At 70.7% G+C, this 230,686-nt stretch carries 190 protein-coding genes, 1 tRNA gene and 9 pseudogenes (1 of these 200 cut by a window edge); 76 read left to right on the top strand and 124 right to left on the bottom strand.

Features of this window, described 5'->3' with window-relative positions; genetic code table 11:
* The coding region (locus ACWD04_RS13020) for a phytanoyl-CoA dioxygenase family protein (protein ID WP_451131155.1) at positions 1–497 on the top strand (497 nt) is incomplete at its 5' end.
* 124 nt (positions 498–621) lie between these two features.
* Positions 622–1,052 (top strand): annotated as a pseudogene (locus ACWD04_RS13025) (Tn3 family transposase); the annotation flags it as partial.
* A gap of 3 nt (positions 1,053–1,055) precedes the next feature.
* Here ACWD04_RS13025 and ACWD04_RS13030 read toward each other — a convergent pair.
* The 3 genes from ACWD04_RS13030 to ACWD04_RS13040 form a co-directional block, all read right to left on the bottom strand.
* A complete protein-coding gene (locus ACWD04_RS13030) occupies positions 1,056–2,249 on the bottom strand; it encodes a serine hydrolase domain-containing protein (RefSeq protein WP_451131157.1) in 1,194 nt (397 codons plus the stop codon).
* 200 nt (positions 2,250–2,449) lie between these two features.
* Entirely contained in the window at positions 2,450–2,926 is a 477-nt protein-coding gene (locus tag ACWD04_RS13035; protein WP_451131159.1) for a Clp protease N-terminal domain-containing protein, read from the bottom strand.
* Positions 2,913–3,158, bottom strand: coding sequence for a hypothetical protein (locus tag ACWD04_RS13040; protein WP_451131161.1), 246 nt, complete (start codon positions 3,156–3,158; stop codon positions 2,913–2,915). Before ACWD04_RS13040 ends, ACWD04_RS13035 begins: the two co-directional genes overlap by 14 nt.
* A 158-nt stretch (positions 3,159–3,316) precedes the next feature.
* Between ACWD04_RS13040 and ACWD04_RS13045 the strand changes: the two are divergent.
* From ACWD04_RS13045 to ACWD04_RS13055, 3 genes and pseudogenes are all read left to right on the top strand, one after another.
* Positions 3,317–3,698: pseudogene (locus ACWD04_RS13045) on the top strand (Scr1 family TA system antitoxin-like transcriptional regulator); the annotation flags it as partial.
* A gap of 164 nt (positions 3,699–3,862) precedes the next feature.
* The gene (locus ACWD04_RS13050) at positions 3,863–4,561 is read left to right on the top strand and encodes a hypothetical protein (RefSeq protein WP_451131163.1); all 699 of its coding nucleotides are present in this window, start codon (positions 3,863–3,865) and stop codon (positions 4,559–4,561) included.
* A 79-nt stretch (positions 4,562–4,640) separates the two neighbouring features.
* Positions 4,641–5,264, top strand: a complete 624-nt coding sequence (locus tag ACWD04_RS13055; protein ID WP_451131165.1) for a hypothetical protein — start codon at positions 4,641–4,643, stop codon at positions 5,262–5,264.
* 173 nt (positions 5,265–5,437) lie between these two features.
* Here ACWD04_RS13055 and ACWD04_RS13060 read toward each other — a convergent pair whose 3' ends face one another.
* Together ACWD04_RS13060 and ACWD04_RS13065 are read right to left on the bottom strand one after the other, a co-directional pair.
* Positions 5,438–6,313, bottom strand: a complete 876-nt coding sequence (locus ACWD04_RS13060) for a hypothetical protein (RefSeq protein ID WP_451131167.1) — start codon at positions 6,311–6,313, stop codon at positions 5,438–5,440.
* Positions 6,314–6,351: 38 nt separating this feature from the next.
* The gene (locus tag ACWD04_RS13065; protein ID WP_451131169.1) at positions 6,352–7,401 is read right to left on the bottom strand and encodes a zinc-binding dehydrogenase; all 1,050 of its coding nucleotides are present in this window, start codon (positions 7,399–7,401) and stop codon (positions 6,352–6,354) included.
* Positions 7,402–7,472: 71 nt separating this feature from the next.
* Here ACWD04_RS13065 and ACWD04_RS13070 point away from each other — a divergent pair, with 71 nt between their 5' ends.
* The 3 genes from ACWD04_RS13070 (at position 7,473) to ACWD04_RS13080 (ending at position 9,713) form a co-directional block, all read left to right on the top strand.
* A complete protein-coding gene (locus tag ACWD04_RS13070; protein WP_451131171.1) occupies positions 7,473–8,036 on the top strand; it encodes a TetR/AcrR family transcriptional regulator in 564 nt (187 codons plus the stop codon).
* Positions 8,037–8,097: 61 nt separating this feature from the next.
* The gene (locus ACWD04_RS13075; protein WP_451131173.1) at positions 8,098–9,111 is read left to right on the top strand and encodes a VOC family protein; all 1,014 of its coding nucleotides are present in this window, start codon (positions 8,098–8,100) and stop codon (positions 9,109–9,111) included.
* Positions 9,112–9,221: 110 nt separating this feature from the next.
* Positions 9,222–9,713, top strand: coding sequence for a MarR family winged helix-turn-helix transcriptional regulator (locus tag ACWD04_RS13080; protein ID WP_451131175.1), 492 nt, complete (start codon positions 9,222–9,224; stop codon positions 9,711–9,713).
* A 57-nt stretch (positions 9,714–9,770) separates the two neighbouring features.
* Here ACWD04_RS13080 and ACWD04_RS13085 read toward each other — a convergent pair whose 3' ends face one another.
* Together ACWD04_RS13085 and ACWD04_RS13090 are read right to left on the bottom strand one after the other, a co-directional pair.
* Positions 9,771–11,330: a glycoside hydrolase family 53 protein gene (locus ACWD04_RS13085; RefSeq protein WP_451131177.1), complete on the bottom strand. Its 1,560-nt coding sequence runs from the start codon at positions 11,328–11,330 to the stop codon at positions 9,771–9,773.
* A gap of 39 nt (positions 11,331–11,369) precedes the next feature.
* A complete protein-coding gene (locus ACWD04_RS13090) occupies positions 11,370–13,415 on the bottom strand; it encodes a beta-galactosidase (RefSeq protein WP_451131179.1) in 2,046 nt (681 codons plus the stop codon).
* Positions 13,416–13,602: 187 nt separating this feature from the next.
* On the opposite strand from ACWD04_RS13090, the gene ACWD04_RS13095 reads away from it, so the two are divergent.
* From ACWD04_RS13095 to ACWD04_RS13110, 4 genes are read left to right on the top strand one after another with little or no spacing between them, the layout of a single operon-like run.
* A complete protein-coding gene (locus ACWD04_RS13095) occupies positions 13,603–14,913 on the top strand; it encodes an ABC transporter substrate-binding protein (protein WP_451131181.1) in 1,311 nt (436 codons plus the stop codon).
* Complete coding sequence (locus ACWD04_RS13100) at positions 14,910–15,836, top strand: carbohydrate ABC transporter permease (protein WP_451131183.1); 927 nt, start codon at positions 14,910–14,912, stop codon at positions 15,834–15,836. Before ACWD04_RS13095 ends, ACWD04_RS13100 begins: the two co-directional genes overlap by 4 nt.
* Positions 15,833–16,693 (top strand): carbohydrate ABC transporter permease, encoded by an 861-nt coding sequence (locus tag ACWD04_RS13105; RefSeq protein ID WP_451131185.1) that lies wholly within the window; start codon positions 15,833–15,835, stop codon positions 16,691–16,693. The genes ACWD04_RS13100 and ACWD04_RS13105 overlap by 4 nt, the downstream gene beginning before the upstream one ends.
* Positions 16,694–16,735: 42 nt before the next feature.
* Entirely contained in the window at positions 16,736–17,770 is a 1,035-nt protein-coding gene (locus tag ACWD04_RS13110) for a LacI family DNA-binding transcriptional regulator (RefSeq protein WP_451131187.1), read from the top strand.
* Between the two features lie 282 nt (positions 17,771–18,052).
* Here the strand turns inward: ACWD04_RS13110 and ACWD04_RS13115 are convergent, their stop codons facing one another.
* A complete protein-coding gene (locus ACWD04_RS13115; protein WP_451131189.1) occupies positions 18,053–19,123 on the bottom strand; it encodes an alkene reductase in 1,071 nt (356 codons plus the stop codon).
* Positions 19,124–19,269: 146 nt separating this feature from the next.
* Here ACWD04_RS13115 and ACWD04_RS13120 point away from each other — a divergent pair, with 146 nt between their 5' ends.
* Positions 19,270–19,767 (top strand): MarR family winged helix-turn-helix transcriptional regulator, encoded by a 498-nt coding sequence (locus ACWD04_RS13120; protein ID WP_451131191.1) that lies wholly within the window; start codon positions 19,270–19,272, stop codon positions 19,765–19,767.
* Between the two features lie 713 nt (positions 19,768–20,480).
* On the opposite strand, the gene ACWD04_RS13125 is transcribed toward ACWD04_RS13120, so the two are convergent.
* Positions 20,481–21,542, bottom strand: a complete 1,062-nt coding sequence (locus tag ACWD04_RS13125) for an aminotransferase class V-fold PLP-dependent enzyme (RefSeq protein ID WP_451131193.1) — start codon at positions 21,540–21,542, stop codon at positions 20,481–20,483.
* 70 nt (positions 21,543–21,612) lie between these two features.
* Positions 21,613–22,350, bottom strand: coding sequence for a DsbA family oxidoreductase (locus tag ACWD04_RS13130; protein ID WP_451131195.1), 738 nt, complete (start codon positions 22,348–22,350; stop codon positions 21,613–21,615).
* Between the two features lie 1,338 nt (positions 22,351–23,688).
* Here ACWD04_RS13130 and ACWD04_RS13135 point away from each other — a divergent pair.
* The 3 genes from ACWD04_RS13135 (at position 23,689) to ACWD04_RS13145 (ending at position 26,407) form a co-directional block, all read left to right on the top strand.
* On the top strand, positions 23,689–24,918 hold the full coding sequence (locus ACWD04_RS13135) for a 2-isopropylmalate synthase (protein WP_451131197.1): 1,230 nt from the start codon (positions 23,689–23,691) through the stop codon (positions 24,916–24,918).
* Positions 24,919–24,928: 10 nt separating this feature from the next.
* The gene (locus ACWD04_RS13140; RefSeq protein WP_451131199.1) at positions 24,929–25,606 is read left to right on the top strand and encodes a hypothetical protein; all 678 of its coding nucleotides are present in this window, start codon (positions 24,929–24,931) and stop codon (positions 25,604–25,606) included.
* Positions 25,607–25,834: 228 nt separating this feature from the next.
* Positions 25,835–26,407, top strand: a complete 573-nt coding sequence (locus tag ACWD04_RS13145) for a dihydrofolate reductase family protein (protein ID WP_451131201.1) — start codon at positions 25,835–25,837, stop codon at positions 26,405–26,407.
* A 112-nt stretch (positions 26,408–26,519) separates the two neighbouring features.
* Here ACWD04_RS13145 and ACWD04_RS13150 read toward each other — a convergent pair whose 3' ends face one another.
* Complete coding sequence (locus ACWD04_RS13150; protein WP_451131203.1) at positions 26,520–27,134, bottom strand: DUF1349 domain-containing protein; 615 nt, start codon at positions 27,132–27,134, stop codon at positions 26,520–26,522.
* A complete protein-coding gene (locus ACWD04_RS13155; protein ID WP_451131205.1) occupies positions 27,131–28,651 on the bottom strand; it encodes an aldehyde dehydrogenase (NADP(+)) in 1,521 nt (506 codons plus the stop codon). The genes ACWD04_RS13150 and ACWD04_RS13155 overlap by 4 nt, the downstream gene beginning before the upstream one ends.
* A gap of 154 nt (positions 28,652–28,805) precedes the next feature.
* On the opposite strand from ACWD04_RS13155, the gene ACWD04_RS13160 reads away from it, so the two are divergent.
* From ACWD04_RS13160 to ACWD04_RS13180, 5 genes are all read left to right on the top strand, one after another.
* Positions 28,806–29,576 carry an IclR family transcriptional regulator gene (locus tag ACWD04_RS13160; protein ID WP_451131207.1) on the top strand — a complete coding sequence of 257 codons (771 nt, stop codon included), beginning with the start codon at positions 28,806–28,808 and terminating at the stop codon, positions 29,574–29,576.
* A gap of 133 nt (positions 29,577–29,709) precedes the next feature.
* On the top strand, positions 29,710–31,161 hold the full coding sequence (locus ACWD04_RS13165) for a peptidoglycan D,D-transpeptidase FtsI family protein (protein WP_451131209.1): 1,452 nt from the start codon (positions 29,710–29,712) through the stop codon (positions 31,159–31,161).
* Between the two features lie 229 nt (positions 31,162–31,390).
* Complete coding sequence (locus ACWD04_RS13170; RefSeq protein ID WP_451131211.1) at positions 31,391–31,963, top strand: SigE family RNA polymerase sigma factor; 573 nt, start codon at positions 31,391–31,393, stop codon at positions 31,961–31,963.
* Positions 31,963–32,682 carry a hypothetical protein gene (locus ACWD04_RS13175; protein ID WP_451131213.1) on the top strand — a complete coding sequence of 240 codons (720 nt, stop codon included), beginning with the start codon at positions 31,963–31,965 and terminating at the stop codon, positions 32,680–32,682. The genes ACWD04_RS13170 and ACWD04_RS13175 overlap by 1 nt, the downstream gene beginning before the upstream one ends.
* A gap of 781 nt (positions 32,683–33,463) precedes the next feature.
* On the top strand, positions 33,464–34,069 hold the full coding sequence (locus tag ACWD04_RS13180; protein WP_451131215.1) for a GOLPH3/VPS74 family protein: 606 nt from the start codon (positions 33,464–33,466) through the stop codon (positions 34,067–34,069).
* Positions 34,070–34,315: 246 nt separating this feature from the next.
* On the opposite strand, the gene ACWD04_RS13185 is transcribed toward ACWD04_RS13180, so the two are convergent.
* Positions 34,316–35,074 (bottom strand): siderophore-interacting protein, encoded by a 759-nt coding sequence (locus ACWD04_RS13185; protein WP_451131217.1) that lies wholly within the window; start codon positions 35,072–35,074, stop codon positions 34,316–34,318.
* A gap of 377 nt (positions 35,075–35,451) precedes the next feature.
* Here ACWD04_RS13185 and ACWD04_RS13190 point away from each other — a divergent pair, with 377 nt between their 5' ends.
* Positions 35,452–36,030 (top strand): snapalysin family zinc-dependent metalloprotease, encoded by a 579-nt coding sequence (locus ACWD04_RS13190; RefSeq protein WP_451131219.1) that lies wholly within the window; start codon positions 35,452–35,454, stop codon positions 36,028–36,030.
* Positions 36,031–36,175: 145 nt separating this feature from the next.
* On the opposite strand, the gene ACWD04_RS13195 is transcribed toward ACWD04_RS13190, so the two are convergent.
* The 18 genes and pseudogenes from ACWD04_RS13195 to ACWD04_RS13280 all read right to left on the bottom strand — a co-directional run bounded on the left by ACWD04_RS13195 (position 36,176) and on the right by ACWD04_RS13280 (position 56,711).
* Positions 36,176–36,919 carry a VOC family protein gene (locus tag ACWD04_RS13195; RefSeq protein WP_451131221.1) on the bottom strand — a complete coding sequence of 248 codons (744 nt, stop codon included), beginning with the start codon at positions 36,917–36,919 and terminating at the stop codon, positions 36,176–36,178.
* Between the two features lie 49 nt (positions 36,920–36,968).
* Positions 36,969–38,090, bottom strand: coding sequence for a dienelactone hydrolase family protein (locus ACWD04_RS13200; RefSeq protein ID WP_451131223.1), 1,122 nt, complete (start codon positions 38,088–38,090; stop codon positions 36,969–36,971).
* Positions 38,087–39,190: a pectinesterase family protein gene (locus ACWD04_RS13205; protein WP_451131225.1), complete on the bottom strand. Its 1,104-nt coding sequence runs from the start codon at positions 39,188–39,190 to the stop codon at positions 38,087–38,089. Before ACWD04_RS13205 ends, ACWD04_RS13200 begins: the two co-directional genes overlap by 4 nt.
* A 92-nt stretch (positions 39,191–39,282) precedes the next feature.
* Entirely contained in the window at positions 39,283–40,611 is a 1,329-nt protein-coding gene (locus ACWD04_RS13210) for a pectate lyase family protein (RefSeq protein WP_451131227.1), read from the bottom strand.
* 64 nt (positions 40,612–40,675) lie between these two features.
* Complete coding sequence (locus ACWD04_RS13215; protein ID WP_451131229.1) at positions 40,676–41,506, bottom strand: rhamnogalacturonan acetylesterase; 831 nt, start codon at positions 41,504–41,506, stop codon at positions 40,676–40,678.
* Between the two features lie 132 nt (positions 41,507–41,638).
* The gene (locus ACWD04_RS13220; RefSeq protein ID WP_451131231.1) at positions 41,639–42,973 is read right to left on the bottom strand and encodes an ABC transporter substrate-binding protein; all 1,335 of its coding nucleotides are present in this window, start codon (positions 42,971–42,973) and stop codon (positions 41,639–41,641) included.
* 71 nt (positions 42,974–43,044) lie between these two features.
* Positions 43,045–44,091, bottom strand: a pseudogene (locus ACWD04_RS13225) (pectate lyase family protein); the annotation flags it as partial.
* 25 nt (positions 44,092–44,116) lie between these two features.
* Positions 44,117–45,664: a family 43 glycosylhydrolase gene (locus ACWD04_RS13230; protein WP_451131233.1), complete on the bottom strand. Its 1,548-nt coding sequence runs from the start codon at positions 45,662–45,664 to the stop codon at positions 44,117–44,119.
* Positions 45,661–46,485 (bottom strand): DUF6807 domain-containing protein, encoded by an 825-nt coding sequence (locus ACWD04_RS13235; protein WP_451131235.1) that lies wholly within the window; start codon positions 46,483–46,485, stop codon positions 45,661–45,663. Before ACWD04_RS13235 ends, ACWD04_RS13230 begins: the two co-directional genes overlap by 4 nt.
* On the bottom strand, positions 46,482–47,651 hold the full coding sequence (locus ACWD04_RS13240; RefSeq protein WP_451131237.1) for a Gfo/Idh/MocA family protein: 1,170 nt from the start codon (positions 47,649–47,651) through the stop codon (positions 46,482–46,484). Before ACWD04_RS13240 ends, ACWD04_RS13235 begins: the two co-directional genes overlap by 4 nt.
* On the bottom strand, positions 47,648–49,006 hold the full coding sequence (locus ACWD04_RS13245; protein WP_451131239.1) for a pectate lyase family protein: 1,359 nt from the start codon (positions 49,004–49,006) through the stop codon (positions 47,648–47,650). The genes ACWD04_RS13240 and ACWD04_RS13245 overlap by 4 nt, the downstream gene beginning before the upstream one ends.
* Before the next feature lie 5 nt (positions 49,007–49,011).
* Positions 49,012–49,929, bottom strand: coding sequence for a carbohydrate ABC transporter permease (locus ACWD04_RS13250; RefSeq protein ID WP_451131241.1), 918 nt, complete (start codon positions 49,927–49,929; stop codon positions 49,012–49,014).
* Positions 49,926–50,864 (bottom strand): carbohydrate ABC transporter permease, encoded by a 939-nt coding sequence (locus tag ACWD04_RS13255; RefSeq protein WP_451131243.1) that lies wholly within the window; start codon positions 50,862–50,864, stop codon positions 49,926–49,928. The genes ACWD04_RS13250 and ACWD04_RS13255 overlap by 4 nt, the downstream gene beginning before the upstream one ends.
* A gap of 122 nt (positions 50,865–50,986) precedes the next feature.
* Positions 50,987–52,732 (bottom strand): L-arabinonate dehydratase, encoded by a 1,746-nt coding sequence (araD, locus tag ACWD04_RS13260; protein WP_451131245.1) that lies wholly within the window; start codon positions 52,730–52,732, stop codon positions 50,987–50,989.
* The gene (locus ACWD04_RS13265) at positions 52,729–53,631 is read right to left on the bottom strand and encodes a dihydrodipicolinate synthase family protein (RefSeq protein ID WP_451131676.1); all 903 of its coding nucleotides are present in this window, start codon (positions 53,629–53,631) and stop codon (positions 52,729–52,731) included. The genes araD and ACWD04_RS13265 overlap by 4 nt, the downstream gene beginning before the upstream one ends.
* A 50-nt stretch (positions 53,632–53,681) precedes the next feature.
* Positions 53,682–54,338, bottom strand: coding sequence for a GntR family transcriptional regulator (locus ACWD04_RS13270; protein WP_451131247.1), 657 nt, complete (start codon positions 54,336–54,338; stop codon positions 53,682–53,684).
* A 232-nt stretch (positions 54,339–54,570) separates the two neighbouring features.
* Positions 54,571–55,755 carry a hypothetical protein gene (locus ACWD04_RS13275; RefSeq protein ID WP_451131249.1) on the bottom strand — a complete coding sequence of 395 codons (1,185 nt, stop codon included), beginning with the start codon at positions 55,753–55,755 and terminating at the stop codon, positions 54,571–54,573.
* Positions 55,752–56,711: a 5-dehydro-4-deoxyglucarate dehydratase gene (locus ACWD04_RS13280; RefSeq protein ID WP_451131251.1), complete on the bottom strand. Its 960-nt coding sequence runs from the start codon at positions 56,709–56,711 to the stop codon at positions 55,752–55,754. Before ACWD04_RS13280 ends, ACWD04_RS13275 begins: the two co-directional genes overlap by 4 nt.
* 334 nt (positions 56,712–57,045) lie before the next feature.
* Between ACWD04_RS13280 and ACWD04_RS13285 the strand changes: the two genes are divergently transcribed.
* The 3 genes and pseudogenes from ACWD04_RS13285 (at position 57,046) to ACWD04_RS13295 (ending at position 59,435) form a co-directional block, all read left to right on the top strand.
* Positions 57,046–57,855, top strand: coding sequence for an NAD-dependent epimerase/dehydratase family protein (locus tag ACWD04_RS13285; protein ID WP_451131253.1), 810 nt, complete (start codon positions 57,046–57,048; stop codon positions 57,853–57,855).
* A gap of 62 nt (positions 57,856–57,917) precedes the next feature.
* Positions 57,918–58,150 (top strand): annotated as a pseudogene (locus ACWD04_RS13290) (hypothetical protein).
* A gap of 64 nt (positions 58,151–58,214) precedes the next feature.
* Entirely contained in the window at positions 58,215–59,435 is a 1,221-nt protein-coding gene (locus ACWD04_RS13295) for a TerD family protein (RefSeq protein ID WP_451131255.1), read from the top strand.
* Positions 59,436–59,549: 114 nt separating this feature from the next.
* Here ACWD04_RS13295 and ACWD04_RS13300 read toward each other — a convergent pair whose 3' ends face one another.
* The 5 genes from ACWD04_RS13300 to ACWD04_RS13320 form a co-directional block, all read right to left on the bottom strand.
* Complete coding sequence (locus ACWD04_RS13300; RefSeq protein ID WP_014156926.1) at positions 59,550–59,780, bottom strand: hypothetical protein; 231 nt, start codon at positions 59,778–59,780, stop codon at positions 59,550–59,552.
* A gap of 424 nt (positions 59,781–60,204) precedes the next feature.
* Entirely contained in the window at positions 60,205–61,683 is a 1,479-nt protein-coding gene (locus ACWD04_RS13305) for an alkaline phosphatase PhoX (protein ID WP_451131257.1), read from the bottom strand.
* Positions 61,684–62,289: 606 nt separating this feature from the next.
* On the bottom strand, positions 62,290–63,771 hold the full coding sequence (locus ACWD04_RS13310; protein ID WP_451131259.1) for a hypothetical protein: 1,482 nt from the start codon (positions 63,769–63,771) through the stop codon (positions 62,290–62,292).
* 116 nt (positions 63,772–63,887) lie between these two features.
* Positions 63,888–64,595, bottom strand: a complete 708-nt coding sequence (locus ACWD04_RS13315) for an antibiotic biosynthesis monooxygenase (protein ID WP_451131261.1) — start codon at positions 64,593–64,595, stop codon at positions 63,888–63,890.
* Between the two features lie 83 nt (positions 64,596–64,678).
* The gene (locus ACWD04_RS13320) at positions 64,679–65,302 is read right to left on the bottom strand and encodes a DUF4232 domain-containing protein (protein ID WP_451131263.1); all 624 of its coding nucleotides are present in this window, start codon (positions 65,300–65,302) and stop codon (positions 64,679–64,681) included.
* Positions 65,303–65,460: 158 nt separating this feature from the next.
* Here ACWD04_RS13320 and ACWD04_RS13325 point away from each other — a divergent pair.
* Positions 65,461–65,692, top strand: a pseudogene (locus ACWD04_RS13325) (4-hydroxy-tetrahydrodipicolinate synthase); the annotation flags it as partial.
* Here the strand turns inward: ACWD04_RS13325 and dapD are convergent.
* The 8 genes from dapD to ACWD04_RS13365 form a co-directional block, all read right to left on the bottom strand.
* A complete protein-coding gene (dapD, locus tag ACWD04_RS13330; protein ID WP_451131265.1) occupies positions 65,689–66,687 on the bottom strand; it encodes a 2,3,4,5-tetrahydropyridine-2,6-dicarboxylate N-succinyltransferase in 999 nt (332 codons plus the stop codon). The pseudogene ACWD04_RS13325 and the gene dapD sit on opposite strands and share 4 nt — an antisense overlap.
* Before the next feature lie 43 nt (positions 66,688–66,730).
* Entirely contained in the window at positions 66,731–67,279 is a 549-nt protein-coding gene (locus ACWD04_RS13335; protein ID WP_451131267.1) for a TetR/AcrR family transcriptional regulator, read from the bottom strand.
* Complete coding sequence (locus tag ACWD04_RS13340; RefSeq protein ID WP_451131269.1) at positions 67,279–67,599, bottom strand: DMT family transporter; 321 nt, start codon at positions 67,597–67,599, stop codon at positions 67,279–67,281. The genes ACWD04_RS13335 and ACWD04_RS13340 overlap by 1 nt, the downstream gene beginning before the upstream one ends.
* Before the next feature lie 102 nt (positions 67,600–67,701).
* Positions 67,702–68,118: a VOC family protein gene (locus ACWD04_RS13345; protein WP_451131271.1), complete on the bottom strand. Its 417-nt coding sequence runs from the start codon at positions 68,116–68,118 to the stop codon at positions 67,702–67,704.
* Entirely contained in the window at positions 68,115–68,873 is a 759-nt protein-coding gene (locus ACWD04_RS13350; RefSeq protein ID WP_451131272.1) for a triose-phosphate isomerase, read from the bottom strand. The genes ACWD04_RS13345 and ACWD04_RS13350 overlap by 4 nt, the downstream gene beginning before the upstream one ends.
* A gap of 1 nt (position 68,874) precedes the next feature.
* Positions 68,875–69,336: a ribose-5-phosphate isomerase gene (locus tag ACWD04_RS13355; RefSeq protein WP_451131274.1), complete on the bottom strand. Its 462-nt coding sequence runs from the start codon at positions 69,334–69,336 to the stop codon at positions 68,875–68,877.
* On the bottom strand, positions 69,336–71,066 hold the full coding sequence (locus ACWD04_RS13360) for a dihydroxyacetone kinase family protein (RefSeq protein ID WP_451131276.1): 1,731 nt from the start codon (positions 71,064–71,066) through the stop codon (positions 69,336–69,338). Before ACWD04_RS13360 ends, ACWD04_RS13355 begins: the two co-directional genes overlap by 1 nt.
* Positions 71,063–72,028: a sugar phosphate isomerase/epimerase family protein gene (locus ACWD04_RS13365; protein ID WP_451131278.1), complete on the bottom strand. Its 966-nt coding sequence runs from the start codon at positions 72,026–72,028 to the stop codon at positions 71,063–71,065. Before ACWD04_RS13365 ends, ACWD04_RS13360 begins: the two co-directional genes overlap by 4 nt.
* Positions 72,029–72,199: 171 nt before the next feature.
* Between ACWD04_RS13365 and ACWD04_RS13370 the strand changes: the two genes are divergently transcribed.
* From ACWD04_RS13370 to ACWD04_RS13395, 6 genes are all read left to right on the top strand, one after another.
* Entirely contained in the window at positions 72,200–72,934 is a 735-nt protein-coding gene (locus ACWD04_RS13370; RefSeq protein WP_451131280.1) for a GntR family transcriptional regulator, read from the top strand.
* Between the two features lie 208 nt (positions 72,935–73,142).
* Positions 73,143–74,108, top strand: a complete 966-nt coding sequence (locus tag ACWD04_RS13375) for a tripartite tricarboxylate transporter substrate binding protein (protein ID WP_451131282.1) — start codon at positions 73,143–73,145, stop codon at positions 74,106–74,108.
* A complete protein-coding gene (locus ACWD04_RS13380; RefSeq protein ID WP_451131284.1) occupies positions 74,105–74,644 on the top strand; it encodes a tripartite tricarboxylate transporter TctB family protein in 540 nt (179 codons plus the stop codon). The genes ACWD04_RS13375 and ACWD04_RS13380 overlap by 4 nt, the downstream gene beginning before the upstream one ends.
* Complete coding sequence (locus ACWD04_RS13385) at positions 74,641–76,296, top strand: tripartite tricarboxylate transporter permease (protein ID WP_451131286.1); 1,656 nt, start codon at positions 74,641–74,643, stop codon at positions 76,294–76,296. Before ACWD04_RS13380 ends, ACWD04_RS13385 begins: the two co-directional genes overlap by 4 nt.
* Positions 76,293–77,297 (top strand): 4-hydroxythreonine-4-phosphate dehydrogenase PdxA, encoded by a 1,005-nt coding sequence (locus ACWD04_RS13390; RefSeq protein ID WP_451131288.1) that lies wholly within the window; start codon positions 76,293–76,295, stop codon positions 77,295–77,297. The genes ACWD04_RS13385 and ACWD04_RS13390 overlap by 4 nt, the downstream gene beginning before the upstream one ends.
* A 202-nt stretch (positions 77,298–77,499) precedes the next feature.
* The gene (locus ACWD04_RS13395; RefSeq protein ID WP_451131290.1) at positions 77,500–78,648 is read left to right on the top strand and encodes a DUF7847 domain-containing protein; all 1,149 of its coding nucleotides are present in this window, start codon (positions 77,500–77,502) and stop codon (positions 78,646–78,648) included.
* Positions 78,649–78,941: 293 nt separating this feature from the next.
* On the opposite strand, the gene ACWD04_RS13400 is transcribed toward ACWD04_RS13395, so the two are convergent.
* From ACWD04_RS13400 to ACWD04_RS13435, 8 genes are all read right to left on the bottom strand, one after another.
* Positions 78,942–79,280 carry a metal-sulfur cluster assembly factor gene (locus ACWD04_RS13400; protein ID WP_030974666.1) on the bottom strand — a complete coding sequence of 113 codons (339 nt, stop codon included), beginning with the start codon at positions 79,278–79,280 and terminating at the stop codon, positions 78,942–78,944.
* Positions 79,277–79,732 (bottom strand): Fe-S cluster assembly sulfur transfer protein SufU, encoded by a 456-nt coding sequence (gene sufU, locus ACWD04_RS13405; protein ID WP_451131292.1) that lies wholly within the window; start codon positions 79,730–79,732, stop codon positions 79,277–79,279. Before sufU ends, ACWD04_RS13400 begins: the two co-directional genes overlap by 4 nt.
* Positions 79,733–79,758: 26 nt before the next feature.
* The gene (locus ACWD04_RS13410) at positions 79,759–81,027 is read right to left on the bottom strand and encodes a cysteine desulfurase (RefSeq protein WP_451131294.1); all 1,269 of its coding nucleotides are present in this window, start codon (positions 81,025–81,027) and stop codon (positions 79,759–79,761) included.
* Positions 81,024–81,788: a Fe-S cluster assembly ATPase SufC gene (sufC, locus tag ACWD04_RS13415; protein ID WP_451131296.1), complete on the bottom strand. Its 765-nt coding sequence runs from the start codon at positions 81,786–81,788 to the stop codon at positions 81,024–81,026. The genes ACWD04_RS13410 and sufC overlap by 4 nt, the downstream gene beginning before the upstream one ends.
* A gap of 7 nt (positions 81,789–81,795) precedes the next feature.
* Positions 81,796–82,113, bottom strand: a complete 318-nt coding sequence (locus ACWD04_RS13420) for a bifunctional 3-phenylpropionate/cinnamic acid dioxygenase ferredoxin subunit (RefSeq protein ID WP_018555702.1) — start codon at positions 82,111–82,113, stop codon at positions 81,796–81,798.
* A complete protein-coding gene (gene sufD / locus ACWD04_RS13425) occupies positions 82,113–83,294 on the bottom strand; it encodes a Fe-S cluster assembly protein SufD (protein ID WP_451131298.1) in 1,182 nt (393 codons plus the stop codon). The genes ACWD04_RS13420 and sufD overlap by 1 nt, the downstream gene beginning before the upstream one ends.
* A 71-nt stretch (positions 83,295–83,365) precedes the next feature.
* Positions 83,366–84,787: a Fe-S cluster assembly protein SufB gene (gene sufB, locus ACWD04_RS13430; protein WP_451131300.1), complete on the bottom strand. Its 1,422-nt coding sequence runs from the start codon at positions 84,785–84,787 to the stop codon at positions 83,366–83,368.
* Complete coding sequence (locus ACWD04_RS13435; RefSeq protein WP_451131302.1) at positions 84,784–85,533, bottom strand: helix-turn-helix transcriptional regulator; 750 nt, start codon at positions 85,531–85,533, stop codon at positions 84,784–84,786. Before ACWD04_RS13435 ends, sufB begins: the two co-directional genes overlap by 4 nt.
* A 234-nt stretch (positions 85,534–85,767) precedes the next feature.
* Here ACWD04_RS13435 and ACWD04_RS13440 point away from each other — a divergent pair, with 234 nt between their 5' ends.
* The 4 genes from ACWD04_RS13440 (at position 85,768) to ACWD04_RS13455 (ending at position 89,190) form a co-directional block, all read left to right on the top strand.
* A complete protein-coding gene (locus ACWD04_RS13440) occupies positions 85,768–86,694 on the top strand; it encodes an ABC transporter ATP-binding protein (RefSeq protein ID WP_451131304.1) in 927 nt (308 codons plus the stop codon).
* Positions 86,691–87,458, top strand: a complete 768-nt coding sequence (locus ACWD04_RS13445) for an ABC transporter permease (RefSeq protein WP_451131306.1) — start codon at positions 86,691–86,693, stop codon at positions 87,456–87,458. The genes ACWD04_RS13440 and ACWD04_RS13445 overlap by 4 nt, the downstream gene beginning before the upstream one ends.
* 84 nt (positions 87,459–87,542) lie before the next feature.
* Positions 87,543–88,523 (top strand): COX15/CtaA family protein, encoded by a 981-nt coding sequence (locus ACWD04_RS13450; RefSeq protein ID WP_451131308.1) that lies wholly within the window; start codon positions 87,543–87,545, stop codon positions 88,521–88,523.
* A 160-nt stretch (positions 88,524–88,683) separates the two neighbouring features.
* Entirely contained in the window at positions 88,684–89,190 is a 507-nt protein-coding gene (locus ACWD04_RS13455) for a hypothetical protein (protein ID WP_451131310.1), read from the top strand.
* On the opposite strand, the gene ACWD04_RS13460 is transcribed toward ACWD04_RS13455, so the two are convergent.
* Both ACWD04_RS13460 and ACWD04_RS13465 read right to left on the bottom strand, forming a co-directional pair.
* Positions 89,187–89,555, bottom strand: a complete 369-nt coding sequence (locus ACWD04_RS13460) for a hypothetical protein (protein ID WP_451131312.1) — start codon at positions 89,553–89,555, stop codon at positions 89,187–89,189. The two genes, ACWD04_RS13455 and ACWD04_RS13460, sit on opposite strands and share 4 nt — an antisense overlap.
* Before the next feature lie 100 nt (positions 89,556–89,655).
* Entirely contained in the window at positions 89,656–90,609 is a 954-nt protein-coding gene (locus ACWD04_RS13465) for a heme o synthase (RefSeq protein ID WP_451131314.1), read from the bottom strand.
* Between the two features lie 289 nt (positions 90,610–90,898).
* Between ACWD04_RS13465 and tkt the strand changes: the two genes are divergently transcribed.
* Genes tkt through pgl form a run of 5 tightly spaced genes read left to right on the top strand, consistent with a single transcriptional unit; the run spans position 90,899 to position 97,484 of the window.
* Positions 90,899–92,986 (top strand): transketolase, encoded by a 2,088-nt coding sequence (gene tkt, locus ACWD04_RS13470; protein ID WP_451131316.1) that lies wholly within the window; start codon positions 90,899–90,901, stop codon positions 92,984–92,986.
* Between the two features lie 34 nt (positions 92,987–93,020).
* Entirely contained in the window at positions 93,021–94,139 is a 1,119-nt protein-coding gene (gene tal / locus ACWD04_RS13475; protein WP_451131318.1) for a transaldolase, read from the top strand.
* Positions 94,140–94,144: 5 nt separating this feature from the next.
* Positions 94,145–95,677 (top strand): glucose-6-phosphate dehydrogenase, encoded by a 1,533-nt coding sequence (zwf, locus tag ACWD04_RS13480; protein WP_451131320.1) that lies wholly within the window; start codon positions 94,145–94,147, stop codon positions 95,675–95,677.
* Entirely contained in the window at positions 95,674–96,705 is a 1,032-nt protein-coding gene (opcA, locus tag ACWD04_RS13485) for a glucose-6-phosphate dehydrogenase assembly protein OpcA (protein ID WP_451131322.1), read from the top strand. Before zwf ends, opcA begins: the two co-directional genes overlap by 4 nt.
* A complete protein-coding gene (pgl, locus tag ACWD04_RS13490) occupies positions 96,702–97,484 on the top strand; it encodes a 6-phosphogluconolactonase (RefSeq protein ID WP_451131324.1) in 783 nt (260 codons plus the stop codon). The genes opcA and pgl overlap by 4 nt, the downstream gene beginning before the upstream one ends.
* A gap of 474 nt (positions 97,485–97,958) precedes the next feature.
* Here the strand turns inward: pgl and ACWD04_RS13495 are convergent, their stop codons facing one another.
* From ACWD04_RS13495 to uvrA, 14 genes are all read right to left on the bottom strand, one after another.
* On the bottom strand, positions 97,959–99,467 hold the full coding sequence (locus ACWD04_RS13495) for a PH domain-containing protein (protein ID WP_451131326.1): 1,509 nt from the start codon (positions 99,465–99,467) through the stop codon (positions 97,959–97,961).
* Complete coding sequence (locus tag ACWD04_RS13500) at positions 99,464–99,967, bottom strand: PH domain-containing protein (protein WP_451131328.1); 504 nt, start codon at positions 99,965–99,967, stop codon at positions 99,464–99,466. The genes ACWD04_RS13495 and ACWD04_RS13500 overlap by 4 nt, the downstream gene beginning before the upstream one ends.
* 3 nt (positions 99,968–99,970) lie before the next feature.
* Entirely contained in the window at positions 99,971–101,623 is a 1,653-nt protein-coding gene (pgi, locus tag ACWD04_RS13505; protein WP_451131330.1) for a glucose-6-phosphate isomerase, read from the bottom strand.
* Between the two features lie 155 nt (positions 101,624–101,778).
* Positions 101,779–102,114, bottom strand: coding sequence for an RNA polymerase-binding protein RbpA (locus tag ACWD04_RS13510; protein WP_078598194.1), 336 nt, complete (start codon positions 102,112–102,114; stop codon positions 101,779–101,781).
* 109 nt (positions 102,115–102,223) lie between these two features.
* Positions 102,224–102,460 (bottom strand): preprotein translocase subunit SecG, encoded by a 237-nt coding sequence (secG, locus tag ACWD04_RS13515; protein WP_031094498.1) that lies wholly within the window; start codon positions 102,458–102,460, stop codon positions 102,224–102,226.
* 113 nt (positions 102,461–102,573) lie between these two features.
* Positions 102,574–103,350, bottom strand: coding sequence for a triose-phosphate isomerase (tpiA, locus tag ACWD04_RS13520; RefSeq protein ID WP_451131332.1), 777 nt, complete (start codon positions 103,348–103,350; stop codon positions 102,574–102,576).
* Between the two features lie 6 nt (positions 103,351–103,356).
* Positions 103,357–104,568 carry a phosphoglycerate kinase gene (locus ACWD04_RS13525; protein WP_451131334.1) on the bottom strand — a complete coding sequence of 404 codons (1,212 nt, stop codon included), beginning with the start codon at positions 104,566–104,568 and terminating at the stop codon, positions 103,357–103,359.
* A 112-nt stretch (positions 104,569–104,680) separates the two neighbouring features.
* Positions 104,681–105,691 (bottom strand): type I glyceraldehyde-3-phosphate dehydrogenase, encoded by a 1,011-nt coding sequence (gene gap, locus ACWD04_RS13530; protein WP_451131336.1) that lies wholly within the window; start codon positions 105,689–105,691, stop codon positions 104,681–104,683.
* A gap of 641 nt (positions 105,692–106,332) precedes the next feature.
* Positions 106,333–107,322, bottom strand: a complete 990-nt coding sequence (gene whiA / locus ACWD04_RS13535) for a DNA-binding protein WhiA (RefSeq protein WP_104789934.1) — start codon at positions 107,320–107,322, stop codon at positions 106,333–106,335.
* Positions 107,313–108,344, bottom strand: a complete 1,032-nt coding sequence (locus ACWD04_RS13540) for a gluconeogenesis factor YvcK family protein (RefSeq protein WP_451131338.1) — start codon at positions 108,342–108,344, stop codon at positions 107,313–107,315. Before ACWD04_RS13540 ends, whiA begins: the two co-directional genes overlap by 10 nt.
* The gene (gene rapZ / locus ACWD04_RS13545; protein ID WP_451131340.1) at positions 108,341–109,306 is read right to left on the bottom strand and encodes an RNase adapter RapZ; all 966 of its coding nucleotides are present in this window, start codon (positions 109,304–109,306) and stop codon (positions 108,341–108,343) included. The genes ACWD04_RS13540 and rapZ overlap by 4 nt, the downstream gene beginning before the upstream one ends.
* Positions 109,303–111,432, bottom strand: coding sequence for an excinuclease ABC subunit UvrC (uvrC, locus tag ACWD04_RS13550; protein ID WP_451131342.1), 2,130 nt, complete (start codon positions 111,430–111,432; stop codon positions 109,303–109,305). Before uvrC ends, rapZ begins: the two co-directional genes overlap by 4 nt.
* 77 nt (positions 111,433–111,509) lie before the next feature.
* On the bottom strand, positions 111,510–111,938 hold the full coding sequence (locus ACWD04_RS13555) for a Rieske (2Fe-2S) protein (protein WP_451131344.1): 429 nt from the start codon (positions 111,936–111,938) through the stop codon (positions 111,510–111,512).
* Positions 111,939–112,186: 248 nt separating this feature from the next.
* Positions 112,187–115,201 carry an excinuclease ABC subunit UvrA gene (uvrA, locus tag ACWD04_RS13560; RefSeq protein ID WP_451131346.1) on the bottom strand — a complete coding sequence of 1,005 codons (3,015 nt, stop codon included), beginning with the start codon at positions 115,199–115,201 and terminating at the stop codon, positions 112,187–112,189.
* Between the two features lie 175 nt (positions 115,202–115,376).
* On the opposite strand from uvrA, the gene ACWD04_RS13565 reads away from it, so the two are divergent.
* Together ACWD04_RS13565 and ACWD04_RS13570 are read left to right on the top strand one after the other, a co-directional pair.
* Entirely contained in the window at positions 115,377–116,066 is a 690-nt protein-coding gene (locus tag ACWD04_RS13565; RefSeq protein ID WP_451131348.1) for a maleylpyruvate isomerase family mycothiol-dependent enzyme, read from the top strand.
* Positions 116,067–116,076: 10 nt separating this feature from the next.
* Positions 116,077–116,733, top strand: coding sequence for an MBL fold metallo-hydrolase (locus ACWD04_RS13570; protein ID WP_451131350.1), 657 nt, complete (start codon positions 116,077–116,079; stop codon positions 116,731–116,733).
* Between the two features lie 66 nt (positions 116,734–116,799).
* Here the strand turns inward: ACWD04_RS13570 and ACWD04_RS13575 are convergent, their stop codons facing one another.
* From ACWD04_RS13575 to ACWD04_RS13595, 5 genes are all read right to left on the bottom strand, one after another.
* Positions 116,800–117,795, bottom strand: coding sequence for a TerC family protein (locus tag ACWD04_RS13575; protein ID WP_451131352.1), 996 nt, complete (start codon positions 117,793–117,795; stop codon positions 116,800–116,802).
* Positions 117,796–118,062: 267 nt separating this feature from the next.
* Positions 118,063–120,009: a TerD family protein gene (locus ACWD04_RS13580; protein ID WP_451131678.1), complete on the bottom strand. Its 1,947-nt coding sequence runs from the start codon at positions 120,007–120,009 to the stop codon at positions 118,063–118,065.
* 122 nt (positions 120,010–120,131) lie between these two features.
* Positions 120,132–120,710, bottom strand: a complete 579-nt coding sequence (locus ACWD04_RS13585; protein ID WP_451131354.1) for a TerD family protein — start codon at positions 120,708–120,710, stop codon at positions 120,132–120,134.
* 131 nt (positions 120,711–120,841) lie between these two features.
* A complete protein-coding gene (gene uvrB / locus ACWD04_RS13590; protein ID WP_451131356.1) occupies positions 120,842–122,962 on the bottom strand; it encodes an excinuclease ABC subunit UvrB in 2,121 nt (706 codons plus the stop codon).
* A 39-nt stretch (positions 122,963–123,001) separates the two neighbouring features.
* Positions 123,002–123,874, bottom strand: a complete 873-nt coding sequence (locus tag ACWD04_RS13595; RefSeq protein ID WP_451131358.1) for an MHYT domain-containing protein — start codon at positions 123,872–123,874, stop codon at positions 123,002–123,004.
* 214 nt (positions 123,875–124,088) lie between these two features.
* On the opposite strand from ACWD04_RS13595, the gene ACWD04_RS13600 reads away from it, so the two are divergent.
* The 3 genes from ACWD04_RS13600 to ACWD04_RS13610 all read left to right on the top strand — a co-directional run bounded on the left by ACWD04_RS13600 (position 124,089) and on the right by ACWD04_RS13610 (position 126,932).
* Positions 124,089–124,961, top strand: coding sequence for a glycerophosphodiester phosphodiesterase (locus ACWD04_RS13600; protein WP_451131360.1), 873 nt, complete (start codon positions 124,089–124,091; stop codon positions 124,959–124,961).
* Positions 124,962–125,009: 48 nt separating this feature from the next.
* The gene (locus ACWD04_RS13605; RefSeq protein WP_451131362.1) at positions 125,010–125,555 is read left to right on the top strand and encodes a methylated-DNA--[protein]-cysteine S-methyltransferase; all 546 of its coding nucleotides are present in this window, start codon (positions 125,010–125,012) and stop codon (positions 125,553–125,555) included.
* 96 nt (positions 125,556–125,651) lie between these two features.
* On the top strand, positions 125,652–126,932 hold the full coding sequence (locus ACWD04_RS13610) for an MFS transporter (RefSeq protein ID WP_451131364.1): 1,281 nt from the start codon (positions 125,652–125,654) through the stop codon (positions 126,930–126,932).
* Positions 126,933–127,121: 189 nt separating this feature from the next.
* On the opposite strand, the gene ACWD04_RS13615 is transcribed toward ACWD04_RS13610, so the two are convergent.
* Together ACWD04_RS13615 and ACWD04_RS13620 are read right to left on the bottom strand one after the other, a co-directional pair.
* Entirely contained in the window at positions 127,122–127,781 is a 660-nt protein-coding gene (locus ACWD04_RS13615; RefSeq protein ID WP_451131366.1) for a uridine kinase, read from the bottom strand.
* A gap of 242 nt (positions 127,782–128,023) precedes the next feature.
* Positions 128,024–128,722 (bottom strand): winged helix-turn-helix transcriptional regulator, encoded by a 699-nt coding sequence (locus tag ACWD04_RS13620; RefSeq protein ID WP_451131368.1) that lies wholly within the window; start codon positions 128,720–128,722, stop codon positions 128,024–128,026.
* Between the two features lie 68 nt (positions 128,723–128,790).
* Between ACWD04_RS13620 and ACWD04_RS13625 the strand changes: the two genes are divergently transcribed.
* Both ACWD04_RS13625 and ACWD04_RS13630 read left to right on the top strand, forming a co-directional pair.
* A complete protein-coding gene (locus ACWD04_RS13625) occupies positions 128,791–130,002 on the top strand; it encodes a pyridoxal phosphate-dependent aminotransferase (protein ID WP_451131370.1) in 1,212 nt (403 codons plus the stop codon).
* Positions 129,999–130,628, top strand: a complete 630-nt coding sequence (locus tag ACWD04_RS13630; protein WP_451131372.1) for a peptidase — start codon at positions 129,999–130,001, stop codon at positions 130,626–130,628. Before ACWD04_RS13625 ends, ACWD04_RS13630 begins: the two co-directional genes overlap by 4 nt.
* A gap of 128 nt (positions 130,629–130,756) precedes the next feature.
* Here ACWD04_RS13630 and ACWD04_RS13635 read toward each other — a convergent pair whose 3' ends face one another.
* From ACWD04_RS13635 to ACWD04_RS13645, 3 genes are all read right to left on the bottom strand, one after another.
* Positions 130,757–132,034: an SWIM zinc finger family protein gene (locus ACWD04_RS13635; protein WP_451131374.1), complete on the bottom strand. Its 1,278-nt coding sequence runs from the start codon at positions 132,032–132,034 to the stop codon at positions 130,757–130,759.
* A complete protein-coding gene (locus ACWD04_RS13640) occupies positions 132,031–134,985 on the bottom strand; it encodes an SNF2-related protein (RefSeq protein ID WP_451131376.1) in 2,955 nt (984 codons plus the stop codon). The genes ACWD04_RS13635 and ACWD04_RS13640 overlap by 4 nt, the downstream gene beginning before the upstream one ends.
* A 123-nt stretch (positions 134,986–135,108) precedes the next feature.
* Positions 135,109–136,164: an SPFH domain-containing protein gene (locus ACWD04_RS13645; RefSeq protein WP_451131378.1), complete on the bottom strand. Its 1,056-nt coding sequence runs from the start codon at positions 136,162–136,164 to the stop codon at positions 135,109–135,111.
* Positions 136,165–136,382: 218 nt separating this feature from the next.
* Here ACWD04_RS13645 and ACWD04_RS13650 point away from each other — a divergent pair, with 218 nt between their 5' ends.
* A complete protein-coding gene (locus tag ACWD04_RS13650; protein ID WP_451131380.1) occupies positions 136,383–136,739 on the top strand; it encodes a hypothetical protein in 357 nt (118 codons plus the stop codon).
* On the opposite strand, the gene ACWD04_RS13655 is transcribed toward ACWD04_RS13650, so the two are convergent.
* A complete protein-coding gene (locus ACWD04_RS13655) occupies positions 136,733–137,194 on the bottom strand; it encodes a DoxX family protein (RefSeq protein ID WP_451131382.1) in 462 nt (153 codons plus the stop codon). The two genes, ACWD04_RS13650 and ACWD04_RS13655, sit on opposite strands and share 7 nt — an antisense overlap.
* Before the next feature lie 428 nt (positions 137,195–137,622).
* Between ACWD04_RS13655 and ACWD04_RS13660 the strand changes: the two genes are divergently transcribed.
* On the top strand, positions 137,623–137,856 hold the full coding sequence (locus ACWD04_RS13660) for a DUF6343 family protein (protein ID WP_451131384.1): 234 nt from the start codon (positions 137,623–137,625) through the stop codon (positions 137,854–137,856).
* A 38-nt stretch (positions 137,857–137,894) separates the two neighbouring features.
* Here ACWD04_RS13660 and ACWD04_RS13665 read toward each other — a convergent pair whose 3' ends face one another.
* The 4 genes from ACWD04_RS13665 to rpsA form a co-directional block, all read right to left on the bottom strand.
* Positions 137,895–138,263: a tetratricopeptide repeat protein gene (locus tag ACWD04_RS13665; protein WP_356533712.1), complete on the bottom strand. Its 369-nt coding sequence runs from the start codon at positions 138,261–138,263 to the stop codon at positions 137,895–137,897.
* Positions 138,264–138,335: 72 nt separating this feature from the next.
* The gene (gene coaE, locus ACWD04_RS13670; protein WP_451131386.1) at positions 138,336–138,938 is read right to left on the bottom strand and encodes a dephospho-CoA kinase; all 603 of its coding nucleotides are present in this window, start codon (positions 138,936–138,938) and stop codon (positions 138,336–138,338) included.
* Positions 138,939–138,982: 44 nt separating this feature from the next.
* A complete protein-coding gene (locus ACWD04_RS13675; protein WP_451131388.1) occupies positions 138,983–139,921 on the bottom strand; it encodes a PAC2 family protein in 939 nt (312 codons plus the stop codon).
* A 1,195-nt stretch (positions 139,922–141,116) separates the two neighbouring features.
* Positions 141,117–142,637 carry a 30S ribosomal protein S1 gene (gene rpsA, locus ACWD04_RS13680; protein WP_451131390.1) on the bottom strand — a complete coding sequence of 507 codons (1,521 nt, stop codon included), beginning with the start codon at positions 142,635–142,637 and terminating at the stop codon, positions 141,117–141,119.
* Between the two features lie 399 nt (positions 142,638–143,036).
* Here rpsA and ACWD04_RS13685 point away from each other — a divergent pair, with 399 nt between their 5' ends.
* Entirely contained in the window at positions 143,037–143,867 is an 831-nt protein-coding gene (locus ACWD04_RS13685) for a class I SAM-dependent methyltransferase (protein WP_451131392.1), read from the top strand.
* Positions 143,868–143,892: 25 nt separating this feature from the next.
* Positions 143,893–146,454: an ATP-dependent helicase HrpB gene (hrpB, locus tag ACWD04_RS13690; protein ID WP_451131394.1), complete on the top strand. Its 2,562-nt coding sequence runs from the start codon at positions 143,893–143,895 to the stop codon at positions 146,452–146,454.
* Positions 146,455–146,503: 49 nt separating this feature from the next.
* Here the strand turns inward: hrpB and ACWD04_RS13695 are convergent, their stop codons facing one another.
* Entirely contained in the window at positions 146,504–148,210 is a 1,707-nt protein-coding gene (locus tag ACWD04_RS13695) for a lytic transglycosylase domain-containing protein (protein ID WP_451131396.1), read from the bottom strand.
* 186 nt (positions 148,211–148,396) lie between these two features.
* Here ACWD04_RS13695 and ACWD04_RS13700 point away from each other — a divergent pair.
* Positions 148,397–149,280: pseudogene (locus ACWD04_RS13700) on the top strand (DUF4184 family protein).
* An 8-nt stretch (positions 149,281–149,288) separates the two neighbouring features.
* Here the strand turns inward: ACWD04_RS13700 and polA are convergent.
* A complete protein-coding gene (gene polA, locus ACWD04_RS13705) occupies positions 149,289–152,000 on the bottom strand; it encodes a DNA polymerase I (RefSeq protein ID WP_451131398.1) in 2,712 nt (903 codons plus the stop codon).
* A 270-nt stretch (positions 152,001–152,270) separates the two neighbouring features.
* On the opposite strand from polA, the gene ACWD04_RS13710 reads away from it, so the two are divergent.
* The 7 genes from ACWD04_RS13710 to ACWD04_RS13740 all read left to right on the top strand — a co-directional run bounded on the left by ACWD04_RS13710 (position 152,271) and on the right by ACWD04_RS13740 (position 161,286).
* Positions 152,271–154,541: an FdhF/YdeP family oxidoreductase gene (locus ACWD04_RS13710; RefSeq protein ID WP_451131400.1), complete on the top strand. Its 2,271-nt coding sequence runs from the start codon at positions 152,271–152,273 to the stop codon at positions 154,539–154,541.
* 82 nt (positions 154,542–154,623) lie between these two features.
* Positions 154,624–155,094 carry a PaaI family thioesterase gene (locus ACWD04_RS13715; RefSeq protein ID WP_451131402.1) on the top strand — a complete coding sequence of 157 codons (471 nt, stop codon included), beginning with the start codon at positions 154,624–154,626 and terminating at the stop codon, positions 155,092–155,094.
* A gap of 589 nt (positions 155,095–155,683) precedes the next feature.
* Positions 155,684–156,922, top strand: coding sequence for a branched-chain amino acid ABC transporter substrate-binding protein (locus tag ACWD04_RS13720; RefSeq protein ID WP_451131404.1), 1,239 nt, complete (start codon positions 155,684–155,686; stop codon positions 156,920–156,922).
* 107 nt (positions 156,923–157,029) lie between these two features.
* Entirely contained in the window at positions 157,030–157,962 is a 933-nt protein-coding gene (locus ACWD04_RS13725; protein ID WP_382499100.1) for a branched-chain amino acid ABC transporter permease, read from the top strand.
* A 5-nt stretch (positions 157,963–157,967) separates the two neighbouring features.
* Positions 157,968–159,692 (top strand): branched-chain amino acid ABC transporter permease, encoded by a 1,725-nt coding sequence (locus ACWD04_RS13730; RefSeq protein ID WP_451131680.1) that lies wholly within the window; start codon positions 157,968–157,970, stop codon positions 159,690–159,692.
* A 5-nt stretch (positions 159,693–159,697) separates the two neighbouring features.
* Complete coding sequence (locus ACWD04_RS13735) at positions 159,698–160,573, top strand: ABC transporter ATP-binding protein (RefSeq protein ID WP_451131682.1); 876 nt, start codon at positions 159,698–159,700, stop codon at positions 160,571–160,573.
* Positions 160,570–161,286, top strand: a complete 717-nt coding sequence (locus ACWD04_RS13740; RefSeq protein ID WP_451131406.1) for an ABC transporter ATP-binding protein — start codon at positions 160,570–160,572, stop codon at positions 161,284–161,286. The genes ACWD04_RS13735 and ACWD04_RS13740 overlap by 4 nt, the downstream gene beginning before the upstream one ends.
* Before the next feature lie 74 nt (positions 161,287–161,360).
* Here ACWD04_RS13740 and ACWD04_RS13745 read toward each other — a convergent pair whose 3' ends face one another.
* Positions 161,361–162,017, bottom strand: coding sequence for an ANTAR domain-containing response regulator (locus ACWD04_RS13745; RefSeq protein WP_451131408.1), 657 nt, complete (start codon positions 162,015–162,017; stop codon positions 161,361–161,363).
* A 102-nt stretch (positions 162,018–162,119) separates the two neighbouring features.
* Between ACWD04_RS13745 and ACWD04_RS13750 the strand changes: the two genes are divergently transcribed.
* Both ACWD04_RS13750 and ACWD04_RS13755 read left to right on the top strand, forming a co-directional pair.
* Positions 162,120–162,203: transfer RNA gene (locus tag ACWD04_RS13750), tRNA-Leu, on the top strand.
* Between the two features lie 266 nt (positions 162,204–162,469).
* A pseudogene (locus ACWD04_RS13755) lies at positions 162,470–162,574 on the top strand (helix-turn-helix domain-containing protein); the annotation flags it as partial.
* A gap of 6 nt (positions 162,575–162,580) precedes the next feature.
* Here the strand turns inward: ACWD04_RS13755 and pyk are convergent.
* Entirely contained in the window at positions 162,581–164,014 is a 1,434-nt protein-coding gene (gene pyk / locus ACWD04_RS13760) for a pyruvate kinase (protein WP_451131410.1), read from the bottom strand.
* A gap of 248 nt (positions 164,015–164,262) precedes the next feature.
* Between pyk and ACWD04_RS13765 the strand changes: the two genes are divergently transcribed.
* A complete protein-coding gene (locus tag ACWD04_RS13765) occupies positions 164,263–166,074 on the top strand; it encodes a bifunctional metallophosphatase/5'-nucleotidase (protein ID WP_451131412.1) in 1,812 nt (603 codons plus the stop codon).
* A 64-nt stretch (positions 166,075–166,138) separates the two neighbouring features.
* On the opposite strand, the gene ACWD04_RS13770 is transcribed toward ACWD04_RS13765, so the two are convergent.
* The 4 genes from ACWD04_RS13770 to ACWD04_RS13785 all read right to left on the bottom strand — a co-directional run bounded on the left by ACWD04_RS13770 (position 166,139) and on the right by ACWD04_RS13785 (position 172,197).
* Positions 166,139–167,572 (bottom strand): lysine N(6)-hydroxylase/L-ornithine N(5)-oxygenase family protein, encoded by a 1,434-nt coding sequence (locus ACWD04_RS13770; RefSeq protein ID WP_451131414.1) that lies wholly within the window; start codon positions 167,570–167,572, stop codon positions 166,139–166,141.
* Complete coding sequence (locus ACWD04_RS13775; RefSeq protein ID WP_451131416.1) at positions 167,569–168,969, bottom strand: pyridoxal phosphate-dependent decarboxylase family protein; 1,401 nt, start codon at positions 168,967–168,969, stop codon at positions 167,569–167,571. The genes ACWD04_RS13770 and ACWD04_RS13775 overlap by 4 nt, the downstream gene beginning before the upstream one ends.
* Positions 168,970–169,191: 222 nt before the next feature.
* Complete coding sequence (gene pepN / locus ACWD04_RS13780; protein WP_451131418.1) at positions 169,192–171,744, bottom strand: aminopeptidase N; 2,553 nt, start codon at positions 171,742–171,744, stop codon at positions 169,192–169,194.
* A 129-nt stretch (positions 171,745–171,873) separates the two neighbouring features.
* Positions 171,874–172,197, bottom strand: coding sequence for a chorismate mutase (locus ACWD04_RS13785; RefSeq protein ID WP_451131420.1), 324 nt, complete (start codon positions 172,195–172,197; stop codon positions 171,874–171,876).
* A gap of 180 nt (positions 172,198–172,377) precedes the next feature.
* Between ACWD04_RS13785 and ACWD04_RS13790 the strand changes: the two are divergent.
* Positions 172,378–172,626: pseudogene (locus tag ACWD04_RS13790) on the top strand (beta-galactosidase); the annotation flags it as partial.
* Positions 172,627–172,632: 6 nt separating this feature from the next.
* Here the strand turns inward: ACWD04_RS13790 and ACWD04_RS13795 are convergent.
* A complete protein-coding gene (locus ACWD04_RS13795; RefSeq protein ID WP_451131422.1) occupies positions 172,633–173,409 on the bottom strand; it encodes a S1 family peptidase in 777 nt (258 codons plus the stop codon).
* A 254-nt stretch (positions 173,410–173,663) separates the two neighbouring features.
* Between ACWD04_RS13795 and ACWD04_RS13800 the strand changes: the two genes are divergently transcribed.
* Positions 173,664–174,569, top strand: coding sequence for a hypothetical protein (locus ACWD04_RS13800; RefSeq protein WP_451131424.1), 906 nt, complete (start codon positions 173,664–173,666; stop codon positions 174,567–174,569).
* A gap of 385 nt (positions 174,570–174,954) precedes the next feature.
* Here ACWD04_RS13800 and ACWD04_RS13805 read toward each other — a convergent pair whose 3' ends face one another.
* From ACWD04_RS13805 to ACWD04_RS13820, 4 genes are all read right to left on the bottom strand, one after another.
* On the bottom strand, positions 174,955–176,610 hold the full coding sequence (locus ACWD04_RS13805) for a DEAD/DEAH box helicase (protein ID WP_451131426.1): 1,656 nt from the start codon (positions 176,608–176,610) through the stop codon (positions 174,955–174,957).
* A gap of 197 nt (positions 176,611–176,807) precedes the next feature.
* Positions 176,808–177,011 carry a cold-shock protein gene (locus tag ACWD04_RS13810; RefSeq protein ID WP_015607926.1) on the bottom strand — a complete coding sequence of 68 codons (204 nt, stop codon included), beginning with the start codon at positions 177,009–177,011 and terminating at the stop codon, positions 176,808–176,810.
* A 506-nt stretch (positions 177,012–177,517) separates the two neighbouring features.
* Entirely contained in the window at positions 177,518–178,033 is a 516-nt protein-coding gene (locus tag ACWD04_RS13815; RefSeq protein ID WP_451131429.1) for a pyridoxamine 5'-phosphate oxidase family protein, read from the bottom strand.
* 90 nt (positions 178,034–178,123) lie between these two features.
* Positions 178,124–178,867, bottom strand: a complete 744-nt coding sequence (locus tag ACWD04_RS13820; protein WP_451131431.1) for a vWA domain-containing protein — start codon at positions 178,865–178,867, stop codon at positions 178,124–178,126.
* A 164-nt stretch (positions 178,868–179,031) separates the two neighbouring features.
* Here ACWD04_RS13820 and ACWD04_RS13825 point away from each other — a divergent pair, with 164 nt between their 5' ends.
* A complete protein-coding gene (locus ACWD04_RS13825; protein ID WP_451131433.1) occupies positions 179,032–179,943 on the top strand; it encodes a rhomboid family intramembrane serine protease in 912 nt (303 codons plus the stop codon).
* A gap of 168 nt (positions 179,944–180,111) precedes the next feature.
* On the opposite strand, the gene ACWD04_RS13830 is transcribed toward ACWD04_RS13825, so the two are convergent.
* The 3 genes from ACWD04_RS13830 to ACWD04_RS13840 form a co-directional block, all read right to left on the bottom strand.
* Complete coding sequence (locus ACWD04_RS13830; RefSeq protein ID WP_451131435.1) at positions 180,112–181,572, bottom strand: glutamate synthase subunit beta; 1,461 nt, start codon at positions 181,570–181,572, stop codon at positions 180,112–180,114.
* Positions 181,565–186,124, bottom strand: coding sequence for a glutamate synthase large subunit (gltB, locus tag ACWD04_RS13835; protein ID WP_451131437.1), 4,560 nt, complete (start codon positions 186,122–186,124; stop codon positions 181,565–181,567). The genes ACWD04_RS13830 and gltB overlap by 8 nt, the downstream gene beginning before the upstream one ends.
* 391 nt (positions 186,125–186,515) lie before the next feature.
* Positions 186,516–187,247 carry a VIT1/CCC1 transporter family protein gene (locus tag ACWD04_RS13840; protein WP_451131439.1) on the bottom strand — a complete coding sequence of 244 codons (732 nt, stop codon included), beginning with the start codon at positions 187,245–187,247 and terminating at the stop codon, positions 186,516–186,518.
* Between the two features lie 230 nt (positions 187,248–187,477).
* On the opposite strand from ACWD04_RS13840, the gene ACWD04_RS13845 reads away from it, so the two are divergent.
* From ACWD04_RS13845 to ACWD04_RS13875, 7 genes and pseudogenes are all read left to right on the top strand, one after another.
* Positions 187,478–188,548, top strand: coding sequence for an ADP-ribosylglycohydrolase family protein (locus ACWD04_RS13845; protein ID WP_451131441.1), 1,071 nt, complete (start codon positions 187,478–187,480; stop codon positions 188,546–188,548).
* Complete coding sequence (locus ACWD04_RS13850; RefSeq protein ID WP_451131443.1) at positions 188,545–189,870, top strand: ADP-ribosylglycohydrolase family protein; 1,326 nt, start codon at positions 188,545–188,547, stop codon at positions 189,868–189,870. The genes ACWD04_RS13845 and ACWD04_RS13850 overlap by 4 nt, the downstream gene beginning before the upstream one ends.
* On the top strand, positions 189,806–191,002 hold the full coding sequence (locus ACWD04_RS13855) for an ADP-ribosylglycohydrolase family protein (protein WP_451131445.1): 1,197 nt from the start codon (positions 189,806–189,808) through the stop codon (positions 191,000–191,002). The genes ACWD04_RS13850 and ACWD04_RS13855 overlap by 65 nt, the downstream gene beginning before the upstream one ends.
* The gene (locus ACWD04_RS13860; RefSeq protein WP_451131447.1) at positions 190,999–192,366 is read left to right on the top strand and encodes an ADP-ribosylglycohydrolase family protein; all 1,368 of its coding nucleotides are present in this window, start codon (positions 190,999–191,001) and stop codon (positions 192,364–192,366) included. The genes ACWD04_RS13855 and ACWD04_RS13860 overlap by 4 nt, the downstream gene beginning before the upstream one ends.
* A gap of 74 nt (positions 192,367–192,440) precedes the next feature.
* Positions 192,441–192,695, top strand: a pseudogene (locus tag ACWD04_RS13865) (PfkB family carbohydrate kinase); the annotation flags it as partial.
* On the top strand, positions 192,692–193,888 hold the full coding sequence (locus ACWD04_RS13870) for a CaiB/BaiF CoA transferase family protein (RefSeq protein WP_451131449.1): 1,197 nt from the start codon (positions 192,692–192,694) through the stop codon (positions 193,886–193,888). The pseudogene ACWD04_RS13865 and the gene ACWD04_RS13870, both read left to right, overlap by 4 nt.
* On the top strand, positions 193,885–194,703 hold the full coding sequence (locus ACWD04_RS13875; protein WP_451131451.1) for an HpcH/HpaI aldolase/citrate lyase family protein: 819 nt from the start codon (positions 193,885–193,887) through the stop codon (positions 194,701–194,703). Before ACWD04_RS13870 ends, ACWD04_RS13875 begins: the two co-directional genes overlap by 4 nt.
* Positions 194,704–194,779: 76 nt before the next feature.
* Here ACWD04_RS13875 and lgt read toward each other — a convergent pair whose 3' ends face one another.
* The 11 genes from lgt to ACWD04_RS13930 all read right to left on the bottom strand — a co-directional run bounded on the left by lgt (position 194,780) and on the right by ACWD04_RS13930 (position 215,215).
* On the bottom strand, positions 194,780–195,736 hold the full coding sequence (gene lgt / locus ACWD04_RS13880) for a prolipoprotein diacylglyceryl transferase (RefSeq protein ID WP_451131453.1): 957 nt from the start codon (positions 195,734–195,736) through the stop codon (positions 194,780–194,782).
* 117 nt (positions 195,737–195,853) lie between these two features.
* Complete coding sequence (locus ACWD04_RS13885; RefSeq protein WP_451131455.1) at positions 195,854–196,675, bottom strand: DsbA family protein; 822 nt, start codon at positions 196,673–196,675, stop codon at positions 195,854–195,856.
* 75 nt (positions 196,676–196,750) lie between these two features.
* Positions 196,751–197,563, bottom strand: coding sequence for a tryptophan synthase subunit alpha (gene trpA / locus ACWD04_RS13890; protein WP_451131457.1), 813 nt, complete (start codon positions 197,561–197,563; stop codon positions 196,751–196,753).
* Entirely contained in the window at positions 197,560–198,840 is a 1,281-nt protein-coding gene (trpB, locus tag ACWD04_RS13895) for a tryptophan synthase subunit beta (RefSeq protein ID WP_451131459.1), read from the bottom strand. Before trpB ends, trpA begins: the two co-directional genes overlap by 4 nt.
* A gap of 106 nt (positions 198,841–198,946) precedes the next feature.
* Positions 198,947–199,165 carry a tryptophan biosynthesis modulator TrpM gene (gene trpM / locus ACWD04_RS13900; protein ID WP_451131461.1) on the bottom strand — a complete coding sequence of 73 codons (219 nt, stop codon included), beginning with the start codon at positions 199,163–199,165 and terminating at the stop codon, positions 198,947–198,949.
* Positions 199,166–199,175: 10 nt separating this feature from the next.
* Positions 199,176–199,985 (bottom strand): indole-3-glycerol phosphate synthase TrpC, encoded by an 810-nt coding sequence (gene trpC / locus ACWD04_RS13905; protein WP_451131463.1) that lies wholly within the window; start codon positions 199,983–199,985, stop codon positions 199,176–199,178.
* Between the two features lie 113 nt (positions 199,986–200,098).
* Positions 200,099–200,581, bottom strand: a complete 483-nt coding sequence (locus ACWD04_RS13910; RefSeq protein WP_451131465.1) for a DUF2752 domain-containing protein — start codon at positions 200,579–200,581, stop codon at positions 200,099–200,101.
* 93 nt (positions 200,582–200,674) lie between these two features.
* The gene (locus ACWD04_RS13915; protein WP_451131467.1) at positions 200,675–200,899 is read right to left on the bottom strand and encodes an MbtH family protein; all 225 of its coding nucleotides are present in this window, start codon (positions 200,897–200,899) and stop codon (positions 200,675–200,677) included.
* A gap of 238 nt (positions 200,900–201,137) precedes the next feature.
* Complete coding sequence (locus tag ACWD04_RS13920; protein ID WP_451131469.1) at positions 201,138–201,911, bottom strand: hypothetical protein; 774 nt, start codon at positions 201,909–201,911, stop codon at positions 201,138–201,140.
* 33 nt (positions 201,912–201,944) lie between these two features.
* Positions 201,945–203,813: a class I adenylate-forming enzyme family protein gene (locus tag ACWD04_RS13925; RefSeq protein ID WP_451131471.1), complete on the bottom strand. Its 1,869-nt coding sequence runs from the start codon at positions 203,811–203,813 to the stop codon at positions 201,945–201,947.
* On the bottom strand, positions 203,810–215,215 hold the full coding sequence (locus ACWD04_RS13930) for an amino acid adenylation domain-containing protein (protein ID WP_451131473.1): 11,406 nt from the start codon (positions 215,213–215,215) through the stop codon (positions 203,810–203,812). The genes ACWD04_RS13925 and ACWD04_RS13930 overlap by 4 nt, the downstream gene beginning before the upstream one ends.
* A 529-nt stretch (positions 215,216–215,744) precedes the next feature.
* On the opposite strand from ACWD04_RS13930, the gene ACWD04_RS13935 reads away from it, so the two are divergent.
* Positions 215,745–216,476 (top strand): transposase, encoded by a 732-nt coding sequence (locus ACWD04_RS13935; RefSeq protein WP_451131475.1) that lies wholly within the window; start codon positions 215,745–215,747, stop codon positions 216,474–216,476.
* On the opposite strand, the gene ACWD04_RS13940 is transcribed toward ACWD04_RS13935, so the two are convergent.
* The 4 genes from ACWD04_RS13940 to hisI form a co-directional block, all read right to left on the bottom strand.
* Positions 216,466–216,717: an HGxxPAAW family protein gene (locus ACWD04_RS13940; protein WP_451131477.1), complete on the bottom strand. Its 252-nt coding sequence runs from the start codon at positions 216,715–216,717 to the stop codon at positions 216,466–216,468. The two genes, ACWD04_RS13935 and ACWD04_RS13940, sit on opposite strands and share 11 nt — an antisense overlap.
* A 94-nt stretch (positions 216,718–216,811) precedes the next feature.
* Entirely contained in the window at positions 216,812–217,471 is a 660-nt protein-coding gene (locus tag ACWD04_RS13945; protein ID WP_451131479.1) for a TIGR02234 family membrane protein, read from the bottom strand.
* A 14-nt stretch (positions 217,472–217,485) separates the two neighbouring features.
* Positions 217,486–218,979, bottom strand: coding sequence for an anthranilate synthase component I (locus tag ACWD04_RS13950; RefSeq protein ID WP_451131481.1), 1,494 nt, complete (start codon positions 218,977–218,979; stop codon positions 217,486–217,488).
* A gap of 11 nt (positions 218,980–218,990) precedes the next feature.
* Complete coding sequence (gene hisI / locus ACWD04_RS13955) at positions 218,991–219,371, bottom strand: phosphoribosyl-AMP cyclohydrolase (protein ID WP_451131483.1); 381 nt, start codon at positions 219,369–219,371, stop codon at positions 218,991–218,993.
* An 85-nt stretch (positions 219,372–219,456) separates the two neighbouring features.
* Between hisI and ACWD04_RS13960 the strand changes: the two genes are divergently transcribed.
* Positions 219,457–220,089, top strand: coding sequence for a TIGR03085 family metal-binding protein (locus ACWD04_RS13960; protein ID WP_451131485.1), 633 nt, complete (start codon positions 219,457–219,459; stop codon positions 220,087–220,089).
* 14 nt (positions 220,090–220,103) lie between these two features.
* Here ACWD04_RS13960 and ACWD04_RS13965 read toward each other — a convergent pair whose 3' ends face one another.
* The 3 genes from ACWD04_RS13965 to ACWD04_RS13975 all read right to left on the bottom strand — a co-directional run bounded on the left by ACWD04_RS13965 (position 220,104) and on the right by ACWD04_RS13975 (position 224,751).
* A complete protein-coding gene (locus ACWD04_RS13965) occupies positions 220,104–220,415 on the bottom strand; it encodes a hypothetical protein (protein ID WP_451131487.1) in 312 nt (103 codons plus the stop codon).
* A 79-nt stretch (positions 220,416–220,494) separates the two neighbouring features.
* Positions 220,495–221,841 (bottom strand): PucR family transcriptional regulator, encoded by a 1,347-nt coding sequence (locus tag ACWD04_RS13970; RefSeq protein ID WP_451131489.1) that lies wholly within the window; start codon positions 221,839–221,841, stop codon positions 220,495–220,497.
* 126 nt (positions 221,842–221,967) lie between these two features.
* Entirely contained in the window at positions 221,968–224,751 is a 2,784-nt protein-coding gene (locus ACWD04_RS13975) for a LuxR C-terminal-related transcriptional regulator (RefSeq protein ID WP_451131684.1), read from the bottom strand.
* A 178-nt stretch (positions 224,752–224,929) separates the two neighbouring features.
* Here ACWD04_RS13975 and ACWD04_RS13980 point away from each other — a divergent pair, with 178 nt between their 5' ends.
* A complete protein-coding gene (locus ACWD04_RS13980; protein ID WP_451131491.1) occupies positions 224,930–225,703 on the top strand; it encodes an alpha/beta fold hydrolase in 774 nt (257 codons plus the stop codon).
* A gap of 63 nt (positions 225,704–225,766) precedes the next feature.
* Here the strand turns inward: ACWD04_RS13980 and bdeA (ACWD04_RS13985) are convergent, their stop codons facing one another.
* From bdeA (ACWD04_RS13985) to ACWD04_RS14015, 7 genes are all read right to left on the bottom strand, one after another.
* A complete protein-coding gene (bdeA, locus tag ACWD04_RS13985; protein ID WP_451131493.1) occupies positions 225,767–226,696 on the bottom strand; it encodes a bis(hydroxyethyl) terephthalate hydrolase in 930 nt (309 codons plus the stop codon).
* Between the two features lie 244 nt (positions 226,697–226,940).
* Entirely contained in the window at positions 226,941–227,873 is a 933-nt protein-coding gene (gene bdeA, locus ACWD04_RS13990; protein WP_451131495.1) for a bis(hydroxyethyl) terephthalate hydrolase, read from the bottom strand.
* A gap of 186 nt (positions 227,874–228,059) precedes the next feature.
* Positions 228,060–228,815, bottom strand: a complete 756-nt coding sequence (hisF, locus tag ACWD04_RS13995; RefSeq protein WP_451131497.1) for an imidazole glycerol phosphate synthase subunit HisF — start codon at positions 228,813–228,815, stop codon at positions 228,060–228,062.
* A complete protein-coding gene (locus tag ACWD04_RS14000) occupies positions 228,812–229,210 on the bottom strand; it encodes a RidA family protein (RefSeq protein WP_451131499.1) in 399 nt (132 codons plus the stop codon). Before ACWD04_RS14000 ends, hisF begins: the two co-directional genes overlap by 4 nt.
* Positions 229,207–229,932 (bottom strand): bifunctional 1-(5-phosphoribosyl)-5-((5-phosphoribosylamino)methylideneamino)imidazole-4-carboxamide isomerase/phosphoribosylanthranilate isomerase PriA, encoded by a 726-nt coding sequence (priA, locus tag ACWD04_RS14005; RefSeq protein WP_451131501.1) that lies wholly within the window; start codon positions 229,930–229,932, stop codon positions 229,207–229,209. The genes ACWD04_RS14000 and priA overlap by 4 nt, the downstream gene beginning before the upstream one ends.
* On the bottom strand, positions 229,932–230,573 hold the full coding sequence (gene hisH / locus ACWD04_RS14010) for an imidazole glycerol phosphate synthase subunit HisH (protein WP_451131503.1): 642 nt from the start codon (positions 230,571–230,573) through the stop codon (positions 229,932–229,934). The genes priA and hisH overlap by 1 nt, the downstream gene beginning before the upstream one ends.
* A gap of 9 nt (positions 230,574–230,582) precedes the next feature.
* Positions 230,583–230,686: the 3' portion of a hypothetical protein gene (locus tag ACWD04_RS14015; RefSeq protein WP_451131505.1), read on the bottom strand. Its footprint extends 64 nt past the window's final position; 104 of the gene's 168 nt are visible here — the last part of the coding sequence; its start codon lies beyond the right edge, outside the window; it ends in the stop codon at positions 230,583–230,585.

Raw genomic sequence — 230,686 nt, forward strand, 5'->3', positions numbered from 1 at the left:
GGATCAACGTCAAGCCCGGCTTCGGCGCCTCGGGCTTCTACTGGCACTCGGACTTCGAGACCTGGCACGCCGAGGACGGCCTGCCCAACATGCGGGCCGTGTCCGTCTCGATCGCGCTGACCGAGAACTACGACACCAACGGCGGGCTGATGATCATGCCCGGCTCGCACAAGTCGTTCGTCGGCTGCGCGGGCGAGACGCCGAAGGACAACTACAAGAGGTCCCTGCAGATGCAGGACGCCGGCATCCCCTCCGACGAGGTGCTGACGAAGCTGGCCGACCGCCATGGCATCAAGCTCTTCACCGGCAAGGCCGGCTCGGCGACCTGGTTCGACTGCAACGCGATGCACGGCTCGGGCGACAACATCACCCCGTACGCGCGCAGCAACGTCTTCATCGTGTTCAACAGCGTGGACAACACGGCGCAGGAGCCCTTCTCAGCTCCGATCCGCCGGCCCGAGTTCATCGGGGCACGCGACTTCACACCGGTGAAGTAGGGGCAGACGCAGGTCAGGTGGGGCGGGACGCATCACGCGTCCCGCCCCTTCCGCATCCGGTGTTCCCGGACCCGGACGGAACACCGTGCGCGGCTGTGCGACATCACGCACTCGCCGGACATGAACCCAGGTGGTCGGCTCCCTGGTCACCGGGCAGGTGCGGGCGTACGACCTGTTGCGGATGTTCGGCCGCGAGGGACGCCCCACCCCGCTGGGCACCGCGTTCGCCGAGTACGGGCGGATCGCCAGGACCCCGCACCTGCTGCGCGGTCGACGACACCTACCGACGGCAGATGAACCGGCAGCTCACTGTGCAGGAGTCCCGCCACAAGTCGCCCGGGACATCCGCCACGGCAAGCGCGGGCAGGTCATCAGGCGTACCGCACGGGACAGGAGGACCAGCTCGGCGCGCTCGGGCTGGTGCTGACTGCCGCCGTGCTCAACGTGCTCGGCCGCTACAGCTTCCGCTCCTCCACCCCGGTCGGCGGCGGCCTGCGCCCGCTGCGCGACCCGGCAGCGCCGGAGCTGGACGAGGACGACGACGGGCAGGAGTGAGTATCAGGAGCCGGCCGAGCCCGACCCGTGACCGGTGTTCAGGTATCGCTCCGGGCGGCAGAACTTCGCCTCAAGCAGATCGGTGAAGATCTCGATGGGGCCGTCCCAACCGCCACCGTTCCAGTCGCCGTTGACGTTGGTGGTGACTATCTGTTCGCCATCGCGTGCGCCGTAGGCGTAGGACCACGAGCCGAAGAGCGCGCCTCCCATGCCCCAGACCGTTTCCCCGCAGGGCAGTCTCACTGAGGAAACGCCGAGGCCGTAGGCGGCGTCAGGAATCCAGTCGCGGGTGGGCACGGTGGTGAACATGTCGCGTTGTTGGTCCGGTGGCAGTATCCGGCCCCCCAGCAGGGCGCCGAAGAACCCGTTGAGGTCCCCGGCGGTGGAGATCATGCCGCCGGCTGCCCAGAACATGGATGAATCGAGCTCGGTCGCGTCGTGGACCGGCGCGCCAGGGTCGGTCTGGAACAGCTTCGTGTAGTGCCGGGAATGTGGCCCCTGGATCGTCGGGTCGCTGCCGTGCGGCAGGTACGTGCCAGTCAGGCCGAGTGGGCGGGAGATCCGCTCCGTGATCTCCTCGGCGAGCGCGCGGCCGGTGGCCCGTTCGATAATCATGCCTGCGAGGACGTAGTTGGTGTTGGAGTATGCCCAGCCCGAACCCGGTGTCAAGGTGGGCGGATGGGACATGGCGATCTGCACCAGTGACTCGGGCGGGTGTGTCTCGTAACGGTTCAGTGCTTCCTGGTCATCGGTGTAGTTGAAGATCCCGCTGGTGTGGTTGAGCAGCATCCTGATGTTCGCCCTGGCACCGTCGTGGTGATGGCCATGGACCACGCCGGGCAGCCACTGTTCCGCGGTGTCATCCAGGCTCAGCCTGCCTTCCGCCGCCAGCTGCAGCACGACGGTGGCCACGAACGTCTTGCTGATGCTGCCGATGCGGAACCGGTCCTGCGGTGAACGCTTGCGGCCGGTTCGGGTGTCGGCCACTCCTGCGGTCCCGAACCACTGGCCGCCGTCGTAAACCTCAGCAAGAATGCCGGGGAGGCCGCCTTGGATCACGGCCTGCTGAAGTACGTGCTGAACCGCCTCGTAACCCTCGGCCCCTGAGGCCGGCGCGGGCTCAGATACCGCACCCCCTGCTTCGGCCGGTTCGGCGCCCGGTCGGCCGCTGTCTGTATGAGTGGTGTGCTGGCGCATGTGGTCCTCCTTGTCGTGTGTGTCCCGTGGATGACTGCCCGGCCCCTCTCCACGGCGTGATTCACTGGCCCACCGGCTCTCAGTACGGGCTCAGCGCCCAGCGCAGTGTGCGATCCATCGCGCACGCCTACCGGACCCACTGCACATCACGGCAAGGGCAAGGCCGCGGGCGAACCGGCCGGGTCAACAGATTCCGGTGGTCACTGCTTCTGACTGGTGAGCGCCTGCTGTACGCGGTCCGCCAGCTCGGCCTGATCGATACCGGCCAAGGCGAGAGCACGTGGCACGGTGCCGATGTGAGCCTGCAGGATCCCGAGCAGCAGATGCGCTGACCGCAGGTTCTTCTTGCGAGCGGAGGCGAAGCTGCGCTCCAGTGCGAGTCGTGCGGACGCACCCATCTTGGGCTGCTGGGAAGCGCGGCTCGACCCGGGAAGGCCACACGTGGCCGGAGACACTCCAACCATGCTCAGGCTGTGCTCGAATTCTCGATCCAGGGCATCGCGGACGGCAGCGCGATCGAGTCCGGCCGAGGCCAGGACCTGCTGAGCGGTAGACCCCTTATCGGCGGCGAGCGACAACAGGAGATGGTACGCGTCGATCGTCGCCGACCCATCATCCTGAGCTTCGTCCATCGCCCGCACGATGACCGCGTGCAGGTACTTGTCAAACGCGCTCATCGCCGCGCCTCCTCAGCTTGACTCCGGCGGCGATGAGCCGCTTGGCGTGCTTCTTGTGGACGGCTTGGCGGGTGACACCGAGCGCCTCGGCGACCTGTGGCCAGCTCCAGCCCGCCCGCATGGCCTGCTCGACAGCGGCGTCCTCCAGTTGATCGGCAAGGCGCCGCAACGCCACGACACCCGCCAGGGCGTCAGCGGGCTCAGGGGGGATGGAATTCTTGCCTGCGGACATGCAAGCAACTGTAGTTGACTAACGAAGTTAGTCAACTACAGTTGCTCATAGCTGGGGCAGGGTACGGCGATCCGTCGGAGCGTCGTGGCGAGGGCCGCCCTGTCGTCGAACGATCGAATGACGGCAGGGCCCGCAGGCGCCCAATGGGCCCGGACATTCCTGCGTACGCATCGGAGCTGGCAGACAGTGCCGTCAGGCGCGGAGCCATCACCGCTGAGCAGGTTCAGGAGCGGGTGCGGACCGTCGAGCAGCGGCAGGCCTCACTGGCTCGGGCCGCTCCACCGATGGTGCTCGCATTCCTGGACGAGAGCTGCATCCGTTGCCCCATCGGCGAACCGGACCTCTGGGAAGCGCAATTGGCACGGCTACCCGACTTCGCCGAACACCGTGCTCCAGGTCGCGCCTTACTCCATGGGAGCGCGCCGTACTTGCGACCTGTCCCTGTACATCCTGACGATGCCGGACCGATCGCTCATGTCGTACGCCGAGTCCGCCCAGCGTGGCGAGCTTGAACGCGAAAGCGCGTTCGCCCTGCCCATGCGCCGTCCTGATCCTGCCCACCGCCTCCTTCGCCTCCTTCGTGGACGGCGTCAGGGCAGGAGCGTTCGGTGAGGCCTGAACGGCAGTTCACCACAGGCCTATTGCTAGGCTCCCACTGCCGATCATGGTCGTGATCGTGCCCGCGGCGGAGAGGTGGGGGCCGTATGCGAACAATGCACAGGACCACGGCGGTGACACTGACGTGTCTGCTGGCCGGGGTCGCGCTCGTCGGATGCGGTGGTGGCGAGGACGACACCGCGAAGACGTCGGCGGCGGATCTGCTCGACGAGGCCAACGCCAGGATGGGCGAACTGAAGTCCGTGACCATCAAGATCACCAACGAGGTGGGTGACGACACGGTGACATGGCGGATGACCACCGACCTGAAGAGCCGGTGCCAGGTGGAGAACACCTTCTCCAAGAGCGGCACCCTGGAACAGATCCGGATCGACGAGACGGACTACGTCCGCCCGGACAAGAAGTACCTGGAGGCCTGGAGCGGCAAGGACCTCGGCGCCGCCAAGCCGGGTGCATGGGCCAAGGTGCCCGTCGCCAGGTCGGAGCCGGGTGACGGGCTGTCCCAGTGCACCCGGCCGTTCGAGTCGTTCGGCACGGCGACGAAGGGCGAGGCCACCCGCATCGGCGGTCGGGAGGCGCTCGGTCTGCACGTGACCGATCCGGCGGACAAGGAGGGGAAGTACACCTTCTACGTCGCCACCGAGGGCGAGCCGCATCTGCTGAAAGCCGTGTACAGGGGCGGGAAGCAGGTCACGACCACGTCGTTCGGCGACTTCGACGAGCCGCTGGACATACGCCCGCCCGCGTCGGCCGAGGTGCTGGACATGAGTGACGTCACCGGCTGAGAGGGCTTGTCCCGTGACTGGCAGGCCCGCACCGAGCCGGTATCGAACTGTGTCGGTGGCATGGTGGAAGGCTCGCGGAGTGCTGATCGAGGGATACGACGACGGCCCGCTGACTGCCGGGGAGCCACTGCTCACTCGACCGGGCTTCTGGTCGAACCACCTTTTGGCGATGTGCGGTGCGGGGACAGGCGCTGAGCGTCCCGTTCCCGAGTGGTTCGGCGATGACGGCGCCGATACCGACGCCTGCGCCGAGATCCTCTTCGATCCCGAAGGCTGGCCGGTGTTCCGGGTACCTGCGGCAGACGGCCCCGGAGCCGTGGTGGTCTACCGCAACCTGGTGGGCGACCACGGCACCGACTACCTCCTCACCCGTCCGGGCCGGAGCTACGCGCAGCGGATCGCCGGCGGATACGGAGAGTTCTCGGGGAGCGGGCTGACATGGCACGAACTGATCCGCATGGCCGACAGCCCCGCTCCCGGGGCCGACGGTGTCGAGGACTCCGCCGCCCGCCTCCTGCTCGTCCTCCCTCTTCTCGACGGCCTGGACGTGCCGGAGACGGGGCAGGCCCGACTCAGTGACGCGCTGACCGCGGCAGGTGCCCCACAGGCCACCGCTCCGAACACGGCGAAGCGTCTGCTCACCCACTTGGTGGGCCGGCGGTGGCACGATCTCACATGGGATTCACCGCTGAGCGACCGCTGAAGGGCGCCACCGTCGTGCGGCCACCTGCGAGCGACCCGGAGAGGGTCCGTGGGCCGGGTCAGGCGGAGGGGCGATCGCGGTGCCGATCCGTGTGCCCGGGCTGTTGCGGGCATCGCGTTGCCGCGTGGGGCGAATCTCGCCTCCCCGGGGGGCGCGGGGACTTCAGCAGTGGCTCATTGGATCAGGTCGGTATGCGTGTAGCACGTCGGGCAGACGTAGAGCTGCAGATGATTCGCGTCGGAGACCTGGATACCGGGCGGGTTCGACACGTCGTCGTCGTCGAGCACGGCGATGGCTTGGTCCTCGTACGGGACCCAACCCCTTCTGTGGTCACGACACTCGTCCGAGGCGATGGTCAGCAACGGGCTCATCGCGGCGCCACAGTTGACGCAGAACCGGGCGATGGGATCGGTGAGGCCCCACGGGGGCCAGCCACCGACCTTCCATCCGGGGGCGACGGACAGCTCGTGGGAATAGAACTCCTCCGGAGCGGCCTCATAGGAATCATCCATCTCGACACCGGCCGCCTGCCACGCGCTCCAGTCGCTCAGCTGCTGCTGCAACTCCTTGCCCAACTCCAGGAAGTTCGGGTACTCGGTGACTTGCTCCGGTGCGAGCACGCACGGCTCCGGCGTGTAGCCGTACTGCGCCTCGGTCGGTCTGGGCGGCGCGGCGAGGACGTAGGTGACGTCGGCGGCGGTTCGCCAGAACAGCTCGGTCGGAGGCTTGTACTCCGGCGGGTGCTCCAAGGGACACCACAGCACCTGGAGCAGATCGGTCCGTCCTGGCGGCCGCAGCAGGGGCACGTCGCGCGCGTACAGCTGGGCCACCGGCAGAAGGGGAGAGACCGGGCCCTCGTGCCACTTGTCGCAGTACAGCCATGGCTGCCCGGCGGGCCACAACAGCGGCCCGCCGACCGAACTGTCGTACGGCGACGGAGAACCGGGGCGGGGATGCAGCCGGGTCGTTGTGCGTGCCAGCGAGGCCAGTTGAGGGAAGGCCGCAGCGACGTCGAGCGGACGCGGTGGGGTGGTACGGATGGCGTTCACGGCGGCGATCCTGCCAGCAGCCTCTGACAGGAAGACTCCTACGGGTGCAGAACGATCTTTCCCACATGATCCCTGCGGGCGAGCTCCTCCTGCGCCTGAGCGGCCTGCTCCAGCGGGAACGCAGCTGCGACCACGGGCTGGATCTCGGCACGACGGGCCAGATCCATGAGGAGGCCGAAGTGCCTCGGCGTGTGCATCGAGGAGCCGATCACCTGTGCGTTGTGCAGGTAGAGACGGCGCACGTCGAAGGTCACGTCGTACCCTCCGAGTGCACCGGCCACGACCCACCGGCCACCTTCGCGCAGCAGGGGCAGCCCCTCATTCACCAGATCCCCGGCGACGACGTCGAGTGCGAGGTCGATGCCTTCCGGGGCGGCAGAGCTGATCTGCTCGGCGACGTCTCGTGCGCGGTCGATGACGACGTGCGCACCCGCCTCGCGCACCGCGTCGATCTTGGATCCGCTGCTGATCGCGAGCACCCTCGCACCGCGCGCACGGGCGATCTGGATCAGTGCGATACCGACACCGCCGGAGGCCCCCGAGACCAGGACGGTCTCTCCCTCTCGCAGCCGGCCACGCTCGATCATGCCCAGCGCCGTGCCGTAGGCGGTCGGCAACGTCGCGAGCTGATCGTCCGTGAGCGGGGATTCCGTCACGTCGTGCACCCGTACCGCCGGCGCGGTGACGTACTCGGCGTAACCGCCGTCGCGTTCGCTGCCCATCAGGCCCACCGGGTTCGCGTCCGGACCCTCGGTGTCGTAGCTCGCCGGGTCGACGACCACCCGGAGGCCGACGAGGTCCCCGTCCACACCGGCGCCCACCGCCACGATCCGGCCGGCCACGTCGGCGCCCTGGATACGTGGGAAGCCGATCGGGCCCCGCCAGCCCGACAGCGCCTTCGGGTCTCCCGGACGGCCGTAGGCACCCTCGCGAGTCCACAGGTCGGTGTTGTTCAGCGCTACCGCGCTGACCTGGACCAGTGCCTCTCCTGCCTGCGGTGCAGGCACGGCCACCTCCGTCAGCTCAAGAACCTCCGGTCCTCCGTGCTCCGCGATCCGCACTGCGCGCATGATCTCGGGCGTACCCATCACTCGATCTCCTCACAGGTATACTGATCTGTAAACATTTCCACGGTACACCGACAGTGAAGAGGCGCCCCATGCAGGAAGCACGGCTCATGACGCCCGCCGGCCGGCGCATCGTGGCAGCTGCCGAGGAGCTGTTCTACGACCGCGGGATCACAGCGGTCGGCGTGGATCTGATCGCTGAGCACTCAGGGGTGACCAAGCGGACCCTGTACAACCAGTTCGGTTCGAAGGACCACCTCGTGGCGACCTACCTCGCTGAACGTGACCAGCGCTGGCGATCACTCGTGCGCGCTGCGGTCGACGCCTGCGACAGCCCCGTCGAGGCCGTCACCGCACCCTTCGAGGCACTGCGGACCTGGGGCGGGACCAACACCCGTGGATGCGCGTTCATCAACGCACTGGCCGAAATCCCGGACGCCTCGCATCCCGCGTACCTCATCGCCACGAACCAGAAGCTCTGGCTGCTCAACCTTTTCGAGGAACTCGCCACCGAGGCGGGCTGTTCGGGCCCCGCCCCCCTCGCCGCCCAGCTCCTCGTGCTGCACGAGGGCGCTCTCGCCACGCAGCCGCTCCCGCTCGACACCCTCTCGGAGAGCATCGGCCTGGCACGAGCTGTGGTCCGAGCCGCCTCGTGAGCCCTGCCCGGCCGTTCAGCCCGCTGGACCTGAGGCCTGGTCAGCGGCGACAGTGGCGCCCATGACTTCGCTCGTACAGCACATCACCGTCGACTGCGCCGACGCCTACAAGCTGGCCGGCTTCTGGGCCGAGGTTCTCGGCTCGCCCCTGTCCGACGACGACGCGCCCGGTGATCCCGAGGCGCTCGTGGAGGCGCCGGGGGCGGCGCTGCTCTTCGTCACGGTGCCGGAGTCCAAGAGCGCCAAGAACCGGATACACCTGGACGTCCGGCCTGAGGACCGCACCCGTGACGAGGAGGTCGAGCGGCTGCTGGCCCTCGGCGCCACGCTGGTCGCCGATCACCGCAAGCCGAACGGGCGGGGCTGGGCGACCCTGGCCGATCCCGAGGGCAACGAGTTCTGCGTGGAGTGCGGCACGCGGGAACGCGCGGCGCTGACCGGCGCCCGGCTGCCCGTCACCGCCGACGACGTGACGCTGGCGGTACGGCTGGCGGTCGACACCCTCGCGAAGTCCCCGGCGGACAACTGGCGTATCCCGGCGGGTTCGTTGACATGGAGCTGCTGGGAGACCGTGGAGCACCTGAGCGACGACCTCTTCGCGTACGCCGTCCAGCTGGGGGGACGCAGGCCCCCTCAGGACCGTGAGGTGCCGTACCGGTACGCGCCCGAACGCGAGGGCGGCCCCCGGAACTCGATCTTCGCGAACCCGGAGGCGGGAACCTCCGGACTGCTCCAGACTCTGGAGACGAGCGGCGCCCTCCTGACGGCGATGGTGCGGACGACTCCCTCAAACGTGCGCTCCCACCACGTGTTCGGGCTCTCCGACCCTGAGGGCTTCGCCGCGATGGGCGTCGTGGAGACCCTCGTGCACACCTACGACGTCGCCGCCGGGCTGTCGCTCTCCTGGACGCTGCCCTGGGACCTCTGCGACCGGCTGCTGGCCAGGCTCTTCCCCGACGCCCCGGCCGACGAGGACCGGTGGGCCGTGCTGCTCTGGTGCACCGGCCGCGCCGATCTGCCGGGCCGCGACCGTGTCACGTCGTGGAAGTGGCACGGTGCGCCGCTGGACCGGTGAGCCGTACGCGGGCCCCTGAGCTGCGCGGCGGCGACGGAGACCGGCCATATACCGGCCGGTTGCGGCCGTCGGCAGGGGCCGGATCGGGAGACGCCGGTAGCGTCACGCCCATGGAACAGCCGACCGGCACCGCCCTCACCGATCAGGCACCGGCAGACCCGGCGGCCACCGACGACGCCCTGGCCACGCAGCCCATCGGATACTGGAGCGGCCTGGCCCACACGGCCGTCACGCGCCATCTGCGGGACGCCATGGCCAGGATCGACGTCACACAGCCGCAGTACTGGGTGCTCAACCGGGTGCACGGCGGGACCGGTGCTCCCACCCGCGAGGAGATCGCCGACCAGCTCACCCCCCTTGCCGACGGACCGCAGGACATCTCCAGGGTCGTCGACCAGCTGCTCCACCGCGGCTGGCTCAGCGAGGAAGGGCAGCGGCTGGGCCTCACCGCCGACGGGGAGGCCGCGCGGGCGCGGCTGCGTGAGCTGGTGACCGGGCTCCGCGCCGAGGTCCACCGGGGCATCAGTGACGCGGAGTACGTGGCGGCGCTGAAGGTGCTCCGCACGATGGTGGCCAACATCGAGGGCCCGCGCACCGTCTGAACACCCCTCCCGCCGCCGGTCCGGCCCGCCGTGTGCGGTCCGGACCGGCGCGGACGCCTACCGGTGCGAGAACCAGGCCGCCGCCGGGAGCAGCGTGCCGTCGTAGTCGAACACCGCCTGGTTCTCCCACGCGTTGCCCGACGCCGGGTCGGCCGGGTCCCAGCCGCTGCCCTTCACGGCGGTCCAGGCGGGCTCCCAGTACACGGCGCCCAGCCCCCGCCCGTTCGGGACGGCCTCGACGACGTTCATGACGTCCCGCAGGTTCGCCGCCTGGCCGGCGGGGGTCGCCGGGTAGCCGGTGACCAGCTGGCCGGCGGTGGCGACGTTGTTCTCCAGGCCGTCGTCGTCGGCAAGCGTATGGGCGTAGGCGGTCTCGGCGACCAGCACCGGCTTGCCGTAGCGGGAGGCGGCGTCGTCGAGGTTGGTCTGGAGCTCGGACAGCGAGCCGTGCCAGTAGCCGTAGTACGAGAGCGCGATGACGTCGAACGGCGCTTTCTGCGCCACGGCGTTGTCGAACCACCCGCGGGTGCCCTCGTTGTCGCCGCCCTCGGCGAGGTGCAGCGCCACCTTCGTACCGGAGGAGACCGCCTTGGCGGCGTCCGCTCCGGAGGTGATCAGTCCCGCCAGCTGTGACCAGTTGTCGGTGGAGCCCTCGGGCCAGAGCATTCCGCCGTTGATCTCGTTGCCGATCTGTACCATGTCGGCCGTGGTTCCCTGAGCCTTCAGGGCGTTCAGCACGTCGTAGGTGTGGTCGTGGACGTCCTTCTTCAGCTGTCCGTAGCCGTGACCGGCCCAGGCGGCGGGCTTGATCTGTTTGCCGGGGTCGGCCCAGGCGTCGGAGTAGTGGAAGTCGACGAGGGTCTTCATCCCGAGGGCCTTGGCGCGCTTGGCCATGGCGAGGACGTGGGCCTTGTCGTTGTAGCCGTCGGCCGGGTTCACCCACACCTTGAGGCGTACGTAGTTCATCCCGGAGCTCTTGAGGATGCTCATGGCGTTCCCGGCCGTGCCGCTCGCGTTGCGGTACGTCGCGCCGTACGCCTCGTTCTTCGGGAGGGTGGAGAGGTCACCGCCCTTCACGCTCAGCCCGGTGCTTCCCCGGCCGAAGGTGATGTCGTCGAAGTTGGCCCAATCCCCCGCGTGCGCGTCGGAGTTGAGGCTGATGGTGCAGGCACCTCCGGTCACCTTGACGGAGGTGACGAGGCGGATCCAGTCTCCGTTCACGGTCGGCGGCAGGTCGGTGCGCTGCTCGGCCGCCCCGCAGTTGCGCAGGGCGATGTAGGCGGAGTTCTGGCCTCCGCCGGAGCGGACCCAGGCACTGAGCGTGTACGTGCCGTCGGTGAGGCCGCTCAGGTACTGGTAGGTCTCGACCTTGTACGCCGAGGCCGACCAGTGGCTGAGCCGGGTGCTGCCGCCGTGGCCGCCCGCCTCGGTGAAGGAGGCGGCGTTCTGTCCGCCGGCGGAGTACGTCGACCAGCCGGTCGCGCCCGACTCGAAGCCGGTGTTGACGGGGGTGGTGGCCGCGTGGGCGGCCGTTGCGGGGAGCGCGGCGAACACGAGGCCGGAGAGTGCGGCCACCGCCCCGGCCGCCTTCGCGCGGGTGTGCGTCGTTCCGTACATCGTCGATGTCCCTTCGACAGTTGTGCCGGGGTGGGCGCCTCAGCGGTCGAGCCGTACGACGCGGACCGCGCCCGCCGGAACGGCGAGCTTGTCCATGGCGGGCTCGCCGGTGAGGAGTTCGGTGCCGGGGGCGCCCAGGGCCACCCCGGCGTCGGTGTCGCTGTGGTTGATCGCGAAGAGGTAGGTGCCGCTCTCGCCGGTGCGGCGCACGACCTCGACGTCGTACGGCAGGTCGCTGCGGGGCTCGATGCCCGCGTCGCCGGCCGCGCGGTCCAGGACGGCGTCCAGGTCCGGGCCGGAGAGCCGGGTGGAGATGTACCAGGCGCTGCCCTCGCCGAGCCGGTTGCGGGTGACGGCGGGCCTGCCGGCCGGGATGCCGTCGGCGTACGACCAGGCGGTCTCCGCGCCGCGCGGGATCACCACGTCGGACCAGAGGTCACCGGTCAGCTCCGGTCCTGCGGGGGCGCCCTCGGGGGTGACCAGGCGGACGGTCCCGCCCACGCCGAGCGGGGCGAACTCCTCGACCGTCAGGCCGAGCACGTCCCGGAGCGCGCCCGGGTAGGCCCCTGGGTGCACCGCGTCGTCGGTGTCGACGATGCCGGAGAAGTACGAGACGACGAGGGTGCCGCCGTTCTCGACGTACCGGCGCAGGTTGCGGCCCGTCTCCTCGGTGGCGAGGTAGAGGGCGGGGACGACGACCAGGGGGTACGCGGACAGGTCGGCGTCGGGGTGCGCGAAGTCCGCGGTGAGGTGCCGGTCGTAGAGCGAGGCGTAGAAGGTGTCGGCGCGCTCACGGGCGTCGTGCTCCTCGCTCGGGCGCCACTCCAGGCCCTGCGCCCACCAGGACTCCCAGTCCCAGAGCATCGCCACGTCGGCCACGGTCCGGGTGCCCCGGATGCCTTCCAGCAGGCCGAGTCCGGCACCGAGCGCGCTCACCTCGCGCCAGATCCGCGAGTCGGTGCCGGCGTGCGGGACCATCGCGGAGTGGAACTTCTCGGCGCCGCGCCGGGACTGCCGCCACTGGAAGAACATCGCGCCCTCGGAGCCTCGGGCGACGTGCGCGAGGCTGTTGCGGGCCATCTCGCCGGGGCGCTTGGCGGGGTTGCGTGGCTGCCAGTTGACGCCGCTGGTGGAGTGTTCCAGCAGCAGCCAGGGTGCGCCGCCCGCCACGGAGCGGGTGAGGTCTGCGGCCATGGCGAGGTTGACGTGGGTGCGGCGGCCGTCGGTGATCAGGTAGTGGTCGTTGGAGACGATGTCGACCTCGCGGCCCCAGGCCCAGTAGTCGACGGACTCGCACTGGCTGAGGGCGGTCATGAAGTTGGTGGTGACCGGGATGCCCGGGGCGAGCCGGTGCAGGATGTCGCGCTCGGCGGTGAAGTTCTCCCGCATGGTGGCGTCGGCGAAGCGGGCGTAGTCCAGCTGCTGGGCGGGGTTGCCGACGGTCGGGGTGGTGCGGGGCGGGTCGATGTCGTCGAGGGTGCGGTAGCGCTGACCCCAGAAGGCGGTGCCCCACGCCTCGTTGACCGCGTCGGCCGAGCCGTGACGGGCCTGGAGCCAGCGGCGGAAGTGCGCGCCGCAGCTGTCGCAGTAGCAGGCACTGACGGGGACGCCGTACTCGTTGTGGACGTGCCACATCGCGAGGGCGGGGTGGGCCGCGTACCGGCGGGCGAGCTGCTCGGTGATGTTCGCCGCCGCCGCGCGGTAGGGGGCGGAGCTGTGGCAGATGGCGCCGCGTGACCCGAAGGCGTGGCGCACGCCCTCACGACTGACCGGGAGGGCTTCGGGGTGGGCACGGTAGAACCAGGCGGGCGGGGCGACAGTGGGGGTGCCGAGGTCGGCGCGGATGCCGTTGACGTGCAGCAGGTCCAGGAGGCGGTCGAGCCAGCCGAAGTCGTAGGTACCCGGCTCGGGTTCCAGCAGCGCCCAGGAGAAGATCCCGACGCTGACCATGGTCACGCCGGCTTCCCGCATCAGGCGTACGTCCTCGTGCCAGACCTCTTCGGGCCACTGCTCGGGGTTGTAGTCGCCGCCGAAGGCGAGCTTGTGCAGGCCGGCCGGGTAGGCAGCGGATTCTGAGTGTGACATGGAAGCTCCTGGCTCTTCGGGACAACTTCTGGGAACGTGCACACACACTCTCGGCGGCGCAGAGCCAACATAACCGCACAGCAACAACCATTGACAAGTGTCGGTTTCGTTTCTCTACTGTGAACGCTCACAGCGCCATTCCGGCCGGTCCGCCGATGCGCTCGCTCGTCTCGTCAGGGGAGGAATCATGAAATACCGCACCGTCGCGGTGTCCACCGCCGCCGCTCTCGCCGCCACGGCCCTGCTCTCGGGGTGCGGCTCGGACGGCGGCGGCGAGCCGGCCGCCGCCGGGCCCGCCTCCCTGACCTACTGGGCGTGGGCACCCGGCCTGGACAAGGTCGCGGACATCTGGAACAAGGGTCCCGGCAAGGAGGCCGGCATCACGGTCACGGTGAAGAAGCAGGCGTCGGGCGACGACCTCGTCACCAAGATCATCACGGCAGCCAAGGCACGCAAAGCCCCGGACCTGGTCCAGGCCGAGTACCAGACGCTCCCCACTCTGGTCTCCAACGACGTCCTCGCCGACATATCCGAGGAGGCGGGCGACACGAAGAGCCGGTTCGCCGACGGGATCTGGCAGCAGGCGACGCTCGGCTCGGATGCCCTGTACGCGCTGCCGCAGGACTCGGGCCCGCTGATGTTCTACTACCGCGAGGACCTCTTCGAGCAGTACGGCCTGACCGTGCCCACCACCTGGGACGAGTTCGCCGAGACCGCCCGCGCGTTGAAGGAGAAGGCGCCGGACAAGGACCTCACGACCTTCTCCTCCAACGACTCGGGCCTCTTCGCGGGTCTCGCCCAGCAGGCGGGCGCGAAGTGGTGGACCACGGGCGGCGACAAGTGGAAGGTCGCCATCGACGACCCGGCCACCCGGAAGGTCGCCGACTTCTGGGGCGGCCTGGTCGAGGAGGGCGCCATCGACAACCAGCCGATGTACACGCCCGCCTGGAACAAGGCGCTCAACACCGGCAAGCAGGTCGCCTGGGTGAGCGCCGTCTGGGCGCCGGGAACCCTGACCACCGCCGCGCCCGAGACGAAGGGCAAGTGGGCGATGGCCCCGCTCCCCCAGTGGACCGCCGGTGAGAACGTCACCGGCAGCTGGGGCGGCTCCTCCACCGCCGTCACCAACGACTCGAAGAACAAGAAGGCCGCGGCCACCTTCGCGAAGTGGCTCAACACCGACCCGGCGGCGCTCGCCGCGCTGGTGAAGGAGGGCGGGATCTACCCCGCCGCCACGGCCGCGCAGACCGGCGGCGCGCTCTCGAAGGCTCCGGACTACTTCTCGAACCAGCCCGACTTCTACACCGAGGCCGCGAAGATCGCCCAGGGCACGGCTCCCGCCGCCTGGGGCCCGAACGTCAACGTCGCGTACAGCGCCTTCAAGGACAACTTCGCCGCGGCCGCCAAGAACAAGTCGGACTTCGGCCCCGCACTGACCGCCATGCAGGACGCCACCGTCGCGGACCTGAAGAAGCAGGGCTTCGGGGTCTCGGAGTGACACGTACGCCCCGCAGGAAGGCGTACGGGGTCAAGAGCGCCCCGTACGCCTTCCTGGTCCCCGCCACCATCCTGTTCCTGCTCTTCTTCGCCCTGCCCATCGGCTACGCCGTCCACCTCAGCTTCCGCAGGACCGAGGTCAAGGGACTCGGCCTCGGCAAGGACGCGCGCGAGGAGATCTGGGCCGGTCTGTCCAACTACACCGACGCGCTCTCCGACTCGGAGCTGTTGCACGGAGCACTGCGCATCCTCGGTTACGGCGCGATCGTCGTCCCGGTGATGCTCGGCCTCGCCCTGCTCTTCGCCCTGCTGCTGGACACCGACGGGCTCCGGCTGCGCGGCTTCAACAGGCTGGCGATCTTCCTGCCGTACGCGATCCCGGGCGTCATCGCCGCGCTGATGTGGGGCTTCCTGTACCTGCCCGACGTCAGCCCCTTCCTCTACGTCCTCGACGCGGTGGGACTTCCGCAGCCGGATCTGCTGGACGGCGGGCCGCTGTACCTCTCGCTGGCGAACATCGCGGTGTGGGGCGGCACCGGCTTCAACATGATCGTCATCTACACCTCGCTGCGGGCGATCCCCACCGAGATCTTCGAGGCCGCACGGCTCGACGGCTGCTCGCAGCTGCAGATCGCGCTGCGGATCAAGATCCCGATGGTGGCGCCGTCCCTGATCCTGACCTTCTTCTTCTCGATCATCGCGACGCTCCAGGTGTTCAGCGAGCCCACCACGCTGAAGCCGCTGACCAACTCGCTCTCCACCACCTGGAGTCCCCTGATGAAGGTCTACCAGGACGCCTTCGTCAACAACGACATCCACGCCGCCGCGGCCCAGGCGGTCATCATCGCCCTCGCCACCCTCGCCCTGTCCTTCGGCTTTCTCAAGGCGGCCAACTCCCGTACGAAGCAGGGAGACTCCCGTTGAGCACCCAGCCCGTCGCCGCCCCCGGCCGCCGACGCTTCCCTCTCCTCCCCACGGCCGCGCTGCTGCTCGGCGCCGTGTACTGCCTGCTGCCCGTCGCCTGGGTCCTGGTCGCCTCGACGAAGTCCGGCAGCGAGCTGTTCTCCACCTTCACCTTCCTGCCCGGCTCCGGGTTCACGGACAACGTGGCCGACCTCACGGACTACCGCGACGGGGTGTACTGGAAGTGGATGGCCAACTCTGCCTTCTACGCCGGGGCAGGCGCCCTGCTGTCCACCGCGGTGTCCGCGGTCTCGGGGTACGCGCTGGCCGTATACCGCTTCCGCGGGAAGGAGACCGTCTTCAACATCCTGCTCGCCGGGGTGCTGATGCCTCCGGTGATCCTGGCCGTACCGCAGTACCTGCTGCTGGCCGAAGTGGACATGACCGACTCCTACCTCTCGGTGCTGCTGCCGCTGGTCCTCTCCCCGTACGGCGTCTACCTGGCCCGGATCTACGCGGCTGCCGCCGTACCGGCCGACGTGGTCGAGGCCGGGCGGATGGACGGCGGGGGTGAGTGGCGGATCTTCCGGACCATCGCGCTGCCGATGATGCTGCCGGGGCTGGTGACGGTGTTCCTGTTCCAGTTCGTGGCGGTGTGGAACAACTTCCTGCTGCCCTACATCATGCTCGGCGACGACGAGAAGTTTCCGGTCACCCTGGGGCTCTACACGCTGCTCCAGCAGGGTTCGAACACTCCGGCGCTCTACACGCTGGTCATCACCGGCGCGCTGCTGGCGATCATCCCGCTGATCGCCCTGTTCCTCGCGATCCAGCGGTTCTGGAGCCTCGACCTGCTCTCCGGCGCCGTAAAGTCCTGACAGCTCCTCAACAGGGCAGTTCTCAATGAAAGATCAAGCACCATGAGCCGCACAGAACAGAACGGCGCGGGACGCCGCAGGCCGCCGACGATCCATGATGTCGCCCGGGAGGCCGGGGTCTCCCGGGGCACGGTCTCCCGCGTCCTCAACGGCGGTCACAACGTCAGCCCGGCCGCGCTCGATGCGGTTCAGTCCGCCATACGCAGGACCGGCTACACCGTGAACCGGCACGCCCGGTCCCTGATCACCGGACGCTCCGACTCGGTGGCGTTCCTCCTGACCGAGCCCCAGGAACGCTTCTTCGAGGACCCGAATTTCAACGTGCTGCTGCGCGGCTGCACCACCGCGCTGGCCGCGCACGACATCCCGCTGCTGCTGATGATCGCGGGCTCGGAGGCGGAGCGCCGCCGCAACATGCGCTATATCGCCGGGCACGTGGACGGGGTACTGCTGGTCTCCAGTCACTCCGGCGACCCGGTCGCCGCCCAGTTGCACGAGGCCGGTGTGCCGCTGGTGGCCTGCGGGAAGCCGCTCGGGCAGGGCTCGCGGGTCAGCTATGTGGCGGCGGACGACCGCAACGGCGCCCGGGACATGGTGCGCTTCCTGTACGGGTCCGGGCGCCGCCGGATCGCCACGGTCACCGGGCCTCTGGACACCCCGGGCGGGGTGGACCGGCTCGCGGGCTACCGCGAGACGCTCACCGAGTGCGGGCTGCCCGTCGACGAGGCTTTGATCGTGCCGGGCGATTACAGCCGGGCCGGCGGTGAGGCAGCGGCCGCGCTGCTGCTGGAGCGGGCGTCCGATGTGGACGCGGTGTTCGTCGCGTCGGACCTGATGGCACAGGGGGTGCTGAGCACGCTGGAGCGGGCGGGCCGCCGGGTGCCGCAGGACGTCGCGGTCGGCGGTTTCGACGACTCGCCCGCGGCGCTCGCGGGGCGCCCGGAGCTGACGACGGTCCGCCAGCCGTGGGACCGGATCAGCGCCGAGATGGTGCGGGTGCTGCTGGCGCAGATCGGCGGGGAGGACCCGGCCGCGGTCATCCTGCCCACGGAGCTGGTGCGCCGGGATTCGGCGTAGGGGCGGGCGGGCTCCCGGCGATGGAGGACGGAACGGGCGGCGGACCGGGTCCGGTGGCCGGGCCGCCGCCGGGCCCGCCGCCGTACGCTCCGGCCCCTCCCGGCCGACCCGGCGGGCCAGCCCCCGGCCCGGCCAGGTCCCGGACAAGAAGCTGACCTTGGGGACGAAGCAGCTTCGCTCGTAGAAGGCGGCCAGTTCGTCACCGCCGCCCGCCCAGCAACCGATCCCCAGCAGGGCCCCGCCGGATCTCCGCGGTGTACGCCACCCGCTCGAGGCCGGGGATCAGACGGCGTCCAGCGCCGGATAGTCGGTGTAGCCCTTCGCGTCACCGCCGAAGAAGGTGGACGGGTCCGGCGTGTTGAAGGGCCCGCCGGCTTTCAGCCGGGCCGGCAGGTCCGGGTTGGCGAGGAACAGCGCGCCGTAGGCGATGATGTCGGCGATCCCGTCATCGATCACCGTGTGGTGCTCGGGGCCGGTCGGCCCCTCGGAGAAGACGTTGATGACGAGGGTTCCGGTGAACTGCTTGCGCAGCGCGAGCGTCAGCTCACGGGTGTCGGCCTGCTCCAGCACGTGGAGGTAGGCCAGACCGAGCGGTTCGAGCTCCGCCACGAGCGCGGTGTAGACGGCGTCCGGCTCGGGCTCCTCGATGCCGTTGTAGGGGTTTCCGGGCGAGATGCGCAACGCGGTCCGCTCGGCGCCGATCTCGGCGACGACGGCCTTGACCACCTCGACGGCGAAGCGGATGCGGGCCTGGTCGGAGCCGCCCCACTCGTCGGTGCGCAGATTGGTGTTGGGGGCCAGGAACTGCTGGATCAGGTATCCGTTGGCACCGTGCAGCTCCACGCCGTCGAAGCCGGCGTCCACCGCGTTGCGGGAGGCCTTCACGAAGTCGGCGATCGTCGCGCGGATCTCGGCGTCGGTGAGCTCGTGCGGCTCCACGAAGTCCTTCGGTCCCACGTGGGTGTAGACCTGGCCGGGCGCCGCGACCGGGGAGGGCGCCACCGGGACCAGCCCGTCCGGCAGCAGGACGGGGTGGCCGATCCTGCCCGCGTGCATGATCTGGGCGAAGATCCGGCCGCCCGCCGCGTGCACGGAGTCGGTGACCTTGCGCCAGGAGGTGACCTGCTCGGCGCTGTGGAGGCCGGGGGTGGACGGGTACCCCTGGCCCACCACGGAGGGCTGGATGCCCTCGGTGATGATCAGCCCGGCCGAGGCGCGCTGGGTGTAGTAGTCGACGGTGAGGTCGGTGGCCGTGCCGCCCTCACCGGCCCGGCTGCGGGTCATCGGCGCGAGGGCGATGCGGTTGGAGAGCTGCGTACCGGAGAGATCGACGGGATCGAACACGGTGGTCATGAAAGCCTCCTACATATTTACGTGGTCGGCCAAGTAACCGACCGTACGTCACTGTAGCGGATTACTTGGCCGACCAAGGTAAAGTTGACGAGAACGTCATGAACCCGGTTTCGGACCGGGCAGCGGCACCGCCCCGAGGAGTCCCGATGCAGGCCGACAGCACCGCCCCCGCCAATCCCGCCTGCACCGGCGGGCTGCCGAGTGCGGCGCTCGGCGGCCCGATCAGCCATGCCGTCTCCCGGGTCGCCCGGCTGCACAGGATCACTGCGGGCCGGCTGCTCAAGGGGCTCGGGCTCTATCCGGGTCAGGAGTTCCTGATGATGCACCTGTGGGACACCGGAGCGGTCCGCCAGGCCGAGCTGATCAAGGCCATGGACCTCGACCCCTCCACCGTCACCAAGATGCTCCAGCGTCTCGAACAGGCCGGTCACGTGCGCCGCCGCCCCGACCCGGACGACCGGCGGGCCGTCCTGGTCGAGGCGAGCGAGGAGAGCTGCGGCCTGTACGCCGAGGTGCGCGGCGCCTGGTCGGACCTGGAGGAGCACACCCTCGCGGGGCTCGGCCCGGCCGAGCGCGCGGAGCTGACCCGGCTGCTCGCCAGGGTGGAGGAGAACCTCTGTCGGGGAACCGGCGACTGCCCCTGACGCCGGAGCGGTCGGATCATTCCGTCGAGCGGAACGGATGTCAGCCATGACTTCCCGCCACCCGTCGTGAACGCGGTGCGGCAGGTCACTGTCGGCGCCCGCCGCTACGTCACAGGACCGAGGTCTCCTTCGAGCAGCGTCTGGGTGATCCGAGGCCGGCCCCAGAGCGCCAGGAGTTCGTCGGCCACGTCGATGCGCAGGGGATCCTGATCGCCACGGCCCCCGGCGGCTACGGCCGACAAGGCGGATGGGACGCCCCCGGCGTCCGGAGAGACTCGCCATTCGTGTCCGCCGACGACAACCGTCCCCGCCGCCGGGGCAGACTGCAGCCCTGCCGGCCGACGCGTCCCGCGACGCGGACGGACCGGGCAGCGGGCCCTCCGTGTCGCCGTCCAGCAGAAGCCGCAGCACGGGCTCCCAGGCCGCGAAGCCTCGTACCGATGGCGAGGGGGCCTCTGGTCAACCATGCGTCAGACCGTATGCGGCACCGCTGACAGGTGATGCCATCGCGTCCCCACGTCGCCGGAGGCCGGCATGACGCACGGTGGGCGGCGTCCGACTTCCTCCGGGTGACGAAGGGGCGGGTTGGGTAGCGAGCACGGAGCCGCCTGGAGCGGCTGGTCTTCCGCGGCCACGAAGCAATGCACGACCTGAGCGCCCGAACGCGGCCCGCCGCATCGCCCGCAGGCCCGGCGGACCCAGGCGCGCACGGCCTAGAGGGACACCGCGTCCAACGCGCGGTCGACATCGGCCTCGGTGTTGTACAGGTGGAAGGCCGCCCTCAAGTTTCCCGCCCGGGCCGATACGATCACTCCGGCCGCCGCCAGGTCGGGCTCCCGGCCCCCCAAGCCGGGTACGGCGACGATCGCGGAGGTGCCGGGCACCGCCTCGTGCCCGATCGACGCCAGCCCTTCCCGGAAGCGGGCGGCGAGCCCGGTGGCATGGGCGTACACCGCGTCCACCCCGACCTCGGCCAGCAGGTCCAGGGACTGCTCGGCCCCGTGATAGGCGAGGAACGCGATCGGTTCGTCGAATCGCCGGGCGTCGGCGGCGAGCTTCTCGACCGGCCCGTACGTACTGTTCCAGCGGTCCTCGGCCGCGAACCAGCCCGCGTAGAGCGTCGGCAGGGTCTCCTGCGCCGCCTCGGTCACGGTCAGGAACGACGAGCCCCGTGGGCACATCAGGAACTTGTATCCGCCGGTGACGGTGTAGTCGTACGCTCCGGCGTCCAACGGCAGCCATCCGGCCGACTGGCTGGCGTCGAGCATCGTCCGGGCCCCGTGCGCGGCCGCGGCCGCACGGACCGCGTCCAGGTCGGCGACCCGGCCGTCGGCGGACTGGACGGCCGAGAAGGCGACGAGCGCGGTCCCGGGCCGTACGGCGTCGGCCAGTTCGGTCAGCGGGACGTAGCGCATCCGCAGGTCCCCGCGCACCGCGAAGGGGCTGACCACCGAGCTGAACTCCCCGATCGGCGCGAGGACTTCGGCGCCCGACGGGAGGGAGGCCGCGACGATACCCACATGGGCGGCGACGGAGCCGCCGACGGCGACCCGTGCGGGCGTGACACCGGCAATCCGGGCGAACCCGGCGCGGGCGGCGTCGACCGAGTCGAAGCTCCCCGCGCCGCCCCGGACGCCCACGGCGCTCTCGTCGGCGAGCTTCTTGACGGCGTCGAGTGCGCGACGGGGCAGCAACCCGCAGGTGGAGGTGTTGAGATAGGTGGTCTCGGATGCGAATTCGGTGGCCCTGGCCTGGTCGATCGCAGAAGTCTCCATGCGGAACAGCCTGACGGCCGCTCAACCTCGCGTCAATCACGTATGTTTGAGCGGCGCGCCCAAGAAGTCCTTATACGCGCTGGTCGGACGGGTCGGTTCGGGGAACTTCGCAGGCCCCGTCCGCATCGCAGGCCGCCGCGTCCCCTCCGACCTGGGTCAGGCCGGGGACCTCTCGGTCCTTCCACGCCTGTTTCAGGGCCTGGGTGAAGACCTCCGCGGGCTGCCCACCGGAGATGCCGTAGCGCCGGTCGAGCACGAAGAACGGTACGGCGTTGGCGCCCAGCTCGGCGGCCTCACGCTCATCGGCCCGGACGTCGTCGGCGTACGCCTCGGGGTCGGCCAGCACCGCACGCGCCTCATCGGCGTCCAGTCCCGCCTCGACGGCCAGGCCGGCCAGCACCGCATCGTCGAAGACCGAGCGCTCCTCGGCGAAATTCGCCCGGTGGACGAGGGTCAGCAGCTCTTCCTGGCGTCCGCGCGCCTTGGCGAGGTGGAGCAGCCGGTGGATGTCGAAGGTGTTGCCGTGGTCGCGCCCCTCGGTGCGGTAGCCGAGCCCCTCGGCCTGCGCGTTCGCCGCGACGTTGGCCTCCATGCCGCGGGCCTCTTCGGGAGTGCGCCCGTACTTCTGCGCCAGCATGTCGATGACCTGCTCGATGTCGCCCTTGGCACGGCCGGGGTCGAGCTCGAAGGAGCGGTGGACCACCTCGACCTCGTCACGGTGGTCAAAGCCGGCCAGCGCCTTCTCGAACCGCGCTTTTCCGACATAGCACCACGGGCAGGCGATGTCGCTCCATATCTCGACGCGCATGACTCTTCTACTCTCCAGCTCTGCTGTGACCGGCACGGAGGGAGCCTCCGCCGCCGCTTCAACGTACGGAAGAAGCGGCTGATTCCCGGCGCCCGCCGGGAGACCCGGGCGGACCCGTCCGGCGTGATGCCGTACAGGTCAGCCGGCCGCTCAGCGGCCCGAGCGGCCGGAAGGGGGGCGGGCACCTCGAACGGGACCAGCGTGCCGCCCACCGCGGGCATGGCGGCGAGGACCAGCTCGCCGTCCTGCCACAGCGGCCGGACGAACTCCCGGGCGACCAAGCGGGTCGCGAGGTCCGGCCCGTCCGCCGTGCCGTGCCCCCGGCCGTCCCGGGCAGCCTCGGAGACGATTGTTCCGGGGGTGGCGGTCCGGCTGCCTCCGCGCGTGTTCCTCCTCTTTCCTCGCGAGGCACGCTCCGGGAATCGCAGGCCGCCGTGGTCACCGCGACGTGCGGCCTGCGATTCCCGGCGTCAGCGGAGCAGTGGGGGAGGCCACGCTGACAGCGCCGGATAAGGCGACGGCCATCAGCCGGGGAGAAATGGCCATTGCTCTCGAAACAGCCCGCGGCAAGCCGTGCAACCCCCACATCGGGGGGAATGAAGCACACCGGTCCGATACGCGAACGGATTCCGAAAAATCTGAATCACTCCTTGCCAGGGGCAGCCGGAAGACCGCCCGCATGCCCACCTCGGCGCACCGGCACGGCATCAGGAAAGACCCGGCGCCAACTCCTGTATTCAGCCTGCCCGCAGATGGGAAACGAGGGGCGTGAGCCGCTCCCCCATACCGAGCCCGCGAACAAATGCCTCGCTCAAGACGGGGGTTGACGGACGGTCACAGCTGGTGCAACCTTCAGTGACGGACCGGAACATGAGCTTCCGCTCGCCGGAGCATTCCGGTTGACCGGGCGTTTCGATTGAGTTGCACAGAACGGCAGATGCGGTGAAGAAACGTTTCCCCTCATTACAGGTGCGCACCTACTGAAGGCCGAAACCGAAGCTTTTCAGTGAGGCACACGAGTTCTTCGCGCTCACCGCACGCAGCGGCTCACCATCCGCTTCGCCGCCGTTCGTCCGTCACCCGCCTTCGGCAATCGACGGACGAACCGGAATTCCGCCGGCGGCGATCCGGTCGGTACGCAAACCCTTTCGCGCAACGTCCGTCATCGGGCGCCCGGGCAGTGACCGGTGACGGACCACGTCGTCACGCATCAGTCCGTTCGACACCTCACACCGTCATGCCGCACCGGAGAACGGGCGTACACCCGCTCTCCGGGCGCGACGGGGACCCACTCGAACGGCTGTACGCCAAACAACTCGTCTACCGAAGGATCGGAACATGGCAATTGATGTGGTGCGGGAATCCGCGCTGGCTGACCGGGTCGTCGTGTGGGAGGAGTCCGCACGTGACGGCGCCCAGGCGAAAACCCTGATGTCGGCCGGCTTCCGGGTCCGCCTGGCGCGCGAGCAGGGAAAGATGTTCGGCGAGGACGGGCCGCGGCACGTGGTCTTCGCTGCCGGGTTCCCGGCGGTGTGCGCCGAGGAGTTCGAGGCGGTCCGGCAGGTCGCCGTCGAGGCCGAGGGCACGGTGAGCGTGTCCGCTGTGTGCCGGGGAACGGCCCAGGACGTGCGGCAGGCCCTGGCCTCGGTCAAGGGCACGGCGCACGCCCGGATCATGGTGATCGTGCCGGCCTCGGAGGCGATGGCGCAGGTGATGACCCACCGTCCCGCCGCCGAAGCTCTGGCCGCGGGTGTGGACCTGGTCAGGGGCGCCCGTGAGATGGACGACTCGGTCGTCGTGGACGTCTGCCTGGCCGACGCCTCGCGCGCCGACCACGCCCTGATGGCCGACTACGCCGCGCGGATGACCGATGCGGGTGCCGGTGTCGTGGTGCTGGCGGACACCGTCGGCGACCAGCTGCCCGCCGAAGCAGAGGCGATGTTCACCGCCGTACGGAGCCAGGCCGGCCAGGACGTGGTGTTCGCCTCCCACCTGCACAACGACCTCGGGCTGGGCCTGGCCAACACACTGCAGGCCCTGCGGGCCGGTATCCGCGTGGTCTCCAGCTCATGGCTGGGCATCGCCGAGCGCAGTGGTCTGGTCGCCACCGAACAGCTGCTGTTCCTGCTGGCCTACCGGCCCGACCGCGCCAAGGAACTGCTGGGTGAGCAGGCCTCGCCCTGGTGGACCGCCCCCGACCTGACCCGTCTGCCCGAGATCGCGCGCATGGTGTCGCAGGAGACCGATGTGCCGCTGAGCGTGACCACGCCGATCGTCGGGAGCGGGGTGGGTACCATCTCCACCGGCACACCGTTCGTCCACCCGCAGCTGTTCCAGCCCTACGACCCCCGTGAACTGCTGGGCATCGAACCGCGCATCCTGCTCACCCACCTTGCCAGCGCCCGGGTGATCACAGCGGTCGCCGCACGGCTCGGACGGGATCTGGACAGGGAACAGACCAAGGCTGCGGCGCAGTGGGTCAAGACCCGCGCCTACCAGCAGGGCCGCGCCCTGGTGGACGAGGACGAGTTCGCCGGCTTCCTCGACGGCCTCGTCTCCGCCTCCTGAAAGGGACGACATGACCAGCAGTCCGACCGTCGGCGCCGACCACGTCCGCCAGGCCCTGTCCAGCCGGCGAGCAGTGGTGCTTCCCAACCCCGCACCGCTGACCTACGTCGTCGCCGCCACCACCCCGCACGCCGTCAACCTCGCCAAGGGGCGGCCCGCCGACCAGGCCGTCGCCCTGTGGATCCACCACCCCCGAACCGCCGGGACCGTCATCGACGCACTCGCTCTCGGCCCTGAGCCGGCCGCCGCGGCCCGGCGCCTGCTGACCGAGGAGCGGGTGACCCTGCTCGCTCCGCTGCGGGAGGACCACCCGCTGCCCGACTGGATGGGTCCGGCGGCCAAGGACGGGTGGACGCTGCTGTTCGGCGCTCGCTGGGCGCCCCTCCTCCCGGTGCTGGAGGATCATCCGGTCCTCTACGTCAGCAGTGCCAACCGCACCGGGCACCCGCCGGCTGCCACCGCGTCCGCCGCCCGGGCGATGTTCCCCGGCGACATCCCCGTCCTGGACCCCGCCTCGCTCCCCGGCACCGGCGAGGAGCGGGAAGGGGCACCACGCGCGGCCACCACCACCGTGCGCCTGCACTCCGACGGCTCCGTCGATCTGCACCGCAACGGCGCACAGGACCGGATGTACCCGCATGCCGGCGGCTACCAGGACCACCTGCGCGCCGCCTACGGGCTCCGGTGACCGAACGGGCACGGCCCGCGGACGGCGGCCACCGGACACCGCCGGAACGGCCGTCGGGTCCGCACGGGCTTCGGGACGCCCCCCGGCCGGGGAGGTAGTGCGGGACCGATGGTTTCCGCGTCACCGGCAGTCGAAGATCATGGATGGTGCACGACGGCCGCGACGCGCCCGCCATGTCCACCGGTCCGATCCGCTGGGAACCAGACACGGGATACCGAGGAACTTCAGATGCGTACTCTGATCAGCACCGCCTTCGTCTCGCTCGACGGTGTCGTGGAGGCCCCGGGTGGCGAGCCCGGCTACCGGAACTCCGGATGGACCGTCAACGGCGTGGAGTTCCTCCCCGAGGCCTTCGAGATCAAGGGCAGGGAGCAGGAGGAGGCCTCGGCGATGCTGATGGGCAGGGTCAGCTACGAGGCGTTCAGCCCGGTGTGGCCCGGTATGGAGGACTTCGCCGGTTACAAGGCCATGCCGAAGTACGTCGTCTCCACCACACTCACCGACGACGACCTGGTGCCGGAGTGGGGTGAGACCACGATCCTGCGCTCGCTCGACGGGGTCGCCGCGCTGAAGGAGACCGAGGGCGGCCCGATCATCGTCCACGGCAGCGCCACCCTGAGCCGGAACCTCTCGGACGCCGGCCTGATCGACCGCTACCACCTGCTCGTCTTCCCGCTCCTGCTCGGCGCGGGCAAGCGCCTCTTCAGCACCACGGACAAGGACACCCAGAAGCTGAAGCTCGTCGAGTACGAGGCCTACGCCAACGGCCTGCAGAAGAACGTCTTCGACGTCGTCCGCTGAAGGCTCCGCCACGCGGGACAGCGCGCCGCCCGCGCCTGCAGGGTCCCGGACAGGCCGGAGGGCCCGAAATCCTCTCGGATCCGGGGCCTCCGGCTGTGCGCGTGCGGTGACGTCAGCTGCCGTCGCGCAGATCCCCGGGGCCGGTGGGCCGGAAGGCGATCCGGTCGAACGCCGCCGTGCAGCCGTCGCCCGTCGGCGACTGGACGAGGAAGCCGATACGGGCGGCCGCCCGCTCCTGCTCCGTGCCGAGGGTGAACAGCCGGACGAAGGTCCACCGCTCGCCGTCCATCGAGGCGTGGAAGGCGAAGGCACCACCGGTGCGGCTGAGCCGCAGCCAGCAGCTGTCGCCCTCCACGACGGCGGAGTTCACGTCGTCGGACTGGCCCCGGGTGACCACGGTGCAGACCGTGGGGCGTTCCGGGGAGAGCTCCAGGCAGAGCTTCGCCCACTCCCGCTCTCCGACGTGGAGGTAGAGCACGCCCGCGTCGAAGGCGGCGGCGAATCCGACGCGTACCCGGGCGATCAGCTGGAAGTCGCCCTCCGGCGCCGCCCCGAGCAGGCGCGGCGCGTCGCTCGCGGGCTCCAGGGCGTCAGCGCCCGGCGGCACGAAACGGTCCTGCTCGGCACCTGCCGAGCCGGTCAGCACACCGCCCTCGTACGCCCATTCCCCCTCGGGCCCGAAGGGTTCCAGGGCGAAGGGGAGCTCGGGCAGCCGTACCGCCGTCACGCGTGGCGCCCGTCCACCCGGCGCGGCAGGTTCTGCGGGTTCTCCTCGCGGAGCTCCGGCGGCAGCAGCGCCTCGGGGGTCGACTGGTAGCTGACCGGGCGCAGCCAGCGCTCGATCGCGGTGGCGCCGACCGAGGTGGAGGTGGAGGTGGTGGCCGGGTAGGGGCCGCCGTGGTGCTGGGCGGGGGCGACGGCGACACCGGTCGGCCAGCCGTTGACCAGGACGCGTCCGGCCACCGGGGTGAGCTCGGCCAGCAGTCCGGCGGCGCTGCCGTCGGCCTCCTCCGTGGCGATCTGGAGGGTGGCGGTGAGGTTCCCCGGCAGGCGGGACAGCACGGCGGTGATCTCGTCGGCGGAGTCGTAGCGCGCGACGACGGTGACCGGGCCGAAGCACTCCTCCAGGAGCGCGTCGTGCGGCCCCTCCTGGGCCAGCCGCTGCGCCGGTACGGTGAGGAAGCCCGCGGAGACCGTGTGGTCGCCGCCCGCGCCCGGGGTGACCGGGGCCTCCACGTCCGGGAGCGCGGCACGTTCGGCCACTCCCTGGACGAAGGCATCGCGCATCCGGTGGTCGAGCATGACCCCGGCGCCCGTACCGCTCACCGTCTCGGTCAGCGACTTCAGCAACTGGTCGCCCGCCTCGCCGGTCGGGGCGAACACGAAGCCGGGCTTGGTGCAGAACTGTCCGGCACCCATGGTCATCGAGCCACCGAGCCCGGCACCGATCTGCTCACCGCGCTCGGCTGCCGCCGCCTCGGTGACGACCACGGGGTTGAGCGAACCGAGCTCGCCGTGGAAGGGGATGGGGGTGGGCCGGGCGGCCGCGGCGTCGAACAGGGCCCGGCCCCCACGGATCGAGCCGGTGAAACCGGCGGCGGAGACGAGCGGGTGCTTCACCAGCTCGACGCCCGCCTCGAAGCCGTGGACCACGGTCAGGACGTCTTCCGGCAGACCGTGCTGCGCCGCGGCCCTGCGCAGGAGCGAGGCGCAGATCTCCGAGGTCGCCGGGTGGTCCGGGTGCGCCTTGACGACGACCGGGCAGCCCGCGGCGAGCGCGCTCGCGGTGTCGCCGCCGGGAACGGAGAAGGCGAGCGGGAAGTTGCTGGCGGCGTAGACGGCGACGACACCGAGCGGGATCTTGTAGCGGCGCAGGTCCGGCCAGGGCGGGGTCCGGGTGCCGTCCTCGTGGTCGATGTGAATGTCGAGGTAGGCGCCCTCGTCGACGACCTCCGCGAAGGCCCGCAGCTGCGCGGCCGTGCGGGCGAGCTCTCCGGTCAGCCGGGCCGGGCCGAGCGCGGTCTCCGCGTCGGCCGCCTCGATGACGTGTTCCTTGGCCTCGGCGAGCAGGTCGGCCGCGGTGCGCAAGAACGCGGCGCGTACGGCGCGGTCGGCCAGCGCTCCGCGAACGGCGTGCGCCGCCCGGACCGCACGGTCGACCTCCTCCGCTGTAGCCTCCACCGCAACCTGCTCACGCGGGTTCCCCGTTCGGGGGTCGACGCTCCAGACTGGTGCTGCTGCCACCGTGTTTCCTTCCGTTCCACTGCCACACAGGAGAAGTTGTTCGGTATTCTGAACAGCGTTCCTGAACGTGAATACACAGGAACTCTATTTCCGGGCGTTCCGTGTTGGCAAGAAGTCGCAGGGTCGTACAAGAAGGCTGGAAGGGGCATAAGGCATGTCGGTAGGCGAGTCCGGTGGGGCACAGGTCAAGTCCGCTGTACGGACGGTGGAACTGCTCGAATACTTCGCGGGGCGCCCCGGTATGCACTCGCTGGCTGCCGTGCAGGAGGCCGTCGGCTACCCCAAGTCCAGCCTCTACATGCTGCTGCGCACGCTGGTGGAGCTCGGCTGGGTGGAGACCGACGCCACGGGCACCCGGTACGGCATCGGCGTACGCGCCCTGCTGGTGGGCACCTCGTACATCGACGGCGACGAGGTCGTCGCCGCCGCCCGGCCCGCCCTGGACCGGCTCTCCGACGACACCACGGAGACCATCCACCTGGCCCGGCTGGACGGGACGAACGTGGTGTACCTCGCCACCCGCCAGTCCCAGCACTATCTGCGCCCCTTCACCCGCGTCGGCCGCCGGCTGCCCGCGCACTCCACCTCGCTCGGCAAGGCGCTGCTGGCGACCCACAGCGACGAGCAGGTCCGCAAGATGCTGCCCGAGACGCTGCCGGCGCTGACGGAGCACACCCTCACCGACCGCGAGAAGCTGATCGAGGAGCTGCACCTCATCCGCGAGCAGGGATACGCGGTGGACCGCGAGGAGAACACGCTGGGGCTGCGCTGCTTCGGCGTAGCCGTCCCGTACCGCACGCCCTCGCGCGACGCGATCAGCTGCTCGGTGCCGGTCGCGCGGCTCACGCCGGCGCACGAGCAGATGGTCAAGGACGCCCTGTTCGACGCCCGCGACCGGCTCACCCTGGCGACCCGCAGGCTCTGAGCACCGGGCACGTCACGCCGAGCGGTCCGGGTCATGCCCCGCCCGGAGCGCCGGAGGTGGCGCACCTGAGAAACCGGTGAGAAGGAACACGAACGGGAACGTACCCGGCGCCCCCGTTCGTCCCTCCCGCGGGATGAACAAGACAATCAGGCGCGCTTCGGTCTTCTGTCTGCTGATGGTTCTCGCCCTGCTGGTGCGGGCGACCTGGGTGCAGGCGTACGAGGCCCGGGCGCTCGCAGACGACGAACACAACCGGCGGAACACGATCGCGCAGTACGCGCAGCCGCTCGGCGACATCATCGTGGCCGGCTCCCCGGTCACCGGTTCGAAGGAGACGGACGGCGACGACCTCCGCTACAAACGCACCTACACCCAGGGCGAGCTGTACGCGGCGGTCACCGGTTACAGCTCGCAGGCCTACGGCGCCACCCAGCTCGAAGGCATCTACAGCGATGTCCTCGACGGCACCGACGACCGGCTCAAGAACCCCGCCGATGTGATCACCGGCAAGCAGACGGCTCCGGGCGATGTGCTGACGACCATCGACCCGGACGTGCAGAAAGCGGCCTTCGAGGCACTCGGGGACGACCGGGGCGCGGCGGTCGCGATGGACCCGGAGACCGGGCGGATCCTGGGGATGGTCTCCTCGCCCTCGTACGACCCCTCCGGCATCAGCGGGACGGCGGACGGCGACGCCTGGCAGAAGCTGCTCGATGACAAGACCAAGCCTCTGGTCAACCGGGCGCTGCGGCAGCCGCTGCCGCCCGGCTCCACCTTCAAGCTGGTGGTGGCCTCGGCGGCACTGGAGAACGGCCTGTACGGCTCGGTCGACGAGCCCACGGACAGCCCCGACCCCTACACCCTGCCGGACACGAGCACGGTCCTGTCGAACGAGAACGCTTCGGCACCCTGCGAGAACGCCACGCTGCGCACCGCGCTCCAGTACTCCTGCAACAACGTCTTCGCGAAGCTGGCGGCCGATCTCGGCCAAAACAAGCTGAAGGCGATGGCGGATGCCTTCGGTTTCGACACGGAGAAGCTGGACGTGCCCGTGCGGGCGTCGGAGAGCGTCTACCCGACCGGCATGGACAAGGCCCGAACAGCGCTGACCGGGATCGGGCAGTTCGAGGTGACCGCGACCCCGATGCAGATGGCCATGGTCTCGGCCGCCCTCTCCGACGGCGGCGAGCTGGCCGCCCCGCACATGGTCTCGAAGGTGACCGACGCCGACGGCTCCACGCTGCAGGAGTACCCGGACGGCGACAGCGAGCGGGTCGTGAAGGAATCGACGGCCGAGCAGCTGCGCAGCGCGATGGTCACCGTCGTGGAGGAGGGGACGGGCAGCAACGCGCAGATCGACGGTGCCGAGGTGGGCGGCAAAACGGGAACCGCGCAGAACGGCGTGGACAACAGCAACACCCCGTACGCCTGGTTCACCTCGTACGCGAAGGACGACTCCACCGGCAGGCAGGTCGCGGTCGCGGTGGTCGTCGAGGACTCCGGGGCGGCCCGCTCCGAGGTCAGCGGCAACGGCCTGGCCGCGCCGATCGCGCAGAAGATGATGAAGGCGGCCCTGAAGGGATGAGTCCGGGCGCACCTCCGCGTCGTGAGGCCACGACGCGGAGGTGCGCCCGGATCTCGTCCACCTGACGCACGGGGCTTCAGGTTCTCGCCGTGTTACGCCTTACTGGGAGGCTCACACGCGTCGAAGCGCTCCCGGGTACGCATTGGTACGCTCTCGCCCCGCGAGCGGGGCTGGGAACGTACACAACTCGTTCGAGCGTGCAGGGATCCCGTGCAGAGGAGAGGTACCCGTGGGCACAGTCCTGGACGATGCTGCTGCCGCCGAGTTCCATGCGTTCTTCGAGGCGCACTACGCCGAACTCGCCCGCCTCGCGCGCCTGCTGACGGGCGAGGCCGACGCCGCGGACGATCTGGCCGCCGACGCGCTCATGGCGCTCTGGCACCGCTGGGACCGGGTCAGGGGCGCCGACCATCCGGCGGCCTACGCGAGGGGCGTCGTGGCCAACCTGGCGCGTACGCGCATCCGCAGCGCGGTGCGTGAGCGCCGCCGAATCGCGCTGTTCTGGGCGCCCCGGGGGGCCGGGGACGGCTACGCGGCGGACGGGCCCGACGTGCCGGCCGTGGTGGATGTCCAAGAGGCTCTGCGCCGGCTGCCGTTCCGCAAGCGCGCGTGCGTGGTGCTGCGGCACGCCTTCGACCTGTCCGAACGGGACACCGCTCTGGTCCTCGGGGTGTCGGTGGGTACGGTGAAGAGCCAGACCTCGCGCGGTGTGGCGGAACTCCAGCGGCTGCTCGGGCCCCGGACCCCGGCGGCACAGGTACAGGTGGCGGCCGCCGGGCAGCGCACCGGAGGAAGGCACTGATGGACGAGGACCTGCGGGAGCGGCTGCGCACGGCCGCCGCGTCGCACCGCCCCGACCGGGCACGGATGCTGGCCCGGATCGAGCGCGGCATGGCGGAGGAACCGCCGGCCCGTCCCGCGCACGCCCCTCGCGCGCCGATGCCCTGGCTGCGTGTCGCCGGCACGACGGCGGCGGTGTGCGGAGTGCTGACGGCCGGCGCGTTCGCGGTAACCTCGGCGGGTCAGGACGAGCCGGCGGGCGGGCGGCGGGTGGCCGTCGAACCGGCGGCGCCCTCCTCGGCAGGCAGTACACCGCCGTCCCCGGACCGCGGCGGCGCGCTGCCCGCCGGGAGGGGACCACTGTGGTCGGACGGTTCACTGAACCCGAACAGCAACGGCTACTGGGCGCAGAGCGAAGTGACGGTCAAGACGGGCCGGCCGCTGTCCTCGCTCAGCGTCGAGCTCCGGATCGCGCTGAACGGCGGGGTGAACACCACCGGTTCCTGGCGCTCCCTGCCGGAGCGCGACTTCGCGGCGTCGGCGCGAGAGGAGGACGGCTTCCTCGTCTACCGCTGGACCCTCAAGGCGGGACGGAGCGTGCCGACCGGTACGCACACCTTCGCGGGGCAGTACAACCACGCTTCGGGCACCCGTGACACCGGCCGGGACGACTACACGGCCCGTGCGGGCGCCGCGGGTGGACAGACGTCGGTGGGCGGCGACTTCACGGAGACTCACTGAGCGCAGGGCGTGTGACGCTCGAGACGAAGGCAGATACGACCGGTGCGGAAAAAGACCCGGAACACGGCAACCCTTTTTCCGGCGGTGGCGACCCCTGAGCGCAACACACTGCCCCCACCCCCTAGGAAACGGGACCGAACAGCATGAGCGAACGAGCGCACACGCACCGGCGCAGGCCCGGCAAGCGCCGTATGGCCGCCGCCCTGACCGCGGCCCTGGGTCTCACCGGCGCCGCTCTGGCCACCAAGGCAGCGGTCCGGACGGCACGTACTGCCGCTACACCGCGTCGGACCTCAGCTACGACTAGGGGCCTGTCCCGCGGATCATGTGACCTTCTGACCGGTTGTTCGCCGGTTGGGCACGGGCCGCGCGAGGGACGCGGGGCAGGGACCACGGCGATCACTCCTGGGCAGGAGTGTGAGGGCGCGCCGAGATCTGGGGAGGTCGAGGCGCGCCCTTCCGGTTCGTGTGCGCGGATCGGTCCTCCGGGATCGGGTGCCGGGCAGTTGCCGGGGTGGCGGTCGTCCCGGCTGGATTCGGTGGGACGGGCCGGCACGCGACTCCGTTCCTTGAGACCGGACCCGGGGCGGCTCCACGAGCAGACGACGGGCGTGGCGAAGACGCAGAACGGGTGAATACCTCCACGCCGGTCACCACAGGGGTTCGGCCGCCAGGGCGGAGGCGATACTGATCGTGACACTCGCCTCGGCGTCGAACCGGCTCCGGATCCGGGCCGGGCCGGGGGCCGCACCTTTGCCGGAGTCTCCGAGGGGAGCCGTTCATGACCACGGCGAAAGACCTGTTCATCATCACCATGGACCCGAGCCTGGAGCCTGCCGTGGGACAGGGTGACCTGTCGCTCGCACTCGCGGGGGCCGAGCTGATCGATCTCATCGGTGCGGGGGCCATCACCGTGGACGGCGACCGTATCGTGCCGGGCGGGCCGCTGACGCCGGACGATCGGCTTCTCGGCGAGGCTGCGGCACGGCTCACTCGCCAACCGCCTAACGAACGGATCGAGGACTGGCTGTGGCGCCGGGGCCAAGACCTCGCGGCCGGGTACCAGGCCGCGTCGGAGGAGGACGGTGAGCTGACGCGGAAGCGGAGCGGCCTGTTGGCCTTCGGCTCGGAACGCGTGGAACCGGTCGATACGCCCAACCGCCGCCGGGCAGCCGATCGCTGGGAGGAGAAGGAACCCGTCCTGGCCGCCCTCGCCTCGGTCGTGGGTATCGACGGCGGGCCACCCGACGACGAGCCCGGCCTCGACGACGAGGCGGTGACGACCGTGGTGGCCGCCGTCCACGACGCGGTGATGGAGCTGGAGGCCGTGCGCCAGAGGCGGACCGTCGAGAACGCGGCGTTCGCCAACCTCTGGCGCGGCCCGTGAGCCGGGCCCGCGACCGACGCCGACGGCAGGGGTGAGCTATCGCCCGGCCGTGGGCGGGGCCCGTGAAGTATCGACGGACCGGCTCCGGTCGGGGCCCTGCCGACACCCGCTCCCGCCTGGGCCACACCGCCCGGACAGCCCGAGCGACGCCCCCGACGGCTGACCCCGGCGACGTGCGCGGCTGATGGTCAGCCACGGCCCGGGCAGGCCACGTGCGCAGCAGCCCGGGAGTCCGCGCAGCAGCCGTCAGGCGTGCGCCGGCTCCCGTTCCGTTTCGGCCGCCGCTCGGGCGGTGGAGGCCGTACCGCGCCAGTAACCGCAGAAGTAGATCTGCTGCTTGTCGATACCTCGCTCGTTCACCAGGTAACGCCGCACCGACGTGGCCAGGGTGGACTCGCCGGCTATCCAGACGTACGGCGTGCCGGGCGGGAAGCGCAGGGTGCGCAGCGCCTCCACCGTCCGGGAACCGTGCGAGCCCGAGCGGTACAGCCAGGTCGCCTCACCAGCCAGGTCCAGCACGTCCTGCGCGTCCTTGACTTCGAGCAATGTGTGCACCGGGGTGCGGGCGCCTTCGAGCATGGAGGCGATCGCGGGCAGAGCCGTCTCGTCGCCGATCAGCAGTTGCCAGTCGGCGTCTCCGGCCTGGTACCGGGCACCGTCGCTGAGGATGCCGATCCGGTCGCCCGGTTCGGCCGCGCCGGCCCAGGCCGACGCCGGACCGCTGTCCCCGTGCAGCGCGAAGTCGACGTCGAGCCGACGGCGAGCGTGATCGATCCGGCGAACCGTGTAGTTGCGGACGACAGGGCGCCGCTCCGCCGGCATCGCCTGCAGTTCGGTCCACCAGTCGGAACTGGTCGGCAGCTGCAGGTCATCGCTGACCGGGAGGAACAGCCGCACCAGGTGGTCGGGGCCGGCGTAGTGGAAGTCGCCCACCTCGTCCCCGGCCAGCGTGATCCGGACCATGCGCGCCGTGAGTCGGCGCACCCCGGCGACACGCACGAACATGGGCCGCTGCGGTGGCACTTGACGGGCTGCGAGCGATGGCGACATCGAAGAACCACTCCTGAACACGGGACACCGTTATTAGGTTAGGTTTAACTTACTTGCACCGGTGCTCGAGTGCCACACCGCAGCCACAGCCACTGAATGCGTGGCATCTCCGACGCGGCGGACACCAGGGAGAGGCCGGCCCGAAGCAGATCGCGGACGCGGTCCGCCCAACGTTCTTTTCCGGCCCTCTTTCATGACAGGGGCATGATAAGTGCGGGAGGAAGGGCATAGACCTGCCCGGGAGAACCTGCGACCGGCCACCCCGCTGATGCAGCCCTCCCCCCGCTCTCGGTTCCGAGCTGAGCCGAGTCCCCACCAGTGAAGGGACAGCAATGCCGTTCTCCTTATGGCTGAAGGCAGCCGGCACCGCCGCCGCGGTCACCCTGGCCGCGGCAACCGCAGCGCACGCCGCGCCCGTACCGGAGCCGGCCGCGGCGAAGAACGCGGCAGCGGTAGTGATCCACTACGACGACAGCCGAGCAGGCGGCTGGGAAGCGGCGATCACCGCCGGAGTCGCGTCGTGGAACCAGAACGTCAGCAACGTCAGGCTGGTCGAAGCCACGTCCGGCGTCCGGGCCGAGATCCAGATCGTCGCCACCAGCGGCTGGCCGCAGGCGACACTCGGCCCGGTGCGCCCGGGCGGCCAGGTGCGTGTCGAACTCGGCAGCCAGGCGGTATCTCAGGGCCATGACAAGACCCGCATCGCCGCCCACGAGATCGGGCACAGTTTGGGCCTGCCCGACACCAAGCCCGGCCCGTGCTCCCAGCTGATGTCAGGATCAAGCGCAGGCACCAGTTGCAGGAACGCGGTCCCGAACGCGACCGAACAAGCCCGCGTCGAGTACGCCTACGCCAACGGCCTGGCCTCGCTCATTCCAGCCGACGGCCGCACTCTGGTGGACGCGCCCTAGCCGGCAGGACGACCACCGCGCGAGGCGCCCGACGCGCTCTGCACGGTCGGGCACCTCGCGCACGCAGGCTGTTCACCGGGTCCTCTGCGATCGGACTCCGGGCCTCGGCCGCGCGCGTCGTGCCGGGTGCCGTTGAGGCTTCGCGTCAGGCCGGGCCCAGGACACAGAACTCGTGGCCCTCCGGGTCGGCCAGGCACCTCCACGGGACGTCGCCCTGGCCGAGGTCGAGGTCGGTGGCGCCGAGGGCCCGCAACCGGGCCACCTCCGCGTCCTGTTCATCACCGGCGTACGGCAGCAGATCAAGATGGACGCGGTCCGGCACGGTCTTCACGCCCGGCGTGCGGAGGAACTCGAGATAAGGGCCGACACCCTCGGCGGAGCGCAGCACCGCATGATCGTCAGTCACCTCGTGCAGGCTCCAGTCCGTCGCCTCACCCCAGAACCGGGCCATGGCCCGCGGATCCACGCAGTCGGCCACCACCACGGCGATCGGACCGGTGTCCCGGTAGATCTCCCGCGGCTCCAGCACGCAGAACTCGTTGCCCTCCGGGTCGGCGAGGACCGTCCACGGCACGTCGCCCTGGCCCACGTCGGCGGGCGTCGCGCCGAGAGCCTGGAGACGCGCGACCAACTCCGCCTGATGGGCCGCAGAGGTGGTGGCGAGATCGAGGTGCACACGGTTCTTCGGCGCTGCCTTGGGTTCCGGGACGGTAACGACGTCGATGCAGACGGCTACCGGGTCCGGCCAGACAAAGCCGCCGCCAGGTTCGACGTTGGTCACGCCCGGCCCCTCGCTGGAGACTCCCCAGCCGAGCGCCTGCGCCCAGAACCGGCCGACCACCGAGTCGTCCAGAGCCTTTATGTTCACCTGAACAGGTCGCAGTGCCATGCCTGCGATCCTACGTGCCCGCGGGTGAGCGGGCTCTCTGCGTGTAACGCTACGAGGCGGCCGGCCGGTCGACTGCGGGCCGTGTCGATTTCCGGGCGAGCCATGTGTCCAGCCAGGCGTACACCTCGTCCTGCATGGCGGCCGTGAAGGCATGGCCGATGTCCGGCCACACCTTGGTGGTGAGCCGGTCGCCCGCTCCCTGCGACTCCCAGACCGCGCGCAGCTTCGCGTACGCCGTCTCCACTCCGGCCGCCGTGAAGAGGTGGTCCCGGCCGCCAGCGTGGAAGAGCGCGGGCTTCGGGGCGGCGAGTGAGGCCACGTCCGGGATGTCGAGATGGCGGTGCAGCCCGGGGTGGAGCATGAAGTACGCGGACTGGCCGCGCAGCGCGTTGTTGCCCGGGACCATCATCTCCTTGAGTCCCGTCATCCAGCAGACGGCCGCAGCTGCCCTGATGTCGTCGGACAGGGCGGACAGCTGCCAAGCGCGGTAGGCGCCCATGGAGAAACCCAGCGCGCCGACACGCCGTGCGTCCACCTCGGGCAGCGAGGCGAGGAAGGCCGCGGCCCGGATGTCCTCGTGGGCGGCGAGGCCGGCCGGGGACGTGCCCAGCTGGAGGAGGTTGGCGGCCAGGGCCTGCTGGTCCTCGTAGGCGAGCGGGCCTCTGTCGCCCCAGCCCAGGGTGTCCACCGCGAGTACGGCGTAGCCGCGGGCGGCCAGTTCGTCGCCGGTGAACCGGCCGTCGTAGTGCCGCCGGGCCCACGCGGTGGCACGTGCGAGACGGTCAGGGGCCGACCGGGGCCGTACGGCCTTCTCGCGTCCGATGGTGAACTCGGCCCCGTGGTCGTGCAGGATCAGCACTGCGGGAAAGGGCCCCGCCCCGTGCGGCACCAGCAGGGAGCCCCGGGCCCGCCCGTAGCGAGTGAGGGCGAACTCCACGGTGCGCGCGGTGTACCGGTCCACGGGGCACTCGTCGACGGTCACCGGGTCGAAGGGCTCGGGGCCGGGGGCCTGCGGCTGGAGCAGCGACTTCCCGACCACGGCGCGCGCCTCGGCGCGCCAGGCCGGGAAGTCACGGGTCGCGGACCTCTCCCAGGAGAGCGGGAAGGCGAGTTCGTCCCTGAGCCGCTCGTAGAAAGCGGGGAGCACGCCTCGGGTGATGCCCAGGGTCATGCGTAAGGGCGCCAGTCGCCCAGACTGCCGGCCGGGGTGTGCGCTCGGGCCTCGGACGCCGTCAGCTGCGGACGGTCGGCGGGGACGGTGATGCGCGCGCCGGGGCCGGTGTTGCGGTACTCGGCGAATCGCTGGTCCTGCCAGGGGAAGCCCGAGGACATCGTGCCGTACGGCGTGACCGCGTCGATGCCCGCGCCGAGGTGGCTGTCGCGGACGGTGAGCATCGGGTGGGCGGTGAGGTCCGAGGAGGGCACCCAGGGGCGGGCCAGCTTGTAGTACGCGTCGGGGGCGGTGCTGGTGACCCGGGAGCGCAGGACCAGGTAGCCGCGCGGGTTGGCTCCCGCGGTGCTGGGTGCGAAGACGAAGCCGTACGGGGCCGAGGCCAGGTCGGTGCGGGTCAGGGTGCGGAAGTGGCAGCGGTCGTAGACGGCGGTGGCGCGGCCGAAGACGAAGTCCACGTCCCCCTCGACGTAGCAGTCGCGGTAGTACTGGCGGGCGAAGGCGGTGAGGGCGAGGGAGTCGGCGTACAGGGTGTCCTGGTGGCCGAGGAAGCGGCAGCCGTAGAACGCCGACCGGTCACCCTGCACCTTGATCGCGACGGCTTGGGTGCCGGTGTACTCCGGATTGTCGGAGCGCAGCCAGTCGTTGGCGAAGGTCACGTCGCGGGCGGTGAAACCGGCGGCCTGGACGGTGACGGTGGCCGAGCCGCTGGTGCCGTGGGTACCGGAGCCGTCGGGCTTGGGCGTACCGGCGGCGTTGTCGTGGACGATGACGGTGTCGCGGGGGTCGCCGCTCGCGCCGATCAGTGTGAGCTCCGCCCGGGCGGCGGTGACCAGGACCGCGCCCCGGTAGGTGCCGGGGGCGAGCACCAGGGTGTGGCCGGTGCCGGATGCCGCGTCGACGGCGGACTGTACGTCGCTGTGGTCGCCCCTGCCGTACGGGTCGACGTACAGCGTCAGGGCGTTGAGCCGCCGGGACGGCGAACCGTAGCGGCCGAAGGGGAGGGGGTGTGCGGGCCTGGCGTGTGCGGTGGGTGTGCCGAGTGCGAGGGCGGCGCCCGCACCCGCGAGCAGGGTCAGCGCACTGCGTCTGCTGGGCATGGCGGTACTCCTTCTGCGGGGTGGTGGGCCGGAGCGGCGCTCTCCGGGGTGATGGAGAGCGTGCGGTGCCGCTCCGGCCGGTTCGGATGTCCTCAGCAGCCGGGGGCCTTGCCGGCTCCCGCCTTGTGGTCCACCAGGCGGGGGACGGCGCGCGGGCTGTCGGTCTTCGTGCGGAGCGTCGGGGTCCAGCCGGCGCCCTCGGTGAGCTGCTCGGCGGGCACGCCGGCGTTGTGCACGGCGATCAGGTCGGTCTTCCGCCCGTTGACGTAGTTGTTCTCCGCCGTGAGGGAGGACTCGGACCACTTCTTGAGGATGGTCGCCTTGTCGAAACCGGCGGGCACGGTGAAGGCGTTGTGCTCCGCGACGAGCTTGGACTCGGCGCCGATGCCGTAGGTGTAGCCGTAGGCGGCGCCCTCGGTGGCGACGAAGTGGTTGTTGTACGAATCGACCTGGCCGAAGCGGACGCGCGGCGCGCGCTCCTTCACGTTTTGGAAGAGGTTGTGGTGCAGCGTCACGCGGAGCTTGCCCCGGTCGCTCGCCCCGGCGCCGTCGCTGTTGCCGATGAGCATGGTCTTGTCGTGGTCCTTGAGGACGTTCCACGACACGGTGACGAGGTCGGCGCCGCGCACGATGTCGAAGAGGCCGTCGTGCTGCTGGTACACGTTCCCGAAGTAGTGGGGCTGGTCGGCGTCGGGGCGGCCGCCGTCACTGAAGGTGTTGTGGTCGACCCAGACATGGCTGGATCCGTAGACGACGAGGTTGTCGTACTCGGAGTTCCAGGCGCCGTTGTCACCGTCGGTGGGGTCCCACTGCGGGAAGCAGTCGTAGGTGTCCTCGAACGAGATGTTGCGGACGATGACGTTGGAGACGTTCTTCACCTGGAGGCCGGCACCGATGACCGTGGCGTCCTTGCCGACGCCGACGAGCGTGGTGTTGGACGGGACGTTCACGTTGACCGCGGCCGCCTGCAGCTTCGCGGACGCGGCGCGGGCGTCCTCCAGCGGGCCCGCCGGGACCTCGTCCGTGCCCCATACGGCCGGGTCGTAGGCGGCGAGGTACTTCTCCAGGGTGTAGCCGTCCTGCTGGTACGCCTCGCAGTCGATCGGGGTGCCGGCGGCGTCGGAGTTGCCGTGGACGGTGCCGTCGATCCTGACGATCTTCGGCGCGTCCCCCGCCTCCTCGAAAGCGGCGATGAGTTCGGCCCGGTTGCTCACGGTGTAGACGTGGTCGGGGGTGGCCTCGGCCCCGCCCGTGGTGGAGCCCTCGGCGGCGGCCCAGCCGTCGCCCGACGGCAGCACTGCGCGTTCGATTCCCTTGCGGTGGTGGGAGGCCGCCTGGGCGGGCAGGGTCACGGCGAGGGCCAGCGAGGCACAGCCCGTCACCACGGCGATGGCACGGACATGTCTCATGCGTGCGGGCATGGCGGATCCTTAACTGTCGTTCGCGGGAAAAGCGGGAAAAGGGGAAAGACAGGGCGGGTGCGGTTCAGGCCTGCGGCCAGGTGATCCACGCCCCGGGCACCGGCTCGTCGAGGCGGCGCACGTCGCGCGGGGCGAGCACGCGCTCGTCCAGCAGTGCGCGGGCGGCCGTCCTGGCCACGTCGACGGCGCCGTCGGGCCGGAAGTGGGTGTTGTCCTGCTTGCCCTCTGGGTAGTTCGGCGACTCGCCGGGCTCCAGCCAGTTGAAGTACGCCTCGGTCCCGTCCGGGCCGAGCTCCTGCCAGCGGGCGAGGGAGAGTGCCTGGACGTCGAGCAGGGTCACGCCCTCCTCGGCTGCCAGGGCGCGCATCGCGGCGGGGTACTCCCCGTGGGTGGGCTTCGCGGTGCCGTCCTCGGCGAAGCGGCGGCGCTCGACCGGGGTGATCAGCACGGGTTCCGCGTGCCGGTCGCGGGCACCCTTGAGGTACTGGCGCAGATATTCCTGGTAGGTGGTGTACGGGTCGGTGCCGCGCGCGGGATCCTCGGTCTTCTCGTCGTTGTGCCCGAACTGGATGAGGACGACATCGCCCGGGCGGACACCGTCCAGGAGGACGGTGAGACGGCCCTCGTCGATGAAGCTCTTCGAACTCCGGCCGTTCACCGCGTGGTTGACGACGGTGAGCGTACGGCCGAGGAAGAAGGGCAGGGCCATGCCCCAGCCGGTCTCGGGTGCGGCGGCGGCGTACTTCTGCGCCGCTGTGGAGTCGCCCGCGATGTGGAGTGTCCGGGACCGGGACCGGGAGCCGCCCCCGCCGCCGTGTGCGAGTGCGGGGGTGGCGCTGAGGGCGAGGGGCAGCGCCAGGAGCGCGGCTGCCGTCTGTCTACGGGTGAGTGACACAGGATGACTGCCTCTCTCGGAGGACAAACGTGAGGTGGTGCGCAGAAGAGGGACCGGCGGCGGGGTGCGACCCGGACCGCCGCCGGTCCCCCGGTCAACGGGGGTGGGGCTGGGGAGGTGAGGTGACCGGCGTCAGCCGTTGCCCAGTTCCTTCCATTCCTTCTGGGAGGCGTTCAGCTCTTCGGCCATCTTGTCCAGGAAGTCCTTGGCCGTGACCTTGCCGAGGAGCAGCTTCTGGAACTCCGGCTCGTTGTCGGCCTTGCTGATGTTGTTCCAGTCGGGCAGGTAGTACGGCAGGTCGACGATCTTGGTGGAGCCGTCGGTGAGGGCCTTCGCGGCGAGCGCGGTGGGCTCGGTCTCGTTGATCCACGGGTCCTTGGCCGCTTCGGCGTTGGCCGGGATGGCACCCGCGGACTTGTTCCACTTGCTGTTGGACTCGTGCGAGGCCGCGAACTCGATGAACTTCCAGGCCGCGTTCTTGTTCTTGCTGGACCGGAACAGGCCGATTCCGTCGACGGGGTTGGAGACCTGGACGCGTGTGCCGCCCTCCCCGATGGGCGCGGGTATCCCGGCGAACTTGTCCTCGCCCAGCGCTTTCAGGTGGTCCTGGTAGGAGCCGAGGTTGTGGCTGAGCATCCCGATGGTGCCCGTGTCCCACTGGGCGACCATCTTCGTGAAGTCGTTGTTGACGTCGGCGGCCGGCGTCGTCTTCTTGAAGAGGGCCGCGTACTTCTCCAGCGCCGCGACGTTCTTCGGGTCGTTCAGGGTCGTCTTCTCGCCGTCCCAGAACTCCGTGATACCGGTCTGCCCGTAGATCGCGTCCAGGGCCTGTGCGATGGAGCCGGCGCCGCCGCGGATCGTGTACCCGAACTTGTTGTTCTTCGCGTCGGTGAGCTTGTCGGCGGCCTCGTAGAACTTGGGCCAGGTGGTGGGCGCCTCCAGCCCCGCCGCGTCGAACAGGTCGGTGCGGTACCAGAGCGCACCGTTGTTCGCGGAGGTCGGCACGGTGTACATGTCGTCGCCACGGCCGGCCGCGGCTCTGACGCTCTCGACCATGCTCTCGACGAGCTTGCCTTTCAGCTGCGACTTCTCCAGCCGGTCACTGATCGGCTCCAGGGCCTCCTGGGACACGATGTTGGCCAGGTACGCGGTGCCGACGCCGCCCACGTCGGGCAGGCCGCCGCCCGCGATCGCCGTGTCGTACTTGGACTGGACGTCCGCGATCGGGATCGGGACGTACTTGACCTTGATGTCCGGGTTCTTCTTCTCGAAGTCCTTGATGATCTCGGTCCAGATGGCGGTGCGCGGGCCGCCGTTGTTGTCCCAGAAGGTGATCTCGCCCTTCCCGCTGCCCTCCGTGCCTGCGCTGCTGCCGTCGTCGCCACAGCCGGTGGCCGCAAGTGCCAGGACCGCGGTGAGGGACACCGCGGTCGCGGTACGCCCCCGGAGCGTCTTTGAGATGTTCATGTCGGCTCTTCTCTCTCGCATCTGTACGCGTGCGTGGGGGGAGGTCAGTGGTGTGTGCCGTGCGGCACGGCACCGATGTACTTCTGCGGACCCGCGTTCCGGGTCACGAGCTTCGGTACGTCGGCCGCGCGGTCCAGCGTGTAGGGGTAGAAGTCACGCGGCTCGAACGCGGTGCCCCAGGCGTCGGTACGGCCCGTGGTGTTCTCCAGGATCGATCCGCGCTGGACCAGCTCGGCCGTCGCGTCGGCCTGGTAGGGGTGCTGGACGTCCCGGTAGTAGCTGTTCTCGATGACCATCTTCGTGGCGCCGCGCGCCCAGTTCCCGTACGTCCACAGCGGGTCCCCGTCCACGACCTGTGCGGAGAGGTAGTTGTTGTAGAGGTGGGCGTAGGCGCAGTTGTCGGCGGACGGGTTGCGCTGCTTGGTGCCGCTGAACCAGTTGTGGTCGATCGTGATCTGTGTGGTGACGTTCTCGGTCCAGCCGATGCCGAGCGCCTTGTTGTGGTTGTCGAAGTGGTTGTACGACACGGTGATGTACTGGCTGTCCTTGCGGATGTCGAGCAGCCCGTCGCCCATGTGCGTCAGCCGGTTGTGGTCGATCCAGACGTGGTCGGCCGAGTCCATCTGGATCGCGTCGAAGTCGGTGGTCTTCCCCTCCCAGTCACCCTCGACGTAGGAATCGCGGATGGTGAGGTTACGGATGATGACGTTGCTGGTGCCCGGGTTCAGATGGAGTTCGCCGTGGACGATCTCCCCCGTGTCGCCCGTGCCGACGATGGTCTTGTCCGACGCGACGTCGATGTCGGCGCCGAAGGGTTCGACGGCGATGGAGCCGGCCACCCGGATGACGTAGGGCTCCTCCGCGCCGGCGTACTTCTCCAGACCCGCCTGGTCGGTGACGGTGACCACCTCACCGCCACGGCCCCCGGTGGTGCCGCCGGCCAGCGAGGCGAAGCCGTGCGGTGTGCCGGGCCGGCCGCCGTCGTGGTGTGCGGCGGGCTGCGTCCCGGTGGCGGCCGATGCCCCGCCGGGGGTGGTGGGCAGGAGAAAGGCGGCCGCGAGGGCGATCGCCGTGAACAGTGTTCTCGCTCTGGTGCGCTCGGTACGGAGGTGCGTCATTGCGGCTCCCTACAGCGGTGCGGGGTCAGGTTGTGCGTGGTCTTCCGGTGGTGCGGAACGCGGTGAAGCCGGCTGTTCCGGACGGCCCGTTGCCGACCGGTGCGGTGGCGAAGAGGCCCAGCAGCGCGCCGACCCAGCGCCAGGGAGTGGCGGCGAAGACCTGGCCGGAGGCCCGGAAGCCGGCCCCGTCGCCGGTGTCGGCGTAGAAGCGGCAGCGGGCGCCCCGGGTGACCTCGATCCGGACGCGGACCGAGGCTCCGGGTGCGGGGCGGGGGTGCTCGGCGTCCCGCTCGTGCTCGGCGACGGTTTCGGCGTACCGGTGCACGAGCCGGGCCGTCCCGTCGGGCCCGGCCTCCAGACCGATCCACGAGAAGGCGTCCCCGAGGACGGCGAGCCCTGCCTTCGCCCCCGGTTCTTCGGTGTCCAGAGTGATGTCGGTCCCGACGGTGAACTCCTCGGCGGGCAGCCGCTGCACCAGGACGTTGGGCAGGGCACGCAGATCGTGCGCGTACGCGGTCCGTACGCAGCTGAGCCGTAGTCCGTCGCCCGCGTGGCCGACCGTCCAGCCGGGCCGCGGGTTGGCCGTCCACTGCCACTGGCGGCCGTGGCGGCCGCCGGGGAAGTCGTCGCTGGAGGCCGGCGCCTCGACGGCCTGCTCCGGGGCCTCCGGCCGGCGGTGCACGAGAACGGGTTCGCCCTCGTCGCCGATGACCGGCCAGCCTCCGTCCCAGCGCATCGGCTGGAGATGGACGACGCGGCCGTACGCCCCGCGGGCCTGGAAGTGCAGGAACCAGTCCTCACCGGCGGCGGTCCTGACCCATCCGCCCTGGTGGGGACCGTTGACCTCGGTGCTGCCCTGGGCGAGGACGACCCGCTGTTCGTAGGGGCCGTCGAACGTCCGCGAGCGAAAGGCGCCCTGCCAGCCGGTCTCCACTCCGCCGGCCGGGGCGAAGATCCAGAAGTAGCCGTCGTGCCGGTAGAGCTTGGGGCCTTCGAGGGTGAACCAGCCCGGGATCGTGTCGGCGTCGATCAGGGTCGTGCCGTCGTCGAGGAGCTCGCGTCCGTCGGGGCTCATCCGGTGGCCGGTGAGCCGGTTCTTGATGCCGGAGCGGGACTTCGCCCAGGCGTGCACCAGGTAGGCCTCCCCGGTCTCCTCGTCCCACAGGGGACATGCGTCGATCAGGCCCTTGCCCGACTTGACGAGGTGCGGTGCGCTCCAGGGGCCCCGGATGTCCTCGGCGTTGATCTGGTGGATGCCGTGGTCCGGGTCGCCCCAGAAGATCCAGAAGCGTCCGGCGTGGTGGCGCAGCGAGGGCGCCCACACCCCGCAGTCGTGGCGGGGCACGGCGAAGTCCGCGTCCGGTCCGAGCCGTTCGAGGGCGTGGCCGACGAGCGTCCAGTTGACGAGGTCGCGGGAGTGGAGCAGCGGCAGGCCGGGGACGCGGCCGAAGCTGGACGCGGTGAGGTAGTAGTCGTCGCCGACGCGCACGACGTCCGGGTCGGACCAGTCGGCGTTCAGGACCGGGTTGCGGTAGGTGCCGTCCCCTAGGTCTGCCGTCCAGGGCATCGTCATGCCGCGACCGCCTTACGGACGTGGGCGGCCGCGGCGTCCCGGTCGAGGCGTCCGTCGGCGACGACGGTGACGATCCGGCGTACGACGGTGGCTCCGGCGGCGACGGGAAGCCGGCGGTCCGCGGCGAGGGAGGAACCGACCCCCGGGTATGCGGTGGTCCGTACGAACCACGGGTCGCGCCGGGTCTCGTCGGTCGCGCCGGCGAAGACCAGCGTCCAGCCGTCCCCGGCGAGGGCGAGCCAGTCGGCGGTCCTGCCGTGCACGGCTTCCTCGCCGTCGAGCGTTCCGCTGAACACGGCGGGCGGGGCGGGTTCCTTGGGTGCGCGCCAGAAGAAGCCGCCGTATCCGGCGCCGGGGCGGCCGTTGGTGGCGGGGCTGCCGATGGAGAGGTCCGTGCCGCCGCGGTTGGTGAGAGAGAAGGACAGGTCCAGCGCCCACGCGGTGTCGGAGAGGCCGGCCGCGGCGACGGTGCGGTGCTCGCGCAGCAGTTCGGTGCCGTCGGCTTCCCAGCTGAGCTCCTCCACGAAGCCGTCCGGGTCGCGGAGTTTCCAGCCGAGGTGGCGCTGCACCCCGTGGTTGTCGAGCTCGGTGGGGCCCTGGTCTCGGACGTAGGTGCGCCCGCCCCAGAAGTTGTGTCCGGCCACGTCGGGCACCGCGACGGAGACGCCCAGGTGGTGGATGTGGTCGGCGGGGCGCTCCTCGGTGACGGGGGTTCCGGCGAGGGTGGTGACGGGGTGGAGGTAGGGCCGGCTGCCCGTCTCCGGGCCGTAGCTGTAGCGGCCGACGGGACGTCCGGCGCAGCTGAGGAGTGCGGCGGTCATGGTGTGCTCACCTCGCTGGGTCGCGCCCAGGAGGCGCCTAGTTCGGAGAAGAGGGAGAGGGTGTCGGCCGCGGCGGCGACCATGCCGTCGATGCCGCCGACGATGCGCCGTACGCCGTCGCCCTGGTCGGCCGGCCGGGTGTGCCAGGCGGTGGCAGGCAGTGCGGTGGGCTCGGGGGCGGTGCGTACGGCTTCGAGGACCCGCATGAACGCGCCGGTGCGCTCCGGCGGTACGAGGAGCGGGGTGCCGTGTTCCAGGTGGTCGACGAGGTTCTCCAGGAGGTCGGTCCGCCCGTGCGCGGCCTCCTCGGGGCCGTGTCCGGCACGCTGGACGAGGACCCGGTCCTGCTTGTACCAGAAGGTGATGCGGCCTCGGTCGCCGTGGACGATCACATACGGCTCTCCTGCCTCCTCGGCGCAGAGGGTGACCGCGACGGTCACCGGCAGCCCGTCGGTGGTGGTGACGCGGACGCAGCTGGTGTCGTCGGACTCGATCTCGTGGGCCCGGAACAGCTCGGTCTCGATGGACGCGACGTCCTCGGCCGTTCCCCGGCCGGCCAGTTCGAGTGCTGTGGCGACGGCGTGGGCCAGCGGGTTGGTGAGCACTCCGTCGACCACGTCGGTCCCGCCCATCCTGCGGCGCCCGGCCCACGGTGCCCGCCGGAAGTAGACGTCGTCGCGGACCCAGGCACCGGCGGCGCCGATACCCCGTACGGTGCCGATCGCTCCGGAGCGTACGAGGTCCTTGACGGCCGGCACCGCGTGCGAGCCGAGGGACTGGAAGCCGACCTGACAGGCGATGCCCGCCTCCCGTACGCCTTCGGCCATGCGTGCGTAGTCGGCCCAGGTCGCGGCCGGCGGCTTCTCCAGGAGGAGGTGGACGCCCCGGGCCGCCGCCGTCAGGGCCAGCGTGGTGTGTGTCGGGATGGGGGTGCAGATGATGGCGGCGCGCGCGCCGGTGGAGTCCAGGAGAGCCCCGAAGTCGGCGGACTGCTCGGGCATCTCACCCGCGAACATCTCGAGTTCACCGTCGGTCAGCGGGTTCAGTTCACAGATCCCGGCCAGCCTGACGAGGCCCTGGTGCTGGAGGCGGCGGATGTTGGCGAGGTGCCAGCGGCCGTGGCCGCGGGCGCCGGCCAGGACGACGGGCAGAGGTGCGGTCATCATCCGGCCCTCCCGGCTCCGGCCTCGCGGGCGACCTCGGCGGCGGCCTTATCGGCGCTGTCGACGGGGCCGTGCAGGGCGGGGGTCCAGCCGGTGTCCGTGGCGAGGTCGGTCTCACTGCCCGAGTTGTAGGCGTTGTGAATGGAGACCAGGTCGACCGGGAAGCCGTTGAACGAGGTGCCGCGCTGGGTGAGGGCGCTGCCGTTCCAGCTCTTCAGCAGGTCGGCGACCTCGACGTGGCCCGGGGTCTCGAACGCGTTGCTCTCGGCGACGATCCGGGACTCGGTGGAGATGCCGAGGGAGTAGCGGTAGTCGCCGTCCTCGGGAACGACGTAACGGTTGTTGTAGAGGTGGACCTGGCCGAAGCGGACCCGGGGCGCACGCTGCACGACGGAGTGGAACTCGTTGTGGTGCAGGGTGACGCGGAGCCTGCCCCGGTCGGTGGTCACGCCGTCGCCGTTGCCGATGAGCATCGCCTTGTCGTGGTCGGCGAACCGGCTCCAGGAGACCGTGACGAGGTCGGAACCGTTGGTGATGTCGAGGAGCCCGTCGTGGCGCAGGTAGTTGCGCCCGAAGTAGGTGGGCTCCCGGTCGTCGGGGTGGCCCTTGTCGCTCGCGGTGACATGGTCGACCCAGACGTGGGTGGCGCCGCGCAGCCACAGCGTGTCGTACGCGGTCTTCCAGTCGCCGAGGCCACCGGTGTTGGGCTGCCAGGCGGGGAAGCAGTCGTAGGCGTCACGGAGTTCGAGGTTGCGGATGATGACGTTGTCGGCGTCCTTGACCTGGAGGCTCGCGCCCTTGAGCACGGCGCCCGCACCGGTGCCGACGATCGTGGTGTTCGATCCGACCGGCAGTTCGACCCGTTCGGCCTGGCGGGCGGCGGACGCCTTGCGGGCGTCCTCCTGCGGTCCGGCCGGCTTGGCGCCGCCCCAGGTTCGGGGGTCGTAGGAGGCCAGGTAGGCGTCGAGCTCGTACCCACCGGTGGCGTAGTCGGCGCAGTTCAGCCGCCGTCCCCGGTCGTCGGTGTTGGCGTCGATCGTGCCCGCCACCCGGATGATCTTGGGGACGGAGCTGCCGCCGTCGAGCGCCGCGACGAGCTGGGCCCGGTTGCGCACGGTGAGGACATGGTCCTCGTCGGCCGCCGATCCTCCGGTCGTTCCCGCGCCTTCCGCGGCCCAGCCGTCGTTGTCGGCGAGTACCTCGCGGCCGAGCTCCCTGCCGGGCGCGGCGGCCGCCTCGGGTGCCCTGTCCGGCGCCGCGACGGCCGCGCCGGCGCCCGGCTGGACGGCCAGGCCGCCCAGCGACAGGACGAGTGCGGCGGCACGTCGCGTCGTACGGGGGCGGAGCTTCCAGGTCATGTCCGTCATCCCTTCACGGCGCCGGCGCTGAAGCCGGTGATGAGCCACTTCTGGATGAAGGCGAAGACGATCACCACGGGCACGGCGGCGATGACACCGCCTGCGGCCAGCGCCCCCAGGTCGACGCTGTCGGCGCCGATCAGGGTGTTGAGGCCGACCGGGATCGTCTGCTTGTCCTGTTCGCTGAGGAACATCAGGGCGAACAGGAAGTGGTTCCAGCTGTGGACGAAGGCGAACGATCCGACCGCGATCAGCCCGGGGCGCAGCAGCGGCAGGACGACGGCGCAGAAGGACTTGAAACGGGAGCAGCCGTCCACCCAGGCGGCCTCTTCGAGGGAGACCGGGACGTTCTTGATGAAGCCGCTGATCAGGATGATCGAGAGGGGGAGCTGGAAGACCGTCTCCGCGATGACGACGCTCCCGAGGGAGTTGATCATCTGGAGGTTCTTGAAGATCTCGAAGAGCGGCACGAGCATCAGCGCGCCCGGGATGAACTGCGAGCAGAGCAGCGCCAGCATGAAGGCGCCCTTGATCTTGAAGTCGAACCGCGCAAGGGCGTAGCCGCCGGCCAGCGCGACCAGGGTCGTGGTGATCAGCGTCGCGACGCCGACGAGCATGCTGTTCTGGAAGAAGACGGCGAAGCTGCGCTCGTTCCAGACCTTGGAGAAGTGGTCCCCCGTCATCGGCCAGGGCACCAGCGAGGTGGAGCCGGCGGGCCGTACGGCGAAGAGGACCATCCAGTAGAACGGGATGAGGGTGAAGAGCAGGTAGATGCCGAGCGGCACGTAGATCTGCCAGCGCGGTACGTCGTCGAAGGCACGCTCGCGCCTGGTGCGGCGGCGCGAGGAGGGCGGCGGGAGGTCGTTCCCCCCGGACAGTCCCGGCGTGCGGGCGTCCTTCTTCTCCACGAGTGCGGCAGTCACTTGTTGTCGCCTCCGAACTTGCTCAGGCGCAGATAGACGATCGAGCAGAAGAGGAGGATCACGAAGGCGACGGTGGTGAGCGCGGAGGCGTATCCGAAGTCGTGGCCCTCGATGCCGGTATTGGCTACGTAGAGGGGCAAGGTGGTGGTCTCACCCGCGGGCCCGCCGCCGGTGAGGGTGTAGAGCAGGTCGACGTTGTTGAACTCCCAGACCCCGCGCAGCAGGGTGGCCAGGATGATCGCGTCGCGCAGGTGCGGGAGCGTGATGTGGAAGAACTGCCGCATCCGGCCGGCGCCGTCCACCGAGGCCGCCTCGTACAGCTCCTTGGAGACGGACTGCAGGTCGGCGAGGATGAGGATGGCGAAGAAGGGGACTCCGCGCCAGAGTTCGGCGACGGTCGCCGCCCAGAAGACGGTGCCGGTGTCGGAGAGGACCGAGGTGCCGTACTCACCGATCCCGGCGTCCGCGAGGTAGCGGCTGAAGCCGGTGGAGGAGTTGTAGAGCAGGATCCAGATGGTGCTGGTCAGCACACCGGAGACGGCCCAGGGCGAGAAGACCATGGCGCGGGATATGCCGCGGCCGATGAAGGTCTGGTTGACGATCAGAGCGAGAGCGAGACCGAGCGCGAGCTGCAGGGTCACCTGGACGACGACCCACTGGGCGCTGAAGCCGAGTGTCGGCCAGAACTGCTCGTCCTCGGTGAAGATCCGGGTGAAGTTGTCGAAGCCGGCGAAGCCGTTCCGCCACGGCTTGGTGACGTTGTAGTTCTGCAGGCTGTAGTAGAAGACGCTGATCACCGGATAGGCGATGAAGCCCAGCATCAGCAGGCCCGCGGGCGCGATCAGCAGATACGGCAGGCGGCGGGGGGTGGCCGAGCGGCGCTTGGATGCCTTCCCCTTGGGGGGCGGTGTGGCCACGGCTGCGGATTGGGCCATGACGCGTCTCCGATCTCTGGAAAGTGCTGGATGTGCCGTTCTTTCGGTGCGCGGTGCAAGCGCTTACTTCGTACCGTTCGGTGTCCCGGACGGGGCGGTGCGCACAATTCCCTTCGCCCGGTTCAGCCCGCGTACGGGTCGGGCACTTCTCCCTGCCGGGCCAGGAACGCGAAGTCGCATCCGGTGTCGGCCTGGGTGATCTGGTCCTGGTAGAGCGCCCCGTAACCGCGCCCGTAGCGCGCGGGCGGCTCGGTCCATCGGGACCTGCGGAGCTCCAGCTCCTCGTCGGACACGTCGAGGTGCAGCAGCCGTGCCTCGACGTCGAGCGTGATCAGGTCACCGGTGCGGACCAGGGCGAGGGGCCCGCCGACGAAGGACTCGGGTGCGATGTGCAGGACGCAGGCCCCGTAACTGGTGCCGCTCATCCGGGCGTCGGAGAGCCGCACCATGTCCCGTACGCCCTGCTTCAGCAGGTAGTCCGGGATCGGCAGCATGCCGTACTCGGGCATGCCGGGGCCGCCCTTGGGGCCGGCGTTGCGGAGCACCAGCACATGGTCCGGGGTGAGGGCCAGGGCCGGGTCGTTGATGGTGCGCTGCATCTCCTTGTAGTCGTCGAAGACGACCGCGGGTCCGGTGTGACGCAGCAGGTGCGGCTCGGCGGCGATGTGCTTGATGACCGCGCCGTCGGGGCAGAGGTTGCCGCGCAGGACGGCCACACCGCCCTCCTCCGCCAGCGGGTTGTCGCGCTCCCGGATGACGTCGGTGTTGTGGACGAGCGCCCCGTCGAGCTGCTCACGCATCGTGCCGTGCGCGACGGTGGGCCGGTCCAGATGGAGTACGTCGGTGAGCTGAGCCAGGAATCCGGGCAGCCCTCCGGCGAAATGGAAGTCCTCCATCAGGTATTTCCCGCCGGGGCGGAGGTTGGCGAGGACGGGCACGGTGCGCGCGATGCGGTCGAAGTCGTCCAGGGTGAGCGTCACCCCGGAGCGGCCGGCCATCGCGATCAGGTGGATGACTGCGTTGGTGGAGCCGCCGAGCGCGAGCACGGTGGCGACCGCGTCCTCGTAGGCGTCCTCCGTGAGGATCTGCGACAGCTTCAGCTGTCGCCACACCAGTTCGACGATCCGGATCCCGGACTGTGCCGCCATCCTGTCGTGACCGGAGTCCACGGCCGGGATGGACGAGGCGCCCGGCACCGTGACGCCCAGCGCCTCGGCCGCGGCCGTCAGGGTCGAGGCGGTGCCCATCGTCATGCAGTGGCCCGGCGAACGGGCGAGCCCGTTCTCCAGTTCGGCCATCTCGCAGTCGCCGATCAGGCCGGCCCGCTTGTCGTCCCAGTACTTCCACATGTCCGTGCCGGAGCCCAGGACCTCGTTGCGCCAGTGGCCCGGCAGCATCGGCCCGGCGGGCACGAAAACGGTCGGCAGGTCGACGGACGCGGCGCCCATCAGCAGCGCGGGAGTGGACTTGTCGCAGCCGCCCAGCAGCACGGCGCCGTCGATGGGGTAGGAGCGCAGCAGCTCCTCCGTCTCCATCGCGAGCATGTTGCGGTAGAGCATCGGGGTCGGCTTCTGGAACGTCTCCGAGAGCGTGGAGACCGGGAATTCGAGCGGGAAACCGCCCGCCTGCCAGACACCCCGCTTGACCGCCTGCGCACGGTCGCGCAGATGGACGTGGCAGGGGTTGATGTCGGACCAGGTGTTGAGGATCGCGATGACCGGCTTGCCCAGGTGCTCCTCGGGGAGGTAACCGAGCTGCCGGGTGCGGGCCCGGTGGCTGAACGAGCGGAGCCCGTCGGTGCCCCACCACTGGTGACTGCGCAGCTCCTCGGGAGCGATGCGCCGGCCTTCCGTGCCGGTGTCGGTCATATGGACCACCCGGCGACCAGGCCGGCGACCTCGGCGCGCTGCTCCTCGGGGAGCGCGCGGCTCGGCGCGCGTACGTCGCGGCGGCAGAGCCCGAGCGAGGCCAGGGCCTCCTTGACGACCGTCACGTTGTCGGCGGACTGCCGTTCGGCGCGCAGGTCCTCGAAGCGGCGGATCTGCTCCCAGACCTTCATCGCCGCGAGGTAGTCGCCCGCCCGCAGTGCCTCCAGCATGGTGAGCGAGACACCGGGGGCGATGTTGACGAGTCCGGAGGTGAAGCCGGTGGCGCCGGTGGCGAAGTAGGAGGGGGCGTACAGCTCGGCGAGCCCGGCGATCCACACGAAACGTTCCAGGCCGGCGTCCCGGGCGAACGCGCCGAAGCGGGCGGCGTCCGGGACGGCGTACTTCACGCCGATGACGTTGGGGCAGCTGTCGGCGAGCTCGGCGAGCCGCTCACCGGCGAGCAGCGGGTTGCGGACATAGGGGACGACCCCGAGTCCGGGAACGGCCTCGGCGATGGCCCGGTTGTAGTCGATCCAGCCGTCCTGCGAGACGTAGGGGTGCACCGGCTGATGCACCATCACCATCTCGGCTCCGGCGTCCCTGGCGTGCTCGGCGGCGGCCACGGCGGTCGGCACGTCGTGGCCGACCCCCACCAGGACGGTGGCGCGGCCGCCCGCCTCCTCGATGGTGAGCTCGGTGACGGTGCGCCGCTCGTCGGGGGTGAGCGCGTAGAACTCACCGGTGTTGCCGTTCGGGGTGACGATGCGGACGCCGCCGTCGAGCAGCCGCCGCAGCAGCGCGCGGTGCGCGGGGACGTCGATGCTCCCGTCCTCGGCGAACGGGGTCACCGGGATCGCCACAACGTCTGCGAGGGCCGCCTTCAGCGGGGAGAGGTCCATGCGGACTGGCCTTTCGTCGAGGTGCTGGTGATCCATGTCCTGCTGGTGGTTCACGCCGTGCCACCCCCGTCTTCGTCGTCGGGGAAGGCACGGCGTACGAACGATGCGATGTGGTCGTGCAGAGCCCTTACGGCGGCTGTCGCGTCGTCGGAGAGCGCGAGCCGCAATATCTCGCGGTGCTCGGCCGCCTCGCGCTCCCAGGACGGGTTCGCCGACCAGGCCACGGTCGACACGAGTGCGGCCTGGTCGCGGATCTCGTCGAGCATCCGGGCGAGCAGCGGGTTGCCACAGGGCAGGTAGAGGGCCCGGTGGAAGTCCCGGTTGGCGAGCGACCTGCCCGCCTGGTCGAGCGCCGAGTCGGCACGCTCCAGGGCCTCCTGGGCCGCTTCCAGCGAGACCTTGCGGGTGATGGAGCGGCGCAGCGCCTCCGGCTCGAGGAGCAGGCGCACGTCGTACACCTCCCGGGCCATGGTCGCGTCGACGAGCCGCACGGTGGCGCCCTTGTACTGGCTCATGATCACGAGCCCGGTGCCGGCGAGCGTCTTCAGCGCCTCGCGTACGGGCGTCTTCGACACTCCGAACTGCGCGGCGAGTTCGGTCTCCACGAGCGCCTGCCCTGGCTTCAGCTGCGCGGTGAGGATCGCGTGCTTGATCGCCTCCAGCACGTACTGGGTCCTGGACGGAATCGGGGCAGGCGCAAAGGTCATGGCTGAAGAGCTCTCACATCTCGCGTATCGCGTCTCATATATGACGTACGAAGTACGACGCGATGAAGCTAGAGCGGTGGGAATGTTTCGTCAACGCTTCTGGCAAAAGAAGTTCCGTGGACACGTGACCGGGGCCGCCCCCGCGCGGCGCGGCGCACCCCTGACGTGAACGGCGCAGGTCCCCGGCTGCGTGCCGGGGACCTGCGCTCGAACCTCTGTGGACGTTCCGGGATCAGACGCCGCGGACGGACCTCAGGGCACCGGCGACGGCGCTCAGGTCCGGTCCGGAGGCCAGCCCCGCGTGGTACAGGCGCAGTTCGTTCGCGCCCAGCGAGGCCGCGTGCGCGACGTCCCGCTCCAGAGTGCCGGGGCTGCCGCCCATTCCGCTGACCACGTTGAAATTAGCCGCCAGCACGCCGGAGAGCCCCGCGAACGGCCCGAGCACCGCCTCGCGTGCGGCGTCACCGCCGGTGCAGGGCAGCACGACGCCGTCCGCCGTGGACAGGATGTGGGCCGCGTCCACCCCCACGTTGGCGCCGGTGCGGTAGGAGGCCGGATCGGCGTGCAGCAGGACCTGGAAGTCCTGCCCCTGTGCCGCGGCCCGTACGGCGGCGACAGCGGCCTCCTGGAGGCCCCTGGCAACCTGCCCGCGCCACCGCAGGGAGGCGTCGGCGAGGCCGGCGCCGACGAGCTCCTCCACACCGGCCCAGCCCCGCTCGCCGGAGCCTGAGCCGGCCCAGACCGGTTCCAGGGCGCGGCGTACGGCGGCACGCAGCTCCTCGGCGTCCAGCCCCACGGAAGCGTAACCAGCCTCGCAGTCGGCGCAGAAGCAGAGGGACATCAGGTACTGCGCCGCGTCCCCGAGGGTCACCCCGGAGATCTTGTCGTGGGCGTGCAGATGCGCGAAGCCGTACCAGCCGAGCGACTCCAGATCCGCACCCGCCGCCCCGGGACGCACGGCGGCCTCCGCCGCCAGGTCCACCAGATACGCCTGGACGGCGGGCTGCGCGATGCACGGCGCCCAGGGGTAGCGGTCGCCGTAGGCATTGACCACGGAGGTTTCCGGATGCTCCGCACCCATGCGGGAGTTGTGCGCGAGGACCACCCAGGAGTGCACCTGGAGGCCCACACCCGCCAGGGCCTCGGCCGCCTCGGCGTACGGGTCCTCCGCCGCCACCCAGGACTGCGTCTGAGGCCGCAGCGCACGCCCCGCCCAGCGCGTGGCGTCCGGCGGGTAGAGCACCGCCGCGTGCTCGGCGGTGACGATCCGGCGGCCCGGGTGGCGCGGGGTCAGAGCCCGGGTGGAGTGGTAGGCGGAGGCGAGCGTCACCTGCTGGACGCCGAGGCCGGCGAGACGGGCGGCGGCGTCCGGGTCCCCTACGACGTCCCAGGGGTACAGGAAGGCCGAGGCCTTCATTCCGCCTCCTCCGTGCGGTGCTTCTCCAGCAGCGTACGGCCGTTCGCGATGATCGCGGTCAGCTCCTCGATGTGTGCGGCCGGGAGCTCGGTGAGCGGGGTGCGCACCGGACCGACCTCCAGGCCCTCGAGCCGGACCGCCGCCTTCACGAGGGACACCGCGTAGCCCCGGCCCTTCGAACGCAGTTCGACGAGCGGCCGGTAGAAGTGGTCGAGCAGTGCGTTGACCTGGTCGTCGTCGCCGTTTTCCAGCGCCCGGTAGAAGGCCAGGGCGATGTCGGGGGCGAAGGCGAAGACGGCCGAGGAGTAGAGCGTGACGCCGATGCCCCGGTAGGCGAGCCCGGTGAGCTCGGCCGTGGGCAGCCCGTTGAAGTACAGGAAGTCCTCGCCGGGCAGCCCGGTGCGCACGGCGCTGACGATGCGCTGCATCAGGTCGAGGTCGCCGTGACCGTCCTTGAGGCCGATGATCCCGGGGGTCCTGGCCAGGGCGACGACGGTCTCCGGGGTGAAGATCGCGTTGTCCCGCTGGTAGACGACCGTCTCCAGGGAGGTGGCGGCGGCGAGGGCGGCGTAGTGGGCCAGCAGCCCCTCCTGGCCGGCGACGACGAGGTAGGGCGGCATGGCGAGGAGTCCGTCCGCTCCCGCCTCCTCGGCGAGCTTCGCGTACTGGATCGCGAGGGCGGTGCCGTAGCCGGCGCCGGCGACGACGGGCACTTGTCCCGCGGTCTCCTCGACGGCAGCCCGGACGACGAGCTGGAACTCCTCCGGTGCCAGGGCGTGGAACTCGCCCGTGCCACAGCAGGCGAAGACGGCCGCGGCTCCGGCATCGACGCCTGCGCGCACGTGTGCGCGGAAGACGTCGAGATCGACGGCGCCGTCCGGCCCGAAGGCGGTGACGGGGAAGAAGAGCGGCCCGGCGACATCGGTGAGTCGGGCGGCAAGGGGGGCTGAGGTCACGGGCGCTCCCTGAGCGGATTCAGGCGTGCACAATTATGATCGGTGTCCATATTTATGAACGCTGCCACGCTAAGGCAGCCCGCCGCACCGGTCAAGCCGTCAACACCCGACTCGACGGACCGGTCGGCGCCGAGCGGCACTTGACGCGGTCGTCGCAAGTTCTTAGTTTGTCCACGCATGTGAATTCCTTCCATGAAGCTGCCGCATCGGGCGGTCGCGTGACATCCGCGTGCCGCGCGTACCGTGCCCGCCGTACGCCCGGCCCCGCAGCACAGCACCGCATCGCACCGTCCGCGCACGCCGCGCCCCGCGCCCGCACCGAGGAGATTCCCGTATGCCAGCTCCCCGCACCGTCCTTCTCACCGGAGCCGCCGGCGGCCTCGGCACCCTGATGCGGGGACTGCTTCCCGCGTACGGCTACGACCTCCGGCTCTTCGACGTCGCCCCCGTCGAGGGCGAACCGGACGCCGTCACCGCCGACCTCGGCGACAAGGCCGCACTGCGGGAAGCGATGCGGGGCGTGGACGCGGTCATCCACCTCGCCGGCATCTCCCTCGAGGCATCGTTCGACAAGATCCTGCGTTCCAATATCGAGGGCACGTACAACCTCTACGAGGCCGCGCGTGAAGAGGGCGTCGGGCGCATCGTGTTCGCCTCCTCCAACCACGCCGTCGGCTACACCCCGCGTCCGCTCGACGGCAACCCGCTGATCCCCGTCGACACCCCCCGCCGTCCCGACACCTTCTACGGCCTGTCGAAGTCCTTCGGCGAGGACCTCGCCCAGTTCTACTGGGACAAGCACGGCATGGAGACCGTCTCCGTGCGCATCGGCTCCTGCTTCATGGAGCCGACATCGGTGCGGATGCTGTCCGTCTGGATGAGCCCCGGCGACGGAGCGCGCCTCTTCCACGCGGCCCTCACCGCCGAGGGCGTGCGGCACACCGTGGTCTTCGGCTCCTCCGACAACACCCGCCTGTGGTGGGACCTGACGACGGCCCGTTCCCTCGGCTACGACCCGCAGGACGACTCCGAGCAGTACGCCGGCAAGCTCGTCGCCGAGCACGGCGAACTGGACCCGGAGAATCCCGACCACGCCCGCCTCGGCGGCCACTTCGTCACGAACCCGCCGATCTGGCCCTACTGAGCCGTCGGGCCCCGTCCCGGAATCCAGGTGACGCCGCCCCTCGGGACGGGCACCGTACGGCCATGCCAAGACCCTCAGGATTCCAGTCGAGCGACACGGCGACGCGTGCGTCACCCTCACCCACCACGGCCGCTCCGCCGGCACCCTGCGCGGCGGCCGGGCGGAGGCGTTCCTCGCCGAAGTGGCTGCCGGCGACGCCCAGCCCGTCATGGCGCGCTGGACGGGCGCGTACCGGCACGGCAACGAGCGCACCGCGGGCGAACACCCCCGTAACCGGGCACGCGGCGGGCGCTGAGCCGTACGGAGCAAGCCCGTGAAGGTAAGGGAACGGCAAAGCCGAGTCGTTCGTTACCCCGTGCATGACCGCAATGACCCCCGGCTCGAACATCCCTCTCTCCGCCGTCCGCGTGGCGGTGGACGTCGCCGCCCCGGTGCGGCTGGACGTCTCGGGCCTGCTGCTCACCGCCGACGGCAAGGTGCGCTCCGACGACGACTTCATCTTCTACAACCAGCCCTCGGGCCCCGGTGTGACCTACCGCTCGGGCGGCGGGTCCGCGCCCGACGCGATCGTGGTGGACACCACGGCGGTCCCCCCGGGCATCGAGAAGATCGTGGTCACCGCGAGCCCCGATGCGGCGGGCCAGACCTTCCAGGGCGTCGAGCCCACCGCCACCGTGCGCAACGCGGACGACGGCAGCGCGCTCGCCACCTTCACCCCGCCGCAGCTGGGCGGCGAGACGGCGCTGGTGGTCATCGAGATCTACCTGCGCAACGGCGCCTGGAAGGCCCGCGCGGTCGGCCAGGGCTATGTGAACGGGCTGGCCGGTATCGCCACGGACTTCGGCGTCTCGGTGGAGGAGCCAGCCGCGGCGGCGCCGCCCGCGCCCGTCGCCACACCCGTCGCTTCCCCGGCAGCCGCGCCCGTCGATCCCCGGATCGCCCCACCGGCCCCGCCAGCACCGCCGGCTCCGCCCGCCCCCGCCGCCTCCGCCTCCGCCTCCGGCAAGATCAACCTCGACAAGGGCCGGGTGAGCCTCCAGAAGAACCAGACGGTCTCCCTGGTCAAGGGCGGCAAGCCGCTGCTCTCGCAGGTCAAGATGGGCCTCGGCTGGGAGCCCGCGTTCCGCGGCAAGGACATCGACCTCGACGCCTCGGTGATCGCCTTCGGCCCCAATCGCAATCACCTGGACAGCTGCTACTTCGGCAAGCTTTCCATCCTGAACGGCGCGATCAAGCACTCCGGCGACAACCTCACGGGCGAGGGCGCGGGTGACGACGAGGTGATCGTGGTGGACCTCGGCCGGATCCCCGCGGACGCGACCGGCCTGGTCTTCACGGTCAACTCGTTCACCGGGCAGAAGTTCTCCGAGGTCGCCAAGGCCTACTGCCGGCTGATCGACGCGGCCACCGGCGAGGAGCTGGTCCGCTTCGACCTCACCGGCGCGGAGCCGCAGACCGGCGTGATGATGGCCAAGCTGATCAAGCAGTTCTCCGGCGAGTGGGAGATGACCGGCATGGGCGAGTTCGTGAAGTCGCGGACCGTGCGCGGCATGGTCAAGCCCGCCGCCAAGGCTCTGTAGCGCCCCCACCTGCCTCTGGAACGGCTTCCGGGGCACCCGGGGGTTCTTCTCCCCTCAGGTGCCCCGGATACCGGAGAGTCTCCGGTGGGACGCTGTGCGTGCTCGTCCGCTCTCTCAGAGCTTGGTCAGCTTGGAATACGGGCTCAGGATCCTCCCCTGTCGCCCCGAGAAGTCGATGAGCACTGCGTCGTTGTCGCCCTCGACAGCAAGGACTCGGCCGAGTCCGAACTGGTCGTGCGACACCCTGTCGCCCACATCGAAGCATTCGACCGGTGGGGCCGCCTGGGCCGGGCGGTTGAAGGGACTGGAAGGCAGGTGACGCCGGGAACCGGCTGACTGTTTCATTACGGTCGAGTATGCGCCCTGTAAGCGCCCGACGCCATGCCCGACCGCTCCGGAGCGGGCAGTAGTGCCGCATTCGTAATCAGCGATTCGAGGGCCGGTCCGCGCTCCTGCCCGCTTCCAGCAGGGGCACCATGCGGATGCCCGCGTCGGAAAGACCCCCGAAGGTGTGGCGGTTCTCGCTTCTCGACGGCGCGTGCCCGACCCGCTGGCCGACGAGGTCCCGGGTTCGACGCGCTCCCCCCGAGCGGGAGGTCTTCTGCCCATCTCGCGGTGGCGGGCTTGACGCCATGAGGGAGCCCGCCGACCGCCCTCCCCCGGCCGGGGAGCGCGTGGCCCGTCCGGTACAGGTCCGGGAAGACGTGAGGCCGGGAGGACGACCGCGCGGCGCGCGAGGGGATCTTCCCTCACGCCCCGCGCGTGGGTGTCAGCGCTTGTCCGGCTGACGCTTCCAGGGCCCGGTGATCGCGAGCATGATGCCGGGGTTCTGGATGTTGGCGAACAGTGTCCTGCCGTCCGGGGAGAAGGTGACCCCGGCGATCTCGCTGTAGGAGGGGTCGTCCTCCGTGCCGGTGTTGAGGTCGTTGCGTGCGATCGGGTAGGTGCGGCCGCTGTCGGTGGCGCCGAAGAGGTGCTGGATCCCGTTTCCGTCCTCGGAGATGACGATGCCGCCGTACGGGGACACGGTGATGTTGTCCGGGCCGTCGAAGGCACCGTCCACGGACGGGTCCGGGTTGACACCGAGGAGGACCTTGAGGGTGATCGTGCGGCGCTTGGGGTCGTAGAACCAGACCTGGCCGTCGTGGGCCACGGGGCTCTCGCCCCGGGCGAACGAGGAGACGAAGTAGGCGCCACCGTCGCCCCACCACATGCCCTCGAGCTTGCGGGCTCGGGTGACCTCGCTGTCGGTGAACTGCTTGCGCACCGAGACGGTCTTCGCGTCGCGGTCGGGCACGTCGACCCAGTCCACGCCGTAGACGGTGCCGATCTCCGTGGCGCGGGACAGGTCGTCGACGAACGCGCCCTTCTTGTCGAAGCACTTGGTGGCCTGGAGGACACCGGCATCGTCGGCGAGGGTGCGCAGCTTGCCGCGGCCGTGCTTGAAGCCGTGCGGCGGGACCCAGCGGTAGAGCAGGCCGTTGGGGCCGGACGCGTCCTCGGTCAGGTAGGCGTGTCCGCGCTTGGGGTCGATGACGACGGCCTCGTGGGCGAACCGGCCGAAGGCCTTGACGGGGCGGGGGTCGCGGTTGGCGCGCTTGTCGTACGGGTCGACCTCGAAGACGTAGCCGTGGTCCTTGAGGAGACCGTTCTTGCCGGCCCTGTCCTCGGTCTCCTCGCAGGTGAGCCAGGTGCCCCACTCCGTGCTGCCGCCCGCGCAGTTGGTCGACGTACCCGCGATGCCGACCCACTCGGCGGTGCGGCCGTCGCGGCGGGTCTCCACGACGGTGCAGCCGCCGGCCGCGACCGGGTCGTAGACGAGGCCCTCGGTGAGCGGGACAGGGTACTTCCAGCCGGCCCGGGTGCCACTCAGCTCGTGATTGTTCACCAGCAGGGTCACACCGCGGGGTCCCTCGAAGGCGGCCGTGCCGTCGTGGTTGGAGGGGGTGAACTCGCCGCTCTCCAGCTTGGTGACACCGCTGTGCGTGACGATCCGGTACGAGAATCCGGCGGGCAGCGCGAGGAGGCCCTTCGGGTCGTCGATCAGCGGGCCGTAGCCCAGATCCTTGCCGTGCCCGTGCCCGTGCCCGTGGCCGTCCCCGCGGTCCCCGTCGCCCTGCTCGTGCCGTGCGTCGTCGGCGGCCAGCGCGCCAGGGGCGGTCGCCAGTGCCCCGACGGCGCCGGTGAGAGCGATGCCCGCGCCGGTGAGAGCGGACGATCTGGTGAATTCCCTGCGGGTGAAGGACATCGCGGACTCCTGCTGCAAATGACCGAGTGGTTGGCGCGATCACGTTCCCTCCCCCGCACCAACTCCAGCTGAACGCCACCCGGCGCACTGGGGGCCGCTGCCTCAACCCGCTCCCCGTACCAGGAGAAACGCGGCCAAAAGGTTGATCACCATCGGCGTCGCCCGGCCTCAGCTGGCCGAGATGCGCCGGTCCGGCGAGGTGGTGGATACGGCGAGGCCGCCTCTGCCGTGAGCGGCCGAGGCGGCCGTGTCCGTGTCCCACACGGTCAGTCGCGGCCGAAGACCTTGCGTGCGGTTCATAGGTCGAGGAAGACCGTCTCGCCCGTGGAGTCGTCCAGGCCGTCGTTGTCGGTGACGGCGTGGACGCGGCCGTTGCCGGCCACGGTGAGGCCTTCCGGCTTTCCCTGCGTCCAAGCCCTTCATGGCCCGCAGACCGGGCAGCACGTCGTCCGAGGAACCGGACGCTCGCAGCCGTGAACCACGGCCGATGGGCGGTTCGGTGAACGGACTGCGGCGATCAGGAACATCGCCGGCGACCCACGGACCGACGGGGCCGCGGCAGCTTTTCCGCCACGACCACGCCGTTCCCGTGCCGTGCTGCGCCCCTCAGTCCTTCTGCCGCGACCGCGCCTTGTACGCCGCCTTTCGGGCGGCCTTCGCAGCGCCACGGTCACTGTGGAGGCGGCCCATCGCCTCCAGGACCTCGGTGGTCGCGGGGTGCTCGACCCGCCAGACCTCGTCGAAGAAGCCGCTGTGCTGGTCGGAGAGACCCTCGACCAGCCCCTGGAGCTCGTCGAGGTCGCCGTCGGCGTCCAGTTGCGCGGCGATCGTGTCCACGGCGAGCCAGAAGATCATCGACTCCGGCGGCGCCGGCACGTCCGCCGAGCCTCGCTCCGCGAGCCAGACTCGCGCCAGCCCGCCGAGCTCAGGATCACCGAGCACCGCGCGTACCGCGGGCTCGGCCTCCGGCCCGGCCAGGGCGAGGGCCTGCTGGCAGTGAAGCCTGCGCAGCGGTGCGCGCCGGTCGTCGCCACGCGCGGCGCCCAGGAGTTCCGCCGCCGCGGACTCCGCCCCGTCCGCCCCGTCCGCCCCGCGCCGGCCCAGCCACAGACCGACCTCGGTGCGCGCGGCCTCCTCGGGGTAGTACGCGATTCCGTCGAGGAGGGCGTCGGCCCCCTTGTCGGCGAGGTCACCGACGGCGGGCGCGTCCACGCCGGCCTCCAGCATCCGCTCGCGGATGCCGAAGAGGCCGAGCGGGGTCAGTTTCACCAAGCCGTAACGGGTGATGTCCTCGTCGTCGGCCGGCGGCGTCGCCTCCTCGCCCTCCTCCGTCAGCAACGTCTCGTCCACCGGCTGATATGCGACGATCCCGATGGGTTCGAGGACCCGGAACTGGTCGTCCAGCCGCATCATGGCCTCGGACACCTGCTCCAGGACGTCGTCGGTGGGCTCGCCCATGTCCTCGGGCACCACCATGGACGCGGCGAGGGCGGGCAGCGGCACGGTGCCGTCGGCGGGGCCGGCCTCCGAGAGGGTCAGCAGATAGAGGTTGCCGAGCACCCCGTCGAGGAATTCGGCCTCTTCCTCCGGGTCCCAGTCCAGGGCGTCGAAGTCGACGCTGCCGTCCTCGCCGACGAGGTCGGCGAAGTCGTCGAAGGCCGGGGCGGTGGCGTCCGCGTGTACGGCCTCCAGGCCGTCGAGCCAGATGGCGAGGACATCCTGCGGGGAGCCGGAGGTCAGCAGGGCCAGGTTCTCGCCGACCGTGACGGTGCCCTCGGCGTCGCCGTCCTCGGCATCATCGGCGTCCTGCGGGTCCTCGAAGTCGACGAGACCCGTGTCGACGGCGAGGCGCCAAGCCTCGCTGGCGTATGCCGCACCGTCCTCGTCGTCGCCGAGACCGAGGTGCTGGGCGGCCGCGGGCAGCTGCGCCTCGACGAGCTCACCCCCGGCGCCCACCCGGGTGTCGGGGCCCGCCCAGCGGGCGAGGCGGACGGCGCGGACGAGCAGCGGAGCTGCCAGCGCGTCCCGTGCCAGCTCGGCCTCGGTGTGCAGCCGCACCGGCGGCAGGGAGGGGCGCTCTGCGGACATCAGGGGGTCTCCTCGGGGCATGCTCGGGCTGTGTGCGAAGGGGCCGGCCCGGTGCGTACGGGGCCTTGGCCGCCGCCCCAGCGTAGACGCATTTCGTCCCGTGCCGCCCGGTTCCGCTACAGTCCCGCCGCGAGGCTGAGCGCCGGGGTGTAGCGCCGTACGCCACCGCCTGTCATGCCCGGGTAACTCTGCACCCGCTTCCACTGGGGCGTCGCGGTGCCGATGCCTTCGCCGTCGGATGCGAGCGCGTCGATGTGGGCCTGCGCGGTCTCCCACTCGGCGTAGTTGAGCACACGGTCCCCTGCCGTGCCGACGTGGAAATGTGCGGAGATACCGCCGGGCACCGGTTCCGGTCCGGTCGCCATCGCCTCGAAAACGGCGTCCACCCAGTCCCGTTGGCGTGCCGGGTCCGGTCCCGCGAACTCGACGTCGACGATCACGACGCAGCCCGGCTCGCGTGTGCGGCCCTCCCGGAGCCCCGAACGATACAACTCGAAGGTGTGCAGCCCGAGCCGCTCGATACCGGGAACGGCCGCGTCGACCTCGGCGTTGCGCGCGTCGCGGCCGCTGTGCACGAAGTCCTGGTACGCCTCCTCGTCGGACCACTGCGAGTAGTGGAGCAGCGTCTTCCCGTCCTCCCCGGTGTGCACGGTGTACGTGAGGAGCCCGGGATGCGGCCAGTCACGGCTGCCCCAGGCCTCACGAACGGCTTCGACGGTCCGCCGCTGCCGGTCCGGGGTACCGGCGTCCCAGGTACTGACCTTGACGATGCCGACATCGGAACGGGTCAGATCGGGACGGGAGTTGAAATGTACGGACGGCACGGTGCGATCCTCTCCGGGCGCGCCCCTGCGGTACGCCCTCGATCACACCCTCATACGTCACGTGCGCTTGAGGTCAAGGCCGGTCATCCGGTCGGCTTCGACCGCCAGGCCGTCGTGTTCAGCTCGTCCATCAGGCGTATGTCGTGGCCCTCCAGCGGGAAGACCCGCGCTCCCGTGTCCGGGGCGGCGGCGATCTCCAGGGCGTCACCCTCGATGAGGTCGCCGCCCTCCTTGGTGGAGACCCAGGCCAGCGTCGACCGGACACTCGCGCCGGGTTTCAGCATGACCTCCTCCGGCCCCTCGTCGTTGCCGAACATCGATCCGCCCGCGTTCACGGGAACAGGAATGCGCTCGCCGTCGTCGCCCAGCGCACGGACGGACGGGTAGCCGTGCACGCGGTACGGCTGCTTCCCGCAGTTGGTGAGCGTGAGCATGACGGCCCGGGCGAACATCGCCGTCTCGACGGGGCCCATCTCCACGACCACTCCGGAGGCCGGGCAGCCGCCGGTCGGCTCCACGGGGCTCGGCGCTCCCTGGGCGGGCGCGTCCGTCGTGGCCCCGGCTTCCGCCGGCCGCGTCGTGCCGGCGGGGCTCGGTGTGGGGCCCGGCTCCCCCTCCCCCGCGGGCACGAGGAAGCCCGCACAGCCGGACAGCGTCAGTGAGGCCGCCGTGAACACGGCTGCCGAGATCGTCCTGCGTACGCGCATGCCGCTTGACCCCACCCCTGGAACGGTCCGTCACTCTGTTCGATCATGCCAGACCGCGCCCACTGTCCGACATCTCCTGACCGCAACCCCGAGCAGAACTGAGTGGACCCACCCCCACCGGAGGCCGAGGCTGCGGAGATGAGATCCCACACGCCCACGCCTTCGGGACGCCGAACACCGCGGAGGCCGCCCGTCCCAACGGCCCCGCCGCCCCGCCGCCCCGCCGCCCCGCCGGTCGAGGCCATGACGGCCGCCGGCCTGCCCGGCACGGTCACGGCGAAGGCGCTGCTGGACGCGGGCCCGGTCCGCGAACCACTGCAGCCCGCCGGCCGCGAGGCGACCGGCGGGCTGCGGGGCGTGTACGAGGAACTCCTCGTCGCTACCGGTTAGTTGTGGCTGTGCAGAACGTCGTTGAGCCCGTCCCACACGGCGTTGTTCGGGCGGGCCTCGACGGCGCCGGAGACCGAGTTGCGGCGGAAGAGGATGTTCGAGGCGCCGGACAGCTCCCGGGCCTTGACCACCTGCCCGTCCGGCATCGTGACCCGGGTACCGGCGGTGACGTACAGCCCGGCCTCGACGACGCACTCGTCGCCGAGCGCGATCCCGACGCCGGCCTCGGCGCCGATCAGGCAGCGCTGCCCGATGGCGATGCGCTCCTTGCCGCCGCCGGACAGCGTGCCCATCGTGGACGCGCCGCCGCCGATGTCGGAGCCGTCACCGATGACCACGCCGGCGGAGATGCGGCCCTCGACCATGGAGGTGCCGAGGGTACCGGCGTTGAAGTTGACGAAGCCCTCGTGCATCACGGTCGTGCCCGCGGCGAGGTGTGCCCCGAGCCTGACCCGGTCGGCGTCGGCGATCCGCACGCCCTTGGGCGCGACGTAGTCGGTCATCCGGGGGAACTTGTCCACCGAGGTCACCTGGAGGTGCAGGCCCTCGGCCCGGGCGTTGAGCCGGACCTTCTCCAGGTCGTCGACGGCCACCGGGCCCAGCGAGGTCCAGGCGACGTTGGCGAGGAAGCCGAAGATGCCGTCGAGGTTCTGCCCATGGGGCTGGACGAGACGGTGCGAGAGCAGGTGCAGCCGCAGGTAGGTGTCGTGCGCGTCGAGCGGCTTGTCGTCCAGCGAGGAGATGACCGTGGACACGGCGACGACCTCCACCCCGCGGCGCGCGTCGACGCCGAGGGCCTTGGCCGCGCCCTCGCCGAGACGGTTCACCGCCTCCTCGGGGCTGAGGCGCTGCGTTCCGGCCGGCCCCGGCTCGGCGGCGAGCTCGGGGGCGGGGAACCAGGTGTCGAGGACGGTGCCGTCACCGGCGACGGTGGCGAGGCCGGCGGCGACGGCGCCGGTGGTGCGGGCGGAGCCCTGGGAAGTCGTGTCGGTCATGAACAGAACCTAACCGTCCGAGCCCCGCGCGGGCGAACCGGTCTCACCGGACCGCCCCGTCCGCGACCCTGGCCAGCATCTCCCGGGTGTACTCAGGGTCGAACTCACCGCCGGTGAGCAGCACCTGGAGGCTGATCCCGTCCAGCAGGGCCGTGAGCGCCCGCGCGGTGGCACGGTCGGTGCGGTGGGCGATCAGTCCGGCCAGGGCGTCGGCCCATTCGGTGGCGACCGGCCGCAGGGCGGGCCTGCGCAGGGCCGCGAGGTACAGCTCGTACTCCAGCGCCAGCGGTCCCCGTCCCGCCGCGAACCACTCCCCCATCAGCCGGGTCAGCTCATCGGCGAGCGGGACCGCGGGGTCGGCGAAGTACGAGCTCTCCCGCACCGTCCGGGCGAAGCTGTCGTTGCACCGCCGCAGGGCGGCGATCAGCAGTTCGTCGAGCGAGGCGAAGTGATACGTCGTCGAGCCGAGCGGCACATCGGCCTCGGCCGCCACCGTGCGATGGCTTAGGCCTGCGAGGCCCCGGTCCGCGACGACGCGGATGGCCGCGTCGATGATGCGCTCACGCCGACCGGGGTCGTACCGCCGGGCCATCAGTGGGCTCCTCCGAGGTTGAGGACGACGACCCCGGCGATGATCAGTGCGATGCCGGCCATCTTGGCGAGACCCGCGGACTCACCCATCCAGAGGATGCCAATGGCGGCGACGGCTGCGGTGCCCGCTCCGGCCCAGATGGCATAGGCGGTGCCGACCGAGAGCGTCTTGAGGGTCTGGGCGAGCAGCGCGAAGGCCAGCACATAGCCCACGACCGTGATGACGGAGGGCCACAGCCGGGTGAAGCCCTCGCTGTACTTCATGGCCGTCGTCCCGGCCACCTCCGCCGCGATGGCCGCGGCCAGCAATCCGTATCCCATGCGTACAAGCGTACACAAGGTTACGTACGGTCGTACACATCGCGCGGGGCCCCTGCTTCTACCGCTCCGGGCGACATCTGGATTCCGGGTCCGAGACCAGGTTCATCGAGATCGGCCGGGCAAAGCGGGGCCGGGCTGCACGAGTTCGATGTGCAGCCCGGACGGAGCGGTGGTCAGGAAGCAGGCGTCGCAGCCCCGGCCCCCCGCGAAGACCGCTGCGGGGTCGCCGAGCCGCGCGAGGGTCCCGGCCAGCGAGGCGACCCGGAAGGCGACGTGGTGCAGACCCTCGCCATGGGTGTCGAGGAAGTCCTTGACGGCGTTGGGGCGCATGGGTTGCACGAGCTGAACATAAAGTCCGCCCGCAAGGAGGTACGCGAGGCGTGACCCGGGCTCCTCGGCCACTTCGTCGTGGACGAGAGGGAGCCCCAGCGTGTTGGTCCACCAGGGCAGCGCAGCGTCGATATCCCTGACGGCATAGGCGACATGGTCGATTCGGTCGCCGGAGACGAGTGCCGTCATGCGACTGCCTCCGCGTGCCGTCGCCCGGTCTCCAGCAGTGCGAGGTAGCCCTCGATGTCCCAGGCGGCGCGGCCCACGAACAGGCCGTTCACGCCCGGCACACCGAGGAGGCCGGCAGCGTTGTGGACGTTGACGGAGCCGCCGTAGAGCACGCCGGTGACCCGGTCGCCCCATTCGGCGGCCAGTGCTTCGTGCACGGCGGCGATCTCCTCCGGGCGCGGTTCGCGACCGTGTGCTCCGATCGCCCACACCGGCTCGTAGGCGATCAGTGCCCGTGAGGTGTCGGCGAGGCCGTGGAACGCAGCGGCCACCTGTCCGAGGACATGCTCGACGGACCCGCCCCGGGCGAAGATCTCCGCGCTCTCGCCACAGCACAGCAGCGGCGTCAGTCCGTGCCGAAGCGTGGCGGCGACCTTGGCTGCGACGGTGGCGTCGGTCTCCGCGAAGTGCTCACGCCGCTCCGAGTGGCCGATCTCGACGATGCTCGCACCCGCGTCGGCGGCCTGCGGCACCGAGATCTCGGCGGTCCAGGCGCCCTCGTCCTCCCAGTGCGCGTTCTGCGTGCCGGTCAGGACGCTGGGGTCCTCACCGAACACCGCCGAGACCTCGGCCAGCGCGGTCGCCGGGGGTATGACGAACGGCTGGACACCCGGTATGCCGTCGCCGAGCGCCGAGCGGAGCCGCGTGGCGTAGGCGACCGACAGCGCTCGCGTCTTGGTCATCTTGAAACTGGTGCCGATCCACAGGTCACGCACGTCAGCCCCGGCCGTTCGTGGGCTCGTACGCGCACAGCGCGTCCACCTTGGCCGCGGACGGCGAGGACGCGTCGAAGGTGTACGTCAGCCACTCCCTGACGAGCCGGCGGGCCAGCTCCAGGCCGATGACGCGCTGTCCGAGACAGAGCACCTGGGCGTTGTTGGAGAGGACGGAGCGCTCCACGGAGAACGAGTCGTGGGCGGTGACCGCGCGTACGCCCTTGACCTTGTTGGCGGCGATGGCGACACCGAGCCCGGTTCCGCACACCAGCAGCGCCCTGTCGGCCTTGCCCTCGGCCACCAGGCGTGCCGCCTCGACGGCTACATGGGGGTAGTCGGTGTCCTGGCCTGCGTGCACACCGATGTCGGCGACGTCCGTCACCGATGAGTGAGCGGCCAGCTCGGTCTTGAGTACCTCCTTGTAGTCGAATCCCGCGCTGTCGGAGCCGACGACGATACGCATCAGTGATTCTCCTGCCGAAAGTGGAAGCTGAGGTCGGAAACGATGAGGGCGAGGGAGACGGCACCCGCATCAGGGGTGCCGAGGCTGCGGTCGCCGTGAGCGCGGGCCCGGCCCCGCCGTGCGGGTATCGAGGCGGTCGCCTGCGCAGCCTGTTCCGCGGCGAGGGCTGCGTCCGTCCATGCCGCTGCGAAGCCGGTGCGTTCCAGCCCGGCTTCCAGCCGGTCCGCGAAGGGGACCGCGACGTCGACGAGGGTCTTGTCCCCCGGCCTTGCCCCGCCCAGCTGGAGCACCGCGTCCACCGCGGCCCGTACGCCTGCGGCGATCCGTGCGCCGTCGGCGTCGCCCGCGTCGCCGACTGCCGAGCCGAACGCGGTCAGCGCAGCCCCCCAGAGAGCGCCTGACGTGCCGCCTGCACGCTCCGCCCATGCCGCCCCGGCTTGGGACAGGACGGTGCGGGCGCCGCCGCCGAGAGATACGGCTTCCCCGGCCGCAGTGGCCGCGGCTTCGGCACCCCGTCGCATGCCGAGGCCGTGGTCACCGTCTCCGGCTACGGCATCGATGTCGCCGAGCCGCTTCTCGTGTGTGACGACCGTGTCCCGCATGACCTGCAGCGCCTCGGCGATCCGTGCGCCGAGCGCCCGGGAGCCGGCGTCAGCCGGGACGACGGACGGCACGCGGCGTGCTGAGCTGAGGACGGCACGGCGCGGCGGGCGCGGAGCGAGGTGGCCACGGCTGAAGGCGGGAGTGGTGGCCGGAGCCCTCCACAGCTCTTCCAGGTCGGCGTCGAGGAAGGTGACGGTCAGGGAGAGACCCGCCATTCCCAGGCTGGTGACCTGCTCACCGACCACCGGAGCGACGACGGTGAGCCCTTCCGCCGTCAGCCGCTCGGCCACACGTCGATGGACGACGTACAACTCCTCGTACTTGGTGGCGCCGAGCCCGTTGAGGAGCAGGGCTATGCGGTCGGTTCCCCCGACAGCCCCGGCGGCCTCGACGAGCTCGGCCAGCACACCGTCCACCAGCAGGTCGGCGGTCTCGTCGGCCGTCTGCAGGGGGCGCTGCCCGATTCCAGGCTCGCCGTGTATGCCGAGGCCGACGCCCATCTGCCCGTTGTTCACCGTGAAGAGGGGCCGGTCGGCGCCCGGGAGGGTGCAGCCGTCGAACGCGAGACCGAGGGAGCGGGTTGCGGCGTTCGCCTTCCGCCCCACGGCCTCGACCTGGTCCAGGGTGCGCCCCGCCTCGGCGGACGCGCACATGATCTTCAGCACAGGCAGGTCGCCGGCGATGCCCCTGCGCAGCCCGGGCTCGTCGGGCGGCCCGGAGGCGATGTCGTCGGTGACGGCGAGGAGGCGGACGTCGATGCCCTCCGACCGCAGCTGCTCGGCCGCCTGCCCGAAGTGGAGGACGTCGCCAGCGTAGTTGCCGAAGCCGAGGACCACACCCCCGCCGTTCTCAGCAGCCCGGCTCACCGAACAGATCTGGGAGGCGGACGGCGAGGCGAAGATGTTGCCGCACGCGGCGCCGTGGGCGAAACCCGGGCCGACCCATCCCGCGAAGGCGGGGTAGTGGCCGGTTCCGCCGCCGATGACGACGGCGACCTGTCCGGCAGGTGTGGCGGAGGCCCGTACGACGCCGCCGTGCAGGACGCTCACATCTTCGGAGTGGGCGGCTGCGAACCCGGCGAGGGCCTCCTCCGCGAAGGCACCCGGGTCGTTGACGAGCAGGGTCACGGCCCCACCTCTCCCGGTGCGGCCGCGGGGAGCTTCGCCGCGAGGAGGCGGCGCAGGTAGTCGCGGTTACGAGCGGACACACCGAGACCGTCGCCGCCGTAGTGCTCGGTGCACATGGGGCCGTCGAAGCCGGCCCGCAGGGCGAGTCCGAGGGCGCGGCGGTAGTCGATGACGCCGCCCTCCACGGGGGCCGGAACCGTGAAGTAGGCGCCTGTGGCCGGGTCGAAGTCCCGGTAGTAGTTCTTCACGTGCCAGTAGTTGATGTGCGGCAGCACCGGGAGCAGTAGTTCCTCCCAGTGCGGCACCGGCCGGTGCAGCCGGACCAGGTTGCCGATGTCCGGGTTGATGCCGACGTTCGGCAGACCGATGTCACGCACGAAACGGACGGCACTCTCCGGTGTGCCCAGGTAGGTGTCCTCGTACATCTCCAGTGAGAGGCGCAGCCCGTGCTGGGCCGCGCGTGCGCCGACGGCACGCAGCCGGTCCACTGCCAGGGCCCAGGTGCGTTCATCACCCTTCGGGTCGCTGCCTCCGGGCTCGTGCCAGAACCACACAGCCCGTCGTTGAGCCTCTGTCAGCGGCCGGTGGAGACCGGCGCACACGACGGTGGTGCCGAGCTCGGCAGCAGCGTCGACGGTGCGCAGCAGGTAGGCGAGGTTGGCCTCCGCCACATTCGGGTCGGGGTCGATCACGCTGCGCCGGGTGACCGAGACGGCGGATATGCCGAGCTCGTGCTCCTTGAGCGTTCGGATCAGTTCGCCCAGCCGTTCGGGGGAGAGGTCTCCGGGGCGCAGCCAGCTGTCGGTGAGATCGACGTGGTCGAAGCCCTCGGCGGTGACCTCGTTCAGGACTGCGGCCCATTCGGCGGCGGGGGCGTCCTGGACGGGGGTGCCGTCCGAGGTGGTGTCGGGAAACTGCAGGAGCGCGGCCCCGATCGGCCAGTCCTGCGGGGTCTGGGGCATGCTGCCTCCGGTTCGGGGTCAGGGGGAGTTCGGGTAGCCGCTGTCCGTGGACGCCCACGGGCAATGGACAGGCAACCGCAAGCGTTATCGTAGACCCTATAGGATCTTTTAAGTAGGGGCTCTGGGCTTAGTCCGCCGCGAGTGCCTCGTCGCGCTAGGGTTGCCGGTGAGATGACCACTAATGAGACTGATGGCCACGACAGGAAGCCGCGCTCCCGGACCGTGGTGGTGCCGCGACGAGCCCTCCGTGACGGCGTGTACGACGCGATCCTGGAGAAACTCCTCGACGGCTCGGCACCGCCCGGAAGTTCGCTCGGCATCGACTCGCTCGCCCGGGAGCTCCAGGTGTCACCGACACCCGTGCGCGAGGCGCTGGTGCAGCTCGAACACACCGGCCTGGTGACGCGGACAGCACTCAAGGGCTATCGCGTCGCACCGCCGCTCTCGCCGGGCCAGCTCGCCGAGCTCTTCGACATGCGCGGCATCCTGGAGACCGCGGCGGTCGAGCGGGCGGCGGCTCACGCCGAGGATCTGGTGCCGGACCTGCAGGCGGCCCACGCCCGGCACGTCCTGGCCGCCCATCGGGTGCGCAAGCTGCGCGGCAGCGAAGACGGGCCGACCGACTTCGCCGATCTGCGCGAATACTTCGCCGCGGACTGGGAGTTCCACCTCACGATCATCCGCGCGGCGGGGAACAGTTTCCTCAATCAGTCCGTCGAGTCGCTGGGCGCTCACGTCCACCGGCTCCGGCAGACGGTGGACCACGGCACGATGGACCTGGAGCAGGCCATCGACGAGCATGCCGCCATCCTCGCCGCGTTCTCGTCCGGCGACCCGGACCGGCCACGCAGTGCGATGCGCGACCATTTGGCGGCCGTGGCGCGGCGGGTGTCCGCCGACGGCTGATCCTCGTCCGCATCGTCTTCTCTCCGGCCGCGGGGGCATCGCATCACGCGATGCCCCCGCGGCCGTTTCCTGCGGTCGTACGTTTGCTCCACCTCTTGCCAACGTCTGCGGCACCACCTAACTTCATCCACATATCCAATAGGATCTCTGATGTCGCAGGGATGGTGACCCGGAGACCTTTCTTCCCCGACGCCAGAAGGCTACGAAGATGAAGCCACCTTTGCGCATGGCGCTGGCCGCCTCAAGCGCCATCACGCTGGTCTCGGGGTGCTCGCTGCTGAACACGAGCCCTCCGGTCACCGACGACTGGGCTCCCCGAGGCTCGGTGTCCGCCCTCGTCGCATTCGCCCCCGGTGGCGGCAGCGACCGTTCGGCCCGGATCGTCGCCCAGGGTCTGAACGAACTCGAGGCGGGTTTCGACGTCAACGTCGAGAACAAGGAAGGGGGCTCCGGTGCGGTGGGCTGGGCCACCTTCATGGCCGAGAAGGGCAATGGAAACGCTCTCCTGGTGGCCGAGAGCGCGTTGAACACCCTGCCGATCGCCTACGACGTGCCCTTCACCTACCGGGACTTCACCCCGCTGGTGATGTTCGCGCAGGACTCGCGCATGGTCGTCGTAGGCAAGGACTCCCCGTACGGCACCTGCCGGGAACTGGTGGAGCAGAGCAGGAACAAGCCCGTCAAGACGGGCTCCAGCGGCAAGACCGGCGCGGACTCCCTCGTCGTGTCCGAATTCGAGAAAAACGGCGGCACGTTCTCCGTCGTCCCGTACGGCTCCACCGGCGAGGTCCTCACCGGCCTGCTGGGCGGCCAGATCGACGTGGCTCCCGCAAGCGCCGCGGCCGCCAAGCCATACCTGGAGAGCGGCGACTTCAAGGCGCTGTGCACTCTCACCGGTGAACGCTATGACGATCCTCTGCTCGGCAAGGTGCCGACCGCCCAGGAACAGGGACTGGACGCCCAGGTCACCATCTGGCGCGGCGTACTGGCCCCCGACGGCATCGCAGAAGTCCAGCGTGACTACTGGATCAAGGCGATCCACAAGGCCATGCGGTCCGATTCCTACCGGGACTACATCAAGAGCGACCTGCTGATACCGGTCGACGTCGCCGGTGACGACTTCGAGAAGTACCTCGACGACTACGACAAGCAGATGCAGGAGGCGATGTCATGAGCAGTGCTCCCGCCGCGCCCGCTCGCGGCAGACGGGCCGTCCTCGCCGCGCACACCCTGCTCGCCGCCTTCGGCGGCCTGTTCTTCCTCGGCTCCTTCGCCTACTCGTGGACCAACCCGGAGGACGGCACGATCGGGGCCGGCGCGCTGCCGCGCACGGCCGGACTTCTCCTGCTGCTCGTCGGACTCGGCCTGGTGAGTCAGGAACTGCGCAGCGGTTCCGTCCTCGAAGGCGACGGACACATCGAGGAGTCCGCGGAACACACGGCGGAAGAACGCCGCGCGATGCGCCGCAAGCTCGTCGTCGTCACCGCCGCCATGATCGTCACCGCAGCGCTGATCCCCGTCCTGGGCATGTTGCCGGCCCTGGCCCTGATGACACTGTTCCTGACCGCAGTCGTCGAGCGGATGCGCCGGCCGGCGGCCCTGGCCACCGCTGCCGGGGTCCTCGTCGTCTCGTACCTCCTGTTCGTCGTGGTGCTGCGGGTGCCGCTGCCGTTCGGTCTCTTCGATCCCGCCCTGTGGAGCGTCCTGTGATCGACAACATCGTCACCGGCTTCGGCGCTGCTCTCAGCGCCGAGAACCTCCTCTGGTGCTTCGTCGGAGTCCTGCTCGGTACCGTCATCGGCATTCTGCCGGGTCTCGGGTCGGCCACCGGCGTGGCCATCCTCATCCCGGTGACCCTCACCTTCGACCCGCTGACCGCGCTGATCATGCTCGCGGGCATCTACCACGGCTCCCAGTTCGGGGCCACGATCACCGCCATCCTCATCGCCACCCCGGGCGAGGCCTCCTCCGTCGTCTCCACCCTGGACGGCTACCGGATGGCCCGGCAGGGCAGGGCGGGGCCCGCCCTGGCCATCTCGGCCCTGGGCGCCTTCGTCTCCGCGATGGTCTCCCTGATCGCGCTCGCCGCAGTCGCGCCCCTGTTCGCCGGACTCGCCCTGGACTTCGGTCCTCCCGAGATGCTGGCCGTCATGATCCTCGGCCTCTGCACCATCGTCGTGTTCTCGGGCAAGAACCTGCTGCTCGGCATGGGGCTCGGACTCTGCGGCATCCTCATCGCCTGCATCGGCGTCGACGTGGGCTCCGGCACCCCCCGCTACACCTTCGGCCAGATCGACCTGTTCGGCGGCGTGCCGTACGTCGAGGTCATGATCGGTCTTTTCGCCATCGGTGAACTCCTCAACCAGCTCCACACCGGAATGGCGCAACCCATCAAGGCCCGCTTCCGCGACCTGATGCTCACCAGGGAGGACCTCAGGCGGGCAACCCCCTCAACCGTCCGGGGGACGGTCGTCGGATTCCTGATCGGCTGTCTCCCCGGCGCCGGAACCACATTGGCGTCGTTCATGGCGTACGGAGTGGAGAAACGCTTCTCCAGGCATCGCAGGAAACTGGGCACCGGCGCCATCGAAGGCGTGGTCGCGCCCGACGCCGCCACCAACGCGGCCTCCAACGCCAACTTCGTCCCCACGCTGGTCCTGGGGGTTCCGGGGGGCGCCACCACCGCCGTCCTGCTCGGCGCGTTCCTGATCTACGGGATCCAGCCCGGCCCGCTCCTGTTCGACAACCAGCCCACGCTGGTCTGGGGCCTGCTCGCCTCGTTCTTCATCGGCAACGTGATCCTGCTCCTGCTGAACCTGCCACTCGCCCCGGTGTTCGCCCAACTGTTGCGTATCCGGTACGCGATCCTGTACCCGCTGATCATCGTCACCAGCCTGATCGGCGCGTACTCCGTCAAGAACAGCATGCTGAGTATCTGGATCGTGATCGTCTTCGGCCTCATCGGCTACGGCATGAAGCGGCTCAATCTGCCCGTCGCACCGCTGGTGCTCGGCCTGGTGATCGGCCCACTCTTCGAGAAGGCCCTGGTTCAGACCTCGGCACTCGGAGAGGGCGCCGTACTGCCCCAGATCGCCGACAGTGGGACGGCGATCGGCATCCTCCTTCTCGCCTCCGTGCTCGTTGCCGGGCCCGCAGCCGGCAAGGCGATACGCACGAAGAGCGACACGCCCCACACGGCCGACGCGAAGGTCCTCGAATCCGTCGGCGCTCCGGCGGGCGAGCCCATGGCGGGCGCCGACACGTCGCCGCCCGCCCCCGCCGACGATTCCACCCGCACCGGCGATGCCCCTTCCCGGCCGGCAGACCGGGACAGCTCCGCCAACCAGGAAAGGCAGTCATGAGCACCACGACCACGAACCGCCCCCGCATCGCCGTCACCCTCGGCGACCCGGGAGGTGTCGGCCCCGAGCTGATCGCGAAGCTGCTGTCCCGCCCGGAGAACACCTCTGCCGCCGACATCGTGATCATCTCCGACGAGACCGAGCTGAAGGCGGCGGGCGAGGAATCCGGCTTCCCCGTCGTCCACTCCACCGAGCCGGCGGAGGGCGTCCCACTGCTGCACGACAACAGTGCCGCCCGTCCCGTGCAGACCTTCGAGCGGCGCAAGGCCACGGAGGCCGGAGGCCGCTGGGCACTCGGCAACCTCCGGACCGCCCTCGACATGGCGAAGCGCGGTGAGGCGGACGCCATCCTCTTCGCCCCGCTCAACAAGACGTCCCTCCACCTGGCGGGTATGACCGAGAACGACGAACTGCGCTGGTTCGAAGAGGTCCTGGACGTGAAGGACTTCACCTCGGAGCTCAACGTTCTTCCCGGCCTGTGGACCGCGCGCGTCACCTCTCACGTCTCGATCGCGGAGGTCGACGCGGGCATCACACAGGAGAACGTCGTACGGGCGGGCCGCCTCCTGGACCGAGTGCTGCGGGAGTCCGGTCTGGAAGCACCGAGGATCGGGGTCTGCGCGCTCAACCCGCACGCGGGTGAGAACGGCAAGTTCGGCCGTCACGAGCTGGACATCATCGGCCCCGGGATCGCCGACCTGGCCGGTGAGGGCATCGACATCCATGGACCGTTTCCGTCCGACACCATCTTCTTGCGGGCAAAGGCCGGAGACTTCGACGGCATCCTGACCATGTATCACGACCAGGGCCAGATCGCGATGAAGCTGATGGGCTTCGACGGCGGTGTGACCATCGCCGGAGGCCTGCCGGTCCCCATCTGCACCCCGGCTCACGGAACGGCCTTCGACGTCGTCGGCAAAGGCGTCGCCAACACCGGATCCATCCAGAACGCCTTCGACCTGGCGGTCCGCATAGGCGCCCGCCGGGCGGCACGGGCATGAATCGACGGCGGCCGTGAGCGGAGCCCGCAGGCGAGCCCCGTCAGTCTTCCCGCCCAGGGGATGTGCTGGCGGACCAAGACCCGTCTCACCGGAATCTCCTGTATGCCCCCCAGACCCGGATTCGGGAGCGCCCCCGGGACGCTACGGTGTCCGCACCGGTAGGACCGGATGACGACCGGACGATACGAACAACGGAGCAGTGGTGGCGCAGGACGCAGGGTGGGGCGGGGGCGCCTACGGGGGCGCGCCGTACGGCGGAAGTCCCTACGGGGGGCCGCCGGGTTGGGGCGGCTGGGCGCCGCCGCCGAAGCCAGGGGTGATACCGCTCGCCCCGCTGAGGCTGGGGGACGTGCTGGGCGGGGCGTTCACGACGATGGGCAGGTACTGGAAGCAGTTGTTCGGCCTGGCCGCCGCCCTCTACGGCGGCGCCGCGCTGCTGATGACGGCGGCGGTCGCCATCGCCTACTCCGCCGTCTCCGAACACCTGGAGCGGGTGGCCTTCCTCGACTACGGCGAGGAGGCTTCGTCCGCGGACCTCGTCCCGCTCGTGACCGCGGGCTGCCTCCTCGCGTTGCTGGGCATCGCCACCGTGACGATCGTCTCCAGCCTGATGTACGCGGCGGTTCCCGCCGTGCTGCAGGAGGCGGTCCTGGGCAGGCCCATCGCCTTCGCGACGGTGTGGCGCAGGGCGTGGTCCCGTGTCGTTCCCGTGATCGGCGCTCTGATCCTCACCGCCCTGGTCGCCATCGTGCCCGTACTGCTCCTCACAGCGGCCCTCACCACGGCGGTCATCAGCCTCGTCACCATGGCCAGTGATGGCGGCGCCGCCATCACCATCACCGTGGGCATCGTCGGCGCCCTGATCACCGGGCCGCTTGCCGTCTGGCTCTGGATAAAGGTCTGCCTGGCACCGGCGGCCGTGGTCTTCGAGGGCCAGGGGCCCGTCGCCGCGCTGCGGCGCTCGTCCGAGCTGGTGCGCGGCGACTGGTGGCGGATCTTCGGCATCGTGCTGCTGGCCGGTCTCATGGCGGCCGTGGCCGGCTATGTCGTCCAGATACCGTTCTCGGTACTCGGCGTCTTCCCCGGTATCATCGGGACGGCGTCGCTGGACGACGACCCGAGCCCCACAGCTCTGATGGTCGCGATGAGCGGCTATCTGATCGCCACCATGCTGGGCGGGCTGGTGAGCCAGATCATCTCTACGACGTTCCCGCAGCTGGTCGCCGGTCTGCTCTACGTCGACCGGCGGATACGGACGGAGAACCTGGGCCCGGTACTGGCCGAGGCGGCCGGCGTACCGCAGCAGGGACCGATGGCACCGCCGTACGGGGGCGCCGCCCCGCAGTGGTGATCAGGCCGGGCCCCGGTCGGTCCCCCGGCGAGTTCTTCGGCCTGAGCACGCAGAACTCGTCGCCCTCGGGCCGGAGCCGAAGCACATGCCCGGCATCGCGGACGCTTCGGCGCCGATGGCGACTCGTCCTCGGCCTCGGACAGCACCTGCCGGTCCAGCGCCCCGCACCGGAAGCGGGCGAGCTACGGCAGATCGTGGGCGTCGACGGCGAGTGGGAAAAACGAACGGCCACGCCCGCCAGTCTGCCTGGCGGGCATGGCCGTTCATCGCCCCTGAACGGACAACGGCTGGAATCAGACGTTGAAGCCGAGCGCGCGAAGCTGCTCACGGCCGTCGTCGGTGATCTTGTCCGGGCCCCACGGCGGCATCCAGACCCAGTTGATCCGCAGCTCGCTGACGATGCCGTCCGTCGCGGACTTCGCCTGGTCCTCGATGACATCGGTCAGCGGACAGGCCGCGGACGTCAGCGTCATGTCGAGCGTAGCGATGTTCGCGTCGTCGATGTGGATGCCGTAGATCAGGCCCAGGTTGACGACGTCGATCCCCAGCTCGGGGTCGACCACGTCGTACAGCGCCTCGCGGACCTCCTCCTCGGAGGCCGGCTTGGTCGTGAGGGTCTCGTTGTCGCTCATGCCGTCTTCCCTTCGGACAGCGCCTGCGCCGTCGCATCCTTCCACGCCATCCAGCTCAGCAGCGCGCACTTGACCCGGGCCGGGTACTTGGAGACACCGGCGAACGCGACCGCGTCCTCCAGCACCTCCTCCATCGCGTCGTCCGGCTCCAGCTGGCCCTTGGACTGCATCAGTTCCAGGAATGTCTCCTGGATCTTCTGCGCATCGCCGAGCTGCTTGCCGACCAGCAGTTCGTTGAGTACGGACGCGCTGGCCTGGCTGATGGAGCAGCCCTGGCCCTCATAACTGACGTCGACGATGGTGTCGCCGTCGTATTTCACGCGGAGCGTGATCTCGTCGCCGCACGTCGGGTTGACGTGGTGCACCTCGGCGTCGCCGTCCCGCAGGCCACGCCCGTGGGGGTGCTTGTAGTGGTCCAGGATCACTTCCTGGTACATGGAATCAAGCTTCACCAGTCAACCCTCAGCCGCTCTGCCATCTAACCGAAAAAGTTCCGCACATGCTCCAGGCCGTCCACCAGGGCGTCGACCTCGGCGGGCGTGGAGTACAGATAGAACGACGCTCGCGTCGTCGCAGGAATTCCGTACCGCAGGCATACCGGCCGTGCGCAGTGGTGTCCGACCCGGACGGCGATGCCCTGTTCGTCGAGTACCTGACCCACGTCGTGGGGATGGATGTCGCCGAGCGTGAAGGAGATCGTCGCACCGCGGTCCTCGGCCGTCGCCGGACCGATGATCCGCAGGTCGGGGACCTCCAGAAGCCGCTTCACCGCGTACTCGGTGATCGCCTGCTCATGGCGGTGGATGTTCTCCATACCGATGGCCGAGAGGTAGTCCACGGCCGCGCCGAGGCCGACGGCCTGCGCGATCGGGGGCGTACCGGCCTCGAACTTGTACGGCGCGGGCGCGTACGTCGACGAGTGCATCGACACGGTCTCGATCATCTCGCCGCCGCCGAGGAACGGCGGCAGGTCCTCCAGGAGCTCCTGCCGTCCCCAGAGCACGCCGATGCCCGTCGGGCCGACCATCTTGTGGCCGGTGAAGGCCACGAAGTCGGCCTGCAGCGCCTGCACGTCGAGCACCATGTGCGGGGCCGCCTGCGAGGCGTCGATGCAGACCAGCGCGCCTACCTGCTGGGCACGGCGGATGATCTTCTCGACCGGGTTGATCGTGCCCATGATGTTGGAGACCAGGGTGAAGGAGACGATCTTCGTCTTCTCCGTGATGATCTCGTCGATGTCGGACAGGTCCAGCCTGCCGTCGTCCGTGATGCCGAACCACTTCAGCTTCGCGCCCGTGCGCTGCGAGAGCAGCTGCCACGGCACGATGTTGGAGTGGTGCTCCATCTCCGTGGTGACGATTTCGGTGTCGCTGTCGACCCGGTAGGGCTCGTCGGCCCAGCCGAGCATGTTGGCCACGAGGTTGAGTGACTCCGAGGCGTTCTTGGTGAAGATCACCTCGTTGCGGCTGGGTGCGTTGATGAAGGCCGCGACCTTGTCGCGAGCGCCCTCGTACAGCGCGGTGGCCTCCTCGGCGATCGTGTACACACCGCGGTGGACGTTGGCGTTGTGCCGCTCGTAGTACTCGTTGAGCGCGTCGAGCACCTGGCGCGGCTTCTGCGAGGTCGCCGCGCTGTCCAGGTAAACGATCTTCTTGCCGTCGTGGACCGTGCGGTCCAGGATCGGGAAGTCCTTGCGGATCGCCTCGGTGTCGAGGAGGCCGGAGAGCCCCTGTCGGGCGTCAGTCACGCGGAAGCGCCACCCTTCGTGTAGGCCTCGTAGCCCTCGTTCTCCAGCGTGTCTGCGAGCTCGGCGCCACCGGAAGCGGCGATCCGGCCGTTGGCGAAGACATGCACGTAGTCGGGCTTGATGTACTTGAGGATGCGTGTGTAGTGCGTGATCAGCAGGGTGCCGACCTCGCCGGACTCGCGCACGCGGTTGACGCCTTCGGAGACGGTCTTCAGCGCGTCGACGTCCAGGCCGGAGTCGGTCTCGTCGAGGATCGCGACCTTCGGCTTGAGGAGCTCCAGCTGGAGGATCTCGTGACGCTTCTTCTCACCGCCGGAGAAGCCCTCGTTGACGTTGCGCTCGGCGAAGGCGGGGTCCATCTGGAGCCCGGCCATCGTCTCCTTGACCTCCTTCACCCACGTACGCAGCTTGGGCGCCTCGCCGCGGACGGCGGTGGCGGAGGTGCGCAGGAAGTTGGAGACGGAGACGCCGGGGATCTCCACCGGGTACTGCATGGCGAGGAACAGGCCGGCGCGGGCGCGCTCGTCGACGGACATCTCCAGGACGTCCTCGCCGTCCAGGGTCACCGTGCCACTCGTGATCGTGTACTTGGGGTGACCCGCGAGCGAGTAGGCGAGGGTGGACTTGCCGGACCCGTTCGGGCCCATGATGGCGTGGGTCTCGCCCTGCTTAACGGTCAGGTCGACGCCTTTGAGGATCTCCTTAGTGGCGTTGTCGGCCTCGACGGAGACGTGCAGGTCGCGGATTTCAAGCGTTGCCATGGGTGACTCAGGACTCCTGGGTGACGGAGACGAGCACATCGTCCCCTTCGATCTTTACGGGGTATACGGGGACGGGGCGCGTCGCGGGAAGGCCGGACGGCTTGCCGGTGCGGAGGTCGAAGCTCGATCCGTGCAGCCAGCACTCGATCGAGCAGTCCTCCACTTCGCCCTCCGACAGCGAGACGTTCGCGTGCGAGCAGATGTCGTTGATTGCGAACACCTCGCCCTCGGTGCGGACGACGGATACCGGCGTGCCGTCGAGCTCCACCCGCTTCGGGGTGTCGTCCTCCAGCTCGCTCAGCGCACAGGCTTTGACGAAGGCCATCAGACCGACGCCTTCAGCTCGGTCTCGATCTTGTCGAGGAGGCGGGCTTCGACGTCCGGCAGACCGATCTGCTGGACCAGCTCGGCGAAGAAGCCGCGCACGACGAGCCTGCGGGCGTCCTCGGCCGGGATACCGCGGGACTGCAGGTAGAACAGCTGCTCGTCGTCGAAGCGGCCGGTCGCCGAGGCGTGGCCGGCGCCGATGATCTCGCCGGTCTCGATCTCCAGGTTCGGCACGGAGTCGACCCGGGCACCGTCGGTGAGAACCAGGTTGCGGTTCATCTCGTAGGTGTCGGTTCCCTCGGCGGCCGCCTCGATGAGGACGTCGCCGATCCAGACGGCGTGTGCGCCGTCGCCCTGCAGCGCGCCCTTGTAGGCCACGTTGGACTTGCAGTGCGGTGCGTTGTGGTCGACCAGGAGGCGGTGCTCCTGATGCTGGCCCTTGTCGGTGAAGTACAGACCGAAGAGCTCCGCCTCGCCGCCGGTGGCCGCGTAGACGACCCGCGGGTGGAGGCGGACCACGTCGCCGCCGAAGGTGACGACGATGGACTTGAAGGAGGCGTCCCGGCCGATCAGCGCGTTGTGCTGACCGACGTGGACGGCCTCGTCGTCCCAGTCCTGGACGGAGACGACGGTGAGCTTCGCACCGTCGCCCAGGACGTAGTCGACGTTGGCGGCGAACACCGCGTCACCGGTGTGGTCGATGACGACGACGGCCTCTGCGAAGGCGCCCAGCTCGATGACCTGATGGCCGTAGGCCACACCGCCCTCGCCGTGCACGGCAATGCGCACCGGCTCGGTGAGCACGGCCTCCTTGGCGACCGTCACGACCGAGGCCTGCTCGAAGGACGAGTACGCCTGGGCGGCGACACGGTCCGCCGGGGTGCCCGCCCTGCCGAGCCGCGCGTCGTCGCGGCCGACGGTCTCGACCGTGACGCCCGAGGGCGCCTCGATCACGACCTTGACACCGCCACCGGTCGCGACGGCGGTGCCGTCGTGCAGTCCGCGCAGCCGCTCCAGCGGAGTGAACCGCCATTCCTCCTCGCGGCCGTGCGGGACCGGGAAGTCCGCGACGTCGAAGGACGGGGGTGCGCTCATGCGCGTGGCGACGGTCGACTCGGCGGCCACCGCGATGGACCCGGCGGTGGTGGACCCCACCGGAATGTTCTGAGCCTCAGCCATGGCTGTCGTAGTGCTCGCTTTCTCAGTCAGGAACTCTCGGGGATTCGATCGGCGGACGGCGCGCGGCCGTGCTAGCCGACCGAACCCTCCATCTGCAGCTCGATCAGCCGGTTGAGCTCCAGGGCGTACTCCATGGGCAGCTCCTTGGCGATCGGCTCGACGAAGCCACGCACGATCATCGCCATGGCCTCGAACTCCGTCATGCCGCGGCTCATCAGGTAGAAGAGCTGGTCCTCGGAGACCTTGGAGACGGTCGCCTCATGACCCATCGACACGTCGTCCTCGCGGACGTCGACGTACGGATAGGTGTCGGAGCGGGAGACGGTGTCCACGAGCAGCGCGTCGCACAGCACGTTGGACTTGGCGCCCGGCGCGCCCTCGCCGATCTCGATGAGTCCCCGGTAAGAGGTGCGGCCACCGCCTCGTGCCACCGACTTGGAGACGATGTTGGAGGAGGTGTTCGGTGCCATGTGGACCATCTTGGCGCCGGCGTCCTGGTGCTGGCCCTCGCCCGCGAATGCGATGGACAGGGTCTCGCCCTTGGCGTGCTCGCCCATCAGGTAGACGGCCGGGTACTTCATGGTGACCTTGGAGCCGATGTTGCCGTCGACCCACTCCATGGTCGCGCCCTCGTACGCCACGGCACGCTTGGTGACCAGGTTGTACACGTTGTTCGACCAGTTCTGGATGGTCGTGTAGCGGCAGCGGCCGCCCTTCTTCACGATGATCTCGACGACCGCGGAGTGCAGCGAGTCCGAGGAGTAGATCGGCGCGGTGCAGCCCTCGACGTAGTGGACGTAGGCGTCCTCGTCGACGATGATCAGCGTCCGCTCGAACTGGCCCATGTTCTCCGTGTTGATACGGAAGTAGGCCTGGAGCGGGATCTCGACGTGCACGCCCTTCGGCACGTAGATGAAGGAGCCGCCGGACCACACGGCGGAGTTCAGCGAGGCGAACTTGTTGTCACCGACGGGGATGATGGTGCCGAAGTACTCCTTGAAGAGCTCCGGGTGCTCCTTGAGCGCGGTGTCGGTGTCCATGAAGATGACACCCTGCGCCTCGAGCTCCTCGTTGATCTGGTGGTACACCACCTCGGACTCGTACTGCGCGGCGACACCGGCGACCAGGCGCTGCTTCTCCGCCTCCGGGATGCCGAGCTTGTCGTACGTGTTCTTGATGTCCTCGGGCAGGTCCTCCCAGGACTCCGCCTGCTTCTCCGTGGACCGCACGAAGTACTTGATGTTGTCGAAGTCGATGCCCGACAGGTCCGAGCCCCAGTTCGGCATGGGCTTCTTGCCGAACAGCTTCAGGCCCTTGAGCCGGAGCTTGAGCATCCACTCCGGCTCGTTCTTCTTCTCCGAGATGTCACGGACGACAGCTTCGGACAGGCCGCGCTTGGCCGCCGCGCCTGCCGCGTCGGAGTCGGCCCAGCCGAATTCGTACGTACCCAGACCCTCGAGCTCAGGGTGGGCAGTCTCCGTAGGGAGCGTCATGCGGGGTTCCTCCCGGCCGTACTTGCAGATGCTGTATGGGTGGTCTGTGAAGCCTGTGCTGCTGCGGGGCTGCCGCGCGGAACGAACGTCGTGCACACACCGTCGCCGTGGGCGAGGGTGGCGAGACGCTGCACATGGGTCCCGAGCAGACTGGAGAAGAATTCCGTCTCCGCCTCGCACAGCTGCGGGAACTGCTCGGCTACGTGCGCGACCGGGCAGTGGTGCTGGCAGAGCTGCTCGCCCTGCTGGGCGCCCGGCGCGCTACGCGCCGTAGCAGCGTACCCGTCGGCGGACAAGGCCTTGGCCAAGGCCTCGGTGCGCGCCTCGGGGCCCGCGACCTCGATCACGGCGCGGTACGTCTCGAACTGGGCGGTCATCCTGGCGCGGGCGAAGGCGACGAGCGCCTCATCCCCCGCCGTGTCGGCGATCCAGCGCAGCGCGTCGGCCGCGAGCTTGTCGTAGGACTGGTCGAACGCGTCCCGGCCGCAGTCGGTGAGGGCGAAGACCCTGGCCGGACGGCCACGGGTCCGCGCTCCGTAGACCCGCTGCTCGCGGGCCTCGACCACCTCGTCGGAGACGAGGGCGTCCAGGTGACGGCGCACCGCGGCCTGGGTCAGGCCGACACGCTTCGCCAGATCGGCGGCGGTGGACGGCCCGTGGTTCAGGATGGAGCGCGCGACCCGGTTGCGCGTCGAACGCTCACCGGTCGCGAGTTCCTCCTGAGGAGCCTCGCCAACGTATTTCACAACGCCATTGTTGCGTAATTCCTTCGGGCGTGACAACCCACCTCGGAACCGGGCGCGGTGCCCTTCATCACTTAGGCATACCTAAGTTGACCTGCGAAAACAGCCGATCACGACAGGCCGCCGCAGGTGGGAGCCCTCCGGTCCCACCGGCGGCCGGGCCCCCGGGAGCACCCCGATGACGCCGGGGAACCCGGCTGGCCGGACCCCGGTCCGGCCAGCCTAGACTTGCCCGCCATGAGCAGCGAGCCCGTCGTACAGGCAAGGGGCCTTGTCAAGCGGTACGGCACCAAGACGGCGGTCAACGGCCTCGATCTGGAGGTCGCGGCGGGTGCGGTGACCGCGGTCCTCGGCCCGAACGGCGCCGGGAAGACGACCACGGTCGAGACCTGCGAGGGCTACCGCCGGCCGGACGAGGGGACCGTACGGGTCCTCGGCCTCGACCCCGTCGCGGACGCCTCGGCGCTCCGCCCCCGGATCGGCGTGATGCTGCAGTCCGGCGGTGTCTACTCCGGCGCCCGCGCCGACGAGATGCTGCGCCACATGGCCAAGCTGCACGCCCATCCGCTGGACGTCGACGCGCTCGTCGAGCGGCTCGGACTCGGCAGCTGCGGCCGGACCACCTACCGTCGGCTCTCCGGCGGCCAGCAGCAGCGCCTGGCGCTGGCCATGGCCGTCGTCGGCCGCCCCGAGCTGGTCTTCCTGGACGAGCCGACGGCCGGTCTCGACCCGCAGGCCCGCCGCTCCACCTGGAACCTGATCAGGGAGCTGCGCACCGACGGGGTGTCGGTCGTCCTCACCACCCACTTCATGGACGAGGCCGAGGAGCTCGCCGACGACGTCGCCGTCATCGACGCGGGCCACGTCATCGCCCAGGGCAGCCCCGAGCAACTGTGCCGCGGCGGCGCCGAAAACACCCTGCGGTTCACCGGCCGCCCCGGTCTGGACCTCGGCTCGCTGCTGAAGGCGCTGCCGGACGGCAGCGAGGCGGCCGAGCTCACCACCGGCGCGTACCGCATCACCGGGCAGATCGACCCTGAGCTGCTCGCGACCGTCACCTCCTGGTGCGCCCAGCACGGCGTGATGCCGGACGGCATCGCGGTGGAGCGGCACACCCTCGAGGACGTCTTCCTGGAACTGACCGGCAAGGAGCTGCGCGCATGAGCGCCGGTACGTACACCCCGCGCCCCGGCGCCGCCCCGCTGCCTCGCATGATCGCCGCGCAGGCCGCGCTGGAGACGCGGATGCTCCTGCGCAACGGCGAGCAACTGCTGCTGACTGTGGTCATCCCGACGCTGCTGCTCGTGCTGTTCAGCGCGGTCGACATCATCGACACCGGCGCGGGTGAACCGGTCGACTTCCTGGCGCCCGGCGTCCTCGCACTCGCGGTGATGTCCACGGCCTTCACGGGCCAGGCGATCGCGACCGGTTTCGAGCGCCGCTACGGGGTGCTCAAGCGGCTGGGCGCCTCGCCGCTGCCCCGCTGGGGCCTGATGACGGCGAAGACCCTCTCGGTGCTGGTCACGGAGGTGCTGCAGATCGTCCTGCTGACGGTGATCGCCATCGCCCTGGGCTGGTCACCCGCGGGCAATCCGTTCGCCGCGCTGCTGCTCCTGGTGCTGGGCACCGTGGCCTTCTCCGGACTCGGGCTGCTGATGGCGGGGACGCTGAAGGCCGAGGCGACGCTGGCCGCGGCCAACCTGGTCTTCCTGCTGCTGCTGGTCGGCGGCGGGGTCGTCGTCCCGCTGGACAAGTTCCCGGACGCGGCGCAGTCGGTCCTGGGCATGCTCCCGATCTCGGCGCTCTCCGACGGGCTCAGGGAGGTCCTGCAGCACGGCGCGGCGATGCCCTGGGGCGACGCGGCGACCTTGGCGGTCTGGGCGGTGCTGGGGCTGGGAGCGGCGGCAAGGTTCTTCCGCTGGGAGTGAGCGGGCACCGGCATACCGCTGATGTGCCGGGTCATCCGGGAACGGACCACCCCTCGTGAAAACTTGCACAAGCCGTTCCCTACGATGGTGCGCGTGGAAACCCCCATCTCCTACATCGCCAAGCGCTGGACTCCGTCGGTGAAGACGGCCAAGCGCGCCGCACTCTCCGCGGTGATGATGAGCGTCTTCATCATCATCACCGGCGGCGCGGTGCGGCTGACCGGTTCCGGCCTGGGCTGCGACACCTGGCCCAAGTGCACCGACGACAGCCTTTTCGCCACGCCGGAGCAGGGTCTGCACGGCGCCATCGAATTCGGCAACCGGATGCTCACGTACGTCCTGTCGGCCGCGGTCGGCTGGGCGATCATCGCGGCGCGCGCCCTGAAACCCCGTCGGCGCGGTCTCACCCGCCTGGCGTGGTCGCAGTTCTGGCTGGTGATGGGAAACGCCGTCATCGGCGGTATCACGGTCTGGGCCGGTCTCAACCCGTGGTCGGTGGCCGGGCACTTCCTGCTCGCCAACTGCCTGCTCACGGTGGCCGTGATCACCTGGGTGCGGATCGGTGAGGGCGACGGCGCACGGCGCCCGCGCGCCCCGCGTCCGGTACGCCAGCTGTCCTGGGCCGTCGTCGCCACCACGGTCGTCCTGATCGTGCTCGGCACCACCGTGACCGGGTCCGGCAAGCACGCCGGTGACAGCAGCGACGTACCGCGCATGCCGTGGGACTGGAACGCCGCCGCGCACATCCACGCCATCGCCGCCTGGGCCGTCTGCGCCCTCGCCATCGCGATGTGGTTCACCCTGCGCGTCGTCGACGCTCCCGTCGACTCCCGGGCACGCGCCCGGGACCTGCTGATCGTGTTGGTGGCTCAGGGCGTCATCGGATACGTGCAGTACTTCAACGACGTACCGGAGATCCTGGTCGGCCTCCACATGTTCGGCTCGGCCCTGCTGTGGATCGCGGTGCTGCGTCTACTGCTGTCGCTGCGCGAGCGCCTGGTGGCCGACGTCGTCCTTCCCGCGCCGACGGCCGGAGACCGGCCGGAGCACGCTGCCGCGCACTGAGCAAGAAGGCCTCCCCGGCACGATTCGCCCCGCATTTCGGCCATAACGCTCCGCGCCTCTGGACCGGTCGCGCCCCGCCCTCCACCCTGGTCACGGTCACCGGCCGCGCGTCCGTCCGGGGGAGGGTGGGGTCATGGGCTCGTGCTCCGGGGAACACCGTATGAACTGTTTCCACGAGAAGGCCTTCCACGTAGGGGCCTTCCAGGACCGCGCCCAGCCGCTGCGCCGCAGTGAGCTCGCCGCGGTTCCGGCGGCCGCGCCGCTGCTGATACCGGTGGCCGCGCTGTTGCTGCTGGTGGCCGACTTCTCCTGGAAGCTGGCCGGACTCGAACTTCTGATCGTCCCCGTCCTGGTGCTCCTCGCACGCCGACGGGTCCGCGGCAAGCGCGATGCCCGCGAGAAGGCGGCGGTCTTCGCCGAGCGTGCGTATCCGCCCGCGGGCAGCGGCAGGTTGGGCGCGGACATCCGGCACTGTTCCGGCTGCACGCGCGTCCTCGTACGGGAGAAGGACACCGACTCCCCGGACGACTACTCCTCCCCCACCGACGCGGACGGCTGGGAGGCCTGGGCCCGCGACGCGGGAGCGGACTTCGGGCCGGCACCCCGGCCGGCCGTGCCGAAGCCCGAGACCGGGGCCGGGCCGGGGCCGGGGCCGCGGAAGTCTTAGGCCTTGTCGTTGGACGGGCCGCCGACCTGGATGCCCGCCATCCGCGACCACTCGTACGGGCCGGTGCGGACCTTCGCCGCGAATTCCCCGTCGAAGTCCTCGTGGACCGTGATGCCCGCCTTCTGCGTGGCGCTCTCCGCGACGGCGTAGGAAGGGGCGATCAGGTCGCCCCAGCCGCCGTCCTCACCGACCAGCACGATGCGGGTACCCAGCTGGCCGAGGTAGGCGAGCTGCCCCTCGGCGCCGCCGTGCTCCTTGGCGAAGACACCGATCTGCTTGGCGAGCTTCGCGGCCCTGCGCTCCGCCCGGGCCGCGTGCTTGCTGTCGTCCGTCTGCTGGGTCTGGGACTCTGCCGTCTCTGCCATGGAAAGGATGCTACCGACGGGTAGATCAACTGGCGACGGGCGGGGGGCGTGGCATCGGCCACGTCCCCCGCCCGTCGGCGGAGCTCCGGTGCGTGCGGGACTACCTCAGGAAGGGGTCCACCGCGACGGCGACGAAGAGGAGCGAGACATAGGTGATGGACCAGTGGAAGAGTCGCATCTCCTTGAGCTTGCCGCCCGTCACGCCCGCTTTCGCCCGGTTCTGCAGGCCGTGCGCCTCCCAGAGCCAGAAACCGCCGGTCAGCAGCGCCACCGCGGTATAGAACCAGCCGGTGTAGCCCAGCGGGGTGAGCAGCAGCGAGACGGCGACCATGACCCAGCTGTAGATGACGATCTGGCGGGCGACCACCCGGTTGGAGGCGACGACCGGAAGCATCGGGACGCCCACCCGGGCGTAGTCCTCCTTCACCTTCATCGACAGCGGCCAGTAGTGCGGCGGCGTCCAGAAGAAGATGACGGCGAAAAGAATCACCGCGGCCCAGGACATCGAATTGGTCACGGCGGACCATCCGATGAGTACGGGCATGCAGCCGGCGATTCCGCCCCAGACGATGTTCTGCGAGGTCCGGCGCTTCAGCAGCATCGTATAGACGACGACATAGAACAGAAGTGCGCCGAGTGAGAGCGCCGCCGAGAGCCAGTTGACGAGGAGTCCGAACCAGACCGTGGAAATCCCCGCGAGGGCGATTCCGAAGACCAGGCACTCCCGCGGGCTCACCATGCCGGTGACCAGTGGCCTCTGCGACGTACGGTCCATCAGCGCGTCGATGTCACGGTCGATATACATGTTGAGCGCGTTGGCACCGCCCGCGGAGAGATATCCGCCGATGGTGGTGGTGACTACGAGCAACAGATCCGGCACGCCCTGAGCGGCGAGGAACATCACCGGAACGGTGGTGATCAGCAGCAGCTCGATGATGCGCGGCTTTGTAAGAGCCACAAATGCCTTGATGCGGGCCCCGAACGGGCGTTGGCCCCCTGGGCTCGGAGTCAAGGCGACCCCTGCGGGTCGGGACTCGACGGCCGTCACGCACACCCCTGACAGAGAAATCCCAGCAAGCTCCGGGCGTGAAGGCGGCCCGGTAAAGACTTGCGCGAACCACACCACTGTAGACGTTGGGCATACGCCCCTCTTCGCGGGGGTGGGGTCGTGTTGGGGTGGCGCAGAAGTGAACGGCGGCGCTCATACGGGAGGCGAACTCCGCAGGTCGCCCGCACTGTGGAAAGGGCAGAAGTACCGCCTTGCGACGGGGGTAGGCTCGGCAATGCCCGGTGCGGTAACCAGTCACCGGTTTACGAACAGTGGAGAGGAGCCCTGACTCAGGGTGAGCACCAAGCCGACCACCACAGACCTTCAGTGGACCGAATTGGACCAGCGGGCCGTGGACACCGTCCGCGTCCTCGCCGCGGACGCCGTACAGAAAGTCGGAAACGGCCACCCGGGTACGGCGATGAGCCTGGCTCCTGCCGCGTACACCCTCTTCCAGAAGGTGATGCGCCACGACCCGGCGGACGCGGAGTGGACCGGACGCGACCGGTTCGTACTGTCCGCGGGCCACTCCAGCCTGACGCTGTACATCCAGCTCTACCTCGCCGGGTACGGCCTGGAGCTGGACGACCTCAAGGCGTTCCGCACCTGGGGCTCCAAGACCCCGGGCCACCCGGAGTACGGCCACACCACCGGTGTCGAGACGACGACCGGCCCGCTGGGCCAGGGTGTCGCCAACGCCGTGGGCATGGCGATGGCCTCCCGCTACGAGCGCGGTCTCTTCGACCCGCAGGCGGCCCCCGGCACCTCCCCGTTCGACCACACCATCTGGGTCGTCGCCGGTGACGGCTGCCTCCAGGAGGGCATCTCGGCCGAGGCGTCCTCGCTGGCCGGCCACCAGAAGCTGGGCAACCTGGTGCTTCTGTGGGACGACAACCACATCTCGATCGAGGGCGACACCGAGACCGCGGTCTCCGAGGACACCCTGAAGCGCTACGAGTCCTACGGCTGGCACGTCCAGCGCGTGGACCAGTCGCCCAGCGGTGACCTCGACCCCGAGGGTCTCTACCGCGCGCTGCAGGCCGCCAAGGCCGAGACGGAGCGCCCGTCGTTCATCGCGGCCCGCTCGATCATCGCCTGGCCCGCCCCGAACGCCCAGAACACCGAGGCCGCGCACGGCTCGGCGCTCGGCGACGACGAGATCGCGGCCACGAAGCGGCTGCTCGGCTTCGACCCGGAGAAGACCTTCGAGGTCTCCGACGAGGTCATCGCGCACACCCGTGAGGCGCTGGACCGCGGTCGTGAGGTCAAGGCCGAGTGGGAGAAGAGCTTCGCCGCGTGGCGCACCGCCAACCCGGAGCGCGCCGCCGACTTCGACCGGATCGCCGCGGGGGAACTGCCCCCGGGCTGGGAGGACGAGCTTCCGGTCTTCGAGGCCGGTCACGGGGTCGCCACGCGTGCCGCCTCCGGCAAGGTCCTGCAGGCGCTCGGGGGTGTCATCCCCGAACTGTGGGGCGGTTCCGCCGACCTGGCGGGCTCGAACAACACCACGATCGACAAGACGTCCTCGTTCCTCCCGGTGGGCAACCCGCTGCCCGAGGCCGACCCGTACGGCCGGACGATCCACTTCGGCATCCGCGAGCACGCCATGGCCGCTGCCATGAACGGCATCGCGCTGCACGGCAACACCCGCATCTACGGCGGCACCTTCCTGGTGTTCTCCGACTACATGCGCAACGCCGTCCGCCTCTCCGCGCTGATGCACCTCCCGGTGACGTACGTGTGGACGCACGACTCGATCGGCCTCGGCGAGGACGGTCCGACCCACCAGCCGGTGGAGCACATCGCCTCGCTGCGCGCCATCCCGGGCCTGAACGTCGTCCGCCCGGCCGACGCCAACGAGACAACCATCGCCTGGCGCGAGATCCTCAAGCGCGGCAAGAAGGACTACGGCAAGAGCGCCCCGCACGGTCTGGCGCTGACCCGTCAGGGCGTGCCCACCTACCCGGCGAACGACAACGCGGCCAAGGGCGGCTACGTGCTCTTCGACTCCGAGGGCGGCGAGGCGCAGGCCGTTCTGATCGCGACGGGTTCCGAGGTCCAGCTGGCCGTCGAGGCCCGCGACGAGCTCCAGGCGGCCGGTGTGCCGACCCGTGTGGTCTCCATGCCGTGTGTCGAGTGGTTCGAGGAGCAGGACCAGGCGTACAAGGACAGCGTGCTTCCGCCGTCCGTCAAGGCCCGGGTCGCCGTCGAAGCCGGCATCGGCCTCACCTGGCACCGGTACGTGGGTGACGCGGGCCGGATCGTCTCGCTGGAGCACTTCGGTGCGTCCGCGGACGCCAAGGTCCTCTTCCGCGAGTTCGGCTTCACCGCCGCGCACGTGGCGGAAGCCGCCCGGGAATCTCTCGCCTCCGCTGCGCGCTGACCCGGTTACACGACAAGTAGGAGATGTAATTCTCATGACAGACGCACTCAAGCGCCTCTCCGACGAGGGCGTGGCGATCTGGCTGGACGACCTGTCCCGTAAGCGGATCACGTCCGGCAACCTGGCCGAGCTGATCGACCAGAGCCACGTAGTGGGTGTCACGACCAACCCGTCGATCTTCCAGAAGGCCATCTCCTCGGGTGACGGTTACGAGCAGCAGCTCACCGACCTCGCCGCCCGCAAGGTCACCGTCGAGGAAGCCATCCGCATGATCACGACGGCGGACGTACGTGACGCCGCCGACATCCTGCGTCCGGTCTTCGACGCGACGGACGGCCAGGACGGCCGGGTCTCGATCGAGGTCGACCCGCGACTGGCGCACAACACCCTGGCCACGGTCGCCGAGGCCAAGCAGCTGGCCTGGCTGGTGGACCGGCCGAACACACTCATCAAGATCCCGGCGACGAAGGCCGGCCTGCCGGCCATCACCGAGACCATCGGGCGGGGCATCAGCGTCAACGTGACGCTGATCTTCTCGCTGGAGCGCTACCGCGAGGTCATGGACGCCTACCTGGCCGGCCTGGAGAAGGCCAAGGCCGCGGGCCTCGACCTCTCCAAGATCCACTCTGTGGCGTCCTTCTTCGTGTCCCGTGTGGACACCGAGATCGACAAGCGACTGGACGCGGTCGGCAGCGACGAGGCCAAGGCCGCGAAGGGCAAGTCCGCCCTCGCCAACGCCCGTCTGGCCTACGAGGCGTACGAGGAGGTCTTCGCGGGCGACCGCTGGGCCGCCCTGGACAAGGCGCAGGCCAACAAGCAGCGTCCGCTGTGGGCCTCCACCGGCGTCAAGGACCCGTCCCTCAAGGACACCCTGTACGTCGACGACCTCGTCGCCCCGAACACGGTCAACACCATGCCGGAGGCGACGCTGGAGGCCGTGGCCGACCACGGCGACATCACCGGCAACACCGTCGCCGGTGGCTACGACCAGGCACGCGCCGACCTCGACGCGATCAAGAAGCTCGGGGTCAGCTACGACGACGTCGTCCGGCTCCTCGAGGACGAGGGCGTCGACAAGTTCGAGGCTGCCTGGAACGACCTGCTCAACTCCACCGAGGCAGAGCTCGAGCGCCTCGCTCCTTCGGAGGGCTGACCACCTTGTCTGGTGTTCCCGGAGCCAACCCGCTCCGTGACGCCCAGGACCGACGGCTCCCGCGTATCGCGGGACCGTCGGGCCTGGTGATCTTTGGCGTCACGGGCGATTTGTCCCGTAAAAAGCTGATGCCCGCCGTCTACGACCTGGCCAACCGCGGCCTGCTGCCCCCGGGCTTCTCGCTCATCGGCTTCGCGCGCCGCGACTGGGAGGACGAGGACTTCGCCCAGGTCGTCCACGACGCCGTCAAGGAGCATGCCCGGACCCCGTTCCGCGAAGAGGTCTGGCAGCAGCTCAGCCAGGGCATGCGCTTCGTCCAGGGCAACTTCGACGACGACGCGGCGTTCGAGACCCTCAAGGCCACGATCGAGGAACTCGACAAGGCGCAGGGCACGGGCGGCAACTTCGCCTTCTACCTGTCCGTGCCGCCGAAGTTCTTCCCCAAGGTCGTCGAGCAGCTCAAGAAGCACGGGCTGGCCGACCAGAAGGAAGGCAGCTGGCGACGGGCCGTCATCGAGAAGCCGTTCGGTCACGACCTGGAGAGCGCGCAGGAGCTGAACCAGCTCGTGCACGACGTCTTCCCGCCGAACGAGGTCTTCCGTATCGACCACTACCTCGGCAAGGAGACGGTCCAGAACATCCTGGCGCTGCGCTTCGCCAACACGATGTTCGAGCCGATCTGGAACAGGTCGTACGTCGACCACGTCCAGATCACGATGGCCGAGGACATCGGCATCGGCGGCCGGGCCGGCTACTACGACGGCATCGGCGCGGCCCGTGACGTCATCCAGAACCACCTGCTCCAGCTGCTGGCGCTGACGGCGATGGAGGAGCCCGGCTCCTTCCACCCCAAGGCGCTGGTCGCCGAGAAGCTGAAGGTGCTCACGGCGGTGGAGCTGCCCGAGGACCTCGGCAAGCACACGGTGCGCGGACAGTACGCGCACGCCTGGCAGGGCGGCGAGGAAGCGCTCGGCTATCTGGAGGAGGACGGTATCGACCCCAAGTCGAAGACCGACACCTTCGCCGCGATCAAGCTGACGATCAACAACCGCCGCTGGGCGGACGTGCCGTTCTATCTCCGTACCGGCAAGCGCCTCGGCCGCCGCGTCACCGAGATCGCGGTCGTCTTCAAGCGCGCGCCGTATCTGCCCTTCGAGTCCGGTGCGACGGAGGAGCTCGGCGGCAACGCCCTGGTCATCCGGGTTCAGCCGGACGAGGGGGTCACGGTCCGGTTCGGCTCGAAGGTGCCGGGTACCTCCATGGAGGTACGGGACGTCACCATGGACTTCGCCTACGGCGAGTCCTTCACGGAGTCCAGCCCGGAGGCGTACGAGCGGCTCATCCTCGATGTGCTGCTCGGTGACGCCAACCTCTTCCCGCGCCACCAGGAGGTCGAGCTCTCCTGGAACATCCTCGACCCGATCGAGGAGTACTGGGACAAGCACGGCAAGCCCGCCCAGTACCCGGCGGGATCATGGGGGCCGGCCGAGGCCGACGAGATGCTCGCACGCGACGGACGGAGCTGGCGCCGGCCATGAAGATCGATCTCACGGAAACCACGTCCAGCAAGATCAACCAGGCCCTGGTCTCGGCGCGCCGCTCCATCGGCACGCCCGCCATCGGCATGGTGCTCACTCTCGTCATCGTCACCGACGAGGAGAACGCCTACGACGCCCTCCGGGCGGCGAGCGACTCCTCCCGCGAGCATCCGTCGCGGATCATCGCGGTGATCAAGCGGGTCAGCAAGTCGCCGCGCGCCCGGCGTGACGCACGGCTCGACGCCGAGATCCGGGTCGGTTCCGACGCGGGCTCGGGCGAGACCGTCGTCCTGCGTCTGCACGGTGAGCTGGCCAACCACGCCCAGTCGGTCGTCCTGCCGTTGCTGCTGCCGGACGCCCCGGTCGTGCTGTGGTGGCCGGAGGACGCCCCGGCGGACCCGGCCAAGGACCCGCTGGGCGCGCTCGCCCAGCGTCGTATCACCGACACCTACTCCGCCGAGCACCCCCTCGACGAGCTGTCGGTGCGCGCGGCGACGTACCGGCCCGGGGACACGGACCTGGCCTGGACGCGCATCACGCCGTGGCGCTCGATGCTGGCGGCGGCGCTCGACCAGCAGCCCGCGCAGGTCGTCTCGGCCACGGTCGAGGGCGAGTCCGACAATCCGAGCTGCGAACTGCTGGCCATGTGGCTCGCGGACCGGCTCGGGGTCCCGGTGGAGCGCACTCACTCCGGGGGTCCCGGTCTGACGGCCGTGCGGCTGGAGACCAAGAACGGCGCGATCGTTCTGGACCGGCCCGACGGCTCGCTGGCCACGCTCTGCATGGCGGGTCAGCCGGACCGTGCCGTCGCGCTGAAGCGGCGGGAGACCGCGGAGCTCCTCGCGGAGGAGCTGCGCCGTCTGGACCCGGACAACATCTACGAGGCCACGGTGAAGTTCGGCGTGGAGCGCCTCGGCGGACGGACGGAGCCGTCGTCCGTCGGTACGGGGCAGAAGCGGCCGGAGCCGACGGGGTCCGCCGCCCCTGCCGCGAAGAAGGCGGCGGCCAAGAAGGCGGCGTCGAAGTGAGTACACCGCAGCTCGTCGTGCACCGCGACAAGGAGCTGATGGCTCAGGCCGCGGCGGCCAGGCTGATCACGAAGATCGTGGACGCCCAGGCGGCCCGCGGTTCCGCCTCGGTGGTCCTCACCGGCGGGCGTAACGGCAACGGCCTGCTGGCCGCGCTCGCCGCCTCGCCCGCCCGGGACGCGATCGACTGGTCGCGGCTCGATCTGTGGTGGGGCGACGAGCGCTTCCTCCCCGAGGGCGATCCGGAGCGCAATGTCACGCAGGCCCGCGAGGCCCTGCTGGACAAGGTGGAGCTGGCCCCCTCCCGGGTCCACGCGATGCCCGCGTCGGACGGGCCGTACGGCGGCGACGCCGACTCTGCTGCCGCGGGGTACGCGGCGGAGCTCGCCGCCGCGGCGGGCCCGGAGGACCACGGAGCCGTACCGACGTTCGACGTGCTGATGCTGGGCGTCGGCCCGGACACCCATGTCGCGTCGCTCTTCCCGGAGCTGCCGGCGGTGCGGGAGACCGAGCGCACCGTCGTCGGTGTGCACGGTGCCCCCAAGCCGCCGCCCACCCGCGTCTCGCTCACCCTGCCCGCCATCCGGGCGGCGCGTGAGGTGTGGCTGCTGGCCGCGGGGGAGGACAAGTCGGAAGCGGCGGAGATCGCACTGTCCGGCGCCGGGGAGATCCAGGCGCCGGCGGCGGGAGCGTACGGCCGCAGCCGCACTCTGTGGCTGCTGGACGCTGCCGCGGCCTCGAAACTCCCGCGGGCGCTGTATCCGCCCGCGTCGGCGTAACAGAGCACAGCGAGAGGCCCGGCCCACTCCAGGAGGGGGCCGGGCCTCTCGCCCTGCCGGCAGCCCCTAACGCGCTCAAGTACGGGGCGCAGTTCGGCCCGGCCGACACCTGCACCCTCGGATACCGGCTGTGGCCCAGGGGGATCGAGAACCGGGTACCCCACGTCCCGCGCCTGCCGGGTCTGTCCGCTCGACACCCGCATCGGGGCAGACTTTCACCCGTACCGCGACGGCCCTCGGACTCCGTCCTGCTCGGACCGGTGACTTCAGGGACTCCGCGATCGCCGGCCGTTGCGGCGTGGACAACACCGGCCGCACCCCGCTGCACGTCCTGGCCGCCGGGCACCCCGCTCGGACGCCCCAGGACGCTCCCCACCCGCCGGCCTTCCCGCCTTGGCTCCACCACGCCGCTCGACCGGTGGCCTCGGACGGCCGGTGCCTGCCGGGTGGGCGCGTATGTCGCGCCCACCCGGCTCAGCCGCGCTCCAGGAAGGGCTCCAGCAGCCCCGGGACGGCTTCGGCGGCGAAGGTGAGGCCCTCGACCGCGTCGGCGTCGTGTGCCGTGTAGGCGCCGCCTCCGGCGGCCGTCGTGGCGGTGACACTCAGCAGCCCGGCCCGGCGCTGGAAGAAGGACTGCTTCACCGTCCAGCCGATCACACCAGCCCGCTGCAGCGCCGCGGTGGAGCGCCGGACCGTGCCGGAGCGGGTCACCAGGTAGCCGCCGCTGAGAGTGTGCCCCAGTGAGCGGTATGCGTCGACGGCCAGGAGCACGGCGACAGGTACCGACACCACCGCCGAGCCGAGCGCGGTCCACAGCAGTACGGGCGTCAGCAGAACGCCCAGCAGCACCTGCACCAGCACGGGCACCAGAGCCACCGTCAGGGCACGGCGCAGTCGTCGCCCGCGGGCCGCCCGGGGGTGCGCCGTGAGCGGGGCGCCGGTCGGGGTGGCCGACTCGCGCAGTACCGCGGCGGCGATGGTGCCGGCCAGCGCGCGGGGCACGGCCGGCAGAAGCGTGTCGTGGTCGGCGCTCCGCGACTCCTCGTCCCTGGTCAGGCCGGTGGTGATCGCGTCGACCCGGGCGGCGCCCGCAAGCCGCACTCCGAGGGGCTCCACCAGGTCCACCCCGCGCAGCCGCCGTTCCTCGACGGACAGGGAGCGCGAGGTGAACAGTCCGCGCCGCACCCGCAGGGTGCCGCCCGGTTCGCGCTCCAGGCGGTAGTTCCACCACATCTCGATCCACAGCCCGAGTGCTCCGACCACACCGGCGGCCAGAGCCGCCACGGCCAGGGTGACGATCGTCCAGACCATCGAGGTGTCCCGGAAACGGTCGGCGACCCAGTCGATCACCTCGCCCTGCGCGCCTACCCAGTCGCTGATCTGCAGCACACCGCCGGCAGCGGCGCCACCGAGCATGGGCGCGACGAAGGAGACGGGTGCGTAGCGGATCCAGCGGGGGTCGAGCGTGGCCAGTTCGCCGTCGTGGTGCGTTCCGGAGACCTCGGGGGCAGCACGGTCGAGGAGGTCATGGCGCAGCCGCTCGCCCTCTGCGCGGGCGACGGGGTCGAGTTCCAGCGTGGAGTCGCCGCCCGTGTGCTCCCCGGTGCCGATGCGGACCGTGACCAGCCCGAGGATCCGTAGCAGGGGGTGAGCGGTGAGATCGACGCTGCGGATCCGCTCGCGGGCCAGCGAGCGGCGCTTCACCAGGAGGAGCCCGGTGTGCAGATCGACGCGCTCGGTGCCGACGCGGTACCGGGTGCGCCGCCACCGTACGTAGTCACCGGCGCCGGCGCAGCCGATCAGCAGGGCAGCCCCCGCCAGGGCCCAGCCGACGGCTGCCGCGTACCCGAGGCGGCCGGACAGCGCGACCGTGACCGGCACGGCCGCGCCCGTGGCGACCCCCGCCGTGACCAGCGCGGTGACCAGGACCGTACGGGGATGGAGCCGCCGCCAGTCGGGGCCGCTGTCGGCGGCGGTGCTCATGTGGCGTCCCCGGGGGTGCCCTGGGTGATGCGGGTCAGCCGCTCGACGAGGTCTGCGGCGACCTCGTGGGTCAGCCCCTCGATCTGCACGGCACCCTTGGCGGACGCTGTGGTGACGGTGACCGTGGCCAGCCCGAAGAGTTGTTCCAGAGGGCCGCGCACGGTGTCCACGGTCTGGATGCGGGACATCGGTGCGATCCGCCACTCCCGCAGGAAGACCCCGGTGCTCACATAGACCGCTTCGTCGGTGACCTCCCAGCGGTGGGTGCGGAACCACCACGAGGGGAAGAGGACAGCACAGAGCAGGCCGATGCCCGCGAGCACCGCGGCGGGCGTCAGCAGCCAGAACCTGGCGGGCTCGATGAGCGCGCCGAGGATGCCGAGGACCAGGACCGGCGCCGCCGTCAGCAGCAGCCACTGGGTCCGCCACCAGCCGACAGCCCCGCGGGCCGGTGCATTACGCGGTGGCCTGAGCCGTATTGTCCCCTCCCCCGTGGTCATCGCTCAGCGGCCACGCAGCGAGCGGTACGCCGAGACGAGCGCGGCGGTGGAGCTGTCCAGCTGTTCGCCGCCGGTGCCCTCGGTGAGGACCGGCTCGATCTTCTTGGCGAGGACCTTGCCCAGCTCGACGCCCCACTGGTCGAAGGAGTCGATGTTCCAGACGGCGCCCTGGACGAAGACCTTGTGCTCGTACAGCGCGATCAGCTGGCCGAGCACCGAGGGGGTGAGCCGGTCGGCGAGGATCGTGGTGGTCGGGTGGTTGCCGCGGAACGTCTTGTGCGGCACGAGCTCCTCCGCGACGCCTTCCCCACGGACCTCGTCCGGTGTCCTGCCGAAGGCGAGGGCCTGGGTCTGCGCGAAGAAGTTGGCCATCAGCAGGTCGTGCTGGGCGATCAGCCCGGGCAGCAGGTCCTGGACCGGCGAAGCGAAGCCGATGAAGTCGGCCGGGATGATCTTCGTACCCTGGTGGATCAGCTGGTAGTAGGCGTGCTGCCCGTTGGTACCGGGAGTGCCCCAGACGACCGGTCCCGTCTGCCACGCGACCGGGTTGCCGTCCCGGTCCACGGACTTGCCGTTGGACTCCATGTCCAGCTGCTGCAAATACGCGGTGAACTTGGACAGATAGTGGCTGTACGGCAGGACCGCGTGGGACTGCGCGTCGAAGAACTGGCCGTACCAGACGCCCAGCAGGCCGAGCAGCAGCGGGGCGTTCTCCTCGGCGGGGGCGGTGCGGAAGTGCTCGTCGACGACGTGGAAGCCGTCGAGCATCTCGCGGAACCGGTCCGGGCCGATGGCGATCATCAGCGAGAGGCCGATCGCCGAGTCGAAGGAGTAGCGGCCGCCGACCCAGTCCCAGAACTCGAACATGTTGGCGGTGTCGATGCCGAAGTCCGTGACCTTGTCCGCGTTCGTCGACAGAGCCACGAAGTGCTTGGCGACGGCTTCCTGACCGGCCCTCAGCCCGGTGAGGAGCCAGTCGCGGGCGGAGGTGGCGTTCGTGATGGTCTCGATGGTGGTGAAGGTCTTGGACGCGACGATGAACAGCGTCTCGGCCGGGTCCAGGTCACGGATGGCCTCGTGGAGGTCCGCGCCGTCGACGTTCGACACGAAGCGGACCGTGAGCGAGCGGTCCGTGAACGAGCGCAGCACTTCGTAGGCCATGGCCGGTCCGAGGTCGGAGCCGCCGATGCCGATGTTCACGATGTTCTTGACCGGCTTGCCGGTGTGACCGGTCCACTCCCCGGCCCGGACCCCATCGGAGAAGGCCGACATCCTGTCGAGGACGGCGTGCACCGCCGGCACCACGTTCTCACCGTCGACCTCGGTCACGGCACCGCGCGGGGCGCGCAGCGCGGTGTGCAGGACGGCTCGGTCCTCGGTCGTGTTGATCTTCTCGCCGCCGAACATCGCGTCCCGCAGCCCGGCGACGTCCGTCGCGGTGGCGAGGTCACGCAGCAGACGGAGCGTCTCGTCGGTGACCAGGTGCTTGGAGTAGTCGATGTGGAGGTCGCCGACCCTGAGGGTGTACGCGGCCCCGCGGTCCGGCTCGTCCGCGAAGAGCCGGCGCAGATGCGTGTCGCCGAACTCCTCACGGTGCTTGCCGAGAGCCGCCCACTCGGGCGTCTGATTGAGCTTGGTTCGGCTTTGTGCGTTCATCCCGGAAATCGCCCACTTCTTCTCGTACCTGCAACCTTCCCCGCTGCCCCTCCAACCTAATTGATCTGGAGGGTGCGGCGGGGCATCGGCGAGCTGCGGGGCGGCCTACGGATTCCGGCCGGACACCCAGGGGGTGGCCGGCCGGTGAACAGCTTTCAGATCTCGCCGCGGAGCTTCGCGAGGGCTTCGGCGAGGATCGCCTCGCCGTCCGCGTCGCTGCGCCGCTCGCGCACGTACGCCAGGTGCGTCTTGTACGGCTCGGTGCGCGGCGGAGCCGGAGGACTGTCCCGGTCCTGTCCGGCCGGGAAGCCGCAGCGCGGGCAGTCCCAGGTCTCCGGTACCTGCGCGTCATGGGCGAAGCTCGGCTGCGTCTCGTGCCCGTTCGAGCACCAGAAGGAGATGCGGAGGCGCGGCGCGGACTCGCCTCGCTCGGCCTCCCCCATCGGCCCCGCTCCGACCCGGCTTCCCCGGATCGCGTTGCCACTTGCCACGGTCGTAACTCCCTGCGTGATGGTGCTCGAAGATGCCCCAGTCTACGTAAGGCCCAACGCGCGTCCAGTGAAAGGAGTTACACCCTCACCGGGAATTGCCGACGGGGGGTCAGCTGTCCAGCTTGATGAGCAGAGCAAGGACGACAATGCATGCGAACCAGCCCAGACCGACCACGACGGTGATGCGGTCGAGGTTCCGCTCGGCGACCGACGAGCCACCCACGGAGGACTGCATTCCGCCACCGAACATGTCGGAAAGGCCGCCGCCCTTTCCCTTGTGCATCAGCACCAGCAGCATCAGCAGCAGGCTGAAGACGATCAGGGCGATCTCGAACGCCAAAACCACGGCTGGTCCCTACTTTCCGGAAATCCTAGGACTGCATGTACGAACAGCGGGGGCCTGGGGGTAGACCCCCCTCGGCCCCCGCAAGGGTACGACGGATCCGCGCTACCGCATACTCACTGGTCGCGGAAGCGGACGATCTTGACGAACTCGTCGGCGTCGAGCGCGGCGCCGCCGATCAGGGCACCGTCCACATCGGGCTGCGCCATGATGGCCGCGACATTGCCGGACTTCACCGAGCCGCCGTACTGGATACGGACGGCGTCGGCCAGCTCCTGCGAGTACAGCTCGGCGAGCCGGCGGCGGATCGCGCCGCAGACCTCCTGGGCGTCCTCGGGGGTGGCGACCTCACCGGTTCCGATGGCCCAGACCGGTTCGTAGGCGATCACGACGGACTCGGCCTGCTCGGCCGGGATGTCCTTCAGCGCGCCGTCGAGCTGCGCGAGCGTGTAAGAGACCTGGTCACCGGCCTTGCGGATGTCCAGGCCCTCGCCGACGCAGAGGATCGGGGTCAGGCCATGCTTGTACGCGGCCTTCACCTTGGCGTTGCAGACCTCGTCGTTCTCGCCGTGGTACTGGCGGCGCTCGCTGTGGCCGACGGCCACGTACGTGCACTTCAGCTTGGCGAGCATGGGGCCGGAGATCTCACCGGTGTACGCGCCGGAGTCCTGCGCCGAGATGTCCTGCGCGCCGTACTTGATCTTCAGCTTGTCACCGTCGACCAGCGTCTGCACGGAACGCAGGTCCGTGAAGGGCGGCAGGACGGCGACCTCGACGGCGTCGTAGTCCTTGTCGGCCAGGGCGAAGGAGAGCTTCTGGACGTGCGCGATGGCCTCGAGGTGGTTGAGGTTCATCTTCCAGTTGCCCGCCATCAGCGGGGTGCGGGTGCTCATAAAGGGTCAGTCCTCCAGTGCGGCGAGGCCGGGAAGCGTCTTGCCCTCGAGGTATTCGAGGCTGGCGCCGCCACCGGTCGAGATGTGGCCGAATGCGTTCTCGTCGAAGCCCAGGATACGGACGGCAGCCGCGGAGTCCCCGCCGCCGACGACGCTGAAAGCCTGGGACTCGACGAGGGCCTGGGCGACCGCCTTGGTGCCCTCGGCGTAGTCAGGGTGCTCGAAGACGCCCATCGGGCCGTTCCAGAAGACCGTGGCCGCGTCGGCGAGCTTCGCTGCGTACAGCGTGCGGGTCTCGGGCCCGATGTCCAGGCCCTCCTGGTCGGCCGGGATGGCGTCGGCGGCGACCGTGGTGGGGTTGGCCGGAGCCTTGGTCTTCAGGTCCGGGAATTCCCGCGCGACGAGGACGTCGACGGGGAGCACGAACTCCACACCGAGCTCTTCGGCCCGCTTGAGGTAGCCCTGGACGGCCGGGACCTGGTCCTCCTGGAGCAGCGAGATGCCCACCTCGTGGCCCTTGGCCTTGAGGAAGGTGTACGCCATGCCGCCGCCGATCAGGATGCGGTCAGCCTTCTCCAGCAGGTGGTCGATGACGCCGAGCTTGTCGGAGACCTTGGCGCCGCCGAGGACCACGGCGTACGGGCGCGCGACGTCCTCGGTGAGCTTCTTCAGGACGCCGACCTCAGTGGCGATCAGGCCGCCCGCGGCGTGCGGCAGCCGGGCCGGGAGGTCGAAGACGGAGGCGTGCTTGCGGTGAACGGCGCCGAAGCCGTCACCCACGTACACATCGGCGAGCTCGGCGAGCTGGTCGGCGAAGGCGCCGCGCTCGGCGTCGTCCTTCGACGTCTCACCGGCGTTGAAGCGGAGGTTCTCGATGACGGCCACCTGGCCGTCGGTGAGGGCCGCGACCGTGGCGCGGGCGGACTCGCCGACGGTATCGGTCGCGAAGGCGACCTCGGCGCCGAGCAGTTCACCGAGACGTGCGGCGGCGGGGGCCAGCGAGAAGGCCGGGTCCGGGGCGCCCTTCGGGCGGCCGAGGTGCGAGGCGACGATGACCCGTGCACCGGCTGCGGCGAGCTCGGCGACCGTGGGCTGGACGGCGCGGATGCGGCCGTCGTCGGTGATCGTGGTGCCGTCCAGCGGCACGTTGAGGTCGGCGCGGACGAATACCCGCTTGCCCGCGACCCCTTCGGCGAGAAGTTCGTCGATCGTCTTCATCTGTTCCGATACTCCTTGGAAGGACTGATGAGCATGCAAGGGGGCTCGAACGGCGCCGCGTTGCGCCGTCCGAGCCCCTCACATCACACCTGGATGCCTGCCGATCCTAGGATCAGAGCTGGCCGCCGACGAAGACGGTCAGGTCGACCAGGCGGTTGGAGTAACCCCACTCGTTGTCGTACCAGCCGAGGATCTTCACCGAGTTGCCCTCCTGGACCATGGTCAGGGAGGAGTCGAAGGTGCAGGACGACGGGTCGCCGACGATGTCCGAGGAGACGATCGGGTCCTCGGTGTAGGTCAGGAAGCCCTTGAGGTCACCGTCGTCGGAAGCCTTCTTGAAAGCGGCGTTGACCTCGTCCTTGGTGACCTCGCGCTGCAGGGTCACGACGAGGTCGGTGGCGGAACCGGTCGGGACCGGGACACGCATCGCGATGCCGTCGAGCTTGCCCTTGAGCTGCGGGAGGACCAGGGCGGTCGCCTTGGCGGCGCCCGTCGTGGTCGGGATGATGTTCTCGGCGGCGGCGCGGGCGCGACGCAGGTCCGAGTGCGGGAAGTCCAGGATGCGCTGGTCGTTCGTGTACGCGTGGACCGTCGTCATCAGGCCCTTGACGATGCCGAAGTTCTCGTCGAGAACCTTGGCCATCGGCGCCACGCAGTTGGTGGTGCACGAGGCGTTGGAGATGACGTGATGACTGGCCGCGTCGTACTTGTCCTGGTTGACGCCCATCACGATGGTGATGTCCTCGTCCTTGGCCGGAGCCGAGATGAGGACCTTCTTGGCGCCACCGGCGATGTGCTTCTCGGCGTCGGCCTTCTTGGTGAAGATACCGGTCGACTCGATGACGATGTCGACGCCCAGCTCACCCCAGGGGATGTCGGCCGGGTTGCGCTCGGAGAGCACCTTGATGGTGTGACCGTCGACGGTGATGGTGTCGGCGGTGTGGCTGACCTCTGCCTTGAGACGACCCAGAATGGTGTCGTACTTCAGCAGGTGAGCCGTGGTCGCAGTGTCACCCAGGTCGTTGACAGCCACGATCTCGATGTCCGCACCCTGCTCCAGCAGCGCGCGGAAGTAGTTACGACCGATGCGGCCAAAGCCGTTGATGCCTACGCGGATCGTCACGAACCGATCTCCTCGTTAGGAACGCCGGTTTCGATGCCGGCGAGTTTTATAGGGATGTCCCCGACCGCCTCCGACCCTACCTCTCCGAAGGCTCCGGGGTGACATCGAGAGGGGCGCCGCGAAGAAAGATCTACTTACCGCCTGGTAGGAGCAAGGAAATATGGCCGACCAGGACGGCGAGGACGGCAGCGGCACGCCACATGAACACCGAGCGTCAACTCCCGGCGGACGCAGACCCCTTGCGGGGAGCGGCTGGACGTCTGCTTCGGTTCGCATCATGTCACCAGCAGTCACCGCCGGGCGCCACTGACGTCGACTCAGCTCCCACGCCCCCACCTCAGCGCCCGTAGCCGAAAATGCCGCCCGCCGAGCCCCTCGCTCAATTGGGCGGACCGGCACTCAATCGATAAAAGCGCCGGGTGCATATTTTCGTGTACGCGGGCGAGGGAACTGCTGAACCCTGCCCCGCTCAATCGGGCGGGGCGGCGCTCAATCAATCTCGCCGGGTGGCGCCTGGCCCATTCCGAGAAAGACGCTCAGCCGAATTCCGGAATGGATCCCGCTCCGGAGGGAAACCCCTTCCACCGGCCTCCCGGGTCCGGGCCGCACCCGTGGGGCGGGCCGGTGACCTCCTGCGGCTCTCAGCCCACGAGGCCGTCGGCCAGTTCCTCGCTCAGGGTCGATTCGGTGCCCGGGATGCCGAGGTCCTGGGCCCGCTTGTCGGCCATGGCCAACAGGCGCCTGATCCGGCCGGCGACCGCGTCCTTGGTCAGCGGCGGGTCGGCGAGCGCTCCCAGCTCCTCCAGGGAGGCCTGCTTGTGCTCCATGCGCAGGCGTCCGGCCGCCGCGAGGTGCTCCGGGACCTCCTCGCCCAGAATCTCCAGCGCGCGCCCGACCCGGGCACCCGCGGCGACCGCGGCGCGGGCCGAGCGGCGGAGGTTGGCGTCGTCGAAGTTGGCGAGCCGGTTGGCCGTGGCGCGGACCTCGCGCCGCATCCGGCGCTCCTCCCAGGCGAGCACCGCGTCATGGGCCCCCAGGCGGGTCAGGAGGGCGCCGATCGCGTCGCCGTCACGGACGACGACCCGGTCCACCCCCCGCACCTCGCGGGCCTTGGCGGCGATCGAGAGCCTGCGGGCCGCGCCCACCAGGGCGAGGGCGGCCTCCGGGCCGGGGCAGGTCACCTCCAGCGAGGAGGAGCGGCCCGGCTCGGTGAGCGAACCGTGGGCCAGGAAGGCTCCGCGCCAGGCGGCCTCCGCGTCACAGGTGGCCCCCGAGACCACCTGTGGGGGCAGCCCGCGGATGGGACGGCCGCGGCCGTCCACCAGGCCGGTCTGTCGGGCCAGCTGGTCGCCGCCGGCCACCACGCGCACGACGAAACGCGAGCCGCGGCGCAGTCCGCCGGGGGCCATCACGATCAGCTCCGAGCTGTGCCCGAAGATCTCCAGGATGTCCCGCTTGAGCCTGCGTGCCGCGCTCCCCGTGTCCAGCTCGGCCTCGATCACGATCCGGCCGCTCACCAGGTGCAGTCCACCCGCGAACCGAAGAATCGCCGAGACCTCTGCCTTTCTGCAGCAGGTCCGGGTCACGGGAAGCCGAGAGATTTCGTCCTTCACCGCTGGCGTCATCGCCATGGGCCGATCCTTCCATGCATCCGAAAAATACGGTCGTACGCGGCGGCCAACAGCTCCGGATCATGAATCGGAACGCCGTCGGGTGAGGCCACGGGGGCCAGCTCGACCGCGGCTCCGAGCCGCTGTGCGGCGTCGGCGAGGGACTCACGGTCGGGCACGGCGGCCTCGTCGGCCAGCACCACGTCCATGGCGAGTTTAGGGGCGTGTCGTCCCAAAACCTCCAAATGACGCTGCGGTGAGAACCCTTCTGTTTCACCGGGCTGTGGTGCGAGGTTCAGCGAGAGGACCTTACGGGCCTTCGTGCTCACCAGTGCGTCGAGCAGCTCCGGCACCAGCAGATGCGGAATCACGGAGGAAAACCAGGACCCCGGGCCCAGAACCACCCAATCGGCGTCGAGAACGGCGGCAACCGCCTCGGGAACCGCCGGCGGGTCGGCCGGCACCACGTGGACCGACTGCACCTCCCCCGGGGTCAGAGCCACCGTCGCCTGCCCGCGCACGGTGACGGTGGCCTCGGGGCGCTTCGGGTCGTGCCCTCGCACGAGCGCCTGGAGCTCCAGGGGCACGGCGGACATCGGCAGTACCCTGCCGTGCGCTCCGAGCAGCTTGCCGACCAGGTCGAGGGCCTGGACGTGGTCGCCCAGCTGTTCCCAGAGGGCGACGATGAGCAGATTGCCCACCGCGTGCTCGTGCAGATCGCCCTTCGACTCGAAGCGGTGCTGGATGACCTGGGCCCAGGTCTGGCCCCATTCGTCGTCGCCGCAGAGCGCGGCGAGCGCTTTGCGCAGGTCGCCCGGCGGGAGGACGCCGAGCTCCTCTCGGAGCCGGCCGCTGGAGCCGCCGTCGTCGGCGACGGTCACCACGGCCGTGAGGTCGCCCGTGATCCTGCGCAGCGCCGTGAGCGACGCCGACAGGCCCATGCCGCCGCCGAGGGCGACGACCTTGGGTGTACCGCGGTTACGGCCGGAGAGCGCGGCCGTGGCCCTGCTCAGCCGCCGCAGACGCAGATTGCGACTGGTCACTCTCGCCCCATGTCCCGGTGGACGAGGACGGTTTCGATCCCTTCGGTGGCCAGCCGCGCGGCCAGCTTCTCCGACATCGCGACGGAACGGTGCTTGCCGCCCGTGCACCCGACGGCGATGGTCACGTACCGCTTGCCCTCGCGGCGGTAACCGGCGGCGATGAGCTGAAGCAGCTCCGTGTACTGGTTGAGGAATTCCTTGGCGCCCGGCTGGTCGAAGACGTAGTCGGACACCTCCTCGTTGAGCCCGGTGAAGGGCCGGAGCTCGGGAACCCAGTGCGGATTGGGCAGGAAGCGGCAGTCGACGACGAGGTCGGCGTCGACCGGAAGCCCGTACTTGAAGCCGAACGACATCACCGTCGCCCGCAGCTCCGGCTCCTCGTCGCCGGCGAACTGGGCGTCCATCTTGGCCCGCAGCTCGTGCACGTTGAGGCTGGAGGTGTCGATGACCAGGTCGGCGTCGCCCCGCAGCTCACGCAGCAGGTCACGCTCGGCCGCGATGCCGTCGACGATACGGCCGTCGCCCTGGAGCGGGTGCGGACGGCGGACCGATTCGAAACGGCGCACGAGGGCGTCGTCGGAGGACTCCAGGAAGACGATCCGCCGGGTGACGTGCTTGGCCTCCAGGTCCGCGAGGGACTCCCGGAGGTTGTCGAAGAAGCGCCGTCCCCGTACGTCGACGACGACGGCGATGCGGGCGACGTTGCCCTGGGACCGGGCGCCGAGCTCCACCATCGTGGGGATCAGCGCGGGCGGCAGGTTGTCGACGACGAACCAGCCGAGGTCCTCCAGACACTTGGCGGCGGTGCTGCGCCCGGCGCCCGACATTCCGGAGATGATCACCAGCTCGGGGATGGCGGGCGTGGTGGCCTCGGCCTTCTCCGTGGTGCTTCCCGTACTCACGTGTGCTGCTCCGTCTGCTCGGCCGCGGTCGTCCTGGTGTTCCTGCGTGTGCTCGGTCATGTCCTGCTGCCCCCGTCGTCCTCTTCGATGATCTCTCCAGTGGCGGTGTTCACGGCGGGTGCGGCCGGTGCGGCCGCGGCGAAGGCGACGGCCACCAACTCCGCGGTCCTGCGCCCTATCCCCGGCACCTCGCAGATCTCTTCGATTGTCGCCTGCCTCAGCTTCTTGACGGAGCCGAAATACTTGATCAACGACTGCTTCCGGGTCTCGCCGAGGCCCGGGACGTCATCCAGAGGGCTGCTGCGAATGCGCTTGGCCCGCTTGGCCCGCTGGTAGGTGATGGCGAAGCGGTGGGCCTCGTCCCGGATGCGCTGCAGGAGATAAAGGCCCTCGCTGGAACGGGGCAGGACCACCGGGTCGTCGTCGTCGGGCAGCCAGACCTCTTCGAGGCGCTTGGCGAGACCGCAGACGGCGATGTCATCGATGCCCAGCTCGTCCATGGCACGCTTGGCGGCGGCGACCTGGGGCTGCCCTCCGTCGACGACGACGAGTTGCGGCGGGTAGGCGAAGCGCTTGGGACGGCCGTCGTCCTCACGGGGCTCCTCCCGGGGCTCCTCCCGGGGCTCCTCGCGGGCAGGAGCGGGGCCCTGAGCCGCAGAGGCTGCGGGGTCCGGCGCCGCGGATTCACCACATGCGGGACCAGCGGGCCCTGCGAACTCCGCGAGCTCCGAGGGTGCGGGGACGGGGCCTGTGGGTGCCGGGGTCTCCTCCCACTCCCCCGTCCGCTCCTTCTCATGGAGGTAGCGCTTGAAGCGGCGGCCGATGACCTCGTGCATCGACCGGACGTCGTCCTGGCCTTCGAAGCCCTTGATCTGGAAGCGGCGGTATTCGCTCTTGCGTGCGAGTCCGTCCTCGAAGACCACCATGGACGCGACCACGTCCTCACCCTGAAGGTGCGAGATGTCGAAGCACTCGACGCGCAGCGGAGCGGTGTCGAGACCGAGCGCCTCGGCGATCTCCTCCAGGGCACGGGAGCGCGTCGTGAGGTCGGAGGCGCGCTTGGTCTTGTGCAGCCCCAGCGCCTGCTGAGCGTTGCGCTGGACCGTGCCCATCAGGTCCTTCTTGTCGCCCCGCTGCGGGATACGCAGGCTGACCTGGGACCCCCTGCGGCCCGCGAGCCAGTGGGACACGGCGTCGGGATCCTCGGGGAGCGCCGGGACCAGGACCTCCTTGGGGACGGAGTCACCCGACTCCTCCCCGTACAACTGCCGGAGCGCGTGTTCCACCAGGCCCGCCGTGTCGACGGCCTCCACCTTGTCGGTGACCCAGCCGCGCTGACCCCGCACCCGTCCGCCGCGGACGTGGAAGATCTGCACCGCCGCCTCGAGCTCGTCCTCGGCGACGGCGATCAGGTCGGCGTCGGTGGCGTCGGCGAGGACGACGGCGCTCTTCTCCATGGCCCGCTTCAACGCCCCCGCGTCGTCGCGCAGCCGGGCCGCCCGCTCGTACTCCATCTCCTCGGCCGCCTGCACCATGTCCTTCTCGAGGCGGCGGATGTAGGTCCCGGTGCGGCCGGCCATGAAGTCGCAGAACTCGTCGGCCAGATCCCGGTGCTCCTCGGGGGTGACCCGTCCGACGCACGGGGCGGAGCACTTGCCGATGTAGCCGAGGAGGCAGGGCCGGCCGGTCCGCTCGGCGTTCTTGAAGACACCCGCGGAGCAGGTACGCACGGGGAAGACCCGGAGCATCAGGTCGACGGTCTCGCGGATCGCCCAGGCGTGCCCGTACGGACCGAAGTAGCGCACGCCCTTCTTCTTCGCGCCGCGCATGACCTGGACGCGCGGGAATTCCTCGTTGAGCGTGACCGCGAGGTAGGGGTAGCTCTTGTCGTCGCGGTACTTGACGTTGAACCGGGGGTCGAACTCCTTGATCCAGGTGTACTCCAGCTGAAGTGCCTCGACCTCGGTGGAGACCACGGTCCATTCCACGGAGGCGGCCGTGGTGACCATCGTGCGGGTACGCGGGTGCAGACCGGCCAGGTCCTGGAAGTAGCTGGCCAGGCGCTGACGCAGGTTCTTGGCCTTCCCGACATAGATCACCCGGCGGTGCTCGTCGCGGAATTTGTAGACCCCCGGGGAGTCGGGGATCTGTCCCGGCCTGGGTCGGTAGCTGGAGGGGTCTGCCATGTCTCACACCCTACTGGCGGACAGTGACAGGGCGGCATTTCCGCGGCCACGGGGCCTGCGACGGACGTGCCCGCCGGTCAGGCTCCGGGGCCGGCGACGAGCTTTCCGCCCTCGAGCTTCAACGGGACGGAGGGCAGCGGCACCGTGGCAGGCCCCTGCAGGGCCTTGCCCGTGGTCATGTCGAAGCGGCTGCCATGGCAGGGACAGTTGCCCTCGTTGCCCTCGACCTTGTCCAGCAGACAGCCCGCGTGGGTGCACTGCGCGCTGAAGGCCTTGTACTCGCCCGCGGCCTGGCAGCTCACGACGACCCGCTGCTCCCGGTAGAGCTTCGCCCCGCCGACCGGGACCTCGTCCGCGGCGCCGAGCTCCACGGGCGCGGTGGGCGTGGGCGTCTGCGCATGGCCGAGCTTCGACTCGGTCGAGCAGGCTGCCGCTCCCAGCCCGGCGGCACCGGCGAGAGCGGCACCCTTCAGTACGGTACGGCGGGCGGCGGGCAGGCCGGACATGCGGTCTCCACGGGTCGGGGGGACAGAGGGCCGCCGTCACCGTCCGGGGCACCGGGAGCCACGGACTCCGGGCACGGGCCGCATCTGATGGCATGGGCGACAGACCCGACGATACCGACGGAGAAAGCCGGCCCTTCGACCGGCCCCGGAGAGGGTCGGGGCGGACGGACGAGCCGACGGGGATGGCACAGCCCGTCCGGCCGGAAGCGGCGCCCTTGTGCAGGGTGCCGCCCCCGGCCGGGGCGGTGTCAGGCTTTCCGCGCGGGGGCGGCCTTCTTGGCTGCGGGCTGTCCCGCCGCCTTCCCGGCCGTCCTGGCCGTGGCCGTCCTGCGGGCCGTGACCGCCTTCGCGGCGACGGCCTTCTTCGCGGGCGCCTCAGGGGCCTTGCGGGCCGCGGGCATCGTGGTCTCACCGATCCGGTCCGCGCCCAGGATCTCCTGGAGGAACTTGCCGGTGTGGCTGGCCGGCACCGAAGCGATGTGCTCCGGGGTGCCCTCGGCGACGACCAGACCGCCGCCGTTGCCGCCCTCGGGGCCCATGTCGACGACCCAGTCCGCGGTCTTGACGACATCGAGGTTGTGCTCGATGACGATCACCGTGTTGCCCTTGTCGACCAGGCCCGACAGCACCGCGATGAGCTTGCTGATGTCCTCGAAGTGCAGACCGGTCGTCGGCTCGTCCAGGACGTAGACCGTGCGGCCGGTGGAGCGCTTCTGCAGCTCGCTCGCCAGCTTCACCCGCTGCGCCTCACCGCCGGAGAGCGTCGGCGCGGACTGGCCGAGCCTGACGTACCCGAGGCCCACTTCGTTGAGCGTGCGGAGGTGGCGGGCGATCGTCGGCACGGCCTCGAAGAACTCCAGGCCCTCCTCGATCGGCATGTCCAGCACCTCGGCGATGGACTTGCCCTTGTAGTGGACCTCCAGCGTCTCCCGGTTGTAGCGCGCACCGTGGCAGACCTCGCACGGGACGTACACGTCGGGCAGGAAGTTCATCTCGATCTTGATCGTGCCGTCGCCGGAGCAGTTCTCGCAGCGGCCGCCCTTGACGTTGAAGGAGAAGCGGCCCGGCAGATAGCCGCGCACCTTCGCCTCCATCGTCTCGGCGAACAGCCTGCGGACATGATCGAAGACTCCGGTGTACGTGGCCGGGTTGGAACGGGGTGTACGGCCGATCGGCGACTGGTCGACGTGGACGACCTTGTCGACGAGGTCGTCGCCGTCGACCCGGGTGTGCCGGCCGGGGACCGACTTGGCGCCGTTGAGCTCGCGTGCCAGGTGGGTGTAGAGGATGTCGTTGACCAGGGTCGACTTACCCGAACCGGAGACACCGGTGACTGCGGTGAGCACGCCGAGCGGGAAGGAGACGTCGATGTCCTGGAGGTTGTTCTCCCGGGCGCCGTGCACCGTGAGCCGGCGCTTCGGGTCGACGGGACGCCGGACGTCCGGCATCTCGATCACCCTCCTGCCCGAGAGGTACTGACCGGTGATCGACTCCTTGTTGGCCAGGAGCTGCTTGAGCGAGCCGGAGTGGACGACCTTGCCGCCGTGCTCCCCCGCGCCGGGGCCGATGTCGACGACCCAGTCGGCGACCTTGATGGTGTCCTCGTCGTGTTCGACGACGATGAGCGTGTTGCCCATGTCCCGGAGCCGGACAAGCGTCTCGATCAGCCGGTGGTTGTCGCGCTGGTGCAGGCCGATGGACGGCTCGTCCAGCACGTACAGCACGCCGACGAGCCCGGAGCCGATCTGGGTGGCGAGCCGGATGCGCTGGGCCTCGCCGCCGGACAGGGTGCCCGCGGCCCGGTTCAGCGAGAGGTAGTCGAGGCCTACGTCGACGAGGAACCTCAGCCGCTCGTTGACCTCCTTGAGGACTCGCTCGGCGATCTTCTTGTCGCGGGCGCTCAGCTTGAGGCGGCCGAGGAATTCGGCACACTCGCTGATCGACATCGCGGCGACCTCGGCGATGGACTTCTCCATCACCGTCACCGCGAGGACCAGCGGCTTCAGCCGGGTTCCCTCACAGGTCGGGCAGGCCACCTCGCGCATGTAGCCCTCGTAGCGCTCCCGGCTGGAGTCGCTCTCCGCCTCGGAGTGCCGCCGCTTGACGTACTGGACGGCGCCCTCGAAGCGGGGAGTGGTGTAGGCGCGCTCGCGCCCGTACCTGTTGCGGTAGCGCACCTCGGTCTGGATCTTGTGACCGTGGAGCAGAGCCTTCCTGGCCCGCTGCGGCAGTCCGGCCCAGGGGATGTCCGTACGGAATCCGAGGGCGTCGGCCAGCGCGGTGATCTGGCGGCCGAAGTACTCCTTGGTGTGACCGTGCGACCAGGGGTGGATCGCACCCTCGTCGAGGGACTTGTCCTCGTCCGGGACGATCAGCTCCGGGTCGACCTCCATCCGCGTACCGATGCCCGTGCAGTCGGGGCAGGCTCCGAAGGGGGAGTTGAAGGAGAAGGAGCGGGGCTCCAGCTCCTCGAAGGAGAGGTCGTCGTACGGGCAGTAGAGGTGCTCGGAGTACATCCGCTCACGCTCGGGATCGTCCGCCTCGAGGTCGACGAAGTCGAGCACGACCATGCCGCCGGAGAGGCCCAGCGCCGTCTCGACGGAGTCGGTCAGCCGGCGCTTGGCGCTGTCCTTCACCGTGAGGCGGTCGATGACCACCTCGATGGTGTGCTTCTCCTGCTTCTTCAGCTTGGGCGGCTCGGACAGCTGGATCGTCTCTCCGTCGACGCGGGCCCTGCTGTAACCCTTGGTCTGGAGATCGGCGAAGAGGTCGACGAACTCGCCCTTGCGCTCGCGCACCAGCGGGGACAGGACCTGGAAGCGGCTGCCCTCGGGCAGGCCGAGCACCTTGTCGACGATGGCCTGCGGCGACTGACGCGCGATGGGCCTGGCGCACTCGGGGCAGTGCGGCTTGCCGATCCTGGCGAAGAGCAGCCGGAGGTAGTCGTAGACCTCCGTGATGGTGCCGACCGTCGAGCGCGGGTTGCGCGAGGTCGACTTCTGGTCGATGGAGACGGCGGGCGAGAGGCCTTCGATGAAGTCCACGTCCGGCTTGTCCATCTGGCCGAGGAACTGCCGGGCGTACGAGGAGAGCGACTCCACGTAGCGCCGCTGCCCCTCGGCGAAGATCGTGTCGAACGCGAGCGAGGACTTGCCCGATCCGGAGAGCCCGGTGAAGACGATGAGGGAGTCACGGGGGAGATCGAGCGAGACGTTCTTCAGGTTGTGCTCGCGCGCGCCACGGACGATGAGACGGTCGGCCACGCCGGTCCGCACCTTTCTGGAGATAAGTGGGGGAACTGAGCCCCTGTCCCAGGGTATGGGGGGCGCTTCAGCGATGTAAGAAGCTTTCGACTCCGAGCGTATAGCACGCGCATTCGATTTACGGACGACCGAAGACTCCATCACCCGAATGAGTGGTGGGGTCTACGCTCGGCTCATGACTGATCATGCGCGTGACCTGGAAGCGGTACGTGAAGCGACCGCCAGACTGCTGAGCGCCACGGGCAAGATGGACGCCGGCGCCGTCGCCGAGCCGTCCCGTCTGCCGGGCTGGAGCCGCGGCCATGTTCTCGCCCACCTGTCACGTAACGCCGACGCCCTCGTGAATGTTCTCCAGGGGCGCCCGATGTACGCGAACAGCGAAACCCGGGACGCCGACATCGAACGGGACGCGCTTCGGCCGCCGGCCGAACACCTCGCCGATCTGCGCGGGAGCGGAGCGGCATTCCTGGCCGCGGCCGAGGCGCCGGCCGACTGGTCACGCACGATCACGATGCGCAACGGCGTGACGGATTCGGCGTCCCGGGTCCCCTTCCGCCGCTGGGTCGAGGTCGAGCTGCACCACGTGGACCTGGGGGTGGGATACGAGCTGGAGGAGCTGCCGGAGGAGTTCGTGATCCGGGAGAACGACTTCCTGGCCGAGCGGTTCGCCGGGCATCCCGCCATCGTCCCCACGACGGCGGTCACCGCGGACGGCCATGTGTGGACCACGGGCGGCGGGGCCGACGGCACTCCGGTCATCGTCCGGGGCACGGCCCCAGACATCCTCGGCTGGCTCTGCGGACGCCGGGACGGCTCCGCGCTCACCGTCGAGGGCGGCACCCTTCCCGCACTGCCCCCGCTATAGGCTGCGTCACATGACGTACAGCGGAGCGGTCAAGGTCGGCGGACCTGCGGATGTGCACGAGCTGACGGATCTGATGATCTCCAAGGTCGCCGTCGGCCCGATGAACAACAACGCGTATCTGCTGCGCTGCCGGGCCACCGGCGAGCAGCTCCTGATCGATGCGGCCGACGAGGCCGGAACCCTGCTGCGGCTGATCGGCGGGGACGGCATCGCGTCCGTCGTCACCACGCACCGGCACGGTGACCACTGGCAGGCGCTCGGTGAGGTGGTGGCGGCCACCGGAGCACGGACGTACTCCGGGAGGTACGACGCCGAGGGCATTCCGGTCCCGACCGATGAGCTCGTCGAGGACGGCGGCACGGTCCGGGTGGGCCAGGTCTCGCTGACCGCCCGGCATCTGACCGGCCACACCCCGGGGTCCATCGCCCTGGTATACGACGACCCGCACGGGGCGCCGCACCTGTTCACCGGGGACTGCCTCTTCCCCGGTGGCCTGGGCAACACGCGCCAGGACCCGGAGGCGTTCGCGAGCCTGCTCCACGATGTGGAGACCAAGCTCTTCGAACGGCTGCCGGACGAGACGTGGGTCTACCCGGGCCACGGTCATGACACCACGCTCGGTGCCGAGCGGCCGCACCTGCCGGAGTGGCGCGCACGCGGCTGGTGAACCGGTGAACGCCCGACGGCCGGGTGCCCCACATGGGGCCCCGGCCGTCGGCGTGTCCGTCGAGCGTTACTTCTCCGCGCCGACGTTGTCGCTGTCGTCCTTCTTCTCGGCCTCCAGCGCCGCCTGCTTCTTGTTGGCGATCAGGCTGGTGATCGTGGTGATCACCAGGACGCCGCCGATGACGGCGAGGGAGAACGAGATGGAGATCTCCGGGACGTGAACCCCGGACTCGTGCAGTGCGTGCAGCACCAGCTTGACGCCGATGAAGCCCAGGATCACCGAGAGCCCGTAGCTGAGGTGGACCAGCTTCTTCAGCAGACCGCCGATGAGGAAGTACAGCTGACGCAGGCCCATCAGCGCGAAGGCGTTCGCGGTGAAGACGATGTACGGGTCCTGAGTCAGGCCGAAGATCGCCGGGATCGAGTCCAGTGCGAAGAGCACATCGGTGGTGCCGATGGCGAGCATGACCACCATCAGGGGGGTCATGATGCGCTTGCCGTTGTTCCGGATGAAGAGCTTCGTCCCGTGGTACTTGTCGGCGACACCGAAGCGGTGCTCGATCGACTTCAGGAGACGGTTCTCCTCCCACTCCTCTTCGTCCTCGTCAGCCCGCGCCTCCTGGATCAGCTTCCAGGCGGTGTAGATCAGGAACGCGCCGAAGATGTAGAAGACCCACGAGAAGTTGGCGATGACCGCGGCACCGGCTGCGATGAAGATCGCACGCAGCACCAGGGCGATCAGCACACCTATGAGCAGCACCCGCTGCTGGAGGTGGGTGGGCACCGAGAACTTCGCCATGATCAGGATGAAGACGAAGAGATTGTCGACACTGAGCGACTTCTCGGTGATGAAGCCGGCGAAGAATTCACCCGAGGCCTGGCTTTCACCGAAGATCAGCAGGCCGAGCCCGAAGAGGGCGGCCAGCGCGATCCAGACGATGGTCCAGATTCCGGCTTCCTTGGTCGACACGTCATGAGGCTTGCGCCCGATGAAGAAGTCGACAGAGATGAGGGCGATCAGACCAAGAATGGTCAGCACCCAGAGAGTCCATGAAACGTCCACTGCGCCTCCGGCAGTTTGCTACGGGCTATGGATCAGCGTCGTCGCTGCCGGAGGTCTCTTCCACCCGGGAGCACGGGATGCGCGCCGGGCCGACGCCCCGGGACCGGTCACAGTCCGTATTGACGGGAACGCCGCGATCGGGAGTACTCCCCTCCGCACCAAGAACATTACATGAAGCACCAAGAAACAGTAAAGTCCTCGCCAAAGCTGGATCAAAGTGCCAGCTCAGGGCCTAAATGCAGTACATCTGACTTTCCGTCATCCGGCTCAGCGCCGGCCGGTGCGCCGGGCCGCAGCCACCAGCGCGAGGACCTGCTCCAGGACACGGCTGCCCTGGGGCGCTCTCAGCGGCTCGTACGTCCACGCGTGGCCCACCCAGGGGTCGGCGAGGTGGTCGCCTGCCACGGGGGTGATTCGCAGCAGGGAGCGCCACAGCGGATCGAGCACCGGGCCGTAGGCCCGGGCGTCCTCGCGGTCGGCCACCATCAGCAGGTGCACGCCCACCGAGGGGCCCTCGTCGGCCAGATAGCGCAGCTGGGTGACGGCCTTGTCGTCGAAGCCGTGCGGGAAGTCGTTGACGATCAGCAGATGTTCCCCCGTGTCGAGGTCCGGAGGCAGCGCGTCCGCGGCGCCGGCCCTGATCGCCATCTGCACCAGATCGACGCGACGGGTGAGGTGGGCGAGGACCGAGGACACGCCTTGTGCCCCTGCGGCGGGCGGCCCGGCGAGCACGCCGGAGCCGGCCAGGGGCGAGAGCGGACCGGCGGCGGAACCGGCCGGATCGATGACATGCACGGAGAACTCGTCCGCCGGGTGGACGGCGAGCAGCCGCGCGGCCAGCGCGACCGCCGTCTGCATGGCCGACGTCCGCAGCTGGTCCCCGTCTGTCGCGGCGGACGCCTCGGAGGCGGTACGGCCGCTGTCGACCCAGATCCCGCGCTCCAGCGGGAGCCGCACCAGGAGCGGGATGCGCAGGCCGGTGCCCTCGGGCAGATGGAGGTCGCCGATGCGCAGGGCCATCGGCGTCTCCATCGGGACGCGGTAGCTGTGCCAGACGGGGTTCCCCCAGCCCGCGTACGCGGCAGGTAGAGCCGGTTCGACGACGGCGGACTCGGCGGCGAGCCGGCCGAGATCGCGATCGAGCGCCTCACGTGCCCGGCCGGTGAGTTCGTCGCGCTTGGCCCGGGCCTCCTCCCGGGCGCGGTCACCCGCACCGCCGATGCGGCCGCGCGGGTCGGACAGGGCCCGGTCGAGCTCCTGGTCCATCCGGGACTCGGCGAAGTCCACCGCGCTGCGGTAGGCGGCGACGGCGCGGGCGAGGTCCTCGAACATGCCCCAGATCTGGTTGTAGAGGCGCTCGTCCATGGACCAGCCTGCGGCGTCACCGGCGACTGGCTGCGCGGGCTGTCCCGGCGCGGCAGGCGGGGAAGTCGGTTGCGTCGGGGGCGGCGCCGAGGTCTGACGCCGCGGGTGCGCATAGCTGACGGGGCCGCCGGGAGTGCGCGGGGGCGTGGGGCCGGCAGGCGGCTCAGAGGGCTGCGCCGGCTCGGGGGCATGCGCCGGGACGACGGGCCGACCATTGCCTCCGGAGGCCGTAGGGCCTGCGGAGTGGCCCACCCGCTCACCGCCAGGAGTACGGGGCGGCGGCGTCACGGAGCGGGCGAGACCGGAGGCCACGGCCTCCTGGATGGAGGCGGCCAGCTCCACCGCCCCCGCCACACCCTGGTCGGCGAGCATCTCGGCGAGCCCCGCGGCGTAGCCCTGGCCGACGGCGCGGACCTTCCAGACGCCCTGGCGGCGGTAGAGCTCCAGCGCCGAGACTGCGGCCTCGGTGTCCAGGCCGGTGAGGGTGAACGTGGCGATCTCGGCACCGTCGAGTCCGGTGACGGCCACGAAGGGTGCGGCGACCGCACCGAAGCTCCCCGGCTGCCCGGGCCCTGTCGGCAGGGCGAGGAGAACGGTGACGCGGTGCACCGCGTCGGGCAGGGCGTCCAGGTCCACGGCGAGCCGGTGGTCGGCCGCCGCCTGTCTGGACACCTCCAGCCCGGGCACCTGGTGCGAGGCGGGGTGTGCGATCCACTCGGCACCGCGGACCGTGCCCCGCTCGTCCCCGAGCGTGGCCCCGGCCACGACGGGTGAGCCCGCCGACACCCTGATCTCCAGACGGGTCTGGGGCAAGGTGTGGTTCTGCCCCCGGACCAGCTCGGCCGTCAATGCCCTGTCCCCTCGACGTTCGGTGTGGTGCCCTGCCATGGGCGCAGCTCCCGGCGGCGGGTGCCACCGGGAGCTGCTCGTACGGGTCTGAGGGCCAGGTGTCGCCCGTGCCCCTGGCGCGCCTACAGATGCGGCAGGATCGCCGGCATCAGGTCTTGGAATGTCCGGCCGTTGGCCGGGTTGCCGAGGGCGGTCATCTGCCAACCGCTGCCCGCGCGGTGCACCTTCGCCATGATCTGCGCCGTGTACTGGCCGCCGCCGTCCAGCGTGTAGCGGGCGAGCTCCTGGCCGTTGGTCTCGTCGACGATGCGGCAGAAGGCGTTCTGCACTTCCTGGAACGTCTGGCCGGTGAACGAGTTCACCGTGAAGACGATCTGGTCGATGTGGACCGGGATCCGCTGCAGGTCGACCAGGATCGCCTCGTCGTCGCCGCCCGAGCCGGCGCCGCCGACCAGGTTGTCGCCGGTGTGCTTGACCGAGCCGTCGTCGCTGACCAGGTGGCGGAAGAACACGACGTCCACGGGCTGCTTGTCGGCGAAGAGCACCGCCGAGGCGTCCAGGTCGATCTCCCGGGTGCGCGAGCCGAACAGCCCGCGGCGCGGGGCCGCCCGCCAGCCGAGCCCCATCCGTACCGCGGTCAGGGTCCCCCCGTCGCTCTTCTGCAGGCTGATGGCCTGGCCCTTGGTCATGTTGACCGTCACGCGCTGTCCCCTCTCCGCTTGCCCCGCACCCGTCGGTGTGCGGTCTCCCCGCACCCTACGCAGTCCCCGCAGGCGAGAAGGAGCAATGGACCGTTTCGTGTCGGTCCTGCAACACTGCGGGCCCCACGGGATCAGGCCAGCCCCGCCTCCCTCATCTGGCGCAGTTCCTTCTTCAGTTCCCCCACCTCGTCACGCAGCCGGGCGGCCACCTCGAACTGCAGGTCCGCCGCGGCCGCTCGCATGCGGTCCGTCATCTCCTCGATGATCCCCGCGAGCTCCGCAGCGGGCCGGTCGGTGACCACTGCGCCGCCCTTCTTCGCCTTGCCCCCGGCGGCGGCCTTGCCCCCCAGCGAAGGAACCGGGGCCTTGGTGTCCTTCGTCTGCCGGTAACCGGTGCCGAGCAGCTGCTCGGTGTCGACCTCCTCGCGGGCGATGGACGCCACGATGTCGTTGATCTTCTTACGGAGCGGCTGCGGGTCTACCCCGCGCTCGGTGTTGTAGGCGATCTGCTTCTCACGCCGGCGATTGGTCTCGTCGATGGCCTGTGCCATCGCCGGGGTGATCTTGTCGGCGTACATATGGACCTGCCCCGAGACGTTACGGGCGGCACGTCCGATGGTCTGGATCAGCGACGTGCCGGAGCGCAGGAAGCCCTGCTTGTCCGCGTCGAGGATGGCCACGAGCGACACCTCGGGCAGGTCGAGGCCCTCGCGCAGGAGGTTGATGCCGACCAGGACGTCGTACTCACCGGAGCGCAGCTCGCGCAGCAGCTCGATGCGGCGCAGCGTGTCGACGTCACTGTGGAGGTAGCGGACCTGGATGCCCAGCTCGAGGAAGTAGTCCGTGAGGTCCTCGGACATCTTCTTGGTGAGGGTGGTGACCAGGACGCGCTCGTCCTTCTCTGTCCGCTTGCGGATCTCGTGGACCAGGTCGTCGATCTGGCCCTCGGTGGGCTTGACGACGACCTCCGGGTCGACGAGGCCGGTGGGCCTGATGATCTGTTCGACGTAACCGTCGCCCCTGGACATCTCGTACTTCCCGGGTGTGGCGGAAAGATAGACCGTCTGATTGATACGGCCCAGGAACTCCTCCCATTTCAGCGGGCGGTTGTCCAGGGCGGACGGCAGTCTGAAGCCGTGGTCGACGAGGGTCCGCTTGCGGGAGGCGTCGCCCTCGTACATCGCACCGATCTGCGGCACGGTGACGTGCGACTCGTCCAGGACGAGGAGGAAGTCCTCGGGAAAGTAGTCGAGGAGGGTGTTGGGGGCGGTCCCGGGAGAGCGGTCGTCGAAGTGCATCGAGTAGTTCTCGACGCCGGAGCAGGTGCCGATCTGGCGGAGCATCTCGATGTCGTAGGTGGTGCGCATGCGCAGCCGCTGGGCCTCCAGCATCTTGCCCTGCTTCTCCAGCTCGGCGAGGCGCTGCTCCATCTCCTGCTCGATGCCGCCGACCGCCTTCTCCAGGCGCTCGGGGCCCGCCACGTAGTGGCTGGCGGGGAAGACGTGGAGCGCGGTGTCCTCGCTGATGACCTCGCCGGTGAGCGGGTGGAGGGTCGAGAGCGCCTCGATCTCGTCGCCGAACATCTCGATGCGGACGGCGAGCTCCTCGTACACCGGGAAGATCTCGATCGTGTCGCCGCGCACCCGGAAGGTGCCGCGGGTGAACGCGAGGTCGTTGCGGGTGTACTGGATCTCGACGAAGCGGCGCAGCAACTGGTCACGGTCGATCTCGTCGCCGACCTTGAGCTGGACCATCCGGTCCACGTACTCCTGCGGGGTGCCCAGGCCGTAGATGCAGGAGACGGAGGCGACCACGACGACGTCGCGCCGGGTGAGCAGCGAATTCGTGGCGGAGTGCCGCAGCCGCTCGACCTCCTCGTTGATCGAGGAGTCCTTCTCGATGTAGGTGTCCGACTGCGGGACGTACGCCTCGGGCTGGTAGTAGTCGTAGTACGAGACGAAGTACTCCACGGCGTTGTTCGGGAGGAGCTCCCGGAACTCGTTGGCCAGCTGGGCGGCGAGCGTCTTGTTCGGCGCCATCACCAGGGTGGGGCGCTGCAGCTTCTCGATCATCCAGGCGGTCGTCGCCGACTTGCCCGTGCCGGTCGCGCCGAGCAGGACGACGTCCTTCTCACCTGCCCGGACGCGACGGTCCAGCTCGGCGATGGCCGCGGGCTGGTCACCGCTGGGCTGGTAGGGACTGACGACCTCGAAAGGCGCCACCGAACGTTCGATCTTCGAGACTGGCCGCATGCAACCACCGTACGACCCCTCACTGACAACGGCGGAGGATCAACGGTTCCGCGGCTGCCGGTACCCCCTGTGTGAGACGGGCTCGTGGGGCGGGGTGTAGCGGCGCTGGACGGGGATCGAGGTCCCCGGCCCACCGCGCGTGGGAGGGTGACCGGACGGCCGGCCGGCCCTTCCGGGCTCACCGGTCACCACCAGGGGGTCGATCATCACGACCACCGCGGCGAGCAGCAGGAAGCAGCCCGGGCCGATCATCATCGGCAGCAGCAGCGAGGTGGGGGACGCGCCGGGCGGTGCCGGTACGGCGTCGGGGTGCACGTGCACCTCGAGCGCGGCCATTCCCGTGTAGTGCATCCCGCTCACGGCCACGCCCATGACCACGCTGGCGCCGAGGCTGGGAAGGAATCCGTGGACGGAGACGGCCGCCCACAGCGAGGCAGTCGCGGCCACCACGGCGATGATCACGGAGAACGCGACGGTGAGTGTGTCGTACTCGAACAGTCCCTCGAAGTTCATCCCTGCCATGCCGAGGTAGTGCATGGAAGCGACGCCGAGCCCGGTGATCGTCCCGCCGGTGACCAGTGCCATGCGGGTGGCGCCGCGGTAGCCGACGAGGAAGATGCCGATCCCGACCATCACGACAGCCACGGCGAGACTGGCGAAGGTGAGGGGCCAGTCGTAGCTCACCGGCGCTTCCCGGACGGAGAAGCCCAGCATCGCGATGAAGTGCATCGTCCAGATGCCGGATCCGATGGAGGTCGCGCCGAGGGCAAGCCAGCCGGCTCTGGACGCACCTCGGGTACGCAAGGACCGTGCGGTGCAGCGAAGACCGAGAGCAGCACCGAGGCATGCCATCAGGAACGCCGTGACGGGGGTAACGAGGCCGTAGGTGAATCCGTCAACTGTGCCCTGCATGCTGGTACGCCCTTCGCGGTGTGCCCGGGTTCGGGGGTGACCCTAAAGGGCAAGGCCTGGCAAGCAAACATAAGGACGGCATTTTATCCCTCTCCGGGCCCTCCGAGGATCCGGCGCCGACATTCCGTTCACACCATGGCCATCATCACCCTCCCGTCCGTTGGGGACCGGATGGGAGTCTCGGCCTGTCCACATCTCGACGCGAGGAGTACACGTGTCCGCACGCACAGCAACCGCATCCGGTGCCGTCGCCGCTCTGCTCGGCACCTGCGTTCTGCTGCCCGCCACCCAGGCGCAGGCCTCGGCCGCCCGGGACAGCCCGGTCGTCTACGCCCACCGGGGAGCGTCCGCCTACGCCCCGGAGAACACCCTGGCGGCGGTGGACGCGGCAGATGACCTGGGCATCGCGTGGGTGGAGAACGACGTGCAGCTCACCAAGGACGGTGTGCTGGTCGTCGTGCACGACACCACCCTGAGCAGGACCACCGACGTCGAGCAGGTCTTCCCCGGCCGTGCGCCCTGGGCGGTCAAGGACTTCACCGCGGCGGAGATCGCGAAGCTGGACGCGGGCAGTTGGTTCGGTGCCGGCTTCGAGGGGGCCCGGGTGCCGACGCTCACGCAGTACCTGCACCGCGTGGAGCGCAATCGCCAGAAGCTGCTCCTGGAGATCAAGAGCCCGGAGACCTACCCGGGGATCGAGAAGGAGACCCTTCGTGTCCTGCGCAAGGAGGGGTGGCTCGACCGCGGTCACGTCAAGAACAAACTGATCATCCAGAGTTTCGGTGCAGAGAGTGTGAAAACTGTCCACGCTCACCGTCCGGACGTCGTCACGGGTTTCCTGGGCACCCCCGCGGTGGCCGATCTGCCGTCGTACGCGGCGTTCACCGACCAGATCAATCCGTCGTACACGACGATCAGTGCCGACTACGTCGCCGCGGTGCAGAAGCTGAAGGGCGTCCACGGCAAGCCTCTCCAGGTGAACACCTGGACGGTGAACGACGCGGCGAAGGCCGCGGCGGTGGCCGGCTTCGGTGTGGACGGCATCATCACCAACAACCCCGACACCGTCCGGGACGCCACCCGCTGAGAGCCGGGCGGGCCGGCGTTGTCGGTGGCCGGTCGTACGGTGGGCCGCATGGAAAGCAGCGAGCAGGTCGTGGAGTGGTCCGTCGTGCCGAGCGGCATCGGCCCGCTCCTGCTCGCCGCGACCCCCGCGGGTCTGGTGACCGTCGTCCTCCACGCGCGCCCCGCGGTCCGGGACAAGGCGCTCGGACAGTTGCGGACCCGGCTGGGCGCGCAGCCCGTGGAGGCCCCGGACTCCGCGCTGCTGGCGCAGCCGGTGCGTCAGCTCGCGGCGTATTTCGCCGGAGGGCTGCGGGAGTTCTCACTCGCTCTCGACTGGTCGCTGTGCTCCGGCTTCCACCGCGAGGTGCTCCGCGAGCTGGCCTCCGGCGTGCCCTACGGGACGGTCGTGGGTTACGGAGACCTGGCGAGCCGGGCCGGCCGGCCGGGCGCCGCCCAGGCCGTGGGGGCGGCCATGGGCTCCAACCCGCTGCCGGTGGTGGTTCCGTGCCACCGGGTGGTGGAGAACGACGGAGGGCTGGGCGGGTTCGGCGGCGGGCCGGAGACGAAGCGGCAGCTGCTGGCACTCGAGGGGATACTTCCGCGGCCGCTGTTCTAGGAGCCGCTGCTCCGGCGGCCCCCGCCCAGGGTGCGTCGTCCCGCAAGGGCCGGATACGTGATGTCGCACCGGTGCACGAGCTGGCACACTGCGGCGATGACGACCGCCCTCCCCCGCCCCCGGGCCACGGCCGCGGACCTTCCGGCCCTGCAGCGCAGGACGTCCGCCGTCCTCATCGGCAGCCAGATACTCGGCGGCCTCGGCGTGGCCATCGGCATCGCCCTGGCCCCGGTCCTGGCGGCGGAGGTGAGCGGCTCGGAGGCGCTGTCCGGGCTCGCTCCGACCGCCTCCGTGACGGGTACGGCGCTGCTGTCACTGCCGCTGGCCGCCCTTATGACCTCGCGAGGCCGGCGCCCCGGACTCGTCCTCGCCTATCTGATCGGGGCGGTGGGCGCGTCCCTGGTGGTGACCGCCGCGGTGCTGGGCAGCTTCCCGCTCCTGCTCGTCGGCATGGCGGGGTTCGGCGCCGGCTCGTCGGCCAATCTCCAGGCGAGGTTCGCCGCAGCCGATCTGGCCGAGCCTGACCGCCGAGGCCGGGCGATCTCCACCGTCATCTGGGCCACCACGATCGGTTCGGTGCTCGGCCCGAACATCTCGGCCCCCGCCGGCCGGGTCTTCCGGGGCACCTCCGTGCCCGAGACAGCCGGTCCGTTCGCCTGGGCCGCCGTCATATTCCTGCTCACCGGCATCGTGGTCGCGGTCCTGCTGCGCCCCGATCCGCTGCTCACCGCCCGCGCGCTGGCTCCGCAGGACACCGGGGCCGCCACGAAGCGCTCCCTGCGTGCCGGCGTCGCGGCGGTGCGGGCCTCCCCGATGGCCCGGCTGGCGCTGGTGACCGTCGCCGCGTCCCACACCGTCATGGTCTCGATCATGGTGATGACTCCGGTCCACCTCGGGCACCACGGTGCGGACATCCAGCTGATCGGGCTGGTCATCAGCGGTCACATCGCGGGCATGTACGCGTTCTCCCCCGTCATGGGGTGGCTGTCCGACCGGGTGGGAAGGCTGTCCGTCATCGGGCTGGCCGTCGGGCTGCTGTGCTGCGCCGCGCTGCTGGCCGGTACGTCGGGCACGGGCCACGGCCGCACCGCCGCAGGGCTGTTCGTCCTGGGCCTCGGCTGGTCGGCGGGTCTGGTCGCCGGTTCGGCACTGCTCACCGACTCCGTACCGCAGGCCGCTCGCGCCGCGGTGCAGGGCCTCTCGGACCTCACGATGAACGCGGCGGCGGGCATCGGCGGCGCGGTCGCCGGAGTGATCGTCTCCCGGCTGAGCTACGGCTGGCTGAACATGACCGCCGCCTGCCTGCTGCTGCCGATGGCCGCGCTCGCCCTGCGGCGGGCGCTCAGCAGGCCTTGCACGGTGTCTGAGGAGGCCTGAGGTGCCGACGGGCTCCCCCCGTCCGGGTCTGCGTGCTCCGCGCCTGCGACAGGGACGGGGCAGCATCGGAGCCGATAGGCATACACATCGCAGGAAACCGGCCGCCACGTCCCCGAGCTCTCCGCCGAGGTTCGGGAAGCCCTCACCTGAAGGGCGGCCGGGCCCATGTGGGCCCTCGGCGATCCGGCCCTATCCGAACGGAAGGCCCTGGTCGCCGAGCCCCGTCCAGGCGGGGTGGCTGAGGTCGTCGGCCCGTACGACCGCGTCCGCCCGTTCGGCCGGGGCGATCTCGTCCTCGTACCGCGCGAAGGCGGGCAGCGTCCACCGCTCGCTCTCCTCCGTACGCCGTCGCAGCGCACCCGGCGAGAGGCTCAGATGTACTCCGAGGTCGAACGGGAACCAGTGCCCGAGGAGCAGCGGTCCGTGAAGGATAAGCACCCCGCCCTCGGGAAGCACCTGATACGGGCTGCGGGTCGCCCGGTCCGTCCCGGGGTTCCAGAGATCGGGCAGGACCCGTCCGGTGCCGCCCGCCTCGAGCGGGCGGAACACCTCGCGCCACAGTGCCCCGCTGTCGAACCAGCTGTCGGCGTACGAGTCCGGATCCTCCTTGCCGTACTCGTAGCGCAGGCTGGCCGGGCGCAGGAAGCCGCCCGTGGAGACCGTGAGCACCGGACGCCCGCGGGCCCGTAGCGCCTCGGCGAGGTGCGCGGCGGGCTCTTCGGGGCGGGCGGCGGGGGCGCCGTCGACGCCAATCCTCAGCCAGGACCCGCCGTCGGCCGGTCGGAGTCCGTCGGCATGGGCGGCGAGGGTGCGGGCCAGCCGTTCCCAGGTGATGGGTTCAAATTGCACGCACCCATCATCGCCCTGCGCATCCATCGTCGCCCTGCCGCATCATGACCGGTGACCCAGCCGGCATCGTGTACGGCAAGGCCCGCCCGGCCGGAGAGTTCGCCGTGCGCGGGGAGCGGGCAGGCCTCCGCGGCACGACGCGTTCGTCCCGAGGCCCTGCCCGATGTGCCGGTGGCATGCACACCCCTCGCCCCATCCGCCGTTGAACGTCTCTGCGATGCCGAACAGTGGGACGGGAGGGATCAGACTCGTGGACCCCGACCGCCGCGGAGTTCGTCGGCGAGCGGTCCTTCACCGAGCACTTCGGCCCGCCCCTGCTCGACCGCCTCCGCGAGGGTGCATTCACCGCGCCCGAGCGCCAGGACGGCCTCCGTGTCCAGCACGAGGCACGCGTCCGGGTGGTCGGCGGGGCCGAACCCGTATGCGTCACCTCCCACCGTTTCCGCACCGGTGCGGATGTGGAACTCGCCCTCCGCGAGCCTCACTTCGACGACGCCACTGCGGGTGAGACCGTCCAGGGCCCGCAGCAGCGGCAGGGCGAACCAGTGGGCCCTGACCGCGTCCGTGGGGCGGCGCTCACCGAGCGCGGGCGCGCCCCACCGGGCGAGCGCGGTGAGGACCGGGAGCAGTCCGCGGCCGTGCTCGGTCAGTTCGTAGACCGCGGCCGCCGCGGGCGGTGGCAGGCGGCGGCGCACGGCCAGGCCACCCTGTTCCATGTCCCTGAGCCGGGAGGCCAGCACGTCCGTGCTGACTCCGGGCAGATCAGCGTGCAGATCCGTGTAGCGGCGGGGCCCTGCGAGCAGTTCACGGACGATCAGCAGGGTCCACCGGTCACCGACGGAGTCGAGGGCACGGGCGGTGGCGCAGAACTGGTCGTAGCTCCGGCGACGGGCGGGGCGTGCGGGCTGCTGCTGACGTGGCATGCGACGCAGTCTAGACATGTTGTTGGACTTTCCAAGCCCGAGCTTGGTAAAACCAAGTATCGCAATTCAGGTCGGGGAGGCACCGCATGGAGTTCCGGCAGTCCAGCAAGCTCAACGAGGTCTGTTACGAGATCCGGGGCCCGGTCATCGAGCAGGCCAACGCCCTGGAGGAGGCAGGGCACAGCGTGCTCCGCCTCAACACGGGCAATCCGGCACTCTTCGGTTTCGAGGCGCCGGAGGAGATCGTCCAGGACATGATCCGGATGCTCCCCCAGGCACACGGCTACACCGACTCGCGCGGCATCCTGTCCGCACGCCGTGCCGTCGCGCAGCGCTATCAAGCGATGGGGCTGAACGACGTCGACGTGGACGACATCTTCCTCGGCAACGGGGTCTCCGAGCTGATCTCGATGGCCGTGCAGGGGCTCCTGGAGGACGGCGACGAGATTCTCATCCCGAGTCCCGACTTTCCGCTGTGGACCGCCGTCACCACGCTCGCGGGCGGGAAGGCCGTGCACTACACCTGCGATGAGGGCGCGGACTGGAACCCCGACCTCGCAGACATGGCCTCGAAGATCACCGACCGTACCCGGGCCATGGTGATCATCAACCCGAACAACCCGACGGGCGCCGTCTACTCCCGGGAAGTCCTCGACGGCATGCTCGACCTGGCGCGCAGGCACGGGCTGATGGTGTTCGCCGACGAGATCTACGACCAGATCCTCTACGACGACGCCGAGCACCACAGCGTGGCGGTGCTGGCGCCCGACCTGCTCTGTCTCACCTTCAGCGGGCTGTCCAAGACGTACCGCGTCGCGGGATTCCGCTCGGGCTGGATGGTGGTGTCGGGTCCTCAGCAGCACGCCCGCAGCTATCTGGAGGGGCTCACCATGCTCGCCTCCATGCGGCTGTGCCCCAACGCCCCCGCGCAGTACGCGATCCAGGCGGCACTCGGCGGCCAGCAGTCGATCCGGGACCTCGTCGCCCCGGGCGGCAGGCTCCACGAGCAGCGCGACCGGGCCTGGGAACGGCTCAACGAGATCCCCGGGGTGTCGTGCGTGAAGCCGAAGGGCGCGCTGTACGCCTTTCCGCGCATCGACCCGAAAGTCCACCACATCGTCGACGACGAACGCTTCGTCCTGGACCTGCTGCTGCAGGAGAAGATCCAGGTGGTGCAGGGCACCGGCTTCAACTGGCCGCGCCCGGACCACTTCCGCATCCTCACCCTTCCGCACGCCGACGACCTGGACGCCGCCATCAGCCGCATCGGCCGTTTCCTGAACGGATACCGCCAGTGACCTGCCGGACCTGCCGTACCCCCGTGCACACGCAGTTCGCCTCTCCCGGTCTGGTGGAGGCGATCGTCGAGGGCGGGCTCGATCCGGCCGAGGACCCACGCTGGGCGGACTCGGGCGCGGCGTCGCCCGCCGAGTACGCCCGCTGGGCAGGTCATCTGTGCGGTATGACCTGCCTGCGCATGGCGCTCGGCACCGGGGCCCCGTCCCTGTTCGCCCTGCGGGACGGGGCGTTGAAGTACGACGCGTACACGGAGGACGCCGACGGGGTGATCAAGGGACTGGTCTACGCTCCCTTCGCCCGGTACGTCTCCGAGGTCCATGGCCTCGGCGCGGTCGTCCACCGGCGCCTCTCCCTTGCCGCGATCCTGGACCTGCTGGACCAGGGCCGAAGGGTGATGGCCTCGGTGCACTACGGGATCCGGCACCCGGAACAGGCCGCTCCGGGGCGCGGTGGCCATCTGGTGCTGCTGACCTCCCGAACGGCGGACGGGGCCGGCGTCCACCTCCACAACCCGTCGGGGACGACGGCCATCACCCGCGCGGCCGACCTTCCGCTGCCGGACTTCGAGCGCTTCTTCGCAGGCCGCGGAGTCTGCCTTCCCGGCGCCCCGGCAACGGACGCGTAGCGGCTCACCTTCACGGCGGTCCGAGGTCCCGCCTTCGCTCCTGTTCCGGCGTAAGGGACCGGCGTCGCGGCGGAGCACGATCAGGGAGAGCCATCGACATGGGTGCGGCCGTACGCCACTTCGGAGCGTCAGCCCCGCAGCGCCGTGAGGGCGACGACCGGGTCGGGGTCCGGCGTGGCGCGGGGCCACCAGTCGTCCTCGCCCGGGTCGGATTCGTAGCCGTACCAACGGCTGTCGTGGCCGAAGCGGAGCTGCAGGGTGCCCCCGGAGTTGGTCAGGTGGTTGCGCCAGGGCTGGAAACGCGGGAATTCGGCCGCCGCGAGGGCCGGCCGTGCCCGGTCGAACGGGCCTGCCGGAGGGTCCCACGGGGTTTCCAGCACTTCCAGGCCCTCCGCCCCGCCCTGCCGCCAGGCGGCGACGGCCCGGGCCAGGTCCGTGGTGCTGTGGCCGGTGGCGAAGGCCAGCTCGCGGTAGAGAGCCCGGGTCGTGGCGGTGAGCCCGGCGGTGGGGCGGGACGCGGCGATCCGTACGGCGTCCTGCCAGGTGCTGAGCCCGGCGAGCGGGTCCTCCCCGGTGGTGAGCAGCGCATGGGCGCGCGCCGCCGCGTCCGTGGCGAGGTGATCGAGGCCCAGCGGGTCGCGGGCGCGGGGAAGCTCCGGGTAGGAAGGCGGTTCGCCGGGGTGCGGCGGAACGGGCAGGGGCGCGGGCAGCGGCGGCAGGAAGCGGTCGGCCAGCGCCTCGACGGCCGCGACCGAGGGCATCGCGAGGGTCTCGGGGCGCTCGCGCGCCGAGTGCTCGGCGTTGCGGCGGCCCAGCTCGTCGAGGAGCTCACGCTCACCCCGGCCGCGCATCAGCAGGAGGACGAACGGGTCGCTGTCCAGGAGCCGTGCCGTCTGGAAGCAGAGCGCCGCCACGTGCTTGCAGGGCCAGCCCCGGTCCGGGCAGGAGCAGTCGGGGTCCAGATCGCCGGCGGCGGGCAGCAGACGTATGCCGGCCTCGCCCGCCGTGTCGACCAGGGAGTGCGGCATCTCCTTGTCGAGGAGAGCGGACAGGTGCCCCGGCCGGGCGGCGACGGCGTCCAGGAACGTGTCCCAGTCGGACGCCGAGAACGTACGCAGGCGTAGCTCCGCGCGGTAGGGGCGGGGGCGGCTGCCGTGGACGTAGGCGATGACCCGGCCGGGGGTGACGGTGACCGCCGCGACATGGCCGCCGTCGGCGTACGTACGGCCGCGGGCAAGGCGCCCCTCGTCCATCGACAGGGATTCCAGGGCGTCCACCCAGGCCCGGCCCCACCAGCTGTCCGCGAAGGGCCCTTCCGCGTCGGAGGCACGGGCGGGCACCGCTTCGAAGGTGCGCCGCAGGTCGTCGGGGCCCGGGCGGGCCGCGGGGCTCGCACCGGGGCTCATGACGTCCTCCGGAGGGAGACGAGGTCGGCCAGGTCACGGTCGCTGAGCTCGGTCAGGGCGGCCTCGCCGGAACCGAGCACCGCGTCGGCGAGGGCCCGCTTGGACTCCAGGAGTTCGCTGATCCTGTCCTCGACGGTGCCCTCGGCGATCAGCCGGTGCACCTGCACGGGCTGGGTCTGGCCGATGCGGTACGCACGGTCGGTGGCCTGCTCCTCGACCGCCGGGTTCCACCAGCGGTCGTAATGGATCACATGGGCGGCCCGGGTGAGATTCAGTCCCGTACCCGCCGCCTTGAGGGAGAGCAGGAAGACAGGGACCTCGCCGGACTGGAAACCGTCCACCATCCGCTCCCGCTCGGGCACCGGCGTGCCGCCGTGCAGCAGCTGACTGGGGATGGCGCGCGAGGCGAGGTGGGCGGAGAGGAGCCGGGCCATCGAGACGTACTGGGTGAAGATCAGGACGGAGGCGTCCTCGGAAAGGATCGTGTCGAGGAGCTCGTCGAGCAGGGCGAGCTTGCCGGAGCGCCCCGTGAGCCGGGTCGGCTCCTCCTTCAGATACTGCGCGGGGTGGTTGCAGATCTGCTTGAGCGAACCCAGCAGCTTCATGATCAGTCCGCGCCGGGCGATGCCCTCCGACTGCTCGATGAACGCCATCGTCTCGCGGACGGCCGCCTCGTAGAGCGTGGCCTGCTCCCGGGTGAGGAAGACGGGGTGATCGGTCTCCGTCTTGGGCGGCAGCTCGGGCGCGATGCCCGGGTCGGACTTCTTGCGGCGCAGCAGGAAGGGCCGGACCAGGCGGGACAGCCGCTCGACCGCCTCTTCGTTGCCCAGGCCGGCGGCGGTGCCGGTGTTCTCGACGATCCGGGCGTGCCGCGCGCGGAACGCCTTGAGCGGGCCGAGCAGACCGGGGGTCGTCCAGTCGAGCAGCGCCCACAGCTCGGAGAGATTGTTCTCGACGGGGGTGCCGGTCAGGGCGACCCGGGCCGGGGCGGGGATGCTGCGCAGCGCTCTGGCCGTCGAGGAGTGCGGGTTCTTGACGTGCTGTGCCTCGTCGGCGACGACCAGTCCCCAGATGTGCCCGGCGAGCTGCTCCGCGCTGGAGCGCATCGTGCCGTAGGTCGTGAGGACGAAGCCGCCGTCGGAGCCCCCGAGGGTGCGGTCGGTGCCGTGGAAGCGGCGGACGGGGACGCCGGGTGCGAAGCGGTTGATCTCGCGATGCCAGTTACCGAGGAGGGAGGCGGGACAGACGACCAGAGTGGGGGCCGCGTGGGCGCGGTGCAGATGGAGCGCGATGACGGTGATGGTCTTGCCCAGGCCCATGTCGTCGGCGAGACAGCCGCCGAGGCCGAGCGACGTCATGCGGTCCAGCCAGGCCAGGCCGCGGAGCTGGTAGTCGCGGAGGGTCGCGTCGAGACCGGGCGGCGCGGGGAGGATCGCGTCCTCGTCCAGGATGCGCGCGCGGAGCGCGGCGAGGGCACCGGCCGGCACGGCTTCGACCTGTTCACCGTCGATCTCGGCGCTGCCGGTGAGGGCGACGGCGAGCGCGTCCACCGGTTCCAGGAGACCGAGCTCGCGCTTGCGCGCCTTGCGGACGAGCGCGGGATCCACGACCACCCATTGGTCGCGCAGCCTCACCACCGGCCGGTGCGCCTCGGCCAGGGTGTCCATCTCCGCCTCGGTGAGCCGGTCGTCGCCCAGGGAGAGCTGCCAGTTGAACGCGAAGAGCTGCTCGGCGTCGAAGAAGGAGGTGCCGTCGGTGGCCGAACCGGGCGCGGGCCGGACGACGGCTGTCGCCGTGAGTGAGCGAGCGAGCTCCCGGGGCCAGTGGACCGCCACCCCTGCCGCGGCGAGCCGGGCTCCGGCCGCGCCGATCAGCTCGTAGAGCTCGTCCTCGGTGACGGCGAGCACGTCGGGGACAGGCTGGTCCAGCAGCCGCTCCAGCGGCGGCCAGACGCGGGCGGCGCGGCGCAGCGCGAGCACGGCGTCGATCCGTGCTCGCGGCCCGAAGGGCTCGCCCGCCCCGCCGCTCCACAGCGTGGCCGCGTCGGTGACGTACGTCGGGTCGGCCAGGCTGTGCACCTGAGTGACGGCCGCGGCGGCATGGCGCGTGGCGGCCTGAGTGCCGGGTGAGCCCTCGTCCCCCTCCGCTTCCCCGGTGGCGCCGGAGGAGTCGAAGAGGTCGTACGCGGAGAGGTCGAGCCGGAGCGAGATCCGCACCCCCGCGTCGAGCCCGGCGGCCACCTCGACGGCCCAGGCCCGGGCGTCCGGCAGGTGCTGTGCCTCGCGGGCGGCGAACGGCGCTCCCATGGCGTGGGCGGCCGCGGGCGTCCTGGGCAAGGTGTCGGCCACGGCGTCGAGGAACGCGCCCAGCAGCGCACGGGCTTCGGGGACACGCAGCGGCGTGCCGTCCAGCGGGACAGCGTGTCCCTCTGGCGGCATCGAGGCGGCGACGGCCCGCAGGTGGGCGATGTCCTCCGCGTCGCGCGGTCCGGCCCGCCAGGCGTCGTGGTCACCGGCCGTCAGCCCGGGCAGGAGTCTGCCACGTGCGACGAGGGTGAGGGCGTGCAGGGCCGCGGCCCCCCACGCGCAGGTGGCGGGATGGGCCACGGCGCGGTACCGGGCGCGCGCGAGCAGGGGCACCGCGTCCGCGAGGGGAAGCACCACGGCGGGCACGGTGCGGGCACGGGCGCCGTCCGCGTCGTGCCGGACGACGACCGTGAGTTCGGTGAGGGTGTACGGCTGCCCGGCGCCCGTGGCGCCCACGCCGGAAGGGGAGACCCCGGCGGCGGGAACCACCGCGTCAGGGAACATCGCGTCGCGGCCTGCGAGGCCGACGGTCCCTTCGGGATCCCAGAAGGCGATCCGGCCGTCCCGGGGCAGCGCTCCCGGAAGGAAGACCGCGGCGCACCGCGACAGCCGGTCGGCGATGGCGTCCTGTGTCAGCCGCGTCATGCCCACCGCCCCCCTCCTGCCTCGGTCCTCTCGCACTTCTCCTGTCTTCGGGAGTCTAGGCGGGTGGTGTGACAGCGCCCGCCCCGGCCGTGCTTCCACAGGTGGAGCGGGCGGACAACCGGGTCAGTGCCGGGTGAAGGACTTGCTGCGCCGCCGGTCGGACGGCCGTTCCGGACCGGGCTCCGGGAGCATCTCCGGACCGGACTCCGGCGCCCCGTCCGGCTCCGGGTCCGCACCCACGAGAGGCTCGTCCGGGAGCGGCTGGTCCGTGAAGGTCTGCTCCGTGACCGACGGGTCCACGAGGGACGGGCCCGGAGTCGGCGGATCCGCAGGCGACGGGTCCACCGGCCGGCCGGAATCAGATTGCCCGGGCGTGCCCTGCGACTGCCCCGCCGCGACGGGCGACTGCGGTTGCGGCCCCTGCTGCGCGCGCTCCAGGAAGCGGAGCAGCTCCACCGGGAAGGGCAGAACCAGCGTGGAATTCTTCTCGGCCGCGACCGCGACCACCGTCTGCAGCAGCCGCAGTTGGAGCGCCGCCGGCTGGGTGGACATCTGCTGCGCCGCCTGGGCGAGCTTCTTCGACGCCTGCAGCTCCGCGTCCGCGTTGATGACCCTCGCACGCCTTTCCCGGTCGGCCTCGGCCTGCCGGGCCATGGACCGCTTCATCGTCTCCGGCAGGGAGACGTCCTTGATCTCGACCCGGTCGATCTGCACGCCCCAGCCCACCGCCGGGCTGTCGATCATCAGTTCCAGTCCTTGGTTCAGCTTCTCGCGGTCGGACAGCAGATCGTCCAGGTCGCTCTTGCCGATGATCGACCGGAGGGAGGTCTGCGCCATCTGGGAGACGGCGAACCGGTAGTCCTCCACCTGGATCACGGCGCTCGCCGGGTCCACCACCTTGAAGTAGATGACGGCGTCCACCCGCACGGTGACGTTGTCCCGGGTGATCCCGTCCTGGGCCGGGACAGGCATCGTCACGATCTGCATGTTGACCTTGCGGAGCCGGTCCACGCCCGGGACGATCATGGTGAAGCCCGGTGGGCGCACCGCGTCGTGGAGCCTGCCCAGCCGGAGCACCACGCCCCGTTCGTACTGCTTGACCACCCGGGCCGCGGCCATGGCGTACAACAGGCCACCCGAGAGCACTGCCACCAATGCGATCAACAGCTCCTGGACCATCACGGCCCCCTGCCTCCGGGGTACGTTTCCGTACCCGCCCATCACACTCTATTACCACGATATGCCCCATTCGCACACCCTTGAACCTCCGACCGGGTGTCCGTGGCCCCGGCCGGCCGCGTACCGGATGCCGGCGCCCGGGGGACCGGGCAGGGTGGCCAGCGCCAGCACGTCTCTGTGACGTACCGATGAGCCGGACGAGCAGACGAGGACCCGCCATGTCCGTAACCGCGCCCCCCAGCCTTCTCCGCCGACGTGCCGGCATGGCCGCCGGTGCCGCCCTGCTCACCCTGGCCGCTACGGGCTGCTCCGGCCTCGGTCGCACGGCGGTGGGGCCGGTCTCCTACACCACCGCACAGGACGAGGTCGTCACCGTGCACCGCCCGTCGGTGAAGGGCTGCCACACGATGGAGCCCGCCGGTGCGGGCAAGGTCGACAACCGGACGCTGGTCGACATGATCCTTTACACCACCCGCGACTGCTCCGGCCGCGAGACGGCCTACGTGGCCACCACGTTCACCGACACCAACGCCGCGCGCGCCCTGCCCTGGCGCAGCTACCGGTTCGTTCACTGACCGGCGCGGGGCGCACGCCCGCGCCCGCGGAGCAGCGAGAACAGCTGAGCGGTGCGCTCCCGCCGGTCCCGGGCGATGAAGGCGACCAGGACGACGAGCAGGGCGGGCATGACCGCGTTCGGGGGGTCGAGCAGCGTCAGCTGGACGACGGACGCGCCGGCCAGCAGCCCGACGAGGGCGATGGCAGCCACCCCCGCGAGCAGCGGGATCAGCAGGGCCACCGCACCCGCCAGTTCCAGGCCGCCGATCGTGTACATCGCGCCGCTGCCCCAGCCCATCCGGTCGAAGGACTCGACGGCCGAGGCATGGGCGACGAGCTTGGCCACCGCGCTGAAGCCGAGGAACAGCGCGAGGACGACGCGGGCCCCGGTCAGCGCGACGGAGGCCACCCGTCCGCGCGGCGCGGCGGGGGTGCTCGGCACGGTGAGCGAGGCGGGGCCGGCGGTTCTGGACATGTGGGTCTCCTCGGTGGGCGTCGTGGGTGACGTGCGCCGGGTGCGGGGTGCTCCTGCCACCACGCTTCCGGCGCTCACAGAGAGGTAGACCGCGCCGGGCTCCGGAACTCATCGCCCCACGGCCCCCGATTCGCCTTCTTGCAGGGCCGCTCGAGATGGGGCCGGCCAGGTACCCGGGCGCTGCGACCGCACCGCCCAGCAGCCTGCACCGGCGGGCGACGCGGGCACCCCACGGCGGCGTTTCCCGCGGCGCATGTCCCCTGGTGCGTCGTGACCACAGGCCGCTCCCCCTCGTCCGCTCCCCCTCGTCCGCCCGCCGGTCGTCCGCCCGCCGGTTTCCGTACGCCGCACCGCGGGGTCATGCTGGAGAAGAGGCGATGGTGATGCGTACCGGAAGTGAACCGTCCACCGCACGGAGCCCCCTGCGGATGCGACTCTGGCTGAGTCTGTGGGGCATGCTCTGGGCCCTGCTCGGCCTGGTGGCCTTCGTAGCGACCGGACGCGTCGGATGGGCGACGGCATGCGGGGTGCTGCTGCTGGTCACAGTCATGGACCTGTGCGTCGTCGTTCACCACCTGCGGCAGGGACCGCACTATCAGCCGGGCCGGGACATCCCGCCGTACGAACCCGACCGCGGCGGGCGGGGCGGCTACGGCCGCTGAGTCCCGGAGCGGACAGCGGGGCCAGCCCCCCGGCACCGTCAGGGCCGGTCATCGAAGCGGGCGGCCCGCAGGTACTCCGGCTTCGGGTCGAGCGCGGCGGCCAGCCGGAAGTGGCGGGTGGCCTGTTCGGGCCGGCCGGCGCGCTGGAAGGTGCGGGCCAGGGCGAAGTGAGCGAAGGCGTTGTCCGGCTCGCGCTCCAGGACCAGCTCGAATTCGAGCTCGGCCGGGCGCAGTTGGGCGGCGGCGAAGAAGGCCCGGGCACGCAGCAGCCGGGCCGCCGTGTTCTCCGGGTGGGCGGCTATCACCGAGTCGAGCAGCTTGACGGCACCCCGCGGGTCCCGTGCGGCGAGCAGTTGCTCCGCCGCACGGAAATCGATGACATGTGTTTCCGGGTTACTCTCGGGCACGGTCGTATCCTTCCCTTCACCTTCCGCTCTGCAACATCCGGCCGGGCACCCGTATTCCGGCCAGGCGCCGGGTCAGCCGGTGGCGGCCCGTGCGGTGAGCTCCGACCAGACCGCACGGACCTGGGGTTCCAGGTCCTCCAGCGGTCCGTCGTTGTCGACGACGAGATCCGCGACGGCCAGCCGCGCCTCGCGCGTGGCCTGCGCCGCCATCCGGGCGCGGGCATCGGACTCCGTCATACCGCGCAGCCGTACGAGCCTGTCGAGCTGCGTCCCGGGCTTCGCGTCCACGACCACGACCAGGTCGTACTGCGGGGCGAGCCCGTTCTCCGTGAGCAGCGGGACGTCGTGGACGACGACCGTGCCGGTCGCGGCGGCCCGCTCCAGCTCGGCGGAACGTGCCCCGACGAGCGGGTGGACGATGGCGTTGAGCGTGGCCAGGCGTTCCGGGTCGGCGAAGACGATCGAGCCGAGTGCCGGCCGGTCCAGGGAGCCGTCGGGGGCGAGGATTCCTGGGCCGAAGGCCTCGGCGACGGCCGTCAGCCCAGGGGTACCGGGCTCGACGACCTCGCGGGCGATCCGGTCCGCGTCGATCAGTACGGCTCCGTAGCGTGCGAGCAGCCGTGACACTTCGCTCTTGCCGGCGCCGATCCCGCCGGTCAGGCCTACTTTCAGCATGCGCCGAGCCTAGTGCCGTGGCAGGGAACGGCCGGAGGTTCCCCTCAGGAATCGCCCTCACGTTCCGCGAGGAAGCGTTCGAACTCCAGGCCGATCTCGTCCGCCGACGGCAGATCGACCGGCTCCGCGACCAGGTTGCCCCGGGTCTCGGACCCCGCGACCGCGTCGTACTGGTGCTCCAACCCCTCGACGAGCGAGACGAGCTCCTCGTCGCCCTGACCGACCTGCCGGTCGATCTCCGTCTGGGTGCGGTGCGCCTCGGTGCGCAGGGTGTGCGCGACGCTCGGCAGGACCAGTCCGGTCGCCGCGGTGATCGCCTCCAGGGCGGTGAGCGCGGCGTCCGGGTAGGCGGACCTGGCGACGTAGTGCGGCACATGGGCGGCGACGCCGAGGGCGTCGTGCCCGGCCTCCATCAGCCGGTATTCCACGAGCGCCTCGGCGGAACCGGGGACCTGCGCCTCGTCGAAGGGGCTGCGGTGTCCGGGCATCAGGTCGGTGCGATTGCCGTGCGGAGTGAGGCCGACCGGGCGGGTGTGGGGGACGCCCATGGGGATGCCGTGGAAGCTGACCGCGAGGCGGACACCGAGCCTCTCCACGATCTGTTCCACAGCGGCGGCGAACCTCTCCCACTCGACGTCGGGCTCCGGTCCGGAGAGGAGGAGGAAGGGGGTACCCGTGGCGTCCTGGACGACCTTCACCTCCAGGGTGGGCGACTCGAACGCCGTATAACGGTCGCGCCTGAACGTCAGCAGAGGACGTCGCGCCCGGTAGTCGACGAGCCGGTCGTGATCGAAGCGGGCCACGGTCTGGTGCGGCAGCGTCTCGAGCAGGCCGTCGACGATCTGCTCGCCGGTCTCACCCGCGTCGATGTACCCGTCGAAGTGATAGAGCATGACCAGGCCTGCCGACTCCTGGGCGAGCGCCATGTCGACGACGGCCAGGCCCTTCGGCTCCCATTCGTACAAACTCTGCGGATCAGGCACGGTTACCGCTCCTCCTCGTGTTCGTGGACAAGAACACCCCGCCGGCCCATGGCATTCCCGCTCGCTCGCGCCGTTTCGCTCGTGGTTGTGCGAGGACCCGGCCGCGCAGTGCCGTCACAGCTTCCGCGCCGAGGTGAACGCCCCAACCTGCCGGGCGTCGGTATGCCGAGGTGGTCACCGGCGAAGTACCCGTGTCCAGCGGGGCTGTTGAGCGGCGCGAAGGCGGGGGCGCCGGGCCCGCCGGACAGGAAGTGCCAGGACGCCGCCAGGTACGCGGCCCGGCGCCAGTGGCGGGTGAACGACGTGGCGGGTTCCGTACGGTCCGTGTCGCCGTGGGCCTTCACGCCCTGGGCGACGGCCCGCGCCTCCCTCTCGCGCGGTGCGAGGGCAGCGTACGCGGCGGCGTTCGACCCGGTGTCGCCGTACCCGATGATGGTGCCGCGTTCGCCGGGGTGACCGTCCCACGGGTACCGGCCCCCGGGCTCAGCGCCCGGAAAGGCGGGTTCACGGCCCGGGCCCGGGCGGTGAGGGTGAGGCCGAACGCCCCCATGACAGCGAACATGGCGCCGGCGCCGGCGGTGAAACCCACCTTGCGCGGAAAGCTCCGGCGGCTGGGGCCCGCCGCCACGGGAGAGTCCGGTGAGACGCGCGAGGTGTTCGACGTGTGGGTCGTTGCCTGGCTCCCCTGGTGGTCCCGAGGTTGCGCGAATCCTGACAAACGCGCGTTACGGACCGTCAGCATTCGTGCATCACCCACGTTTCCCCTGTTCGGCAGCGCCAGGCGCACGTCGGTCCAGACCTTGACATGCCCACGCCCTACCCGTACGGGATCGTCCGACCCCTTCGACGGGCAGGCACCCCATCCCGCACCCGCACACCGAACCCCGCCCTGCTGACCGCCGCACTCGCCACCGGCGCCCTGCCTCTCGCCACGGCCGGCACGGCGCGTGCCGCCTCGGCCATCGACGTGAGCACCGCGGTCCAGCTCACGTCGGCACTCGCGCCGCAGCTCCGGGCGACACGATCCGGCTCGCAGACGGCACCTGCACCGGCAACACGGTCACCGGTGGCAAGGACTGACGAACATCCCCGTGAAGCACCGAGACCCGCGTCCGGAAACCGGTGAGGCCCGCCCCCCGAAGGGGACGGGCCTCACCTACAGCTCTACAGCCGATGAGCGGCTGGGGTCAGAGCGTCAGCTCTGGCCGCCGGCCAGCTTCTCGCGCAGCGCAGCCAGGGCCTCGTCCGACGCCAGGGCGCCGGAGTTGTCCGCGGACTCCGAGGAGTACGAACCGCCACCGCCACCACCGCTGCCGCCGGAGGCAGCCGGGGCAGCGCCGGCCGGGGCAGCAGCGCCCTCGGCAGCGGCAGCCTCGTCGGCCTCGCGGGACTTGATGACCTGGGCCTGGTGCTGCTCGAAGCGCTGCTGCGCCTCGGCGTACTGCGTCTCCCAGACCTCGCGCTGCGCCTCGAAGCCCTCGAGCCAGTCGTTGGTCTCGGGGTCGAAGCCCTCGGGGTAGATGTAGTTGCCCTGGTCGTCGTACGACGCGGCCATGCCGTACAGCGTCGGGTCGAACTCGACCGAGGCCGGGTCGCCGCCGAAGGCCTCGTTGGCCTGCTTCAGCGAGAGGCTGATGCGACGGCGCTCGAGGTCGATGTCGATGACCTTGACGAAGATCTCGTCGTTGACCTGGACGACCTGCTCCGGGATCTCCACGTGGCGCTCGGCCAGCTCGGAGATGTGGACCAGACCCTCGATGCCCTCGTCGACGCGCACGAACGCACCGAACGGAACGAGCTTGGTGACCTTACCGGGAACGACCTGCCCGATCTGGTGCGTACGGGCGAACTGCTGCCACGGGTCTTCCTGCGTCGCCTTGAGCGACAGCGAGACGCGCTCGCGGTCCATGTCGACGTCGAGAACCTCGACGGTGACTTCCTGGCCGACCTCGACAACCTCGGAGGGGTGGTCGATGTGCTTCCAGGACAGCTCGGAGACGTGCACGAGACCGTCGACGCCACCCAGGTCCACGAAGGCACCGAAGTTGACGATCGAGGAGACGACGCCGGAGCGGACCTGACCCTTCTGCAGGGTCGTGAGGAACGTCTGACGGACCTCGGACTGGGTCTGCTCGAGCCAGGCACGGCGGGACAGGACCACGTTGTTGCGGTTCTTGTCCAGCTCGATGATCTTGGCCTCGAGCTCCTTGCCCACGTAGGGCTGGAGGTCGCGGACACGACGCATCTCGACGAGCGACGCCGGGAGGAAGCCACGGAGGCCGATGTCGAGGATGAGACCACCCTTGACGACCTCGATGACGGTACCGGTGACGATGCCGTCTTCTTCCTTGATCTTCTCGATGGTGCCCCAGGCACGCTCGTACTGAGCGCGCTTCTTCGAGAGGATCAGGCGGCCTTCCTTGTCCTCCTTCTGGAGAACCAGGGCCTCGATCTCGTCGCCGACCTTGACGACCTCGTTCGGGTCGACGTCGTGCTTGATCGAGAGCTCGCGGCTCGGGATGACACCTTCGGTCTTGTAACCGATGTCGAGGAGAACCTCGTCACGGTCAACCTTGACGATGACTCCGTCAACGATGTCGCCGTCGTTGAAGTACTTGATCGTCTCGTCGATCGCCGCGAGGAACGCGTCCGCGTCGCCGATGTCGTTGACCGCAACCTGCGGAGTGGTGGCGGTGGTCTCGGTGCTGCTCGTCATGTGGGAAAGGGCTCCGGTACGGACAGAGAGTCGTAGGTAATGCCACGCCGAGAACCCGTATCGCCTCTGCAGAAGCCGGACAGCCTGGAAAGCACCGATCCGTTAACCGGAAGGCGCCCTCGACAACCGAGGGGACATGCAACAGACGCGAGCGCGGCCTGCTAGGTCTGAAGCGCGCAGGCTCGCAGCGCAACTTGTAGCATACGGGGGCAGCCGGACAGGGTCAATGCACGAAGACGCACACCCGGGGCACAACACCCCGATCCCGGCACAACTCACGTTCACCGAGGCCACATCGGCAAGAACGGTGTGTCGCGCACGCACGGGCCGTACTCACCCGTACGGCCCGTCGAGGCACCCGCGCGAGGCGGGTGAAGGCAAACTACAACGACGGGCACGATGAGCCAAGAGATCCACGAGTCCGAGTCCGAACCCGAAGCGACCCGGCGGGAAGCCGGCGAGAGGGAGAGCAGCCGGGCGAGCCGCGGCTGGTGGGACCGGAACGCCGACGAGTACCAGAGCGACCACGGGGCGTTCCTCGGGGACGACCGCTTCATCTGGGGGCCGGAGGGGCTGGACGAGGCCGAGGCCGCCCTGCTGGGCCCGGCCGCGGACCTCGAGGGGCTGGACGTCCTGGAGATCGGGGCCGGGGCCGCCCAGTGCTCGCGCTGGCTCGCCGCCCGGGGCGCCCGGCCGGTGGCCCTGGACCTCTCCCACCGCCAGCTCCAGCACGCCCTGCGCATCGGCGGCGGTGTCCCCCTCGTGGAGGCCGACGCCGGAAGGCTCCCCTTCCGGGACGGCTCCTTCGACCTGGCGTGCTCCGCCTACGGCGCGGTGCCCTTCGTCGCCGACCCGGTCCAAGTGTTCCGCGAGGTGCACCGGGTGCTGCGGCCCGGAGGCCGCTGGGTCTTCTCGGTGACCCACCCGATCCGCTGGGCGTTCCCCGACGAGCCGGGGCCCGAGGGCCTCTCCGTGTCTGCCTCCTACTTCGACCGCGTGCCGTACGTGGAGCAGGACGAGCACGGCGACGCGGTGTACGTGGAACATCACAGGACGCTGGGCGACCGGGTGCGGGACGTGGTCGCGGGCGGCTTCCGGCTGGTCGATCTCGTGGAGCCGGAGTGGCCAAACTGGAACGACCAGGAGTGGGGCGGCTGGTCCCCGCTGCGCGGCCACCTGATCCCCGGGACCGCGATCTTCGTCTGCGAACGGGACCACCGCCCCTCGTGAGAGACCGGCGTACGACACTGGGGGCGTGATCCGTACCGACGCCTTGGACCAGTTGCCCGTACGCACCGCTGTGCCCGCCCTGGAGCGGGCGCTCGACGAGCGGGGGGCCGCGGTGCTCTGCGCACCGCCCGGGACCGGCAAGACGACCCTCGTGCCCCTGGTGCTCGCGGGGCTGACCGGCGGCGGCCCGCCGCGTCGCGTACTCGTCGCCGAGCCCCGCCGGATCGCGGCCCGGGCCGCTGCCCGGCGGATGGCGTGGCTGCTCGGCGAGCGGACCGGCGGACGGGTCGGGTTCACGGTGCGCGGCGAGCGGACCGTGGGCCCGGACACCGTGGTGGAGGTCGTGACCACCGGGGTGCTGCTCCAGCGGCTGCAGCGCGACCAGGAACTGGCCGGGGTCGACGTGGTGATCATCGACGAGTGCCACGAGCGCCATCTGGACGCGGACACGGCAGCGGCGTTCCTCCTCGACGTACGGGGGACGATCAGGCCCGATCTGCGTCTGGTGGCGGCGTCGGCGACGACGGACGCCGCGGGCTGGGCGCGGCTGCTGGGCGACGCTCCCGTGGTCGAGGCGCAGGGCGTGTCCCATCCGGTCGAGGTCGTGTGGGCGCCGCCGGCCGGTCCCGTTCGGCCGCCGCACGGGATGCGGGTGGACCCGGCGCTGCTGACGCATGTGGCCTCGGTGGTGCGCCGGGCCCTCGCCGAACGGGACGGTGACGTGCTGTGCTTCCTGCCCGGTGTCGGGGAGATCGGCCGGGTGGCCGGACAGCTCGCGGGCGTGGGCGCCGAGGTGCTCCAGGTACACGGGCGCGCCGCGGCGGCCGTCCAGGAAGCGGTGCTGGCCGGGCCGTCGGGCGGGCGTCGGGTGGTACTGGCGACGTCGGTGGCGGAGTCGTCACTGACGGTGCCCGGGGTGCGGACCGTCGTGGATTCCGGCCTCGCCAGGGAGCCGCGTACCGACCACGCACGGGGGCTCGGCGCCCTGACCACCGTACGGGCGTCGCGGGCCGCGGGACGTCAGCGCGCGGGCCGCGCGGGGCGTGAGGCCCCGGGCGCGGTGTACCGCTGCTGGGAGCAGGCCGAGGACGGGCGCCTCCCCGCGTTTCCCTCCCCCGAGATCAAGGTGGCCGACCTCGCGGCGTTCGCGCTGCAGGCGGCGTGCTGGGGCGAACCGGACGCCTCCGGCCTCGCGCTGCTGGATCCGCCGCCCGCCGGCGCCATGGGCGCTGCACGGGAGGTGCTGACGGCGGTCGGCGCGGTGGACGCCACGGGACGCGCGACGAGCCGGGGCATACGGATGTCCCGGCTCGGCCTGCACCCCCGGCTGGCCCGTGCCCTCCTGGACGGCGCGGGCGAGGTCGGTGGGCACCGGGCCGCGGAAGTGGTCGCGCTGTTGAGCGAGGAACCGCCACGGGAGTACGGCGACGACCTGACGCACGCACTGCGTACGGCACGCCGCGGCGGGGACGGTTACGCGGCACGCTGGCGTCAGGAGGTGCGGCGGCTCTCGCAGTCCCTCGGCTCCGCGCAGTCCCGCTCCTCGGCCTCCGGCTCCTCGGCGTCCGGCACCTCGGCGTCCGGCACCTCGAAGGACGCGGTCACCGGCCCGGACGACGCCGCCGTGGGACTGGTGGCGGCGCTGGCGTTTCCGGAGCGAGTGGCGCGGGCCCGGGGAGAGGGTGCGTTCCTCATGGTGTCGGGCACGGGCGCGGAGCTGCGGGACGGCTCCCGGCTGCGCAGCGCACCGTGGATCGCGGTCGCGGTCGCCGACCGGCCCTCCCATGCCGCGTCGGCCCGGGTGCGGCTGGGGGCCGTCGTCGACGAGGACACGGCACGGCTGGCCGCCGGACATCTCCGGTTCTCCGGCGAGGAGGTCCACTGGGCGGACGGTGACGTGGTCGCGCGTTCCGTGGAACGCCTCGGGGCCGTCGAGCTGTCGGTACGCGCGCTGCGCCGGCCGGCCCCGGAACTGGTGCGCGGGGCGCTGCTGGAGGGACTGCGCCGCGAGGGGCCGGGGCTGCTGCGGTGGACCCGGGACAGCGAGCAGTTGCGGTCGCGGCTCGCGTTTCTGTACCGGGTGTCGGGGGCGCCGTGGCCCGATGTGTCGGACGACGCACTGCTGGAGCGCGCGGGCGAATGGCTGGAGCCCGAGTTGTCGCGGGCCGGGCGGCGCTCGGACCTGGCGCGGATCGACGCGGGGCAGGCGCTGCGGCGGCTGCTGCCGTGGGCCACGGGCGACGCGGCCCGGCTGGACGAGCTCGCCCCGGAGCGGATCGCTGTGCCGAGCGGGTCCAGGATCCGTGTGGAGTACGGCGGCGAGCAGCCCGTGCTCGCGGTGAAGCTCCAGGAGCTCTTCGGACTGAGCGAGACACCCCGGGTGGCCGGGGTGCCCGTCCTGGTCCACCTGTTGTCCCCCGCCGGGCGGCCGGCGGCGGTGACGGCGGACCTGGCGTCGTTCTGGCGGGAGGGGTACCGGGGCGTACGGGCGGAACTGCGCGGCCGCTACCCGAAGCACCCGTGGCCCGAGGACCCGACGACGACGACGGCGACCCGCTTCACCTCGGCACGGCTGCGCCGGGACTGACGGACCAGGGCGTCCGGCGCGGGGGCCGGACGCCCTGGTCCCGTGCGGCTCAGGCCACGGGGGCCTCGACCTTCAGCTCGACGGTCAGCGTGGCGCCGCTCGCGGTGGTGAGCCGCAGCCGGTAGGTGCCCGCCGTGTCGTCGGCGTAGATCTTCGGGAGCACCAGGAGCCCGCCGGCGCCGGTCGTCAGGTCCAGGGTGCGGACGGGATTGCCGTCCGCGTCCTCGAAGTACGGACCCTTGTCGTTCGCGGCCGGCGTCTCCGCATCGGTGACCATCGTGGCGGTGACGGCGGTGTCCGCCACCCCCGTGCCCTTGTACGCCGTCCTGACCTCGACCCGGTCGGCGAACTCGGCGCCGGGGGCGGCCGTCAGGGCCTTGTCGTCGGTCCGGGCGATGGTGTCCGCCACCCGGGCGGTGACGTTCGCGGTGTAGGTGAGGGTGCGCGGCTTGGTGGTGCCGGCGGCAGCCGTCACCTTGAAGGTGCCGGTCTGCTCACCTGCCGTCAGCGCGGGGGCGGTGACGGTGCCGTCGGCCCTGGTGGTCAGGGTCGCGGTGCGCTTCCCGCCGGTGAAGCGGGCGTCCGAGTCACCGACGACGGTGAAGGTGACCGAGGTCTTGGCGAGGGGGGCCCCGAGCGTGTTCCGCGCCCGGACCTTGACGCGTTCGGCGAAGGCCTCCCCCGCCGTGGCGGTCAGGGTTCCGGTGCCCGCGTTCTCGAGGCTGCCGAAGGCCGCGGGCGGCGGGGTGGTCGGCGGAGGCGTGGTCGGCGGGGGCGTGGTCGGCGGGGGCGTGGTCTGCGGAGGCGTCGGCTCGGTGGGCGGAGGCGTCGAGGCCGGCGGAGGTGTGGTGGCGGGCGGAGTGGCCGGCGCGGAGGTGGCCGGCGGGGTGGTCCCGGCGGCGGGAGGCGTGGGGGACGGGAAGGACGGGGAGGACGTGCCGGTGTCCCTCGGGAGGACGCCCGTGCCGTCCGGGACCTCGTGGGTGCCGCGCTTGTAGTAGTCGAACCAGGAGCGCACCGTACGCAGGTACTCCGTCGAGTGGTTGTAGCTCAGCACTGCCCGGTCGAGGTCCGTGGCGAGCGTCAGGTCGCGGGGGCCGGCGCAGAGGTAGCGCCCGGCTGCCAGCGTCGCGTCGTAGATGTTGTTGGGATCCTTGCGACCGTCGCCGTTGCCGTCCTGGCCCCAGGTGGCCCAGGTGGACGGGATGAACTGCATGGGGCCGACCGCACGGTCGTGGGTCGAGTCCCCGTCGTACGCCCCGCCGTCGGTGTCCTTGATGAGGGCGAATCCCTGGCCGTTGAGCGCCGGGCCGAGGATCGGGGAGAGGGTGGTGCCGTTCGCGTCGACCTTGCCGCCCCGGGCCTGGCCGGACTCGACCTTGCCGATCGCGGCGAGGAGTTGCCACGGCAGACGGCACGCGGCGTCGGTGCTCGCGAGCTCCTGCTCGGCCTTCTTGTAGGCGGCCAGGACCGAGGCGGGTATGCCCGCCTCCGCGCTGCCGGCCACCGGCAGGTTCACGGACGCACCGGGCTTGCCGGGCGTGGTGAGCGGCGGAAGGTCCGTGTGGTACGGCGAGTTGCCGGTGGCCGCACTGTCGCCGGGCGGTATCGCATCGGCCGCCGACTGGTCACCCGCGCCACTGTCGGGGTGCGGTACGGCGGGAGCCTGGGAGGCGGAGAGGGCCGCTACGGCAGCCGCCGCCACCGCGGTGGTGGTGGCCCCCCTGCGCAGCCTGCGGCCGAATTGCGCTGCCATACGATCTGGTTCCTCCCCGTCGACGGCTGCCCGCGCTCCCCGCGCGAGAACTCAGGCGACCCTACGACAACTCCCCCCGCCCGCACACTGGCCCCGGACCGGTTCTTACCGATTTCTCAGCTTCCCTGCCGCCAAGTCACCAGGACATTCCGGGCGGGTGACGCGGGCTCACGCATACGTGGCGCCATGCCCTTCACCCTCAGCCATGCCGTAGCGGTGCTCCCGGGGATCCGCGGGCCCGGGCCCGGCCGTGGACCTCTTGTGGCCGCCGCGCTCGTGGCCGGGTCGTTCGCGACCGATATGACCTACTACGCGGACTCGGTCGTCCCCGGGGCCATGGAGTTCGGCGAGGTGACACACGCCGTGCGGGGGTGTTCACCGTGGATGTCCTCATCACCGGCGCCGTGGTGGCGCTCTGGCTCCTGCTGCGCGAACCTCTCGTCGCGTTGCTGCCGAGGGCGGCACAGGGACGCGTGCACACTTCGTACGGGGGAGGCGCCGGGAGCCCGGCGGCCCCGTGATCTCCGAGGCGGTGTGGTTCGTCGTGTCCGCCGTCATCGGCTCGGGAACCCATGTCGTGTGGGACGCCTTCACGCATCACGGCCGGTGGGGCACGGAGCTGTTCCCCGTCCTCAACCGGAGCCTCGGCGGCCACCCGGTGTTCCAGGTCGTCCAGTACGGCAGGCCGGCCGTGGCCCTGATACTCCTGGCGTGGTTCACGTACACGGGTCTGCGGCGCACCGGGGCGGCTCCGGCGCCGGAGTCCGTTCCGGTGCCGGGCCGGGCCGAACGCCGGTGGGCCGGCGCATTCCTCGTGCTGTGCGTCCTGCTGGACGTCGTCCCACCGGTGTGCCCGCTGGTACGCCCACTTCGGGCGCGTCGACACGCCCCTCGACATCATCCCGAGCGCGTGCTTCGGCGCCGGGGCGGGCCTGGCGGCCGGCCTGGTGCTCAACGGCGCGTGGATGCGGCTCCTGCGGAAACCTTCCGGGCCCCGGCCGCCGGGCGGGCTCCGTGCGGACACCGCACGGGCCCGCCCGGCCAGGACGCCGCCTGAGCACAGCTCCTGAAGCGGGACTCAGTGCGCGGCCGTCTCCCAGTCGGTGCCGACACCGACCGAGACGTCCAGCGGGGCACGGAGTTCGACCGCCGAGGACATCTCCCGGCGCAGGATCTCCTCGACCTGCTCCCGCTCGCCCGCAGCGATCTCCAGAACGATCTCGTCATGGACCTGGAGCAGCATCCGTGACGTCAGCTTCGCCTCCGTCAACGCCCGGTCCACGTGCAGCATCGCGACCTTCACGATGTCGGCGGCCGTCCCCTGGATCGGGGCGTTGAGCGCCATCCGCTCGGCCGTCTCGCGCCGCTGGCGGTTGTCGCTGTTCAGGTCCGGGAGGTAGCGGCGCCGGCCGAAGACCGTCTCCGTGTACCCGGTGGACCTGGCTTCCTCCACGACCCGGTGCAGATAGTCACGTACCCCGCCGAACCGCAGGAAGTAGGTGTCCATCAGCCCGCGCGCCTCGCCGGCCTCGATGTTCAGCTGCTGGGAGAGGCCGAATGCGGACAGCCCGTAGGCCAGCCCGTACGACATCGCCTTGATCTTGCGGCGCATCTCCGCGTCGACGGCCGACTTCTCCACGCCGAACACCTGCGAGGCGACCGTCGTGTGCAGGTCCTCCCCCGAAGTGAACGCCTCGATCAGACCGGCGTCCTCGGAGAGGTGGGCCATCACCCGCAGCTCGATCTGGCTGTAGTCCGCCGTCATCAGCGTCTCGAAGCCCTCACCGACGGCGAAGCCCCGGCGGATCGCACGCCCCTCGTCCGTACGGACGGGGATGTTCTGCAGGTTGGGGTCGGTGGAGGAGAGCCGGCCCGTCGCCGCGACCGTCTGGTTGAACGTGGTGTGGATACGGCCGTCCGCACCGATCGTCTTGATCAGGCCCTCGACCGTGACCCTCAACTTGGCCTGCTCGCGGTGGCGCAGCATGATGACCGGGAGCTCGTGCTCGGTCTGAGCCGCCAGCCAGGCCAGCGCGTCCGCGTCGGTCGTGTAACCCGTCTTCGTCTTCTTCGTCTTCGGCAGAGTCAGCTCGCCGAAGAGCACTTCCTGGAGCTGCTTGGGCGAGCCGAGGTTGAACTCACGGCCGACCGAGGCGTGCGCCTCCTTCACCGCCTGCTGCACCGCACCGGCGAACTGCTGCTCCATGGCCTCCAGATGGGCCCGGTCGGCGGCGATGCCGTGCCGCTCAAGACGGGCCAGCATGATGGAGGTGGGCAGTTCCATGTCGTGCAGCAGCCCGGTGGCCCCGACCTCCTTCAGGCGCGTCGTGAACGCGTCCCCGAGGTCCAGCACCGCACGGGCCTGCGCCATCAGGGCGTCGGCCTCCGCACGGTCGTCGGCGCCGAAGGCCAGCTGGCCGTCGGACGCGGCGGCCGGGGCCAGCTCGCGGCCGAGATACTCCACGGCCAGTGCGTCCAGGGCGAAGGAGCGCCGCCCCGGCTTGACGAGGTAGGCGGCGAGCGCGGTGTCCATGGTGATGCCGTCGAGATGCCAGCCCTGCTCGGGGAAGACCCGCAGGGCGTTCTTGGCGTTGTGCAGGACCTTGGGCCGCCCGGGGTCCGCGAGCCAGGCGGCGAACGCCTGCTCGTCGGCCTCGTCGAGCTCGGCCGGATCCAGCCACGCCGCGGCCCCGTCAGCGGCCGCGAGCGCGATCTCGGTGACGGAGCCGGTGCCCAGTGACCAGGTGTCGACGCTCATCAGGCCGAGGGGCTGCCCGCCATGGGCCTCCAGCCACGGGGCGACCTCGCCCTGCCCCAGCACCGCACCGTCCAGCTCGATGCCGGCCGCCGGCTCCGGCGGACCGGCCTCCTCAGCACCCGGGTCGACGGCGAGCAGCCGCTCGCGCAGGCTCGGGTTACGGATCTCCAGGATGTCCAGCACCCCGGTGACCGCCGTGCGGTCGTACGGAGCACGCTCCAGCTCCGTCGGGACCTTCGGCAGCTCCACGTCACGGACCATCTCGGTCAGCACACGGTTCATCTTCACCGCGTCCAGGTGGTCCCGGAAATTCTGACCGGCCTTGCCCTTGACCTCGTCGGCCCGCTCGACCAGCTCGGCGAAGGAACCGAACTGGTTGATCCACTTCGCCGCCGTCTTCTCCCCCACACCGGGAATACCCGGAAGGTTGTCCGACGGGTCACCGCGCAACGCCGCGAAGTCCGGATACTGGCTCGGCGTGAGCCCGTACTTCTCCTGGACCTTCTCCGGCGTGAAGCGCGTCAGCTCCGAGACGCCCTTCGTCGGATACAGCACCGTCACGTTGTCCGTGATCAACTGGAACGAATCCCGGTCACCCGTGACGATCAGCACCTCGAAGCCCGCCGCCTCGGCCTGCGTGGCCAGCGTCGCGATGACGTCGTCCGCCTCGAACCCGTCCACCGCGAACCGGTCCGCGCGCATCGCGTCCAGCAGCTCACCGATCAGCTCGACCTGCCCCTTGAACTCGTCGGGGGTCTTGGAGCGGTTCGCCTTGTACGCCGGGAACTCCTGCGCGCGCCAGGTCTTACGGGACACGTCGAACGCGACCGCGAAATGCGTGGGCGCCTCGTCGCGCAGCGTGTTCGCCAGCATCGACATGAAGCCGTACACGGCGTTCGTCGGCTGCCCCGTCGCCGTCGTGAAATTCTCCGCGGGCAGCGCAAAGAACGCCCGGTACGCCAGGGAGTGCCCGTCCATAAGGAGCAGGCGCGGTCGGTTGTCTGCCGTCTTCTTCGATGCCGTCTCAGCCACGCCCCCGATCCTGCCACGGACCACTGACAATCCGGACCGGCCACCGCCCCGCCCCGGCCCCGGCCCCGGCCCCGGCACCGCAAGGACTCCCGACACCACCGCCCCGGACCGGCCTCCCCCGCTTCCCACGGAGCACCCCGCCACGCGTGCATGACAGGATCAAAGACAGTGAAGGCGTAAGAAGACACGACAGGACGCCACACCACGCACGGACGCGACGCGCGCGACCGCACGCGCTCGGAGGCGACCGACGGCTCGAAGGGGAGCACCATGGCCACCAAGCCCCCGACCGGTGACCCGGTCCAGGACGCGCCGCAGATCGACCCGGTCCAGCACGCCGCCGCCGGACTGCCGGCCGTAGCCCACACCCTGCGCATCGCCCAGCAGCAGATGGGCGTGCGGCGCACCGCGCAGACCCTCCTCAAGGTCAACCAGAAGGACGGCTTCGACTGTCCCGGCTGCGCCTGGCCGGAGGGCGACAAGCGCCACGCGGCCGAATTCTGCGAGAACGGCGCCAAGGCCGTCGCCGAGGAGGCGACCCTGCGCCGCGTCACCCCCGACTTCTTCGCCGCCCACCCCGTCGCCGATCTGGCCACCCGCAGCGGCTACTGGCTCGGCCAGCAGGGACGCATCACGCAACCTGCGTATCTGCCCGAGGGCGCCGACCGGTACGAGCCCGTGACCTGGGACCGCGCCTTCGAGATCATCGCCGAGGAGCTGACCGCGCTCTCCTCCCCCGACGAGGCGCTCTTCTACACCTCCGGCCGCACCAGCAACGAGGCCGCGTTCCTCCTCCAGCTCTTCGCCCGCGAGTTCGGCACCAACAACCTGCCCGACTGCTCCAACATGTGCCACGAGTCCTCGGGCTCCGCCCTCACCGAAACGATCGGGATCGGCAAGGGCAGCGTCAGCCTCGAAGACCTCCACCGGGCCGACCTGATCATCGTCGCCGGACAGAACCCCGGCACCAACCACCCCCGGATGCTCTCGGCCCTCGAACAGGCCAAGGCCGCCGGAGCGAAGATCATCTCGGTGAACCCGCTGCCCGAAGCCGGCCTGGAACGGTTCAAGAACCCCCAGACCGCCCGCGGCATGCTCAAAGGCGCCGCCCTCACCGACCTCTTCCTCCAGATCCGCATCGGAGGCGACCAGGCACTCTTCCGCCTCCTGAACAAGATGATCATCGAGGCCGACGGAGCCGTCGACACCGGCTTCATCGCGGAACACACCCACGGCTACGAGGAATTCGCCCAGGCCGCCCTCGCCGCCGACTGGGACGAAACCCTCACCGCCACCGGCCTCGACCGCGACACCATCGAGCAGGCGCTCGCCATGATCCTCGCGTCGGAACGCACCATCGTCTGCTGGGCCATGGGCCTCACCCAGCACAAGCACTCCGTGCCGACCATCCGCGAAGTGGTCAACCTGCTCCTCCTGCGCGGCAACATCGGCCGCCCCGGCGCCGGCGTCTGCCCCGTCCGCGGCCACTCCAACGTCCAGGGCGACCGCACCATGGGCATCTTCGAACGGCCCTCCACCGCCTTCCTCGACGCACTCGACCGGGAATTCGGCATCACCTCGCCACGCCACCACGGCTACGACGTCGTACGGGCCATCCAGGCACTCCGCGACGGTGACGCCAAGGTCTTCTTCGCCATGGGCGGCAACTTCGTCGGCGCCACCCCCGACACCGCCGTCACCGAAGCGGCCATGCGCCGCGCCCGGCTCACCGTCCACGTGTCGACCAAGCTCAACCGCTCGCACGCCGTCACCGGCACCCGCGCCCTGATCCTGCCCACCCTCGGCCGCACCGACAAGGACATCCAGGCCGGGCAGAAGCAGTTCGTCACCGTCGAGGACTCCATGGGCCTGGTCCACTCCTCACGCGGCAACCTCACCCCCGCGAGCCCCCACCTGCTCTCCGAACCCGCGATCGTCGCCCGCCTGGCCCGCGCCACCCTCGGCCCCTCCTCCACCACCCCCTGGGAGGACTTCGAGAAGGACTACGGCACCATCCGCGACCGCATCTCACGCGTCATCCCGGGCTTCGAGGACTTCAACACCCGCGTCGCGCGGCCCGGCGGCTTCAGCCTCCCCCACGCCCCCCGCGACGAACGCCGCTTCCCCACCACCACGGGCAAGGCCAACTTCACCGCCGCACCCGTCGAACACCCCGAGCTCCCCGAAGGCCGGCTGCTCCTGCAGACCCTGCGCTCCCACGACCAGTACAACACCACCATCTACGGCCTCGACGACCGCTACCGCGGCATCAAGGGCGGCCGCCGCGTCGTCATGGTCAACCCCGACGACGCCCATGCCCTCGGCCTCGCCGACGGTGCCTACACCGACCTCGTCAGCGAGTGGAAGGACGGCGTCGAACGCCGCGCCCCCGGCTTCCGCGTCGTCCACTACCCCACCGCCCGCGGCTGCGCCGCCGCGTACTACCCGGAGACCAACGTGCTCGTCCCGCTCGGCGCCACCGCGGACACCAGCAACACCCCGGCCAGCAAATCGGTCGTCGTCCGGTTCGAGACCACCTGAGCTCCCATAGCCTAAGCGCACGCTCAGTCGTCTGATAAGAACAGTGCACACCAACGACCGCACACGATCGGAGCCGCACCCCATGGGCGAGCACACCGCACCCACGTTCCCCCAGGAGATCATCGACGAGTACGCGGCACTCGGCGTCGACCTCCCCGCGCTCTTCTCCGCCGGACACCTCGGCGAGCGCATGGGCGTCACCATCGTCGAGGCCTCCGCCGAACGCGTGGTGGGCACCATGCCCGTCGAAGGCAACACCCAGCCCTACGGGCTGCTCCACGGCGGCGCGTCAGCCGTCCTCGCCGAGACCCTCGGCTCCGTAGGCAGCATGCTCCACGGCGGCACCACCAAGGTCGCCGTCGGCGTCGACCTGAACTGCACCCACCACCGCGGCGTCCGCAGCGGCCTCGTCACGGGCGTCGCCACCCCCGTGCACCGCGGCCGCTCCACCGCCACGTACGAGATCGTCATCACCGACGAACAGGACAAGCGGGTCTGCACCGCCCGCCTCACCTGTCTGCTCCGCGACGCCCCGGACCTCACCGCAGGCTGACCACCCGACACCTCGCTGCCCGGTCCGGAATGCGCACCGCATCCCGGACCGGGCAGACCCATATCCGGGGCATTTCCGGGAAGTTACCGAACACGCACGGTCAACACCGCTGATCCGCAAGCCCATCCCGCTACCCACTTCAACAGCCACACCACCCCTGCGGCGCCTAAACGCATCCCACCGCCGTAACACTGCGTAACATGTGTGCAATACGCGAAAAACGTCACACACCCCGCCCCCCGCACACCCGACCGACCTCCTCCGCGCCCCTTGCGCCCCGATTCACACGACAGCACCAAGATCACCCCAAGCCCCTTAGCAGAGCTGCACGTTCTCACCATGCGGTCACTTCGGCACCCGACGTAAAGCCATACATGTCCACACAGCGACCACCAAGCCTTCCCCATGGCATAACAAGACAGTCACATCATCAGCGGACCCGTCCCGCACCCCTCCACCTGGCCATAGAGTCACGGCCAGTCACCGCGCCGCCGGGCGCCTCTGCTGCACTGCCCTTCATCGACCAGTACGGCCCGGCGATCGTCACGGCACCTCAGCAGAGGAGGCCGCGCCAGGGAAAGGACCTTTCGTGCGACACCGTTCTTTGCTCATACTCACCACCGTGCTCACCACCGGTGCACTCACCCTCACCGCGTGCGGATCGCGCGACGACAACAGCAAGAGCGGCGACAGCGACGGCGGCGCCAAGACCACCGTCGTCATCGGCGTCGACGCCCCGCTCACCGGCTCCCTCTCCGCGCTCGGCCAGGGCATCAAGAACTCGGTGGACCTCGCGGCCAAGACCGCGAACAAGAACAACGAGGTCCCCGGCATCGAGTTCGAGATCGAAGGCCTCGACGACCAGGCCGTCCCCGCCTCCGGGCAGGCCAACGCCACCAAACTGGTCGGCAACACAGACGTCCTCGGAGCCGTCGGCCCCCTGAACTCCGGCGTCGCCCAGTCCATGCAGGGAGTCTTCGAGAAGGCCGACCTCACCCAGGTCTCCCCCGCCAACACCAACCCCTCGCTCAGCCAGGGTGACGACTGGGCCAAGGGCAACGGCAAGCGCGTCTTCAACACCTACTTCCGCACCTGCGCCACCGACGTCGTCCAGGGCAAGTTCGCCGCCCAGTACCTCTTCAACGACGCCAAGAAGAAGAAGGTCTACGTCGTCGACGACAAGCAGACCTACGGCGCCGGACTCGCCGCCATCTTCTCCGAGGAGTTCACCCGCCTCGGCGGCAAGGTCGTCGGCACCGACCACGTCACGGTCAAGGAAACCGACTTCTCCAGCACCGCCGACAAGGTCAAGAGCTCCGGCGCAGACTCCGTCTACTACGGCGGCCAGTACCCCGAGGGCGGCCTCCTCTCCGACCAGATCAAGAAGACCGGCGCCAAGATCCCCACCATGGGCGGAGACGGCATCTACGACCCGGCCTTCATCAGCGCCTCCGGCGAGGCCAACGACGGTGACTACGCCACCTCCATCGGCTACCCCGTCCACGCCCTGCCCACCGCCAAGCAGTTCATCGCCGACTACGAGGCGCAGAACTACAAGGACCCGTACGGCGCATACGGCGGCTACTCCTACGACGCCGGCTGGGCCATCATCCAGGCCGTCAAGGCCGTCGTCGCCGACAACGACGGCAAGCTCCCCGAGGACGCCCGCGCCAAGGTCACCGAGGCCATGTCCAAGGTCTCCTTCGACGGCGTGACCGGCAAGGTCTCCTTCGACGAGTTCGGCGACACCACCAACAAGCAGCTCACCGTCTACGAGGTCCAGAAGGGCGCCTGGAAGGACGTCAAGAGCGCCACGTTCGAGGACTGATCCCCGGACCACCGCCCCACAACGCCCCACCTGCTCCTGACCGCGCGGGGGTGCAAACAGCACCCCCGCGCGGTGTCATATCCGACAAGCTCATCGGAGGCACTGCGGTGAACGAACTGCCGCAACAGCTGGCCAACGGCCTTGCCCTCGGCGCCCTCTATGGCCTCATAGCCATCGGGTACACCATGGTCTACGGCATCGTCCAGCTCATCAATTTCGCCCACGGCGAGATCTTCATGATCGGGGGCTTCGGCGCCCTCACCACCTACCTCGCGCTCCCCAGCGGAACCTCGCTCATGGTGGTCATACCCCTCATGATCGTCGGCGGCGCAATCGCCTCCGTCGCCGTAGCCACAGCGGCCGAACGCTTCGCCTACCGCCCCCTGCGCGGCGCCCCACGGCTCGCACCCCTCATCACCGCGATCGGTCTCTCGATCGTCCTCCAGCAGCTTGTCTGGGGCTTCTACCCCGAGGCGAAGAAGCCGCGCAGCTTCCCGGAATTCCAGGGCGAGTCGTTCAAGATCTTCGACAACCTCTACATCCAGCGCGCCGACGCCTTCATCCTCGTCCTCGCCCCCCTGTGCATGCTCGCCCTCGGCCTCTTCGTCGCCAAGAGCCGCAGCGGCCGCGCCATGCAGGCCACCGCGCAGGACCCCGACACCGCCAAGCTCATGGGCATCAACACCGACCGCATCATCGTCATGGCCTTCGCCATCGGTGCCGCGTTCGCCGCCGTCGCCTCCGTCGCGTACGGACTCGACAAGGGCCAGATCAACTTCGAGATGGGCTTCATCCTCGGGCTCAAGGCCTTCACCGCCGCCGTACTCGGCGGCATCGGCAACATCTACGGAGCCATGGTCGGCGGAGTCGTCCTCGGCCTCGCCGAAGCCCTCTCCATCGCCTACATCGAAGAAATCCCCGGCATGCAGCAGCTCGGCGGCGGCGCCTGGGCCAACGTCTGGGCATTCGTACTTCTCATCGTCGTCCTCCTCGTCAGGCCACAAGGCCTGCTCGGTGAGCGCGTCGCGGATCGGGCGTGAGAGCCATGACAACCGACACCACCACAACCGCCCCGGCCACCAACGGCTCCCGGACCACCACCCTGCGATGGGCCACCGCCCTCGGCGGCCTCGCCACCATCGCCAGCACCTTCCTGTCCTGGACCTACACCGACGAATTCCCCGGCGACCTCACCGTCTACGGATATCCCGGCGGCCTCCAGGTCCTCACCCTCGTCGCCGGCGCCCTCGTCCTGCTCTACGCACTCGCCGCACTCGACACCCGCGGCCTGCGCTGGCTCGCACCCACCGGCACCACCAAAGCTCTCCGGCTCCTGGCCCTCGGCGCCTTCGGCACCACCTGGTTCACCGCCATCGCCATCGCCGTGGAACTCGGCGGCATCGTCAACCTGGAACCCGGAGGATTCGTCGCAGCGGTGGCCTCCGCCATCCCGCTCACCGCCTTCCTCCTCCCCGACGACACCCGCAAAGCCGGCCGCCCCCGAGAACTCCCCTCCTGGGCCGAGATCCTCATCATCGTCGCCGTCTTCGGCCTCGGTCTCTTCGTCATCACCTACGGCATCGACACCGCGTACGCCCAGCTCTTCACCGGCTACATGATCACCGCGGGCTTCGCCGTCACCGCATTCTTCAAGGCAGGCCTCATGGCCCGCCTCTCCCACCTCACCACCAAGTACCGCTCCATCGCCGTGGCCGCCGCATTCGTGGCCGCAGCCGCCTTCCCCTTCACCCAGAGCACCGACCAGTACACCCTCATCGCGGTCAACATCCTCATCTTCGCGACCGTCGCGCTCGGGCTGAACATCGTCGTCGGCCTCGCCGGACTCCTCGACCTCGGATACGTCGCCTTCCTCGGCGTCGGCGCCTACACCGCCGCACTCGTCTCAGGAACCACCGCGTCCGCCTTCGACGTCCAGTTCCCGTTCTGGGCATCCGTCCTCACCGGCGCCGCCGTCTCCCTCATCTTCGGCGTCGTCATCGGAGCGCCCACACTCCGCCTCCGCGGCGACTACCTCGCCATCGTCACCCTCGGCTTCGGCGAGATCTTCCGCATCAGCGTCGGAAACCTCGACGGCGTATCCGGACCCCAGATCACCAACGGCCCCAACGGCGTACCCAACATCCCCGACCTGGTCTTCTTCGGATACGACTTCGGCGAATCCCACACGATCCTGGGCATCGAACTCGGCGGCTACGCCAACTACTACCTGCTCATGCTGCTCGCGATGATCCTCGTGGTGCTCGTCTTCAGCCGCGCAGGCAGCTCCCGCATCGGCCGCGCCTGGGTCGCCATCCGCGAGGACGAGACCGCCGCCACCGCCATGGGCATCAACGGCTTCCGCGTCAAACTCATCGCCTTCGCCCTCGGCGCCACCCTCGCCGGCCTCGCCGGCACCGTCCAGGCCCACGTCCAGAGCACCGTCGTCCCCGAGATGTACGTCTTCGCCGGACCTGTGCCGCCCAACTCCGCCTTCCTCCTCGCCGCCGTCATCCTCGGCGGCATGGGAACCATCAGCGGCCCCCTCATCGGCGCCGCACTCCTCTACATGATCCCCGCGAAGCTGCAGTTCCTCCAGGACTACCAGCTCCTAGGATTCGGCCTCGCACTCATCCTGCTCATGCGCTTCCGCCCCGAAGGCCTCATCGCCAACCGGCGCGCCCAGCTCGAGTTCCACGAGACCGGCCAACTCGACACACCTGAGGGCACCTTGCCCGACTCCGGCGTCGGCACCGTGAAGGCGGGGGCGTGAAAGACATGACGACCACCACCAACGAGACCACCCCGGTCCTGGACGCCGGCGGCGTCACCATGCGCTTCGGCGGCCTCACCGCCGTACGCGACGTCGACCTCAAGGTCAACGCGGGCGAGATCGTGGGCCTCATCGGCCCCAACGGCGCGGGAAAGACCACCTTCTTCAACTGCCTCACCGGCCTCTACGTCCCCACCGAGGGCAAGGTCCGCTACAAAGGCACCGTCCTGCCCCCCAAACCCCACCTCGTCACCCAGGCAGGCATCGCCCGCACGTTCCAGAACATCCGGCTTTTCGCCAACATGACCGTCCTCGAAAACGTCCTCGTCGGACGCCACACCAGGACCAAGGAAGGCCTCTGGTCCGCGCTCCTGCGCGGACCCGGCTTCAAGAAGGCCGAAGCGGCCTCCCACGTACGCGCCATGGAACTCCTCGAGTTCATCGGCCTCGAGGACAAGGCCGACCACCTCGCGCGCAACCTCCCCTACGGAGACCAGCGCAAGCTCGAGATCGCGCGCGCACTCGCCAGCGACCCCGGACTCCTCCTCCTGGACGAGCCCACCGCCGGCATGAACCCGCAGGAAACCCGCGTCACCGAAGAACTCATCTTCGCCATTCGCGACATGGGCATCGCCGTCCTCGTCATCGAGCACGACATGCGCTTCATCTTCAACCTCTGCGACCGCGTCGCCTGCCTCGTCCAGGGCGAAAAGCTCGTCGAAGGCACACCCGACGTCGTCCAGAGCGACGAACGCGTGGTCGCCGCCTACCTCGGGACCCCCTTCGAGGCGGACACTCCCGGGAAAACGGCCACCGACGCCGACACGCCCGCGGCGGACAAGACGGAACGCACGACCGGCACAGAAGGGGAAGACCAGTGACCGCACTGCTCGAGGTCGAAGACCTCAGGGTCGCCTACGGCAAGATCGAAGCCGTCAAGGGAATCTCCTTCAGCGTCGAAGCCGGCCAGGTCGTCACCCTCATCGGCACCAACGGCGCCGGCAAGACCACCACCCTGCGCACCCTCTCCGGGCTCCTCAAGCCCTCCGGCGGCCGGATCACCTTCGACGGGAAGCCCCTCAACGGCATTCCCGCACACAAGATCGTGTCCCTCGGCCTCGCCCACTCCCCCGAGGGCCGCCACATCTTCCCCCGCCTCTCCATCACGGAGAATCTCCAGCTCGGCGCCTTCCTCCGCACCGACAAGGCAGGCATCGAGAAGGACGTCCAGCGCGCCTACGACCTCTTCCCCATCCTCGGGGAACGCCGGAAGCAGGCCGCCGGAACCCTCTCCGGAGGCGAGCAGCAGATGCTCGCCATGGGACGCGCGCTCATGTCCCAGCCCAAGCTGCTCATGCTCGACGAACCCTCCATGGGCCTCTCGCCGATCATGATGCAGAAGATCATGGAGACCATCGTCGAGCTCAAGGCGTCGGGCACCACGATTCTGCTCGTCGAGCAGAACGCCCAGGCGGCCCTCTCCCTCGCGGACCACGGCCACGTGATGGAGGTCGGCAAGGTCGTCCTCTCCGGCACAGGCGCCGACCTCCTCCACGACGAGTCGGTCCGCAAGGCCTACCTCGGCGAGGACTGAGGCAGCCACGCACACGAGAGGGGCCCGCCCCCGGGTCTGTCCGGGAGCGGGCCCCTCTCGTACGTCCGTACCGGCTACTCGGCCGCCTTCTTCTTCTCCTCGGCGTCCTCGATCAGCGCCTCCGCCAGTTGCTGCATCGACATACGGCGGTCCATCGACGTCTTCTGGATCCAGCGGAACGCCGCCGGCTCGGACAGCCCGTAGTCCGTCTGCAGAATGCTCTTCGCCCGGTCCACCAGCTTCCGTGTCTCCAGCCGCTGCGAAAGATCCGCGATCTCGTCCTCCAGCGCCTTCAGCTCCGCGAACCTGGACACGGCCATCTCGATGGCCGGGACCACGTCGCTCTTGCTGAACGGCTTCACGAGGTACGCCATGGCCCCGGCGTCCCGGGCTCGCTCGACCAGGTCCCGCTGCGAGAACGCCGTCAGCATCAGAACCGGGGCGATGGACTCCGCGGTGATCTTCTCCGCGGCGGAGATCCCGTCGAGGACCGGCATCTTCACATCGAGGATCACGAGGTCCGGCCGGTGCTCCCGCGCCAGCTCGACGGCCTGCTGCCCGTCCCCGGCCTCGCCGACGACCGAGTAGCCCTCTTCCTCCAGCATCTCTTTGAGGTCGAGGCGGATGAGCGCCTCGTCCTCGGCGATGACGACACGGGTCGTCAGCGGCGGGACGTGCGACTTGTCGTCGTCGACGGCGTCTACGGGCTGGGGCGACTCGGGGGTGGTCACGGGGGCTCCTTGTTGCGGGCCGGGCATGCGCTGCTGCCTTGCAGCCTACCTAGCAGCACCTCGGCTCGGAGACCCGGTATACTCGCTGACAGCCCCTGGCCTGCCCGGTTGGAGGAACTGGTTAGACTCGCGGCACTCAAAATGCCGTGCCCTTTGGGCATGTGGGTTCGAATCCCACACTGGGCACTCATCAGAAGCGGATGTTCACGTTCTCGTGAACATCCGCTTTCTGCTACGTACGGGTGCGCGCCGGGACGTCAGAGTAGAGATGTGATCGCCCACGGGGCAGAAGTCCGCCGAAGGGCACTCGGCCTTCTCAGGTCCGGGACGGCGGGGGCAGATGTCGCCCGGCAGTTAAAGTGCCTCGCGGCACCTGTTTCGTACTGGCTCCACATGGACAGCTCCCAGCGCAACGAGTGCCGAATCTCATGCGCCACGCTCACCGCTGCAGGGTTGAGTGGACCACCCTCGCCCGCGGCAGCGATCCGTTCGGCATCCCCGTAGCCCGACGGGCGTCCGTCGCCCTCATGGACGCTCACGTCGGGCCGAAGCGATGACAAACGTCACTTCTGGCTGTCGTCCTCGCCGATGTGGTGCACCCGCACCAGGTTCGTGGAGCCGGCGACTCCGGGCGGTGAGCCCGCCGTGATGACCACGATGTCGCCCTTCTGGCAGCGACCGATCCGCAGCAGCTCATCGTCCACCTGCGCCACCATCGCGTCCGTCGACTCCACGTGCGGCCCGAGGAACGTCTCCACGCCCCACGTCAGGTTCAGCTGAGCACGCGTGGCCTGGTCCGGGGTGAAGGCGAGGAGCGGGATCGGGGAGCGGTAGCGGGAGAGGCGCTTGACGGTGTCGCCGCTCTGGGTGAAGGCCACCAGGAACTTCGCGCCGAGGAAATCGCCCATCTCGGCTGCCGCGCGGGCGACCGCACCGCCCTGGGTGCGGGGCTTGTTGCGGTCGGTGAGGGGCGGGAGGCCCTTGGCGAGGATGTCCTCCTCGGCCGCCTCGACGATGCGGGCCATGGTGCGGACCGTCTCGACGGGGTACTTGCCGACGCTGGTCTCGCCGGAGAGCATCACCGCGTCCGTGCCGTCGATGACGGCGTTGGCGACGTCGGAGGCTTCGGCGCGGGTGGGACGGGAGTTGTCGATCATGGAGTCGAGCATCTGGGTGGCGACGATGACCGGCTTGGCATTCCGCATGGCCAGCTTGACCGCGCGCTTCTGGACGATCGGGACCTGCTCCAGGGGCATTTCGACGCCGAGGTCGCCGCGGGCGACCATGATGCCGTCGAAGGCGGCGACGATGTCGTCGATGTTGTCGACGGCCTGGGGCTTCTCGATCTTGGCGATGACGGGGAGGCGGCGCCCCTCCTCGTCCATGATGCGGTGGACGTCGTCGATGTCGCGTCCGGTCCGTACGAAGGAGAGGGCGATGACATCGGCGCCGGTGCGCACGGCCCAGCGGAGATCTTCGATGTCTTTTTCGGAGAGTGCGGGGACGGAGACGGCGACGCCGGGGAGGTTGAGTCCCTTGTGGTCGGAGACCATGCCGCCCTCGATGACGGTGGTGTGGACGCGGGGTCCGTCGACGTCGGTGACTTCAAGAGCGACGCGGCCGTCGTCGATGAGGATGCGTTCGCCGGCGGTGACGTCGGCGGCGAGGCCGTCGTAGGTGGTGCCGCAGGTGGTGCGGTCGCCTTCCATGGGTTCGACGGTGATGGTGAAGTCATCGCCGCGCTCAAGGAGTACGGGGCCTTCGGCGAAGCGGCCGAGGCGGATCTTCGGCCCTTGAAGGTCGGCCAGGATTCCTACGCTGCGGCCGGTCTCTTCGGAGGCTTTGCGTACACGGTGGTAACGCTCTTCGTGTTCGGCGTAGGTGCCGTGGCTGAGGTTCAGGCGGGCGATGTCCATTCCCGCTTCGACGAGTGCCTTGATCTGGTCGTATGTGTCGGTTGCGGGTCCCAGGGTACAAACGATTTTGGCTCGGCGCATGGTTCGAGCCTAGACCTTACCTGTGGGTAGGTATTTGTCTGCGCATGACTGCTCAACGGCCTTTGGGTGAAGGGTTATTACGCACCGTTGAATTGTGCGGCGGGGTGCTCCGATGAGCATGCGCCGACCGTGCCGGCGGGGTTCGCGGTGAGTTCCGGTCACCGGATCGAAACATGCGCGGGGTGTTGCGGGCGGGGGTACCCGGGCCAGAATCTACGCGCGTTGTCCGCGCGAACGAGGAGTCAAGGATGCCGTTGAACCGTAGGACGTTTCTGGGCCGTTCGGCTGTCGCCGGTGCGGGTGTGGCGCTGGCGGGAGGGGTCGGTGCGGGGTCCGCAGCGGCCTCGGAGCCGAAGGGGCGGGGCGACGGGCGCCCGTCGAAGCGGTACTCCTTCACGGTGATGGGGACGACGGACCTGCACGGCAATGTCTTCAACTGGGACTACTTCACCGACCAGGAGTTCGACGACAAGGCGCACAATGACGTCGGGCTGGCGAAGATCTCGACGCTGGTGGACCAGATCCGTGAGGACCGGGGCCGCCGGAACACGCTGCTGATCGATGCTGGTGACACGATCCAGGGCACTCAGCTGTCGTACTACTACGCGAAGATCGAACCGATCACGGCGAGGCGTGGTCCGGTGCATCCGATGGCGCAGGCGATGAACAAGATCGGCTATGACGCGGCGGCACTCGGAAACCATGAGTTCAATTACGGGATTCCGGTGCTGCGAAAGTTCGAAGAGCAGTGTGATTTTCCGCTACTGGGTGCGAATGCACTGGATGCGAAGACGCTGCGACCGGCGTTCGCTCCGTACGTGATCAAGCGGGTGCGCACGCCGTTCGGCCGGGATGTGCGGGTGGCTGTGCTGGGGTTGACGAATCCTGGTATCGCGATCTGGGACAAGGCGAATGTGGGCGGGAAGATGGTGTTCCCGGGTCTTGAGGAGCAGGCGGCGAAGTGGGTGCCGAGGCTTCGTTCGATGGGTGCGGATGTGGTGATCGTTTCCGCGCATTCGGGTTCGTCGGGGACGTCGTCGTACGGGGATCAGTTGCCGTACGTCGAGAATGCGGCGGGTCTGGTGGCGGAGCAGGTGCCGGGGATCGATGCGATTCTGGTGGGTCACGCGCACTCGGAGATTCCCGAGTATTTCGTGACGAACAAGGAGACGGGGAGGCAGGTTGTTCTCTCGGAGCCGTTGAAGTGGGGGCAGCGGCTGACGCTGTTCGACTTCGACCTGGCGTGGGACAAGGGGCGCTGGGTGGTCGAGAAGGCCGGTGCTTCGGTGCTGAACTCGAACACGGTGGAGGAGGATCCGCGGATCACGTCGTTGCTCGGGGACGAGCACGAGAAGGTGGTGGCGTATGTCAACCAGGTGATCGGTACGTCGGTGGCGGCCATGTCGACGGCGGATGCGCCGTGGAAGGACGAGCCGGTCATCGATCTGATCAATCTGGCGCAGGCGGAGACGGTGAAGGCGGCGCTGGCCGGCGGGGAGTATGCGGCGTTGCCGGTTCTGTCGCAGGCGGCGTGCTTCTCACGTACGGCGGCTATTCCTGCGGGTGAGGTGACGATCAAGGATGCGGCGGGGTTGTATCCGTTCGAGAACACGCTGGAGGCACGGCTCCTGACGGGTGCGCAGCTGAAGGACTACCTGGAGTTCTCCGCGGCGTACTACGTCCGGACCGCTTCGGGGGTGCCGGTGGATACGTCGAAGTTGACGAATGCGGAGGGCATTCCGGATTACAACTATGATGTGGTGTCGGGTGTGACGTATGACGTCGATATCGCGAAGCCGGCTGGTTCGCGGATCGTGGGGTTGTCGTTCGAGGGGGCGCCGGTCGATCCGGCGATGCAGTTCGTGTTTGCGGTGAACAACTATCGGGCGAGCGGTGGCGGTAATTTCCCGCATGTGCCGGGTGCGAAGCAGTTGTGGGCGAATTCGGATGAGATCCGGAACACGATCATCGGGTGGGTTCAGGCGAAGGGTTCGGTGGATCCGGCGGAGTTCGCGTCGGTGGACTGGCGTCTGACACGGGACGGTGTGCCGGTGTTCTGACCGGGTTTCGGCAAGTGGTCCGGGGCGGCCGTTCTCCTTCGGGAGGGCGGCCGCCTTCGTGTGGTTATCGGTCCTGGGCGAGGGGGGTGAGCGGGGTGCCTTGTCCGGGGACGGAGGGGTCGGCGTGGGGGGTGAGGCCGAAGGTGGTGAAGGCGGTGCGTTGCGGCAGGGGGTACGGGGTGGTGCCGGTGACGTTGTTGAGGATGGTGGCGCTGCGCCAGGCGGCGAGTCCGAGGTCGGGGGCGCCGACACCGTGGGTGTGGCGTTCGGCGTTCTGCACGTAGATGTTGCCGGTGAGGCTGGGGTCGAGGTCGAGGCGGAAGTCGGTGTGGATGCGGGGGCGTCCTCGGGTGTCGCGGCGGATGTGGGGGGCGATGCCGGTGAGGAGGGTGTCGAGGGGGCGTTCGCGGTAGCCGGTGGCGAGGACGACGGCGTCGGTGGTGAGGCGGCTTCGGGTGGCTTGCTGGGTGTGTTCGAGGTGGAGTTCGATGCGGGTGCCGCCGCCGGAGAGGCGGCCTGCGGTGCGGACGCTGACGCCGGGGGTCAGGGTGGCGTCGGGCCAGCCTCCGTGGAGGGTGCGTCGGTAGAGCTCGTCGTGGATGGCCGCGATGGTGTCGGTGTCGATGCCTTTGTGCAGTTGCCATTGCTGGGGGACGAGGGTGTCGCGTACCTGTTCGGGGAGTGCGTGGAAGTAGTGGGTGTAGTCAGGGGTGAAGTGTTCGAGGCCGAGTTTCGAGTACTCCATGGGTGCGAAGGCCTGGGTGCGGGCGAGCCAGTGGATTTTCTCGATGCCGCGGGGGCGGGCACGCAGGAGGTCGAGGAAGATTTCGGCGCCGGACTGGCCGGAGCCGATGACGGTGATGTGGTCGGCTCGGAGGAGTTCTTCGCGGTGGTGGAGGTAGTCGGCGGAGTGGATGACGGGGATGCCGGGGGCTTCGGCGAGGGGGCGTAGGGGTTCGGGGATGAAGGGTGCGGTGCCGACGCCGAGGGCGATGTGGCGGGTGTGGGTGCGGCCGAGGGCTTCGGCTTCGCCGTCGGGGTCGAGTTGGGTGTAGTCGACTTCGAAGTGGCAGTGGTCGGGATTCCAGTGGATGGCGTCGACCTGGTGGTTGAAGTGAATGGTGGGGAGTTGTTCGCTGACCCAGCGGCAGTAGGCGTCGTATTCGGCGCGGCGGATGTGGAATTGCTCGGCGAAGTAGAAGGGGTAGAGGCGGTCGCGGGTGCGGAGGTAGTTGAGGAAGGTCCAGGGACTGGTGGGGTCGGCGAGGGTGGTGAGGTCGGCGAGGAAGGGGACTTGGAGGGTGGCGCCTTCGATGAGGAGGCCGGGGTGCCAGTGGAAGGCGGGGCGTTGTTCGTAGAAGGCGGTCGTGAGGGGGCCGGTGCCAGGGGTGGGGGGGATGCCGTGGGCGAGAGCCGCGAGGGAGAGGTTGAAGGGGCCGAGGCCGATGCCGATGAGGTCGTGGAGCCGGTTGCCTTCGGGGGTGGTCCGGTCGGTCATCGGGGGATGCCGCCTTCCGTGGTGGTGCCGGTGTGGGCATGCGTGACGAGGGTGAGGAGGCGTTGGAGGTCGTCGGGGGTGGTGTGGGGGTTGAGGAGGGTGGCTTTGAGCCAGAGGCGGTTGCCGGTCCGGGCGCGGCCGAGTACGGCGTGTCCTCGGTTGAGGAGGGTACGGCGGATGGTTGCGACGGTGGTGTCGTCGGTGTGGGTGGGGCGGAAGAGGACGGTGCTGATGGTGGGGCGGTCGTGGAGCTCGAGCGTGGGGTCTTTTTCGATGAGGTAGGCGAGGTGGTGGGCGAGGGCGATGGTTCGGTCGATGAGGTCGGCGAGTCCGTCGCGGCCGAGTGCTTGGAGGGTGACGGCGATCTTGAGGGCGTCGGGTCGGCGGGTGGTGCGCAGGGAGCGGCCGAGGAGGTCGGGGAGGCCTGCGCCGGTGTCGTCGTCGGCGTTGAGGTAGGGGGCGTGGTGGTGGAGGGGGTCGAGGTCGTGGTGGTGAGGGACGGCGAGGATGCCGGCGGAGGCGGGTTGCCAGCCGAGTTTGTGCAGGTCGAGAGTGACGCTGTGAGCGCGGTGGAGGCTGCGGAGGGCGTGGCGGTGGGTGGGGCTGAAGAGGAGGGGGCCGCCGTAGGCGGCGTCGATGTGGAGGTCGGCGCCGTGGGTGGTGGTGAGGTCGGCGATGTGGGTGAGGGGGTCGATCTGGCCTGTGTCGGTGGTGCCTGCGGTGGCGGTGACGAGGAGGGGGCCTTGGTGGTGGGTGAGGGCGTCGTGGAGTGCGGTGGGGTCCATGACGCCGGTGGGTGCGGGGATGACGATGGGTTGGGAAAGGCCGAGGAGCCAGGTGGCGCGGGCGATGCTGTGGTGGGCGTTGGCGGCGCAGATGGTTTGTACGGGGCCGTGGCGTTCCCGGGCGAGGAGGACGGCGAGTTGGTTGGCTTCGGTGCCGCCGGTCGTGACGAGTGCGTCGGGGTGGGGGGTGTGGGGGTAGATCTCGGTGGCGAGTGCGGTGGTGAGGGCGGTTTCGAGGGCGGAGGCGGCGGGGGCCTGGTCCCATGAGTCCATGGAGGGGTTGAGGGCCGATGCGGCGAGGTCGGCTGCTGCGGCGAGGGCGAGGGGTGGGGTGTGGAGGTGGGCGGCGCAGTGGGGGTGTGCGGGGTCGGCGGCGCCTTCGGCGATTGCGGTGACGAGGGTGCGGAGGGCGTGGTGGGCGCCGGTGCCGTGGTCGGGGATGAGGGGGCCGGCGGTGTGGTGCAGCTTTTCAGCGACGGTGTCGGGGCCGCCGGCGGGGAGGGGGCCGTTGCGGCGGGTGGCACCGTCGTGGAGTGCGGCGAGGACGGTGTCGATGAGGGGGCGCAGGTGGGCGGAGCCGGCAGTGCCTCCGGCGAGGGGCGGGGTGGGCATGGGTGGTCCTTCGGGTGCGTGGGGGCGGTGGTGCCAGCTTGTCCGCATTGCGGAGAGGGCAGCCGAAGAGCCCAACGATCTGAACCCGAAAGGGGTACTGCGGTTCGGTGTGGGGGTGTTGGAGGCTACGAGGATGGTATAAGCGTTCGCTGCTCGCACGACTGTGCCCGGTCTCTTCCGGTGAGAGGCCGGGCACAGTGGCGGTGAGTGGTGGGGCGTTGGTCAATGGGTGTTGCGTACGACGAGGGCGCGGCGCAGGTCGTCGAGCTGGTCGGTGAGTTTGCGGCGCAGGGCGGGGATGAGCGCGGGGTTGTCGAGGGCCTGTTCGCCGAGGTGCAGGCTGTCGGGGTCGATGGCGTGGGCGGGGAAGGCGTGGCGTCCGGCGGCTTCGGCGATGGCGGGGCCGCGGCGTGCGGCGAGTGCGATGGCGTCTGGGTAGTAGCGCGCGGTGTAGGGGTGGAGCAGTTCGCTCTGTTCGGGCTGCCAGAAGCCTTGGGCGGTGGCGGTGAAGAGGTAGTTGGACAGGGTGTCGTCGGTGAACATGGCCTGCCAGGCGGCTGCTTTGGCCTCGGGGGTGGGGAGGGCGGCGCGGCAGCGGGCGGCGCCTTCCTGTCCGGTGGCGCTGGGGTCCTTGTCGAGTTCGTGGGCGATGGCGGTTTCGTCGGTGGCACCGAGGACGGCGAGGCGGGTGAGGATGCGCCAGCGGAGTTCGGGGTCGAGTTCGGGTCCGCCGGGGACTGCGCCTTCGCGGAGCCAGTCCTGGATGGCGTCGGGCTGGGTGGCGGCGTCGATGAAGTGGCGTACGGCGGTGAGGCGGAGGCCGGGGTCGGGGGTGCCGGGTGTGGTGGCGCCGGGGCCTTGCTCCCAGTCCTTGGCGGTGAGTCCTTCGGTGCGGCGGAGGAGGTCGCGGCAGAGGGAGGTGAGGGTGGCGAGGGCGGTGGGCCGGTCCTGGGGCGGGAGGTAGCGGTCGGCGATGTGGGTGGCGGCGAAGCCGAGGACGCCTTGGACGAGGGCGAGGTCGGTTTCGTGGGGAAGGTGGGTGCGGGCGGCGGTGAGGTGGACGGTGGGGTGGAGTTCACCGTCGCGGACCATGTCGCGGGTGATGTTCCACAGCAGGGCGCGGGTGAGGGGTTCGGGGATGCCGGAGAGGTGGGTGAGGGCGGTGTTCCAGGAGTCGGGGTCGAGGCGGATCTTGGCGTAGGTGAGGTCGTTGTCGTTGAGGATGACGAGGTCGGGGCGACGGCCGGGCTGGGTGGTGGGGGCGCCGTCCTGGGGGATGTCGAGGTCGAAGCGGCGGCGCGGGGTGAGCTGGTCGTTGCCGGTCCGGGTGTCGAGGCTGTGGTCGTAGGTGCCGACGGTGATGCGGTGGGGGCGGCTGCCGGCGTGGTCGACGGTGAGGTTCCAGCTGTTGCCGGTGTTTTCGACGTGGGCTGTGAGGGTGTCGATGCCGGTGGTGCGGAGCCAGGCGGCGGCCCAGGTGTGGACGTCGCGGTCGGTGGCGGTGGCGAGGTTGTCGATGAAGTCGGCGAGGGTGGCGTTGGCGAATTTGTGCCGGGCGAAGTGGGTGTTGATGCCGGCGAGGAATTCCTTTTCGCCGAGCCAGGCGACGAGTTGGCGGAGTGCGGAGGCGCCCTTGGCGTAGGAGATGCCGTCGAAGTTGAGGAGGGCGGAGGCGGTGTCGGGGACGGCGTCGGGGTCGGGTGCGACAGGGTGGGTGGTGGGGCGCTGGTCGGCGTCGTAGCCCCAGCTCTTGCGGGCGACGCCGAAGTCGGTCCAGGTGTCGGTGAAGCGGGTGGCTTCGGTGAGGGTCTGGTAGCCCATGTATTCGGCGAAGGACTCGTTGAGCCAGATGTCGTCCCACCAGGTGAGGGTGACGAGGTCCCCGAACCACATGTGGGCCATCTCGTGGGCGATGACCATGGCGCGGGTCTGGCGTTCGGTGTCGGTGACCGCGGAGCGGTAGATGAATTCGTCGCGGAAGGTGACGAGTCCGGGGTTCTCCATGGCGCCGGCGTTGAATTCGGGGACGAACGCCTGGTCGTAGGAGTCGAAGGGGTAGGGCTCGTCGAATTTTTCGTGGTAGCGGTCATAGCAGGCGCGGGTGATGCCGAGGATCTCGTCGGCGTCGGTGTCGAGGTGGGGGGCGAGGGAGCGACGGCAGTGGATGCCGAAGGGGATGCCGGCGTGGTGGGTGGTGACGGAGTGCCAGGGGCCTGCGGCGACGGCGACGAGGTAGGTGGAGATCGGTGGGGTGGGGGCGATGGTCCAGCGCCCTTCGGGGGCCTGGGTGGCGGTGCCGTTGCCGAGTACGGTCCAGCCGGTGGGTGCGGTGACGGTGAGGTCGAACACGGATTTGAGGTCGGGCTGGTCGAAGACGGCGAAGACTCGCTGGACGTCTTCCAGGAAGAGCTGGGTGTAGACGTAGGTTTCGCCGTCGGCGGGGTCGGTGAAGCGGTGCATGCCTTCGCCGGTGCGGGAGTAGCGCATGGTGGCGTCGACGGTGAGTTCGTGGGGGCCTGCGGCGAGACGGTCCAGCGGGTAGCGGTTACCGTCGAGGCGTTCGGGGTCCAGCGGCTGTCCGTCGAGGCTGAGGGAGCGCAGGGTTTCCGGCTTGATCTCGACGAAGGTGCTTCCGGCCGTGTGGACGGTGAACCGGATGGCGGTCCTGGAGTCGAAGGTCTCCTCGCCCGTGGTGAGGTCGAGGTCGACCGTGTACCGGTGTACGTCGAGGAGCTGGGCACGGGTCTGCGCTTCGTTGCGCGTCAGTACGGACATGGCGCCCATGCTGCCGTACGGGCCCGGGGCTGTGCAGTGGGTTCTCGCAGGGCTGAGGGTGGCGGGTGTCCGCCGGCCGGGCCGTGCGGGGTGCGCTGCTCGGGCCCGGGTGCCGGGCCCGCCGTGGGGTCAGGCGTCGGGGGTGGCGGTTTCCTCGGCGATGCGCTCGTGGTGGCGGATGACTTCGGCCACGATGAAGTTGAGCAGCTTCTCGGCGAAGGCGGGGTCGAGCTTGGCGCTCTCGGCGAGCTGGCGCAGCCGGGCGATCTGGCGGGCCTCGCGGGCGGGGTCGGCGGGGGGCAGGTGGTGCTCGGCCTTGAGGTGGCCCACCTGCTGGGTTGCTTTGAAACGCTCGGCGAGCATGTGGACGACTGCGGCATCGATGTTGTCGATGCTCTCGCGCAGCCGGTTCAGTTCGGCGGTGACGTACTCGTCGATGTCGCTCGTGGTCATGGTCAGCGAGCTTAGACGCACCGGTCGTGGGATGACCGACTGCGGGGGTGCGGGGCTGTGTCCCGCCACCGTCCGGCGGGTGGCCGCGGTGGAGGGGCCTCGACCGGCGGGCGCCGGGACGCGATGCTGTGGGGCCGTTTCGGATCTCGCACACAGGAGCGTACGAGCACGATGGACGCGCCAGGGGCCGGACACGCGGGGCTGGAACTGCCGGGCTGGGCCCGCGGGTTCGTCTGGGTGAACGGATTCCGTCTGGGCCGCTACTGGTCGGTGGGGCCCGGGCGGATGCTGTACGTCCCGGGGCCGGTGCTCCGTGAGGGTGCCAACGAGGTGTGGGTACTGGAGCTGGAGGAGGCGGGGGAACCGTTCGTGGAACTGGGTCCGGGGGCACCCGTCAGGACGGGCGCCCCCGAGGAGGAGCTGGGATGATCCGGGTCAGAGGGTCGCTGCCGCCGATGCGATGGCGGAGGCGAACGTCGACACCTGGGTGTACACGCCGGGGTAGCCGGGCCGTGCGCAGCCCTCGCCCCAGCTGACGATGCCGACCTGGATCCAGGCTCCGGCGTTGTCCTTACGGAACATGGGGCCGCCGGAGTCGCCCTGGCAGGTGTCCACGCCGCCGGCGCTGACGTATCCGGCGCAGATCTCCTGGCTGGCTACGAGGTCGCTGCCGTAGGCCTGCCGGCAGGTGGCGTCGGAGACGAAGGGGACGGTGGCCTTGAGGAGGTGACGCTGCTGGCCGCCGCCCTCGGTGGCGGCACCCCAGCCGGCGATGGTGAAGGTGCCGGTGTCGTAGGCGGTGGTGGTGGCGATCTTCAGGGTGGGCTGGGCGATGGGCTGGGCGAGCTTGATCAGCGCCCAGTCCTTGCCGACGCCGTTGTAGCCGGGGGCCTGGAGGACCTTGGTGGAGCGGACCTTGACGGCGGAGGAGGACTGGAGGTCGACGACTCCGGCGGTGGCGGTGATGGAGGTGTTGTTGCCGGATCCGCTGACGCAGTGGGCGGCGGTGAGCACGATGGTCGGGCTGTAGAGGGCGCCGCCACAGCCCATGGAGAGCCGGACCATGAAGGGGAATTCGCCCTGGACGGCGCGGGTTCCGCCGACGACGGGTGCGGGGGCGGCAGAGGCGTTCGACGGCTGGAGGCTGAGGGTGGCGAGGGCCACTGCGGCTATGACGGAGCATCTCTTGAGGGTGCGCAGAAGCTGCTTCACGGGCTGTGCCTGCTTTCGGGTGAGGGCTCGGGGTGGGTGCTGCTGCAGGCGTGCGGGCGTGCGTGTCCTGGTCAGGGGCACAGGTCGATCAATTCTCGACATGACCCCGACAAGAGCGATCCGATTATCGGGAAGCGTTCACCGCTGCCACAAGGCAGGGTTTTTGGCCAAGATCACCTGTCGGGCATCGGCCGGTTCTTCCCGGATCGGCCTAAGGTGAAGGTCCGTTGAAGGTCGTCGATGGGGGTCCGGACGTGAGCGACGGCAGTGACGGCGGCGGCCCGGTCGTCCGCGGGTTCCCTCACCTCGACGCGGTCCGGTCCGCCATCACCGCGCTCTACCGGCGGATCTCCCCCGACGGTGTGCACGCCTACGCCACAAGCCTCGCCCCGGCCGACGCCGCTTTCTCCGACGTGGACGATCTGTATCCCGGCACCCAGCGGGTGGCCGGCGCTCTGGTGGAGCACCTGCGTCTGCCGCAGGCCCGTGTCGTGGTCGGCTTCCGGCGGATGGAACACGCCGCGAGTGTCGAACTCACCGCCGGGCCCGAGTACTTCATCGAGCTCAACGACCGCTTCCGTACGCACCGCAGGGACATCGGGGCCGCGCTGGCACACGAGATCACCCATGTGCTGCTGCACCGCCTGGGTCTGGAGCTCCCCGGCACCCGCGACAACGAGATCCTCACGGACACCGTGACGGCCTATCTCGGGACGGGCTGGCTCCTGCTGGACGCCTTCCGCCAGGACGCGGTCTCCAGCCAGAAGCTCGGCTATCTCACGCCCGAGGAATTCGGGTACGTACTCGCCAAGCGCGCGCTGGTCTTCGGTGAGGACCCGGCGGTGTGGTTCACCAGCCCCCAGGCGTACACGGCGTATGCCAGGGGCCGGGCGGAGGCGCTGCGCGACCTGCGGCGGCCGCCGCTGACAGCCGCGGGGTGGGCGGGCAGGCGCCGGTACGCCAAGGACCGGCGCTACGCCATGGAGCACCCGGGCACCGCCCCCGACCCGTCCGTTCCGTACGCCTTCGAGGCCGGGGCGGACGGGCTCCGGGTCTCCTTCGCCTGCCCCACCTGCCACCAGCGCGTCCGGGTCGCGGTCCGGGGCCGGACCCGGGCCCGCTGCGGGCTGTGCCGCACCGTCCTGGAGTGCGACACCTGAGAGAGAGCTGGGCCTGCGGGCCCCGTCCGAGGAGCTTGCCGCCCGGGCGCTGCGGGGCCGGGGGCCCCGGAACGGACAACTGGCTGGTGGCGGTCGGAACGCTGTGGCTGCGCGGCGACGAGGAGACGGTCCAGGCGGCCGCCTGGACGGCGGTGCGGATCCGCTGCGGAGGGCGTTCGGTGGGGATGTGCCGGCACGGCTCGGGTTCGATACCGGCGGCAGGCCGTTAGCCGCACGGGCGGTTCCGCTGCTGCGGGAGCCGGCCGTGGCCGCTGACCCGGCGGTGGCCGAGGCCGCGGCGCGGGCGCTCGACCGGTACGAGGGTACGACCTGGGAGTGAGGAGGGGCGCGGCGCCCGGCGGGAGCCGGTCACCGCGCCCTGTGGTCACGCTGCCCGGCGGCCACGGCCGGGAGCGCTGCCGCGCCCCGTGCCGCCGGCCCGGCCGGATCCGGCACCGCGGGCGGATCCGGCCGCGCTGCCGGCGCCGCCACGGGCCGCACCGCCGCCGGCTCCAGCACGGGCCGCACCACCGCCGCTCTGTGCGGCACCCGTGCCCGCGCCCGTTCCACCGCGTCGGCCACGGCCCCGGCTGCCCGAGCGGAAGGATCCACCGGCTGCCGGGCCGGAGCCCTGACTCCCGCCGCGCGTACGCGGCTTGGGCTGCGTCGGCTGCGGCACCTCGATGACGATCGCGACGCCGGACGGCTCGCGGGCCCCGGTGATCCTGCTGAGCTCCTCGTCGCTGGACTTGATCCGGGTGGTGCGCGGCGCGATGCCCGCGTCCTGCATCAGCCGGGTCATCTCGCGCTTCTCCTCCGGCAGCACGAGCGTGACGACGCTGCCGGACTCCCCGGCGCGCGCGGTGCGTCCGCCACGGTGGAGGTAGTCCTTGTGGTCGGTCGGCGGGTCCACGTTGACGACCAGGTCCAGGTCGTCGATGTGGATACCCCGGGCCGCCACGTTCGTCGCCACGAGCGCGGTGACCTGACCGTTCTTGAACTGGTCCAGCGTCCGGTTGCGCTGCGGCTGGGACCGGCCGCCGTGCAGGGCCGCGGCCCGTACGCCGCTGGCGAGGAGCCGCTTGGCGAAGCGGTCGGCGGCACGCTTGGTGTCCACGAACATGATCACCCGGCCGTCACGGGCGGCGATGCGGGTGGCGACGGCCTTCTTGTCGGTCTCGTCCGCCACGTGCAGCACATGGTGCTCCATGGTGGTGACGGCACCGGCCGACGGGTCGACCGAGTGCACGACCGGATCGGTGAGGAACATCTTGACCAGCCGGTCGATGTTCTTGTCGAGGGTCGCGGAGAAGAGCATCCGCTGCCCGTCCGGTTCGACCTGCTTGAGCAGGGCGACGACCTGCGGCATGAAGCCCATGTCGGCCATCTGGTCGGCCTCGTCGAGGACGGTGATCGACACCTGGTCGAGGCGGCAGTCGCCGCGCTCGATGAGGTCCTTGAGCCGGCCCGGCGTGGCGACGAGCACCTCGGCGCCGCGGCGCAGCGCCCCGGACTGCCTGCTGATCGACATGCCGCCGACGACGGTGGCGACGCGCAGGTTCACCGAGGTTGCGTACGGGGTCAGCGCGTCGGTGACCTGCTGGGCGAGCTCGCGGGTGGGAACGAGGACGAGGGCCAGCGGGGCGTGCGGCTCGGAGCGGCGTCCTGCGGTGCGGGCGAGCAGAGCCAGGCCGAAGGCCAGGGTCTTGCCCGAGCCGGTGCGGCCACGGCCGAGGATGTCCCGGCCGGCCAGCGAGTTCGGCAGGGTGGCGCCCTGGATGGGGAAGGGGTCGGTCATGCCCTGTGCGGCGAGGGTCTTCAGCAGCGCGGCGGGCATGTCCAGGTCGTCGAAGGCGTCGACGGCGGGCAGCGCGGGGGTCAGGGTCTCCGGCAGGGCGAACTCGCCGCCCTGGGCCGGCGCGGTCCTGCGACGGGCCGGTGCCTTGCCGGATCCTCGGGTGTTCGTCTGTGCCCGGTCCGTGCCGCGCCCCTTTATCGGGCGGTTGCGGGTCGGTCGGTCCTGGCGTTCGGAGCGGGTCATACGGAATTGCCCTCCTGGGGGATTCCTGGGGTTACTGCCGACTGCTGTGGACTGCTTGATGTGCGCCCCAGGATGCAAGCACATTGCAGATGTCCCGGTGGCGGAGCCGAACCGGGAAAGGAGGAGTCGGAAACAGCACAAACCGGGGCCCGCACCTTGACGGTGCGGGCCCCGGTCGCGAGGTACGCGTCCGGCGATTAGGCCGGGACGATGTTCTCCGCCTGCGGGCCCTTCTGGCCCTGCGTGACGTCGAAGGAGACCTTCTGGCCCTCCTGGAGCTCACGGAAGCCCTGGGTGGCGATGTTGGAGTAGTGGGCGAAGACGTCGGCGCCGCCGCCGTCCTGCTCGATGAAGCCGAAGCCCTTTTCCGAGTTGAACCACTTCACGGTTCCAGTAGCCATGTCATTCTCCTAAAAGAGGTGCAGTGCCGGAAATCCGCACTTTACGAATTCCAAGTCGCCGCATTGAGCCCCATCCGGAGAAAGCCGGAAAACAATAAAGCGCCTGAGGAGGGTTCCCGTCAGGCGCACATAATGTTCATGGGTACCAAAACTGCAACTCGGCAACCGTAGCACGTTCTGTCGGCGAGCGGCAGATCAACCTGCCCCGGCGCGTCGGAAGAAGTGCTGACCAGCACGTTGGCGGGGACCGTTCACGAAGGGTTCCGGAATCGTTCCCGGATGCTTCCCGCCCTGTTCCCCCATGGCCTCCGGGCCCCTCGCGGAGTGCCGGAACCTCGCATTCCCACGACCTTCCGGGGCGGCGCGACAGGAACCGGGCACTCCCACACGAGAGGCCGGTTCACCTGGTTGCCGAGGCGGCGCCCTTCCGGACCACGCCCCGGCGGGCAGCCGACTGCGCGGCAGGGGTTACGCCGAACGGGTACCGCGTGGCCGCGGGCAGGGCGTCACGACGCGCGGACCGGGCTTTCGTCACCCTTCCTGCGCAGGGTGCGCAGCGGGTGGCCGGGGCGCCACACCTGGACGACGAGGTCATCGCCGTCGAGCCCGGTGCGGACCACCTCCGTGGGGCCGGCGCGGAAGAGGAGGAAGGGCTCCGGCGGGGTCACCTCCTCGACGAAGCGGGCCCGCACGGCGCCGTCGGTGATCTCCACCGCCCAGCCGGAGACGCGGATGTCCCCGTCAGTCATCTCCGCGTCCGGCCCCGGGTTGGCCTGGATGGCGAAGCGCGGGTCGCGCCGCAGATCGAGCGCCTTGCGCGAGTTCGGCATCATGCCGAACCACAGTGTGTCCAGGTGGAAGCTCACCTCCAGGCCGGTGACCCTGGGTGAGCCGTCCACGCGCAGGGTCGCGAGGACGTGGTGCCTGTACTGCTGGAAGCGTTTCTGCACGGTGTCGGCGAAGGCCGGCTCGGCCGTCCGGAAGCCCTGCCATGAACCAGGTGTCGATGTCATGGGTGCCATCGAACCCCGTAATCAGGACATCTTCTGTCGCGGTTCGCCCCCGCTTCACCGGATCGGACGCCGTCTTGTCGCGAACGCCGTGCGGCGGTGTCACCTGACCAGCCCCTGTGCGCGGGCCGCCGTCAGCCAGTGCGGGAATTCGGCGACGAGCCGGTCGTACAGCTCGGCGTCCGGGAGGGTGCGGGGGTCGGGTCCCGCGTGGAAGAAGCCTGCGTTGTCGACCGGACGCTTGGCCGGGACAGCGAGTTCGTCGAGCTTGCGCAGGAAGTCGAACTGCGAGCTCCGCTTGTTGCCGAAGCCGATGAACTGCCAGAACAGCGGCAGTTTCGCCGCCTTGCAGAGATAGCGTTCCGCCGCGTGCTTGCTGATCGGGCCGCCGTCGGTCTGGAAGACGACGAGGGCGGGCGCGGTCGAGCCGCTGTCGAGGTAGTGGTCGATCACGGCGTCCATGGCCAGGTGGTAGCTGGTCTTCCCCATGTGTCCGAGGCCGGCCACGATGGTGTCGATGCGGCCGTGGTGGTTGTCGAGGGATATGTCGGTGACGGCGTCGATGTCCGTGGAGAAGAAGACGACGGGCACCCGTCCGTCGTCGTCCAGATGGGCCGAGAGCCCGAGCACCCGGTCCGCGAGGGCCTGGACGCTGCCGTCCTTGTAGTAGTCCTTCATCGACCCGGAGTGGTCGAGCACCAGGTAGACGGCGGCTCGTCCGCCGCGCATCCCGTGCTTCTCCAGGGACACGCGGGCGCTCTCGTAGTGCCCGGCGAGCGCAGGTGCCTGTTCCCGCACCTTGTGCAGACTGATGGCCGGACCCGCGGTGCCGGGCTCGTCTGTCATGTGGGGCTCCGATCGGGCACGGGCTTCTGCCCTGGCGGCTACGGCGGTTTTGAGCGTAAGGCACCCGGGCGCACCCAGGTGTGCCGCTCTTCACCTGCGTTCGCTATCTTGAGCGCCGCCGCCCCCGGCGGTCCTCCTCCCGTTCACGAATGAAGGAGCCGGCCATGGAGGCCGCCGCCACCACGTGTTACCGCCACCCGTCGTACGAGACCTATGTGCGCTGCACGCGTTGCGACCGCTACATCTGCCCCGACTGCATGCGTGAGGCGTCGGTCGGGCACCACTGCGTGGAGTGCGTGCAGGAGGGGCAGCGTTCGGTCCGTCAGGCCCGCTCGCTGTTCGGCGGCGCGGTGCCGAGCGCCGCGACGCCGGTCGTGACGTATGTGCTGATGGTGCTGAACATCGCCGCGTACATCGTCGAGGTGGTCCGGTCCGAGACGGTGGACCGGTTCGGGATGCTCGGGGCGGTGCTGGTCGACCCGTCGGGCGGGCAGTACTACTACAAGGGTGAGACCTACCCCGGCCTGGAGCTGACGGGGGTGGCCGACGGTGAGTGGTACCGACTGCTGACGGGTGCCTTCCTGCATCTGCCGCCCGACGCGTCGTTCGGTGTGATGCACCTGGTCTTCAACATGCTCGCGTTGTGGAATCTGGGCCGGGTCGTGGAGGGGCAGCTGGGCCGGGCCCGGTATCTCGCGCTGTATGTGCTGGCCGCGGTGGGCGGTTCGGTGCTGGTGTACCTGGTCTCGCCGGAGACGACGGCGGTCGGCGCATCCGGTGCGATCTTCGGTCTGGCGGCGTCGTTCTACGTGATCAACCGGCGTCTGGGCCGGGACATGCGGGCGGTCAACCGCTTCATGGCCGGTTTCCTGCTGTGGATGGTGATCTCCGCCGCGTTCACCTCGTGGGAGGGCCACCTGGGCGGCCTGCTGACCGGTGGTCTGGTGACGTACGGGCTGGCCTACGCGCCGGCGAAGCTGCGGACGTCAGCGACGCAGCTGGCGGGCGGCGGGCTCCTGGTGGTGCTGCTGGCCGTCGTCGTGCTGCTGCGGACGGCTTCCCTGACCGGGGGATGACGCGTACGACGCCGCTGCGGCCGGTGGGCGCCGGGCCGTGCTCCCGGACAGCTCCGGGGCCGAGCCCGCGCCCGGACATGCCGCAGCGCCCGCCTTGGTCCGGTCGGGGACGAGGCGGGCGCCGCGTTCAGTTCCGTACGCCGTTGTACGGGACGTCTGTGCGCCTGATCAGACCATCAGGGAACGGTCGGTCGGGCGGATCGGGGCGTGCAGAGCGCTGGTACCGGTCAGGAAGCGGTCCACGCCGCGCGCCGCGGAGCGGCCCTCGGCGATGGCCCAGACGATGAGGGACTGGCCGCGGCCGGCGTCACCGGCGACGTAGACGCCGTCGACGTTGGTCGCGTAGTCCTCGTCGCGGGCGATGTTGCCGCGGGCGTCGAGCTCCAGGCCGAACTGCTGGACGAGGCCGTTGGCCTGGTCGGTGCCGGTGAAGCCCATGGCCAGGGTGACGAGCTGGGCCGGGATGACCCGCTCGGTGCCGGCCTTCTGCTCCAGCTTGCCGTCCTTGAACTCCACCTCGATGAGGTGCAGGGACTGGACGTTTCCGTTCTCGTCACCCTCGAAGTGGGTGGTGGAGACGGAGTAGAGCCGCTCGCCGCCCTCCTCGTGCGCGGAGGTGACCTTGTAGAGCATCGGGAAGGTCGGCCAGGGCTGGTTGGCGTTCCGCTCCTCGCCCGGCTGCGGCATGATCTCCAGCTGGGTGACGGAGGCCGCGCCCTGCCGGTGGGCGGTGCCGACGCAGTCGGCGCCGGTGTCGCCGCCGCCGATGACGACGACGTGCTTGCCCTCGGCGGTGATCGGGGAGACCGTCAGGTCGCCCTCCTGCACCTTGTTGGCGAGCGGGAGGTATTCCATCGCGAAGTGCACGCCGTTCAGTTCGCGGCCCGGCACGGGCAGGTCGCGGGAGACGGTGGCACCGGCGGCGATGACGACCGCGTCGTAGCGGCGTCGGAGCTTGGCGGCGTCGATGTCCTTGCCGATCTCCACCTCCGTACGGAACTTGGTGCCTTCCGCACGCATCTGCTCGATGCGGCGGTTGATGTGCGACTTCTCCATCTTGAACTCGGGGATGCCGTAGCGGAGGAGTCCTCCGATGCGGTCCGCGCGCTCGAAGACGGCGACGGTGTGGCCGGCCCGGGTCAGCTGCTGGGCGGCGGCGAGACCCGCCGGGCCCGAGCCGATGACGGCGACGGTCTTGCCGGAGAGGCGCTCGGGCGGCTGCGGGGTGACGTCGCCGCTGTCCCACGCCTTGTCGATGATGCTGACTTCCACGTTCTTGATGGTGACGGCCGGCTGGTTGATGCCGAGGACACACGCCGACTCGCACGGAGCGGGGCACAGCCGGCCCGTGAACTCCGGGAAGTTGTTCGTGGCGTGCAGGCGCTCGGAGGCCGCCGACCAGTCCTCGCGGTAGGCGTAGTCGTTCCACTCGGGGATGAGGTTTCCGAGGGGACAGCCGTTGTGGCAGAACGGGATGCCGCAGTCCATGCAGCGGCCGGCCTGCTTGCTGATGATCGGGAGCAGCGATCCCGGAACGTAGACCTCGTTCCAGTCCTTGACGCGCTCGCCGACGGGGCGGGTCTTGGCGACCTCGCGTCCGGTGGTCAGGAAGCCCTTGGGGTCAGCCATTGGTCGCCGCCTCCATCATCTTCTCGGTGGTCTCCTGCTCGGAGAGACCGGCGAGCTCAGCGGCGTCCTTGGCGGCGAGCACTGCCTTGTAGGTGGACGGGATGATCTTGCTGAAGCGGGCGACCGCGGAGTCCCAGTCGCTCAGCAGCTTCTCGGCGACCGTGGAGCCGGTCTCCTCCTGGTGGCGGCGCACGACGTCGTGCAGCCACTGCTTGTCGGTGTCGTCGAGGTTCTCCACGGCGCCGACGTTGCCGGTGTTGACGTTGTGGAGGTCGAGGTCGATGACGTACGCGACACCGCCGGACATACCTGCGGCGAAGTTGCGCCCGGTCTCGCCGAGGACGACCGCGTGGCCCCCGGTCATGTACTCGCAGCCGTGGTCGCCCACGCCTTCCGAAACGACCGTGGCACCGGAGTTGCGGACGCAGAAGCGCTCGCCGGTCCGGCCGCGGAGGAACAGCTCCCCACTGGTCGCGCCGTAGCCGATGGTGTTACCGGCGATGGTGGAGTATTCGGCGAGGTGGTCGGCGCCGCGGTCCGGGCGGACGATGACGCGGCCGCCGGAGAGGCCCTTGCCGACGTAGTCGTTGGCGTCGCCCTCCAGTCGCAGCGTCACACCGCGCGGTACGAACGCGCCGAAGGACTGGCCCGCGGAACCGGTGAAGGTGATGTCGATGGTGTCGTCGGGCAGGCCCGCACCGCCGAACTTCTTGGTCACCTCGTGGCCGAGCATGGTGCCGACGGTGCGGTTGATGTTGCGGATCGCGATCTGCGCCCGGACGGGCTGCGCCGCCTCGGCGCTGTCGGCGCCCAGGGCGTCGGCGGCGAGCTTGATCAGCTCGTTGTCGAGGGCCTTGGCCAGCCCGTGGTCCTGCTCGGCGATCTGGTGGCGCACCGCGCCCTCGGCGAGCTCGGGCACGTAGAAGAGCGGCTCGAGGTCGAGGCCCTGCGCCTTCCAGTGGGTGACGGCCCGCTCGGTGTCGAGGAGTTCGGCGTGGCCGACGGCCTCCTCGATCGTGCGGAAGCCGAGCTCGGCGAGGATCTCGCGCACCTCTTCGGCGATGAACTCGAAGAAGTTGACGATGTATTCGGCTTTGCCGGAGAACCGGTCACGCAGGACGGGGTTCTGGGTGGCGATGCCGACCGGGCAGGTGTCGAGATGGCAGACGCGCATCATGACGCAGCCGGAGACGACGAGCGGCGCGGTCGCGAAACCGAACTCCTCGGCGCCCAGCAGCGCGGCGATGACGACGTCGCGGCCGGTCTTGAGCTGGCCGTCGGTCTGGACGACGATGCGGTCGCGCAGGCCGTTGAGCAGCAGGGTCTGCTGGGTCTCGGCGAGGCCGAGCTCCCAGGGGCCGCCCGCGTGCTTGAGCGAGGTGAGCGGCGAGGCGCCCGTGCCGCCGTCGTGGCCGGAGATGAGGACGACGTCCGCGTGGGCCTTGGAGACACCCGCCGCGACCGTTCCGACGCCGACCTCGGAGACCAGCTTCACGTGGACGCGGGCCGCCGGGTTGGCGTTCTTGAGGTCGTGGATCAGCTGAGCCAGGTCCTCGATGGAGTAGATGTCGTGGTGCGGCGGGGGCGAGATCAAGCCGACACCCGGGGTGGAGTGCCGGGTCTTGGCGACCCACGGGTAGACCTTGTGGCCGGGCAGCTGACCGCCCTCGCCGGGCTTGGCGCCCTGCGCCATCTTGATCTGGATGTCGTCCGCGTTGACCAGGTATTCGCTGGTGACACCGAAGCGGCCGGAGGCGACCTGCTTGATGGACGAGCGGCGCGCCGGGTCGTAGAGACGCTCGGAGTCCTCGCCTCCCTCACCGGTGTTGGACTTGCCGCCCAGCTGGTTCATGGCGACGGCGAGCGTCTCGTGCGCTTCCTGGGAGATGGAGCCGTACGACATGGCGCCGGTGGAGAAGCGCTTGACGATGGCGGCTGCGGACTCGACCTCGTCGATGGAGATCGGCTCGCGGCCGCTCCTGAAGCCGAACAGTCCGCGGAGCGTCATCAGGCGCTCGGACTGCTCGTTGACCCGGCCGGTGTACTTCTTGAAGATGTCGTACCGGCGGTTACGGGTGGCGTGCTGGAGGCGGAAGACCGTCTCCGGGTCGAACAGGTGCGGCTCGCCCTCACGGCGCCACTGGTACTCGCCGCCGATCTCCAGCGCGCGGTGCGAGGCGGAGATGCCGGAGGCGGGGTACGCCTTGGTGTGCCGGGCGGCGACCTCCTTGGCGACGACGTCGAGTCCGGCGCCGCCGATCTTGGTGGCGGTGCCGTTGAAGTACTGGGCGACGAAGGCCTCGTCGAGGCCGACGGCCTCGAAGACCTGGGCGCCGCGGTAGGAGGCGACGGTCGAGATGCCCATCTTGGACATGACCTTCAGGACGCCCTTGCCGAGGGCGTAGATCAGGTTGCGGATGGCCAGCTCGGGCTCGATGCCCTCGATGAACGTACCGGCGCGGACGAGGTCCTCGACGGACTCCATCGCGAGGTACGGGTTGACGGCGGCGGCGCCGTAACCGATGAGCAGCGCGACGTGGTGGACCTCGCGGACGTCGCCGGCCTCGACCAGCAGGCCCACCTGGGTGCGCTGCTTGGTGCGGATGAGGTGGTGGTGGACGGCGGAGGTGAGCAGCAGCGAGGGGATCGGCGCGTGCTCGGCGTCGGAGTGCCGGTCGGACAGGACGATGAGGCGGGCACCGTCCTCTATGGCGGCGTCGACCTCGGTGGTGATCTGCTCGATCCGGGTGGCGAGGGCCTCGCCGCCTCCGCTGACACGGTAGAGGCCGGAGAGGGTCGCGGCCTTCATGCCCGGCATGTCGCCGTCGGCGTTGATGTGTATGAGCTTGGCCAGCTCGTCGTTGTCGATCACCGGGAAGGGCAGCGTGACCGCGCGGCACGCGGCGGGGCTCGGCTCCAGGATGTTCCCCTGGGGGCCGAGCGTGGAGCGCAGCGAGGTGACGAGCTCCTCGCGGATGGCGTCCAGCGGCGGGTTGGTGACCTGGGCGAAGAGCTGGGTGAAGTAGTCGAAGAGCAGCCGGGGGCGCTCGGAGAGCGCGGCGATCGGCGAGTCGGTACCCATCGAGCCGAGCGGTTCACCGGCGGTGCGGGCCATCGGGGCGAGGAGGACGCGGAGTTCCTCCTCGGTGTAGCCGAAGGTCTGCTGGCGGCGGGTGACCGAGGCGTGGGTGTGGACGATGTGCTCGCGCTCGGGGAGGTCCTCGAGCTCGATCTCGCCGGTTTCCAGCCACTCCTGGTACGGGTTCTCGGCGGCCAGGGACGCCTTGATCTCGTCGTCCTCGACGATGCGGTGCTCGGCGGTGTCGACGAGGAACATCTTGCCGGGCTGGAGGCGGCCCTTGCGGACGACCTTGGCCGGGTCGATGTCCAGGACGCCGACCTCGGAGGAGAGGACGACGAGGCCGTCGTCGGTGACCCAGTAGCGACCGGGGCGCAGTCCGTTGCGGTCCAGGACCGCGCCGACCTGGGTGCCGTCGGTGAAGGTGACGCAGGCCGGGCCGTCCCAGGGCTCCATCATCGTGGAGTGGTACTGGTAGAAGGCGCGGCGGGCCGGGTCCATGGACGCGTGGTTCTCCCACGCCTCGGGGACCATCATCAGCACCGAATGCGGCAGCGAGCGGCCGCCGAGGTGGAGCAGCTCCAGGACCTCGTCGAAGGAGGCCGAGTCGGAGGCGTCGGGGGTGCAGACGGGGAAGATCCGGTCGAGCTGCGCTTCTCCGAAGAGGCTGGAGGCGAGCTGGGACTCCCGGGCCTTCATCCAGTTGCGGTTGCCCTTGACCGTGTTGATCTCGCCGTTGTGCGCGACGAAGCGGTACGGGTGGGCGAGCGGCCAGCTCGGGAAGGTGTTGGTGGAGAAGCGGGAGTGGACCAGCGCGACCGTGGTGGCGAAGCGGTGGTCGGAGAGGTCCGGGAAGAACGGCTCCAGCTGCCCGGTGGTGAGCATGCCCTTGTAGACGATCGTGCGTGCCGAGAGCGAGGGGAAGTACACCCCGGCCTCACGCTCGGCGCGCTTGCGCAGGACGAATGCCTTGCGGTCCAGCGCGATGCCGGTGCTCGTGCCGTCGGCGACGATCAGCTGGCGGAACTCCGGCATGACGGCGCGGGCGCCGTTGCCGAGGATGTCCGGCGTGACCGGGACCTGGCGCCAGCCGAGGACGTCGAGGCCCTCCTCGGCGGCGATCTTCTCGATCTGCTTGACGGAGTCGGTGGAGTCGTCCGCGGGCAGGAAGGCGATGCCGACGGCGTATGAGCCGGCCTCGGGGAGCTCGAACGCGGCCTCTTCGCGGAGGAAGGCGTCCGGAACCTGAAGGAGAATGCCGGCGCCGTCACCCGAGTCGGGCTCGGATCCTGTGGCGCCGCGGTGTTCGAGGTTGCGCAGTACGGTCAGCGCCTGCTCGACCAGCTCATGGCTGGCCACACCGGTCAGAGTGGCCACGAACCCGACGCCACAGGCGTCGTGCTCGTTACGGGGGTCGTACATCCCCTGCTGGACAGGGCGACCGTCCATGGGCGACCAGGCGTCGGAACGCATTGGCTCTCCCGTCGTCGTCGTGGCATGTGCTGTGCCGAGGGACGACTCTGGCCCTCTGCGAAATTTCGTGCAGGTTACATGATGGAACGCTTCTCAAAAAGCGGAAAGACTGTTCCAGCATGCGGACACCACGGAGTCGTGGTGCTGGTGGGGTCATGATCGGAGGGATCCTTGTGGATCACCGTCCGGGGAGACCGCAGAGAGCAGGCGTCGTTGCCCGCGAGTGTCTACGGCTCTTGCCCGGTGGTCATGGAATCGAAACCGCGGAGTAACGGCTACTTATGTGCAGTGCCGCATAGCGTCCCATTTTACGGTGGACATACCGGATCCGCCCAGCGACGTGAGTCAAGACGTACGTCACACCAAGGTAACCTCGCCGCCCCGGGAGGGCTCAGCCGACGGCCACACCGAACAGCGCGCCCAGTCCGTACGTGATCGCCGCGGCGGCTCCGCCGAGCAGGAGCTGGCGCAGCCCGCTGAACCACCAGGTGCGTGCCGTCACCCTGGCCACCACCGCTCCGCAGCCGAACAGGCCGGCCAGGGCGAGCAGCACGGCGGGCCACATGGAGGTGGCGCCGAGCAGGAAGGGCAGCACGGGCAGCAGGGCGCCCAGCGCGAAGGCGCCGAAGGAGGACAAGGCGGCCACGAGCGGCGAGGGCAGGTCGCCCGGGTCGATGCCCAGTTCCTCGCGGGCGTGTATTTCGAGAGCCTGCTCGGGGTCCCTGGACAGCTGCCGCGCGACCTCCCGGGCGAGCGCGGGCTCGACTCCGCGGGACTCGTAGAGCGCGGCGAGCTCCCGCATCTCGTCCACGGGGTGCTTGCGCAGCTCGCGCCGCTCGACGGCGAGCTCGGCCTCGACGAGCTCGCGCTGCGAGGCGACGGAGGTGTACTCCCCCGCCGCCATCGAGAACGCACCGGCGGCGAGCCCGGCCAGTCCCGTGATGACGATGGTCTGCTGGGACACCGCTCCTCCGGCGACGCCCGTCATCAGGGCGAGGTTGGAGACGAGGCCGTCCATGGCACCGAACACCGCGGGCCGCAGCCAGCCGCCGTTGACGTCACGGTGGGTGTGGTTGTCCCGGTGCGCCTCGTGCAGTACGGCGTCGGTCTCGATGATGGACACAGCTCTCCCCTTTTTCCGGGAGCGGGCCCTTGCCCTCTCCCACCCCACATCATCGAAAGTACGCACGAAAATGGCCTCCCGCCAGCAAGGAAGGCCGAACTTACCTGCTGTGAGGGCTTCACCCGGGCGGCCGATCTGTACGAAATGCGAGCCTCTCTTCGGCGTGATCGGGGATACCTCGCGTATCCGGTCTTTCCGGGTGCGAGCGAAGGGTCGACACGATGGAGCTCATGGCGGACAGCCCGATGGCGAGCACGGGTGACCGGGCCCGGGGGGCGTTGCTGGGGCTCGCGGTGGGCGACGCGCTCGGCGCCCCGGCGGAGAACATGCGTCCGTCCGAGATCCGCCGCCGCTGGGGCCGCATCGAGGGCTTCGTCAGCGACGATCCGGCCGGGACCGACGACACCGAGTACGCGATCTTCTCCGGGCTGCTGCTGGCCAGGCACGGCTCGGCGCTCACCGTCTCGCATGTCGAACGGGCCTGGCACCACTGGATCGCCGATCTGGACGAGGGCCCGTTCCGGGGCGCCGGATTCAGCGAGCGCGGCACGCTGGAGAATCTGCGGCGTGGCCTCGCCGCCCCCATCTCGGCCCAGCACCGGCACGCCTGGAGTGACGGTCTCGCGATGCGGGCGGCGCCGTTCGGGGTGTTCGCGGCGGGCCGGCCTGCCGAGGCCGCGCGCCTGGTGGCGGTGGACGGGCGGGTCAGCCATGACGGGGAGGGCATCTACGGCGGGCAGGCGGTCGCGGCGGGGGTGGCGGCCGCGATGGTGGGAGCGGGGCTCGCCTCCGTCATCGCCGCCGCACTCTCGGTCGTACCGATGGACTCCTGGACGGCCCGCTCGCTGCGCCGCGCGGTCACGGCCGCGCAGCGCTCGTATCCGGACCCACTGACCGCGGAGCGCGCGGTGCGCTCCGCAGTGGTGATCGGCGGCTACCCGTGGACGGATCTGGCGCCGGAGGCGGTGGGCCTGGCCTTCGGCGCACTCACGGCGGCGCGGGGTGATTTCCGTACGGCGGTACTCACGGCCGTGAACATGGGCCGGGACGCCGACACCACGGCCGCCGTGACGGGTGCGCTGGCCGGCGCCCTGCACGGAGCGTCGGCGATCCCCTCGGACTGGGCGGCGGCGATCGGCCCGGTGCACGGCAGCTGTCTGCCGTCGATGCGCGGCTATCACGTCCTGGACATCGCGGAACTGCTGACCCCGGACGACGGGGACGATCCAGGGGTGCCGCGCGCACCGGGCCGGGAGCCCGCAGCCGCGACCGGTTCCGGCGACCGGCTGGACACCCGGTGACCGCCGCCGGCCGCGCCCCGCAGGGCGCGCCCGCCACCCCGGCGGAGTCCGCCCCGCACGTGGCCATCCGGATCACCGCCGAACCGGCGGCCGCGACCGGCGCCGGGGGCCACGGCGCTCCGGGCAGGCAGTCCAGGATCGAGGGGCTGCTGCTCGGGCTGGCCGCCGGGGACGCCGCCGGGTGGCCCGCCGCGCGGCACCGGGCGGCCCGGATGCCGGAGTGGACGCGGCGGCTCACCCGGGAGCTGGACACCTTCGCGGAACAGAACGCGACGACGACGCTGCCCGTGCCCATCGCCCTCAACCAGCCACCGGAACCGCTGCGGCTCGGCCCGTCCGACGACGCGGAGTGGGCCGCGTTCGCCGCCCGGACCGTGCTGGCCGCCGCCGCCGACCACGCCCCGGGCCTCTCCCCCGGCCACCGGGTGCGGGACGCGATCGACCGGTCGTGGAACGCGCTGGCCGCGAAGGTCGCCGCCGCGAGCGCCCGGGCCCCCGAGGTCGAGTCCGCCGTCCTGCCGCTGCGGGCCCGGATCTCCGTACGTGCCGGCCTCGGCAATCTGGCCGCCGGACTGCGCCCGCCCGCCACCGGCCACGACAATCCGCACTACTTCGACGACGCGGCCTGTGTGCGGGCCGCCGTGCTCGCGGTGATGCACCCCGGCGACCCGGCGGCAGCGGCCGGGCTCGCCGAGTTCGACGCCCGTTACACCCAGGACGGTGACGGGGTGCACGGCGCGCGCGCCATCGCCGCCGCGGTCGCCGAGGCTCTGGCCGGGGCGGACGTCGACACGGTGGTGGACGCCGCGCTCGACCAGCTTCCGGACGGTACCGAAATCGCCCGCAACGCCGTCCATGCCGTCCGGCTGGCCCGGGAGTTCGCCGGCGAGGCGGCGGGCGCCTTCGCACTCGTCCCCGTGCTGGAGCATCAGATCGTGGACCACGTCTACAGCTACGGGATCGCCGCGGCCGAGACCGTGCCGGTCGCCCTCGCCCTGACGACCGCGGCCCGGGGCGCGTTCACCCAGGCCGTCCCCGCCGCCGCCTGTCTGTCCAGGGTCGCCGACTCGGCGCCCGCGCTCGCCGGGTCCCTGACCGGGGTGCTGGGCGGGGCGGCGACCGTGCCCGCGGGCTGGCGGGAGGCCTGCCGGACGCTGGCCGGGTGCGCACTTCCCAGGCTGGCGGGCACGGATCTCGTCGAACTCGCCGGACTGCTCGCAGCCACGGAACCGGTCACCCCGGGGGGACAATTCCGGCATGGCACACAAAACATCCGCACCGCTCGCGGCCGGCACGATCACCACGACGCTCACCCTGGATGAACGCATCACCGGAGCCCTCGTCGGCGCGGCCGTGGGGGACGCGCTCGGCGGCCCCGTCGAGGGCTGGACACCCGAGCAGATCGCCGAACGTCACGGCGGCCGGGTGACCGGCGTCGTCGGACCCTGGTACGGCGACGACTGGCGCACCGCGCGCCCCATCGCCCCTTACCACAAGGGGGACGGACACGTCACCGACGACACCCTGATGACTCATGCGCTGGTCCGGGTGTACGAGACGGTGCGCAGCCACCTCGACGCGTACGCCGTCGCCGACCACCTCGTACCGGACCTGATGTCACGGCCCCGCTGGATCCCGGAGCTGGAGGCCGAGGCACTTCCCCTGCAGCGGATCTTCCTCGCCGAGAAGTGGATCGTCACGCGGCTTCACTACGGGCACGCCGACCCCCGCGAGGCGGGCTCGGGGAACATCGTCAACTGCGGGGCGGCGATGTACATGGCGCCGGTCGGACTGGTGAACGCCGCCCATCCGGAGGCGGCATACGCGGAGGCGCTGGATGTCGCGGGGGCCCACCAGTCCTCGTACGGCCGGGAGGCGGCCGGGGTGCTGGCGGCCGCCGTCGCCGCCGCGTGCGCCCCGGACGCAACTCCCGCCTCCGTCGTCGAGGCCGCTCTCACCCTGGCCAAGGACGGCACCCGGTCGGCGATCGAGTCGGTGTGCGAAGCGGCCTCCCGCTGCACGGACTTCGAGTCCGCGCTGGTGCCGCTGCGCGCCGCCGTCGCCCCGTTCGACACGGTGGGAGCCCACTACCGCGATCCCTCGCTCGGCGCCCGGCGGCCCTCCCGGCTGCACTCCGTCGAGGAGCTGCCGGTCGCGCTCGGCATGCTGCTCGTCGGCGGCGGCGACTACCGGCACACGGTGCTCGGCTCGGTCAACTACGGCCGCGACTGCGACTCGATCGCCACGATGAGCGGCGCGCTCGCGGGTGCGCTCCACGGCGAGCAGGCGATCCCCGCGGCCTGGGTGAAGACGGTCGGCGAGGCCAGCCGCCTCGATCTGCACGCACCGGCGCGGGCCTTGGCGGAGGTCACCCGGGAGATCTTCGCGCGGGACACGGCTCGGCGCCGCGCGCACGAGGCGGCGTTCGCCGTGCTGGCGGGCGACGGCAGGTGACCGTACGTCTGACATGGGTCCAGCCGGAGGACCTGGTGGGCCATGAGCTGTGCCAGGCAGCACAGGACGGCCGGGACGCCGGTGACATCGGGCAGCGGTGGTACGCGGCGGGCGGCGCCTCCGCCCCGGAACGCGCGGGGGCTTCGGAGCTGGCCGCGCCGCGCCGGCTGCGCGCCCTCGCCGAGCAGCTGCTGGACGAACTCGCCCTGCGGCGCAGCCCGTTGGCCGACGAAGAGCCGACCGGCCTGGACCGGATCCGGGCCGCCTGCCCGCACTGGCCCGCCCCGGGCACCCGTACGGTAGCCCCCGGGCCCGACCGTCTGCACGCGGCCTGGCTGGGCCGGGCCGCCGGCTGTCTGCTGGGCAAACCGGTCGAGAAGCTGCCGCTGGACGGCATCCGCGCACTGGCCCGCGCCACCGGAAACTGGCCGCTCACCACCTGGTTCACCGCCCGCGGGCTGCCCGCCGAGCTGACCGCCGAGTATCCATGGAACCGCCGCTCGGCGCCCACCTCCCTCGCCGAGAACATTGACGGGATGCCGGAGGACGACGACCTCAACCACCCGTTACTGACTGTGCTGTTGCTCCAGAGGTACGGTCGCGGGTTCAGTACGTCCGACCTCGCCCGGCTATGGCTGGACGAGCTCCCCGCAGGCCGTGTCTTCACCGCTGAGCGCATCGCGTACCGCAATCTGCTCGACGGCATCGAGCCGCCGGACACCGCACGCCACCGCAACCCGTTCCGGGAGTGGATCGGCGCCCAGATCCGGGCCGATGTGCACGGCTGGACCCACCCCGGCGACCCGGGAGCCGCGGCGGAGCAGGCCCACCGGGACGCGGTCCTCACCCACACGGCCAACGGGGTGTACGGGGCGATGTTCACCGCCGCCGCACTCGCCGAGGCGGCGGGCGGCGGGACGGATGTGCACGGCTGCCTGGCGGCCGGGCTGCGCGTGGTACCGCCCCGGTCCCGGTACGCCCGCGCGGTACGCCTCGGAATTCAGGCGTCCCGCGACGAACCGGACTTCGACACGGTCGTGGACCGTCTCCACGCCGCCTACGGGTCCACCCACCACTGGGTGCACGTCCTGCCTAACGCGGCGCTGCTCGCCGCCGCCCTCACCCACGCCGACGGGGACTTCGGCCGCTCCATCGGCTGCGCGGTGTCCGGCGGCTGGGACACCGACTCCAACGGCGCGACGGCCGGCTCGCTCGCCGGGCTGCTGGCCGGGCGGGCCGCCGCACTGCCCGACCGCTGGACCGCCCCGCTCAAGAACCGCCTCGCCACATCCGTACCCGGCTTCGACTCCATCGGCTTCGACACCCTCGCGGAACTGACTCATCAGGAGGTACGCCGCCCATGACAGCGATCGCGGTGCTCGGCAGCACCAGGTTGGACCTGGCCACCTACGTCGCCCGGGCACCCGGGCGCGGGGAGACCACGCTCGGCCGGAAGGGCTGCCTGTACGCCGCCCGGAACGGCGAGCCGGTCCTGTTCCCGGCCCCCGAGGTCACCGCCGTCGACACGACCGGCGCCGGGCCCACCTCCGTCGGGACGCTCGCCGTGGCGCTGGTCGAGGGCCGGGCCGTACCGGAGGCGCCGGCCCGGGCTTCGGCGGCGGCCGCGCTCTGCGTGCAGCGCCCCGGCGCCTCGACGTCCATGCCGTACCGCAGCGAGATCGGGGCCACATGAACACGACGACCGCTCCCCTCACCGGCCTGCGGGTCCTGGACCTCGCCACGCTCTTCGCCGGACCGCTCGCAGCCACCATGCTCGGGGACTTCGGGGCCGAGATCATCAAGGTCGAGCACCCTCGAAAGCCCGACCCCGCGCGCGGGCACGGCCCCGCGAAGGACGGGGTCGGCCTGTGGTGGAAGCTACTCGGCCGCAACAAGCGCACCCTGACCCTCGACCTGTCCGCCCCGGGCGGCCGGGACGTGCTGCTGCGCCTGGCTGCCGACACCGATGTGATCATCGAGAACTTCCGGCCCGGCACTCTGGAGCGCTGGGGACTCGGCTGGGAGGAGCTGTCCGCCGTCAATCCGCGGCTGGTGCTGACCAGGGTCACGGGCTTCGGGCAGACGGGCCCGTACGCGCACCGGCCGGGCTTCGGCACGCTCGCCGAGGCGATGAGCGGATTCGCCGCCGTCACCGGGGAGCCGGACGGGCCGCCGACCCTGCCGCCGTTCGGGCTCGCCGACTCGATCGCGGCGCTCGCCACGGCGTACGCGGTGATGACGGCACTGGCCGGACGTGACCGCACCGGGCGCGGCCAGGTGGTGGACATGGCGATCATCGAGCCGATCCTGACCGTACTGGGGCCGCAGCCGCTCTGGTACGACCAGCTCGGGTACGTCCAGCCGCGGACCGGCAACCGCTCCCGCAACAACGCCCCGCGCAACACCTACCGCACCTCCGACGGCCATTGGGTGGCCGTCTCGACCTCCGCCCAGTCGGTCGCGGAACGCGTGATGCGTCTGGTGGGGCGCCCGGATCTCATCGAGGAGCCGTGGTTCGCCGCCGGGACCACACGCGCCGAGCACGCCGACGAGCTCGACGAGGCGGTGGGCCACTGGATCGCCCGGCGCACCAGGGAGGAGGCGGTGGACGCGTTCGAGAAGGCCGAGGCGGCGATCGCACCGATCCAGGACGTACGGGATGTGATGGAGGACCCCCAGTACCGGGCGCTGGGCACGATCACCGAGGTCGACGACCCCGAGCTGGGGCCGCTGCGGATGCAGAACGTACTGTTCCGGCTCTCGCAGACACCGGGGGCGATCCGCTGGGCCGGCCGGCCGCACGGAGCGGACACGGACGAGATCCTGGCGGAGCTCGGGCTCCCCGCGCCGACGATCGCGGCGCTGCGGGGCGAGGGCGCGCTGTGAACAGCCCGGCGGTGGCGCTGACCTGGCTGTACGCCCCCGGGGACCGGCCCGAGGTGGTTCGGAAGGCGCTCGGCTCGGGCGCCGACGTGGTGATCGTCGACCTTGAGGACGCGGTCGCCGCGGACCGCAAGGAGTACGCACGGGCGGCGACGGCGGAACTCCTCGCGGATCCGGTCACGGCGGACCCGATGGCGGTGCCGGTCCATGTCCGGGTTCACGGCGAGGACGATGTGAGGGCGCTGGTGGGGCTGCCGGGGCTGTCCGGGATGCGGCTTCCCAAGATCACCCATGCGGCGTCCGTGCACCACGTCGCGGCTCTCGCACCGGGGGTGCCGCTGTATCCGCTGCTGGAGTCGGCACTGGCGATCGAGCACGCGTACTCGATCGCCGGGGCGCATCACGCCGTGGGGGGTATCGCGCTGGGCGAGGCGGACCTCCGGGCGGATCTGGGGGTGCGGGACGATGCCGGTCTCGACTGGCCGCGCAGCCGTGTGGTGATCGCCGCCCGGGCGGCCGGGCTCGATCCGCCCGCGATGTCGGTGTACCTCGATGTCCGGGATCTGTCCGGGCTGCGGTCGTCCTGTGCGCACGGGAGGGGTCTCGGTCTGCTCGGCCGGGCGGCGATCCATCCCCGGCAGCTGCCCGTCATCGAACGGGCGTTCCGGCCCACGGCACGTGAGGTCGAGGCGGCGGAGCAGATTCTGGACGCGTCCCGGGCCGAGGCGGGGGCGCAGGCCCTGCCGGACGGCCGGTTCGTCGACGCGGCGGTGGCGGCGACCGCGGAACGCACTCTCTCGCTGGCGCGGCGCCGCTGAGACCCGTACGTGCGCGAAGGGCCCCGGACCTCTGTGTCTGTGGTCCGGGGCCCTTTCGCACATGCGGGGTGGAGTGTCAGCTCCTGTCGGCTTTCTGCGGGCTCTCGTCGGCCTCCGGCGCCTGCGCCTCGGGGGCGTCCTCGGCGGGGCCGGCGTCGGAGGGGGTGTTCTCGGAGGAGTCGGCGTCGGTGGCCTTCCCGCCGTCCTCCGCCGGGTTCACCGCGGAGGGCTCGACGACCTCCTCGCGGCCGGGGCGCACCTTCGCCGAGATCACGATGTAGATGACGGCGAGCACGAACACGATGATCGCGGTCCACACGTTGAGCCGGAGGCCCAGTACGTGGTGCGCCTCGTCGACGCGCAGGTACTCGATCCATCCGCGGCCCGCGCAGTACGCCGCGACGTACAGCGCGAAGGCCCGGCCGTGTCCGAGCTTGAAGCGCCGGTCCGCCCAGATGACCAGGAGCGCGACGCCGACGCACCACAGGGACTCGTACAGGAACGTCGGATGATAGGTGCCCGCGACCCGGTTCGTGCCCTCGCTGATCTTCAGCGCCCAGGGCACATCCGTCTGCTTGCCGTACAGCTCCTGGTTGAACCAGTTGCCCCAGCGGCCGATCGCCTGGGCGATGGCGATACCGGGGGCCAGCGCGTCCGCCCAGGCCGGGAGCGGGATCCCGCGGCGGCGGCAGGCGATCCAGGCACCGACCGCGCCGAGCGCGATCGCGCCCCAGATACCGAGGCCGCCTTCCCAGATCTTGAAGGCGTCCACCCAGTTCTCACCGTCGCTGAAGTACAGCTGATAGTCGGTGATCACGTGGTAGAGCCTGCCGCCGACCAGGCCGAAGGGCACGGCCCACACGGCGATGTCGGCGACGGTGCCCGCTGTGCCGCCCCGGGCGACCCAGCGCTTGTTGCCGAGCCAGACGGCGACGAAGACACCGATGATGATGCAGAACGCGTAGCCGCGGAGCGGGATCGGGCCGAGCTCGATCACGCCGGTCGACGGGCTGGGAATGAAGGCAAGGTTCATGACGGGGTCGACGCTACCCTGCCGGACGGTCCGTGCGGCAAGCCGTCCGGCAACTTCTGGGTAACGGGACCCCCGGCGGAGCATCCGCCGCCGGAGCGCGTTCCTGGTCCACGACACCTACGACGACGGCGTCGCCCCGACGGTGCCCGGCTTCTTGCCCTTGTTCGCCGCCGCGACCCACTTCTTCAGGTTGGCCACGGAGATCTGCTCGTTCCCCTTCTTCGGGAAGACCGACTCGCCGTTGAGCAGCGCGGTCGGCGTGCCCTCGAACCCGCCCTCGGCGAAGGCCTTGTCGGACTTCTCGACCCAGCTGTCGTGCGTGCCGTCCTCCACACATCTGCGGAAGGCCGGGGTGTCGAGGCCGTCCACCTTGCCGGCCAGCTCGATCAGCTTGCTGTTCTCACCGAAGGCGTCGTCGGTCTCCGCGGGCTGATTGCGGTAGAGGACGTCGTGGTACGGCGCGAACGTGCCGACGTCCTGGGCACAGGCGGCCGCGTTGGCCGCGCGGAGCGATCCACTGCCGCCGAGATTGCCGTCGATGATCGTGGCCAGGTGGTACTCCACCTTGAGCTGCCCGCTGTCCGCGAGCTCCGCGATCGTGTCGCGGAAGGCGTTCTCGAACTGGGCGCAGACCGGGCAGCGAAAGTCCTCCCAGATGGTGAGCGTGGACGGCGCGTCGTCGGCCCCGACCTGGAGGGCGAGTCCGTCCTCCCCCACCGCCCCGGACGGGGTGACGGCGGGCCCGGCCTCGCTGTCCTTGTCGTTCTTGCCGGCGTTGGCGGCGATCACGCCGATCACGGCTGCCAGCGCCAGCACCCCCACCACGGCGGTCGCGACGATCAGCGTGCGGCGCCGGCGCTCGCGCGCCCGCTCCTGCTCACGCTGCTGGACGAGCTGGTCACGCGCGGCTCTTCTTCGGTCTTGGTTCTTCTCGCTCACACCGGGCGAACGAACCGGGGAGGCCCGCGAGCGCCTCCCCGCCTCGATGTTCACCCGTACGGGTGACGAGCGCTGTCAGCGCTTTCGAACGCCTTCGGCCAGTTCGCCCGCAAGCGCGCGGACGGCGGCGAGGCCCGCGGCCTCGTCCGGGGCGTCCAGCATCCGCTTGACGAAGGCCGAGCCGACGATCACTCCGTCGGCGAAGCCCGCGACCTGCCGGGCGTGCTCGGCGGTGGACACGCCGATACCGACGCAGACCGGCAGGTCCGTGGTGGCGCGGGTGCGCCGCACCAGGTCCTGGGCCTGCTCGCCGACCGATTCACGGGTACCGGTGACCCCCATCAACGAGGCGGCGTACACGAAGCCGGAGCCGGCCGCCGTGATGGTGGCGAGACGCGCGTCCCGGCTGCTCGGGGCGACGACGAAGACGGTGGCGAGCCCGTGCTTCTCGGCGTACTCCCTCCACAGCCCGGACTCCTGGACCGGAAGGTCCGGCAGGATGCACCCGGCGCCGCCCGCCTCTGCGAGCTCGGCGGTGAAGCGTTCCACGCCGTACCGGTCGACCGGGTTCCAGTACGTCATGACGAGGATCGGCGCGCCCGTCGCCTCGTGCGTCTCACGGACCGTCCGCATGATGTCGGCGATCTTGAGGCCACCGCGCAGCGCGATGTCGTCGGCGGTCTGGATTACCGGCCCGTCGAGCACCGGGTCGCTGTGCGGGAGTCCCACCTCGATGACGTCGGCGCCGCCCGCGACGGCCGCCTTGACGGCCGCGATGCCGCCGTCGACGCTCGGGAAGCCACCGGGCAGGTAGGCGATGAGCGCCGCCCGGTCCTCGGATGCCGCCTTGGCAAACGTCGATTCGAGAAGCTCTCGGTTGCCGCTCACTTGGTGACCTCTTCCTCTCCGTCGGCCACATCGGCCTCGACGACCGCGTCGGCACCGTCGTACAGCCCGAAGTACCGCGCTGCCGTGTCCATGTCCTTGTCACCGCGGCCGGACAGGTTGATCAGGATCAGCCCGTCCTTGCCGAGCTCCCTGCCGACCTCCAGGGCCCCGGCCAGCGCGTGCGCACTCTCGATGGCCGGGATGATCCCCTCGGTGCGGGAGAGGAGACGCAGCGCCTGCATGGCGGCGTCGTCGGTGACCGCGCGGTACTCGCCGCGGCCGACGTCCTTCAGGTAAGCGTGCTCCGGGCCGATGCCCGGGTAGTCGAGCCCGGCCGAGATCGAGTACGGCTCCGTGATCTGGCCCTCCTCGTCCTGGAGGACGTACGAGCGGGAGCCGTGCAGGATCCCGGGCTCGCCCGCGGTCAGGGTCGCCGCGTGCTCGCCGGTCTCCACACCGTGCCCGGCGGGTTCGCAGCCGATCAGCCGGACGTCCGCGTCCGGGATGAAGGCGTGGAAGAGGCCGATCGCGTTGGAGCCGCCACCGACACAGGCGACCGCAGCGTCCGGCAGCCGACCGGTGCGCTCCAGGATCTGGCGGCGCGCCTCGACGCCGATCACCCGGTGGAAGTCGCGGACCATCGCCGGAAAGGGGTGCGGCCCGGCGACGGTGCCGAAGAGGTAGTGGGTGCGGTCCACATTGGCGACCCAGTCACGGAACGCCTCGTTGATGGCGTCCTTGAGGGTCCTGGAACCGGACTTCACCGCGACGACCTCGGCGCCGAGCATCCGCATCCGCGCCACGTTCAGCGCCTGCCGCTCGGTGTCGATCTCACCCATGTAGATGGTGCACTCGAGGCCGAAGAGCGCACAGGCGGTCGCGGTGGCGACCCCGTGCTGGCCCGCTCCGGTCTCCGCGATGACCCGGGTCTTGCCCATGCGCTTGGTGAGCAGGGCCTGACCGAGCACGTTGTTGATCTTGTGCGAGCCGGTGTGGTTGAGGTCCTCGCGCTTGAGGAAGACGCGGGCACCTCCGGCGTGCTCGGCGAAGCGCGGGACCTCGGTCAGTGCGCTGGGACGGCCGGTGTAGTCGACCATGAGCTGATCGAGTTCGGCGGCGAAGGCCGGATCCGCCTTGGCCTTGTCGTATTCGACGGCCACCTCGTCCACGGCGGCGACCAGGGCCTCCGGGATGAACTTGCCACCGAACGCGCCGAAATAGCCTTCGGCGCTGGGGATCAGACCCTCGGGGTCCGGAATGAAGAAGTCGGACGACATGCGACGTGCTCCTCGAATCACAAACGGGTGATGTCACCGTATGCGCCGTGAGCTGAGCGCCACGCCGGCCGGTGGACGGTCGGTGCGGTGGGACGCGCGGGGCTCGCTACGGCGCGGACCCCGTGCGCCATCGCATGCCGTTGACCTGTCCCGGCTCGTCGCCGATCACGTAGCGCACGCGCCGCCCCCGCACACGCCGGGCGGGGGCGCGGCAGCCGCGGGGGCGGCAGCCGCGCGCCAGCGGCGCGTGCGGGTCCCGGACGGCCACGGCCCCGGCGGGACGCAGGCCCGGCCGTATGCGGGACGCGGGACGGTCGGCGGTCATGGGGCGGGTGTCAGCCCCGTCCGTGCCGGAGCGCGGGGTGGGCACCGGCGGCGACCAGGTCGGCGACGGCGGCCCGGGGGGCGCGGCCGGTGACCAGGGACTCACCGACGAGCACCGCGTCCGCGCCGGCGTTGGCGTAGGCGATGAGGTCGTGCGGGCCTCGGACGCCGGACTCGGCGACCTTGACGATGTGGCCGGGGATCTCGGGGGCGACGCGTTCGAAGGTGGAACGGTCGACCTTGAGGTCCTTGAGGTTGCGCGCGTTGACACCGATGATCTTCGCCCCGGCGTCCACGGCACGCTCCGCCTCCTCCTCGTCGTGCGCCTCGACGAGCGGCGTGAGGCCGATCGACTCGGCGCGCTCGATCAGCGAGACCAGGGCTTCCTGGTCGAGGGCGGCGACGATCAGCAGCACGAGGTCGGCGCCGTAGGCCCGGGCCTCCCACAGCTGGTACGAGGTGACGATGAAGTCCTTGCGCAGGACCGGGATGGCGACCTTGGCGCGGACGGCCTCCAGGTCGGCGAGCGAGCCGCCGAAGCGGCGCTCCTCGGTGAGGACCGAGATGACGGATGCCCCGCCGGCCTCGTAGTCCGCGGCGAGCGCGGCCGGGTCGGCGATGGCGGCAAGGGCCCCCTTGGAGGGGCTGGAACGCTTGACCTCGCAGATGACGGTCACACCCTCGCCGCGCAGGGCGGCGACTCCGTCCTTGGCCTGGGGAGCGCGCGCGGCGCGTTCCTTGAGCTCGTCGAGGCTGACGCGCGCCTGCCGCTCCGCGAGGTCGGCGCGAACGCCGTCAATGATCTCGTCGAGCACACTCACGCGAGCGGCCCCCTTCCGAAGCGGTAACAGGTACAGGATCAACCCTTTCGATGGTATCCGCAGGAGGGCTCATGGCTCGCATCCGGCGTCCTCGCGTCCCAGTACCTGGTCATTCACGGCGCCAGCGCCGAGCCGACGGGCAGGTTCCTGACCACGGAGAACACCAGCAGCACCGCGCCGATGCCCCACCAGTAGACGGGCGCGACACCGATCCGCAGGGGCCTGCCCCGGCTCGCGCGGACCGTCCAGAGCAGCCAGACCACGGCGAACACGGCGAAGCCGACGACGGCCAGCGCGTTGGAGCCGAGCGCGGTGGCGACATCTCCGTGGGCGAAGGCGTGGGCGCTGCGCAGCCCGCCGCATCCGGGGCAGAGCAGTCCGGTGAACCGGAGCATGGGGCAGACCGGGTAGTGCCCGGCCTCGTTGGGGTCGACCGCGGCGACGTAGCCGAAGGCTCCGCCGACGCCGGCCATGACCCCGAGGGGACCTGCGAGCCGACGGAGCCGGGAGACGGGAGCGGGGGCCGGCCCGAGCCCGGGGCCGGGTACGGGTGCCGGGTCCGGGGCGGCGGCTGCGGGAGAGGCTGAGGCGTCCACGCGCCGATTGTCCCCGCTCACGCGAAAAGCCGCAGCCCGGCCCGGGCTGTGGCCCGCGTCGGGTCCTGGAACGGACTCGGCCTGGTCGTCCACTTACTGCACGGCATCCGGCCTGTCCATGGCACGGGCCAGGCTCGCGGGGCGCATGTCCGTCCAGTTCTCCTCGATGAAGGAAAGACAGGCGTCCCGGGAACCGGCTGGATGTGCCACGCGCCACCCATCGGGCACCAGTACGAACTCGGGCCAGAGTGCATGCTGGTTCTCCTCGTTCACCAGGACGAGAAACGTGCCGTTCGGGTCGTCGAAGGGATTCGACATGCTGTTCCACTCCGTGGTTGTCGTGAGGCTCGCGCGGCTCGGACGCCGGACGAGTCAGGTGGGAAGCGGCGCCATGCCGGTACCGGTCTCCCTCGGTCACTGCTCGGAGCCGCATCACGCGGTCGCGCCGGCGGGACACGTCGGTACAGGCTGCACCGGGCGACCGCCTCGGGCCAGGAAGCGCCGGGCGTACCGCTGACGCGGAAGAGAGACGACCGTGAGTCGGCGCGCGGCATGGTCAACGGGGCGTGCTGTCGTCCGGTGCGGTGATGTCGGCGCAGGTGCCGGCCGGGCTCTTGTCCCTGGCGAGGAAAATGGTCTGCGCCATCATCCGGTACCCGGACATCTCCTCCCGCAGGGTCTCGATGGACTCCTCCGGGTGCACCGAGTCGATCACCGCGTGCGGGCCCACCGCGTTGAACTGGTGCGAGACGCCGCGCGGTATCTGCATGTCGACCCAGGAGTTCGGCGGCACGATCACGTTGTGCCGGTCCCGGTGCACCCCGGCGGGTGTGTCGGGCAGTACGTCGGTGAAGGTGTCCAGCGACCCGGTCCAGCCCGGCGCCGCGGAACGCACGGTGACCGGGGACAGGCTGGAGACCCGGATCGTGGTCTCCGGGCCGGTCATCATGCGGACGAACCGCAGCCCGGTGTGCAGGTGCATGCGCGAGCAGATGCCGCGTTCGGTGGTGTCGTAGAAGTCCATCAGGTAGCGGTCGGCGAAGTACCCCTCGAAGGGGGGCTCCAGCATGTAGACGTCCCCTTCCTCGAACTCCTGCGCCTGCTTGAGACGGCCGGCCGGCGTGGGGTGCGCCCGCTCCTCGCGGTGCGCCGACCGGACCAGACCGGCGAGGGCCTCGACCACGGTCAGGGCGACGTCCGGCGGCAGTTGCACCACCGGGGTCAGCCGGTTGCGGCCGGGGTCCTGGTGCCGCCGGAGGTCGAGGATCTCGTCCTCGTGGTCGGGGGACTGCTTCATACGGCCGGTCGTCTGGGTGGTCTCGTGGCTCATCCGGTCGCTCCCGCGTGCTCGTTCGGTTCGGAATCAGGGCTCGGTCGATTCGGGGTCGGGCCGCCGTGCCCACAGCACGCCGCCCAGGTCGTGGCGCCCGGCACGCAGCACCGAGCAGCCCGTGGTCGGGTATCCGCTGCGGCGCAGCCGGGTCAGCCACGCCCAGCGGTCCGCCCGACCGCCCTCGCCGTCCAGAAAGGACAGCAGCGGGCCCAGCGGCCAGACGGGGCCGTCGGCCGCCGGCCCGTGCGGGAGCACGAGCAGCGGACCGTCGCCGAAGCGGGTTTCGGTCCCCCACGGCACCGGCGGCCCGTCGAACCCGTGACGGGCCGCCACGTCCGCGGCGAGTTCGGTGTGGATCGCCAGGGGCCACTCGGTGAGCAGCGTCCGCCGCCAACGGGCCCTGGCCGGCGACAGTTCCGTGTCGTCCGCGTCGTGCCAGTGCTCCCGCAGGAAGTCGAAGGCGCCGAAGACGGCCTCCTCCTCGCCTCCGCGGGGACGGTCGTCGGCCTGCGCGGCCAGCGCGCGCAGGGCCGGGTCCTCGGCGCCCGAGCGCAGCAGGTCGTGCGCGGTGGCCGCGGCGTAGCGCAGCAGGCGTTCGTACCGTGCGGGGGCCAGCCGCCGCGCGCTGAGGACCCGGCCCATCGCCCTGCGCTGCGGCTTGCCGGTGGACGTCGCCCGGAAGCCGCCGAACTGGACCGCCGCCGGGCGCAGCGACGTCCGCTCGTAGAGGTCACGTACGGCGGCGACCGGCTGCTCCGTGGCGACCAGCCCGAAGTCCTGGCCGAGCGTGGGCTCGTCCACCGCGACCGCCGCGAACCGGCCGGTGAGGCCCGCCCGGCGCCAGCTGTGTTCGACGTCGAGTGGGTAGTACTTCTCCCCGCCCCGGTTGACACGCTCACCGGCGCGGCCGCGCAGCACCAGCAGGCCGTCGCGCAGTTCGCCCAGGTCGCCGGTGCGCATCCAGCCGTCCTCGGTGACCGTGGCGGCGGTGGTGCGGCGGTCCTGCCAGTAACCGGTCATCAGGTCCGGCGTCCTGATCCACACCTCGCCGGACTCCAGCCGCAGTTCGGTGTCCGGCAGCGGTGCCCCGACCGGGGGCGTGTGCTCCAGGTACTGGTCGCGGAACTCGGCGTCGTCGAGCCGGGGCATGGTGAAGCTGAAGTTGACCGCCTCGGTCAGACCGTAGCCCTGCCGCAGGCGCGGACCGTACCGTCGGTGGAAACGGCGGGCGAGGTCGCTGGTCAGCGGGGCGGCCGCGGTGATCAGATACTCCAGGCCATCCGGCCAGTCGGGCCCGGCCTCCAGCAGGTCCGCCAGCAGGACGGGCACGATGGAGGCGGTCCTGGCCCCGGCGGCGTCCAGCGCGGCGAAGTAGCCGGCCGGGTCGAAGGCGGCCTGAAGGGTCAGCGGAGCGCCGCTGAGGTGGGTGCCGATCAGCGACATGACGAGCGCGTTGCAGTGGTACAGCGGCAGGCAGGTCCCGTGCGGGCGGTCCGGTGCCAGTCCGTGCAGTGCCGCGGTCTTCGCGGCGTTGCCCCGTACCGCCGACCGGCTGAGCATGACCCCTTTCTGCGGGCCGGTGGAGCCCGAGGTGAACATGATGAGGGCGAGGTCGTCCGGGACCGTGTTCCGGTGCACGTCGGGCAGGCCGGTGCGGTGCAGGCCGTGGACGTCGACCGTGGCCGTCGCGGAGACGCGCTCGGCGATGCCCGTCACCTCCCGGTCGGTGGCGCGCGGGTGCAGCGGGACCGCGACGAGACCCGTGTCGAAGCAGGTGAGCAGGACGTCCGCCAGGTGGGGGCCGTTGGGCAGCCGGATCACCACCCGTGCGCCCGTGGGCAGTTCGGCCAGGGAGCCGGAACCGGCTCCGGTGCCGGCGCTCGTGCCGGTGCCGGTCAACGCAGCCTCCTCAGCAGGTCACGGAGCTGGACTCCGATGTCGTCCACGTGCTGCGGCTGCATCACCTGGTGGTGGCGCGCCGCGACGTGACCGACCGTCAGGTCGCCGCCGACGTGGGGCCGCCACAGTTCGTAATGCGGTACGCGGCGCGGCGCGTCCGCACCCGCCTCGATGTACGTGGTGTCGCCCGGGTAGCGCGGCGGCCGGTAGGCCCGCGCGAGCTGGTCGTTGTGGCGCGACACCGTGATGACACGGTCGATGTCGTCCGGGGTGAACCGGGCGAACAGACTCCCTTCGCGGTGCAGCAGGGCCGAGACGGTCTCGAAGTCGAGGTCGGCGGCGGTGAACCGCCGGTCGTCGAGGCCCGCGGCCGTCAGCAGCACCCTCAGGACGCGCCGGTCGTCGACGGGCTCCTCCGGTCCGGCCGCGGCGCCGGTGAGCGTGTCCACCAGGAACAGGGCCCCGGCCGGCTCGCCGAGTTCGCGCAGCCGCACCGCCATCGCGTGCGCCACGAGTCCGCCGAAGGACCAGCCGACCAGGTGGTACGGGCCGCCGGGGCGGACCGACCGCAGCAACTCCAGGTACCGCTCGGCCATCGCCTCCACGGTGCCGGGCAGATCCGCCACCCCGCCGGGCCCCTCGGCCTGGATGCCGTACACCGGGTGGTCGCGGTCGATGTGCCGCAGCAGCCCCGAGTACAGCCAGCTGATCCCGCTGAGCGGATGGAGGCAGAACACCGGTGCCGCCGGGCCGCCGGTACGGAAGGGTACGAGGTGCGCGGGTGCGTCCTGCGACGGTGCGCGGTCCAGGAGCCGGGTCAGCGCGGCGGGGGTGGCCGCCTCGAAGACGTTCCGGATCGTGGGTTCCAGTCCGAGCACGGTCCGCACCCGGTCGGTCAGCCGGGCCGCCAGGAGCGAGTGCCCGCCCAGTTCGAAGAAGTGGTCACCGGGGCCGACCCGGGGCACGTCCAGCACCTCGGCGAAGAGTGCGCACATCAGGTGCTCGCGCAGGTTCTCCGGCGGTGGCGAGTCGCCCGCGGCGGCCCAGTCCGGTTCGGGCAGCCGGTCGCGCAGCAGCTTCCCGTTGGCGCTGAGGGGGAGCCGGTCCAGCGCGAGCAGGCGGCTGGGCACCATGTAGTCCGGCAGGTGCCGGGCCAGATGCGCGCCCACCGAGTGCAGGTCGGCGCCCGAGGGTACGACGTAGCCGACCAGCCTGCGGTCGTCGGTGCCGCGGTCGTGCACGGCCACCGCGGCCGCGTCGACGTCCTCGTGGCGGGTGAGCACGGCCTCGATCTCACCCGGCTCGACGCGGTGACCGCGGATCTTCACCTGGTCGTCGGTCCGGCCGTGGAAGCGCAGGATCCCCTCGGCGGTCCAGGACGCGAGGTCGCCGGTGCGGTACATCCGCTGCCCCGCCGGGCCGAACGGATCGGGGACGAAGCGGGTCGCGGTCAGCGCCGGTCGGTGCAGATAGCCCGTGGCCACGCCCGCCCCGGCCACGTACAGCTCGCCGGTCACGCCCGGCGGCACCGGTCGCAGCCCGGCGTCCAGCACGTAACACCGGGTGTTCCACAGCGGACGCCCGAGCGGCACCGTGGCCGCCGTCGTCCGGCCGGTGACCGGGTGGGCGGTGGACCAGACCGTGGTCTCGGTCGGGCCGTAGCAGGCCAGCAGCGACTCGGTGAGACCGGTCAGCTCCCCGGCCGGTTCCGCCGGTACGGCCTCGCCGCCGACGACCGCGCGAACGTGCCGCAGCCGGTCCGGGCGCCGGGCCGCGAGTGCCTGCCACAGCGACGGGGTCGCCTGCATCACGGTGACCCGGTGCTTGTCGAGCAGGGCGGACAGCTCGTCGGGGTCCCGCAGCGCTTCCTGGTCGGCGAGCACGATCGCGGCACCGGTGACCAGCGGGATATACAGCTCGGGCACGGACATGTCGAAGCTCGCGGGCGCGGCGGCCAGCACACGGTCGTCCCCGCCGACCGCCAGCCTCTCGCGCAGGGCGAGCACCAGGTTCGTCAGCGCGCTGTGGGGCACGACGACGCCCTTCGGCCGGCCGGTGGAGCCCGAGGTGTACGTCACGTACGCCGTGTTCGCGGGCACGGGCGCCGGTTCCTCCGGTCCGGCGGTGACGGTGAGTCCGTCGTCATGGTGGAGCACCAGCAGGGGGCGGGCGTCCGCCAGCAGGGCCGCGATCCGCCGCGGCGGCAGCGCGGGGTCGACGGGCAGGTAGGCGGCGCCCACCGACTGGACCGCGAGGAGGGCGGCGGGCAGGTCGGGGTTCCGTCGGAGTTGCAGGGCGATCAGGCTGCCGGGGCCGGCCCCGCGGGTGCGGAGCTCCGCCGCGATGCGGTCCGCCCGTGCGGACAGCTCCCGATAGGTGAGCCCGGTGTCCCCGTGCCGTACGGCCGGTGCGTCGGGAGTACGGAGCGCCTGTGCCGCGAACAGGTCGGCCACGGTGGTGTCGGGCACGTCGTGGGCGGTGGCGTTCCATCGCACGGTCAGCTGCTCGTACTCACCGGGGACGAGGACCGGGAGATCGGCGATCCGGCGGTGCGGTTCCGCCGCCACCGCGTGCAGCAGCCGTTGCAGCCGCGCGAGCAGCAGGCGGGCTGAAGCGGGGGTGAACAGTTCGGAGTCGTACTCCAACAGGCCCTCGACACCGGCTTCCGTCCCGTGGTCCGTGTGCCGCTGACGCAGGCTGAACAGCAGGTCCATGCGGGAGGCGCCGCCGTGCGAGGCGACCGGCTCGACCCGCAGCCCGGGCAGGTCGAAGTCGGCGGACGGAGTGTCCTGGAAGGCCAGCATCACCTGGAAGACGGGGTGGGCGGAGAGTGAGCGGGGCGGGTTGATCGCCTCGACCACCTGCTCGAACGGCACCTCCTGGTGGGCGAAGGCGTCGAGGTCGGTGGTGCGGACGCGCTCCAGCAGTTCGGTGAACATCGGGCTGCCCTTGAGGTCGGTACGCAGCACCACCGTGTTGACAAAGCAGCCCACGGTCTCGTGCAGCGACGCGTCGTGGCGCCCTGCCACGGGTGTGCCGACGGGGATGTCCTCCCCGGCGCCGAGCCGTGACAGCAGGGTCGCGATCGTGGCGTGCACCACCATGAACAGGCTGGTCCCGGTGGACCGGGCGAGCCGGGTCAGCCGCGTGTGCAGCCCGGCGTCCAGCGAGAACTCGACGGTCTCTCCGCGGTGCGCGGACACCGGCGGCCGGGCGTGGTCGGTCGGCAGCGGCAGCACCTCCGGGACGCCGCGCAGCGTTTCCGTCCAGTACGCGAGTTCGTCGCCGAGGTCGCGTCCGCGCTGCCAGAGCGCGTAGTCGGCGTACTGCACGAGCGGGTTGGCCCACTGCGGGGCCCCGCCCGCGACGCGCGCCCGGTAGGCGGTGGACAGGTCGCGGGCCAGGGGAGCCAGTGACCAGCCGTCCGCGGCGATGTGGTGCAGCAGGATCAGCAGGACGTGCTGTTCGGGCGCCGTCTCGCAGAGCAGGACCCGGACCGGGAGTTCGGTCGCGAGGTCGAAGACGTGCGCGGCCGCGTCGGCGAGCAGGCCGGGCAGCTCGGCCTCCGAGGCGGTCACCACCTCGAACGGCAACTCCTGCGCCGAACCGACGCACTGGTAGGGCTCGCCGTCGGACTCGGTGACGGTGGTGCGCAGACTCTCGTGCCGGACGAGCACGTCACCGAGGGCCGCGCGCAGGTGCCCGGCCGACAGGGGACCGGTCAGCCGGAGTGCGAAAGACATGTTGTAGACGGAGTTGGGCCCGGCGAAGCGGCTGAAGAACCACAGCCTGCGCTGCGCGGGGGAGAGCGGGATGCGCTCAGGGCGCGCGGACACGACGAACCGGCCGCGCGGCGCGCCGGCCACCGGTTCCGGCAGGCGCCGCGCCAGGTCGGCGACGACGGGCGCGTCGAACAGGGTGCGGATGCTCAACTCGCGGCCGGTCTCCGCGCGCACCCGGTTGATCAGCCGGGTGGCCAGCAGCGAATGTCCGCCCAGATCGAAGAAACTGTCCTCCGCGCCGACCTCGGGGACCCCCAGCGTCTCGGCGAACAGCGCACACAGGAGCCGTTCCCGCTCGTCGGCGGGCGGGCGGCTCACCGGCAGCGCGGTCTCCGGTCGCGGCAGGGCCCCGCGGTCCAGCTTGCCGTTGACGGTCAGCGGGATCTCGTCGACCGGCAGGACGAACGCGGGCACCATGTGCGCGGGCAGTACCGTCCGGGCGTACTCGCGCAGCTCGGCGGGCGTCGTCCCCCCAGCGGTCACGGCGTAGCAGAGCAGTCGCCCGCCGTCGGGGTCCGTGTCGTCGGCGAGCACCACGGCACGCGCCACGGCGGGGTGCCGTTCGAGGACCCGCTCGATCTCCCCGGGCTCGATCCGGTAGCCGCGGATCTTCACCTGCTGGTCCGTGCGGCCCAGGTACTCGAGCCGGCCGTCGGCCCGCCGCCGCGCGAGGTCCCCGGAACGGTACATCCGGGCCCCGGGCGCGCCGAACGGGTCGGCGACGAAACGGCTCGCGGTGAGCCCGGGCCGTTCCAGGTACCCCCGTGTCACTCCGGGGCCCGCCACGTAGATCTCGCCGGGGCAGCCGGGCGGGACCGGCCGCAGCGCGTGGTTCAGCAGGTGCAGGCGCAGATCGGGCAGCGCGGTGCCGACGACGCCGGCGGTCTCGTCCGGATCGGTCAGCTCGGCGTAGGTCGCGTGCACGGTGGTCTCGGTGATCCCGTACATGTTGACGAGCCTCGGACGGCCGGGGCCGTGCCAGGAGCGGACACGTGACAGCTCCAGCGCCTCACCGGCGAACACGACGACCCGCAGGGCGGGCAGCCCGCCCGGTTCCGCCTCCGCCTCGGCCCGCATGAGCTGGTAGAACGCCGAAGGGGTCTGGCTCAGCGCGGTGACCCGCTCCCGGGACAGCAGTGCCAGCAGCTCCCGTGGCGACCTGGCGACGTCGTCCGGTACGACCACCAGGCGGCCGCCACGGCCCAGCGCCGTCCAGAGTTCCCACACCGAGACGTCGAAGGCGTACGAGTGGAACAACGTGTGCACGTCGTCATCACCGAAAGCGAACCGGACGTCGGTCACCGTGAGCAGTCGCACGACATTGTGGTGCGACACCACGACGCCTTTGGGGACCCCGGTGGACCCGGACGTGTAGATCACGTAGGCGACGCTGTGCGGGTCCACGGCCAGGCCGAGGTCGTCGGCCGGGTGGGAGGCGGCCGGGTCGGTGCCGTCGAGCACGATCTGGGGGTGCGGCACCGCGAGCGGGGTGCTGGTCACGACGAGCACGGGTTCGGCGGTGGTCAGCACCTGCCGTATCCGCTCCTCGGGGTGCGCCGGGTCCAGGGGCAGATAGCCGGCCCCCGACTTCAGTACGGCCAGCACCGCGACCACCAGATCGGCGGAACGTTCCAGCACGAGGGCCACCAGACGTTCCGGCCCGGCCCCGCGCGCGACGAGGAGCCGGGCCAGGCGGTTCGCCCGCGCGTTGAGCTCCTGGTACGACAGCATGGTGTCCTCGCAGGTGAGAGCCGGTGCCGTCGGCCGCCGGCGTACCTGCGCCTCGAACAGTGCGGGCAGGGAGCCAGAGGCGGGCTCCCCTGCGGCGTCCGCCGGGGAGCCCGCCGGGGTGTCCGCCGGAGTCTCCCGCTCGTCGGGCAGCAGCAGGTCGAGCTGCCCCAGCCGCGCGTCGGGACGCTCGGTGATCCGGTCGAGCAGCGCGCCGAGACGGTCGAGCAGACGACGGGCCGCATCCTCCTCGAACAGGTCTGTGCTGTGATCCAGATCCAGCCGCAACCGGTCGCCCGGTACGGCGATCAACGTCAGCGGGTAGTGCGTGCCGTCCCGGCCCTGCACGTCCCGGAGCTCCAGACCGGGCACGAGAGCGCGCAGTCCGTCCTCGTCGACCGGGTAGTTCTCGAACACCACGACCGTGTCGAACAGTTCGGCATGTCCGGCGATCGACTGCAGCCGCGTCAGGTCGGCGTGCTGGTGGTCCAGCAGGGACAGCTGCTGGGCGCGCAGCTCCGCGAGGGACTCGGCGACCGACCGGTGCGGATCGAGACGGACCCGCACGGGGATGGTGTTGATCAGCAGGCCGACGATGTGCTCCGCGCCCGGCAGCTCCGCCGGGCGGCCGGAGACCGTCGCGCCGAAGACCACGTCGTCCCGCCCGGTCAGGGCACCCAGTAGGACCGCCCACGCCAGTTGCACGACGACGTTGGCGGTCAGCCCGTACCGCCGCGCCACGGCATCGACCCGCACGCTCGTGGCCTCGTCCAGCTCGGCCGTGAGCCGGTTCCGGGCCGCGGCCGAACCGCGCCGTCCCGGCCCGCCGACCAGCGTCGGACCGTCCAGGCAGGACAGCAGTGCGCGCCAGGCGGCCTCGTCCGCACGGGAGTCCCTCGTGGACAGCCAGTCGAGGAAGTCGCGGTACGGCGTCGCGGGCGGGAGCGCGTGACCGGCGTAGAGCGCGAACAGCTCCTTGACCAGGATCGGCATGGACCAGCCGTCCAGCAGGAGGTGGTGCGTGGTCAGCACGAAGGTGTGCCGCTCGCCGGCCCGGCGCAGCAGGGCCGCGCGGACCAGGGGAGGGGTGGCGAGGTCGAAGCGCCGCCTGCGGTCGGACTCCAGGAATCGTTCGAGGTCCTCGTGCGCGGGCAGCTCCTGCCACTCCACGGTGGCGTCGGGGACGACGACCTGTACGGGACGGCCTGACGGGCTCTGCCGGATGCCCGCGGACAGCTGGGGATGGCGCCGCAACAGGCGGTGGAGCGCGTCGCGGAGCGCCGCGGGGTCCAGCGCCCCGCCGAGTTCGAAGACGAACTGGACGAGGTAGGGGTCGGCGCCGTCGTGGTCGTAGAGGGAATGGAACAGCAGCCCCTGTGCCAGCGGGGGCAGGGGCAGTTCACCGGTCGCCCGGGCGCGGGCCCGGTGCGCCAGCGCCTCCAGCACGTCGAACCACCGCCGCGCGAGGTCGGCGACCCGTGCGTCGCCGAGCAGTCCGCCCGGCCAGGACCAGTTCGCCACCAGCCGGGGGCCGTCCGGGGAATCGGTGATCACCGCGTCCAGTTCCACGATGTGACTCATCGCCAGTCCGCCCCCGGTGGGCGCCCCGACCACCGTGGCATCGGCGCGCACCGCCCAGTCCTCGTTCCCGCCCACGTCGAAACGGCCCAGGTAGTTGAACGCGAACTGCGGTGACGGACGGGCTGCCAGCACCGGCCCGCTCTGCGGGTTGAGGTGGCGCAGCAGACCGTGGGCGAGGCCCACGCGCGAGGCGTCCCGCACGCAGGACCGCACCATGGCCACCGCGCCGTCCAGCGCGGTCGGGTCGGTACGGGCGTCCGCCCAGGAGCACCCGGGATCGAGCACCACAGGGAACAGGGTGGTGAACCAGCCGACCGTACGGGACAGGTCCAGGCCGGCGGCGAACTCCTCACGCCCGTGGCCTTCGAGGTCCACCAGGAGCGTGTCCGGTCCCTCCCGCCAGTCGGCGGCGGCCAGGGCGAACGCGGTCAGCAGCAGTTCGTGCACCGAGCAGTCGAAGGCCGCGGCCGCGTCGGTCACCAGACGCTCGGTGAGCGGGCCGGGCAGGGTGACGGAGTGCCAGAGGCGGGTGTCCTCGGTGTCCACCGCGCCGTCCGGCGCACGGCCGGCGACCGGGAGGTCCTCGGGCGCCACCCGCCACCGGGGGAACTCCTCGAGCACGGACGGGTGATGCGCGTGCTGGACCAGTGCTCTCGCCCACTGGGGGAAGGGAGTTCCGGTCGGTTGCAGCCGGGGGGTGCGCCCCCGCCGTACGGCTTCCCAGGCGGCCCGCAGATCGTCCTGAATGATGCGCCAGGAGACGCCGTCGACGCCGAGATGGTGCACCGTGAGGGTGAGTTCGCCCTGCTCCGCCGGTCCGGCGTCCCGCCAGTCGGCGTGCACAGTCCGCCCGCGCTCGGGGGTGAGCACCGCGTCCGGGTGGTTCAGCTCCACCGTGGCGTGGGGCAGCACCTCCAGTGCCCACAGCCCGTCCACGACGGTCAGCGAGAGCCGCAGCATGCCGTGGTGGTCGACGAGCGCCTGCACCACCGCGCGCACCTGCGCTTCGGTCATGCCCGCCGGAGTGCGCACCGTCAAGGACTGCACGAAGCCGTCGATCGGCCCGCCGCGCTCGCGCAGCCAGTGCATGATGGGTGTCAAGGGCACCGTGGGGTCGTCCGGGTCACCCAGCGCGATCCGGTGCCCCGGAGTCCTCCCCGCGTCCACGCCGACGGCATCGGCCAGGGCGGAGACGGTGGGCGTGCGGAACACGTCCGGCGTGGTGATGGCCAGACCGGCCCGCTGCGCCGCGCCGGCGAGCTGGATCGCCTTGATGCTGTCGCCGCCGAGCTGGAAGAAGTCCCTGTCGAGCGGGACGGTCTCCAGCCCGAGGACCTGGCCGAACAGCTCGGCCAGCCGGTGCTCGGCGGGAGTGCGGGGAGCACCGGCCACGTCCGGGCTTCCGGTGTCCGGGGCGTTCCCGGTGCCGGCGTCCCCGGTGTCCGGCGCGGGCAGCGCGGCCCGGTCGAGCTTGCCGTTGCGGGTCAGCGGCAGCCGGTCCACCTCCACCACGGCCGACGGCACCATGTACGGGGGCAGCCGGTCCGCCACCGCGTCGAGCAGCGGTGCCGTGTCACCGGATGTGGCCACGTAAGCCACCAGCCGCCGTACTCCCGGCCGGTCCTCCCGCAGGACCGTCGCGGCCTGCCGCACCCCGGGCTCGGCCAGCAGCGCGGCGTCCACTTCCCCCGGTTCGATCCGGAAGCCGCGCAGCTTGACCTGCCCGTCGGCGCGTCCGACGAACTCCAGACGCCCGTCGCGGTTCCAGCGAGCCAGGTCGCCCGTACGGTAGACACGTGCGCCCGGCGGGCCGGACGGATCGGGCACGAAGCGCTCGGCGGTCGCGGCCGCCCGGCCGAGGTAGCCGCGGGAGAGGCCGGCACCTCCGAGGTACAACTCCCCCACCACACCGGGCGGTACCGGCCGCAACGCGTCGTCGAGCAGCAGCACCCGCTTGCCGTCCAGCGGAGCCCCGATGGGAACGGAACCGTTGTCCTCGCCAATGTCCTCGGCGGCGACGGCGAACCTGGTCGCGAAGACCGTGGTCTCGGTCGGCCCGTACCCGTTGACGACGGTCAGCTCCGGCAGCGCGGACCGCACGGCGCGCACCGCCGCAGGCGACACGACGTCCCCGCCCGTCCAGATCTGGCGCAGGCCACCGAAGCAGGCGGGATCGTCCGTGGCGATCGCGTTGAACAGCCCGGCGGTCAACCACAGGCCGGTGACACCTGTGTCTGCGGTGATCCGGGACAACCCGGCCGGGTCCAGCCGCCCCGGTGGGGCGACGACCACCTCGCCACCTGTCAGCAACGGCACCCACAGTTCGAGGTTGAACGCGTCGAAGGCGTGTGGTGAGTGCAGCAGTACCCGGTCCGTGCCGCCCTCGGCCCACCACCGGTCGGCGGCGAGCCCGGCGAGGTTGCCCTGGGTGATCGCGACCCCCTTGGGCCGCCCCGTGGACCCGGAGGTCGACATGACGCACGCCAGCGTCTCCGCCGTGACCCGCGGCCGAGGCGGCACGGCGTCTCCGGTGTCACACGCGTGCACGTCCAGCTGCCGCACGCCGAGGTCACGCGCCCGCGCGACGATCGGGTCACCCCCGGTCCCCCCGTCGGTGAGCAGCAGCCGGGCTCCCGCGTCGGACAGTACGGCTTCCTGCCGGACGAGCGCGTCGTCCCGTTGCAGGGGGACGTAGGCCGCGCCGGCCTTCACCACACCGAGCGCCGCGACGACCAGGTCCACCGACCGGTCGAGCAGCAGCGCGACGGTCCGCTCCGGTCCCGCGCCGGCCGCCGCGAGTTCGGCGGCCAGTGCCGTACTGCACGTGTCGAGTTCGCGGTAGGTGAGCCGCTCACCGGTCGCGACCGAGCGCACCGCGTACGCGTCGGGGAAGCGGCGCACCTGTTCGGTGAACCGGTCGACGGCCGTACCGGTGGGCGGGGCGGACGTGCGGTGGCCGGTGCCCAGCGCCGCGCTGAGCCGGCGTTCGCTCGCGGTCGTCGCCGCCAGCCGCGCCAGAGGGGTGCCCCGTTCCGCTTCCGTTACCTGCCACAGCACATGGAGGAAGCGGTCGGCGACGTCGCGCAGCAACTCCTCGCCGTGATTGGCGGGGTTGGCGTCGAAGTCGAGACGCAGCCCGCCGTCACCGCGGTCGTACGCGACGATCGAGAGGTCCTCCGACGGCGGAGCCTGCAGATTGTGGACGGTCGCCGTCACGCGGCCGAACCGCAGCGGCCGGTCGAAGCGCTGGATGTTGAGCACGGGACCGAAGAACCTCCGGCCGTCCTCGGGGTGTCCCAGGTCACGCCGCAGGTGCTCACCCCGGTACCGCTGGTGCCGGCGCACCAGCCGCAGTTCCTCGGCGACCTGGTCGAGAAGCCCGCCGACGGTGGCCGCAGGATCGACGTGCAGCCGCAGCGGGAGGACGTTGGCCGTCATCGCGGGCACGGTCCGGGCGAGTTCGGGCGGACGGCCGGCGACCGGCAGGCTCAGCACGACGTCGCGGCTGCCGGTCACCGCGTGCAGACAGGACGCGGTCACCGCGGTGAGCAGCCGGGTCCAGCGGTGCCCGAGCCGCTGCGCACCGGTCCGCACCCTCGCGAATTCCTCCTGGGACAGCACCCTGGTCACCCGCAGCGAACGGTCCGAGGCCGGGACGGGATGCGTACCCAGGCTCAGGAAGTCCGGGCGCCCGTCCAGCCGGTCCCGCCACCAGTCCCGGTCCGCGGCGTGTTCGGCGGCGTTCCGGTAAGCGGCCTCGGCGTGTACCAGGGGACCGAGTCCGCTCCAGCCGCTCCCTGGAACGGCACGGCCGTCGTGCAGACAGCTGTAGACCTCGGCGACGCGCTCGGCGAACAACGCCATGCCCGCGCCGTCCAGAGCGATGTGGTGAATGCGGTGGAACACCAGCGAGCGGTCGTCGGCGACGCGCAGCACGGCCCCGTGGAACAACGGTCCGTCGTCGATGCCCCCGGCCGCGTCCACGTCGGCCTGCATCCACTCCAGCGCGGCGGCGTCCGGATCGGGCGCTCCCCGGAGGTCGACCACCTCGGTGGTGTGCTCGTGACTGTCCGGCAGGAGCCGCGGCACGGGCGAGAGATCCGTCGTCCCGGAGATGCGGACGTTGACCGCCTCGCAGTCGGCCGCGGCCCTGGTGACCGCGGCGGCCAGGAGACCCGTGTCGACGGCACCGTCCAGGACGAGGTACTCCGCCTGCTGATAGGCGCCGGGCCGACTGAGTCCGGCGCGCTCCGCGAGCCAGACCCCGAGCTGAGCGTCGGAAAGGTGCAGGAAGGGGCCGTTTTCGGGCATGAGAACAGGCATCCTTGTCGGTCATGCCGGCATGCGCCGACGACTGCCGTCGGATGTGGCGGGTCGGTAACAGGAATTGACCTTTCCATCGAAACACGGAAGGCAATGAAGAAGTAAAGGATTGGCAATATGATCAATGTCACGATTGCGTGACGCAGCGTCAGCGCTGCTGCTGAGCACGGCATCACGTCGGGACCTCTGGAAGACTCACGAGGATCTCGGGGCCCGGACTCCTTGGTGTGGTGACGGGGGGAAACGGGCCGGGGAGACGGTCGGGCCGGGTGTGTGGGAGAACTGCCGGGAGTCGATCCCTGCCGAGCATGTGTTCGCGTTCCTGGCCGAGCACCGTGGTGCGCTGCTTCCCGCGGACTTGTTCGCGGACGTGCACCCCTCGGCGAACGGGCGGCCGAGGATGGCGCCGCAGATCCCGGCCCGGCGGTCACGCTGCAAGCCCTGCGCGGGCTGTCCGGCCTTGAGGTGGTCCAGGAACCGGCTACAAGGCTCGCCTCGCCGTCGAGCCAAAGACGGGGTGTACACCGCCGTCGCCCTCACCACCGGTGCCGGAGCCGGGCACCATGAAGCCACCGTCGGCTTCGCATTGCTCGCCGCCGAGCATGAACAGGTGGACGCCTTCGGCGACACCGCCTACTCCACCGTCCACCGCAAGGCCCGTGAAGACGCAGGCCACCGGCTGTTCCTCGAGCCCGCCCCGCTGCGGGCGGCTGTCCCGGACGGCTTCTGTCTCGACGGCTTCCGTATCGACACCACCCTCGCCACGGTGAGTCGCCCGGCCGGCCGGACACACCGTCCCCTCCCCGGCGGACAGCATCACCGGCGCAAAGCATCCTTCAAGGACCCGTGCACCCCATCTCCCCCGCGCCGGCGGTGCACCAAGGCCAGGGCCGGGCGCCTCCTGACCATCCGCACGCATCACGGCCTTCTCGCCGCCGCCCGCGACCGGACCGCCTCCGATTTCGACCGGCAGGCCGCCCATCGCCCCTGGAGATCACCGTTCGAACCGGCCGTCGCCCGGCTCGTCCACCACGGCGACCGCCGCCTGCGCTATCGCGGCACCATCGCCGCGGACACCTGGCTCCACACCCGAGCGGCCGCCCCCAACCTCAGCCGACTGATCGACCCGGACTCACCCGCACCGACGGCATCCGGACGATCGACCCGGCCACCGCATAGACCGAGGGGCCGGGCGGCCTGCGGCCGGACGGCCCCTCAGCAAGATCTTCATGAGTCCTCTAGGCGGTGATCTGCGCCTGTGAGGCGCGGGCCCGGGCGGCCGCCATCTCGTCGGACTCCTTCGGCATGCCGAGGCCGGCCATCTTCATGGCGAGACCGACGACACCGCCGAGGAGGACCACGGCGATGCCGGCCCAGAAGCCGAGCGTGTTCGCCGCGACCATGAAGAGGCCCGCGATGCAGAAGCCGATGAAGGAAATGATGACACCGGTCCAGGCGGCCGGGGTGTGTCCGTGGCTGCTGCCCGCCATGAGTTGCTCCTTGTTGGTGTTGCGCCGAAGGTGTCGCGCTTACGAAAGCTTGCTGCCATTGTCCCGTACGTGCCGGTGGACGTGGCCCTGGGGGTCATGCCTCGCGCGTCGGGTCCTCGCCGCGGTCCAGGGCCTTCCACAGATCCTCGGGCCGGTCGGGGTCCGGGGCGGTGGGGGGGGCCTTGCGGGGGCGGGGAGTCCCGTCGCGTTCGTAGCGTCCCGACATGGCCGGCCAGCGGCTGCCGTAGCGCAGTGCGAGCAGTCCGGCGAGCAGGATCAGCAGTCCGCCGGCCGCGGTGACGTAGGGCCAGGCGGTGTGACTGAGGGCGTGGATCATGGCCGAGGTGTTGCCTGTGGTCTGCGCGGCCTGCTCGTCCAGGGCCGTGCTGTCCGAGGCGCCCGCGTAGGCGCTCAGTCCGGCGCCGAGGCCGCTGAGAGCCAGCAGTCCGGCGACCAGCAGCCGGCCGGCGCCGCGGACGGCGAAGACGGCGACGAGGGCGGCCAGGCCGACGACGGCCAGGGCCGCCGGGAGGCCGGTGACGTCCCGGCCGTCGGCGCTGAGCGGGAGGATGCCACCGCCGACGGCCGTCTTTCCCTCGGCCCAGGTCTGCCCGGAGGCGAGGAGGACGACGGTGGCGCCGGCCGCGCCGAGGAGCAGGCCGGCGGCCAGGCTTCGGCGGCTTCCTGCGCTGTCGGGCGCGGAGGCGGATCGGGCACGGGGCTGGGGTACGGAGACGGCACTCACGTACTCCACTATCCCCTACCGGCTCAGCCGGCCCCCAGGCGGTTCGCCGTATGCACGGCCCGCAGGACGGCGGCGGCCTTGTTGCGGCACTCCATGTCCTCGGCTGCGGGGTCGGAGTCCGCGACGATGCCCGCGCCGGCCTGGATGTACGCGGTGCCGTCGCGGAGCAGGGCGGTCCGGATGGCGATGGCGGTGTCGGAGTCCCCTGCGAAGTCGAGGTAGCCGACGCAGCCTCCGTACAGGCCCCGGCGGGTGGGTTCGAGCTCCTCGATGATCTGCAGGGCGCGGGGCTTGGGCGCACCGGAGAGGGTGCCCGCGGGGAAGCACGCGGTGAGGACGTCGAAGGCGCCGCGGCCCTCGGCGACACGGCCGGTGACGGTGGAGACGATGTGCATCACATGCGAGTACCGCTCGACGGACATGAAGTCCACGACCTCGACGCTGCCGGGTTCGCAGACCCGTCCCAGATCGTTGCGGCCGAGGTCGACCAGCATCAGGTGCTCGGCGCGTTCCTTCGGGTCGGCGAGGAGTTCGTCGGCGAGCTCCTGGTCCTCCTGCGGGGTGGCGCCGCGGTGCCTGGTCCCGGCGATCGGGTGGACCATCGCCCGGCCGTCCTCGACCTTGACGAGCGCCTCGGGACTGGAGCCGACGACGTCGAAGCCGTCGAAGCGGAAGAGGTACATGTACGGCGACGGGTTGGTGGCGCGCAGGACCCGGTAGACGTCCAGCGCGCTCGCCGTGCACGGCGTCTCGAAGCGCTGGGAGGGGACGACCTGGAAGGCCTCGCCGGCCCTGATGCGTTCCTTGACGTCCTCGACGGCGTCCATGAAGGCCTGGCCGCCCCACAGCGCGGTGTAGGGCGGGAGCTCGGAGGGTGGCAGCACGGTGGGGGCGTTCTCCACGGGCCGGGACAGGTCGCGCTCCATGGCGTCGAGCCGGGCGACCGCGTCCTCGTACGCCTCGTCGACCCCGGTGTCCAGGTGGTTGTGGTTGATCGCGTTGGCGATCAGCAGGACGGTGCTGTCCCGGTGGTCGAGTACGGCGAGGTCCGACGTGAGCAGCATCGTGAGCTCGGGGAGCTTCAGATCGTCGCCGCCGTGCTCGGTGATCCGCTCCAGCCGGCGCACGACGTCGTAGCCGAGGTAGCCGACCATGCCGCCGGTGAACGGCGGCAGACCGTTGTCGCCCACCAGGTCGCGGGGAGTGTGCAGGGTTTCGACGGTGGCCCGCAGGGCCTGCAGCGGGTCGCCGTCGAGGGGAACGCCGACGGGCGGCGCGCCGAGCCAGTGAGCCTGTCCGTCGCGGGAGGTCAGGGTGGCGGCGCTGCGTACCCCGATGAAGGAGTAGCGGGACCAGGTGCGGCCGTTCTCCGCGGATTCGAGGAGGAACGTGCCGGTGCGTTCGGCCGCGAGTTTGCGGTAGAGCCCGACGGGGGTGTCACCGTCCGCGAGGAGCCTGCGGCTGACGGGGACGACACGCCGGTCGGCGGCGAGCTTGCGGAAGGTCTCGAGATCCATGGCGGCTGACCTTATCGGGGCGCGGTGAGCGGGAGGACGTCCTTGTCGAAGCAGGTGCGGTCGCCGGTGTGGCAGGCGGCACCGGTCTGGTCGACCTTCACCAGGACCGTGTCGGCGTCGCAGTCCAGGGCGACGGACACGACCTGCTGCGTGTGGCCGGACGTGTCGCCCTTGACCCAGTACTCCTGGCGGCTGCGGGACCAGTAGGTGCAGCGGCCCGTGGTGAGGGTGCGGTGCAGCGCCTCGTCGTCCATCCAGCCGAGCATGAGCACCTCGCCCGTGTCGTACTGCTGGGCGATGGCCGGGACCAGGCCGTCGGGGCCGCGCCTGAGGCGGGCGGCGACGGCGGGGTCGAGATTACTGGCGGGCGTGGTGCCGGGCGTGCTGGTCATGCGCCCCATTGTGCCGCGCCGGTCGGGGCCACCCGGCCGGGCGTCCACTGGGCGGACCGCGGGCAGCGGTCGTACGCTGGCGGGCATGTCGACCCATGCGAAGCGTGAACGTCTTCTGCTCGCCGACCTGTTGGAAGCGGCGGGCCCGGAAGCCCAAACCCTGTGCAACGGCTGGAAGACCCGTGACCTGGCCGCCCATGTCGTGGTGCGCGAACGCCGTGCGGACGCGGCGGGCGGGATCATGCTGGGTGCTCTGAAGAACCGGCTGGAACGGGTCCAGGCCGAGTTCGCCGCCAAGCCGTACGAGGAGCTGATCCAGCTCATCCGTACGGGTCCGCCGCGCTTCTCGCCCTTCGGCCTGAAACAGCTGGACGAGGCGGCCAACACCGTCGAGTTCTACCTCCACGCCGAGGACGTGCGGCGGGCCCAGCCCGACTGGTCGCAGCGGGACCTCGATCCGGTCTTCGCCGATGTCCTGTGGTCGCGCACCGAGAAGACGGCCCGGATGCTGGGCCGCCGGGCTCCGGTGGGCCTGGTGCTGCGGCGCCCGGACGGCCAGACGGCGGTGGCCCACAAGGGCACCCCGGTGGTGACGGTCACCGGGGAGCCGGGTGAGCTGCTGCTGTTCGCGGCGGGTCGGCAGGACGCCGCCCGGGTGGAGCTGGACGGCGACAAGGACGCGCTTGCCCGGCTGCACACGGCCGAACTCGGCCTGTAGCCCTCCGGGGCCGTTCACGCCCCGCCCCGTGCGCGTACGGGTACCCGGCGGGCCCGGTGGCGGTGCCGCTCGTCCGGCGCCGCCTCCGGGTCCCGCCTCGGCGCCTGCAGTCCGAGGAAGACGTCGACGAAGTCCCACTCAGGGAAGAGCGCGACGGGCGTGCCGGAGAACGCCGGTGACGGAACCATCAGGGCGGCGATCAGCGGAATCGTCCCGTAGACGGTCCACCGCGCCCCGCGGGCGTCGAAGCGCGGCCGGAACAGCGCGTACAGCAGAACAGGCGGCAGGATCGAGGCCGCCGCCGTGAACGACGGGGAGAGCGGCACCCCCCGGACCGGGAAGGGTGCGAGCAGAAGGCCCCGTGCCCTCGCGGGCCGCCGTCCCCCTCCGCCGCAGACACCCCGCTCAGCCCGTCAGAAGCCTCCGCGCCGCCAGCGCCAGAGACACCTCGACCGCATCCGACGGCCTGGTCAGGCAGCGCCCCGTCAGCTGTTCGAAGCGCCGCAGCCGGTTCAGTACCGTGTTGCGGTGGCAGTACAGCCTCGCCCCCGCCCGCTGCGCCGAGCCGTCCGAGTCGAGCCACGCGGTCAGCGTCTCGATGAGCACGTCCCGGTCCGACGGGTCGAGCCGGCCCAGCGGACCGAGGACCCGGTCGGCGAGCGCCGTACCGAGGCCGGGCGAGGACACGACGAGTGCGGCGGGCAGGTGCTCGTCGAGCAGGATCGCGCCGCCGGACATGGGGCAGGCACGCAGTGCCGTCTCGGCGAGGCGTCGTGCGTCACCGACGGAGGCGAGCCCCTCGACCACGGAGCTGACCCCCACGCGAGTTCCCTGAGACATCGCCAGGTCCGCTGCGAGTGCGGCGAGTCGACCGTCGGTGTCCACAGCGCCACCGGAGGCGGGTGCGGCCCCGGTGTCGCCCCCCGGCTCCGGCTCGACCACCACCGGGACCGCCCCCAGCGGCAGAATGGCGAGCTCCACGCCCCCCGCCGAGTGCCAGAGCGCAAGCGTCCCCTCGGCCAGCTCCAGCGGCGGGCGTCCGGCGCCGTGCGGGGCCCGGCGGTCGCCGGCGACCGCGAGTACCGCGTACCGCCCCTGCACCGGAAGCCCCAGCATCGCCGCGGCGTCCGGCAGGTCCGCGATCCGGGCGGTGCCGTCCAGCAGGGCCGCCGTCATCAGGCGCTGCTGGTTCTCGCGGCGCCAGGAGAGCCGCCGCTCGGCCTGCCGGTACGCCTCGGCCACCACACCGCAGTGCTCGTCGACGAAGTTCCATACGTCCGCGGCGACATGGACCAGCAGCCGGGTGTCCTCGGGGTGGCGCCTGGCGGTGTCGTCGACCAGGTCCTGCCAGACCATCGCGCCGCCCATCCGGAAGGCGTGCATGACCGCGTCGAGCGGTACGCCCTGCTCGGCCCGGCTCTCGCCGATCCACCGGGAGGTGCGGTGGGCGGCCTCCCGGAATTCCCGGGGCTGGATGAGGGAGGCGACGTTGTACCGCAGCGAGTGGTGGACCTCCTGCCAGATCTCGGTGGGCTCGGTCTCCATCGCGGCGCGATAGGCGGGCTCCTGCTCCCTCAGCGCCTCGACCAGCCGGTCCGTGAGCTCCGGCAGCGCCTCCAACAGCACACGGGCTGCCCGGTGGAGCACCGCAACGGCCTCCCGGTCGGCCAGGGAGCGGACTCGGTGCGGCAACGGCGCTACGGGGGGCGGGCCGTGCAGCGCCCTGATCCGTGAACGTACGACCTGCGGCATGGCGGCCTCCACCGGGAATCGGCCGGCTGCGGTTGGGCCGGCCCCGGTGTGCGCCCGGCCCGCATCGGGCGGGCGCACACCGACTGATCCTGACGACCGCAGAATGGCATACCGCCCGGTCGGTACCTAGAGGTCTGCGCGCTTCTTCTCATCACGGTCCTGCAACCTCGTCCCGCCACCGCGGTCCAGCAGCCTCGCGAGCTCGGTCCGGGACCGGACACCGAGAGCGGCGAAGACGTTGCGGAGATGGTGGTCGACGGTCCGGGGGCTCACCGAAAGCCGCACCGCCACCTCACGGTTGGTGGCGCCCTCCGCGACGCAGCGGGCGATCCGCTGCTGCTGCGGGGTCAGTCCGGCCAGCGGGCCGGGGCCGCTCTGGTCCGGCACGTCCACCGCCTCCCCGGCGGCCCGCAGCTCCCCTCCCGCCCGTTCGGCCCAGACGCGGGCGGAGCAGCGTTCGAACGCGACCAGCGCGTCGCGCAGCGGGCCGCGGGCCTCGCGGGTGCGGCGCAGACGGCGCAGCAGCTGGCCGTGGAGCAGCTGGGTGCGGGCCCGCTCGAAGTCACCGCCCGCACGGTCGTGGTGGGCCAGCGCCTCCTCGTACCGGGCGGCGGCCTCCCCGGGCGGCGCGAGCAGGGCGCGGCAGCGGGCCAGCTGGGCGGGGACCTGGGGGTCGGTCGTCCGCGCGGTCCACAGGGCGAACTCCTCGACGGCGGCGGCGAGTTCACCGGCACCTTCGTCCGCACGGCCCGAGAGCGCCATCGCCTCGACGTAGCACGGTACGGCGAGCATTCGGGTGGCGAAGTGCCCCGTCCCGGGACCCGGTCTGACCAGCGGTCCGAGCCGGGCCGCCGCCTCACCCGGCCGCCCGGCCGCCAGGTCCGCACGGGCGACCGCCCAGGTGGCGAGCATGGCCGCCTGGGCGAGGCCGTGCGGACCCGCCCCCGCCAGTGCCGCGTCGGCGTGGGCGGCGCATGCCTCGGCGGGCCCCTCCACGGAGGCGGCGAGCGCGAGCACGGCGTGCAGATGGGTGGCGGAGTTCCGCTGCCCGGTACGGCGGGAAGCGTGCAGCCCCTCCAGCGCGTGGGCCCGGGCCCGGGCGTGCCGCCCGGCGCGCAGTTCCGCGTACGCCAGCTGCTCCAGGGCGTGCGGCAGCAGGACTTCGGGCCCCCGGGTGCGTACGACGGCGAGGGCGCGGGCCCCTGCCCGGCAGGCCGCGTCGACCTCGCCGAGCACCAGGGCCGAGGCGCCCGCCCGCAGGAGCTCGCCCGCGTCCTCGGCGCGGTCGACGGCGTCGAGGCAGCACCGCAGGAGGGCATGGCCCCGGTCGGGGTGCCCGGCGAGCACGGCGCACATCCCGGCGCGGTACTGCGCCATGGGCCGGTCTGCCGTGGCGACGGGAATGCGGTTCATGGCATCCAGATACGCGATGGCGTCCCCCATGTCCCACGCCGCCTCCGCCGCGCCGAACAGGGCGTCCAGGGTGCGGCGCGGGTCGTGCGGGGCGAGCAGCTCCGCCGCGGTCAGCAGCGCCTCGCGGGCGTCGGCCGCCGGTCCGTCGCGCAGGGCGAGCATGCCGCGTACGTAGGGCGCGGCGCCCCCGGCGAGGTGAGGGCCGACCCGGGCCAGCATGGCGCGGGCCCGGCCGGTGTCGCCGGCCAGCCGTGCCTGCTCGGCGGCGGCGGTGAACCTGGCGGCGCGCAGGGTGTCGTCGCTGGAGAGCGCGGCGGCACGGGCCAGCGCGGCCGACCGTTCGCCGTGCGGCCGCGGCGCGGCGGCCGCCGCCTCCAGCTGTCCGGCGAGGGCGGCGTCGGGTCCGGATGCGGCGCAGGCCCGCTGGACGAGGGCGGGCAGCGGGGCCGCACCGGGCCCGGCGAGCAGTCCGGCCAGCAGTTCGTGCACGGCCCGGCGGCGACCCGGCGGCGACCGGTGCAGGACCGCGCGGCGCAGTAGCGGGTGACTGAAGTGCACGCGGCTGCCCGCGCGTTGCAGGGCTCCGGCGGTTCCGGCGGGCGCGAAGAGCACCCGGTCGAGATGCGCGGCGGCCAGCCCCACCCGGGCTCCCGCCCGCAGCAGCAGGGCCGCGTCGGCACCGGCCCCGTCCGGCTCGTGCTCCTCCGCGGCCGCGGCCAGCAGGAGCAGGGTGTGAGTCTCGGGGGGCAGGCCGTCCAAGTGCTCGGCGTGGGCGTCGAGGACGCTCTCGGCCCCGGGAAGCGGGTACGGCAGGGCGGTGCGCCCGGCCAGCTGGCCGGGGGTGAGACGGCCGGCCAGCCCCGCCAGCAGCCTCGGGTTACCGGCCGCTTCGCGCAGGAGTTCGCCGCGTACGACGGGGTCGACATCGGCCGTGCCGTCGGTGAGCCGTTCCAGGATCGCGGCTGCCGCGTCGTCGTCGAGCGGGCCGAGGCGCAGCGCGGGCAGTCCGGCGAAGGCGGCCTCGTCGGCCGCCCCGATGACCACCGCGACCCGGCTGCCCGCGCCGAGTCTTCGGGCGGCGAAGCCGAGCGCGGCGCGGGAGTCGGGGTCCCAGACATGCGCGTCGTCCACGCAGACCAGCAGCGGCTGTTCGGCCCCCAGACCCCGCAGCAGACCGAGCAGTCCGCCAGGGGTGATCCCGGAGCGCAGGATCGTGTCGGGCGTGACGGGCAGCGGGCCGGGAGCGGAGCAGAGCAGGGCGTGCAGCCCGCTGTAGGGCAATCGCTGTTCGGTGGGGGCCGCGGAGGCGTACAGGACGGGGCCGCCGTGTCCTCCGAGGTAGTGGGCGGCGGCCTGCCGCAGCAGGGCGGTGCGGCCGAGGCCGGGCGGCGAGGTCAGCACGAGGGCTCCGCCGTCCCCCGCCCGCAGCCCACTCAACAGGGTTTCCAGGATGGCCAGTTCACCGCTGCGGCCGTACAGCCGGAGGGGACTGTGCACGGTCGTCGATGGGGTCACGCTCTCACATTACTTCCACGTAAACAGCGCCGGAAGGCTCGCGTCCGCTCCCTGTTCCCGGCCGGCCCGGAGCGGTGCCACCTCCCAACGGTAGGCCGTTCGCGCTGTGCGGCGGCACAGTCCGGGCCCGACGCACGACGGCCACCCGTAACGTCGGCGTATGACTGATGAATTGCGTACACACGATGGTTTGACCCTGCGTTACCGGTCCTGGTCGCGGGACCCGGACGACGCCCTGCCCCCGGTGGTGCTGCTGCACGGCTTCGCCGCGCACGCCCGGCTGAACTGGGAGGGCCCCGGTGTCGTCGAGGCGCTCGTGACGCGGGGCCGGCGGGTGTACGCGCTGGACGCGCGCGGCCACGGCGAGTCCGACCGGCCGCACGACGACACGCACTACGGCGAGTCCCTGATGGCCCGTGACGTCCGGCTGCTCATCGACCGTATCGGCGCGGACCACGTGCATGTCGCGGGCTACTCCATGGGCGCCGTGGTGGCGGTCCTTGCCGCGGCGGAGGACACGCGGATCAGCCGCCTGGTGGTGGGCGGGATAGGCGCCGGCGCGGTGGAGGTGGGCGGCCTGGACACCCGGGCGATGCCACCGGAGCTGGTCTCGGCCGCGCTGACGGCCGACGACCCGGCGGACGTACCCGAGCGCGCCCGGGGCTTCAGGCTGCTGGCCGACGCCTCGGGCGCCGATCGTCATGCGCTGGCCGCGCAGATCCGGGCGGTGCACCGGGGCGCGCTGCCGCTGGACCGGATCACGGTGCCCACGCTGGTGCTGGCCGGCGAGAACGACCCCCTGGCGGTACGCCCCCGAGTCCTGGCCGACGCGATCGAGGGGGCGGAGCTGGTCGTGCTGCCCGGGGACCATCTGACCGCTGTACGCGACCCGGGCTTCGCCGGGTCCCTCACCCGGTTCTTCGACGAGGGCTGAACGGCCTCGGCAGCACGAAGGGGCCGGACCGCGGTACGCGCGGTCCGGCCCCGGCCGCCCGGATCAGTGCGGGCAGTTACCCCGGTACTCCGCGATCGTCAGGCTCGCCGACGGAATCGGGCAGAGGAACTGCTCGTAGCGGGTGTCGTTGTCGATGAAGCGCTTCAGCCACGAGACGCTGTACTTCGCGATCGTCGTGTTGGACGTGTTCGGGGTGAAGTGGGACGCTCCCCGCAGCTCCAGGTACGCCTTGTCCAGCGAGCTCGGCAGCGAGTTGTAGAACGGCTTCGAATGTGTGGCGACGGACGCGACGGTGTCACCGTCCGCGCCGACGACCAGGGTGGGGGTCCGCACCTCCGGCCACGTCTTGTCGGTGTTCCAGCCGGTCAGCGGGATCGCCGCCTTCAGCGAGGGACGGTCCTTCGCGGCCTCCAGGGTGCCGCCGCCGCCCATGGAGTGACCCATCACACCGAGCCGGGAGGAGTCGACCCGGCCGCGCACCGAGCTGTCCTCGGTGAGGTAGTCCAGAGCGGCGAGCAACTGGTCACCGCGGCTGGCCGGCTGGTCCAGCGTGGTGTTGGTGTCGATGGTGAACACCACGAAGCCCTGCGAGGCCAGACGCGGCCCCAGCCAGGCGATGCTCGACTCGTAGGCGGTGAAGCCGGGGGAGATGGCGATCGCGCCGAACGTCCCGTCCGAGGTGGAGGACGGGTAGTAGATCGTGCCGCCGCCGAAGCCTCTGACGCTCAGCGAGGACACGGAGGTCTGGGAGGTGGCATACGACCCGCGGCTCGCTTCGATACTCGAGTTGCTCGGGGCCGGACCACGCTCGTACGGGTTGTCGGCGGCCTGCGCTCCGCCCGGGACGAGTGCGGTGAGCAGGCCGGCGGTCGCCGCCACGGCTGCCAGGGCGCCCTTGACGGTGCGGGAGCGGCTCTTCGACACCCGGTGGCGGCGCGGGGAGATGTCGCCGGAGGGGAGGTGCTGCTGCACGGGGATTCCTCTCGGTAGTGGCAAAAGCGCGCCGTGGCAGCCTGCGGCCCCGTCGTCCGGGGGCCTTCGGGGTGCACCGTGTCGGTCGCGCCGTCGCTCGTTGGGCCTGCCGCCACTTTCGCGGTGGGTCCCCCGCGCGGACATCGGCGAGATCGCCGGTCTTCGCCCCGGGCCCCCGTGAGCGGGGGACGGGCAGCACGGAGGGCCGGACCGCGTATCGCGGCCCGGCCCCTGGTCCTTTCGGTCAGGAGGTGTGCGGGCAGTTGCCCTTGTACTCGGCGATCGTCAGGCTGGTCGACGGCAGCGGGCAGAGGAACTGCTCGTAGCGGGTGTCGTTGTCGATGAAGCGCTTCAGCCACGAGATGCTGTACTTCGCGATCGTCGTGTCGGACGTGTTCGGGGTGAAGTGGGACGCTCCCCGCAGCTCCAGATACGCCTTGTCCAGCGAGCTCGGCAGCGAGTTGTAGAACGGCTTCGAATGCGTACCGACGGGGGCGATCGTGTCGCCGTCGGCACCGATGATCAGGGTCGGGGTCTTCACCTCGGGCCAGGACTTGTCGGTGTTCCACCCGGTCAGCGGGATCGCCGCCTGGAGGGCCGGCCGGTCCTTGGCGGCCTCGAGTGTGCCGCCGCCGCCCATGGAGTGACCCATCACACCGAGCCGGGAGGAGTCGACCCGGCCGCGCACCGAGCTGTCCTCGGTGAGGTAGTCCAGAGCGGCGAGCAACTGGTCACCGCGGCTGGCCGGCTGGTCCGAGGTGGTGTTGGTGTCGATGGTGAACACCACGAAGCCCTGCGACGCCAGACGCGGCCCCAGCCAGGCGATGCTCGACTGGTAGGCGGTGAAGCCGGGCGAGATGACGACCGCGCCGAACGTCCCGTCGGACGTGGACGTCGGGTAGTAGACCGTCCCGCCGCCGAAGCCCCTGACGCTCAGCGAGGAAACAGTCGCCTGGGACGTCGCGTACGGACCGCGACCGGCCTCGATACTCGAGTTGCTCGGGGCCGGACCACGCTCGTACGGGTTGTCGGCGGCCTGGGCACCGGGCATCAGCGCCGTGACCAGACCGGCCGTCGCGGCCGCCGCGGCGACGGCGAGCTTGATGGTGCGGGAGCGGCTCTTCGACATGCGGTGGCGGCGGGGGGAGGTGTCGCCGGAGGAAAGGTGCTGCTGCACGAGGGGGGATCCTCTCGGTTGTGGCGCACCACACCGCGGCAGCCGGCGGCCCGTCGTTCAGGGCCTTCGGGGGAGCACCGCGTGGGTGGCGCCGTCATGTACTGACGGCGCCACTCTGACGGCCGCCCTCCGGGCGGACATCGGCGAGATCACCGGTCTTCGCGACCGGCGATCTCCCGAACCGGGTCAGCGAACGGGGTGTCCGGCCTCGCGCAGAGCGCTCTTGACCTCGGAGATCCGCAGGTCACCGAAGTGGAAGACAGACGCGGCGAGGACCGCGTCGGCGCCCGCGCCGATGGCCGGCGGGAAGTCCGCGAGCCGGCCCGCACCTCCGGAGGCGATGACGGGGACGGTGACGTGGGCCCGTACCGCCTTGATCATCTCGGTGTCGTAGCCGTCCTTCGTTCCGTCGGCGTCCATCGAGTTGAGCAGGATCTCGCCCGCGCCGAGCTCGGCCGCCCGGTGCGCCCACTCGACGGCGTCGATGCCGGTGCCCCGGCGGCCGCCGTGGGTCGTCACCTCGAAGGTGCCCTCGGGGGTGCGCCGCGCGTCGACGGAGAGCACCAGCACCTGGCGCCCGAAGCGTTCGGCGATCTCCCGGATGAGGTCCGGACGGGCGATGGCGGCGGTGTTGACCCCGACCTTGTCGGCCCCGGCGCGCAGCAGCCTGTCGACGTCGTCGGGGGTGCGGACCCCGCCACCGACGGTGAGCGGGATGAAGACCTGCTCGGCGGTGCGGCGCACCACGTCGTACGTCGTCTCGCGGTCACCGCTGGAGGCGGTGATGTCGAGGAACGTCAGCTCGTCGGCGCCTTCGGCGTCGTACAGCTTCGCCATCTCGACCGGGTCGCCCGCGTCGCGCAGGTTCTGGAAGTTGACGCCCTTGACGACGCGGCCCTTGTCGACGTCCAGGCACGGGATGACCCGTACGGCGAGCGTCATCGCTCACCTGCCCGGTACGCCTCGACCTCGACCTCGACGACCAGGGAGGGGTCGACGAAGCCGGACACAATGATCATGGAAGCTGCGGGGCGGACGTCGTCGAACAGCTCCTTGTGGGCGCGGCCCACCTCGTCGACGTCCCTGGCGTGAGTGATGTACATCCGGGTGCGGACGACGTCCTCAGGGCCGAGTCCGACCTGCTTCAGGGCGTCGAAGGCGACCTGGAAGGAGGCGGCGGCCTGCTCGTACGGACTGCCCGCGGAGATCTGGCCGTTGACCACCGACGTGCAGCCGGAGACCAGGACGAGTCCGTTCGGGAGCTGTACCGCGCGGGAGTAGCCGAACTTCTCCTCCCACGGGCCGCCCGAGGAGACGCGGCGTACGGAGTCCGTCATGCGGCGACCGCCTTGAGCGCCTCTTCGAGGGTGAACGCCTTCGCGTACAGCGCCTTGCCGACGATGGCTCCCTCGACGCCTTCCGGGACGAGCAGGGAGATCGCGCGCAGGTCGGCGAGCGAGGAGACGCCGCCGGAGGCGACGACGGGCTTGTCGGTGGCGGCGCAGACGTCCCGCAGGAGAGCCAGGTTGGGGCCCTCCAGGGTGCCGTCCTTGGCGATGTCGGTCACGACGTAGCGGGCGCAGCCCTCGGAGTCGAGGCGGGCGAGAGTCTCGTAGAGGTCGCCGCCGTCGCGGGTCCAGCCGCGGCCGCGCAGGGTCGTACCCCGGACGTCGAGGCCGACGGCGATCTTGTCTCCGTGCTCGGCGATGACCTTGGCGACCCACTCGGGGCTCTCCAGGGCAGCGGTGCCGAGGTTGACCCGGCGGCAGCCGGTGGCGAGGGCGGCGGCGAGCGAGTCGTCGTCGCGGATGCCGCCGGAGAGCTCGACCTTGATGTCCATGGCACCGGCCACCTCGGCGATCAGCGCGCGGTTGTCGCCGGTACCGAAGGCGGCGTCCAGGTCGACGAGGTGCAGCCACTCGGCGCCGGAGCTCTGCCAGGCGAGAGCCGCCTCGAGCGGGGAGCCGTAGGAGGTCTCGGAGCCGGATTCGCCGTGCACGAGGCGGACGGCCTGTCCGTCGCGGACATCTACGGCGGGGAGCAGTTCAAGCTTCGGCATTACAGCGTCTCGATCCAGTTGGTCAGCAGCTGGGCGCCGGCGTCGCCGGACTTCTCGGGGTGGAACTGGGTGGCCCACAGCGCGCCGTTCTCGACGGCGGCCACGAACCGCTCTCCGTGCGTGGACCACGTGATCCTGGGGGCACGGATCTTGGCGTTGGTCACTTCGAGGGACCAGTCGTGCGCCGCGTAGGAGTGCACGAAGTAGTAACGGGCCTCGGGGTCCGTCCCCGCGAAGAGCTGGGAGCCCCCGGGGGATTCGACGGTGTTCCAGCCCATGTGCGGCACGACGTCGGCCTTCAGCGGTCCGACGGTGCCGGGCCACTCGTCGAGGCCCTCCGTCTCGACGCCGTGCTCGATGCCGCGCTCGAACAGGATCTGCATTCCGACGCAGATGCCCATGACCGGACGGCCCCCGGCCAGCCTGCGGCCGATGATCCATTCACCGCGTGCCTGCTTCAGACCCGCCATGCAGGCGGAGAACGCGCCGACGCCGGGGACGAGGAGCCCGTCGGCGTTCATCGCGGTGTCGAAGTCGCGGGTGATCTCCACGTCGCCGCCGACGCGGGCGAGGGCCCGCTCGGCGGAACGGACGTTGCCGAAGCCGTAGTCGAAGACGACGATCTTCTTCTTGTCGCTCACAGTGCTACCTCAGTCCCAGAGTCCCTGGATCCGCATGATGCCCGCTACCAGGCACATCACGGAGCCGATCCCGAGGAGCACGGCGACGCCCTTGGGCATGCCCTGCTTCCAGA

The sequence above is a fragment of the Streptomyces sp. NPDC002911 genome (assembly GCF_053591835.1).

Excerpts from the sequence above, each read along its gene's own strand:
- dapD (WP_451131265.1), bottom strand. The coding sequence starts at position 66,687 with ATGACCGACACGACTTCCCAGGGCTCCGCCCGCACCACCGGCGCCGTC.
- ACWD04_RS13185 (WP_451131217.1), bottom strand. The coding sequence starts at position 35,074 with ATGTTCGTGCGTGTCGCCGGGGTGCGCCGACTCACGGCGCGCATGGTC.
- ACWD04_RS13030 (WP_451131157.1), bottom strand. The coding sequence starts at position 2,249 with ATGCGCCAGCACACCACTCATACAGACAGCGGCCGACCGGGCGCCGAA.
- trpB (WP_451131459.1), bottom strand. The coding sequence starts at position 198,840 with ATGTCGTCCGACTTCTTCATTCCGGACCCCGAGGGTCTGATCCCCAGC.
- rpsA (WP_451131390.1), bottom strand. The coding sequence starts at position 142,637 with ATGACGAGCAGCACCGAGACCACCGCCACCACTCCGCAGGTTGCGGTC.
- ACWD04_RS13710 (WP_451131400.1), top strand. The coding sequence starts at position 152,271 with ATGGCCACCAAGCCCCCGACCGGTGACCCGGTCCAGGACGCGCCGCAG.
- ACWD04_RS13365 (WP_451131278.1), bottom strand. The coding sequence starts at position 72,028 with ATGCCCCAGACCCCGCAGGACTGGCCGATCGGGGCCGCGCTCCTGCAG.
- hisF (WP_451131497.1), bottom strand. The coding sequence starts at position 228,815 with ATGACGCTCGCCGTACGGGTCATCCCGTGCCTGGACGTCGACAAGGGC.
- ACWD04_RS13920 (WP_451131469.1), bottom strand. The coding sequence starts at position 201,911 with ATGAGCCACGAGACCACCCAGACGACCGGCCGTATGAAGCAGTCCCCC.
- ACWD04_RS13305 (WP_451131257.1), bottom strand. The coding sequence starts at position 61,683 with ATGTCCTTCACCCGCAGGGAATTCACCAGATCGTCCGCTCTCACCGGC.
- ACWD04_RS13805 (WP_451131426.1), bottom strand. The coding sequence starts at position 176,610 with ATGACCCGCTCCGAACGCCAGGACCGACCGACCCGCAACCGCCCGATA.
- ACWD04_RS13340 (WP_451131269.1), bottom strand. The coding sequence starts at position 67,599 with ATGGGATACGGATTGCTGGCCGCGGCCATCGCGGCGGAGGTGGCCGGG.
- ACWD04_RS13870 (WP_451131449.1), top strand. The coding sequence starts at position 192,692 with ATGAACACGACGACCGCTCCCCTCACCGGCCTGCGGGTCCTGGACCTC.
- ACWD04_RS13635 (WP_451131374.1), bottom strand. The coding sequence starts at position 132,034 with ATGAGCCCCGGTGCGAGCCCCGCGGCCCGCCCGGGCCCCGACGACCTG.
- ACWD04_RS13735 (WP_451131682.1), top strand. The coding sequence starts at position 159,698 with ATGACGACCACCACCAACGAGACCACCCCGGTCCTGGACGCCGGCGGC.
- ACWD04_RS13825 (WP_451131433.1), top strand. The coding sequence starts at position 179,032 with ATGGAGGCCGCCGCCACCACGTGTTACCGCCACCCGTCGTACGAGACC.
- ACWD04_RS13090 (WP_451131179.1), bottom strand. The coding sequence starts at position 13,415 with ATGTCACACTCAGAATCCGCTGCCTACCCGGCCGGCCTGCACAAGCTC.
- ACWD04_RS13625 (WP_451131370.1), top strand. The coding sequence starts at position 128,791 with ATGGAGTTCCGGCAGTCCAGCAAGCTCAACGAGGTCTGTTACGAGATC.
- ACWD04_RS13730 (WP_451131680.1), top strand. The coding sequence starts at position 157,968 with ATGACAACCGACACCACCACAACCGCCCCGGCCACCAACGGCTCCCGG.
- ACWD04_RS13855 (WP_451131445.1), top strand. The coding sequence starts at position 189,806 with ATGGCACACAAAACATCCGCACCGCTCGCGGCCGGCACGATCACCACG.
- ACWD04_RS13285 (WP_451131253.1), top strand. The coding sequence starts at position 57,046 with ATGCCAGCTCCCCGCACCGTCCTTCTCACCGGAGCCGCCGGCGGCCTC.
- ACWD04_RS13845 (WP_451131441.1), top strand. The coding sequence starts at position 187,478 with ATGGCGGACAGCCCGATGGCGAGCACGGGTGACCGGGCCCGGGGGGCG.
- trpM (WP_451131461.1), bottom strand. The coding sequence starts at position 199,165 with ATGACCGCCGACCGTCCCGCGTCCCGCATACGGCCGGGCCTGCGTCCC.
- ACWD04_RS13940 (WP_451131477.1), bottom strand. The coding sequence starts at position 216,717 with ATGGCGGGCAGCAGCCACGGACACACCCCGGCCGCCTGGACCGGTGTC.
- ACWD04_RS13915 (WP_451131467.1), bottom strand. The coding sequence starts at position 200,899 with ATGTCGAATCCCTTCGACGACCCGAACGGCACGTTTCTCGTCCTGGTG.
- ACWD04_RS13050 (WP_451131163.1), top strand. The coding sequence starts at position 3,863 with ATGCGAACAATGCACAGGACCACGGCGGTGACACTGACGTGTCTGCTG.
- ACWD04_RS13035 (WP_451131159.1), bottom strand. The coding sequence starts at position 2,926 with ATGAGCGCGTTTGACAAGTACCTGCACGCGGTCATCGTGCGGGCGATG.
- ACWD04_RS13770 (WP_451131414.1), bottom strand. The coding sequence starts at position 167,572 with ATGACCGACCGGACCACCCCCGAAGGCAACCGGCTCCACGACCTCATC.
- ACWD04_RS13075 (WP_451131173.1), top strand. The coding sequence starts at position 8,098 with ATGACTTCGCTCGTACAGCACATCACCGTCGACTGCGCCGACGCCTAC.
- ACWD04_RS13765 (WP_451131412.1), top strand. The coding sequence starts at position 164,263 with ATGCCGTTGAACCGTAGGACGTTTCTGGGCCGTTCGGCTGTCGCCGGT.
- ACWD04_RS13195 (WP_451131221.1), bottom strand. The coding sequence starts at position 36,919 with ATGGCACTGCGACCTGTTCAGGTGAACATAAAGGCTCTGGACGACTCG.
- ACWD04_RS13390 (WP_451131288.1), top strand. The coding sequence starts at position 76,293 with ATGAGCACCACGACCACGAACCGCCCCCGCATCGCCGTCACCCTCGGC.
- ACWD04_RS13960 (WP_451131485.1), top strand. The coding sequence starts at position 219,457 with ATGTCGACCCATGCGAAGCGTGAACGTCTTCTGCTCGCCGACCTGTTG.
- ACWD04_RS13295 (WP_451131255.1), top strand. The coding sequence starts at position 58,215 with ATGACCGCAATGACCCCCGGCTCGAACATCCCTCTCTCCGCCGTCCGC.
- ACWD04_RS13165 (WP_451131209.1), top strand. The coding sequence starts at position 29,710 with ATGAACAAGACAATCAGGCGCGCTTCGGTCTTCTGTCTGCTGATGGTT.
- ACWD04_RS13950 (WP_451131481.1), bottom strand. The coding sequence starts at position 218,979 with ATGGATCTCGAGACCTTCCGCAAGCTCGCCGCCGACCGGCGTGTCGTC.
- ACWD04_RS13420 (WP_018555702.1), bottom strand. The coding sequence starts at position 82,113 with ATGGCCTTCGTCAAAGCCTGTGCGCTGAGCGAGCTGGAGGACGACACC.
- ACWD04_RS13240 (WP_451131237.1), bottom strand. The coding sequence starts at position 47,651 with ATGATGACCGCACCTCTGCCCGTCGTCCTGGCCGGCGCCCGCGGCCAC.
- tal (WP_451131318.1), top strand. The coding sequence starts at position 93,021 with ATGACAGACGCACTCAAGCGCCTCTCCGACGAGGGCGTGGCGATCTGG.
- ACWD04_RS13335 (WP_451131267.1), bottom strand. The coding sequence starts at position 67,279 with ATGGCCCGGCGGTACGACCCCGGTCGGCGTGAGCGCATCATCGACGCG.
- ACWD04_RS13655 (WP_451131382.1), bottom strand. The coding sequence starts at position 137,194 with ATGTCCAGAACCGCCGGCCCCGCCTCGCTCACCGTGCCGAGCACCCCC.
- whiA (WP_104789934.1), bottom strand. The coding sequence starts at position 107,322 with ATGGCGATGACGCCAGCGGTGAAGGACGAAATCTCTCGGCTTCCCGTG.
- hisI (WP_451131483.1), bottom strand. The coding sequence starts at position 219,371 with ATGACCAGCACGCCCGGCACCACGCCCGCCAGTAATCTCGACCCCGCC.
- ACWD04_RS13310 (WP_451131259.1), bottom strand. The coding sequence starts at position 63,771 with ATGTCCGCAGAGCGCCCCTCCCTGCCGCCGGTGCGGCTGCACACCGAG.
- lgt (WP_451131453.1), bottom strand. The coding sequence starts at position 195,736 with ATGAACCTTGCCTTCATTCCCAGCCCGTCGACCGGCGTGATCGAGCTC.
- ACWD04_RS13110 (WP_451131187.1), top strand. The coding sequence starts at position 16,736 with ATGAGCCGCACAGAACAGAACGGCGCGGGACGCCGCAGGCCGCCGACG.
- ACWD04_RS13125 (WP_451131193.1), bottom strand. The coding sequence starts at position 21,542 with ATGGAGACTTCTGCGATCGACCAGGCCAGGGCCACCGAATTCGCATCC.
- ACWD04_RS13645 (WP_451131378.1), bottom strand. The coding sequence starts at position 136,164 with ATGGTCCAGGAGCTGTTGATCGCATTGGTGGCAGTGCTCTCGGGTGGC.
- ACWD04_RS13775 (WP_451131416.1), bottom strand. The coding sequence starts at position 168,969 with ATGCCCACCCCGCCCCTCGCCGGAGGCACTGCCGGCTCCGCCCACCTG.
- ACWD04_RS13930 (WP_451131473.1), bottom strand. The coding sequence starts at position 215,215 with ATGCCCGAAAACGGCCCCTTCCTGCACCTTTCCGACGCTCAGCTCGGG.
- ACWD04_RS13450 (WP_451131308.1), top strand. The coding sequence starts at position 87,543 with ATGGTGCGCGTGGAAACCCCCATCTCCTACATCGCCAAGCGCTGGACT.
- ACWD04_RS13715 (WP_451131402.1), top strand. The coding sequence starts at position 154,624 with ATGGGCGAGCACACCGCACCCACGTTCCCCCAGGAGATCATCGACGAG.
- ACWD04_RS13970 (WP_451131489.1), bottom strand. The coding sequence starts at position 221,841 with ATGCCGCAGGTCGTACGTTCACGGATCAGGGCGCTGCACGGCCCGCCC.
- ACWD04_RS13095 (WP_451131181.1), top strand. The coding sequence starts at position 13,603 with ATGAAATACCGCACCGTCGCGGTGTCCACCGCCGCCGCTCTCGCCGCC.
- ACWD04_RS13230 (WP_451131233.1), bottom strand. The coding sequence starts at position 45,664 with ATGACGATGCCCTGGACGGCAGACCTAGGGGACGGCACCTACCGCAAC.
- ACWD04_RS13640 (WP_451131376.1), bottom strand. The coding sequence starts at position 134,985 with ATGACGCGGCTGACACAGGACGCCATCGCCGACCGGCTGTCGCGGTGC.
- uvrC (WP_451131342.1), bottom strand. The coding sequence starts at position 111,432 with ATGGCAGACCCCTCCAGCTACCGACCCAGGCCGGGACAGATCCCCGAC.
- ACWD04_RS13180 (WP_451131215.1), top strand. The coding sequence starts at position 33,464 with ATGACCACGGCGAAAGACCTGTTCATCATCACCATGGACCCGAGCCTG.
- uvrB (WP_451131356.1), bottom strand. The coding sequence starts at position 122,962 with ATGCGGCCAGTCTCGAAGATCGAACGTTCGGTGGCGCCTTTCGAGGTC.
- ACWD04_RS13160 (WP_451131207.1), top strand. The coding sequence starts at position 28,806 with ATGTCGGTAGGCGAGTCCGGTGGGGCACAGGTCAAGTCCGCTGTACGG.
- ACWD04_RS13980 (WP_451131491.1), top strand. The coding sequence starts at position 224,930 with ATGACTGATGAATTGCGTACACACGATGGTTTGACCCTGCGTTACCGG.
- ACWD04_RS13555 (WP_451131344.1), bottom strand. The coding sequence starts at position 111,938 with ATGTCCGGCCTGCCCGCCGCCCGCCGTACCGTACTGAAGGGTGCCGCT.
- ACWD04_RS13140 (WP_451131199.1), top strand. The coding sequence starts at position 24,929 with ATGACCAGCAGTCCGACCGTCGGCGCCGACCACGTCCGCCAGGCCCTG.
- ACWD04_RS13495 (WP_451131326.1), bottom strand. The coding sequence starts at position 99,467 with ATGAGCACCGCCGCCGACAGCGGCCCCGACTGGCGGCGGCTCCATCCC.
- ACWD04_RS13245 (WP_451131239.1), bottom strand. The coding sequence starts at position 49,006 with ATGACCTGGAAGCTCCGCCCCCGTACGACGCGACGTGCCGCCGCACTC.
- ACWD04_RS13265 (WP_451131676.1), bottom strand. The coding sequence starts at position 53,631 with ATGGACCTCTCCCCGCTGAAGGCGGCCCTCGCAGACGTTGTGGCGATC.
- ACWD04_RS13650 (WP_451131380.1), top strand. The coding sequence starts at position 136,383 with ATGTCCGTAACCGCGCCCCCCAGCCTTCTCCGCCGACGTGCCGGCATG.
- ACWD04_RS13400 (WP_030974666.1), bottom strand. The coding sequence starts at position 79,280 with ATGAGCGACAACGAGACCCTCACGACCAAGCCGGCCTCCGAGGAGGAG.
- ACWD04_RS13820 (WP_451131431.1), bottom strand. The coding sequence starts at position 178,867 with ATGACAGACGAGCCCGGCACCGCGGGTCCGGCCATCAGTCTGCACAAG.
- pepN (WP_451131418.1), bottom strand. The coding sequence starts at position 171,744 with ATGTCCGTACTGACGCGCAACGAAGCGCAGACCCGTGCCCAGCTCCTC.
- ACWD04_RS13080 (WP_451131175.1), top strand. The coding sequence starts at position 9,222 with ATGGAACAGCCGACCGGCACCGCCCTCACCGATCAGGCACCGGCAGAC.
- ACWD04_RS13660 (WP_451131384.1), top strand. The coding sequence starts at position 137,623 with ATGCGACTCTGGCTGAGTCTGTGGGGCATGCTCTGGGCCCTGCTCGGC.
- ACWD04_RS13345 (WP_451131271.1), bottom strand. The coding sequence starts at position 68,118 with ATGACGGCACTCGTCTCCGGCGACCGAATCGACCATGTCGCCTATGCC.
- ACWD04_RS13200 (WP_451131223.1), bottom strand. The coding sequence starts at position 38,090 with ATGACCCTGGGCATCACCCGAGGCGTGCTCCCCGCTTTCTACGAGCGG.
- ACWD04_RS14000 (WP_451131499.1), bottom strand. The coding sequence starts at position 229,210 with ATGACGGACTCCGTACGCCGCGTCTCCTCGGGCGGCCCGTGGGAGGAG.
- ACWD04_RS13175 (WP_451131213.1), top strand. The coding sequence starts at position 31,963 with ATGGACGAGGACCTGCGGGAGCGGCTGCGCACGGCCGCCGCGTCGCAC.
- ACWD04_RS13525 (WP_451131334.1), bottom strand. The coding sequence starts at position 104,568 with ATGAAGACGATCGACGAACTTCTCGCCGAAGGGGTCGCGGGCAAGCGG.
- ACWD04_RS13145 (WP_451131201.1), top strand. The coding sequence starts at position 25,835 with ATGCGTACTCTGATCAGCACCGCCTTCGTCTCGCTCGACGGTGTCGTG.
- ACWD04_RS13120 (WP_451131191.1), top strand. The coding sequence starts at position 19,270 with ATGCAGGCCGACAGCACCGCCCCCGCCAATCCCGCCTGCACCGGCGGG.
- pgi (WP_451131330.1), bottom strand. The coding sequence starts at position 101,623 with ATGAACGCACAAAGCCGAACCAAGCTCAATCAGACGCCCGAGTGGGCG.
- sufD (WP_451131298.1), bottom strand. The coding sequence starts at position 83,294 with ATGGCTGAGGCTCAGAACATTCCGGTGGGGTCCACCACCGCCGGGTCC.
- ACWD04_RS13440 (WP_451131304.1), top strand. The coding sequence starts at position 85,768 with ATGAGCAGCGAGCCCGTCGTACAGGCAAGGGGCCTTGTCAAGCGGTAC.
- sufB (WP_451131300.1), bottom strand. The coding sequence starts at position 84,787 with ATGACGCTCCCTACGGAGACTGCCCACCCTGAGCTCGAGGGTCTGGGT.
- ACWD04_RS13300 (WP_014156926.1), bottom strand. The coding sequence starts at position 59,780 with ATGAAACAGTCAGCCGGTTCCCGGCGTCACCTGCCTTCCAGTCCCTTC.
- ACWD04_RS13320 (WP_451131263.1), bottom strand. The coding sequence starts at position 65,302 with ATGCGCGTACGCAGGACGATCTCGGCAGCCGTGTTCACGGCGGCCTCA.
- gltB (WP_451131437.1), bottom strand. The coding sequence starts at position 186,124 with ATGCGTTCCGACGCCTGGTCGCCCATGGACGGTCGCCCTGTCCAGCAG.
- ACWD04_RS13070 (WP_451131171.1), top strand. The coding sequence starts at position 7,473 with ATGCAGGAAGCACGGCTCATGACGCCCGCCGGCCGGCGCATCGTGGCA.
- ACWD04_RS13355 (WP_451131274.1), bottom strand. The coding sequence starts at position 69,336 with ATGCGTATCGTCGTCGGCTCCGACAGCGCGGGATTCGACTACAAGGAG.
- ACWD04_RS13455 (WP_451131310.1), top strand. The coding sequence starts at position 88,684 with ATGAACTGTTTCCACGAGAAGGCCTTCCACGTAGGGGCCTTCCAGGAC.
- ACWD04_RS13270 (WP_451131247.1), bottom strand. The coding sequence starts at position 54,338 with ATGACCTTTGCGCCTGCCCCGATTCCGTCCAGGACCCAGTACGTGCTG.
- tpiA (WP_451131332.1), bottom strand. The coding sequence starts at position 103,350 with ATGAGCACCCGCACCCCGCTGATGGCGGGCAACTGGAAGATGAACCTC.
- ACWD04_RS13085 (WP_451131177.1), bottom strand. The coding sequence starts at position 11,330 with ATGTACGGAACGACGCACACCCGCGCGAAGGCGGCCGGGGCGGTGGCC.
- ACWD04_RS13445 (WP_451131306.1), top strand. The coding sequence starts at position 86,691 with ATGAGCGCCGGTACGTACACCCCGCGCCCCGGCGCCGCCCCGCTGCCT.
- ACWD04_RS13065 (WP_451131169.1), bottom strand. The coding sequence starts at position 7,401 with ATGGGTACGCCCGAGATCATGCGCGCAGTGCGGATCGCGGAGCACGGA.
- ACWD04_RS13115 (WP_451131189.1), bottom strand. The coding sequence starts at position 19,123 with ATGACCACCGTGTTCGATCCCGTCGATCTCTCCGGTACGCAGCTCTCC.
- ACWD04_RS13040 (WP_451131161.1), bottom strand. The coding sequence starts at position 3,158 with ATGTCCGCAGGCAAGAATTCCATCCCCCCTGAGCCCGCTGACGCCCTG.
- ACWD04_RS13500 (WP_451131328.1), bottom strand. The coding sequence starts at position 99,967 with ATGACCACGGGGGAGGGGACAATACGGCTCAGGCCACCGCGTAATGCA.
- ACWD04_RS13610 (WP_451131364.1), top strand. The coding sequence starts at position 125,652 with ATGACGACCGCCCTCCCCCGCCCCCGGGCCACGGCCGCGGACCTTCCG.
- ACWD04_RS13830 (WP_451131435.1), bottom strand. The coding sequence starts at position 181,572 with ATGGCTGACCCCAAGGGCTTCCTGACCACCGGACGCGAGGTCGCCAAG.
- rapZ (WP_451131340.1), bottom strand. The coding sequence starts at position 109,306 with ATGACCGAGCACACGCAGGAACACCAGGACGACCGCGGCCGAGCAGAC.
- ACWD04_RS13255 (WP_451131243.1), bottom strand. The coding sequence starts at position 50,864 with ATGGCCCAATCCGCAGCCGTGGCCACACCGCCCCCCAAGGGGAAGGCA.
- pyk (WP_451131410.1), bottom strand. The coding sequence starts at position 164,014 with ATGCGCCGAGCCAAAATCGTTTGTACCCTGGGACCCGCAACCGACACA.
- ACWD04_RS13220 (WP_451131231.1), bottom strand. The coding sequence starts at position 42,973 with ATGAACATCTCAAAGACGCTCCGGGGGCGTACCGCGACCGCGGTGTCC.
- ACWD04_RS13210 (WP_451131227.1), bottom strand. The coding sequence starts at position 40,611 with ATGCCCGCACGCATGAGACATGTCCGTGCCATCGCCGTGGTGACGGGC.
- ACWD04_RS13785 (WP_451131420.1), bottom strand. The coding sequence starts at position 172,197 with ATGACCACGAGCGACATCGACGAGTACGTCACCGCCGAACTGAACCGG.
- priA (WP_451131501.1), bottom strand. The coding sequence starts at position 229,932 with ATGCCGAAGCTTGAACTGCTCCCCGCCGTAGATGTCCGCGACGGACAG.
- ACWD04_RS13190 (WP_451131219.1), top strand. The coding sequence starts at position 35,452 with ATGCCGTTCTCCTTATGGCTGAAGGCAGCCGGCACCGCCGCCGCGGTC.
- ACWD04_RS13565 (WP_451131348.1), top strand. The coding sequence starts at position 115,377 with ATGACTGATCATGCGCGTGACCTGGAAGCGGTACGTGAAGCGACCGCC.
- coaE (WP_451131386.1), bottom strand. The coding sequence starts at position 138,938 with ATGCTGAAAGTAGGCCTGACCGGCGGGATCGGCGCCGGCAAGAGCGAA.
- ACWD04_RS13380 (WP_451131284.1), top strand. The coding sequence starts at position 74,105 with ATGAGCAGTGCTCCCGCCGCGCCCGCTCGCGGCAGACGGGCCGTCCTC.
- sufC (WP_451131296.1), bottom strand. The coding sequence starts at position 81,788 with ATGGCAACGCTTGAAATCCGCGACCTGCACGTCTCCGTCGAGGCCGAC.
- ACWD04_RS13135 (WP_451131197.1), top strand. The coding sequence starts at position 23,689 with ATGGCAATTGATGTGGTGCGGGAATCCGCGCTGGCTGACCGGGTCGTC.
- ACWD04_RS13815 (WP_451131429.1), bottom strand. The coding sequence starts at position 178,033 with ATGGCACCCATGACATCGACACCTGGTTCATGGCAGGGCTTCCGGACG.
- ACWD04_RS13595 (WP_451131358.1), bottom strand. The coding sequence starts at position 123,874 with ATGCAGGGCACAGTTGACGGATTCACCTACGGCCTCGTTACCCCCGTC.
- ACWD04_RS13235 (WP_451131235.1), bottom strand. The coding sequence starts at position 46,485 with ATGACCGCCGCACTCCTCAGCTGCGCCGGACGTCCCGTCGGCCGCTAC.
- ACWD04_RS13810 (WP_015607926.1), bottom strand. The coding sequence starts at position 177,011 with ATGGCTACTGGAACCGTGAAGTGGTTCAACTCGGAAAAGGGCTTCGGC.
- opcA (WP_451131322.1), top strand. The coding sequence starts at position 95,674 with ATGAAGATCGATCTCACGGAAACCACGTCCAGCAAGATCAACCAGGCC.
- ACWD04_RS13685 (WP_451131392.1), top strand. The coding sequence starts at position 143,037 with ATGAGCCAAGAGATCCACGAGTCCGAGTCCGAACCCGAAGCGACCCGG.
- ACWD04_RS13460 (WP_451131312.1), bottom strand. The coding sequence starts at position 89,555 with ATGGCAGAGACGGCAGAGTCCCAGACCCAGCAGACGGACGACAGCAAG.
- ACWD04_RS13130 (WP_451131195.1), bottom strand. The coding sequence starts at position 22,350 with ATGCGCGTCGAGATATGGAGCGACATCGCCTGCCCGTGGTGCTATGTC.
- ACWD04_RS13695 (WP_451131396.1), bottom strand. The coding sequence starts at position 148,210 with ATGGCAGCGCAATTCGGCCGCAGGCTGCGCAGGGGGGCCACCACCACC.
- ACWD04_RS13205 (WP_451131225.1), bottom strand. The coding sequence starts at position 39,190 with ATGCCCAGCAGACGCAGTGCGCTGACCCTGCTCGCGGGTGCGGGCGCC.
- ACWD04_RS13370 (WP_451131280.1), top strand. The coding sequence starts at position 72,200 with ATGACCACTAATGAGACTGATGGCCACGACAGGAAGCCGCGCTCCCGG.
- ACWD04_RS13620 (WP_451131368.1), bottom strand. The coding sequence starts at position 128,722 with ATGTCTAGACTGCGTCGCATGCCACGTCAGCAGCAGCCCGCACGCCCC.
- araD (WP_451131245.1), bottom strand. The coding sequence starts at position 52,732 with ATGACCGACACCGGCACGGAAGGCCGGCGCATCGCTCCCGAGGAGCTG.
- ACWD04_RS13375 (WP_451131282.1), top strand. The coding sequence starts at position 73,143 with ATGAAGCCACCTTTGCGCATGGCGCTGGCCGCCTCAAGCGCCATCACG.
- ACWD04_RS13605 (WP_451131362.1), top strand. The coding sequence starts at position 125,010 with ATGGAAAGCAGCGAGCAGGTCGTGGAGTGGTCCGTCGTGCCGAGCGGC.
- ACWD04_RS13275 (WP_451131249.1), bottom strand. The coding sequence starts at position 55,755 with ATGAAGGCCTCGGCCTTCCTGTACCCCTGGGACGTCGTAGGGGACCCG.
- ACWD04_RS13570 (WP_451131350.1), top strand. The coding sequence starts at position 116,077 with ATGACGTACAGCGGAGCGGTCAAGGTCGGCGGACCTGCGGATGTGCAC.